We start from the raw sequence: 226,139 nt of genomic DNA, 5'->3' as shown, positions 1-226,139 counted from the left end.
GCCAACAGTGCGCGCCTGAACGAACTCGCCGAGGAAGTCATGCGTGCCGAAGGCCGAGCCGACGATCTGCATGAGCAGGGCCTGAAGGATCTCTTCAGGCGGCACGGCCGCAGCGATGCGATGGCCTATCTGATCGGCTCGGAGATCTATGGCCAATTGGAGAAAGTGGTCGACCGCTTCGAGGACGTCGCCAACGAGATCAGCGGCATCGTCATCGAGAACGTCTAGGCGATGGAAGTCGCGATCGCCTTTCCCCTGCTGGTCGGCCTCGTCGCCGTCGCGCTGTTCTTCGATTTCCTCAACGGCCTGCACGACGCCGCCAACTCGATCGCCACCATTGTCTCGACCCGGGTGCTGAGACCGCATTACGCGGTGTTCTGGGCGGCCTTCTTCAATTTCATCGCCTTCATGTTCTTTGGCCTTCATGTCGCCGAAACCGTGGGCAAGGGTATCATCGATGCAAGCATCGTCACCCCGGCGGTGATCTTCGCCGCCCTGGTCGGCGCCATCGTCTGGAATATCGTCACCTGGATCGCCGGCATCCCGTCGAGCAGTTCGCATGCGCTGATCGGCGGATTGGTGGGGGCAGGCGTCGCAAAGGCCGGCACGGGTGCCATCGTCTGGGCGGGGCTCGGCAAGACGGTCGCCGCCATCGTCCTGTCGCCGGCGACGGGCTTTGTCCTGGCGCTTCTCCTGATCCTGGTGGTTTCCTGGCTGTTCGTGCGCCAGACGCCGTTCGCCGTCGACAGTACCTTCCGTGTCATGCAGTTCTTTTCCGCCTCCCTCTATTCGCTCGGTCATGGCGGCAACGATGCGCAAAAGACCATGGGCATCATCGCCGTGCTGCTCTATTCCCAAGGCATGCTCGGAACGGATTTCTACGTGCCGCTCTGGGTGGTCCTGACTTGCCAATCGGCATTGGCGCTGGGTACGCTGTTCGGCGGTTGGCGCATCGTCCACACGATGGGCTCGAAGATCACCAGGCTCAACCCGATGCAGGGATTCTGCGCCGAGACCGGCGGCGCCATCACCCTCTTCGCCGCGACATGGCTCGGTGTTCCGGTTTCGACCACGCACACCATCACCGGCGCCATCATCGGCGTCGGCGCCGCCCGCCGTGTCTCGGCGGTGCGCTGGGGCATAGCCGGCAACATCGTCATCGCATGGGTCGTCACCTTGCCGGCGACGGCGGCGATTTCGGCACTGACCTATCTGGCGGTTCGCCTGGCAGGCTGATGTCGCGGCCTGGCGCTTGGAGCCGCCGGCGATCTGCACTATGTGAGCAGCAGCCGAACGCCAGGGAAGCAACAGCCATGTCCGTTACCAAGGAAACCGTCACCAAGGAAACCGTCATCGAGCGCCTGAAAACGGTCAATGGCCCCGATTTCACCGGCAACATCGTCGACCTCGGCATGGTTTCCGAGATTTTCATCGCCGATTCGAAAGTGTTCTTCTCGATCACCGTTCCGGCCGCCAGGGCGCAGGAGATGGAGCCATTGCGCGCCGCGGCCGAGCGTGTCGTGAAAGCTATTCCAGGTGTCGCTGGCGCCGTCGTCGCCTTGACGGCGGAGAAGAAGGGCGGCGGCATGGAGGCGCCTGTCGCGGCGCGCCCGGCGCCACGTCCCGCCCCGCCCGTTGCCGCGCCGCGCCCGGCGCCCCATGCGCCTGCCTCGCACAGCCAGGGCAAGCGCGGCGTGCCCGGCATAGAGGCGATCATCGCGGTTGCGTCCGGCAAGGGCGGTGTCGGCAAGTCAACCACGGCCGTCAATCTGGCCCTCGGCCTCGCCGCCAACGGGCTGAAGGTGGGCGTGCTCGATGCCGACATCTATGGCCCGTCCATGCCAAGGCTGCTCAACATCCGCGGCCGGCCGCAGACCGTCGACGGCAAGATCCTGAAACCGATGCAGAATTACGGTCTCAAGGTGATGTCGATGGGCTTCCTCGTCGACGAGGAAACGCCGATGATCTGGCGCGGTCCGATGGTGATGTCGGCGCTGACGCAGATGCTGCGCGAAGTCGAATGGGGGCCGCTCGACGTGCTCGTCGTCGATATGCCCCCCGGCACCGGTGACGCCCAGCTCACCATGGCCCAGCAGGTGCCGCTGGCCGGCGCGGTCATCGTCTCGACGCCGCAGGATCTGGCCCTGATCGATGCTCGCAAGGGCCTCAACATGTTCAGGAAGGTCGACGTGCCGCTGCTCGGCATCGTCGAGAACATGAGCTATTTCCTCGCCCCCGACACCGGCAAGCGCTACGACATCTTCGGCCATGGCGGCGCACGCCGCGAGGCCGAGCGCCTCGGCGTCACCTTCCTTGGCGAGGTGCCGCTGGAGATGGGCATCCGCGAAAGCTCGGATGAAGGTGCGCCGGTGGTGGCATCGAAGCCTGACAGTGCCGAAGCGAAGATCTATCGCGATATCGCTTCGAAGGTCTGGGACAGGGTCAACGAAGAGCGCGGCGCGGCCGCGGACGCCGTGCCGAGCATCGTCTTCGAGTAATTTTCGTCCAGGCGGCGCCAACGCTGGATAGACCAGCCTAAGCAGCACCCACCTTCTCGCCGAAGCTCGAAAAGAACTGTCCCGCCAGTTTCTTCGAGGTCGATTCGATCAGCCGGCTGCCGAGCTGGGCAATCTTGCCGCCGACTTCGGCCTTGGCGGCGTATTTGAGCACCGTCGCGTCCGCCCCATCCTCGGTCAGCGTCACGTCGGCGCCGCCCTTGGCGAAGCCGGCGATGCCGCCCTTGCCTTCGCCCTGGATCGTGTAGGCATGCGGGGGATTGAGATTTCTCAGCGTCACCTCGCCGTTGAAGGTCGCCTTGATCGGGCCGATCTTCAGCACCACCGTCGCCGCCATCTCGGTCGGCGACTTCATTTCCAGGCTCTGGCAGCCGGGGATGCTTTCTCTCAGCACCGCCGGATCGTTCAGCGCTTCCCACACTTTCTGGAGGGGTGCGGCGATGCGCTCCTCGCCCTCGATCACCAAAGCCATCAGAACCTCCCGGACGACCAATGTCGGATTGTTGGTAGCGTGCGGCCCGATTGATGTCTATCGCACCAAAGTCCGGATTCAGATCACGCGTGCCCCTTGCCTGCACCCGCGCGTTGTCATATCGATTTGTCATACAAATACGGAGACCATGATGGCTGGCGCCCCCACAGGAAAGAAAAAGTTTCGCTCGCAGGAGTGGTTCGACAACCCCGACAATCCGGGCATGACGGCACTTTATCTGGAGCGCTACCTGAATTACGGGCTGACGCGCGCCGAACTGATGTCGGGCAAGCCGCTGATCGGCATCGCCCAGACCGGTTCCGACCTGTCGCCTTGCAATCGCCACCACATCGAGCTCGCCAAACGCGTGCGCGAAGGCATCGTCTCGATGGGCGGCATTCCTTTCGAATTCCCGTGCCACCCGATCCAGGAGACCGGCAAGCGCCCGACCGCAGCTCTCGACCGCAACCTTGCCTATCTCAGCCTGGTAGAAGTGCTCTATGGCTATCCGCTTGACGGCGTCGTGCTCACCATCGGCTGCGACAAGACGACGCCGGCGCTGTTGATGGCGGCGGCGACCGTCAACATTCCGGCCATAGCGCTGTCGGTCGGTCCGATGCTTAACGGCTGGCACAAGGGCAAGCGCACCGGTTCGGGCACCATCGTCTGGGAATCGCGCCAGCGCCTGTCGGCCGGCGAGATCGGCTACGACGAGTTCATGGACATCGTCGCCTCCTCGGCGCCGTCCACCGGCTACTGCAACACCATGGGCACCGCCACCACCATGAACTCGCTGGCCGAGGCGCTCGGCATGCAGCTGCCGGGCTCGGCCGCGATTCCGGCTCCTTATCGCGAGCGCGGCCAGATCGCCTACGAGACGGGAAAACGCATCGTCGACATGGTGCACGAGGACTTGAAGCCCTCCGACATCATCACGCGCAAGGCCTTCGAGAACGCCATCGTCGTCAATTCGGCGATCGGCGGCTCCACCAACGCGCCGATCCATCTCAACGCCATCGCCCGCCATCTCGGCGTGCAGCTCGACAATGACGACTGGCAGAAGATCGGCCTCGACGTGCCGCTCATCGTCAATCTCCAGCCGACGGGCGAATATCTGGGCGAGGACTACCATCACGCGGGCGGCGTGCCGGCCGTGGTGGCGGAGCTCATGAAAGCCGGGCTGCTGCCGCATCCGGATGCTCTGACCGCCAACGGCAAGACAATGGGCGACAATTGCCGCGATGCCGTCAACGAGAACCGCGAGGTCATCCGCACTGTCGCCGAGCCGCTGAAGGCCAATGCCGGCTTCATCAATCTCAAGGGCAATCTGTTCGATTCGGCAATCATGAAGACCAGCGGCATCTCGCCCGAATTCCGCGAGCGCTATCTCTCCAACCCGAAGGACCCCGAAGCCTTCGAGGGTAATGCCATGGTCTTCGACGGTCCGGAGGATTACCACGCCCGCATCGACGACCCGGCGCAAGGGATCGACGAGCACACCATCCTGTTCATGCGCGGCGCCGGTCCGGTCGGCTATCCCGGCGGCGCCGAGGTCGTCAACATGCAGCCGCCGGCCTATCTCATCAAGAAGGGCATCCACGCGCTGGCCTGCATCGGCGACGGCCGCCAGTCCGGCACGTCAGGCTCGCCCTCCATCCTCAACGCCTCGCCGGAAGCCGCCATCGGCGGGGGGCTTGCGTTGCTCAAGACAGGCGACCGCGTTCGCATCGACCTGAAAAAGGGCACGGCCAACATTCTCGTCACCGATGACGAGATCACCCGCCGCCGCGCCGAGCTGCAGAACAATGGCGGCTACCATTATCCCGAGCACCAGACACCATGGCAGGAAATCCAGCGCGGTATGGTCGACCAGTTCTCGGGCGGCATGGTGCTGAAACCGGCGGTGAAATACCAGGACGTCGCTCATACGAAGGGCGTGCCCCGGGACAATCACTGATTATTCCCCGGACAATCATCGATCGTTTCAAGCGATAATTGACGGATAGCGATCGCCGATCGGCGGCCTGATCGGCCGCCGGTCGTCTTTCCGTTTCGCGGCCTGCCACAGGCCGGGGACATTGCGTCCTTGACAAGCCTGCCCAACAAATCCACCATCGCTGCAAGGGGTTCATCGCGACGACCCCGTGAGGCGTCAGCCCAACGTTCGCGTCCAGGCTTCTCTTTCAGGAGGTGGACGCCATGCCGTCAACAACCGCTGTCACCGTGCCGCAACTGATCCGTATGGTCGGTTTGCCGGGCGCGCCTGCAATCCTCGATATCCGTACCGAGGACGACTACAACGCCGATCCACGTTTGCTGCCGGCGTCGTACCGGCGCGATTTCAAAACCGTCCAGACTTGGGCAGCCGACTTCGCCGGTGGCCGCGTGGTGGTCGTCTGCCAGCAGGGAAAAAAGCTCTCGCAAGGCGTCGCCGCATGGTTGCGTCATGAAGGGATTGCCGCCGAATCGCTCGAAGGCGGCTTCGAAGCCTGGCGGGACGCCCACGGCCTTCTGGTCCGTGCCGACAGGATGCCGCCTCGTGACGACAAGGGCCGCACCGTCTGGGTGACGCGGGCCCGGCCCAAAGTCGATCGCATCGCCTGCCCCTGGCTGATCCGCCGTTTCGTCGATCCTCAAGCGGTCTTCCTGTTCGTCGACGCCGCGGAAGTGCCCGATGTCGCCGATCGTTTTCAGGCCGTGCCTTTCGACATCGACAATGCGTTCTGGAGCCATCGCGGCGAGCGCTGCACCTTCGACACGATGCTCGAGGAGTTCGGGCTCGAATCCGAAGCGCTCGACCGCCTCGCCGTGATCGTGCGCGCAGCCGACACGGCCAGCCTCGACCTGGTTCCGCAGGCGGCGGGATTTCTCGCCGCCTCGCTTGGCTTGTCGCGCATGTTTCGCGATGACCTGCAACAATTGGATGCCGGCATGCTGCTTTACGACGCGTTCTTCCGCTGGTGCCGCGACGCCACCGACGAGACGCACAATTGGCCGGCCGGGGCGAAGGCGTCATGAGCTCCCTCCTTTCCGAGGAAAGTGCCGACCTCATCGAGGCGCCTGCGGTCCCGAGCTTCCGCGAGGCCACGAAACTCTGGGCGAAGATCGGGTTGCTCAGTTTCGGCGGACCGGCCGGGCAGATCGCGCTCATGCACAGGGAATTGGTCGAGGAAAAGCGCTGGATCGGCGAGCAGCGTTTCCTGCATGCGCTGAACTACTGCATGCTGCTGCCTGGCCCCGAGGCCCAGCAACTCGCTATCTACATCGGCTGGCTGCTGCACAAGACGGTCGGCGGTCTTGTCGCCGGCGTCCTCTTCGTCGTGCCCGGCGCGCTCGTCATGCTGACCTTGAGCATTCTCTATGCGCTCTATGGTGATGCGCCGCTGGTCGACTCGCTGTTTTTCGGGGTGAAGGCGGCAGTGCTGGCGATCGTGGTCGAGGCCGTGATCCGCATTGGCCGGCGGGCCTTGAAGAATCGGGTGATGACGGCGATTGCGCTTTGCGCCTTTGTCGGCATCTACGTGCTCAACGTCCCCTTTCCGCTCCTCGTCCTGTTTGCAGGACTGGTGGGGTGGGTCGGAAACGGCATCGCGCCGGCCCTGTTTTCTGGCGCCGCGCATGGCAAGGACGACGCTCCCGACGCCACGGGCGCGGTCGATCTGATGTTCGAGCGCGGCGAACTGGCCCACACCAGGCCGACGCGATGGCACGCGCCGCGCACCATCGCGATCTGGCTGCCGATCTGGCTTGGACCGGTTGTGCTGATCTGGGCGTTCACATCGGCAAACAGCGTCTGGACGCAGATCGGCGGCTTCTTCAGCCTCATGGCGGTCGTCACCTTCGGCGGCGCCTATGCCGTTCTGGCCTATGTCGCGCAAGCGGCCGTCAGCTCTCTTGGCTGGCTTGCGCCAGGCGAAATGGTCGATGGCCTGGGCCTTGCCGAAACCACGCCTGGACCGCTCATCCTGGTCCTGCAGTTCGTCGGCTTCCTTGCAGGCTTGCGCCATTCCGGATCGCCATATCCGTTGTTTGCCGGATCGCTTGGAGCGTTGCTTACGCTTTGGGTTACCTTCACGCCGTGCTTCTTCTGGATATTCCTCGGCGCGCCCTACATCGAGGCGCTGCGCGGCAACAAGGCATTGTCGGCGGCATTGGGCGCGATCACCGCGGCGGTCGTCGGCGTCATCATGAATCTGGCCCTGTGGTTCGCCTTGCACGTCATCTTCCGCGACGTGCGTGCGACGGGGCTCGGAACGGAGGTGCCGGTGCTGTCCTCGATCGACTGGCGTGCCGCGCTGCTGTCCTGCGCTACCATGATCGCCATCCTCAAGCTGAAAATCGGCATGCTGCCGACGCTTGCCGGATCGGCCCTGGCGGGTGTCTTATTGCTTGCGGCGAGTGGGTAGCTTCGGCACGGAGGAGACCATGGAAACGGTCAACGTTCGCTATATCGTCAATGACGTCGACAGGGCGATCGCCTTCTACCGCGACCATCTCGGCTTCACGGTCGCCATGCACCCGGCGCCGTCCTTCGCCATGCTTTCCAAGGGCAACCTGCGGCTTCTGCTCAATGCCGCTGGCGGCCCTGGTGGGGCGTCGCAGCCGATGCCCGACGGCAGCGTGCCCGAACCCGGTGGCTGGAACCGCATTCAGATCGAGGTCGAGGATCTCGAAGGCGTGGTTCGCAAGCTGAAAACTGCCGGCCAGGCTTTCAGGAACGACGTCGTCAAGGGCATGGGCGGCAGCCAGATATTGCTGCGGGACCCATCCGGCAATCTGGTGGAACTGTTCGAACCGGGGCGCAGATAATGCGTCGCTGTCACGAATAGCCAGCTGACATGGGCAGAAACCACCTGCACGGCATTTTGCATTCCGTTGCCAGGCCACTCAACAGATTGGACCATGATGGCCAAACGACGCTCTTCCCTCGGTTTCCTCGGCATGTTCGGCCGTTCAAGCGATCTCAGGCAGCTCGATGCCGCATTGCGCGGAGCCGACTTGCATCCCGCCCTTGTGCCGGAGGGCGTAAAGCTCACCATCGTCAACCTGATGAAGGATCACTGGCCCGACGAGCCGCCGCCGCAGGCTTATGCGCAAGTGGCGTGTTTGTTCAGCTATTGTATTGCTGGGCCTGAGGCATTCGAGCGCTCTCATGGCGCGCAGCCGCGGCAGGACGTGGAGCGTCGGATAGAGGCCGCGGTCGATGCCGGAGACAGTTTCGACGCCCAGATCGTGCTGATGGCGCTACACGCCAAGCTGGTCAATACCGAGGTCGTCGAACATTATGGGCTGAGCGCGGATTAACCTATTTTCAAAGGGGGGCGTTCTCAGCCGCCCATGCCGTTGCGCGGCAGCTTGATCATGTCGCCGAAGCGGGCGCGCAGCCTGTCGTCGAGCGGCTTCGGCACATGGCGCGGGAAGCGTTCGGCGAGGATGCGCTTCTTCTCGACGATCGCCCGCTGCAATATGTCGGGTCGGCCCTTCTCGTTCCATTCCTTCGGCGAAAACCGGTCGCCGACGGCGGGGTAGAAATATTCGGTCTGCATCAGCTTCAGCGTCTGCTCGTTGCCGAGATAGTGGCCCGGGCCTTTCAGGCAGACATCAGCAATGGTGTCGATCGACAGCGCGTCGTCCGTCACCTCGATGCCGCGCACGCAGCGCAGGCAATGGCCCAGCATGTCGTTGTCGATGATCAGGCTTTCCAGGCAGAAGCCGAGCAGGGACGCATGCATGCCGGCCGATTCGTAGACCAGGTTGAGGCCGGAAAGGCCGGCCATCACATTGGTAATGCCTTTTTCATAGCCGGACTGGATGTCGGGCAGTTTCGAATCCGTCATGCCGGCGGCCGAACCCCCTGGCAGGTCGTAGAACTGCGCCATCTGCGCGCAGGCCGCGGTCAGCACCGCCTGTTCGGCCGAGCCGCCGGACATGGCGCCGGTGCGCAGGTCCGACACGAACGGCCAGGTACCGAAGATCGCCGGATGGCCCGGCTTGATGGTGTTGACATAGACAAGGCCGGCCAGCACTTCGGCCACGGCTTGCACCACCGCACCCGCGATCGCCGCCGGAGCGGTGGCCCCGGCCTGTCCGGCCGAAAGCAGCAGGATCGGGATGCCTCCTTCGACGCAGGCCTCGAGCACGCCGCAGGCGTCCTCGGCGAATTTCATCGGCGGCACGACGAAACAGTTGGAGTTCGACACGAACGGCCGGGCCCGGAAATTCTCCTCGCCACCGGCGATCGCGTAGAGCATTTCGAGCGCCGGTTGCACGTTCTCCCGCACCGTGAAGGACGTGCCGACATGCTTGGACGTGCCCATCACGCAGGCATAGAGCGTGTTGAAGTCCATTTCGAGCGGATCGGGAATGTCGCGCGGCACCATGGGCCGCTGGAAGAAATGGATGTTGTCGAGCCCGTCGACGATGCGCGCGGCATCATAGATGTCCTGCAGCAAGGATTCGCGATACTCGCGCTTCTCGACGTCGACAAGATGCACGGCAGCACCCGCCGTGCCGTAATGCACGCGCTTGCCCTGGATCACCATGTCGTGCTTCGGGTCCTGGCCGTGCAGCGTGAAATGCCGCGCCGCCCGCTTGATCGTGTCGAGCACCAGTGCGCGCGGGAAACGGATACGGCCGTCGTCGCCATGGCTGGCGCCGGCCTTGGTCAGCGCCTCGATGCAGGACGGGATTGCGTTGGCGAAGCCGACCGTCTCCAGCAGGGTCAGCACCGCTTCGTGGATGCGCTCGCAATCAGTGCCGCGCAGGGGGCCATAGCTCCCCCCCTCAAGGCCGGCGCGAACCGGCCTGATGTCGTCGGCGAGCGGCGCCGCCCGCATGGCGCGACGCGCTTCGCGTCCGCCGGAGCGGCGCGAACGCTGGTCGGCCGCTTCCTGCTTTTCGACAGCCACTGACATGGAAGCACTCCACCTTTTCTCGGAAGCAGGGCGGCGGTTGGTCCACCATCGGCTGCTTCGTCCCCTTTAGGCCTCGACTATGCCGCCGGCATTGGCACAGCCTATGAGCCAGCCGGTACGGTTGCATATGCCAGTGCTAAAGAAGCAGGAGCCGCTGTTGCGCGGTTCCCGGGAGGTGGTCAGGCCCAGGTGATCAGGCGGCGGCCGGCCTGCGGCCCGCGGCGGTTGCAAGTTCGCGGATACCGGGCTCGATATGCTGCAGCGCGATCGAGGAGATGCCCAAGCGCATGAAACGCGAAGGCTTTTCGGTGCGGTCGAAGAAGCGGTCGCCCGGCTCGATGATGACGCTGCGCGAGGCGGCGGCCTCGGCCAGTCCGCGGGAATCGGTGCCGCGCGGTCCCTCCAGCCACAGCGACGTGCCGCCGGCCGAGTCGGTCGAACGCCACTCGGGCAGGAAAGCGGAAATCGCATGGACCAGGCGCTTGCGCCGCTCGTCGAAGGCGCTCGACAGCCGCCGCACCAGCGCCTCGTGGTGGCCGAGCGACAGGAACAGCGCGACCGCGCGCTGGTTGTTGGCCGGCGGATGGCGCAGCATGAAGCGGCGCAGCGCCCTGAGTTCGGCGATTAGTCCAGCCGAGGCCACGATGTAGCCAAGCCGCAGGCCCGGAGCCAGCGTCTTCGACATCGAGCCGACATAGATCACGCGGCCGGAGCGGTCGAGGCTCTTCAAGGCCTGCTGCGGCGCCTCGTCGAGAAGCTGGCTGTCATAGCCGTCCTCGATAATGATCTGGTTGTAGCGGTTGGCGCGCGCCAGAAGGTCCTGCCGGCGTTCCGCCGACAGCGGCACCATGGTCGGGCAATGATGGCTGGGCGTGACGAAGACAAAGCCGGAATCGTTGGGAATCGAAGAGGTTACGATGCCGGACTGGTCGACCGGCACCGGCTGGATGTCGGCGCCGGCGAGCCGGAAGATCGAGCGTGCGTCGGGGTAGCCCGGATCCTCCATCGCCACCTTCGAGCCCTTGGTCATCAAAAGCGTCGCCAGCATGTAGAGCGCGTTCTGGGCGCCCAGCGTGACGATGATCTCGTCGGGGTTGGCGAAGATGCCGCGCCTGGGCAGCAGCCGCGCCTGGATCTGCTCGATCAGCAGCGGATCGTCGCGATCGACCATGTCGGAGGCCCAGTTGCGGATCTCCAGCACGGCAAGCGCCATGCGGTTGCACTCGCGCCACTCGGCGGTCGGGAACAGCGCCGGATCGAACTGGCCATAGACGAAGGGGTAGGACGACTTGATCCAGTTCTCGTGCTTGGCCGGCGGCGGCATGTCGCTGGCCGCGATCTGCCGGCGTGCCTTCCAGTCGATCTCGTTGGCCTGGTCGGGCGCCTTCTGGTGCGGCTTGGCCGGCGTCGCCAAAACGTCGGGATTGACGAAATGGCCGCGCCGCTCGCGCGCCACCAGGAAGCCCTGGTCGACCAGTTGCTGGAAGGCCAGCACCACGGTTCCGCGCGCCACGCCGAGTTTTTCGGCCAATATCCGGCATGACGGAAGCGGCATCGAAGCGGCGATCTGGCGGTCGAGAATAGCGGCCACGATCGCCTGGCGGATCTGTGCCTGCAAAGTCTGGCCGGATTCGGCCGAAATCCGGAACAGGCCGGACCATATGGCCGTGTCGTTGCGCTGTGGCATGGGAAATGTTCCTCGATGGCCAGCTTTTTTCGTTTGGCTGGACCAGTCGAATGTAACGGTGGCACAAGGGGTTGCGCCAATCAATTTTTCTGATCTTTGGGATTTATGCCAGTGATCTTTCGGCCTTCGCATCCCGTGTAACGCTGTGCGTCATCGCCGCGTATTGACCGGACGAAATTCGGCTCAATAGTTTGGCGCGACGACACGCGCCGGAAACATCCGGTCTGCTAAGATAATTTAACAGTCCCAGGAGCCCGCCGGTGGATCAGTCAGCCTTCCAAAAACAGCTTGCCGCCTTGCGCGACCATCGCGCCGCGGCAGCCGGCGATATGCGCCAGGCCTTCGCCGCCGATCCGCAGCGGTTCAAGACGTTCTCCGCCAGCGACGGCGACCTGTTGCTCGACTGGTCGAAATGCGCCGTCGATGCGCGCACGATGGACCTGCTGGAGAATCTGGCTGACGCCGCCGATCTCGAAGGCCGCCGCGCCGCCATGTTCGCCGGCAAGAAGATCAACGTTACAGAGGGCCGCGCTGTTCTGCACACCGCCCTGCGCAACCTGACCGGCAAGGGCATCATGCTCGACGGGCAGGATGTGAAGGCGGAGGTCATTGCCGTATTGGACGCGATGGGCGCCTTCGCCGACGCGGTGCGTTCCGGCAAGGCGACGGGCGCCACCGGCAAGAAGATCACCGACATCGTCAATATCGGTATCGGCGGCTCCGATCTCGGCCCGGCCATGGCGACGTTGGCGCTGGCGCCCTATCATGACGGTCCGCGCGCGCACTATGTCTCCAACATCGACGGCGCCCATATCCACGACACGCTGAAGGGCCTTTCCGCCGAGAGCACGCTTTTTATCGTCGCCTCCAAGACCTTCACCACGGTCGAAACGATGACCAATGCGCAGACGGCGCGCGACTGGGTCCAGAAGGCGCTCGGCAAGGAAGCGATCGGCAAGCACTTCGCCGCGGTCTCGACGGCACTCGACCTGGTGGCGAAGTTTGGCATCGAGCCGGACCGCGTCTTCGGCTTCTGGGATTGGGTCGGCGGCCGCTATTCTGTGTGGGGCGCCATCGGCCTTCCCGTGATGATCGCCATTGGTCCACGCGATTTCCGCGCCTTCCTCGATGGCGCGCACGAAATGGACGAACACTTCCGCACCGCGCCGCTGGCCAAAAACCTGCCGGTGCTGCTTGGCCTTGTCGGCTGGTGGCATCGCGTCGTTTGCAAATACCCGGCCCGCGCGGTCATCCCCTATGACCAGCGCCTGTCCAGGCTGCCGGCCTATCTCCAGCAGCTCGACATGGAATCGAACGGCAAGAGCGTCACCCTGGACGGCGGCCCCGTGGCGACGCCGACCGGGCCGCTGGTCTGGGGCGAGCCTGGCACCAACGGCCAGCATGCCTTCTTCCAGCTCCTGCACCAGGGAACCGATTTCATTCCGGTCGAATTCCTCGCCGCGGCGAACGGCCACGAGCCGGAGCTGAAGCACCATCACGACCTGCTGCTCGCCAACTGCCTGGCGCAGTCGGAAGCCTTCATGAGGGGCCGCACGCTGGAGGAAGCGCGCGCGCAGATGCTGGCCAAGGGCATGAAGCCGGCCGATGTCGATCGTATTGCCCCGCACCGCGTCTTCTCCGGCAACCGGCCCTCGGTGACCATTCTTTATCGCAAGCTTGACCCGCGCACGCTCGGCCGCCTGATCGCTCTCTACGAACACCGCGTCTTCGTCGAGGGAACGCTGTTCGACATCAACTCCTTCGACCAATGGGGCGTCGAGCTCGGCAAGGAACTGGCCACCGGCCTTCTGCCAGTCGTGGAAGGCAAGGAAAGTGCCGCAAAGCGGGATGCCTCGACCGCCGGCCTGGTGGAACACATCCACCATTTGCGTGGTTCGGAGTGACTGAGTTGGCAGACATCAAGGGAATATTGTTCGACAAGGACGGAACGCTTGTCGACTTCAATGCGACCTGGCTCGGGGTTGCCGACTTCATGGCCATGGACGCCTCCGAAGGCGACCGCTGGAAGGCCGACAGGCTGCTTGCGGCCGCGGGCTTCGATTTCGCCAACAGGCGCTTCAAGCCCGATTCCATCTTTGCCTCCGGCACCAATCTCGACGTCGTTGAATTGTGGTTTCCGCGCCTGTCCGACGAAGACCAGATGCTGGCCGTCGCCCGCTTCAACCAGATCACCTCGGTGCAGGGCTCGGCGATGGCGGTGGCTCTGCCGGGCATCGTCGAAACGCTCGGCACCTTGCACGCAAGGTCCTATCGGCTCGGCGTCGCCACCAACGATTCGACCAGCGGCGCGGAAAAAACGCTGGTAACGCTCGGCGTCGCGCAGCTGTTCGACGCCGCCTACGGCTATGACGCGGTGGCCAATCCCAAGCCGGCGCCGGATACGATCCAGGCCTTCTGCGATCTCACCGGCCTGAAGCCGACGCAGGTCGCCATGATCGGCGATAACCGCCACGATCTCGAAATGGCTCGTGCCGGCGGCTGCGGCCTGGCGGTCGGCGTGCTCTCGGGCACCGGCACGCGTGAATCTCTGGCCGGAATTGCCGACGTGATCCTGGATTCGGTTGTCGACCTGCCGGATTTCCTTTCAGCGCGGGTCAAGGAGACGATCTGATCTCGTCGCTAGCGGCGTCTCGGCTTCGAAGGAAAAGACGCCGCTCGGCCTGCTTGCGGCGCCCTTCGCGTCGCCGAAATCCGGCACCTGATATTCGGCGAGCAGCCTGAGCCGCGACAATGGTAGATCGGCGCGGCGCGGGTCGCCGATCAGGACCTCGACGCCAGCGGCAAGGCAGCGGTCGAGGAAGGGGATCATGCGTTGGGTGACATCGGGTCCGTAGAACACGTCGCCAGCCAGCACAAGGTCGACCGCTGGTGGCGGACCGGTGGTAATGTCTTTGCAGATCACCGAGATCGTGACGCCGTTGTCTTTTGCATTGAGACCGAGCGCGGCGACGCCGTTTCGGTCGATCTCGGCGGCGATCACTTCGCGGGCCCCGGCCTTCGCGGCAGCGATGCCGACAATGCCGGAACCGGCACCAAGGTCGAGCACGCGGCGTCCCCCCACGGTCGTCGGATGGTCGAGGACATAGCGCGCGAGCACGGTGCCGCCGGCCCATGCGTAGGCCCAGTAGGGCGGTTGTGGCTCCGGTGCGTCTTCCGCATCGCCTTCGGGCTCGACGAGCCGTCTCAATCCGCTGCTGGGGTGCGCCGTGTAAAACCGGATTTCTGGAAGCGCAGGCGCAGGGACAAGGCGCATGTTGGCCTTGATGAACTCGGCCGGGTCGAGGCGCGGGCACCGGTCCTGGGCATCGGCGCCGGCAAGATCGTGGTCCAAGCCGGCTCCTATTCGCGCAATGCGCGCCGCAGGATCTTTCCGACCGGCGTCTTCGGCAGTTCTGTCCTGAATTCGATGTATCTGGGCCGCTTGTACCCGGTCAGGTTCTCACGGCAATAGGCGGTGATGGCCTCGGCGGTCAGCGCCTGGTCTTTCTTGACGATGAACAGTTTCGGCACTTCGCCCGAATGCTCGTCCGGCACGCCGATTGCCGCCACTTCGAGCACGCCGGGATGCAGCGCCACGACTTCCTCGAGCTCGGTCGGATAGACGTTGAAGCCGGAAACGAGGATCATGTCCTTCTTGCGGTCGACGATCTTGGTGTAGCCGCGCTCGTCCATGAAGCCCATGTCGCCCGACTTGAAGAAGCCGTCCTTGGTCATCACCTTGGCGGTCTCGTCAGGCCGGTTCCAGTAGCCCGCCATCACCTGCGGCCCCTTGATGCAGATTTCGCCGACCTCGCCGAGCGGCAAATTGTTGTCCTCCTCGTCGCGGATGGCGATCTCGGTAGACGGCAGCGGCAGGCCGATCGTGCCGGTGAATTCGCCGGAGCTGAATTTGTTGGCCGTTGCCACGGGCGACGTCTCCGACAGGCCGTAGCCTTCACTGACCGGGCAGCCCGTCAGCGCCTTCCAGCGCTCGGCGACGCCCTTTTGCACCGCCATGCCGCCGCCCAGCGTCAGGAGCAGCGGCTTGAAGTCGAGCTTGCGGAAATCCTCATTGTTGAGCAGCGCGTTGAACAGCGTGTTGAGGCCTGGAAAGATATGGATCGGATACTTGCCTATTTCCTTGACGAAGCCGGGGATGTCGCGCGGATTGGGGATCAGTATGTTCTGTCCACCCATTTGCATGCCCATCAGCGCATTCACGGTCAGCGCGAAGATATGATAGAGCGGCAGTGCGCAGATGAGGTTGAGATGGGCGGGTTTTGGCTTGACCGTGTAGGCGTCCTGCAGCCACAGCGAATTCTGCGCGACATTGGCCAGCACGTTGCTGTGCAGCAGGATAGCACCCTTCGAGATTCCCGTGGTGCCGCCGGTATATTGCAGGAACGCGATATCGTCGGCCGCCACCTTGGCCGGCTTGAAACCCATGCCGCTGCCCACCTTCAGCGCCGCGTTGAACTTGACATGGCCGGGCAATGACCAGGCCGGCACCATCTTCTTGACGCGGCGCACCACCAGATTGACGATGCTTCCCTTGAGCCCGCCGAGCATGTCGCCCATGGCCGCGACGACGACGTGCTTGACCGACGTCCTGGCGATCACCGCTTGCAAGGTGCTGGCGAAGTTCTCCAGGATGATGATCGCTTGTGCCCCGGAATCCTTGAGCTGGTGTTCCAGCTCGCGCGGCGTGTAGAGAGGGTTGACGTTGACCACCGTGTAGCCGGCGCGCGCCACCGCCATCATCGCCACCGGATATTGCAGCACGTTCGGCATCATCAGGGCGACGCGTGCGCCTTTGGGCAACCCGGTCGATTGAAGGTAGGCGCCGAACGCCGCCGAAAGCCGTTCGAGTTCCGCATAGGTGATCGACTTGCCCATGCAGGTGAAGGCCGGCTGGCCTGCAAATTGCTTGCAGGCGGCAACGAGGAAATCGCCGATGGAGCTGTAGGGCAGGGCGCCGATCTCGGCCGGCATGTTCTTCGGGTAGCTTTCCAGCCACGGTTTTTCCGGCAAGCCTGCGGCCAGGGCGGTGAGCGCTTTCGGCAATCGCTTGGCGGCCGCCGGTCTCGAAGCCGCCGGTGCCGGCTTGGCCACGGATGCGGCTTGTGCGGCCCCAGTCTTGCTAGTCCGGGTCGCCCCGGTCTTGCTCGCGCCAGTCTTCGTCGTCCCGGCCTTGGTCGAACTGGTCTTTGTCGTCCCGGTTTTAGCAGTTCCGGCCTTCGCCGACGTCTTTGCGGGGACGGCTTTGGCCGCCGGCTTCGCGGCCGGTTTGACAACAGCGTCCGCCTTGCCGGCGGAAGGTTTCCCTGCGACCTTTGCCTTTGTGCTCTTTGCGCCCTTTGCGTTCTTGGCGGAGGGCGTTGGCTGCTTGTCGGCGCCCGCGGCCGGCTTCAGGGTCGCCTTGGCCGTCTTCGGCGGAGCCGTCCTGTTCGATGCTTTTGCCAACCGTCCCTCCCTGTTTTGTTCGCCCCTGCCGCGCTCGCCTCCTGCTAAGAGAGGCGTCCCCCGCTGCCGACGGTGCCTTGTCTATGTATGGCCTCTATCGGCGGGCGTGCAAGCCTTGCCCCAGCGGCAAGCCGTCGAAAGATTTGCCGCCGAAAATCTTTCCCGCCACGGGCGCAGCGGCCCTGCATCGTCCGGCATCCCCGGTCATATGAAAGCGGGCGCGACGTTGATCTCGTAAGATTGGTGATCAATAAAAAAATGCGGTCGTTAATAATGTTGTGAATAGAAAAAAATACTGAATTTTTCCATTTTTTTGCGGAGAGGAGGATTTTTTTCCCGCTTACCATGGGGTAGGCAAACTGGGTGTTCCAAAGCCGGAGAAACGGTGCTTATATGCGCGCTTCGCGAGCCTGATAGAGGGGCTTGGAAAAACATCAGGGAGTGCTCAATGAGGAAGAAACTGACTTTTGCAGCCGCGTTGCTGGCTGCAAGCGTCCTGGGCGGCGTGGCCAACGCAAAAACCTTGGTCTACTGCGCCGAAGCTTCGCCGGAAGGCTTTGACCCGGCGCCCTACACCGCGGGACAGACGTTCGATGCGTCTTCGCGTACGGTCTTCAACCGCCTCGTCGAATTCGATCATGGCAAGACAACGGTCTCGCCGGGCCTGGCCGAAAGCTGGTCCATTTCCGACGATGGCAAGGAATACACGTTCAAGCTTCGCAAGGGTGTGAAGTTCGCCGCTACCGACTATTTCACCCCGACGCGCGACTTCAACGCCGATGACGTGGTGTTCTCGTTCCAGCGTCAGGTCGACAAGAACGGCCCCTGGTTCCAGTACATACCGGGCATTGCCTACCAGTATTACAATGACCAGTTCGGCGACAACATCACCAAGGTCGAGAAGGTCGACGACCTGACGGTGAAGTTCACCCTCAAGGAGCCGGCGATCACTTTGATCCCGACGCTGGGCATGGACTTCGCCTCAATCGTTTCCAAGGAATATGCCGACAAGCTGCAGGCGGACAAGACGCCTGAACTGTTCAACCAGAAGCCGATTGGCACCGGCCCGTTCATCTTCGTCGATTACCAGACCGACGCTGCCATCCGCTACAAGGCCAACCCCGACTATTGGGGCGGCAAGCAGAAGATCGACGACCTTGTCTTCGCCATCACCACCGATCCGGCGGTCCGTGCGCAGAAGCTGAAGGCCGGCGAATGCAACATCATGTCCTACCCGGCGCCGGCCGACATCGCCGGCCTGCAGGCCGATCCGAACCTGAAGGTCGACGAGCAGGAAGGCCTCAATGTCGGTGCGCTGATGTACAACACCCAGCAGAAGCCGTTCGACGACGTGCGCGTGCGCAAGGCGCTCAACATGGCCATCAACAAGAAGGCTATCATCGACGCGGTCTTCCAGGGCGCCGGCCAGGTGGCCGTCAACCCGATCCCGCCGACCATGTGGTCCTACAACAAGGACGTGAAGGACGATCCGTACGATCCGGATGCGGCCAAGAAGATGCTCGAAGAGGCCGGCGTCAAGGACCTCAAGATGAATGTCTGGGCCATGCCTGTGTCGCGCCCCTACATGCCGAACGCGCGCCGCACCGCCGAGCTGATCCAGGCCGACTTCGCCAAGGTCGGCGTCACAGTCAACATCGTCAGCTACGATTGGGGTGAATACCTCAAGCGCGCTTCGGCGGTCGATCACGACGGCGCCGTCATCGTCGGCTGGACCGGTGACAATGGCGATCCGGACAACTTCCTCGGTGTACTCTTGAGCTGCGCTTCCGTCGGTTCGAACAACCGCGCGGAATGGTGCAACAAGGACTTCGATGCGCTCATCAACAAGGCCAAGACGGTTTCCGACCAGGCCGAGCGCACCAAGCTCTACGAACAGGCGCAGGTCATCTTCAAGGAACAGGCACCGTGGGCGACGCTCGCACACTCCAAGGTGTTCATGCCGATGCAGAAGACCGTCTCCGGCTTTGCGATGGATCCGCTCGGCATCCATCGCTTCGACGGCGTCGATATCGCCGAATAAGGTTCGCGAAACGGGGCGGCGCCACAGCGCCGTCCCACCTCGCCCGCCATGCTGCGTTATATCCTCGGCAAGCTCGCCCTCATCGTCCCGACCTTCATCGGGATAACCATCCTCGCCTTCGGCTTCGTGCGCATCCTGCCCGGTGATCCGGTGCTGGTGCTCGCGGGCGAACGCGGCCTGTCGCCCGAACGTCACGCTGCGCTGATGCACCAGTTCGGCTTCGACCTGCCGATCTGGCGACAGTACCTGACCTATCTGGCCAATATCCTCAGCGGTGATTTCGGCACCTCGTTTTCCACCAAGACGCCGGTGCTCAAGGATTTCCTGGTGCGGTTCCCGGCGACGGTCGAACTTGCCATCTTCGCCATGATCTTCGCCATCGTCATCGGCGTCGCCTTCGGCATCTTCGCCGCGATCCGCCGCGGCTCCTGGTTCGACCAACTGACCATGGGAACGGCGCTGGCAGGCTATTCCATGCCGATCTTCTGGTGGGGGCTGCTGCTGATCATCGTGTTCTCCGGCATGCTGCACTGGACACCGGTTTCCGGCCGCATCGACCTTCTCTATTTCTTCAAGCCGGTAACCGGCTTCATGACCATCGATTCCCTGATCTCCGGACAGAAGGGTGCATTCCGCTCGGCCCTGTCGCACCTCGTCCTGCCCACCATCGTGCTCGGCACCATTCCGCTTGCCGTCATCGCCAGGCAGACGCGGTCGGCCATGCTCGAGGTCCTCGGCGAGGACTATGTGCGCACCGCGCGCGCCAAGGGCCTGGCGCCTCGCCGCGTCATCGGGCTGCACGCTTTCCGCAATGCGCTGATCCCGGTCGTCACCACCATTGGCCTGCAGGTCGGCACGCTCCTGACCGGCGCCATCCTGACCGAGAGCATTTTTTCGTGGCCAGGCATCGGCAAATGGATGATCGACGCTATTTCCAAGCGCGACTATTTCACCGTGCAAGGCGGGTTGCTTTTGATCGCGCTCATCGTCATGTCGGTGAACCTCATCGTCGACGTGCTCTATGCCGTCATCAACCCGCGTATCCGGGCGAATTGACATGACCAACGAAGGCCCTGCCACAATCGAAGCCGCGACCGTCGTCAGGCCGCAGGACGCCCGGCTGCAGATGTTCGCCGAGTTCTGGCACTATTTCTCGATCAACAAGGGCGCGGTGATCGGCCTCTTCGTCTTCGCGCTGCTGATCCTGATCGCCGTCTTCGCGCCGCTGCTCGCCCCGCATTCGCCGGACGACCAGTTCCGCGACTTCTTCCTGACGCCGCCGGCCTGGCAGGCGGGCGGCAACGCCCAGTTCCTGCTCGGTACCGACGCCGTCGGCCGCGACATTCTCTCGCGCCTGATCTACGGCTCGCGCTTCTCGCTCGCCATCGGCTTCGTCGTCGTCACCACGGCGCTGATCTCCGGCGTCATCCTCGGCCTGCTCGCCGGCTACTGCCGCGGCTGGGTGGATACGCTCATCATGCGCATCATGGACATCATCCTGGCCTTCCCGTCGCTGCTGCTGGCGCTGGTGCTGGTCGCCGTTCTCGGACCTGGGCTGGTCAACGCCATGATCGCCATTGCCTTCGTGCTGCAGCCGCACTTCGCCCGGCTCACCCGCGCCGCCGTGATGGCGGAGAAGAACCGCGAATATGTCATCTCGGCCAAGGTCGCGGGCGCCAGCCATTTCAGGCTGATGCTGGTCACCATCCTGCCCAACTGCATCGCGCCGCTGATCGTGCAGGCGACGCTGTCCTTCTCCAACGCCATCCTCGAGGCCGCGGCGCTGGGCTTCCTCGGCATGGGCGCGCAGCCGCCGACCCCGGAATGGGGCACGATGCTGGCCGAAGCACGCGAGTTCATCCTGCGCGCCTGGTGGGTGGTGACCTTCCCGGGCCTTGCCATCCTGATCACCGTCTTTGCCATCAACCTGATCGGCGACGGCCTGCGCGACGCGCTCGACCCCAAGCTGAAGAGGTCGTGAGCATGTCCCTGCTCGAGATCAAGAATCTCACCGTTTCCTTCGACACCGCCGCCGGTCCGTTCATGGCCGTGCAGGGCATCGACCTGTCGATCGAGCCGCGCGAAGTGCTGGCGATCGTCGGCGAATCCGGTTCCGGCAAATCGGTGGCGATGCTGGCGGTGATGGGGCTGCTGCCCAACACCGCGACCGTCAAGGCCGACCGCATGGCCTTCGACGGCGTCGATCTGCTGAAGCTCAGCCCGTCCGAGCGGCGCAAGATCGTCGGCAAGGATATCTCCATGATCTTCCAGGAGCCGATCGCCAGCCTCAACCCGTGCTTCACCGTCGGCTTCCAGATCGAGGAGGTGCTGCGCTTCCATATGGGCATGGACCGCGCCCAGCGCCGCGCGCGCGCCATCGAATTGATGAAGCTCGTCGGCATTGCCGATCCGGAAGAACGGCTGAGCTCGTTTCCGCACCAGATGTCGGGCGGCCAGTGCCAGCGCGTCATGATCGCCATCGCCATCGCCTGCAATCCGAAGCTCTTGATCGCGGACGAGCCGACCACCGCGCTCGATGTCACCATCCAGAAGCAGATCCTTGATCTCCTGGTTTCGCTGCAGGCCAAATACGGCATGGGCCTGATCATGATCACCCACAATATGGGCGTGGTGGCCGAGACAGCCGACCGCGTCATCGTTCAGTACAAGGGCCGCAAGATGGAAGAGGCCGACGTGCTGTCGCTGTTCGAGAGCCCGAAAAGCAACTACACGCGCGCGCTGCTGTCGGCGCTGCCGGAGAACGCGGTCGGCGACCGGCTGCCGACCGTTTCCGACATGCTGTTCGAGCCGGCGCCCTCGGCCGCGGGAGCCTCCGCATGAGCACCACCGTCCTCGAAGGCAAGAACATCGTTCGCGACTACCATATCGGCGGCGGCCTGTTCAGCGGGCCGCGCACGGTGCACGCGGTCAAGGGCGTCTCGTTCACCGTGGATAAGGGCAAGACGCTCGCCATCGTCGGCGAAAGCGGCTGCGGCAAGTCCACGCTCGCCCGCATCATCACGCTCATCGATCCGGCGACATCGGGCGAACTGTTCATCGACGGCAACAAGGTCGACATCGCCAGGGGCGGATTGACCAGGGAGATGCGCCGCAAGGTGCAGATCGTCTTCCAGAACCCCTACGGATCGCTCAACCCGCGCCAGAAGATCGGCGACGTGCTGGGCGAGCCGCTGCTGATCAACACCGACAAGACGGCCGCCGAGCGGCGCGACCTCGCCATGAAGATGCTGAAGAAGGTCGGCCTCGGTCACGAGCACTACAACCGCTATCCCCACATGTTCTCGGGCGGCCAGCGCCAGCGCATCGCCATCGCCCGTGCGCTGATGCTGAACCCGAGCCTTCTGGTGCTGGACGAGCCGGTCTCGGCGCTCGATCTTTCGGTGCAGGCACAGGTGCTCAACCTGCTCGCCGACCTGCAGGACGAATTCCAGCTGACCTATGTCTTCATCAGCCACGATCTCTCCGTGGTGCGCTACATCGCCGACGACGTGATGGTGATGTATTTCGGCGAGGCGGTCGAATACGGCTCGCGCGACGAGGTCTTTTCAGACCCCAAGCACAGCTACACCAGGACGCTGTTCGCCGCCACGCCGCGCGCCGATGTCGCCAGCATCAAGGCGAGGCTGGCGAAGAAGAAAGCGGCGTGACTCCAATTCGTCATCCTAGGGCGGAGCGCCGCAACGCGGTGCGGAGATCCTAGGATCCATGCCGTTATCTCAGCCGAAAAGCGCTGCGGAGCAGGTTGTGCACCGTGGTAACGCTCGCATATCACGGCATGAATCCTCGGGTCTGCGCCGCGTCGCTCCGCTCCTTGCTCCCCGTGGATGACGAAACGGAGGCAGTCACGCCTCCGGTTTCTCTCGCGAAAAGGGTCGAGCGCTACGACAGCTTCGCGATGACAGCCCGCAGCGCTTCACCGAAACGCCTGACTTCCTCGACCGTATTGTAGTGCACCAGCGAGGCGCGGATGGCGCCGCTGTCCATCGACAAATTGAGGCGCTTCATCAGGCGCGGGGCGTACATGTGGCCGTCGCGAATGCCGATCTGCATCTCGGCCATTTCCTCGACGATCCGCTGCGGCGACAATTTGCCGATGTTGAAACAGAAGGTCGGCACGCGTTCGTTGATCCGGGCCTCCTCGGAAACGCCGTAGATTGTTGCCCCGCAGCTCTTCAGCACAGCCAGCATCTCGCGCGCCAGCACCAGCTCGTAGTCGCGGATGGCGCCCATGCCGGCGACGATGTTTTCGCGCCGCGAGCGGTTGTTGGACGGGGCAAGGTTGCGGCCGATGAGTTCCAGATACTGGACCGCCGCATCCATGCCCGACACGTTCTCGTAAATGAAGGTGCCGGCCTCGACCTTGTAGGGCGGCTCGTCGGGGATGAAGTCCTCGCGGAAGGTCGGCAGCCGCTTCAGCGTTTCGAAGCGGCCCCACAGGAAACCCATATGCGGCGAGAAATTCTTGTAGCCGGAACAGACGAGATAGTCGCAATCCCATGCTTGCACGTCGATCAGCCCATGCGGCCCGTAATGCACGCAGTCGAGGAACACTTCGGCGCCGGCGGCGTGGGCAATCCCCGCCACTGAAGCCACGTCGACGATCGAGCCGATGGAATGCGCCGTCACCGTGCAGGCGACAAGCCGGGTGCGTTCTGAAACCAGCGGGCGCAAATCGTCGACATGCAAATTGCCGTCCTCGCGCATGCGCCACCACTTGAACTTGGCGCCGGCGGATTCGAGCGCCAGCCATGTCGCGATGTTGGCGTCGTGGTCCATGTCGGTGACGACGATCTCGTCGCGCTCTCCAAGCATCTGGCCGATGCCGAGGCTGACCAGGCGGATGAACGAGGTGGCGTTCATGCCGAAGCAGATCTCGGATGGGCTGTAGGCATTGATCAGCAGTGCCACGCTTGTCCGCGCATCGGCGACCGATTGGTCAACGGTGACGCTGCGGCCATAGCGGCCGCCGCGCTGCACATTGTGCGATACCAGATGGTTGGTCACCGCATCGAGCACGCTCTGCGGAATCTGCGCGCCGGCGGCGTTGTCCAGGAAGATGAAGTCGCCTGCCCGCTGCAAGGCCGGAAACATCGCCCGGATTCTTTCAACAGGGAATGCGCCGGAAGTGCCGGTCGCATTGGCGGCTTGATGCTTGTTCATGGTCGTCTCCTGCGAAGTGCTCGGTAGAGGGGAAATTGTAGGCGCGGTCAGCGCGTCTTCTCGGTCTTGAAACGGTCTTCAAGCAGGCTGACGAGGCGAACCATCGGCCACAGGAAGATGAGATAGACCAGGGCTGCGCCGATCAGCGGCGAGGGGTTGGCGTAGAGCGACTGCGCATTGGTCGCTTCCTTCAGGAGTTCCGGCAGCGCCACGGTGGAGGCGAGCGAGGTGTCCTTGAACATCGAGACGCAGTTGCTGGTCATCGGCGGGATGACGACGCGCACCGCCTGCGGCAGCACCACCTTGCGCAAGGTCAAAAGGAACGGCAGGCCGAGCGCCTGCGACGCCTCGAACTGGCCGCGCGGAATGCTTTCGATGCCGGAGCGGAACACTTCCGCCGAATAGGCCGACATGATGATGGCGAAGGCCGTTACGGCGGAAGCCCAGGACGACAGGCGGATGCCGAGGAAGGGCAGCGCATAGTAGATCAGGATCAGCACGACCAGCACCGGCAGCGCGCGGAAGATATCGGTGTAGCCGACCGCCAGCCACCGGAGCGGCTTCGGCGCATAAAGCCGCAACAGGCTGATCACCAGGCCGATGGGGATGCCGATGCCGATGCTGAGCAGGCCGAGCAGCAGCGTGTTGAGAAAGCCGCGCAGCAGCGCCGGCAGACTGGACGCGATGACGTCGGCGTTGAAGAAGGTATCGAGCAGCGACATGGGAGGCTTTCCCGAACCGTTTGGCGTCCCTTGACGCCGGAGCAGAGGTCCGGAACAGCGAAAGCGGTTTTGCCGCGCCGCGCTGGTTCCGGGAGACTATGTATCAAACGGAACGTGCCGGCCTTTCGAGCCGGCACGTTCTCCTTGGCGGCCGCCGCTCAGGCCTTCGGCACCGGCATTTCCTTGGCGGTCGAGGAATCGGCGGGCGCGTCGCTGCCGAACCACTTCTTGTGGATCGCGGCCAGCGTGCCGTCCTTCTTCATTGCCGTCAGCGCGTCGTTGAGCTTGCCGAGCAGCGGGTGGTCCTTGGTCATCATCAGCCCGTACTGTTCGCCGGTCTTGATGCGTTCCTTGACGGTGAGATCCTTCATCTTGGTGAAGGAGTACTGCATGCCCGGAATGTCGCTGACAGCCGCGTCGATGCGCCCGGCGCTGAGGTCGAGCAAAAGGTTCTGCTGTGTGTCATAGCCCTTAACATCGCTGAGGCCATCGGCCTCCTGATGCGCCTTGACCCAGGTCTCGCCGGTCGAGCCGGACAGCACGCCGACGATCTTGCCCTTGAGGTCGGCCTCGGCCTTGATCGGGCTGTCGGTCTTGGTGGCGATGCCCATGTCGGAATCATAGTAAGGCTGCGTGAACGACTGCGACTTCAGCCGCTCCGGCGTGATGGTGATCGACGAGATGGCGACATCGATGCGCTTCGAGGTGGTGGCGGCGAACAGCGCCTGGAAGCCGAGATCGGCGATGTCGGTGGTCATGCCGACGCGCTTTGCCGCTTCGTTGACGATGTCGACTTCAAAGCCCTCGAAAGTGCCGCTCTCGTTCTTGTACTCGAACGGAGGGTTGGTCGGGTAGGCGCCGACATTGAGCACATCGGCGGCATAGGCGGTTGCCGGTCCGGCGGCGATGCCGATGGCGGCCGCGAGAAGGATGAGATTGCGACGGGTCAGGCTCATTGTTGGTCCCTCTGGGGTGTTCCCTCTGGTTGTTGATCGGGCGGGCTGATGCCCGCACGGTTTCTTGCCGCCCCACCTCCCAGCGGGGCGTCAATTCATGCTCGCCGCCATACGGTCGGGCGCTGTCCGGTCGCGGCAGACGCACATGGGCGGGAAGGCAAGGTTGGCGATGCTCTCGGTATGCGGATCGCGGATCTGGCGCGCGCACGCCATCTCACGCATGGCGCGTGTCGGAGGATGACTGGGGGCAGCATGAACGACAAGGACTGAAACCCTTTGATCCCACCCGATGCACCACGATGGATATCCGGCAAGCCCGTCCGGAACGGCAGTCGCCATCGATCGAGGAATGCTTATCCAAACCGCGGCAGTTTTCAAGGCAAAAGTTTTAAGCTTAAAAAGTTGGCGGCGGCGGCGCCTGGCATACCTTTCGATAGCGCTAGCTGCGGCCGCTCCTGCCCAGTTCGGCATCCGCGCTGGCTTTGCCGGCAGCAGCGCCAGCCCCCAGAAACATCGTGTCGCTGGCCAGGATAAAGAAACTGGCGCCGAGTGTCGCCCATTGGGCGACATCTTGCGGCTTCGCGCAGAAGATCCCGGATGTCCTGCCATGCGCGATCGTCGCATCGATGATCCTGCGGATCGCTTGCGCGAGCTTGTCGGCGCCTTTCGGGCCGATCGCATCGATCGATACGGAGAGATCGCCGGGCCCGACGAAGATCACGTCGACACCCTCGACGGCGGCGATCGCCTCGATATTGGCCAGCCCTTCCGATGTCTCGACCTGAACCGCCACGACGATGCTGTCATTGGCTTGAGCGAGATATTCGGAGATGCGGTAGCCATAGCCGGCGGCCCGTCCGGGCCCGACGCCGCGCTCGCCGGTCGGCGGATAACGCGAGGCCTTCACCGCCGCCTGCGCCTGGGCGGCGGTCGAGACGCGCGGGACGAGCACGCCTTGCGCGCCGCTGTCCAATGCCGCGGCGATCGCTTCCGGTGCATGGCCGGGCACGCGCACAATGGCCGGCACGCGATGGATGTCGGCCGCGCGCACCATTGTTTCGATCATGTCGCGCGAAATCTGGGCATGTTCCCAATCGATGCAGAGGAAATCGAGACCGGACTGCGCCATCACTTCGACCGCAACGGGATGCGGAATGGCGGCAAAGGAGCCGACGAGGCTTTCCCTGCCGATGCATTTGTTGCGAAACCCGCTCATCGCTCCATCCCTTTGTTGTCGTGCCGGAATTCATATCCGCAAACAGCGGCGAGGCGAAGCTATTTCAGGCTTGAAATATTTTCGCGCGGGCCTAGCGTGTCGATCTCCCGCCGCGAGTTCCGGACATGATCAAAGCGCATCCCCTGCACCGCCCAAACAGACTGAAGCTCGGCGTCTTCTCGACCAATGCCGATGGCGGCCTTGCCATATCGGATGTGCCTGAACGCTGGACGGCAAGCTGGCACGACAATCTGACGGCGGCGCAGATCGCCGACCGCGCGGGGCTGGAATTCCTGCTGCCGATTGCGCGCTGGCGCGGCTTTGGCGGCCGCAACAGGGTGCGCGAATGGTCGTTCGAGACCTTCACCTGGGCGGCGGCGCTCAGTGTGGCCACCCAGCAGATCGGCCTGTTCATGACCGTGCATGTGCCCCTCGTGCATCCGCTGTACGCCGCCAAGGCGCTGGCGACGGTCGATCATATCAGCCAGGGCCGTGCCGGCCTCAACATCGTCTGCGGCTGGAACCCGAAGGAATTCGGCATGTTCGGCACGCCGCTGGTTGAGAAGGGGTATGATCAGGCCGCCGAATGGATCGAAATCCTGGAAAGGCTGTATGCGTCGGCTGAACCTCTCGACTATGAGGGCACTTATTATCGTCTCAAGGAAGCCGTGAGCCGGCCGGCCAGCCTGCAAGTTCCGCGACCGGTGACGATGAACGCGGCTTTCGGCGGTCCGGGCCGCGATTTCGCTGCCGCCAGATGTGACTATCTGTTCACCACCTTTTCCGAGATGGCCGATGCCGGCAAACATGTCGCCGATATCAGCGAGCGGGCCGACAAGGCTGGCCGCGAGGTCGGCGTCTACACCGTGGCGCATGTCGTCTGCCGGCCGACGATGGAGGAGGCGCAGGCCTATTACACGCGCTATGCCGTCGATCTGGCCGACCGTGAGGCGGTCGATGCCCATATGGCCGGCAAGAAGGAGTTCTCGCGGTCGCACGATCCGTATGCCTATGACCGCTACCGCCAGCGTTTCGCCGGCGGCGCCGGCACCTATCCCTTGGTCGGAACGCCCGAAACGATCGCCGCCGATATGGTCGCCATTGCCGGGCATGGCTACCAGGGCATTGCGCTGTCCTTCGTCAACTACACGCAGGAACTCCCCTATTTCTGCGATCACGTGCTGCCGCTGCTGGAGCAGGCCGGCCTTCGCGGAGAATAGTCTGGCCCATGCCTTCCTGATTTCTCATCCTGGGGTCTGCGCCGTATCGCTACGCTCCTTGCTGCACCCAGGATGGCGAAGCGACGGCCGATTATTCCGGAATAACCGCGGTGGCCTGGATCTCCACCTTGGCGCGGTCCTCGACCAGCGCCATCACCTGCATCGCGGCCATCGCCGGGAAATGCCGGCCGATCACCTCGCGATAGGCCTCGCCTATGCCCCTGAGATTGGTCAGATATTCGCTCTTGTCGGTGAAATACCATGTCATCGACGTGATGTGCCGTGGCTCCGCGCCGGCCTCCGCCAGAACAGCCACGATGTTCTGAAGCGTCTGCCGCACCTGTCCGACGAAATCGTCGGTCTCGAACTGGCACTGCCCATTCCAGCCGACCTGTCCGCCGACGAAGACAAGCCGCCCGCGAGCCGCTACGCCATTGGCGTAACCGACTGGCTTGGCCCAGCCATCCGGCTGTAGGATCTCGTGCATTTCAACTCTCCGCAATATCCGCGTTCGAAAACAGTCCAGTCCGACGACGCGCCCTGTTCAGGCAGCGCCCATCACCTGCCGCGCGATCACCACCTTCTGCACGTCGGAAGCACCCTCGTAGATGCGCAGCGCGCGGATCTCGCGATACAGGCTTTCGACGATGTGACCCTTGCGGACGCCGTCGCCGCCATGCAGTTGCACCGCTTTGTCGATCACCTCCTGCGCCTTGTCGGTGGCGAACAGTTTGGCCATCGCCGCCTCGCGCGTTACCCGCGCCGCGCCCATGTCCTTGGTCCAGGCGGCGCGGTAGACCAAAAGCGCCGCGGCATCGACGTCGAGCGCCATGTCGGCGATATGGCCCTGCACCATCTGCAGCTCGGCCATCGGCGCGCCGAACAGCTTGCGTTCGGCCACCCGCTTGATGCTTTCATCGAGTGCGCGGCGAGCAAAGCCGAGTGCCGCCGCGCCGACGGTCGAGCGGAACACGTCGAGCACCGACATGGCGATGCGAAAGCCGTCGCCCGGTTTGCCGATCAGCGCCGAGGCGGGCAGGCGGACCTGATCGAAAGACAGTCGTGCCAGCGGATGCGGCGCTATGACTTCCAGGCGCTCCGCGATGCCGAGGCCCTTGCTGTCCCCGGGCACGATGAAGGCTGATAGCCCCTTGGCGGCGGGTGCCTCGCCTGTGCGGGCAAAGACGACATAGAGATCGGCGATGCCGCCATTGGAGATCCAGGTCTTTTCGCCCGACAGGACATAGCCGTCACCATCGCGGGTCGCTGTCATCTCCATATTGGCGACATCCGATCCCGAGCGCGGTTCCGACAGCGCAAAGGCGGAAATGATCTTGCCGGCGCGCGTCTTCGAAAGCCATTGCTGCTGTTGCGGCGTGCCGAACAGGCTGAGCGCTCCGGTGCCAAGCCCCTGCATAGCGAAGGCAAAATCGGCGAGCCCGTCATGCCGCGCCAGCGTCTCGCGCGTGATGCACAAGGTCCGCACGTCAAGCGGCCCGGGATTGCCCGTGTCGAGCGCCGTCGGCTTCAGCCAGCCGTCCCGGCCGAGTTTTTGCACCAGCTCGCGGCAGGCAGTGTCGACGTCATGGTGATCGACGGGCAGGTTCTTCGCGCACCATGCCTCGAGGTGCCCGGCCAGTTCGCGATGACGGTCTTCGAAGAAGGGCCAGTCGAGGAAGGAGCGGTCAGGCATTTCTGCCTCCGCTATTCTCCAGAGTCCGTGCTCTACGGCGCCCCCCTCTGTCCTGCCGGACATCTCCCCCTCTAAGGGGGAGATCGATCCTCATCTCGGCTTTCGCGAATCGCCTGCGCCGCAGGATGGCTGCCGCCGCCGAAGCTGCCAATCTCCCCACTAGAGGGGGAGATGGCCGGCAGGCCAGAGGGGGGCGCTGTCCCGCCAACGTCTCCATCCACCCGCTCATCCTCAATTCCCCTCGAACACCGGCTTTTCCTTGGCAACGAACGCCTTGTACGCCCGCTCGAAATCGCGCGTCTGCATGCAGATCGCTTGCGCCTGAGCTTCCGCCTCGATCGCCTGGTCAAGGCCCATCGACCATTCCTGGTTCAACTGCGTCTTGGTGATGCCATGGGCGAAGGTCGGGCCGGAGACGATGCGTGCCGCCATGTCGAGCGCGTCGGCCTCGAGCGATGCCGCCTCTACAAGCCTGTTGTAAAACCCCCAGCGCTCGCCTTCGGCAGCCGTCATGGTGCGGCCGGTGTAGAGCAGTTCGGCGGCGCGGCCCTGGCCGATGATGCGCGGCAGGATAGCGCAGGCTCCCATGTCGCAGCCGGCAAGACCGACGCGGGTGAACAGGAATGCCGTCTTGGCGTCCGGCGTGGCGATGCGGATGTCGGAGCTCATGGCGATGATGGCGCCGGCGCCGACCGCCACGCCGTCGACCGCCGCGATGATCGGCTTGCCGCAGTTCAGCATCGCCTTGACGAAGTCGCCGGTCATGCGGGTGAAGGCCAGGAGCTGCTTCATGTCCATCTTGACCAGCGGGCCGATAATGTCGTGGACATCGCCGCCGGAGCAGAAATTGCCGCCATTGGGCAGGAACACCACGGCATCGACATCGTCGGCATAGACGAGGTCGCGGAACGTATCGCGCAGTTCCGCATAGCTGTCGAAGGTCAGCGGGTTCTTGCGCTCCGGCCGGTCGAGCCGGACCTTGGCGATCCGGCCTTCGATCTGCCAGAGGAAATGCTTCGGCTTGAAGCCGGCCATCTTGCTCATTCGCGTCCCTCCCAGTTGCTGCGGAATGAGGTCAGCATGCCGGTCAGCCGGCGCGCGTCGTCCTCGCTTACCTTGCCCAGCAATTCGCCGACCCAGCCCTCGTGAGCGGCAGCGATGACTGCGAAGGACTTCGAGCCCTCATCCGTCAGCCGCACCATCGAGGTGCGGCGGTCGCCATTGCGGCGGGCGCGGGCGACCAGCCCCTCGGATACGAGCCGATCGACGATGCCCGTGACATTGCCGTTGGACACCAGCAGGAAGCGCGACAAATCGCTCATCAGCATGCCTTCGGGCGCACGGTAGAGCGCGGCCATCACGTCGAAGCGCGGCAGCGTCGTATTGAACTCCTTCTTCAGCCGCTCGCGCAGTTCGGCCTCGATCGTGCGCGAGGCGCGCAGCAGCCTGATCCACAGCCGCAAGCGGTCCTTGCCGGGTCCCGACGGCGCGGGCAGGGGGCCGGCTACCATGTTTCGCCTCCTGAGATCGAAATTGCCTGTCCGGTGATCGACGCCGCCGCATCGCCGCACAGCCACAGCACGGCGGCGGCAATTTCCTGCGGCTGGATGAAGCGGCCTTGTGGATTGGTCGAGGCAAGGCTCGCCCGCGCCTGTTCAGTCGAACGGCCGGTTTTTTCAACGATCCGCTCGATGGACTCGTCCAACATGTCCGTCTCGACAAACCCCGGGCACACCGCATTGACGGTCACGCCGGATTTCGCCGTCTCGGCAGCCAGCGCCCGCATCAGGCCGACGACGCCATGCTTGGCCGCCACGTAAGGCGCGACATAGGCGTAGCCTTTCAGTCCGGCGGTAGACGCGATGAAGACGATGCGGCCCGCCTTGCGCGCGGCCATGCCGGCGAGCGCCGGCTTCACCGTCAGGAAAGCGCCGGTCAGGTTGACGTCCAGCGTCCGCTGCCAGTCGGCCAGCGTGGTCTTGTGCGCCGGCGTGCTGCCCGCCATGCCGGCATTGGCGACGACGATGTCGAACGGCCCGCGCGCGGCCTCCGCCGTCTCGTAAAGCGATGCCATCGCCGCCTCATTGGTGACATCGGCAGTGATGGCGAAAACGCCTTTGCTTTCGCCAGCCACCTTGGCCAGCTCCGCCTCGCGGCGGCCGCATATGGTGACGTCGATGCCGGCACCAGCCAGCGCCAGAGCGATCGCTCGGCCGACACCGGACCCGCCGCCGGTGACAAGGGCATGGCTGCCGGCGATCATCGCGGCGGCCGTCATACTTTCAGCCCCGCTGCGGCGTCGCGTTCGGCCAGTCGGTAGATCTGGTCGCGCCCCGGCAGATAGGGATCCGGCCATTTCACGCCACGGTCGCCGAGCGCCACCGCCGCATGCAGCGTCCAGTAGGGATCGGCAAGATGCGGCCGTGCCAGCGCCACCAGGTCGGCGCGGCCGGCCATCAGGATCGAATTGACATGGTCCGGCTCATAGATGTTGCCGACCGCCATCGTCGCCATGCCGACCTCGTTGCGGATGCGGTCGGAAAACGGCGTCTGGAACATGCGGCCATAGACCGGCTTTGCCAGCACCGAAGTTTGTCCTGCCGAGACGTCGCAAATGTCGACGCCGGCCTCATGCAACAGCCGCGCGATCTCGACGGCGTCGGCGGGTGTTACGCCTTCGATGCCGACCCAGTCATTGGCCGAAATGCGCATTGAGATCGGCTTCTGCGCCGGCCAGGCGGCGCGTACGGCGCGAAAGATTTCAAGGGGATATCGCATGCGGTTTTCCAGCGAACCGCCATACGCATCCGTGCGCCGGTTGGTGACCGGCGTGATGAAGGACGACAGGAGATAGCCGTGCGCGGCGTGGATCTCGAGCATGTCGAAGCCGCAGCGGTCGGCCATCTCAGCCGAAGCCACGAACCCGTCGCGCACTCTGTCCATGTCGGCGCGGTCCATCGCCTTCGGCACCTGATTCTCAGGTGACCACGCCACCGCCGATGCCGCCATGACGGGCCAGTTGCCCGCCGCCAGCGGCACGTCGGTGCCTTCCCAACCAACCCGTGTCGAGCCCTTGGCGCCGGAATGGCCGATCTGCGCGCAGATCTTCGCTTCGGTCTCGGCATGGACGAAGCCGACCAGCCGTTTCCACGCCATCTCATGTTCGGGCGCATAGAAGCCCGGGCAGCCGGGCGTGATCCGCCCTTCCGGACTGACGCAGGTCATCTCGATATAGATGAGCCCGGCGCCGCCCTTGGCACGCTCGGCATAGTGCGTGAAATGCCAGTCCGTCGGGCAGCCGTCGACAGCCTTGTATTGTGCCATCGGCGACACGACCACGCGGTTGTTGAGCCGCATGTCGCGCAGCTGGAAGGGCGCGAACATCGGGGCGCGACGGAGTCTGTTGGCGCCGGCGCCCGCCTGGCGCTGGAACCACTCCTCCGCGCTTTCAAGCCACTCCGCGTCGCGCAGCCGCAGGTTTTCGTGGCTGATGCGCTGCGAGCGGGTCAGCAGCGAATAGTTGAACTGCACCGGATCGAGGCCGAGATAACGCTCGACCTCCTCGAACCATTCGAGCGAGTTGCGCGCCGCCGACTGCAGCTTCAGCACCTCGGTGCGGCGCGCATCCTCATATTTACGGAATGCGGCCTTTAGGTCCGGTTCGGTTTCGACATACTCGGCCAGCGCGACAGCGCTTTCCAGCGCCAGCTTGGTGCCGGAGCCGATCGAGAAATGCGCCGATGCCGCCGCGTCGCCCATCAGCGCCAGGTTCTCGAACGACCAGCGCTCGCACAGCACGCGCGGGAAATTGATCCAGGCCGAACCCCTGATGTGGTTGGCATTGGTCATCAGCTTGTGGCCGCCAAGATGCTTTTCGAAGATGCGCTCGCAGACGGCGATGGATTCCTGCTGCGTCATGGCGCCGAAGCCGAAGGCGGCCCAGGTCTGTTCGCTGCACTCGACGATGAAGGTCGCGGTGTCGCTGTCGAACTGGTAGGCGTGCGCCCACACCCAGCCATGCTCGGTCTTTTCGAAGATGAAGGTGAAGGCGTCGTCGAATTTCTGGTGGGTGCCGAGCCACACGAACTTGCATTTGCGCGTGTCGATGTCGGGCTTGAAGATGTCGACGAAGCTGTTGCGCGCCCTGGAATTCAGCCCGTCTGCGGCGACGACCAGGTCATGCGTCTCCATATAGGGCCGGGGATCGGCGATGTCGGTCTCGAACACCAGCTTGACCCCGAGCTCGCGTGCGCGCCGCTGCAACAGGATCAAGAGCCGCTTGCGGCCGATGCCGCAGAAGCCGTGGCCTGAGGATACAGTGCGCACGCCGTCATGGACCACGGCGATGTCGTCCCAATACGCAAAATGCTTCTTGATCCAGACGGCGCTGACCGGATCGTTCCTGGCCAGATTCTCAAGCGTTTCGGCTGACAGAACGACGCCCCAGCCGAACGTGTCGTCGGCGCGATTACGCTCGAAAACCGTCACATCGTGCGCGGCGTCCCTCAGCTTCATCGAAATGGCGAAGTAAAGGCCGGCTGGTCCGCCGCCGAGAACCGCAACCTTCATCTGTGCGATCTCCTCTTCGCTTGCTTGATTTCAGTATCGCGCCGGGGCCAAGATATTTCAAGCTTAAAGTTTTATGCCGAAACGATTATGCGAAATAGCGGACCGCGCGCTCGCGCATCGCCGCACGCGCGGTCCGTGGGGTCACTTTTCCGGGTTCTTCGGGCTCCACAGCACCGTCTCGGCACTCTTCTCGTAAGCCATGCCGTCGGGATAGCTGATCGCTTCCAGTTGCAAGCCCCAAGGCGCCTGGAAGTAAAGGATGGTCTGGCCGGCGGCGGGTCCTTCCTTGACCGGCAGCGGCCCCAACCTGGTCTTTACGCCCTTGGCCTCGAGATAGGCTTTCGCCGCCGCGACGTCGTCGACATAGAAGGCGATGTGAAAACCGCCAATGTCGCTGTTCTTCGGTGTCAGGTCCTTCTGGTCCGGCGCGGTGTATTTGAACAGCTCTATATTCGACCCCGTGCCGCAGCGAACCATGGTGACCTGCTCGATGACAGCCTTCGGATCGACGCCGAGAAGATCCTGCATGAAGGTGCCCTTGTCGTCGGCGAACGGGCCGAACGACATTGCCTTCTTGCAGCCGACCACGTCGGTGAAGAAATCGACCGCCTGCTTCATGTCGGGAACCGTGATGCCGGTGTGGTCGTGCCCGCGCATGCCGGGGATCGAGCTTGCTGCCGCCATACCGGTGCTGCCGAGGATGGCGGCAGCGAGTGCTGCATTTCGAATTATTGTCTTCATGTCAGTTTCTCCTCCATTTGGCGGGGCTTTGTCATTGGCCGGTCGCACATCCGAGCCCGCTTTTCGGCGTGCGTATGCATTCATGTCGGAGCCTTGGCAGCGGAAGGAATATCCAGCCAGCCGTCGTCGATTTCGGGCAGTGGGATGGCCGCGATCAGGTCGCGCGTGTAGGTCTGTCGGGGATTTTCGAAGAGAGCGTCCGTCGCGCTCGCTTCGACGATCCTGCCTTCGCGCATGACGATGACCTGCCGGCACAGCCGCCGGATGACCGACAGATCGTGGCTGATGAAGGCGACCGTCAGCCCCATCTCCTCCGCCAGTTTCTCCAGAAGGGTGAGGATCTGCGCCTGCGTCGAGACGTCGAGGCCGGAGACGATCTCGTCGGCCAGCACGAATTTCGGCGCCAGCGCCAGCGCGCGCGCTATGCCGACGCGCTGGCGCTGGCCGCCCGACAGTTCGTGGCGGTAGCGGCCGGCGAAGCTCTGCGGCAGGCCGACGCGCTGCAAGGCCTCGGCCACGCGGTCCCTGAGATTGTCGCCAAGCCCGTTCTGCTTCAGCGGCGCGGCAATGATGCTGGCAATGGTGCGGCGCGGGTTGAGCGACGACATAGGATCCTGGAAGATCATCTGCAGATCGCGGCGCAGCGGCCGCAACTCCGCCTCCGGCAGATGCGTGATGTCTATGCCGTCGAAGCTGATGCTGCCGGCGCTGGGCTCCAGCAGTCGTACCAGGGCACGGCCGAGCGTCGACTTGCCGGATCCGGACTCGCCGACGATGCCGGTCACCGATCCCTTGGGCAGGTCGAAGTCCAGGCCTTTTAGGATTTCCGCCAGCGGCGCGCGGCCGATCAGCGGCTTGCGGGTCATGTCGGGCAGCGCGACTTTCAGACCGCGCACGGAAAACAGCGGCTCAGCCATGCGGTCGCCTCCACGCCTGGTCCGCGGCCGCAGTCTCCGTGGCAAGCCCGGCCAGCACTGCCTCGTCGACCGGCTTTAGCGAGGCGAGGGGATCGGTGTAGCGCGGCGTTGCCGCCATCAGTGCCCGTGTGTAGGGGTGCTGCGGTGCCGCGAAGAGGGCAGCTGTTTCGGCCTCTTCCACGACCTTGCCGGCATAGAGCACCGAGACCTTCTGGCTGATCTTGGCGACGACGCCGAGGTCGTGGGTGACGAACAGGATCGCCGTGCCGTGCTCGCGCTGCAACGCAGCGATGAGCCGCAGGATCTGCTTCTGCACGGTGACGTCGAGCGCCGTGGTCGGCTCGTCGGCGACGATCAGCCGGGGCTCGGCGGCGAAGGCTGCGGCGATCAGCACGCGCTGGCGCATGCCGCCGGAAAGCTCGTGCGGGTAGCTTTTCAGTACCCGGTCGGGGTCACGGATCTGCACCTCGTCCAGCAATTGCCGGATGCGGGTTTCGGCCCTCTCGCCGCTCCAGCCGAGGATGCGCACCAGCCGGTCGGTCGTTTGCGGGCCGATGCGGCGCGACGGGTTGAGCGCGGTCAGCGGATCCTGCGGGATCAGTGCGGTGCGCGCGCCGATCAGCGTGCGCCGTGCCTTCGGGTTGAGCTTGCCGAGGTCTTCGCCCTCGAGCCGCATATCGCCCTCGACGATGCGCACGCTCGACGGCAAGACGCCAAGTACCGCCTTGCCGATCATCGTCTTGCCGGCGCCGCTTTCACCGACCAGTGCTCGCACTTCGCCGGGCTGCACGGCAAGCGACACCGAGCGCAGCACGCGCTGGCCGTTCGGCAGCACGGCGCTCAACTCCTTGATATCAAGACAGGCGCTCATCGCAGCACCGGATCGAAACGTGTCTTCAGCGCCTCGCCGAACTGGCTGAACGACAGCACGGTCAGGATCAGCGTGATCAGCGGGAATACCAGCACCCACCAGGCCTGGTGGATCGACAGCCGGCCCTCGGCGATGATGCCGCCCCAGGTCGGGTCGTCGGTCGAGATCGACAGGTTGACGAAGGACAGGATCGCCTCGACGATGACGGCGATGCCCATTTCCAGCGACAGCAGCGCCACGATCGATGGCACCACATTGGGCAGCACTTCGCGCAGCATGATGCCGATGCGGCCATAGCCGGCGATGCGGGCGTTCTCGACATAGTCCATGCGCGACTGGCCCATCGCCTCGGCGCGGATGACCCGGCAGAAACGCGTCCAGTCGATGATCGCGATCGCCAGGATGACAGAGCTCAAACCCGTGCCGAGCACGGCAACCAAAAGGATGGCGAACAGCACCGGCGGGAATGCCATCCAGACATCGACGATGCGCGAGATGATGCGGTCGGCCCAGCCGCCGAAATAGCCAGCGATCAAGCCCAGGGTCGAGCCGACAAGGCAGGCGGCGCTGGCGGCGGCGAACGCAACGATGAAGGCGATGCGCCCGCCGAAGATCAGGCGTGGCAAGAGATCCCGGCCGAGGCTGTCGGTGCCCAGCCAATAGCCGGGCTCCGCGCCATCGAGCCAGAACGGCGGCAAACGTTCGAGCATAAGATCCTGCGCGAGCGGGTCCCGCGGCGCGACCAGCGGCGCCAGGATCGCCGCCAGCAGCACCAGCAGCAGCCAGCCGCCGGCCAGCCAAAGCCTGGCGCTTGAGCCGTGTCTCGAGATGCGCCTCTCATCCATGGCGCAGCCTCGGATTGAGCAGCGCATACATCATATCCACGGCGAGATTGATCAGCACGAACAACAGCGCGAAGACCAGCACGATGCCCTGGATCAGCGGCAGGTCGCGGTTGATGACCGCGTCGATCGCCATGTTGCCGAGACCCTCATAGGAAAACAGCCGCTCGACGATGACCGTGCCCCCAATCAGGAAGGTGAACTGCACGCCGACCAGCGTCAGCGTGGGCAGGGCGGCATTCTTCAGCGCCTCGCGCAGGATGACCTGCGTTTCCGAAAAACCCTTCACCCGCGCCAGCACGACATAGTCGAGGTCGAGCACTTCCTTCAGCGATTGTTTCAGTAGCTGCGAGATGATCGCCGCCAGCGGCAATGCCAACGCCACTGCCGGCATAAGCATGTGCTTCAGGAGATCCCATGTGAGATCGAGGCGGAGCCGAAGCAAGCTCTCGAACAGATAGAACTGGCTGACGAAGGGCAGGTCGAGTTGCGGCGAGACCCGGCCGGAAATGTCGAAGATCGGCACCAGCACCCCGAACAGCAGGATCAGCACCAGGCCCCAGAGGAAGTCGGGAATGGAAAGTGCCGCCCCGCTGGCGATGTCGATGCCGGCTTCCACCGCCGTGCCTCGTTCGCGGGCGCCGAGGATGGCCATCGTCCCCCCGATCGCCACCGCCATGATAAGCGCGACGATGGCGAGTTCCAGCGTTGCCGGCAGCCGGTTGAAGACAAGCCCGAGCACGTCTTGCCGCAGCGAGATCGAGGTGCCGAAATCGCCTTTGACGACGCCGGACAGCCAGATGAAGAACTGCTCGACAATCGTCTTGTCGAGGCCGTAGAGCGCCCGCAGCCGGGCGATGTCGACATCGGTCGCGCCGGGCGGCAGCATCATGGCGATCGGATCGCCGGGAGCGATGCGGATCACGACGAAGACGACGACGGCCACGCCGAACAGCGTGATCAGCATCGTCAAAAGACGGATCAGGAATCGTTGCAGGAGCATGTAAATCTTTGCTGGAGCCCGCAGACTCGTATGCCGAAAGAAGATGCGCGCCGTCGCTATGGACGGCGCGCGGCAAGCCCGGCCGATATCAGGCCGGGGTCATCAGGGCCGGCAACAGCGCGCCGGACACATGCTGCACGACGTTGACGCCCTTGGCATGCACGATCGGCTGCGCATACTGCATCAGCGGCAGCACATAGGCTTGCTCGGCGATGTATTTGTCCACCGCCTTCCAGCCGGCGATGCGCTTGGCCTCGTCCTTCTCACCCCACAGCGGGTTGATCATGTCGATCAGATCCTGGCTGTCCCACACCGAGTGCGGGCTCGGACCATACATGGCAAAGCCGGTCGAGGTGGTCGGGTCGCCGATGGCGTTGCCCCAGTTGTAGAAGGCCGCCGGCGCCAGCTTGTCGGCGGCGCGCAATTCGTAATGCTTGGCGATCTCGTAGACTTCAATGGTGGCCTCGATGCCGACCTTGCGCCACATGCCGACGATCGCCTGGATCATCTCGTAGTCCTTGGGCTTGAAGCCCTTGGTCGTCTGGATGGTGAACTTGACCGGCTTTTCCGGCGAATAGCCGGAAGCGGCCAGCAATTGCTTGGCCTTTTCCGGATTGTGCTCGACCTTGATCGACGCGTCGTAGGCCGCGTATTCCGGCGTTTCCAGCGTGGCGAGCGGCTGGCCGTAGCCGCGCAGCAGCCGCTTGACCAGAAGCTCCTTGTCGACCGCCATGACGGCTGCCTGGCGCACGTTCTTGTCCAGCATCGCCTCGACGTCGTTGAAGAAGATCATGCCGATGTCGGAAACATTCTTGATCGAGCCGGCAAGGCCGTCCTTGGCGATCAGGCGGTCATACTCCTCATAGGGAATCTCGAGCGTCACCTGCGAGGAGCCGGACTCGATTTCGGCGACACGGCTCGCCGCGTCTGTGACGAATTTGATCGTCACGTTCTCGAATGCCGGCTTGCCGCCCCAGTACTTCGGATTGGCCTTCAGCCGCAGGAAGGCGTTGCGTTCGAACTTCTCGACCATGTACGGGCCGGTGCCGATCGGAGCCTTTTCGAAACCTTCGGCGCCCACCTTCTCGTAATAGGCCTTCGGCATGATGTAGCCCGTGAGGAACGACATCCACTTGAAGTAGACCGGGTCGAACTGCACGACATCGCCCGTGATCTTGTTGCCCTCGATCTTAAAGTTGTTGACGTTCTTCCACACGAACTGGATCGGGTTGCCGGTCTTTTCATCGCCAGCCCGCTGCAACGACCAGACCACGTCCTCGGGCGTGAACGGCGAGCCGTCATGCCAGGTTACGCCCTCGCGCACCGTCATCATGATCTTGGTGCGGTCGTCATTCCAGCCCCACTCGGTGAGCAGCCCCGGCGCGAAGGACAGGTCCGGCTTCTGCGGGATGAACTGATCGAACACCGACTGGTAGAGGCCCTGGATGGTCGGGTTGACCGCCGAAGGTCCGGTGGTCGGATCCCAGGACGGCAGGTTGACATTGTAGGCGATGGTCAGTTCGCCGGCCGCCGCCCCGGCGATCTTCGGCAGGCCGATGGCCGTCGCCCCGAGTGCGGCGGCACCGTATCCGAGCAATTCGCGTCTGTTGATTGTCATGGTCGTTCCCCTTGTTGGTTTTTCTGTTTTCCGTGCACGGCTTCGTTGTTTGATCAGTGGGTTCCCTGGGCAACCGTACCTTGCCTTGCTCCACCCCAATGCGTTTCGGCTGCTACCTCCCGCCAAGCTGTTGCGCCAGCATGAAGCCCGAGGCGGCACCCGTGCCGGCGCCCGGCCATGTGGCGGCACCGGTGAGATGCAGATTGGCCACAGGCGTGTTCCAACCGGCGTAGCCGCGTGCCGGGCGAAACAGGAAATTCTGTGCCAGGTGGTGGCTACCACAAACCTGGTCGCCGCCGACGAGGTTCGGGTTCTCGCGCTCGAGGTCGATGGGCGAGAACACGGCCTGGCCAAGGATCTTGGCTCGCAGGCCGGGCGCGTAGGTTTCGACGATGTCGAGCACGCGCTCGGCATAGCGATCCTTGACCTGATCCCAATGCGCGGGCGTGATCTTGCCGGCGGCGTCGCCAAGGATTTCTGCCGGCAGCATGCGCACCTGCACCCACAGCACATGCTTGCCTTGAGGCGCGCGCGACGGATCGACCGCGGTTGGTTGGCCGAGGACCAGCACCGGCTCGTCCGGCAGCACGCCCGCCATCGCCTGCTGATAGGTGCGCGACATGGCGTCGAGCGACGGTGACAGATGCACATAGGCGAACTGCCGCAACTCGGCGCCGGCGCGCCAGTCCGGCAGATCGTCCAGCGCCAGATGGATCATCATGGTGCCCGGCGCGTGGCGGAATTTTTGCATCGCCGTGTCGAAGCCGGCGTCGCCGGAACCGTTGGGCAAAAGCGTGCCGGCCAACGCCTTGGGTGCAACGCCGGCAATGACCGCCCTGGTGGCCGTGTGTGTCTCACCGGACTTGAGCCGCACACCCGTCGCCTTGCCGGCCGAAACCGTGATTTCGGCCACCTCGGCGTTGGTGAAGATCTTGCCGCCGGCGCCCGTGACCATCCCCGATAAGGCACGAATGATGGTGTGGGCGCCGCCCTTGCCCAGCACCATGCCGAAACTCTGGTTGGCCATGGATTCCAGATAAGGGAACACGGCACCGCCTGCGATGTCGGGCGCAAAGTCGAGATGCATGCCCCAGGTGGCGAGCGTCGCCCGCACATGGGGCGACTCGAAAGTCTCCTCCAGCCACGCGCGGGGCGAGGAAAGCAGCAGGCGCCCGGTGTCGAGCGCGCCGGCGAGGCCCTTCTTGCGCCAAAGGTTCCACGCCGTGCCGGCAAGGGCGCGGGCGCTCATCGGTGATCCCAAGAGGCGAAACAGATGCTCTGCTTCCGCCGGGAAGGCGGCGACCAGCTTGCGCCACGTGGCGGCATCGGCGGCGGAGAAGGCAGCCATGCGCGCGGCCGTCTTTTCCAGATCGTTGCTGACGCCGAACCAGCGTCCGTCCGGGAAGGCGCTGGCGAAACAGTCGGAAACCGGCGCGAATTCCAGCCCGTGGGCTTTCAATTCATTTGCATATTTCTGGTGGAAGGCCGAGCCGGCGAACAGGCTCAGATTCATCGCGCCGAAATCGTGTCGGAAACCCGGCAGCGTGAACTCGCGGGTCTGGACGGCGCCGCCGATCGTTGCACTGCGCTCAAAAACCCCGGTTCTCCAGCCTTTGAGTGCCAGATGCGTGGCGCAAGCCAGACTGTTGTGGCCCGCCCCGACAAAGATGGCGTCGAACTCGCTCACGCCCCGCACCCATTTCCTTTATGCTTAAAGATAATTGCAGATGCATATGTTTTCGTCTAGTAGGATATTAAGGGCCGAGACGAGCCTTCAGCACATCAGACAAGAGGGAACAGAGACCATGGACACGCAACAACTCCTCGGCGAAGTCGCCGGCCAGCTTCTTTCAGGCGCCATCAAGGTGGTCGACCTGTCGGCGCCGCTCGGTCCTGACACGCCGCTGATCAAGCTGCCGCCGGAACTTGCCGTCGACACGCCGAAGGTCGAGATCCATAACATCTCCCGTTACGACAAGAATGGTCCCTGGTGGGCCTGGAACTGGCTGAAGCTCGGCGAACACTCGGGCACGCATTTCGACGCGCCGCAGCACTGGATCAGCGGCAAGGATTATCCGGATGGCGCCACCGACACCATTCCGGCGCAGAACTTTATTGGTCCGGTCAATGTCATCGACTGCTCCAAGGAAGCCGCCGCAGACCATGATTTCCTGCTCACCGTCGATCACATCAGGGCGTGGGAAGCCAAGCATGGCGCCATCAACGCCGGCGAATGGGTGGTGATGCGCACCGACTGGTACAAGCGCAACGGCTCGGAAGCCGAATTCCTCAACGCCAACGAGACCGGCCCACACACGCCCGGCCCGACGGCGGAAGCAATCCAGTTCCTGATCAGCAAGGACATCAAGGGCTGGGGCTCGGAGACGATCGGCACCGATGCCGGCAAGGCCGGCGGCATGGAGCCGCCATTCCCGGCCCACACGCTGATGCACAAGGCCAACCGCTATGGTCTGGCCAGCCTGTGCAACCTCGACCAGTTGCCGCCGAAGGGCGCCATCCTGATCGCCGCGCCGCTCAAGATCGAGCACGGCACCGGCAGCCCGATCCGCGCCCTGGCGCTGGTGCCGGGCAAATAGGGCGAAGTGGATCTTCGGGAGAAGATCATGCGCGCGGGCGATGCGATAGGGAGGCAGGTTGGCGGCACTCGCGCCCTACGGCGCCCCCCTCTGTCCTGCCGGACATCTCCCCCTCAAGGGGGGAGATTGGCAGCTTCGGCGCCCCTCTCATTCCTGCAACGTTGGAGATTGGCGAAAGCGGTGATGACAGCCAATCTCCCCCCAAAAGGGGGAGATGTCCGGCAGGACAGAGGGGAGCGCCGTAGAGGACTGACCTCCCAAGCCTATCCGCTGCCCACGGGGAACCGCCAATGAACGCCCCCGACCACATCATCGTCGGCAGCGGCATCAACGCGCTGGTCTGCGCGGCGATGCTGGGCGGCAAGGGCGCAAAGGTACTCGTGCTGGAGCGCAACGACCGCATTGGCGGCTGCATGCGCACCGAGGAAATCACCGCGCCCGGTTTCATCCATGATGTGATGGCGACGACCTTCGTGCTGTTCATTACCTCACCGGCTTACGCGGCGCTGGGCAAGGACTTGGCCCGGCATGGCCTGGAGTTCTGTCACGCGGCCACCCCGACGGGGGTGCTGCGGCCCGACGGCAGCCATGCCGTGCTCAGCACCGACCGCGCCGCCAACATCGCCGCCTTCAATGCGATCGCCGCAGGCGACGGCGACCGGCACGCCGAGGATGTCGGCGGCATCGAGCGCAATGCCGGGCTGCTGTTCGGCCTGCTCGGCGGCAGCCTTTGGTCTTATCCGACAATGAAGCTGCTCGCCGGTGATGCCTGGCGGCGGAGCCCGCGCGGGCTGGCCGCCTTTCTCGGCGATGCGCTGGTGCCGGCGCGCGGATGGCTGGAAAGCACCTATCGGTCCGAAACCATACGCGCGCTATGGGCACCGTGGGTGCTGCATGCCGGACTTGGGCCGGAAGATGCTTTCTCCGGCCAGATCGCCAAGGTCATCGCGTTCGCGCTGGAGGCTGCGGGCGCGCCGATCGTCAAGGGCGGGGCGAAGAACCTGCTGTCGGCGTTCGAGGCGCTTGTCAAAGAGCGCGGCGGGGTCATCTCCACCGAGGCCGACGTTGCCTCGATCATCCTGACCGAAGGTCGCGCCACCGGAGTGCGATTGGCCTCGGGCGAGACCGTCAATGCGAAGAAGAGCGTCATCTGCTCGGTCACGCCGACGCAGCTTTACGGTCGGCTGCTCGGCAGAGACAGCCCCAGGAATGACATCGAGGCGACGCAAAAATACCGCTACGGCAAAGGCAATTTCCAGATCCACTATGCCCTCGACAAGCCGCCTTCATGGCGAGGCCAGGGGTTGGACAAGGTGGCGCTGCTGCATCTGACGCCTGGGTTGGACGGGGTATCGAAGGCCTGCAACGAGGCGGTGCGGGGCATGCTGCCCGAAGTGCCGACCATCTGCGTCGGCCAGCCGCACGCGCTCGATCCCTCGCGTTGCCCGCAAGGCAAGGCGATCCTGTGGCTGCAACTGCCCGAGGCGCCCCGTCACATCAAGGGTGATGCCGCCGGCAAGCTGCAGGCGCCGGCGGACGGGCAATGGACCGACGCGCTGCGCGAGGCCTATGCCGATCGCGCCGAAGCGATCCTTGCCAGTCATATCGATGGCTTCAAGGACAGCGTCATCGCGCGCCGCGCCTATTCGCCTGCCGATCTCGAAGCGATGAACATCAATCTGGTCGGCGGCGACCCCTATGGCGGGTCCTCGACCGTCGACCAGTCCTTCCTGTGGCGGCCGTTCAGGACCAGCCGCAATCACCAGACCGGCATCAAGAACCTCTACCATATCGGCGCCTCGACCCATCCGGGCGCGGGCCTCGGCGGCGGCTCCGGCTTTCTCCTGGCGGGGAGACTATGATGGAGCAGAAAATCGCGGAAAAGCGCCAGCGCATATCGACCTTGGGTCAGATCGGCCTGCAGCAATTCGCGCCCTATCTGATGAACCGCATCATGGGCCGCTACAACGCCACCTTGCGGGACGATTTCCGCAAGCAGGGCCTGACCATTTCGCAGGTGCGGGCGCTCGCGGTGCTGTCGGTCACTGACGGCGTCACCGTCAACGACCTCTCGGTCTATACGGTGATCGAGCAGTCGACCTTGAGCCGCACGCTCGACACCCTTGAGGGGCAGGGGCTTGTGCGGCGCGAGCAGGGGGTTAGCGACAGTCGCATCCGCCATGTGTTCCTGACCGACGAGGGCCGCACCGAGTTCACCCGTGCCTGGCCGGCCATGCATGACGCTTTCGAGGCCATGTTCGACGATGTCGACGACGCCGAATACGCCGCGCTGATCGCGACATTGCAGAAGATGCTGAAGAACATTCGCAAGCACGACATCTAGAGCTACGCGCCGCCGAAGCCGGGCGGCAACGGAAGGAGGCCAAAAATGGCCGAACGGTCTTTTGCCAAGGAAGTCGAAAAGCTGAGGCTCGGCGCCGGCGAGGAATTTGCCGGCGAAGGCATCCTCGCCATCACCAAGGCGCTGCTGCAATGCGGCGTCGGCTATATCGGCGGCTACCAGGGTGCGCCGATCAGTCATCTGATGGATGTGCTGGCCGACGCGCAGGACATTCTGGGCGAACTCGGCGTGCATTTCGAGGCGAGCGCCTCGGAAGCCACCGCCACCGCCATGCTGGCGGCCTCGGTGCATTATCCGATCCGCGGCGCGGCAACCTTCAAGTCGACGGTCGGCACCAATGTCGCCTCCGACGCGCTCGCTAATCTGGCATCTGGCGGCGTCACCGGCGGCGCGCTGATCATCGTCGGCGAGGACTATGGCGAGGGCTCCTCGATCATGCAGGAGCGCAGCCATGCCTTCGCCATGAAGAGCCAGGTCTGGCTGCTCGACCCGCGCCCGAACCTGCCCTCGATCGTCAAGGCCGTGGAAGACGGCTTCGAGTTGTCCGAGGCCTCCAACACGCCTGTCATGCTGCAGGTGCGCATCCGCTGCTGCCATGTCCACGGTCATTTCACCGCCAAAGACAACAAGCGGCCGCCGATGACGGTGGCCGATGCGCTGGAGGCGCCCCGCCGCGACACCGGCCGCATCGTGCTGCCGCCCGCTTCCTTCCTGCACGAGAAGGAGAAGGTCGCGAAGCGCTGGCCGGCGGCGGTGGATTTCATCAAGAGCCGCAAGATCAACGAGATCTTCGGTTCCGATCACGGCTCCGTCGGCATCGTCATGCAGGGCGGCATGTACAATTCCGTCATCCGCGCTTTGCAGCGGCTCGGCCTTGCCGACACCTATGGCGAGACCGACGTGCCGCTCTACGTGCTCAATGCCGTGTATCCGTTGATCGACAACGAGTTTCTGTCCTTCTGCGAAGGCAAGCAGGCGGTGCTGGTCGTCGAGGAAGGCCAGCCCAACTACATTGAACAGGCCTTTGCCGCCATGCTGCACAAGGCCGGGCGTGGCACCCGCCTGGTCGGCAAGGAGCACCTGCCGATGGCCGGCGAATATACCGGCCAGGTCATGCTCGACGGCATCGGCGCCTTCCTGCGCACCGAGGCGCCGCATCTTCTGCCCGGCGAAGTGCGGGCTCCCAACAAGGTCGGCGACGGCGTCGACACGGCGGACCTGATCAATGTCGTTCCAGGTCGACCGCCCGGTTTCTGCATCGGCTGCCCGGAGCGGCCGATCTTTGCCGCGACAAAACTGGTCGAACAGGAACTCGGCAAGCACCACATCGCGTCCGACATCGGCTGCCACCTGTTCTCGATCATGCCGCCCTTCGAACTCGGCGCCACCACAATGGGCTACGGGCTCGGCCCGGCCTCGGCCTCGGCCTTCAATTCGCCCGACGCCAAGCGCCGCTCGATCTCCTTCGTCGGCGATGGCGGCTTCTGGCACAATGGCCTGACCTCCTCGATCGGCAATGCGGTGTTCAACAAGAACGACGGCGTCATCGTCATCGTCGACAATTTCTACTCGGCCGCGACGGGAGGGCAGGACATCCTGTCGTCCCGCGCCGGCAACAAGACCAAGTCGACCAAGCATCCCATCACAGAGGCGGTGAAAGGCATGGGCGTCAAGTGGCTGCGCCATGTCGACCGCACCTACGATGTCGGCAAGATGCAGGACACTCTGCGCGAGGCGCTGACCACGGACGAGAAAGGCCCGAAGGTCATCGTCGCCTCGTCGGAATGCATGCTCAACCGCCAGCGCCGCGAAAAGCCCCTGGTCGACAATGCGATCAAGGGTGGAACGCGCGTCGTCAAGCCGAAGTTCGGCGTCGACGAGGACATCTGCACCGGCGACCATGCCTGCATGCGGCTGTCCGGCTGTCCGTCGCTGTCGGTGAAGTCGCTCGACGATCCGCTGCGCGACGATCCCGTCGCGAGCATCGACCAGAACTGCGTCGGCTGCGGCAATTGCGGCGAGGTCGCCGATGCGGCGGTGCTGTGCCCGTCCTTCTATCGCGCCGATGTCGTGCACAACCCGAGCCGCTGGGACCGCTTCCTCGAGAGCGCCCGGCGCGCCGTCATCGGTCTTTTGCAGCGTCGCCGCGAAGGCCGCCGTCTGGTGTTCGCCGATGCTTGATCACAACGCCTCACCGCGCCCGAAGACAGGCGCCGCCGACGACGAACGCGTTATCAAGCTTGCGGTGCTTGCCGTCGGCGGCCAGGGCGGCGGCGTGCTTGCCGATTGGATCACCGACGTCGCCGAGCGCAACGGGTACGTGGCGCAATCGACCTCGGTGGCCGGCGTCGCCCAGCGCACCGGCGCCACCATCTACTATGTCGAGGCGGCCCGCGACACCGGCCGCCTGCCGGTCTTCGCGCTGTCGCCCTCACAAGGCGACGTCGACATTTTGATCGCCGCCGAGCTGATGGAAGCCGGCCGCGCGATTATCCGCGGCTTCGTCACCCCCGACCGCACGACGTTGATCACCTCTTCGCACCGCATCGCCGCCGTGTCGGAAAAGATCGAGCCCGGCGACGGCAGGGCGTCGTCGTCGAAGGTGTACGCGACGGCAGAAGCCGCATCGAAGCGCTTCATCGCTTTCGATATGGAAAAGATCGCGGCCGACAGCGGCTCCATGATCTCGGCCAGCCTGCTTGGCGCGCTGGCGGGCTCCGACGCCCTGCCGTTCGTACGCGAAAGCTATGAAGAGGCGATCGGCGCCGGTGGCCGCGGCGTCAAGGCCAGCCTCGCCGCCTTCGGCGCCGCCTATGATCGCGCGCGCGGCACGGCATCATCGGCTGCGCCAAAGCCGGCGGAAGCGGCTGTCGTCGGCTCCGCCCTGGCCGCTGGACAGGTGAGTGGCCCGCAAGACCTCCTGCGAGGCTGGCAGGCCCTGGCCGCCCGCATCGACGTGATGCCCGTGGCGGTGCGCGACATGGCGCTGCGCGGTCTGCGAAAGGTCGTGGACTATCAGGACATTGCCTACGGACGCGAATATCTCGACCGCCTGGACAAAGCCGTCGTGCTGGACGGGCCTGATCGAGCCTATGCCCTCTCGATCGCCGCCGCCAAGCATTTGGCGAACGCCCTATGCTACGACGACATGATCCGCGTCGCCGACCTGAAGACGCGCTCGACCCGCGACAGGCGCGTGCGCAAGGAGGTCGGCGTCAGGGATGGCTCGGTCCTGCAGGTGACCGAGTATTTCCATCCGCGCATCGAGGAGTTCTGCGGCACGCTGCCGGCGGGGCTGGGCAGCTACATCGAGAACCGGCCGAAGCTCGCCGCCTTCCTTGACCGTCGCATCAATCGCGGCCGGCGCATCCGTACCGATAGTTTTGCCGGTTTCACCGCTCTGTGGTTCATCGGCGGCCTGCGCCGCTGGCGCCGCCGCCTGCTGCGCCACAAGGTAGAAGCCGCGCATCTGGAGAGCTGGTACGCGCTGGCGCTGGGCCATGCGCGTGAGGACTATGCGTTGGCCGTCGAGATCCTGAACTGCCGCCGGCTGATCAAGGGCTACAGCGACACCCATGTCCGTGCCCAGTCGAAGTTCGACCGCGTGCTGTCGGCGCTCGACCTGCTCAAGGGGCGCGCCGACGCCGCTGACTGGATCAGGCGGTTGCGCGAGGCGGCGCTGAAGGACGAGAAGGGCGACATGCTCGACGGCGCCCTCAAGACGGTGGCGACGCTGGGGGCCGGGCCGACACACTGAGGCCGCGTCGCGCCGTCACCGTGTTTCGACTTGTGAATGAAGCGGCGCAGCTTGCGGGAAAAGATGCAGCAGTCCTGAATCGGCGCGGCGGCGCAGATGTGCATCCACCTCGGCCCGGTCAGCACAGCCATGGAACGTGCCGCCGCAATGGTCACGCAACCGCACCAGATCAGACATGACGGGTGACATCGGCAGGCCGGCGGCATCGAGCAGGCTTGCGCTGAGAAAGGCAAGATCGAGCGACGCCATATCGGGCATCGGGTGACGCAGTGGATGATGGAAGGTCGTGAGGGTGTAGAAGGTGCGATAGGCGAGCGAGTCAAGCTTGGCCAGCGCGTCACTGCCTGCGGTCGCATCGACAAACGGTTTGGTCGCCGAGGACTGGTGGTCGCCGAATTCGAGCACCACGGCGCCGCGCCTGCCGGCCTCCGCTTCCCGCTGCTTGAGAAAATCCTGAAGGTCGCCGCGCGCGATCGCCATGCGGCGCAGATATTCGCCGGCCTGGAAATCGTTCGCGAAAGGCTCGCCTTCCATCTTCAATCCCGGCTCCATCCGCCCCTCATAGGGCGAGTGCGGAAACATGGTCTGGATTTCGAGGAACAGTGGCCGGCCGTCTTCCCGGCGGTGCCTGGCGATGAATGCCTCCGCCGCGTGGTAATAGAAACGGTCGCGCAGATGGTAGAAGGGCGCGGCGATATCCTTGATGTCGAGGACGTTCTCGAACCCGATCGACTTCAAGAAAGGCCCCTCGTTGACGAAGGTAAAGTCCATAGGCGTCATGACGGCCGTTCGATAGCCGCAGCGCGCCAGCAACTCCGGCAACGCGCCGGCGACCTTGTCCTGTAGCGTGATCGTCAGATAGGGACTTCGCCAGCCGAAATCGCTGGCCGAAACCCCGGTCATCAAGGACAAATTGCTGATCCAGGTGCCGCCGCCGAACGTCTCGACCTGCATCGGGCGGGGCTCGCCAGCGGCAGGTGCAAATCGCTGCAGGAATCCCGGGCCACCGGCGATCTGCGGAAAATAGCTTGGATCGGACTGGCTTTCGCTCAACACGAAGAAAATATCGGGAAGCGCTGCCCGGTCGCCGCAGTCGACCGTGTCGGCGAAGGGTGGCTGTGGCGCGACGGCCTGCAGCCGCTGCTCGAACGCCGGCTCGACGACCAGGTTACGCAGATCCATCAGTGAGATGAAGAAGGCCGACATGTGCCGGCCCTGCATATAGTAGAAGTACCGGTCCTTCGAAGCCTCGGCCGGAAAGGTCAGCGGCACCAGCGTGACGAGGACGGCCAGAAGCAGGGCGCGCGCCGATGCGGGCCAGCCGAGCTTCCGGTCGGCGCGAAAGATCAGGATCGCTGCGGCGATGCCAAGCACCAACGCCGCGGCGACAGGCAGGATGAGGTGGAGATAGGAGCCGAGCAGGAAGCGATACACTCCCGGATCCGTGGACACGAAGATCGTGTCGTAGAAGTGCAGCGAGAACCCCTTCATCCGGAATTTGACCGCCGAGATCAGCGTCACCAGGGCAACGGCCATCCAGGCGAGATAGACGGAAAAGGCGAGACGCCCCGATGTCAGGAACACCGCTCCCGCGAGCGCCGCCACCAATGTCAGCGAGAACGGCACCGACAGCCATTCATGCTCGGCTCGGCCGGCACCAAAAACGCCCGCAAGGCTGATCAGCACCAACGCCAGCGGATGGCAGAAGGCCCGCAAAGGCCCTTGAGGTCGAGATATGGCTTTCCCCACGAACATGTCTTTGCGTTTCTTTTGGGGGAGCTTTGTGTCATTTGCAGCTTTCGAACAATTCCATAGTAAATTTAACCTTAATCGCCATCTGCAACCGGAATTCAGACGACCAGATCGCGCATCGGCTTCACCGTCGCGGACTCCGGGAACACCTTGTCGCCGAGCACCGCCGCCGAAAGCCCGAACTGGTCGGCGAGCAGGCCTTTCAGCACCGCCCTGACATCGCTGGTCGGCGCCAGGTCGCGCTGCTCGTAGAGCTGGGCCGGCTTCAGGCCCGGCCAGTCGGCTATGACGCGGCCGCCCTTGATCGCGCCGCCGGCGAGCAGCACCACCGACCAGGGCGGCATCCGGCGGCATGGAGCCTTTGGCCGGGATAGCCACGTCAGCTCCTTGTTCAGGCCCAGCGCGGCGCATGAACCCGTTTTCGGCGCGATGCGCTCAGGTCGGATCGGTTGCTGCGGTCGAGGGGCCAGGCCGGTGAAGCGGCTGGCCCCCGCGCACGCTTACCAGTGACGCCAGCGGTGCCAGACCCGATGTGGGTGCCAGACAGGATGGGGGTGCCAGACGTGGAAGACCGGGCCGGGCCGGTAATAACGCTGATACACAACCCCCCGATTGGGCACGCAGCGCCCCCAGTGGTTGGGATGCCAGCCGGGGCCGCAACCCCATGCCACATGCTCGATCAGCGCCGGGGCGCTTGGCTGGGCCAGCATCGGCGTGGCGGATGCCGCCGCAACGGTCGCGGCCGTTCCGGTCAAGGCAAGCGCGGCGGCGGCCGCGTATTGTGTCAGACGGTTCATGACGATACTCCAAATGGTCTCGAAGTTGAAAACCTGTTCGCACCAGGCGGTCCGGCAGGTGTGCCCTTCTTGCCTTAAACGGCGGCTTCGGCGCATTCCGTCGGTGCTTATGGCGATTTTTTTGGCGCCGGCGGCAACGCGGCGCGTCTTGTCAGCGCCTCAGCCAGCACGGCGCGATCCTCGGCCGAACTTGCCGCGGCAAACTCGACGATGCGCTGCTCCAGCCGCATGCGCATGGTGACGTCGGCGTTGCGGGCCCGCTCGAGCGCGGCCGTCAGCGCTGCCGTGTCGAGGGTGGGCTGCCGCAGCAGGTCGGCGGCCTCGCGCCTGGCCTGCTGGCCGTCGAGGATGACCTGGCGGGATTCGCGCCGGACCTCACGCAACGCCTTGCGGAATATCCTGCGTTCCTGGTCCGGAAGCCGGCCTCCGGCCGCTTCCAGCGAATAGCCCTGGCCCGCCTTGCCACTTCTCAGCCAGACGGCCCCGCCGGCAAGGGCGCCGGCCAGGAAGACGTTCAGCGCCACGGACGCGATGAGGAGCTTGCGGCCCGTGCTCATAGGTTTTCCTCGATGGTGTCGTCGGGACCGGCATCGCCGAACGCCGTCGCATTGGCGTCCAGCACATACTGATCGGGCTGAACCTCAGGCGTGGCGACGATCACCAAAGCCGATCCGGCAACCGCGCCGGCCAGGCCGATGCCGGCAAGTCCCAGTCCCAGCCACCACAAGCGCTGGCGCGAGCGTTGGGCAAGATGCCGGTCGGCAGCCCTCACTATGCCGCCGTGCAGCGCCTTGCCGGGCGCCTCGACGCGATAGCTGTCGAGCAGGGCGTCGAGCTTGCCGGCATCCCTCAGAATGGCCGCGCCCGCGTCGCTTGCGGCAAGGATGCTGCCGGCCGCGCGTTCGGCCTGTGGCCATCGCCGCAAGTCGCCGCCATAGGCTGCCGCCAGCGCGGCAAAGCGTTCGGCATCCATCGTCGGTGCGTCCCTGGATCGGTCAGACATCGGTCTTTCCCTTGCCTGTTGGCCCCTTGCCCGCTGGCATCGCGTGCCCGCACGGCGCGGCGATCATCGGAGCCGGCCGCCAGGCGGTGTCGGCAAGGCGCGAACGCTGCGCCTTCATGGCGGCGCGGTTTTCATTCATGGACATCGTCCCTGGCCAGGATCGCCTGCAGCGCCCTGCGCCCGCGCGAAAGCAGGCTCTCCAGGGCATCGACGCTGATCTCCAGGGTCGTGGCCGCCTCGATGTTCGACATGTCCTGATAGTAGACCAGGATGATGGCTTCGCGCTGCCGCGGCGCGATGGCTCGCAAGGCCTGTTCGACGCGCCACGTGTCTTCCCGCGGCTGGGTATCCGGAAGCGGCGCCGGGTCTACCACCTCCGGCAGATCGTCTGTCACCCATTCGCGGCGGCGGCGCAGCCGGTCGTAGCAGAGGTTCAGCGTCACCCGGTGGATCCAGGTGTCGAAGCGGGCATTGCCGCGCCGCCAGCCCGAGGCATGGCGCCAGAGTCGGACGAAGGTCTCCTGCGCGACATCCTCGGCTTCCGCCGCGTCGCCCAGCATGCGCACGGCAAGCGCCAGGATACGCGGCAGTTTGCGCGCGACCAGCGTTTGCACGGCCGCCGGATCGCCGGCGCCGATACGACGAACCAGATCCTCGTCCGGATCCGCGCTCATCGGCTGGCGCACCCCTGATGGTCATCGCGTGCCATTACCCCCGTTCATTGCTCCGCCTTGGGAGCGGTTTTATGGCCCGGCATTTCGTCGACGCTCAGAACGCCGTCGCCATTCTTGTCCAGCCTGGCGAAGCGCTGGGCGAAGAACGCATCGAGCTCGGCGCGGTCGATGAAGCCGTCATGGTTCGAGTCCGCGCGCGCAAAGGACTGTGTCGGGTCGCCCTTGGTGCCGCGCTTTGCCTGGAGGACCTCCCATTCCAGCAGGCTGATCTTGCCGTCGCCATCCGTGTCGGCGGCCATGATCGCCTTCTCACGCCGCTTCTGGAACTTGGCCAGCGTGATTTCGGGCCTGGTCTTTGACGTGGCTGGCGCGGCAGCGGGGGGCGGTGCAGAAGGGGACGTCGCGGCCGGAGGCTGTGTCGCCGTCTGGGCGAACGCCGTGGCGGTCAGCAGGCTCAAGGCAGCGGCAAGGATCGAACGGCGTATCATGCTGGCGTCTCCGGTTGGCGCGCTGCCATGGCATTGTGCCGTGGCGACGCTTCTTCCGTTAAACGCAGCGGCGGTAGAAATCCGTCGGTGACTTTTGTGCCGGCAGGCGCATGCCGCAACAACGCGCCCGATCGGGCGCTGCTTGCGCCATGTTCGAACCCTTCAGCCGAAGGGCAGGAACTAGAGCAATTCCAAGAAAAGTGTGTACGGTTTTCCCGGGAAAAGCGCGTAGCGCTTTCCCTATGGAATTGCGTAAAAACAAAGAGATAGAGCGTTTCGCCGCTTCCGCGAAACGGTGAACCGTTCTATGTCGATTGGTCCGCCACCACCAGCTGGTCCGGCTTGAAGCCGGCATGCTGCGGGGTCCATACATCGCCCTCGCGGTTGAACCAATGGCACATATATGTGCCGGAGGCGGCACCGTCGCTTATCGTCATCTTCGGGCCTCCGGACTTCAGCTTGACGACGTCTCCGGTCTTGAAACTGTTGGGCATTTTGACCTCCCATGCTGACGCCGGGAGTTTCACATCAAACCTCGGTCTCGACAATGGCGGATGCATTCGGCCAGCATCGCGATCCACAGTGCCAGGCGGCGTTTTGAGGTCGGGTCTCGGTCCCAGTTGTAGATTCGGTCGCAGTTGCAGCAATGTGTCTTGCCGTTTGCTGTCGAAATTGGATGTTGAAATTCCTGTTCGGCTGGTGGAGATTGATCCTCTGCTGAGTATTGAGCGCGGCTATCGCTTCGGCGATGCTGCCGATCTGGCACCATGAGTTTCGGACGGAGTTCTATCGAACCGTGATCAGAAGCAACAAACAACAGCAACCCGCATGCAGTCTCGTGCCGAATACAGTAGAGTTGCGACATTGAGTGAGAGAGGCTTGAAGCGCTTGGGGAAAAGCGAAGGGTTCCCATCAGAGCGCCGGAGGAAATGATTCGTCACGTTATGGTTGCTGCCTGCCCCAACGATCAAGCCGCTGATCAACGCCGGCTGGCAGGGGGGAGTACATGCCCGGGAAAGCATTGAGAGGAGGCCGGTTTGGCGAAGGCCAAGGGGATCGCTCTGGAGATTGCAGAGCATAGCGCAGCGAATCCCGATGCACAGAAGCCGCTGCGCAAGCGCTTGTTCGATCACCCGCTTCTGGTGGTTAAGCGGAAACTGTTATATCGCCTGCTGCATCCCCAGGCGCCACGGCACCCTGTGCCGCTTACAAAGCCGGTCCTCATCGTAGGCTCCGCGCCGGTCTCACACCCGCCGGTGGGTTTTCAGCGCGATGCTTTCACACTCTTTACCGTGAATGGCTCGCAGACCGTCACGGCCCGCTGGGGGATGGGTACCCCTGACGCGACATTTCTTTACGTCAACCAGCTTGACGCGACCAAGCCAAACGCTGTGGCCGTGCGCGCCGTCTTGACCGGCCAGGAGACCGATCTGCTCTGGATTGTGCGCGCACACCGCACGATGGAGGAATTGCGCTGCAACATCGCGGCCTTCAACTACCGCTGTCGCGACCTGCGCACGATGACCCGTCACCAGCGCATGGCGCTCTACGAAGCAGTGATGGGTGTGCCCAATTTCGAGATGCATCTGGAGGAGAAGTTCTCGACCGGGATCACGGCGGTCCTTTACGCCTTGCATAACGGCGCGCCGGCCGTGATCATCACGGGTATTGACCCAGGTTCGCACGGCCATGTGTACAACAAACTGAACATCGACCGGATGCACGTCGGTTCCGACCGTGCCACCCTGCTGGCGCTGTTGGCGCTCGGTTTCCCCCTTTATACGAGCGATCCGCACGTGGCGGACTCGCTCGGTCTGCCACTCTGGACGGGCCAGGCCAGGAGATGTGAGGTCCAATAACAACGGTCGATGTGGCTTGCTGGTGAGCTGTCTCAAATGTGAGTGCGACGACCCGCTCGACAGGTCCGTCGTCAAGAGGCGCGATGCCGGTTGCTTGGCTCTTGTCGCGCAAAAACACCATCGACACCTTCAGAGATGAAACGCTCGTGGCAACCCGGACACACGGCATTGCGAATGTGCTTCTGGTCTTCCGCGTGCAGTGCTGCCATGCTAGATTCGTCTAAATTCACATCAGATTACAGAACTGCCACATGATACCAATCTACATTGGCTATGATCCGCGCGAATCCCGAGTTCTAGACGTGGCGCGATGGAGCGCCTATCGGCGGACAAGCACCCCGTTGCAGATACAGCCGCTCGTGCTCAAGGACCTTGTAGCCCAAGGAATCATGACGCGACCGATGGAAGTACGTGACGGTAAGCTCTGGTGCCCGATTTCCGAGGCGCCGATGGCGACCGAGTTTGCCATATCGCGCTTTGCCGTTCCGTTCATGGGGCAAAGCGGCTGGGCCATGTTCTGCGATTGCGACGTCCTGTTTCTGAAGGATCCGGTCAAACTGCTCGATCTGCTCGATCCTTCCTACGCGATCATGGCGGTCAAGCACCAGCAACGCGAATCCGAAGCGGTCAAGATGGACGGACAAACGCAGACGTTCTATCGCCGCAAGAACTGGTCGTCGGTCGTTTTATGGAATCTGGATCATCCCGCCAACAAGCGGCTGACCAACGAGATGCTCAATACGTGGCCCGGACGTGACCTCCACGCCTTCAAATGGCTTGAGGACCACGAGATCGGCGAATTGCCCCTGGCGTGGAACTACCTCGTCGGGGCTTCGGCTTCCGAACTCGATCCCGCCGATGTCTCGCTGGCGCATTATACGCTCGGCGGCCCTTGGTTTGCGGGTTGGTCCGGCACCACGCAATGGGACGAATTGTGGAGCCGGGAAGAGAGCATCCTGCGCGCGTTTGAGGAACAGGCGGTTCAGATTCCCGGATGAAAACTCCGCTTTCGGATCTCTTGCCAATCTTCCAAAAACCAATTCTTCGCCTGCCCAGGGCCACAGGTCCCGCCTTGGTGATGGGGTCGGCGCCGAATTTTCGCCTCCCGCAGGGATATGATGCCGATTGGGCACTTGTGACCGTCAATGCTTCCCAGCTTTTGGCGGAAACCGTCGGCCTCCCCGTTCCTGATATCGCCGTTATCCGCCGCGGCATTTTTGTCGACGCCAGCGAACAGGATTTCTACAAGCGTGATCTGTTAAACGGACGCCAGGCAAAGCACCTGATCATCCCGGTTTGGCCTGATGTCGAGGACAAGCTGAAAGCCGGTTGTCGCACCTTCGACTATCATTATGAGACCTTGCAGGCGCTTACCAAATGGCAGCTTGCCAGCGTCGTCTGGCAGCTTAGCGGCAAGTATCATATGTTCCGCGGCTGGCACCGGAAGATCTCCACCGGAGCCTTCGCGATCATACTGGCGCGTTTCGCCGGCTTTGCCCCTGTCGTCGTCAGCGGGTTTTCCCTGTCCCAGGCCGGGCACGGATACGACACCCGAAACGCCTTTCGATATCACGCCAACGAAGATGCGGCCCTGCTTGGGCGGGTGGTGAGAAGAGGCGAACCGATCTACGCGGAGGATAAAGACTTCGCGGCCGAAAGTGGATTACCCTTGTGGCAGGGACAGATGCCATGACGGCGACGTCAGCAGGGGCTGGGGAAGTGGTGCCGCTTGCGTGACTCGAACACGCGACCCCATCATTACGAATGATGTGCTCTACCAACTGAGCTAAAGCGGCCCGGGAAGCGTTAGGCCTCCAAGATGGGCTGGGTGATAGACTCAACCGACGGCGAATTCAAGATGGGCGATCGCGAATTCAGGATGCGGCCCGGCAATTCGTGTTGCGCGTCGTTCCGCCCCGACGCATCGCCGACAAAGCCGGCTGCCACGCCCTTACCGATCGGCTGGGACATTGCGCCTGGCCCCGTGCCTCCCTGCCGGCAAAGATCAATGAAGCATGTTGATTTCGTTGCCGGAATACCGCCAAGATGGACTTTGGACACTCCAACGAGGCAGAATGCGGACGCTCGCCCGTTGATTGATTGGTCGGCTGCGGCTAACGATCATGGCGAGGTTTGGGCAACGCACAGAGGGATCTCGCTTGGACGCAATCGAAAAAGCGATCCGGAACGCCCTCGAAAGAGGCAATGCCGAGGACCGCGCATACCGCGAGAAGGTCTATCGCTCGGCTTTCGCCGCGCTCGACCGCGCGCTCCAGGCCAATCCCGGCGTGACGGTGGAAGTCGCCATCAAGCGCCGCAAGGCGATACAGGCCAAGATCACCGAAATCGAATCCGAATTCCTGCCGGCGGTGCCGGATGTCGCTCCCCAGGCTGAGTCCGATGCACCGGCGGTCGAGCTTCCGGCGAGCCCGGCTGCACCCGCCGCAACCGGCGAGAGCGCGGCGCCGCCCGCAGTTTCCGTCGACGAGCCTGCGCAGCCGGCTGCCGATGCCCCGCGCTCGCGCGTCTTGCCGGTCGTTCCAGACATCATGCCCGACGCGACCCTTTCCGGCGTGCCGTCCATCGACATGTCGGCTCCCGCTTCGTCCGAAGCCACGGCTGAAGTGGCGCCCGATCGCGACGAGAGGCGCATCAGGGGCCGGCGCCTGCCGCTGACCGCCATCTTCCTCACCGTGACGCTGCTCGCCGCGGTCGGCATCGGCCTGTTTTTCGCCATGCAGACCGGCGTCTTCAAGACCCAGGCTCAGCTCGACACCGCTCCGCCCGAAGCGCCGCCGACCGTCGAGGACGACGATTTCACACCGGCCGATGGTGAGACCGGGCCGGAAAAGCCCGGCGCTGCCGATCAGGCGCGCAACTGGATCAACGTGTTTTCGCCCACCGACCCGGCGCATGTCAGCGCTCCGTCGGACGCCAAGGCGGAAACGATGAAGGACGATTCCGGGCCATTCCTGCGCATCCAGTCCGGCGCTTCCGGTTCGGCGATCAGCTTCGATGTCGGGCAAGGCGTGCTGGAGAAGCTCGCCGGCAAGCACGCCGTGTTCGATATCGTCGCCCGCGCCGAGGACGGCAAGGACACGCAGATCTCGGTCGACTGCAATTTCGGCGAGCTTGGTGATTGCGGCCGCAAACGCTATGCGGTCGGCCAGCAGCGCAACGAATATCTCTTCGACGTGAAATTCCCTGACAAGCGGCCCGGCTCGGCCGGAACGATCGCCATCAACTCCGATTTCGACAAGCAGGGCAAGGCGGTCAACATTTACGAGATACGCGTCTCCGTCGAGCCTTGAGCGCCGGCACCGGAGAGGGTGCGATCAACGATCGAGCAGCGCCTGCAGCGTCTCGATGCGGTCGGCCTCGTTGGCGGGCTTGTCCCAGCGCAGCCGCGAGATGCGGGGAAAGCGCATGGCAACGCCGGATTTGTGACGCGTCGAACGGTTGAGCCCTTCGAAGGCGACTTCCAGCACCAGCCCGTTGTCACGGTCGGCGCGCACCGAGCGCACAGGCCCGAAACGCTCGATCGTGTTGTCGCGGACATATTTGTCGATCTGCCTCAATTCCTCGTCGGTGAAGCCGAAATAGGCCTTGCCGACCGGCACCAGTTCCTCCTCGCCTTCCGCTCCGGACCAGACGCCGAACGTGTAATCGGAGTAGAAGCTCGAGCGCTTGCCGTGGCCGCGCTGGGCGTACATGAGCACGGCGTCCACCGTGTGCGGGTCACGTTTCCATTTGAACCAGGGCCCCTTCGGCCGGCCGGCGACATAGGGCGAATCCCAGCGCTTCAGCATCACGCCTTCGATGATCGGGTGCGGCGGCGCCCGGCGCAGTTCCTCCAGCGCCTGCCAGTCCGAGAACGCGACGAATGGCGAAAGATCGAAGCGGCTCGGGTCGAGCGTTTTCACGAAGTTTTCGAGGCGGACGCGCCGCTCCCGGAAGGGCAATCCCCGCAAATCCTCCGCGCCGACCTGCAAAAGGTCGTAGCAACGCATGAAAGCCGGATATTGCTGCTGCATCTTCAGTGACACCGTCTTGCGGTTCAACCGCTGCTGGAGATCCGAGAATGTCCCTGTCGCTTCCCGGGGATCGCCGACCAGCAATTCCCCGTCGAGCGTGGCCGAGAAAATCATCGCCTCGGCGAGGTCGGGAAAGGCGCCGGAGACATCGTCGCCGGTGCGCGAATAGAGCCGGCGGATGCCGCCTTCCGACACCGCCTGGACGCGGATGCCGTCCCACTTCCACTCGGCCGCGTAATCGGCGGGGTCGAGCCTGTCGAGATCGCCGTCGCCGACCGGGTTGGACAGCATCACCGGCCGGAACAGTGCCCGCGCGGCCCTCTCGGGCTTTGCGGCCTTGCCTTCCAGCCATGCGAACAAGGCTGTGTACGGCGGCGACAGCCCGTGCCAGAGTTCCTCGATCTCGGCGACGTCGACCTTGCCGAAATCCGCCAGTGCCTGCTTGGCCAGCCGCGCCGACACGCCGATGCGCAACCCGCCGGTGACCAGCTTGATGATGGCGAAGCGGGCCGAGATGCCGGCACTGTCGAGCAGGTTTGACAGCACTTTCGGGCCGTCGGAGCGGCTCGCCGCCTGCAGCTTCGCGACCACCTCACCGAGCGTCGGCTCACGGTTCGGTATGGTTCCGGGCGTCTGCGGCCAGACCAGCGACACGGTCTCGGCGAGATCGCCGACATAGTCGTAGGAATAGCCGAACAGCACCGGGTCCATGCGTTCGGTCACCAGCATGCGCAGCATCGCCGGCTTGATCGCGGCGATGTTGAGATCGCCGGTGATGGCAGCCAGCGCCAGCCCGCGATCGGGATCCTCGACGCTGCGGAAATAATCAGTCAGCAGCGTCAGCTTGCCGTTGCGCGACGGCGTCAGCACAAGGCGGTCGAGCAGTTCGGCGAAGCGATTCATGCCATCAATCGCCCTCGTCCTCATACCCCACCAGATGCAGTGGCCGCGCCGCGATCCCTTCGAGTTCGCACCAGCGCACCAGCGCCTCCTCGCGGCCGTGTGTCACCCAGATTTCCTCTGCGCCGGTCTCCTTGATCGTGGCGGTCAGTTCGTCCCAGTCGGCATGATCCGAAATGATCAGCGGCAGCTCGACGCCGCCCTGCTTGGCGCGCTGGCGGATGCGCATCCAGCCCGAGGCGAAGCAGGAGATCGGATCGGGAAAGCGCCTCGCCCAGCGATCGGCGAAGGCGGCCGGCGGGCCGACGACGATGGCGCCGGTGAAATCATCCTTGCTGGCGCTCTCCACCGTCGCCGGCTCCAGCGTGCCGAGATCGATGCCCTGGCTCTGATAATAGTCGCTGAGCTTGGCCAGCGCGCCGTGGATATAGATCGGCCTGTCGTAGCCGGCGTCGCGCAACAGATGCGTCACCCGTTGCGCCTTGCCCAGCGCGTAGGCGCCGATGAGATGCGAGCGTTCGGGGAACTGCGCCGCCGATTTCAGGAGCCTGGCGATCTCTTCCTCGTCCGGCGGGTGGCGAAACACCGGCAGGCCGAAGGTTGCCTCGGTGATGAAGACGTCGCACGCGATTGGCTCGAACGGCAGGCATGTCGCGTCCTGCTGCCGCTTGTAGTCGCCGGAGGCGACGATGCGCATGCCCTGATGCACGACCGCGATCTGCGCCGAGCCCAACACATGGCCGGCCGGATGAAAGCTGATGTCGACGCCGTTGAGGGCAATTCGCTCGCCCAGTCCTGCCGTCTGTGTCGTGCCTGCAAAACCCTCGCCATAGCGAAGCCCCATGATGTCCAGCGTCTGCTGCGTCGCCAGCACCGAGCCGTGGCCGGAGCGTGCGTGGTCGGAATGGCCGTGCGTGATCAGCGCCCGGTTGACCGGCCGCACCGGGTCGATGAAGAAGTCGCCCGGCGGGCAGTAAAGGCCCTCGGGCCGGGGATGGAGCAGGTCGCTGGCGCGCATCGTTCCAAGATAGTGGCTAATTCGGGCGCGGGAAGCCTGTTGCAAGAGACTGCTGACTCGTCCTAGAGCCAACCGCCGGGCAGCAGTCAGGCAACGCACTCAGAGGCCTGCGGGTGCCTCTGCTGCGAAAAAGCCCCAATCGCATGCCGGATTATGGCGGGGCGGTGTCGTACGGAGGGTTTTTCCATGCGCTGGAACATGATGGCGTTGGCATCTTGCCTCGCTATGGCGGGCTGTGTCGGCAACTCCATGTCCGAGCGCCAGGACGAAAACGTCCAGTCCTCATTGCAGTATGACAGCGTGCCTTGCGGCCAGTTGCTGGCGCAACGCAACGCCCTGGCTCGCCAATACAATCTGTCCCAGCAGGCCAAGCCGACATTCTCCAACCCCGCGATGGGCTTCGGCCCGTTCATTCCGGATATCCGCTCCAAGACCAAGCGCGATGCCGACAAGGCAAGCGGCGAGATCGACGCCATGAATCGGTCTATCGAGCGCCGCGATTGCGGCAAGCCGGACAAGCAGAAGAAGTTCGCTCTGCCCGGCTAACACATGTCGCCTGAAGGCGGTCCCGATGACCACATGCCAGCGGCCTAATATCCCGCTTTGCGGTCCACCAGGTTCTCCAGCTTTTCGCCCCGCTCGAAGGCGTCCATCTGGCGCAGCATGATCGGCGCCAGATGGACGGGATCGGACGTGGCCGCGGCATGCGGCGTCACGAACACTTTCGGATGGGCCCATAGCGGGCTGGTCTTCGGCAGCGGTTCGACCTCGAACACGTCGAGGCTCGCTTCCTTCAGCGTGCCGTCGTCCAGCGCGCGCACGATGTCGGCGTCCTTCTGCAGGCGGCCGCGACCGGCATTGATCAGCACCGAGCCGCCAAGACCGTTGCGCTTGCGCAATTCCTTCAGCACGCCGTAATTGATGATACCCTTGGTATCCGGCGTCAGCGGCAGCAGCACGACCAGTATGTCTGTGGCATTGAGGAACGGGATAAGCCCGGCCTCGCCGCAATAGGTCGCGACACCTTCCATCGGCCGGTCCGTGCGCGACCAGCCATTGACCGCGAAGCCGAGCGACAACAGCGCCGACGCCGCCGCGCGGCCGAGACTGCCGAGCCCCATGATGCCGACAGAGATGTCTTCAGCGGTGCGCTGCGCCGGCTCGCGCCATATCTTCTTCGGCTGCTGCGACCGGTACAGCAGGCCCTGGCGGTGATGATCGAGCACCCGCCAGACGACATATTCGGTCATGTGCTGGGCCAGGTTGCCGGCGACGACCTTGACGATCGGCACGTCCGGCAGGCTGGGATCGGAGAAGATGTGGTCGACGCCGGCGCCGATCGAGAAGATGGCGCGCAGATTGGGCAGCGATCCCAACAGGTTCGGCCGCTGTTTCCACACCACCGCATAGGTGATCGAAGGATCGCTGGCGCCGTCCGGCTCGAGCACCACCTCGCGCTCTGCGGACAGCAGTTCACGCCAGCGCTGCGGGTGAAAGCCGGTGACGGCAAGCAGGATTTTGCCTTTTTCCATTTATGGATTTTGTCCTGTTGTTCGGTTTGGAGCAATTGCGGGAAAGGCGCAAGGCGGCTTTCCGTCCGGAATTGCGAAGGAAGGAGTCACTCGCTGACGACCCCCGTCGGGGCGGTTTCTATCTTGAAGGCGGCCGAGATCAGCGCCCGAGTATAGTCGGTTTGCGGCTTTTCAAAAATCTGTTCGGAAGGACCGGCTTCGACGATCTGGCCATTGCGCATGACGATGACATCGTTGGCCAGGGCCCGGATGACCTTGAGGTCGTGGCTGATGAAGAGATAGGCGAGGTCATGCTTGGCCTGCAGGCTGCGCAGGAGGTCGACCACCTGCGCCTGCACGCTCATGTCGAGCGCCGAGGTCGGCTCGTCCAGCATGACGAAACGCGGGTTGAGCACCATGGCGCGAGCAATGGCGACGCGCTGGCGCTGGCCGCCGGAGAATTCGTGCGGATAGCGGTTGCGCGTCGCCGGATCGAGCCCGACTTCCTTCAGCACGTCGACCACCTTGTCGTCGCGCTCGTCGAGCGACAGCTTCGGCTCGTGGATCTTCAAGCCTTCTTCGATGATCTCGGCGATGGACATGCGGGGACTGAGCGAGCCGAAAGGATCCTGGAAGACGATCTGCAATTCGCGCCTGAGCGGGCGCATGGCGTTGAACGAGAGCTGGTTGATGTCGCGCCCGTTGAACTGGATGGTTCCGCTCGACGAGATCATCCGCGCCAGCGCCAGGCCGAGCGTGGTCTTGCCCGACCCGGACTCTCCAACCACGCCCAGCGTCTGGCCGGCCCGCACGGTGACATCGATGCCGTCGACCGCCTTCACATGGTCGACGGTGCGCCGGAAGAAGCCCTGCTTGATCGGAAACCAGACTTGGATGTCCTTGCCGGTCATCACGGGTGCCGCGGCGCTGTTGGCCGCGGGTGGCTTGCCCTTGGGCTCGGCCGCCAGAAGATGGCGCGTATAGGCGTGCTGCGGATTGGCGAAGATGTCCTTGGTAGGCCCCATCTCGACGATCTTGCCCTTGGTCATCACGCACACCCGGTCGGCGATCTTGCGCACGATGCCGAGATCATGGGTGATGAACAGCATCGACATGCCCTTGCGGCTTTTCAAGCCGGCCAGCAATTCGAGGATCTGCGCCTGCACGGTGACGTCGAGCGCCGTCGTCGGCTCGTCGGCGATCAGGAGTTCCGGCTCGTTGGCCAGCGCCATGGCGATCATGACGCGCTGGCGCTGGCCGCCGGACAGCTGGTGCGGATAGGCGTCGAGGCGCTTCTGCGGCTCGCGGATGCCGACCTCGTTGAGCAGGGCCAGCGTGCGCGCCTTGGCCGCGCGGTCGGCCATGCCCTGGTGCAGCTTCAGGATTTCGACGATCTGCTGCTCGATCGTGTGCAGCGGATTGAGCGAGGTCATCGGCTCCTGGAAGATCATGGTGATCTTGTTGCCGCGCACCCGCCGCAGTTGCTTCTCGTTCATGGCGAGCAGGTCGGCGCCCTGGAACAGGATCCTGCCCGAGGGGTGGCTGGCGCTGGGATAGGGCAAGAGCTTCAGCACGGACAGCGCCGAGACCGATTTGCCGGAGCCGGATTCGCCGACCAGCGCCACCGTCTCGCCCTTGGCGATGTCGAAGGAGATGTGATCGACGGCCAGCGACTGCTGTCCGCCTTGCGCAAAGGCGACGCTGAGGTCCCGGACCGAGAGCAGGGGAGGCTCGCTCATCGGAACGTCTTGCGCGGATCGAAGGCGTCGCGTGTCGCTTCGCCGACGAAGACCAGCAGCGACAGCATCAGCGAGATGACGACGAAGCCGGAAATGCCGAGCCACGGCGCGTTGAGATTGCGCTGCGCCTGCTTGAGCAATTCCCCAAGCGAGGCCGAGCCCGGCGGCAGGCCGAAACCGAGATAGTCTAGCGAGGTCAGCGTCGAGATCGAGCCTGAGAGCAGGAACGGCAGGAAGGTCAGTGTCGCCACCATGGCGTTGGGCAACAGGTGCCGGAACATGATGGTGCGGTTGCGCACGCCGAGCGCGCGCGCCGCGTTGACGTACTCGAAATTGCGAGCGCGCAGGAATTCGGCCCGCACCACGCCGACCAACGCCACCCAGGAAAACAGCAGCATCAGCCCGAGCAGGATGAAGAAGCCCGGCGGCAATATGGCGGCGACGATAAGCAGGAGATAGAGCACGGGGATAGCCGACCATATCTCGATGAAGCGCTGGAACAGCAGGTCCGTCCAGCCGCCGAAATAGCCCTGTAGGGCGCCGGCCGCGACGCCGATTAAAGCCGAGCCGGCGGTCAGGATCAGTCCGAACAGCACCGAGATACGGAAACCGTAGATGACCCGCGCCAGCACATCGCGCGCCTGGTCGTCGGTGCCCAGCCAGTTCCAGTTGCCGATGGTGCAGGCCGGATCATCAGCCCCTTGCGGGTACTGGTTGCAGCGCGTCTTGGCGTCATACTGCCAGGACGGCTTGGCCGGGGCTGCTTCGGGAATGGCATTGTTGACGGTCTGGTAGGAATAGCGGATCGGCGGCCAGATCATCCAGCCATTGGCGTTGATCTCGTCCTGGATCACTGGGTCGCGATAGTCGGTGACGGCATAGAAGCCGCCGAACTTCTCTTCGGGATAGGCGACCAGCACCGGAAACAGGATCTCGCCCTTGTAGGAGGCGATGATCGGCTTATCGTTGGCGATTAATTCGGCGAACAGCGACAGCACGAACAGGACAAGGAAGATCCACAGCGACCAGTAGCCGCGCCGGTTGGCCTTGAAGTTCTCCAGGCGGCGCTTGTTGAGCGGCGACAGAAATGGCCGCGGCATCCGCTCCGGCACGACCCCGGCGGTAACACTTGCCTCCGACATCAAACGTCTCTCCGCTCGAAATCGATGCGCGGATCGACCCAGGTGTAGATGAGGTCGGACAGCAATCCGACGAACAGGCCGAGAAGCGAGAAGATGTAGAGGTTGGCGAACACCACGGGATAGTCGCGTTCGACCACCGACCGGAAGCCGAGCAGGCCGAGCCCATCGAGCGAGAAGATGTTTTCGATCAGCAGCGAACCCGTGAAGAAGGCCGAGATGAAGGCGCCGGGAAAACCGGCGATGACAATCAGCATGGCGTTGCGGAAGACATGGCCATAGAGCACCTGCCGTTCCGAGAGGCCCTTGGCGCGGGCGGTCACCACATACTGCTTGCGGATTTCCTCCAGGAAGGAATTCTTGGTCAGCAGCGTCGTCGTGGCGAAGGCCGACAGCACCAGCGCCGTCAGCGGCAAGGTCATGTGCCAGAGATAGTCCCCGATCTTGGCCGGCCATGACAACTGGTCCCAATTGTCCGAGACGATGCCGCGCAGCGGGAACCAGTCCCAGAACGAACCACCGGCAAACAGCACCATCAGCATGATGCCGAACAGGAAACCCGGAATGGCATAGCCGACGATGACGACGCCGCTGGTCCAGATGTCGAAGGGGCTGCCGTCCTTCACCGCCTTGCGGATGCCGAGCGGGATCGAGATCAGGTAGGACAGGAGCGTGATCCACAGCCCGATCGAGATCGACACCGGCATTTTTTCCAGGATCAGGTTGAGCACCGAAATGTCGCGGAAATAACTGTCGCCGAAATCGAACCGGATATAATTCCACAGCATCAGGCCGAAGCGCTCGAGCGGCGGCTTGTCGAAGCCGAACTGCTTCTCCAGCTTCTTGATGAATTCCGGATCGAGCCCCTGCGCGCCGCGATATTTTGAACCGACGTCGCCGGCGGCATCGAAATTACCGCCGCCCGCATCGCCGCCGCCACCGCCCAGACGGTCGCTGCCACCCTGGTTCGTCAGCTTGGCGATGACCTGCTCGACCGGGCCGCCGGGCGCAAACTGGATGACGGCGAACGAGATCGCCATGATGCCGAACAGGGTCGGGATCATCAAAAGGATGCGGCGCAGGATATAGGCGCCCATCAGATGGTGCCCTCCCGACGCATGTGATTGACGAAACCGTCGATGAACGCGCCTCTTTCCCCGTCACTATACGGGCCGAGGATGCCGGCAGGCAGGTGAGGGGCGGTGCTTACGCCCGCAAGAAATTCAGCCTTTGCCAATTTTTGCCGCCTTGCCCTTGTCGAACCACCACAGCGTCTCGACCGGAAAGCCGAAATCGGGCTTTTGCTCGACGAAGCCGAACATGTCCCAATAGGCGACGCGGTGATTCGCCAGATAGTATGTTGGAATCCAGTCCAGCCGCGCGCGCAAGACCCGATCGAGCGCTCTGAGCGCGGTGACGAGTTCGGACCGGCTTTGCGCCTTGCCGGCCGCCACGATCAACGCGTCGATGGCCTTGCTTTCTGTTCCGGGGTAGTTGCGCTGCCCCGGGATTTTCGCCATTCGAGAATCATAGAGCATCTCCAGGCTGTCGTCAGTCGGCGTCGCCCCGATCGACCAATGCAGCACGGTAAGATCGAAGTCGAAATCGCTCTGCCGCTGTTCATATTGCGCCGAATCGACCTGTCGGATCGAAGCGTCGATCCCGATCGCCTTCATATTCTCGGACCATGGGGTGTAGATGCGAACGATGCCGTCATCCTCCGTCAGCATTTCCACCCGCAGCCGCTCGCCCTTGTCGTTGACGACGAAATTGCCCGCCCGCTTCCAGCCGGCTTGCGCGAGCAATCTCGAAGCCTCGCCCAGCAGCTTGCGGTCATGGCCTGACCCGTCGGACAGAGGCTGCGTCACGGCTTCGCCAAAAACCTCCGGTGGCAACTCGGCCCGGAATGGCTCCAGCAGGACCAGTTCCTCAGGCGAGGGCAAGCCTTCGGCCTTGTAATCCGACCGTTCGAAGTTCGATTGAGAGCGCTCGTAAGAGCCATAAAACAACGCCCGCTTCATCCATTCGAAATCGAAACACCGGGCGATCGCCCGTCGCACCCGCTCATCGCGGAATTGCGCACGACGCTGGTTCAGTGCGACGCCCTGCATGTCTGGCGTCTTCTCGCCGGGAAATTCCCGTTTGACGACCTCGCCGTCCTTGAGCGCCGGAAAATCGTAGCCGGTCGCCCAGACCCGCGCGGTAAACTCCTCGCGAAAATGCGTGTCACCCTTCTTGAAGGCTTCGAACGCCGCCTGCCGGTCGAGATAGAAGTCGATGCGGATACGGTCGAAATTATACTGGCCGCGGTTCACCGGGAGGTCGCGGCCCCAATAGTCGGCCACGCGCTCATATTCGACTGTCTGTCCCGCGGCCACTCGCCCCATTTTGTATGGTCCCGAGCCGAGCGGCGGCGTCATCGTCGAAGCATTGAAATCATTGGCCGCATAAAAGGCCTTGGACACGATCGGCATCGCCACGATCCTGAGGATGTTTTGCGCGGACTGTTCGCCGTTGAAGGTAAGGTTGAGGGTGAGCGGATCCTCGGCGACCGCGTCGGTCATATACCGCAACGCCTGGGAAAGGTTCGGATGCCCTTGCTCTTTGTAAAGCTTCAACGCGAAGACGACGTCTTCGGCGGTCAGCGGCGAGCCGTCGTGGAAACGCGCTTGCGGTCGCAGCGCGAAGCGGAAGCCGTTGCGGTCTTGCGACAAGGTGACGGACTCGGCAAGCAGGCCGTAGACCGCATCCGGCTCGTCGAGCGCGCTCGCCATCAAGGAATCGAAACAGAGTTCGGTGCGCGGCGGCGCATCTCCTTTCAATACCAGGGAATTCAACGTGTTGAAGGTCAGGAAGCTTTGGTTGAGCGTGGCGTTCGGCGGCGCGAAATTCATCTGGCCGCCCTTGGGTGCATCCGGATTGACGTAGTCGAAATGCGTGAAATCCGGTTTGTATTTGAGGTCGCCGTAGGCGGACAGGCCGTGCAGTTTGGTGCCGGTCGCAATATTGGCAAAGGCTTTTCCGGGCAACAGGGCGGCGACAGCGGCGGCACTGCCCAGGCCCAGGAAATCGCGACGGGGCAGCACCGCCATCAATTGTTGCCCTTGTATTTGGCCGCCAGCGCCTTTTCCTTCTCCGGATCGATCCACCAGGAATTCTGGTCGGCGCCGATATAGCTCGGCTGTTTGGCGGGAATGCCGAATTTGTTCCAGTAAGCCAGCCAGACCACGGCTCGATAGTACTGCGGCACGACGTAGTAGTTCCACAGCAGCACGCGGTCGAGCGCGTGGGTGGCGGCAACCAGGTCCTCGCGGTCGGTGGCGAAGATGATGCGATCGATCAGGGCATCGACGACCGGGTTCTTGATGCCGGCGTAGTTGCGCGATCCCGGCCTGTCGGCGGCCTTGGAACTCCAGAAGTCGCGCTGCTCATTGCCAGGCGATTCCGACTGGCCGAGTTGCCCGATAATGACATCGTAGTCGAAATTGTTGACGCGGTTGACGTACTGGGTCTGGTCGATGATGCGCAACGTGGCGTCGACGCCGATCTTGCGCAGATTGGCGATATAGGGGCTGGAGATGACTTGGTCGGTGTCGTTCCAGCCGAGTATCTCGAACTTGAACGGCTCGCCGGTCTTGGCATTGACCATCTTGCCGCCCTTGATCACCCATCCAGCCTTGGCGAAGAGGTCGACAGCCTGCTTCAGGTATTTGCGCTCGGCTTGCGGCGAATCGTAGACCGGCAGCTTGAATTCCTGGGTGAACAGCTCGGGCGGCAGCTTGTCGCGATACTGTTCCAGAATTTCCAGCTCCTTGCCTTGCGGCAAGCCGCTGGAGGCCAGTTCAGTTCCCTGGAAATAGCTGCTGGTGCGGGTGTTGAACCCGTAGAACAGCGTACGGTTCATCGTCTCGAAGTCGAAAGGATAGGTCAGCGCGGCCCGCACCAGGCGGTCCTGGAACAGCGGGCGCCTCTGGTTGAGCATAAAAGCCTGCATCGGCTCTGGCGAGGTGGTCTTGAATTCCTGCTTGATGACATCGCCGGCCTTGACCGCCGGGAAATCATAGAATGTCTTCCAGCGCTTCGAACTGTTTTCCGGTTTGATGTCGTCAAGTCCGCCCTTGGTGAAGGCCTGCCAGGCGGCATTGTCATCAAGGATGTAGGTGAAACGCTGCCTGTCGAAATTCTCGCGGCCGACCTTCACCGGCAGCTTGGCACCCCAATAGTCCGGCACGCGCTGCCAGACGATTTCCGAGCCAGGCTTGAAGCTTGCGATCTTGTAGGCGGCGGAGCCGAGCGGCGGCTCCAGCGTCGGCCTGGTGACGTTGCGCTTCTTGCCGTTGGCATCCGTGCCTTCCCACCAGTGTTTCGGCAGCACGGCGAGGTCACCCAGGATTTTAGGCAGCTCGCGGTTGCCCTTCTGGCTGAAATGAAACTCGACTTCGCGATCCGAGACGGCCACGGCATCCGTGACGTTCTCGAAATAGCGGCTGTACATCGGGCTGTTGGCCTTCAGCACCTGGAATGACCAGATCACGTCGTCGACGGTGATAGGCTGGCCGTCATGCCACTTCGCGCGGGGGTCGAGCCGGTAAGTCGCCGAGGAAAAGTCGGCCGGGTATTTGTAGGCGTCGGCGATCAGCGGATGACTGACACTGCCTTCGTCGGTCGCCTGCTCCATCAGCGTGTCGTAGAGCAGGCCGCCGCCGAACCCGACCAGGCCGGCGGCCGGTGAACCCTGCACGATATAGGGATTGAAGCTGTCGAACGTGCCCAGTACCACCGAATTCAGCGTGCCGCCTTTGGGCGCGTTGGGATTGACGTAGTCATAGTGCTGGAAATTGTCGCCATATTTGGATTCGCCGATCAGCGATGAGGTGGTGCGCCATTCATCGGCCAGGGCCGCCTGCAACCCCGCGGCCAGCAGGGCCGCCGCCAGCAACGATTTGAGAAGCACTCGGCCAAGCGTCATCCACTGTCCTCTTCGCGATGCGTGCCATCATCCAGAAAGGGCAATCTAGATGATTTGCCGCGCGTGAAAACCGCCATGCGCGGCTTTGTCGCCGCATATGCGGTTTTCCTAACGAAAAAGCCGGGCTGAACCCGGCTTTTTCAAGGTCGTCAAGACGAGATCCGGTTTATTGAGCAGGCGCCGGTGCCGGGGCGGCCGGAGCTGGTGCGGCGGGAGCCGCAGGCGCCGCTGGCTTGGCAGGAGCTGCGCCTTCGGCCGGCTTGGCCGGTGCGGCCCCTTCGGCGGGCTTGGCCGGGGCGGATGCATCGGCGGCAGCGCCCGGCGCGGGCAGCGGCTTGGGATTGTCCGACAGCGTGCGCAGATAGGCGATGACGTTGGCGCGGTCTTCTTCCTTCGGCAGGCCGGCAAAGCCCATCGCCGTGCCTTTCACGAATTTTTTCGGCGAGGTGATGAAGTGGTTGATGTTGTCGTAGGTCCACTTCTCTGTGCCGCCCTTGGAAAACTCCTTCATGCCGGCCGAATAGGCGAAGCCCTCATGCTCGGCGACCGGGCGGTCGATGAGATCCCACAAATCCGGGCCGACCTTGTTGGGGCCGCCCTTCTCGCCGGAGTGGCAGGCCTGGCATTTCTTGAAGATGGCAGCGCCCTGTTCGGCACTTGCGTTGGCCAGAAGATCCGCGATCGGCTTTTCGGCGGCTGCCGGAGCGGCGGGGCCGCCCTCGGCGGGCTCGGCGGCCTCGATGGCGAAGCCGGGCTTTTCCGGAGCGGGCGAGGCAAACAGCGCGTCCGACACGATGCCGACCGAGAACACCACGAAAACGGTTCCGAGCAATCCGGCGAGCAGCTTGTTGACTTCGTTGGAATCCATACGCCCCTTGCTCCCTTTTCCGGCGGACCGATCCGTCCACTCCGTCCGTCGGTATCGAGACCTGCCCTCCAGAGCCGGTCAAATCGCGCGGAAACTAGGTCTTTTGCTCCGGCGTTGCAACACCTATAAGGGCGCTTCCAGTGAGACCTTTTGCCACTTTCCCCTCCTCGTTTCGAACGCCCGCCAAACCGATGTCCACCTTGATCCTGATCCCCGCCCGCATGGCCTCGACCCGGCTCCCGGGCAAGCCGCTGGCCGACATTGCCGGCGCCCCGATGATCGTCCACGTCGCGCGCCGCGCCGCCGAGGCCGGGCTTGGCCGTGTGGTGGTGGCGACCGACACGCAAGGCGTGGCGGAAGCGGTGCGCGCGCATGGTTTCGAGGCGGTGATGACGCGCTCGGACCACGAATCGGGTTCGGACCGGATATTCGAGGCCCTGACGGTGCTGGATCCGGCAAACAAGGTCGAAACCATCGTCAATGTGCAGGGTGACCTGCCGACCATCGATCCCGCGATCATCGTGGCCTCGCTCAGGCCGTTCGAGGACAGGGCGGTGGACATCGCCACGCTCGGCGTCGAGATCGAGCGCGACGAGGAAAAGACCAATCCCAACGTCGTCAAGATCGTTGGCTCGCCATTGTCGGCCACCAGGCTGAGGGCGCTTTATTTCACCAGGGCCACCGCGCCCTGGGGCGAGGGCGCGCTCTATCATCATATCGGCCTCTATGCCTATCGCCGCTCGGCGCTCGAGCGCTTCGTGGCGCTCAAGCCGTCGCCGCTTGAACGCCGCGAGCGGCTGGAGCAGTTGCGGGCGCTGGAAGCCGGCATGCGCATCGACGCCGAGATCGTGCGGTCGCTGCCGCTCGGCGTCGACACGCCGCAAGACCTGGAACGGGCCAGAACGATCCTTTCAAACTGAGCGCTGAACCGACACCCCTTCAACGAGAATTGGCCATGCCTGAAAAGACCAACAGAATATCCTTCCAGGGCGAGCCCGGCGCCAATTCCGACACCGCCTGCCGTAACGTCTATCCCTCGATGCAGCCGCTGCCGTGCCCGACCTTCGAGGACGCGTTCAATGCGGTCGAGACCGGCAAGGCCGATCTCGCCATGATCCCGATCGAGAACACCATCGCCGGGCGCGTCGCCGACATTCACCATCTGCTGCCGGAATCGAGGCTGCACATCGTCGGCGAATATTTCCTGCCCATCCATTTCCAGCTGATGGTGCTGCCAGGTGTGAAGCGTGACGAGATCAAAACCGTCCACAGCCACATCCATGCGCTCGGCCAGTGCCGCAAATACGTCCGCAAAAATGGCTGGAAGGCGGTTGTCGCCGGCGACACGGCGGGCGCGGCCAAGATGGTCTCCGAGGTCAAGGACCGCACCATGGCCGCCCTGTCCCCGGCATTGGCCGCAACGCTCTACGGCCTAGACATCATCGAGGAGAATGTCGAGGACACCGATTCCAACGTCACGCGCTTCGTCGTCCTGACCAAGAACAAGCAGTGGGCCGAACGCCCGTCGCCTGACGCCAAGATGATGACGACCTTCATCTTCCGGGTCCGCAACGTGCCGGCCGCCCTCTACAAGGCAATGGGCGGTTTCGCCACCAACGGCATCAACATGACCAAGCTCGAGAGCTACCAGCTCGGCGCCTTCACGGCGACATTGTTCTACGCCGACATCGAGGGCCACCCCGACGATCCGCTGGTCAAGCTGGCGCTGGACGAGCTTCGCTTCTTCTCGCGCGAGGTGCGGATCCTCGGCGTCTATCCGGCGAGTGAGTCACGCGAGCAGTGGAAGGTAGCGGATTGAGCTACCAGCCAAGGGGCACATAGTCGATCTCCATGAAGGTCTCGACTTCAGGAATCCAGCGGTCGCGCACGAAGGCGACGTGGTCGGGATGGTCGTTGTACCTGGTATAGGCGGCCTGGTCGGCGAATTCCATGGAGAAGCCGAACTGGTAGTCGTTCTTGGGGCTGACCTGGCGCAATTGTTCGAAATGGGTGACGCCCCTGATCGCCGAGAGGAATTTTTTGGCGTCGACCAGGAACCTTTTTTCCTCCAGCGAGTGCGGCGGATGCTTCAGCGTGAACACGACGGTATGGCGGATCATTTCCCTCTCCTGATTTCCATTATTCGCTGTCGACCCAGGCGCGGATCAGGTGATGCGCGATGGCTCCCTTCGGCGGCGTGATCAGATTGCCCGGATGCTCCCTGGCCAGCATCAGGCGCACCTCGTCGCGCAAGAACCAGCGGCAGTCTTCCAGCTCGTTGAGGTCGGCTTGGATGTCTTCATTGAGCGGCTCGCCGAAGCAGCCGATCATCAGCGAATAGGGGAATGGCCAGGGCTGGCTGGCGTGGTAGACGACGCGGCCGAGCCGGATGCCGGCCTCCTCCAGCGTCTCGCGGCGCACCGCCGCCTCGATCGTCTCGCCCGGCTCGATGAAGCCGGCAAGGGCGGAGTACATGCCCGGCGCGAAATGCCGGCCGCGCCCGAGCAGGCATTTCTCGCGCGTCGCCGTCAGCATGATCGCCACCGGATCCGTGCGCGGAAAATGCTCGGTGCCGCAATTCGGGCAATGGCGCTTGTAGCCGCCGGCCCGCATTTGTGACTCGGTCCCGCATTTGCTGCAGAAACGATGGCTGGCGTGCCAGGCGAGCAGTGCGGCGCCCTGCGCCATCGCTCCGGCGGCCGCTTCGTCGATCAGGCCTTGCATGTAGACCGAGCGGTAGTCGATGGCCTTGACTGTTTCGGGAAGCTGTTCCGGCTCGAGACCGGCGGTCACCGCCAGCACCGGGCCCTGGTCGGAGAATCCAAGCAGCACACCGCTGCCGGGCAAGGTCTGGAAGGGCAGGCTTTCGGCGACGCCGAACCAGGGATCGAAGCTGCCGTCACGAACCTTCAGGTAGAGCCGGCCGCCCTGCATCAAAAGCAGCCTGGTTCCGGGATCGGCGAGCGCTTTGTCGACCGAATCGTCGGCGCGGTTCTCGGATTGTCGGTCGATACTGTTGCCGGCGAAGCCGACGAATTGGCTCGGCTCGCGCAAGGGCGCGTCAAACAGGCTAAAGCTCATGCGGACTCTGGGCGTTCGGGATGGACATGTTCGGGATGGACACGGGAAGGCTTATAGCGCCGCCCTTATCGTTTCGGCAAACCGGCGCAGCTCGGAGCGCTGATAGGGCTCGCGCAGGCCGTGTCCCCACACCGGGCCGGGCCAGCCGGGATCGCCTTCCGAACGGGCGATGACGTGGATGTGCAGCTGGCGCACGATGTTGCCGAGCGCGCCGGTGTTGATCTTGGTGCAGCCGGTCACCTTCTTCAGCGCCTGCGCCACCATATTGGTCTCGAAGGTCAGCATTGTCTGGTCGAGCGGCGTCATGTCGTGGATTTCCTCCACGCCCGGCCGCTGCGGCACCAGAAGCAGCCATGGCCAGCGGCGGTCGTTCATCACGCGCAGTTCACACAGCCCAAGCCACATCAACTGCTCGCTGTCCGCCTCCAGCCGGGTATCCAGCGTGAATCCGGCCTTCAGGCCCGGCAGCATCGGCGTTTCCCTTGCTTTTGGTGTTTTCCTCAGAGTCATGAACGCTAGAGCGGCTGCATCGAGGCTGCAAGCGAATCTCGTGGCTGGTGCAGCCGATTTGCCTGCGCCCTTGCATTTCGTCGCCGAATTGCCGATATGGACGGAGGGAGGTTGGTGGTGGACGATCCACTCGCCAACCGGGTCAGGTCCGGAAGGAAGCAGCCCTAACGAGCCCGGAACGGGTCATTGTTCCAGCCTCCCACCTCATCGGCCCTTATCGCGACGTTGACGACGCATTGCAGCGCGGGCGAAACTATGCGCAGGAATCGGCCGCCTTTTGGCGCGGCCATTTGGAGTTTTGCGGGCGAATGAGCGAAGCCGGAAATTCGGGACCAAAAAGCCTGGAGATAGGCAAGGCTGGCGCCTATCGCGTGCTGGCGCGCAAGTACCGTCCGGCGAATTTCTCCGAACTGGTCGGCCAGGAGCCGATGGTGCGCACGCTCACCAACGCTTTCGCCACCGGCCGCATCGCCCAGGCCTGGATGTTGACCGGCGTGCGCGGCGTCGGCAAGACCACGACCGCGCGCATTCTCGCGCGGGCCCTGAATTATAAAACGGCAACAATCGACCAGCCTTCCGTCGACCTTGCCGTGCTCGGCGAGCACTGCCAGGCGATCATGGAAGGCCGCCATGTCGACGTCATCGAGATGGATGCCGCCTCGCACACCGGCATCGACGACATCCGGGACATCATCGAACGGGTGCGCTACGCGCCGGTCTCGGCCCGCTACAAGGTCTACATCATCGACGAAGTGCACATGCTGTCGACGCAGGCCTTCAACGGCCTGTTGAAGACGCTGGAAGAGCCGCCGCCGCACGTCAAGTTCATCTTCGCCACCACCGAAATCCGCAAGGTGCCGATCACCGTGCTGTCGCGCTGCCAGCGCTTTGACCTGAGGCGCATCGATGCGGCTGTGGTGAAGGCTGATCTCGCCCGGATAGCGGGCCTGGAAGGCATCGAGGCGGAAGACGACGCGCTGGCGATGATCGCGCGCGCGGCCGAGGGGTCGATGCGCGATGCTCAATCGATTTTCGACCAGGCCATCGCGCATGGCGGTGGTGCGGTCAGCGCCGAAGCCGTGCGCGCGATGCTGGGTCTCGCCGATCGCGCCCGCGTCGTCGATTTGTTCGAACATGTCATGAAGGGTGACGTTGCCGCGGCACTGGCGGAATTGCGCGCGCAATACGACACCGGCGCCGATCCGGCCGCCGTGCTGACAGACCTTGCCGAATTCAACCATCTCGTCACCCGGCTGCGTTTCGTTCCGGCCGTCGCCGACGACGCGGCGCTGTCGCAGGACGAGCGCGAGCGCGGCGCCGATTTCGCGCGGACGCTCTCGATCAAGGTGCTGTCGCGGACGTGGCAGATGCTGCTCAAGGGCATCCCGGAGGTGCAGTCCTCCAACCGGCCGGTAAGTGCAGCCGAGATGGTGCTGATCCGGCTGGCACACGCGGCCGACCTGCCGACGCTGGACGAGGCATTGAGGTCGCTGGAGAACGGCCTGCCGGCGCCGGGCGCCGCGCCGCGTTCGAACGGCGCGCCGGCGAGCCCCGGTAATGGCGGCGCTCCTGGTGGCAACGGCGCCAGCGCAGTGACGCAGGCGCGCATGCCCGGCGGGTCGGGCGGCGCGCAGACCATGCGGCTGGTCGAAGCCGCGCCCGCTCCGGCCGCCTTCATTGCGCCTGTGCAGCCGGCGCCGGAGGCGCAGCCAATATCGCTGAAATCGCTGGCCGATATTGTCGCCCTTGCCGACGCGCAGCGCGACATCGCCTTCAAGGTGCTGGTCAAGCGCTGCATCCGCCTCGTGCGCATCGAGCCCGGCCGCATCGACGTCAGCCTGACCGACGATGCGCCCAAAATGCTGCTCAACGATTTGACGACCAAGCTGCGCGCCTGGACCGGTCGCAACTGGCTGGTGTCGCTGTCGAAGGAAGAGGGCGGCCAGACGCTGGCCGAAATGGAATCGACCAGGCGCGAGAACGCTTTGCTCGATGCCAAGAGCGATCCGACGGTCGCCGCCATCCTGGCGCGGTTTCCCGGTGCCAGGATCATCGACGTGCGCATTCCCGACGCGCCGGAAGCCGACGCGGTCGAAGCCGAAGTGCCGGTCGAGCCGCCGGCGGACGACGACGAACCCTGACGAAACCACGACTTTGCAAAGGATCGGACCATGAAAGATCTTCTCGGCCTCATGGGCAAGGCGAAGGAAATGCAAGCCAAGTTCCAGGCTATGCAGGACGAGATCGCCACGGTCGAAGCCGTCGGCCAGGCCGGCGGCGGCCTGGTCATTGTCACGTTGACCGGCAAGTTCGAGATGAAGTCGCTGAAGATCGACCCGTCTCTGTTCAAGGAGGATGAGGTCGAGATCCTCGAAGACCTGCTTCTGGCCGCTCACAATGACGCCAAGGCCAAGGTCGAGCAGATCATGCAGGAAAAGACCAAGGCGCTGACCGCCGGCCTGCCGATTCCGCCGGGAATGAAACTGCCGTTCTAGATGCATGTCGCCCAAGAGTGTGCGAGGGTTTCGGGGATAACGACATGCATAAAGCCAAAGACTAGTTGGCCATGGCCGAAGAGCCGTCCGAAAGGCTGATCGAGCAGCGTATCCGCAACAGGATCTACGAGATCCTGGAAATCCTGGCCGATTCTGATGCCGGCGTCGATCTCGTCGGCATCAAGGGCTATTTCAACCTGTTCGAGGATTTCGTGCATCGCCCCTCGATCGAAGCCGGTACTTCGGCGCTCTCGAAGGAAGAACGCGCCATCGTGCTGGAGATCGCGGATTTCCTGGAGGCTGCCGGAGAGGCCAACCCCGATTTCACCAGGTCCGAGTTCATCGACAGCGACTGGCCGGGAAAGATCGCGCCGGTTGCCCGCAATGCGCGAGCATTGTTCCTGAGGCGCGGGCTGTTCTCGGAGAAATTCGAAGAAATTGAGCCAGGACGGCCGGCTGCGATTTCAGCCGGGCGATAATGCATGTCGCCCAAAAGCGGTCTCGGCATGGACAAGGGCGTGCATAAAACAAAGGCTTGAAGCCCGATCTTGCCAGGTAACTGTGCCAGTTTGGCAACAGCATCTCACCAATAACGTTTTAGCCATCATTTTGCCCGAAAGTGTCTCATTCTTGCCGCAGCCTGGGGGCGGGCATCGAAGTGAGAGGGTTACCTGTTGATTGCCACGCGATGGAAGACGCCGCTGTTGCTCGGCGTCGTCACGTCTCCCCTGTTCCTGGCCGCTTGCAGCCAGACCGCGTCACACGGCATGTCCAGCCTGACCGACGCCATCACGCCGAGTTTCCTGAGCTCCCGCGGCTACCACACGCCGAAGGACAGGGAATGCCTGGAAAGGGCGATGTTCTTCGAATCCAACCGGTCGAGCCGCGATGGCATGATCGCCGTCGGCACTGTCGTGATGAACCGGCTGCGCTCCGGCAAACATGGCGACACCATCTGCGCGGTGGTGGGCGAGCGCGGCCAGTTCGCGCCCGGCGTCATGACCAGGCCGATGAATTCGCGTGCCATGCCCGATGTCGAGGAAGCCGCCGACGCCGTGCTCAAGGGCGAGCGCAAGGCCAAGCTCAAGAACACGATGTATTTCCACACCGCGGGCCTGCGCTTCCCCTACAAGAACATGCATTACACCATGGTCGCCGGCGGCAATGCGTTCTACGAGAAGCGCGGCCGCAACTGGCAGCCGCTGCCGGACGAGCCGACGGTCGCGGTCGCCTCGGCCGAGCAGCCAGCAGCCTTGCCCGGAGTAGCCGCGACTCGTGTCGCTTCCGCCGAGCCGGCGGCCAAGACATCCGATCGCACCGCTGCGGCCTACGTGACTGCCGCGGCGGAGCCGATGCGCTCCGGCAAGGCGGCCCAGCAGACCTACGTGACGGCATCGGCTGCGCCGGCCGCAAAGTCTGCGCGCGTCCAGGAAAAGCCGACGATGGTGGCGATGCAGGAGCCGATGGAGGAACCGGACGCCGCTCGTTTTGGCGGGACCTTGAACACGAAGGTCATTTCCTCGGTGCAGGGCGCGCCGCAGGAAGCGGCGATGGGATTCCAGTCGACGCCTGAGAACACCGATGCCATCGGCGCGATGATCGTCAGCCAGAGCCGTCCGCTCGAAACCAACTGAGGCGGGCCGCACTTGACGGCCTGCCGGTGCTGGTTGGAGACGCGGTCCGGACGCAAAACCGCTTCGCACTTTTCGCGGAATTGCTCTAGATCAGGGCAATGTCCAAGCGAATCGCGGGTCCCGAGATCGAACGCCTGATCCAGCTCCTGGCCAAAGTGCCGGGGCTCGGTCCCCGCTCGGCCAGGCGCGCCGCGCTGCATTTGATCAAGAAGAAGGAACAGCTGCTGTCGCCGCTCGCCGCCGCCATGGGCGAGGCGGCCGACAAGGTGCGCATTTGCTCCACCTGCGGCAATGTCGACACGTCGGACCCCTGCATGATCTGCACCGATCCGCGCCGTGACGCCGGCACGCTGATCGTCGTCGAGGACGTCTCTGATCTGTGGGCGCTGGAGCGGGCGGCGGCGATGAACGTGCGCTACCACGTGCTGGGCGGCACGCTGTCGCCGCTCGACGGCATCGGCCCCGATCAGCTCAACATCCGCTCATTGGTCGACCGCGTCGCCGGCGGCGAGGTCAAGGAGATCATCCTGGCCGTCAATGCCACGGTGGAGGGCCAGACCACGGCCCACTACCTGACCGATCAATTGCACGGTTTCGAGGTGAAGATAACGCGGCTGGCGCATGGCGTGCCGGTCGGGGGCGAACTCGACTATCTCGACGAAGGCACGCTGGCGGCAGCGCTGCGCTCCAGGACGGCGTTTTGACGCGATTGCGGGGAAGGATGCTTGTCACGGTGATCCCGCATCCTCAAAAGTTGGCGTTCCGTGGCGCCCCCCTCTGTCCTGCCGGACATCTCCCCCTCAAGGGGGGAGATTGGCAATTTCGCAGCCAGCATCTCCTTTTCAACGGCGGTGTTTGGCGAAGGCAGAGACAACGGTCGATCTCCCCCCTTGTGGGGGAGATGGCCGGCAGGCCAGAGGGGGGCGCCAAGGAACGCGGCCTCCGCAAGTTCTGCTTTGCGTTTTTCCTGGCGATACTGGCTGCACTGTTCCTCTCCACCTCCGCCTCGGCCGCCAAGATCGACGACCAGTTCCGCGCCTGGCTCCGGAGCGATCTGTGGCCTGACGCCAAGGCCAAGCGCATTTCCAAGCAGACCTTCGATGCCGCTTTCGACGGTGTCAAACCCAATCTCAAGCTGCCCGATCTTGTCATGCCCGGCGAGAAGCCGAAGACGCCGCAGAAGCAGCATCAGGCCGAGTTCGGCTCGCCCGGCGCCTATTTCGCCGAGAAGACCATCCGCGCCGTCACATCGGGCGGGCGGACGCGCGCGGCGGCCAACGCCAGGACGCTCGCCGCGATCGAAAAGCGCTATGGCGTGCCGGGCGAGGTCCTTTTGGCGATCTGGGGTCGCGAAACAGGATTCGGCGCGGCGAAGATGCCTTACGACGCCTTCGAGGTGCTGGGCACCAAGGCGTTCATGTCGACGAGGAAGGACTTCTTCCGCACCGAGCTGCTGGCGGCGCTCGAGATCGTCGAGCGTGGGCTGGCCCCGGTGAATGCGATGAAATCGTCCTGGGCCGGTGCGCTCGGCCAGCCGCAATTCATGCCGACGTCGTTCCTCGAGCATGCCGTCGATTTTGATGGCGACGGGCGTGTCGACATCTGGAGCTCGACGCCTGACGTGCTCGCCTCGATCGCTAACTATCTCGTCCATTATGGCTGGGTGAGGGGACGTGGCTGGGGCTTCGAGGTGACCGTGCCGGAGAGCGTCTCCTGTTCGCTCGAAGGCCCCGACCAGGGCAAGACAATCTCGCAATGGGCCGCAATGGGCATCAAGCGTGTCGGCGGCAAGCCATTCCCGGCGAGCGAGCTGAAGGCAGAGGGCTTCCTGCTGATGCCGGCCGGCCGCAGCGGCCCGGCCTTCATCGCCACGCCCAATTTCTACGTGCTGAAGCGATACAACACCAGCGACCTCTATGCCCTGTTCATAGGCCATGGCGCCGATCGCATCGCCCATGGCGATGCGAATTTTTCCGGCAACTGGGGCGCGGTCGGTGACCTCCACCGCTCCGATATCGCCGCCCTGCAGCGGGCGCTGGAGGCCAAGGGCTATGATGTCGGCAGCGCCGACGGGCTGCCCGGCTTCAAGACCCGCCGCTCGATCGGCGCCTGGCAGGAAAAGAACGGCAAGCCCGCCACCTGCTTTCCCGATGCCGGCCTGGTCGCTGCTCTGAAGTAACTCTCAAGTCAGGGTTTTTTCTCGACTGCCGGCCTCTGTTGGCCTTCGCATGCTCCCGCTCGCCCGCCTGCCACTATGATCCAGTGAGCCGACGCATAAATGCTCGTTGCCCGCCGCGAGGCCGCCGGATATGCTGTTGACCAACTGGACAAAAACCACGACGGTAAGTGGTCAAAGGGGGCCCTTGTCGGCCTGGAAAAACACCGCAACCCTGAGCCGGGAACTCAGGTCAACAAAACAGGGAACAATCACCATGATGATGGAAAAGCTTGCTCTACGATCCCGCATTCTGCTTGCGGGTGCCGCAATGTCGGCGCTGCTTCTCGCGGGAGCGCCGGCTGGCGCGGTCACGCCAGCCGACACGCTGGTCGAAGGCTTTGCCATCGATGACATCATCTCCATGGATCCGGGCGAGGCATTCGAGCTGTCGACCGCCGAGGTCACCGGCAACACCTATGACCTGCTGGTCCGGCTCGACCTCAGCGACACCTCCAAGGTCAAGGGCGACCTCGCCGAAAGCTGGACCGTCTCGGACGATGGCCTGACCTACACGTTCAAGCTCAAGCCCGGCCTGAAATTCGCCTCGGGCAACCCGATCACCGCGGCCGACGTCGCCTATTCGTTCGAACGCGCCGTCAAGCTGGACAAGAGCCCGGCCTTCATCATCGACCAGTTCGGGATCAGCGGCGACAATGTCGCCGAAAAGGCCAAGGCGGTCGATGACACCACCTTCCAGTTCATCGTCGACAAGGCCTATGCGCCGAGCTTCGTGTTGAACTGCCTGTCGGCCACCGTCGCCTCGGTCGTCGACGCCAAGCTGGTCAAGGAACATGTCGCGGCGGTCACGCCGAGCGCCGACTACAAATGGGACAATGATTTCGGCAATGCCTGGCTGAAGACCGGCTATGCCGGCTCGGGCGTCTATAAGCTGCGTGAGTGGCGCGCCAACGAGGCCGTCGTGCTCGAACGGAACGACAATTACTACGGCGAAAAGGCAAAGCTTGCCCGCGTCATCTACCGCAACATGAAGGAAAGCTCAGCACAGCGCCTGGCGCTTGAGGCCGGCGACATCGACGTCGCCCGCAATCTCGAGCCGAACGACCTCGACGCCATTGCCAAGAACGCCGACCTCACCACAACCAGTGCGCCGAAGGGAACTGTCTACTACATCAGCCTCAACCAGAAGAACCAGAACCTCGCCAAGCCCGAAGTCCGCCAGGCCTTCAAATATCTGGTCGACTATGACGCGCTGAGCTCGACCATCCTCAAGGGCATCGGTGAAATCCACCAGACTTTCCTGCCCAAGGGCGTGCTCGGAGAACTGGACAAGAACCCGTTCAAGCTCGACGTCGCCAAGGCCAAGGAACTGCTGGCCAAGGCAGGCCTGCCCGACGGCTTCAGCGTGACCATGGATGTGCGCACCGGCCAGCCGACAACCGGCATGGCGGAATCGATCCAGCAGACGCTCGGCCAGGCCGGCATCAAGCTTGAGATCATTCCCGGCGACGGCAAGCAGACGTTGACCAAGTACCGCGCCCGCAACCACGACATCTATATCGGTCAGTGGGGCCAGGACTATTTCGATCCGAACTCCAATGCCCAGACCTTTGCCTCGAACCCGGACAATTCGGATGAGGGCAAGTCCAAGACGCTGGCCTGGCGCAACGCCTGGGATATTCCGGACCTGACCAAGCAAACCGAAGCCGCTTTGCTGGAGAAGGATTCGGGCAAGCGCGCCGACATGTACAAGGATCTGCAGCAGAAGATCCTGGACACCAGTCCCTTCGTCATCATCCATCAGCAGCTGGAAGTCGCCGGGTTGCGCAAGAACCTCAAGGGTTTCGCGCTCGGCCCGAGCTTCGACACCAATTTCGTTGGGCCGGTTTCCAAGGAATAGCGCCGGCGGATGAGCGTAGCTGAAAATCAGGCGGCGGCAGGGCGCGGCAGCGCCCGTGCCGTCGCCATTTTCTCATCGATCGGCCGCTTCCTGGTGATCGCGATCACGACCTATCTCGGTCTGCTCGCGGTGACCTTTTTCATTGGCCGCGTCATCCCCATCGACCCGGTGTTGGCCGTGCTCGGCGACCGGGCGCCGGCCAATGTCGTGGAACGCACGCGCCGCGAGATGGGTCTCGACCTGCCGCTGATCGAGCAGTTCTACATTTACGTCAAAAATGCTCTCAACGGTGATTTCGGCACCTCGGTGCTGACCACCAATCCGGTCATGACCGACATCCGCCGCGCCCTTCCGGCAACGACGGAACTGGCGACGTTGGGGACACTGATCGGCGCGCTGTTCGGCGTGCCGCTGGGTGTGCTGGCTGCCGTCAGGCGCGGCAGCCTCATCGACCAGGTGGTCCGCGTCATCGGCCTGATCGGCTATTCCGTGCCGATCTTCTGGCTTGGCCTGCTCGGGCTCGTCCTGTTCTACGCCAAGCTGCAATGGGTTGCTTTCCCGGCACGGCTCGACGTCGTCTACGAATACACCTTCACGCCGATCACTGGCTTCTACCTTCTCGACTCGGCGATGCAGGGGCAGTGGGATGTCTTCTGGGACGCCTTCCGCCACATCATCCTGCCGGCCTCGCTGCTCGGCTATTTCTCGCTCGCCTATATCAGCCGCATGACGCGCTCCTTCATGCTCAACGAACTCACCCAGGAATACATCGTCGCCGCGCGCGCCAAGGGCCTGTCGGAAACCCGCATCATCTGGGCTCATGCATTGCGCAATGCCGCCGTGCCGATGGTGACAGTGATCGCGCTCTCCTATGCCGGGCTGCTCGAAGGTTCGGTGTTGACCGAGACGGTCTTCTCCTGGCCCGGCATCGGCCTCTACATCACCAATTCGCTGCAGAATGCCGACATGAACGCGGTGCTCGGCGGCACCATCGTCATCGGTTCGGTGTTCATAGCCATCAATCTTCTGTCCGACCTGCTTTACCGCGTGCTCGACCCGAGGACCAAGGTAAGATGAGCAGAGGAATCCCACTTTCAGGCTCGGCTGCGGCCCACCCCGGCCCTTCGGGCCACCTTTCCTCTCCCCCGTCGAACGGGGCAGAGTTGGTCTGCGAAGCAGACCGGAGTGGGGGCCGACAGCGCCAAGAGGCATCGTCATGACCGCCTCCGACGCCGCCCCCCTCTCCCGCCGCGACTGGCTGCTCAGCGAGCGGCCGGCCTCGCGCATGCAGGCGAGGCTCGGCCGCGCCTATGTCGCGTGGCGGCGTTTTTCCGCCAATCGGCTGGCCTTTCTCGGCCTGCTCATCATCATCGCGCTGCTGGTCATTGCCGCCCTTGCAGGGGTGCTGGCGCCTTATTCGCCGACTTTCGGCGATCTGAAGAATGCGCGCCTGCTGGCGCCAAGTGCTGAGCACTGGTTCGGCACCGACGATCTCGGCCGCGATATCCTCTCGCGCATTCTCTACGGCTCGCGCTGGACGCTCTATGTCGTTATCCTGGTCGCCATCATCGCCGCCCCCATCGGCCTCGTGGTCGGCACCGTCGCCGGCTATGCCGGCGGCTGGACCGATGCCATACTGATGCGCATCACCGACATCTTCCTCGCTTTCCCCAAGCTGATCCTGGCGCTGGCCTTTGTCGCGGCCCTCGGCCCCGGCATCGAGAACGCGGTGCTCGCCATCGCCATCACCTCCTGGCCGCCCTATGCCCGCATCGCGCGTGCCGAAACGCTGACCGTGCGCAATTCCGATTACATCAAGGCGGTGGAACTGATGGGCGCCTCGCCCTTCCGCATCGTGCTGCGCCACATCATGCCGCTCTGCATCTCCTCGCTGATCATCCGCGTGACGCTCGACATGGCCGGCATCATCCTCACCGCCGCCGGCCTCGGGTTCCTCGGCCTCGGCGCGCAGCCGCCGCTGCCCGAATGGGGCACGATGATCGCTTCGGGCCGCCGCTTCGTGCTCGACCAATGGTGGGTGGCCGGCGCGCCGGGCTTCGCCATCCTGATCGTCAGCCTCGGCTTCAACCTGCTGGGTGACGGCCTGCGCGACGCGCTCGACCCGCGGAGCGGCGACCAATGAACGGCGAAACGAGGACACGGCCGGAACGCGCATTGCTCGAAGTCGACGATCTGCGCGTCACCTTCCCGACGCGCACCGGGCTGATCGAGGCGGTGCGCGGCGTTTCCTTCTCGCTAGGCCGCGAGCGGCTCGGCATCGTCGGCGAGAGCGGCTCGGGCAAGTCGCAGACCGGCCGTGCCATCATGGGGCTGACGCCGCCCCAGGCGCGGATATCGGCGAAGAGGCTGGCTTTCGACGGCATCGACCTTCTGGCCGCATCGCCACGTGAGCGCCGGGCATTGCGGGGAAACCGCATCGCCATGATCCTGCAGGATCCGAAATATTCGCTCGATCCGGTGATGAGCATCGGCCGCCAGATCGTCGAGACGCTGCGCACGCATGAGAAGGTCTCCAAGGCCGAGGCGCGGGAGCGAGCGCTGGCCATGCTGGAAGCCGTGCAGATCCGCGACCCCCGGCGTGTCTTCGACCTGCATCCGCACGAGGTCTCCGGCGGCATGGGCCAGCGCGCCATGATCGCCATGATGCTGATCGCCGGGCCGGAAATGATGATCGCCGACGAGCCGACCTCGGCGCTCGATGTCACCGTGCAACTCGACGTGCTCGGCATTCTCGACCGGCTGGTCGGCGAGCGCGGCATGGGGCTGATCTTCATCTCGCACGATCTGCGCCTGGTCTCGTCCTTTTGCGACCGCGTCATCGTCATGTATGCCGGCAAGGTGGTGGAGCAGCTCAAGGCCTCCGAACTCGGTCGCGCCCAGCATCCCTACACGCGCGGCCTGCTCAACTGCATGCCCAAGATCGGCGCCGATCGTCACCCGTTGCCGGTGCTCGACCGCAAGCCGGAGTGGGCGGCATGACATCAGCAATCGCCGTCGACGGGCTGGAGGTCATCTTCGACCGCTTTCGCGCACTGAAGGGTGTCAGCCTGGACGTGCAGCCGGGCGAATCCTTCGGCCTGGTCGGTGAATCCGGCTCCGGCAAATCGACGCTGCTCAGGGCGATCGCCGGCCTTGCGCCGGTCGCTTCGGGCAGCATCGTGGTCAACGGCAAGAAGCTCGGCGCGCGCCGCGACAAGGCCTTTTACCGCGAAGTGCAGATGGTGTTCCAGGATCCGTACGGTTCGCTGCACCCGCGCCAGACCATCGACCGCCTGCTGCAGGAGCCGCTCGCCATCCATGGTTTTGGCGACGGGGAAAAGCGCATCCAGCGGGCGCTCGACGAGGTCGGTCTCGGCAACGGCTTCCGCTTCCGCTACTCGCATCAATTGTCGGGCGGCCAGCGCCAGCGCGTGGCGATCGCGCGCGCGCTCATCCTCGAACCGTCGGTCCTGCTGCTCGACGAGCCGACCTCGGCGCTCGATGCCTCCGTGCAGGCCGAGGTGCTCAACCTGCTCGAGGAGGTCCGCCGGCGGCGCAAGCTCACCTTCCTGATGGTCAGCCACGACCTCGCCATCATCACCCATATGTGCGAGCGCCTGATGGTGATGCAAAGCGGCGAGGCGGTGGAGAATTTGACGGCGGGTGACTTGGTCGAGCGGCGCGTGACGAAGGATTACACGCGCAATCTCTTGCGGGCCAGCGACGGGTTTGTGAGGGTGTAGCTGAACTTTCAACGCGACGCTGATCGCCCCTTGTCTTCAGGCCCTGCCGCTTTCCGGGATGGCATCATCGGCCGGCGCAGTGCTTTCCTGCCCTCGCTTCGGCTCCTTGATCCTGAACCACGTCACATAAAGCGCCGGCAGGAACAGCAGCGTGATCGCAGTACCCGCGATGATGCCGCCCATCATCGCGTAGGCCATCGGTCCCCAGAACACTTCGCGCGCGATCGGGATCAGCGCCAGGCTGGCGGCGGCGGCCGTCAGGGCGATCGGCCGCATGCGGTGTTCCGTCGCTTCGATGACGGCGGCCCAGCGGTCCTTGCCCTCCGCGACAAGGTCCTCGATCTGCACGATCAGGATGACCGAGTTGCGGATCAGGATGCCGATCAGGGCGAGCACGCCGAGGATGGCGACGAAGCCGAGCGGTGCGCCGCTCGGCACCAGGGCCGCCACCACGCCGATCAGCCCGAGCGGCGCCACCGCCACCACCAGGAACAGGCGCTGGAAGCTCTGCAGTTGGACCATCAGGATGGTTGCCATCACGAACAGCATCAGCGGCACGACGGCCGCGATCGGCCCCTGGCTCTTGGCGCTTTCCTCGACGGAGCCGGCGGTCTCGACGGAATAGCCCGGCGGCAGCTTGGCGATGAAGGCATCGACCGATGGCTTCAATTCGTTGACCACTGTTGCCGGCAGAACGTCGCCGACCAGGCCGGCGCGCACGGTGATAGTCGGGATGCGGTCGCGCCGCCACACCGTCGGCTGTTCGAGCTCGTATCGGAAATTGGCCACCGCCGCGAGCGGGATGGCCTCGCCGGTGCTCGTCGGCAGCTGCATGTTCTGCAAAGTCTCGATCGAGCCGCGTTCGGCCTCGCGCGAGCGCGCCACGACGTTGATCAGGTAGGTGGCGTCGCGCACCTGCGTGATGGTGGCGCCGCCGACGGTGCTGTTGAGCGCGCTCGCAATGTCGGAGGAGGTGATGCCGAGCTGGCGTGCCTTGTCCTGCAGCACGTCGACCCTGAGCACGCGCTGCGGCTCGTTCCAGTCGAAGGTCGGCGCGGCGAGCTTGGGATTGGCCGAGATGACGCCGGCGAATTGCTGCGCCAGCGCGCGCACCGTCTGGATGTCGGGCCCGCCGACGCGGTACTGCACGGGGCGGCCGACAGGCGGTCCGAGTTCGAGCAGCTTCACGAAGGCGTCGGTGCCGACGAATTCCTCGCGCAGCAGCTTTTCCAGCGCCGGCTTCACCCGGTTGCGAGCCTCGATGCTTTTGGTGACGATCACCGTCTGGCCGAAATAGGGATTGGCCGGTTGCACGTCATAGGCGAGCACGAAGCGCACCGCGCCCTGGCCGATATAGGACGAGAAATGGTCGATGTCGGGATTGCCGACCAGCGCCCGCTGCTCGAACCGCTCCATCTGCTCGCGCGTGTCGGCGATCGAGGAATTCTGCGGCAGGTTCCAGTCGACGATCAGCTCCGGCCGGTCCGATGGCGGGAAGAACTGCTGCTGCACCAGGCCGAAGCCGGCGATCGAGGCGGCAAACAACAGCACCGTGGCGATGATGGTCAGCCAGTGATGGCGCACCGAGCCGACAAGGGCACGCCGGAACAGCGAGGTGAAGCGGCCCGGCTGGTCGTGATGCTTCGTCTTCATCGCCGCCGGCAGAATGGTGACGCCGAGCAGCGGCGCGAAAAGCACCGCCACGATCCACGACACCAGCAGCGACACGGCGATGACGACGAACAGGGTGAAGGTGTATTCGCCGGCGGCGCTGTTGTTGAGGCCGATCGGAATGAAGCCCGCGACGGTCACCAGCGTGCCGGTCAGCATCGGAAAGGCGGTCGATGTGTAGACATAGGTCGCCGCCTTGCGCAGGCTATCACCGACCTCCAGCCGCGCCACCATCATCTCGACCGCGATCATCGCGTCGTCGACCAGAAGCCCGAGCGCGATGATCAGCGCACCGAGCGAGATGCGCTGCAGCGAGATGCCGAGATAGGACATGACCGTGAAGGTGATGGCCAGCACCAGCGGGATCGACAGCGCCACGACGAAGCCGGCGCGCATGCCGAGACTGATGAAGGACACGGCCAGCACGATGGCCACCGCCTCGAACAAGGCGCGCGTAAAGCCCGAGACCGCTTCCTCGACGATGACCGGCTGGTCGGCGACCAGATGCACGCCGACGCCGACCGGCAGGTCTGCCAGCACCTTGTTCATCGCCTCATGCAGCGCCTCGCCGAATTTGAGCAGATTGGCGTTGGGCTTCATGCCGATGGCAAGCCCGATCGCGTCCTGGCCGTTGAAGCGGAACAGTGCCGTTGGCGGATCGGCATAGCCGCGCGTGATCGTCGCCACGTCGCTCAGCCGGAAGAAGCGGTCGTTGACGCGAAGATTGATCGCGCGAAGGCTGTCTTCGGAGGTGAACTGGCCGCCGACCCGCACGCTGATGCGTTCCGGGCCGGACTGGATGACGCCGGACGGCGTGATCGCGTTCTGCGCTTGCAGGCTTGCCACGATCGCCTGTTGGTTGAGGCCGAGGGCCGCGATCTGGCGGGTCGAGAATTCGAGGTAGATCGCCTCGTCCTGGGCACCGACCAGGTCCACCTTGCCGGCATTCGGCACGGTCAGGATTTTTGTCCTGACATCCTCGACATAGTCGCGCAGCTGGCGCGGCGTCAGCCCGTCCGACGTGAAGGCATAGATGTTGCCGTAGACGTCGCCGAAACGGTCGTTGAAGAACGGCCCCTGGACGCCTTGCGGGAACTGCGCCTTGATATCGTTGACCATGTTGCGCACCTGAATCCAGTTCGGCACGACATCGCGCGCCTTGGTAGTGTCCTTCAGGTTGACGAAGATGACGGTCTGGCCGGCTGTGGTGACGGATTTGGTGTAGTCGAGGCTGTCGAGTTCCTCGAGCTTCTTCTCGATGCGGTCGGTCACCTGCTGCACCGTCTCCTTGACCGAAGCGCCGGGCCAATTGGCCTGGATGATCATGGTCTTGATGGTGAAGGCGGGGTCTTCCTCGCGGCCGAGGTTGAGGTAGGAGAAGATGCCGGCCGCAACGAAGACCAGCATGAAATACCAGACCATCGAGCGGTGGTTGAGCGCCCAGTCGGAGAGGTTGAAGCCCTTCATGAGGCCCCTCCCGCGGGCAGTTTGACCTTCTGGCCTTCGGTCAGGCTGTGGACGCCGGCGGTGACGACGCGCATTCCCGCTTCCAGCCCCTGAGCCACCGTGAAGGTTCCGCCGTTCCTGGAGGCAACCTTGATCTCGCGCGTGCTCACGCTCGATGTCTGCGCATCGACGATCCACACCCTGTCGGAGCCGTTCCTCTGGAAGAGCGCCGACAGCGGCAGTTCGATCGTCGGCTCCACCGTGGTCATGCGCGTTGCGGTCACGGTCGAGCCGAGCCGGAAGGCCTGCGGCGGATCGGTGAGCGTCAGCCGCACGCGCCGCGTGCGCGTCGAGCCCTCGGCCTGCGGCGCGATCTCGCGCAGCTTGGCCTCGGTCCGGATCGTCGGCAGCGATTGCAGGATGACCTGGAACGGCGTGCCGGCCGTGAGATCGCCGGTCAACTGGTCGGGAATATCGACCACCGCTTCGCGCGGGTCCGAGCGCGCCACGGTGACGACCGTCTGGCCGGGGGAGACCGTCTGGCCGACCTCGGCGCCGACAGCGGTGACGACGCCGTCGAAATCCGAGAACAGCCTGGCATAGCCGAGCTGCTCCTGCGATCTGGCCAGCGAGGCCCTGGCCCGCTCGACACTGGCCTCGGCCGCCGTCCTCGCCTGCTGCGCGGCATCGAACACGGCTTGCGTGGTGTTGGCGCTGGCAAGCAATTGGCGTTGGCGCTCCTCGCTGGCGGCGGCATTGGCAAACTGTGCCTCGGCATTGGAGAGCTCGGCCTTGGCCGCCTGGACCGACAGCTCCAATGCGGTCGGGTCCAGTGCCGCGATCGTCGTGCCCTTGCTGACGATGTCGCCGACATTGACGTCGCGGGACACGACCCGGCCGAGCAGGCGAAAGGCGAGATCGGCGCTGACCTGCGGCTCGACCGATCCGGCGAAGCCGAAGACCTCCGTGGTGCGCGGCTCGACCACCACCGACAGCACCGGCCGGATGATCTCCGGCGGCTTCTCCTCCGACTTCGAGCAGGCGGCGAGCGCGCCAAGCGCGATCACGCCAAGCAGGAGGCGCGGCAGCCGGCTCATCGGCCCGCTCCCGATATCTCGATTTTCTGACCCGCACTGAGCAGCTGTCCGCCCGCGGTGACGACGCTTTGGCCCTCCTCCAATCCCCTGGCGATGACGACGGTGCCGGAATTGAAAGCCAGCACCTCGACCGGTGCCATCGTCACCGTACCGGTCGAGGGATCGACGATCCAGACCGCCGGCTTGCTGGCGCTGGACGTCAATGCCTGCCAGGGCAGCAGGATCGCCTTGGCCGGTTTGGCGCCGACCGAGCCGATGACGGCCGCGCCCAGCGGCATGCCGGCGGGCGTATCGGCAATGCCGACCTTGACCCGGATCGAGCCCGACGCCGGATCGACCGCCGGGGAGATTTCGCGCACCTTGCCCGTTGCCCTGATCTGCGGGTCGGACAGGAGCGTGATCGTCACCGCCGGCGAGGTCGGCGTTCTGGCGACCAACGTCTCCTGGACGTTGAACACCGCGTCGCGGTCGCCGTCCTCGGCGACGGTGAAGACGGTCTGCGCAGCCTGCACCACCTGGCCGGTTTCGACTTGGCGGGCGGTGATGACGCCCGCGGCGCCAGCCTTGAGTTCGGTGAAGGACAGGTTCTGCTTGGCATTGGCGAGCGCGCTCTGCGCCGCGTCGAGGCTGCCTTGCGCCACCTTCAATGCCTGGTCGGCGGCGTCATAGTCGCGCCTGGTGGTGTAACCCTGGGCAAGCAGCGTCTTTTGCCGCTCGAAGGCGGCGGCGGACTGGGTCAACTGCGCTTGCGCCGCGTCGAGATCGGCCTGCGCCGAGCGCAAATCGGATTCCTGCTCCTGCGGGTCGATGCGGGCAAGCACCGCGCCCTTGTCGACATGCTGGCCGACATCGGCAAGCCGTTCGGCGACGCGGCCGCCGACCCGGAACGACAGATTATTCAGCGTGCGCGCCGCGATCACCCCGGTCAGCGCGGTTCTCGGCGCATAGTCGGCCATCGCCACGGTCTCGGTGCGCACCATGATCGGCAGCTTTTTCTCGGCCGCTTCCTGTTTCTGGCAGCCGGCCAAAAGCAGGACGGCCGTGCAAGTGAAAAGCGCTACGCCGATGGAAAAAGTCGAAAAATTGGAAGGTTTGACCGATGGCGGCGAGACGGACGATGTCGCGTTCCTGCTCATGGGTTCCCTCAGCCGCAGGCCGCTCGCCGATCGCGATGCCTCGCGGATCCCGGCACGATAGTCGATCTCCCGAAAAAGGAAACCGGACTCGTACCCGTGTCAGGCATCCGACTCGGGTTTGCAAAGGCCTGACGACGGCCAGTCCCGGCCGGGCAGCTTTTCGTGATAGGAATTTTTTCCTTGACGAGGTGAAGGCAACTATGATAGATATTTGGATATGGTGCTGAGTTGCGCCAGGGACCCGCCGCACAGGCGGGTTTTTCCGTTCAATGATCCTCAACAGCGCGCCGCGAAGGCTCCGAACCCGTTAACGCAGTCCGTTGCCCTGGTACGGATATCGCCGGCTGGTCAGGCGCGATACCTCAGGCCCAATCGCCTGCCGGCGGTGCCGACTTGAGGAAAGCATGAAATAAGCCCAGAAGACATCTTATCAAGCAGAACGGGCGCCGGCCCTATGAGGGACATCATGAAGAACTCAGCCATTTCCGAACGCAAGAGCCAGTCGATCTCGCGCGGTGTCGGTATGACCACGCAGATTTACGCCGACCGGGCCGAGAACTCGGAGATCTGGGATGTCGAGGGCCGCCGCTACATCGATTTCTCCTCCGGCATCGCCGTCGTCAACACCGGCCATCGCCACCCCAAGGTCATCGAGGCGGTCAAGGCGCAGCTCGACCGCTTCACCCACAGCTGCCACCAGGTGGTGCCCTATGAGAGCTATGTACGGCTGGCCGAGCGGCTGAACGGCATACTTCCGGGCAAGTTCGAGAAGAAGACGATCTTCGTCACCACCGGCGCCGAGGCGGTCGAGAACGTCATCAAGATCGCCCGCAATGCCACCGGCCGCCAGGCCGTCATCGCCTTTGCCGGCGGCTTCCATGGCCGCACCTTCATGGGCATGGCGCTGACCGGCAAGGTCGTGCCCTACAAGGTCGGCTTCGGCGCCATGCCGGCCGACGTTTTCCACGCTCCTTTCCCGGTGCCGCTGCACGGCGTGTCGGTGGCCGATTCGCTTGCAGCGCTCGATCGCCTGTTCAAGGCCGACGTCGATCCGGCCAGGGTCGCGGCCATCATCGTCGAGCCGGTGCAGGGCGAGGGCGGTTTCTACGAGGCGCCGCGCGATTTCATGACCGCGCTGCGCAAGATCTGCGATCAGCACGGCATCCTGCTCATTGCCGACGAGGTGCAGACCGGCTTTGCCCGCACCGGCAAGATGTTTGCCATGGAGCACCATGAGGTGACCGCCGACATCACCACCATGGCCAAGGGCCTGGCCGGCGGCTTTCCGCTGGCGGCGGTCACCGGCCGCGCCGAGATCATGGATGCGCCTGGCCCCGGCGGGCTGGGCGGAACTTATGGCGGCAGCCCGATCGGCGTTGCCGCCGCGCACGCGGTGCTTGACGTGATCGAGGAAGAGAAACTGTGCGACCGCGCCAACTCGCTCGGCGCCAGGCTGAAGCAGCGTCTGGGCTCGATCCGCGACGACGTCCCCGAAATCGTCGACATCCGTGGCCCCGGTTTCATGAACGCGGTCGAGTTCAACGACGTCAGGAAGGGCTTGCCATCGGCGGAGATGGCCAATGCGGTCAGGCTGAAGGCGCTCGACAAGGGGCTGATCCTGCTCACCTGCGGCGTTCACGGCAACGTCATCCGCTTCCTGGCGCCGCTCACCATCCAGGACGGCATCATGAACGAGGCGCTCGACATTCTGGAAAGCTCGATCCGCGAGGTTCGCGCTGCCTGAAGGGCCGGCGCCCATTTCTCCTGACGGCTTACACTGAGCCCGGTGAACGTGCCGTCAGGAGCTCGGATTCTGTAACCAGGCTGGAATGTCCATCTTGGCGTGCAGCACCCGCCAAACATCGATATGGTCGGTCTGTTCAAGATAAAAAATCAGGTATGGATAGCGCCTGACTTGCACGCTACGCAGACCAGGCAATCCAATTTCGTAGCCATATCTCAGAGAGCCCGATGCCGGATGGCTGGCTAGCAGTTTGTAGGCGTTTTGAAGCTCCTCGATGTAGCCCAATGCCGCGCGCGAACCAGCTTCTCGCGTATAGTAATCGACAGCATCCTCGACATCCCGCAGGGCTAGTTTTCGAGGAATGATCGCCTTTATGGGCACCTACTCTATTGGCCCTGCGCCCGTTTCCGCAGCGCGGCGAAATAATCGTCGTCAACCGGAGCGCCCGGGGCGGACGATGCGCCCTCAAGGAGCAAGCCGCGCAGAAGCTGACGATCTTGATCGCGGCGGATCAATTCACGCACATACTCGCTGCTCGTGCCATAGCCGCGATCGGTCACTTGCTGATCGACAAAATGCTTCAAGCTTTCCGGCAGGGAGATGTTCATGGTGCTCATTCAGGCATTTTATAGCCTATGGCAAAAATTGGCAATCTTAGGCACTGGCCTCGGCTGACTCTTTGTTCTGGAACGCGGCCAGCGCCGCTTTCAATCCGTCCGGCCCCGCTGCCACCGTCTGTGGCGCCGGCGAGAAGCCGGCGCTCAGCATCTTGCGGCCGAGCATGTGGTCGCCGGGGCGGTTGACCGATTCGATGCCGAGCAGCCTGTCTGCGGCATAGTGGTAGATCGAGAACTTGTTGTCGGCGAGATCGCCCAGCACGACATGGCTGTCGCCGCCGGATGTCAGGCCGACCATCTGCAGCTTCATGTCGCCGATGTCGGACCAGAACCAGGGCACGGCCGAATAGGCGTCGGCATGGCCCGTTATGGTGCGCGCGGCAAGCCGCGCCTGGTCGGTGGCGTTCTGTACCGATTCCAGCCGCACGTCGCCGCCGGTGAACCAATGCCGATAGGAGGCGGCGTCGCCGATGGCGAGGATTTCCGGCACCGAGCTACGCATCTGGTTGTCGACGCGAATGCCGTTGGCGATGGTGAGGCCGGCTTCCCCGGCCAGTTCGACATTGGGCACGGCGCCGATGCCGACGACGACCATGCGCGCCGGCAGCCTTTCGCCTGACGAGGTGATCGCGGCCGTGACATGGCCGTTTTCGCCTTCGAGCCTTGCGATCGTGGTGCCGGTTAGAATGTGCACGCCGGTCGCTTCCAGCCGCTGGCGGACATGGCCCGCCACGATCGGCGCCACGGCGCGGCCAAGCAGCCGGTCGACCGCTTCCACGACCGTTACGGTGCGGCCGGCCGCGCGCAGCGTCGCCGCGATCTCCAGCCCGATGAAGCCGCCGCCGAGGATGACGACGTCTTCGCTCCGTGTGCTCAAGTCCCGGATCAGCCGCGCATCGGAAAGCGAGCGCAGCGACACTACACCGGACAGATCCGCGCCGGGCAGCGGCAGCAGGCGCGGGCGCGAGCCGGTGGCGAGGATCAGATGATCGAAGGCAAGTTCGCCGCCGCCTGATATCTCCAAACGGCGACGTCCGGCATCGATGCGGTCGATCCGAACGCCCGGCCGGTAGTCGACGGCGCTGCCGGTGTAAAATGCCTCGCCACGCAAGGGTTGTGGCTTGGCCTCGGCATCCTTGATGAAGGTCTTCGACAGCGGCGGCTTGTGATAGGGCAGCTCGTTCTCGTCGCCGACGAGGATCACCGGCCCGTCATAACCGTCCTCGCGCAGGCTTGCCGCCGCCTGCACGCCCGCATGTCCCGCACCGACAATGACCACGCCGTTCTTCATCGCATTCCGATCCCAAGCTTGATTTTAGGATGTCTCGCCACGTGGCAATTGTCTGGCGCCGCCGCAAGAGGCCATTTGCGGGTCGCACCCGGAACGGCGGCTGTCAATCGGACAGTTCGGCGATGAAGTCGGCACACGGTGCAGGCGGCTAAAGTTGACTATCGCAGTTTAGAATAATTCTAAACTGTTGTTTCGATTGAGTTTTCCTGTCGATTTTCGTTGACTTCCATCGGTCCTGAAGCTTTATGGGGCCTCGCGCATCGGCGCATCCCTTTGATGTCTGGGCCTTGAACCCTTTCGATTGGAGGCATTTTGGTGTCTTTCTTCTTCGACCCGCGCGACAGCGCGGCATGCCCCGCGAATGACGGCCTGCACATGGCCTGGCGCCGGTTGTCGCGCGCGCCGTTCACAAAATTCCCGAAAAACTGGAGAGCGATAATGACGGCACGACATGGCAGCAGGCTTGCGGCGATCGGGGCCACGGCGCTGCTGACGGCGGCGGTGTTCGTGCTGCCGGCCAAAGCCGAGAGCGATCCCAAGGCGGTCATCAAGACCTATGCCGACATCGCGCTTGCCAAATACGAGGATTCGCTGACCACCGCGCAGGCGCTCGACAAGGCGGTCGACGCGCTGCTGGCCAAGCCTTCGGCCGAGACGCTCAATGCCGCCCGCGAGGCCTGGAAGGCATCGCGCGTTCCTTACCAGCAGACCGAGGTCTACCGCTTCGGCAACAAGATCGTCGACGACTGGGAAGGCAAGGTGAATTCCTGGCCGCTGGACGAAGGCCTGATCGATTATGTCGCCAAGAGCTACGGCACCGAATCCGACGCGAATTCGCTCTATACGGCCAATGTGATCGCCAACAAGGAGATCGAGATCAACGGCAAGAAGGCCGACGCCTCGAAGCTTTCGCCGGAATTCCTCGCCGGCACGCTGCAGGAGGCGGGCGGCGTGGAGGCCAATGTCGCCACCGGCTACCATGCCATCGAGTTCCTGCTCTGGGGCCAGGACCTGCACGGCACCGGACCGGGCGCCGGCGAGCGCCCCTACACCGACTATGATCTCAAGAACTGCACCGGCGGCAATTGCGACCGCCGCGCGGAATATCTGAAGTCAGCCAGCACGCTTTTGGTGTCCGACCTCCAGGAGATGGTCGGCGACTGGAAGGAAGGCGGCGCTGCGCGCAAGAACCTGGTCGACGGCGAGCCGAACGCCGCCATTTCGGCCATCTTCACCGGCATGGGCTCGCTCTCCTACGGCGAACTCGCCGGCGAGCGCATGAAACTCGGCCTGCTGCTGCACGATCCGGAAGAGGAGCATGACTGCTTCTCCGACAACACCTACAATTCCCATCTCTATGACGCCGTCGGCATCCGCGCCGCCTATCACGCCAGCTACACCAGGCTGGACGGCACCGTTATTTCAGGGCCGTCGGTGGCGGACATGGTCAAGGCGGCTGATCCGGCCATCGACAAGGAACTGTCTGACAAGCTCGATGTCACCGTCGCCAAGATGGAGGCGATCAAGGCCCGCGCCGAAGGCGGCGAGGCTTACGACCAGCAGATCGCCGAAGGCAACACCGAGGGCAACGCCACGGTGCAGGCGGCAATCGACGCACTGATCGACCAGACCAAATCGGTCGAACGCGCCGTCGGCGCGCTGAAGCTCAACGCCATCGCCTTTGAGGGTTCAGACAGCCTCGATGCGCCGGACAAGGTGTTCCAGTAAGCGTCGAAGCCTGGAAGCCCGGGCCGAAGTCACAAAGGGCTTCGGCGCGGGGAAGATCGAGTCAAGCCACACGGCGCGGAAGGCGCCGTCAGCCATCCGAGCAAGTATATGCTGATCTGCCATTGCAACATCATCACCGAGAAGGAGATTGAGCAGACGATCGTCGGGCTGCTGGACCAGGATCCCTGGCAGCTCATCGTGCCGGCAAAAGTCTATCACGCCATGCACAAGCGCGGTCGCTGTTGCGGCTGCTTCCCAAATGTGGTCGAAACGATCATTCGGGTCACCGAGAACTACCACGCCCGCTCGCAGGCGAGCGGCGTGGACATCGTTTCACATCTGGATCGCGTCAGAGGCCTGCGCGTCCAATACGGGAGCAGAACCCATGAAAGGCGAACCACAGATCATCGAGCGGCTTAACGAGGCTCTGTTCCTGGAGCTTGGTGCCGTCAATCAGTATTGGGTCCATTTCCGTCTGCTGGAGGACTGGGGATACGCCAAGCTCGCCAAGAAGGAACGCGCCGAATCGATCGAGGAGATGCACCATGCCGACAAGCTCGTGGCCCGGATCATCTTCCTGGAAGGGCACCCCAATCTGCAGTCCGTGGCGCCGCTGCGTATCGGACAGAACGTGAAGGAAGTGCTCGAATCCGACCTTGCCGGCGAGTATGACGCTCGCACCGCCTACAAGCGCTCGCGCGAGGTCTGCAACGAAGCCGGCGACTATGTCAGCATGAAACTGTTCGAGGAACTCTTGGCCGACGAGGAGGGGCACATCGACTTCCTCGAGACGCAGCTCGATCTGCTTGCCTCGATCGGCGAGGAAAAATACGGCCAGCTCAATGCCACATCGGCGGACGAGGCGGAGTAAGGGCATGCGGGAATGCGGCGCACCCTAGCATTGCTGCGCCGCTGGCGGCGGGCCGAAGGCCTGTCGTCAAACAGAAAACCGGGAAGCGTCGTGCTTTCCGGTTCGGCCGCCATCATTCTTTTGACCTTCGCCACGGGCGGGTCCGGCTCGCAGCAGCCCGCCAATTTCGCCGCCACGCGCACCGACCTCAGCCCGAAGGATCAGGCGCGCGTCACAGCCGTTACCAGGCCGACCAAGGACTTCTCGAAACCCGAGCAGTTCGAATTGATGCAAGGCGGCGCCGGCACATCCAGGAAGGACGTCAACCGCGATTCCTTCTCGCAATCGTCGGCCAACATCACCTTCGAGGAAGAAGGCACCTTCAAGCTGGGCAACGCCCTGTTCCGCAAGAATTGGGTGTCGTCGCCGTCCTCGACGCAGGCTTCCGACGGGCTCGGACCGCTGTTCAACGAACGCGCCTGCCAGAACTGCCATCTGAAGGACGGCCGCGGCCGTCCGCCGCAAGGCACCGGCAGCACGTCGATGTTCCTGCGGCTGGCGCGAGAGGCGAGCACCGAGGAGGAGAAGGCTGGGCTTGCCGACCACAGGCTGCTCAACATCCCCGATCCGGTCTACGGTTCGCAGCTGCAGGATTTTGCCGTCCCCGGCCTGCGCGGCGAGGGCCGGATGCGCGTCGACCACAGCGAGGAAAAAGTCGGGCTCGGCGACGGCACCGTGGTTTCACTGCGCAAGCCCACTTACGCGGTCGATGATCTGGCCTACGGCCTGCTCGATCCGCGCACCACGCTGTCGCCGCGCCTGACGCCGCCGATGATCGGGCTCGGCCTCATCGAGCAGATCGCGCCCGCTGATATAATCGCCCATGCCGATCCGAACGACCGGGACGGCGACGGCATTTCCGGCAGGCCGAACATCGTGCGCGACGGCATGAGCGGCGCGCTCACCCTTGGTCGTTTCGGCTGGAAGGCGCAGACCGCGTCAATCCGCCAGCAGGCCGCGGATGCCTTTGCCGGCGACATCGGCATCTCGACGCCGGAGGAGCCCAAACACTGGGGCGACTGCACCGCCGCCGAGAAGGATTGCCTTGCCATGCCGGACGGCGTGCAGGAGCGGCTCGGTCCGGCCGAGGCGCCGGCGCCGGTCATGGACCTCGTCACCTTCTATTCGCAGAACCTGGCCGTGCCGGCGCGCCGCGACCTCGGCGCCCCTGATGTGCTCGCCGGAAAGAAACTCTTCTACGAGATCGGCTGCGTTTCCTGCCACGCGCCGAAATTCGTAACCCGCCGCGACGCGCCCAACAAGGCGCAGGCCTTCCAGCTTATCTGGCCCTATTCCGACTTCCTGCTGCACGACATGGGCCCCGGCCTTGCCGACGGCCAGGCGGTGGGCGAGGCGACGGGCAACGAATGGCGCACGCCGCCGCTATGGGGCATAGGCCTCACCGAAACGGTCAACGGCAACAATTTCTATCTGCACGATGGCCGCGCCCGCAGCCTGGTCGAGGCGATTCTTTGGCATGGCGGCGAGGGCCAGAAATCGCGCGACCGCTTCGCCGCCGCCGATGCGGCCGACCGCGATGCCTTGGTCAAATTCCTGGAGTCCCTGTGATGTTGAAGCGTTCCGCGCTGGTAATCCTTCTTCCTCTGGCCTTGCTGGGTGTCAGCCCCGCATCGGCGGCTGTGAAGGCCACCGACGTCATCCAGCGGGCAATCGACGGCTTTGTCCGGCCGGCCTACGCCAGTCTGCACGACCGCGCGGCGGGCTTGAACAAGGCGATGCACGCGCTTTGCGAAAAACCCTCAAAGGGCGATCTCGATGCGGCACGCGCCGAATTCTCGCGCACGGTGGATGCCTGGTCGTCGGCCGAGATCATCGGGTTCGGCCCGGTTAAGGAAAACAATCGGCTGGAACGAATGCTGTTCTGGCCGGATCGCAAAAGCATCGGCCTGAAACAGGTGCAGGCCGCGTTGGCCGCCCAAGACCCGAGCGCCACCGATCCGGCACAGCTTTCCGGCAAGAGCGTCGCCATGCAGGGGCTCGGCGCCTTGGAATTCGTGCTCTACGGTGACGGCGCCGATGCGCTTGCCGGCAAGAACGATCCCTATCGCTGCGCCTATGGTGCGGCGGTTGCCGGCAACATCGAAACCATGGCCGGCGATGTCGCCGACGCCTGGAACAAGCCGGACGGCTTTGCGGCGCTCTGGGCCAATCCGGGGCCGCAGAATCCGCTCTATCGCGACGGCACGGAAGCGGTGACGGAACTGGTCGGCATCTTCATCAACGAGCTGGAAATGGTTCGCGACGTGCGCCTGAAAGGCTTCCTGGGCGGCAAGCCGGAGGCGGACAAGCCGAAACAGGCGATCTACTGGCGTTCGCAAAACACCACCAATTCGCTGGCCGGAAACCTTGCCGGCATCGACGGGCTGTTCGAGGCCTCGAAGCTCGGCGATGCGCTGCCGGCCGATGCGCGCTGGATGGCGGAATCGATCCGTATCCAGCTGGTCAACGGCGTCGCCACCGCGAAGTCGGTCCAGGGCCCGATCGACATGGCGCTCGCCGACCCGGCGCTGCGCGCAAAGCTTGAGCATCTCGCGCTGATCACCTCCAGCCTGTCGACCCTGTTCGGCACCAGGCTAACCGCCGAATTCGGCCTGACCGCCGGTTTTTCCTCGCTGGATGGGGACTGAGCGTGAAAACCTCCCTCATTGACCGTCGCGATTTCCTGAGAGCCGCGGGCATCGGTTTTGCCGCCGCGATGGCGCCGCCGGCCTGGGCAAATACGCTTGCCGCCGATGCCGTCTTCGCCACCGCCTTCGTCAAGCGCGACGGCAGCTATGGCGCCGCAATCTTGTCCGAGGCCGGCAAGCTCCTGCACGCGATCGACTTGCCCGACCGCGGCCACGACGTCACCTTCGATCCCATATCGAAGCGCTCAGTGGTGTTCGCCCGCCAGCCCGGCACCTTCGCCGTGGTCTTCGATCACGCCGGGCGCGATGAACCGCTGACCATCGCCAGCATCACCGGCCGGCATTTCTTCGGCCATGGCGTGTTCTCCCCGGACGGCGCCTTGCTTTATGCCACCGAGAACGATTTCGACAACGCGGCCGGCGTCGTCGGCGTCTACGACGCGCGGGCGAAATTCAAGCGCCTTGGTGAATTCCCGACCTATGGCATGGGACCCCACGAGCTTCTGCTCCTGGGCGACGGCAGGACGATCGCCGTTGCCAATGGCGGCATCGAGACTCATCCCGATTATGGCCGCGCCGAGCTCAACATCGCCACCATGAAGCCATCCTATGTACTCATCGACCGTGTCACCGGCGATCTGGTCGAGAAGCACGAATTGCCGGCGGCGCTGCACCAGCTGTCGATCCGCCACATGGACACCGACCAGACCGGCACCGTCTGGTTCGGCTGCCAGTACAGGGGGCCCGGCACCGACCGTCCGCTGCTGGTCGGCCGCGCGGCGCGCGGCAAGGATTTGCAGCTCCTCGACATGCCGCGGGATGTCCTGTCCGGCTTCCGCAACTATATCGGTTCCGTCGCCGCCAATCCGGTTGCCGGCACCATTGCCGTCTCTTCGCCGGAAGGCAATTCGCTTGTGGTGATCGATGCGGCGAGCGGGCGGCTCGTCTCGTCAAGCGCACTGGTCGAGGTCTGCGGCGTGGCGCCAGACGGGACGGGTTTCATGGCTACCACCGGAGCCGGCGAAATCGTCGAGGGCAATGGCGCGACACGGTCCGAACCGGACTACGTCTGGGACAACCATATGCTGCGCATACAGCCGGCCGCATAGACACCTTCCCGCTGCGTCGGAGCGAAGCCGCTTAAGAAATTATGCGCTTTCCCCTTGCGGTGGCGCGCTGTGGCAGGCACAGGGAATTGTTTTTCGAACCGGTCGTTTCATGAAAGTGCTCGCCATCGACTGTGCCGCCAACCTCTGCGCCGCCTGCGTCTATGATGCCGTGGCGAGGCAGGAACTCGGCCGCGCGGTGCTCGATTTAGGCAAGGGCCATGCCGAGCATCTGATGGCAGTCATCGCCGAGGCGCTGAAGGCCGGCGCAACCGCCTATGCCGGCCTTGGCGCCATCGCCGTCTCCGTCGGCCCCGGTTCCTTCACCGGTCTGCGTGTCGGGGTTTCCACGGCGCGTGGCCTGGCGCTGGCGCTCAAGGTGCCTGCAATCGGCGTGACGACGCTCGAGGCGCTGGCAGCCGAGGCGGCACGGGCATTTCCCGGGCGCGCCGTGCTGGCCGCGCTCGATGCCGGCCGCGAGGAGATCCATGCCGCTCTCTATGATGAGATGTCGGTTTTGACTTACGGTCCGGCCGTGGTCACACTGGCGGATGCCGTGGCCATGGCGAGCGAGCGGTCTTCGGTGCTCGCCGGAACCGCCGCGACGCGGATCGCGGCATCCGCCGGACGCTCCTTCGACATCGGACCCGAGACGGCGACCGCGGACATTCTCACTTACGCCCGCCTGGCGGTCGCCAAGGGCGACGGCGAGAGGCCGAAACCTCTTTATCTGCGCGGCGCCGACGCCAAGCCGCAGGCCGGGTTCATACTTTCCAGGCAAGGGAAATAATGCGCATACCTTTTCTCCAGTCGCGCCGCCGCGATTACGCGCTCGAACCGCTCAGGACCACCGACAGTCCGGCGGTCTCGCTCCTGCACCGCGAGGACTTCGTCCGCCCCTGGACCGATGGCGAGTTCGCGGCCTTGCTCGAACAGGACACCGTGTTCGGCTATGCCGCGCGCGAAACCGGGCACGGCGCCAAGCCGCCGGTCGGCTTCGTGCTGGCCCGGCTGGCGGCCGGCGAAGGCGAGATCCTGACCGTTGCAGTGGCGCGGTCGCATCGCCGCCAGGGGCTGGGCTGGCAGTTGATGGACGCGGTGCTGCGCGAACTGCACGCGCAACGCGCCGAAGCGCTCTTCCTCGAGGTCGACGAGACCAATGTCGCCGCGATCGCCCTCTACAGGCGTCTCGGATTCCGCGAGGTCGGCAAGCGCCCCAACTATTACAGGTCGCCCGAGCATGGACCGACCGGCGCGCTTGTCATGCGCCGCGATCTTCGCTAGCCAGGTTTTCGGGGTGGAGCGATGATCGGAAAAATCAGGGTTTTCCTGGCGATAGGGCTGGTCGTCGCCGGTTCGCTGATCCTGGTGCCTTTGCAGGTCCTGTCGATGAAGACCGGCTGGTGGCCGGAAACCTTCATCCTCAAGATCTGGCACAGGCTGATCGTCAGGGCGCTCGGCATGCGCATCCATGTCAACGGCACGATGTCCGACCGCCGCCCCTTGTTGATTGCCTCAAATCACATCTCCTGGACCGACATCATGGTGCTGGGCTCGTTTGCCGATGTGAAGTTCATCGCCAGGGCCGACATGGAAGGCTGGCCGCTGATCGGCATGCTGTCGAAGCTGCAGCGCACCGTCTTCATCGAGCGTGAGCGCAAGCGCTCGTCCGGCGACCAGGCGAGCGAGATCGCCAACCGCATGGCCAAGGGCGATGCCATGGTGCTGTTTGCCGAGGGCTCGACGGGCGACGGCAACATCGTCCTGCCCTTCAAGAGCACGCTGTTCGGTGCCGCCTCGATGGCGATTTCGGAGGGCGCGGCGGAGCAGGTCTTCATCCAGCCGGTAGCGATCGCCTATACCCGGTTGCATGGCGTGCCGCTCGGGCGCCGGCACCGGCCGATCGCGGCGTGGATCGGCGACGAGGATCTGATGCCGCACCTCAAGGTGCTGATGGCGGAAGGGGCGCTCGATGTCGAGGTGCATTTCGGCGAACCGATTGCCTTCGCCAAGGGGTCGAACCGGAAGGAAACGGCGAAGCTGATGGAAAGCCGCGTGCGCGAAATGATGCAGGCGGCACTGGCCGCGCCGCGCCCGAGCCGCTGAATCCCGAAGGCCCCCAGGCAGAATCGTCTGTTTTTTGTCGCGGAAAGGCGTTAGAAGCCGCCGGATGGACTTGAACACGGTTGAAAGCGACGACATCGGCACTGCGGCTGGACAGCAGGCAGTGATTTCCGCGGCAGCGAAAAAGGTCTTCGTCAAGACTTATGGCTGCCAGATGAACGTCTATGACTCGCAGCGCATGACAGATGCGCTGGCCGCCGACGGCTACACGGCGACGCAGACCATCGGCGAAGCCGATCTGGTGCTGCTAAACACCTGCCATATCAGGGAAAAAGCGGCTGAAAAGGTCTATTCCGAGCTCGGCCGCATCCGCGAAATGAAGGCCGAACGCGCCGCCGCCGGCCGCGAATTGCTGATCGGCGTCGCCGGTTGCGTGGCGCAGGCCGAAGGCGCCGAGATCATCCGCCGCTCGCCCGCCGTCGACCTGGTCATTGGCCCGCAGACCTATCACCGGCTGCCGGACGTACTGGCCAGGGTGCGCGGCGGCGAGAAGATCGTCGAAACCGACTACGCCATTGAGGACAAGTTCGAGCACTTGCCGCAGCCGAAGCGCGCCGAGGTGATCAAGCGCGGCGTCACCGCCTTCCTCACCGTCCAGGAGGGCTGCGACAAGTTCTGCACCTTCTGCGTCGTGCCCTACACCAGGGGGTCCGAAGTGTCGCGGCCGGTGGCACAGATCGTCGCCGAAGCCGAGCGCCTGGCGGAAGCCGGGGTGCGCGAGGTGACGCTGCTTGGCCAGAACGTCAATGCCTGGCATGGGCAAGGCGAAAACGGCGAGGAATGGGGCCTTGGCCGCCTTCTGTTCAGGCTGGCCGAAATTCCCGGGCTGGCGCGCCTGCGCTACACCACGAGCCACCCGCGCGACATGGACGACGAGCTGATAGCGGCCCATCGCGACCTGCCGGCACTGATGCCGTATCTGCATCTGCCGGTGCAATCCGGGTCCGACCGCATCCTGAAGGCGATGAACCGCAGGCACACGGCGGATGATTATCTGGCGCTGCTCGACCGCATCCGCGCCGTGCGGCCCGATATCGCGCTGTCGGGCGATTTCATCGTCGGTTTCCCCGGCGAGACCGAGGCGGATTTCGAGGCGACGATGGAGCTGGTGCGCCAGGTGAACTACGCCTCGGCCTTCTCGTTCAAATATTCGCCGCGCCCCGGCACGCCGGGCGCCGAGATGGCCGGCCATGTGCCGGAAGCGGTCAAGGACGAGCGTTTGCAGCGGCTCCAGGCGCTGCTTTTGAAGCAGCAGCAGGATTTCGGCTTGAGTCTCGTCGGCCGCACCATAGATACGCTGATTGAGAAGCCAGGTCGCCAGGCCGGCCAGAAGGTCGGACGCTCACCTTGGCTTCAGCCCGTTATTGTTGATGAAAAGGCCGGCGAAATCGGTGACATTATCCAGGTGCGAATCACGAAGACGGGTTACAATAGCCTGTTCGCCGAATTGGTCTGATGACCTCGGCAGATGAGGAGAGACGGTTGAGCGCAGCGGAGCTGAAGAACCTGCCCCCGGTACCGGCATCTGGGGCTTCTGACATGGCGCACATCGTACTGACTTTCGACAACAACAAGCTTGCCAGCGCCCTCTACGGCCAGTTCGACGAGAACCTCGCCCGGCTTGAGCAGAAACTGGGCGTTGACATCCGCTCGCGCGGCAACCAGCTGACCATCAAGGGGTCGGCTTCCGCCGCCGAGCAGGCCCGCCGGGCGCTCGACAATCTCTACGGCATTCTCCAGAAGGGGGTGGATATCGGCCAGTCCGATGTCGACGGCGCCGTGCGCATGGCGGTCGCCGCCGATGACCAGCTCACGCTGCCGACGCTGGAGCGCAAGGGCAAGGTTTCGGCCGCCCAGATATCGACGCGCAAGAAGACGATCTACGCCCGCTCGCTCACGCAGGATGCCTATATGCGGGCGCTGGAGCGCTCGGAACTGGTGTTCGGCATCGGCCCGGCCGGTACCGGCAAAACCTACCTGGCGGTGGCGCATGCGGCGATGCTGCTCGAACGCGGCATGGTCGAGCGCATCGTGCTGTCGCGGCCTGCCGTCGAGGCCGGCGAGCGGCTGGGCTTCCTGCCGGGCGACATGAAGGAGAAGGTCGATCCCTATCTGCGGCCGCTCTACGACGCGCTCTATGACATGATGCCGGCCGACAAGGTCGAACGCGCCATCGCCGCCGAGGTGATCGAGATCGCACCGCTCGCCTTCATGCGCGGCCGCACGCTGGCACACGCCGCCGTCATTCTCGACGAGGCGCAGAACACCACGCCGATGCAGATGAAGATGTTCCTGACCCGTCTGGGCGAGAATTCGCGCATGATCGTCACCGGCGACCCAACGCAGATCGATTTGCCGCAGAACACCAAGTCCGGCCTTGTCGAGGCGCTCCGGATTCTCGACGGTGTGACCGGCATGGTGACGGTCCGCTTCAATGAAGGCGACGTCGTCAGGCATCCGCTGGTCGCCGAGATCGTCAAGGCCTACGACCGTGACGGCAAGCTCGCCCGCGGTCTGGGGACCGAAGGCTGATTTGATCGAGCGACCTCATGGTTGAGCCCGAAACGCCGAACGGGCCGGCTCCGCCGCTGCCCGTCGACATCGATCTGACGGTCGAGGCCGGGCATTGGCCGGACGAAGCCGAGCTTGTCCGGCTGGTCGGCGCCGCCGCCGCCGCTGCATTCGCCGAGACGGGCGCCACGGGCCATTCCGAACTCAGCGTCGTTTTTTCCGACGATGCCCATGTCCAGGCGCTCAATGCCGGCTGGCGCGGCAAGGACAAGCCGACCAACGTCTTGTCTTTTCCGGCTTTTCCTTTCCCCAAGGGCGGTCCCCTGCCGCCGATGCTCGGCGATATCGTGCTGGCCGCGGAGACGGTGGCGCGCGAGGCGGGACTGGAAGACAAGCCGCTGGAGAACCATATTTCCCATCTCGTCATCCACGGCCTGCTGCATCTCATGGGCCATGATCACGAGACCGATGCCGAGGCCGAGGAGATGGAGGCCGTCGAGCGCGCCGCGCTCGCCAGACTTGCCATTCCCGATCCCTACGCGTAACTACTTCTAACCAATTGACGGACGAAGATGAACGACAAACCTGAAACTGCCGTCCGCCCCGACGCCGGCAGTGCGACCAAGGCTTCCGATACGTCGGAAGAGGGATCAAGTCCGAGTACCATTACCCCTGGCGTTGCCAACACCGGCAGCGCTGCCAGTGAGCCGTCGCCTGCCGGGCCTTCCCTGTTCAACCGCGTTCTGGGCCTGTTCAGGCAACGCAACGGAACCAGCCTGCGCGAGGAGATCGCCGGCGCGCTCGCCGAGACCACGAGCGATGTCGAATCCTTTTCGCCGGGCGAACGCGCCATGCTCAACAACATCCTGCGGCTGCGCGAGGTGCGCGTCGAGGACGTCATGGTGCCGCGCGCCGACATCGAGGCGGTCGAGATCACGACCACGCTTGGCGATCTGCTTGGCATGTTCGAGCAGTCCGGCCATTCCCGCATGCCGGTCTATGCCGAGACGCTCGACGACCCGCGCGGCATGGTCCATATCCGCGACGTGCTGGCCCATATCACCAAGATTGCGCGCGTCAGGAAAGGCCGGGCGACCAGGAAGACACCCGCCGCCACGGTTCTCGACCTCACCCAGGTCGACCTCTCGCGCACCATAGGCGAACTGAACCTGATCCGGCCGGTGCTGTTCGTGCCCCCGTCCATGCTGGCCTCCGATCTGATGGGCCGCATGCAGACGACCCGCACGCAGATGGCGCTGGTCATCGACGAGTATGGCGGCACCGACGGGCTCGTCTCGCTCGAGGATATCGTCGAGATGGTGGTCGGCGACATCGAGGACGAGCACGACGACGACGAGCCGATGATCACCCAGACCGGTGAAGGCGTGTTCGTCGTCGACGGCAAGGCCGAGATCGACGAGGTCGCCAAGATGATCGGCGGGGATTTCGCCGCCGGCGAACATGGCGAGTATGTCGACACCATCGGCGGCATGATCTTCAACACGCTTGGCCGGGTGCCGGCGCGCGGCGAGGTGGTGCAGGCCATCCCTGGCTTCGAGTTCCATGTGCTCGACGCCGATCCGCGCCGCGTCAAGCGCGTGCGCATCGTGCAGAACCAGAAGGGCGAACGTCGCCGCCGCGCCGCGGCGCGCACCGAGCAGGCTTAAGCGCCTGCGGATGACCGAAGACCCTTTCAAGCACGCCGCCTTGGGATCCGGCGTGTTCTACAGGGATCCGCGGGCCGCGCTGGATTGGCTGGAGGCAGCTTTCGGCTTCGAGCGCAGCATGGTGGTCAGCGATGCCGACGGCAAGCTCGTCCATTCCGAGATGCGGTTCGGCGACTGCTACATCATTGTCGATTCCGAATGGAGCGACTACGTCGCCAGCCCGGCCTCGGTCTCGGGCAAGAACACGCAGTCGGTCTATGTCAGGCTGAAAGACGGCATTGATGCACATTGCGAGCAGGCGCGGACGGCGGGTGCCGGTATAATCCAGGAGCCGGCGGACCAGTTCTACGGCGAGCGCCAGTATCGGGCGCGCGATCCCGAGGGCCATGTCTGGACCTTCACCCAGACCATCCGCTCCGTTCCGCTGGAAGAGGCCGAACGGCTCGGCGACGTGCGCATAGAAGGGTGGCACCGCTGATACATGTCGCCCTAAGTAACTTCGGTTTTGGGAGGAGGACATGCACAAAAACAAAGACCTAAGGCGCGTCGTCTGATCAGTTCAAACGCGATGCGCTCCAGCAGTGGTGAGTGGGTTTCACGGCAGACCACCCGAAGTTTGGAGCGCAGGCCGCGGCCTGATAAATCTGCTGCCGTGATTCGCACGACTCGGAACAATGCATGAACCGCCTGGCCGGCCGGATAATTCTGTTTTGGGGTTGGCGGCGTGCGCTCGTGGCGTTCCTCGCGGGCGCCCTGGCGGTGCTCGGCCAGGCGCCGTACGATTTCTTTGCCGCTTGTTTCATTTCGTTTCCGCTGCTGGTCTGGCTGCTCGACGGGGCGACCGGTGAGGCCTCGGGCAGCCTGTTTGCGCGGCTGCGGCCGGCCTTTGCCGTCGGCTGGTGGTTCGGCTTCGGCTATTTCCTCGCCGGCCTGTGGTGGATCGGATCGGCGCTGCTTGTAGAGGCCGACAGTTTCGCCTGGGCGCTGCCCTTCGCGGTGGTCGGCATCCCCTTTGCATTGGCCTTCTTCTACGGCTTTGCGGCCATGGTCGCCCGGCTCCTGTGGAGCAACGACATCGGCCGCATCGCGGCCCTGGCCGCCGCCTTCGGGCTGGCCGAGTGGCTGCGCGGCTTCCTGTTCACCGGCTTTCCCTGGAACGCGATCGGCTACGCGGCGATGCCGGTGCCCCTGCTGATGCAGAGCGTCTCGGTCACCGGGATGGTCGGCATGAACGTGCTCGCCGTGTTCGTCTTCTCGCTGCCGGCGCTGCTGGCGGCGCGCACGCATCTTCGTCTTGGCGTCGCGCTGCTTGTCGTGCTCGTCGCCGCTCATGCCGGCTTCGGCTATCTCAGGCTCAACGCTCCGGCCGCGCCTGAGGCCCGCACGATCAATGTGCGCATCGTCCAGCCGGCCGTCGACCTTTCGGAAAAGTGGGACGCCTCGGTGCGCGACCGTATCTTCGCCACCTTGATAGGCCTGTCGGCCAAGGCGCCGGACCCCGGCCATGAAAAGCCGCAACTGATCCTGTGGCCCGAAACCTCGGTCCCGTTCCTCCTCACCGAGCGGCCGGACGCTTTGACCGCACTGGGCGACATGCTGGACGCCGGCCAGATGCTGATCGCCGGCGTCGTGCGCGAGGAAGGCGGTGCGGCGGCCGGTGCCGGCAGCCGCTACTACAACTCCGTGGTGGCGATCAACGACAAGGGCGAAATCGCTGACGCCGTCGACAAGGTCCATCTGGTGCCGTTCGGCGAATACCTGCCTTTCGCCGACCTGCTCGATCGTTTCGGCATCGAACAACTGGTCGCTGGCCCGGTGACCTTCACAGCAGGCAATGAGCGGCATGCGATCACGCTGCCGGATGGCGTCCGCGCCTTGCCCTTCATCTGTTACGAAGTGATCTTTCCCGAACTGGTGGCGGTTGACGCAACGTCAGCGCAGCTTATTGTCAACGTTACCAACGATGCGTGGTTCGGCGATACGCCGGGTCCCTATCAGCATTTCAGGCAGGCTCAGATTCGCGCGGTGGAGAACGGGTTGCCCTTGTTGCGTGCGGCCAACAACGGCATCTCGGCGGTTGTCGACCCACGGGGGCGCATCGTCGATGCGCTGGCGATCGACGCGCGCGGGGCCATTGACGTCCGTGTGCCAATCTCGCGGCAAGCGGTCGTGTCCGCCGGCCAGCTGCGCATTAACGGAATGCTGATCATGTTGCTGTTTGCCCTGGCTGCCGTCCTGTTCAATGTAAGGCAAAGGCTACGGGTGAATTGACAGTCGACACATTAGAAACTCATACTGTAACGCCTGAAAATTTCTCGAAGCCGGTGGATCGTTCTGTTGGGGCAGTCGCCTCCGGCTTTGTTTGGGTAGGAAAAAAATCACAAAGCCGAAAAAATTCGGCGAGGAAAAAATGACAGAAGATAACAAGAAGAAACCGAATCCGATCGACATCCATGTTGGAAGTCGCATCCGGCTTCGCCGCAATATGTTGGGAATGAGCCAGGAAAAACTAGGCGAGAACCTCGGCATCACATTTCAGCAGATACAGAAATATGAAAAGGGCACCAACCGGGTCGGCGCAAGCCGCCTGCAGGCGATAGCATCCATACTCGGCGTGCCTGTCGCCTTCTTTTTCGAGGATGCGCCGGGCCAGGAGAGCCTGGCCGGCCGCGGTTTCGCGGAGGATGCTTCGATGGCTTTCGCCGTGGAATTCTGCGGCAGCCCGGAGGGCCTTCAACTCAACCGGGCCTTCGTCAAGATCGCCGACGTCAAGGTGCGTCGCAGGATCATAGACCTGGTGAAGTCGCTGGCGTCCGAAGATTCCGACTGATCCGCAACAGGACTCGACCGGCGGCATTTCGGCCGCTGGTGGTACAAAATATCGACATCGACATTCATGCCAGAAGGGCGGCGCCGCTTGACGAGCGGCGCTTCGCCCCGCTAACACGTGGCGCGCCAAATCGGCAGCCTGCCGATCGTTTTTTCAAGAGGGGACACCCGTGACGCGGCAGAACTACTTCTTTACCTCGGAATCCGTTGCCGAGGGCCATCCCGACAAAGTTTGTGACCGGATATCCGACGAGATCGTCGACCTGGTCTACCGTGAGGCCAAGAAGACGGGCATGGACCCGTGGAAAGTCCGCGTCGCCTGCGAGACGCTGGCGACCACCAACCGCGTCGTCATCGCCGGCGAGGTGCGCGTTCCCGAGACGCTGCTGAAGAAGGACAAGGAAGGCAACATCCTGAGGGATGCCGCCGGCCATCCGGTCGTCAACCCGGCGAAGTTCAAGTCGGTCGCCCGCAAGGCGATCCGCGAGATCGGCTATGAGCAGGCCGGCTTCCACTGGAAAAAGGCCAAGATCGACGTTCTGTTGCATGGCCAGTCGCCCGACATCGGCCAAGGCGTCGACAATGCCTCCGACCGCCAGGGCGAGGAGGGTGCCGGCGACCAGGGCATCATGTTTGGCTATGCCTGCCGCGAGACGCCGGACCTGATGCCGGCGCCGATCTACTACAGCCACAAGATCCTCGAACTCCTGGCCGCCGCCCGCCACCAGAACAACGGCGATGCCGGCAAGCTCGGGCCGGACGCCAAGAGCCAGGTCACCGTCCGCTATATCGACGGCAAGGCCGCCGAAGCGACGCAGATCGTGCTGTCGACCCAGCACCTCGATGCGAGCTGGGATTCCAAGAAGGTGCGCAAGGTCGTCGAGCCCTATATCCGCGAGGCATTGGGTGACCTCAAGATCGCCGACGATTGCATGTGGTACATCAATCCGACCGGCAAGTTCGTTATCGGCGGGCCTGATGGCGACGCCGGGCTGACCGGCCGCAAGATCATCGTCGACACCTATGGCGGCGCCGCACCCCATGGCGGCGGCGCTTTCTCGGGCAAGGACACCACCAAGGTCGACCGTTCGGCCGCTTATGCGGCGCGCTACCTGGCCAAGAACGTTGTGGCGGCGAAACTTGCCGACCGCTGCACCATCCAGCTTTCCTACGCCATCGGCGTCGCCCAGCCCTTGTCGGTCTATGTCGACCTGCACGGCACCGGCAAGGTCGACGAGGCAAGGCTCGAGGAGGCGCTGCGCACTGTGATGGACCTGTCGCCGTCCGGCATCCGCCGCCACCTCGACCTCAACAAGCCGATCTACGCCAAGACCTCGTCCTACGGTCATTTCGGCCGCAAGGCCGGCCGCGACGGATCTTTTTCCTGGGAAAAGACCGATCTCGCCAAGGCGCTCAAGGATGCTGTCGCTGCCTGAGGGCGGCGACAGGACCTTGATCAGCCGATGAGTTCCGGGGACAGGCCAAGCCGCGCGACAGAAGCCTTCTTCGGCCGTCGGCGCGGCAAGCCGGTTCGCCCGCAGCAGGCGGCGGCGCTGGAAAGCGGCCTCGACACCTATCGGCTCGATCTGACGACCGAGGCGCCGTCGGATCTGCGGGCTCTGTTCGAAGCCGATGTTTCCGCCGTTCGCCTCGAAATCGGCTTTGGCGGCGGCGAGCATCTCCTGCATCGCGCGACCGAAGCGCCGATGACCGGCTTTATCGGTGTCGAGCCCTTCGTCAACGGCATGGCCAAGATGATGATGGCGGTGCGGGAAAAGCCGCTGGCCAACCTCAGGGTCTACGACGACGACGCCACGCGGCTGCTCGACTGGCTGCCGCAGGCCTCGCTCGATGGCATCGACCTGCTCTATCCCGATCCGTGGCCGAAGAAGAAGCACTGGAAGCGCCGTTTCGTCAGTCCCGTCAATCTCGAGCGTTTCGCACGCGTCGTGAAGCGTGGCGGCGAATTCCGTTTCGCTTCCGACATCGACACCTATGTGAACTGGACCCTGCTGCATTGCCGCGCGCATGGCGGTTTCGCCTGGCAGGCTTCAGAGGCCGTCGACTGGCATCGCCCCTACGATGGCTGGCCAGGCACCCGCTACGAGGCAAAAGCCGTCCGCGAGGGCAGGCGGCCGGCCTATCTTACCTTCATCAGGACCTAGGCATCAGGTCCCAGGCATCAGGTCCCAGGCATCGCGATTTGGGCATCAGGATCCAGGAGCCCTTCGTGAGGGTGCGATCTTCAACTGTTGCGGGGACACAGAAATCGAATGTCGCCCGTTGGCCGGAGTTCAGAAACGGCCGATCTTGTCGAAAGCCGTCGGATCCATGCCGAGGCTGCGCAGATCGTGGGCGCGCGGCTTGCGGCCGGCTTCCACCGCCCGCGACGCGGCTACGGCGCTGCCGAATGTGGTGAAGAGATCGCCTATGGCGGAAAAAACCTTGCGGCTGTTCATTGTCATGTCCTTTTGCGTGCGGTGACGCGCTATCGCTATCGTTTTGTGCAATGCAACATAGATAGGAGCGCGGCTTGAGGACCAACAAGGGCCGTTGCCGCATGGATGGCATGCACCTGGCGCAAGCCCAATGCACCGGACATGCGCTCAGTTGGGACGGCGGGCTTGAAACACCGGGGCGGATCGTTTATATCAGCCTCAAATTCTTGGTCGGTATGACGAAGAGTGGGTCCACCCGGTCCCGCTCTTTTTTATTACCTGCCGAGGGCTAGAGAATGATCGACAGGAATCGAATGACGTCAACGGCAAGCGAGAGCGACGATCGCATCATCCGCGAAAGCGGCATCGATGCGCGCATCGCGCTGATCGTCCAGCCTGTGCTGCGCGGCATCGGCTTTCGCCTTGTACGCGTGCATCTGTCCGGCCAGAACGGGCTTACGCTGCAGATCATGGCTGAGCGCGAGGACGGCACCATGACCGTCGAGGATTGCGAAGAGGTGAGCCGTGCGGTGTCGCCTGCGCTCGACGTCGACGATCCCATCGAGAAGGCGTATCATCTCGAAGTCTCATCGCCCGGCATTGACCGGCCGCTGGTGCGCAAATCGGATTTCGTGACCTGGACCGGTCATCTGGTGAAGATGGAAACATCGGTCGTTGTCGCGGATCGCAAGCGCTTCAAGGGCAAGATCGCCGAAGCCGGTGAGAACGATGTGCTGATCGAGCGCGACAAGGCGGCCTATGGTGAGGAGCCGACGGTGCGCGTGCCCTACGACGCCATTGCCGAAGCCCGGCTGATCCTGACCGACGACCTCATCCGTGATGCGTTGTCGAAGGACAACAGGGCGCGCAAGGAAGCCAAGAAACGCCGCGGCGAACCGGACGACGACGTACCGGAGGGTACGGAATCGGGCGCTACGGAAGAACACGAACAGGAAAGTTGATTGAGCTGCCAGGCCCCAAGGGCCGGCAAACAGGCTCGGGAGAAAAAACATGGTTGTAAGCGCCAACAGACTTGAACTGCTGCAGATTGCCGATGCGGTCGCGCGTGAAAAGTCGATCGACAAGTCGATCGTCATCGCCGCCATGGCTGATGCGATCCAGAAGGCGGCACGCTCGCGTTATGGCCAGGAGACCAACATCCGCGCCGACATCAACCCCAACACCGGTGAGATGAAGCTGCAGCGGCTGATGGAAGTGGTCGAGAAGGTCGACGACTATGCCACGCAGATCGCCATTTCCTCGGCGCGCGAGCGCAATCCCGACGCCCAGCTCGGCGACTTCATCGCCGAACAGCTGCCGCCGATGGATTTCGGCCGCATCGCCGCCCAGTCGGCCAAGCAGGTCATCGTGCAGAAGGTGCGCGAGGCCGAGCGCGACCGCCAGTATGACGAATACAAGGACCGCATCGGCGAGATCGTCAACGGAACCGTCAAGCGCGTCGAATACGGCAATGTCATCGTCGATCTCGGCCGTGGCGAAGCGATCATCCGCCGCGACGAGCTGATCCCGCGCGAAAACTACAAATATGGCGATCGCGTCCGCGCCTATGTCTACGACGTGCGCCGTGAGCAGCGCGGCCCGCAGATCTTCCTGTCGCGCACCCATCCGCAGTTCATGGCCAAGCTCTTCACCATGGAAGTGCCGGAGATCTATGACGGCATTATCGAGATCAAGTCGGTCGCCCGCGATCCCGGTTCGCGCGCCAAGATCGCCGTCATCTCGCGCGACAGCTCGATCGATCCGGTCGGCGCCTGCGTCGGCATGCGCGGCAGCCGCGTCCAGGCGGTCGTCGCCGAATTGCAGGGCGAGAAGATCGACATCATTCCGTGGTCGCCCTCGGCCGCATCCTTCATCGTCAATGCGTTGCAGCCGGCGGAAGTCGCCAAGGTCGTGCTCGACGAAGACGCCGAGCGCATCGAAGTGGTGGTGCCGGACGACCAGCTCTCGCTGGCCATCGGCCGCCGCGGCCAGAATGTGCGCCTCGCTTCGCAGCTCACCGGCTGGGATATCGACATCCTGACCGAGGCCGAGGAATCCGAGCGCCGCCAGAAGGAATTCGTCGAGCGCTCGGCGCTGTTCATGGAAGCTCTCGACGTCGACGAGATGGTCGGCCAGGTGCTCGCCTCCGAAGGCTTCACCAGTGTCGAGGAAGTCGCCTATGTCGATGCCGGCGAAATCGCCTCGATCGACGGCTTCGATGAGGATACCGCCTCGGAGATCCAGACCCGGGCCCGCGAATATCTGGAGAAGATCGAAGCCGAGCACGACGAAAAGCGCAAGGCGCTGGGCGTCAAGGACGAGCTGCGCGAAATCCCCGGCATCACCACCGCCATGATGGTGACGCTCGGCGAGGACGGCGTGAAGACGATCGAGGATTTCGCCGGCTATGCCGCCGACGACCTCACGGGCTGGAAGGAACGCAAGGACGGCGAGACCAAGGTGTATCCGGGCGTGCTGGCCGATCATGGCGTTTCGCGCGCCGATGCCGAGCAGATGGTGCTCGCGGCCCGTCTCAAGGCCGGCTGGATTTCCGAAGACGAGCTTGCAGCCGAAGAAGCGCCGGCTGACGAAGCCGTTGGTGCGTGAGGTGAAACCGCATCGCACAGAAACCGCCCTTGGACGAGATGAACGATCGCACCTGCATCGTCACCCGCAAGCAGGCCGAACCGGATGAACTGATCCGGTTCGTCGTCGGCCCGGATTCGGCCGTCGTTCCGGATCTCAAGAGAAATCTGCCCGGCCGTGGTTGCTGGGTGAGCGCCGACCGCCTACATATCGACAAGGCGGCGGCCAAGAACCTTTTTAGCCGCGCCTTTAAGGCACAGGTGGTCGTGCCGCCCGATCTCGGCGGCATGGTCGATGGGCTGCTTTCCAGATCCGCCCTTGGCATGCTGGGTCTCGCTCGCAAGGCAGGGGCGATCGCGCTGGGCGCCACCAAGGTGGAGAGCGCGGTGCGCGGTGGATTGGCGCTTTTCGTGCTCCACGCGACCGAAGCCTCGGACGATGGCGTGCGCAAGATCAGCCAGGCGCGGCGGGCGACCGTCCATATTGGCGGCCCCTCCATCCTTGCCTACAAACTTTTCTCCGAGGCCGAGTTGAGCTTGGCATTGGGGGGTACAAATGTGATACATGCTGCCGTCCTCGCGGGAGACGCGGGTAAGGCGGTCCAGAAGCGCATGGTTGCGCTCGACCGATATCGGGGCGGTACCCCGGACGATCTGGCAATGCTTGCGGCCGTTGCTGACGAAGATGAGGCCGCAGAGGATATGGAATGAGCGATACGAAATCGGGCGACGACAAGACGTTGAGTGTTACGCCGAAGAAGACCTTGACGCTGAAGCGCCCCGGCATGGAACAGGGCACCGTGCGCCAGAACTTCTCGCACGGCCGCACCAAGTCGGTCGTGGTCGAGACCAAGAAGCGCAAATTCTCGCTGCCCGGCGACAAGCCGGAGCCGGCGGTGGCGGCACCCGTGTTCACCCCGAAGCCGGCGGTCGCGGCGGCTCCCGTCGTGCAGGAGGCACCCAAGGCGCCGCCTCCACCTCCGCCGGCACCGGTCGAGCGCAGCGGCATGGTGTTGAACGAACTGTCGCGCAGCGAAATGGAAGCGCGCCGCAGGGCGCTCGAAGGCTCCAAGGCGCGCGAGGTCGAGGACCGCCAGCGCGCCGTCGAGGAAGCCAAGCGCCGCGCCGAGGATGAGGAGCGCCGCAAGCGCGAGCGCGAGGAATCCGCACGCCGCCAGGCCGAGGAAGAAGCGCGGTTGCAGGCCGAGGCCGAATCCCGCCGCCGCGCCGAGGAAGAGGCGCGTCGCCGCGCGCCGCAGGCCGCCGAACTGGCGACCGCCGACGAGGAAGAAGAGGTCAAGCCGAAGCGGACTGGCGCCGGTGCGCCGGTGCGCCGTCTGGTGACGCCCGAAGTGGCGCGTCCGGCCAAGCCGACCAAGGGCGAGGAAGACCGCCGTCGCGGCAAGCTGACTTTGAACTCCGCGCTTTCCGACGAGGATGCGCGGGCCCGTTCGCTGTCGTCGATGCGCCGCCGCCAGGAAAAGTTCAAGCGCGCGATGCACAATGAGCCGCGCGAGAAGGTTATGCGCGAAGTGATCCTGCCCGAAACCATCACTATCCAGGAACTGGCGCAGCGCATGTCCGAGCGCGCCGTCGATGTGGTCAAGTTCTTCATGAAGCAGGGCCAGATCCTGAAGCCGGGCGACGTCATCGACGCCGACACGGCGGAACTGGTCGCCACCGAATTCGGCCACACGGTCCGCCGCGTCGCCGAGTCCGACATCGAGGAAGGCCTGTTCAACATCGCCGACCGTCCGGAAGACCTGGTGTCGCGGCCGCCTGTCGTGACCATCATGGGGCATGTCGACCACGGCAAGACCTCGCTGCTCGACGCGATCCGCAACGCCAATGTCGTCTCCGGCGAGGCCGGCGGCATCACCCAGCATATCGGCGCCTATCAGGTCGAGAAGAACGGTCAGAAGATCACCTTCATCGACACGCCCGGCCACGCCGCCTTCACGGCCATGCGCGCCCGCGGCGCCCAGGCCACCGACATTGCCATCCTGGTGGTGGCGGCCGACGACAGCGTGATGCCGCAGACGATCGAATCGATCAGCCATGCCAAGGCGGCCGGCGTTCCGATCATCGTGGCGATCAACAAGATCGACAAGCATGACGCCGATCCGCAGAAAGTGCGCTCCGAGCTGTTGCGCCACGAAGTGTTCGTGGAATCGATGGGCGGCGAGGTGCTGGACGTCGAAGTGTCGGCGACCAAGGGCACCAATCTCGACAAGCTGCTCGAAGCGATCCTGCTGCAGGCCGAAATCCTCGACCTCAAGGCCAATCCGGACCGCACCGCCGAGGGCGTCGTCATCGAGGCGCAGCTCGACAAGGGCCGTGGCCCCGTCGCCACCGTGCTGGTGCAGACCGGCACGCTGATGCCGGGCGACATCCTTGTCGCCGGCAATGAATGGGGCCGGGTGCGCGCGCTGGTCGACGATCGTGGCGAACACGTCAAGGAAGCGCCGCCGGCGATGCCGGTCGAGGTGCTCGGCCTCCAGGGCACGCCGCAGGCCGGCGACCGCTTCGCCGTGGTCAACAACGAGGCCCGCGCCCGCGAGATCACCGAGTACCGCCAGCGTCTGGCCCGCGAGAAGGCGGTTGCCCGTCATGCCGGCCAGCGCGGTTCGCTCGAACAGATGATGTCGCAGCTGCAGACGAGCGGACTGAAGGAGTTCCCGCTGGTCATCAAGGGTGACGTGCAGGGTTCGATCGAGGCGATCAACGCAGCGCTCGACAAGCTCGGCACCGACGAGGTGCGTGCGCGCATCGTCCATGCCGGCGCCGGCGCCATCACCGAAAGCGACGTGTCACTGGCGGAGACGTCGGGCGCGGCGATCATCGGCTTCAACGTCCGCGCCAATGTGCAGGCACGCGCCGCTGCCGCGGCCGCTGGCATCGAGATCCGCTATTACTCGATCATCTACAACCTCGTGGATGACGTGAAGGCGGCTCTGTCGGGTATGCTCTCGCCGGAGCGTCGCGAGACCTTCATCGGCAATGCGCAGATACTCGAGATATTCGACATCACCAAGGTCGGCAAGATCGCCGGCTGCCGTGTCACCGAAGGCAAGGTCGAGCGTGGCGCGGGCGTGCGCCTGATCCGCGACAACGTCGTCATCCACGAAGGCACGCTGAAGACGCTGAAGCGCTTCAAGGACGAGGTTTCGGAAGTCCCGGGCGGCCAGGAATGCGGCATGGCCTTCCAGAACTACGAGGACATGCGCGTCGGCGACATCATCGAGTGCTTCCGCGTCGAGATGGTAACCCGCACGCTCTGAGTTCGTGTGACGTCCGTCATGCCAGGCGGTGGCCGAGAGGCCGCCGCCTGGCAAACATTTGAGACATGAGGCACGGTCCTATCCCGCGCCCCACGCTTTCAGGATCGAGAAAAAATGCCCCGTTCGACCACATCAGGCCCATCCCAGCGCATGCTGCGCGTCGGCGAGCAGGTGCGCCATGCGCTGTCCGAAACCTTGCAGCGCGGCGAGATCATCGATCCGCTGGTCGAGAATGCCGTGGTTTCGGTGTCGGAAGTGCGCATGTCGCCCGACCTCAAGATCGCAACCGCCTTCATCTCGCCGCTCGGCGCCACGGACGCCGGCGCGGTGGTCGAGGCGCTCAACAAGCATGCCAAGTTCATCCGCGGCCGTGTCTCCGGCGCGCTGCGGCAGATGAAGTACATGCCCGAGTTTCGCTTCCGGCTCGACACCTCCTTCGACAATTTCGCCAGGATCAACGATCTCCTGAAATCGCCGGAAGTGGCGCGCGATCTGGATGCGGACGACGACGATAAGGACAGCGAATAATGGCGCGCCGCGGCAAGAAGAAGGGCCGGCCGGTCTCGGGCTGGGTGGTGCTGGACAAGCCGGTCGGCATGGGCTCGACCGAGGCCGTCTCCAAGATCAAGTGGCTGTTCCAGGCGGAGAAGGCCGGCCACGCCGGCACGCTCGATCCGCTCGCTTCCGGTATGCTGCCGATCGCGCTCGGCGAAGCCACCAAGACCGTGCCCTACGTCCAGGACGGCGCCAAGATCTACCGCTTCACCGTGGCCTGGGGGCAGGAGCGCTCGACCGACGACCTCGAAGGTCCGGTGACGAGGGACTCCGACCGGCGCCCCGTGGAGGCCGAAGTGCAGGCGCTGCTGCCGAAATACACCGGCGTCATCATGCAGACGCCGCCGCAATTCTCGGCCATCAAGATCGCGGGCGAACGCGCCTATGATCTCGCCCGCGACGGCGAGACGGTCGACATTCCCGCGCGCGAGATCGAAATCGGCCGCCTCGACATCGTCGAGCACGGGGCCGATCACACGGTTTTCGAGGTCGAATGCGGCAAGGGTACCTATGTGCGCTCGCTGGCCCGCGACATGGGCCGCGATCTCGGCTGCTTCGGCCATATTTCTGAACTGCGCCGGATCGAGGTCGAGCCGTTCACCGCCGAGGATTTCGTCACCGTCGCCGAACTGGAGGCGGCGCGCTTCGGCGAGCAGGGTCATGGCACGCAGCAACCGTCCCCCGATTCGATAGAAGCGCCGATCGATTTTGCCGCGATCGACGCGCTGCTTGTCGACACCTCGGCGGCACTCGACTGCCTGCCGCAGATAGCCATCAGCGACGATGCGGCGACGAAGATCCGCCTCGGCAATCCCGTCATCATCCGCGGCCGCGACGCGCCGGTGGAGGCCGAGGAAGCCTGCGCGACCGCGCGCGGCAAGCTGGTGGCCATCGGCGCCATCGAGCAGGGCATGTTCAAGCCCAAACGGGTCTTTGCCGGGTGAGGGCCCTCGTCTAATCTCTATGCGATATCTATCCGAGGGGCCGCATGGCAAAGGTTGAGGCGATCAAGACGCGGGCGCCGCTCAGGGCCAGGCGGCCGCCGGTCGGTGCATCGCCCGGAACGCTGATCGCCGATCCCGCGGCGCGACGCTCGGAACTGCGGCTCACCCTGATCTCGCCGCAAAAGTCCAAAACGATCGACAATGCCAGCATCGACGACGTCAATGCCAATTGCGAAAAGTGGCCGGTCATCTGGCTGGACTGCACCGGCCTGGCCAATATCGAGCTGATCAAGGAGATCGGCCGCATCTTCAGCCTGCATCCGCTGGCGCTGGAGGACGTCGTCAACACGGGCCAGCGGCCGAAGGTGGATTTCTACGAAGACCATGCTTTCGTGGTCGTGCGGATGATCGACGACGTCGCCTCGCACCGCTACGAGCAGATCGCCGTTTTCCTTGGCAAGAATTTCGTCGTCACCTTCCAGGAGCGCGAAGGCGATCCGTTCGATCCGGTGCGCAAGCGCATCGAAAGCTCGGCGCCGAACCGGCTGCGCGCCCGTGGCGCCGACTATCTCGCCTATGCGCTGATCGACGCCATCGTCGATAGCTACTTTCCGCCGATCGAGGCGGCCGGCGAACTCGTCGACAGCATCGAGGACCAGATGCTGCACGCACCGCACAAGCATCAGATGCAGCAGCTTCATGGATTGCGGCACGACGCCAATGTGCTGAAGGGGGTGCTGTGGCCGGTGCGCGATGCGCTAGCGACGCTGATCCGCAACGACGTGTCCTATGTGAAGGCCGAAACCAAGGTCTTCCTGAACGATACGCTCGACCACGCGCTGCGGCTGATCGAGCTGGTCGAGAACCAGCGCGACATGCTGACCGGCCTGATCGAGATGCATCTGTCGCTGAGCCAGGCACGCACCAACGACGTCATTTCCTATCTGACGATCGTCTCGGTCATCTTCATGCCGCTCACGTTTCTGGTCGGCGTCTGGGGCATGAATTTCGATCCGGAGACGTCGCCTTGGAACATGCCTGAGCTGAAGGCCTATTACGGCTATCCCTTGTCGCTGCTGTTCATGGCCGTGGTCGCGGTTGGGCTGATTGCCTTCTTCAAATGGAAAAAATGGCTTTGACAGGGATAACTTGCCGTTTTGGCGTGAAAAGCCGGCTTCGTGAATTGGGCTGGTGTTTTCTTGGGAATTGCACTATATGCGCCGCAGCTTAGCGCTATGACGCTCTGCTTGCACCGGCCCCTGCTGGACGACATCCCGGCTGAGGGCGACCCGTTTCCTCGAACAGATAAGGAAAAACACGATGTCGATTACTGCCGAGCGCAAACAGGAATTGATGACTGAATTCGCAACCGCCAAGGGCGACACCGGGTCTCCGGAAGTTCAGGTAGCCATCCTTTCCGAGCGCATCAAGAACCTGACCGACCATTTCAAGGACCACAAGAAGGATAACCATTCCCGCCGTGGTCTGCTCGCTCTCGTCTCCCAGCGCCGAAGCCTGCTTGATTATCTCAAGCGCAAGGACGACACGCGCTACCAGACGCTGATCGAGAAACTCGGCCTGCGCCGTTGACGAATTGACCGGCGGGCCTCACAAGGGCCCGCCGGTCGCGCATTTGAGCACCGGACCAATCCGATCTCGAATGCAGGTACTGGAGCGCCGCGCACCCATCCGGATGCCGGACGGACGCTCCAACAAGTTGAGTTTGCGCGTGACGCATTCCACAAGCCGCTGCTTGTGGGGTCATGCGCAGGGCCAGTCGGATCGATTGGCCAAATCCGGTTTCGAGCGTGCAGAGGGCCCCCTCGAAGCCACCCCATGGACGGTCATGGGGCAGGATTGCAGGACGCTCGCGCGGCCATCCGGCCGACATGGATCGAGCTTCCCGTTGTCTTGCCCGTGGCTGCCCGAGAAAGGAAGCCAGGGGAAAGGGCACCCGCGCACGCTGAAACGGCGCGGCCCTTTCCTCATATGAAGGACAAGACATGTTCAATCACCACAAAGTGGAAATCGAATGGGGCGGTCGCCCGCTCATCCTCGAAACCGGCAAGATCGCGCGCCAGGCCGACGGCGCCGTGCTCGCCACCTACGGCGAGACCAAGGTTCTCGCCACGGTCGTTTCGATGAAGGAGCCCAAGCCGGGCCTCGACTTCTTTCCGCTGACCGTCAACTACCAGGAAAAGACCTACGCCGCCGGCAAGATCCCGGGCGGCTATTTCAAGCGTGAAGGCCGTCCGAGCGAAAAGGAAACGCTGGTTTCGCGCCTCATCGACCGCCCGATCCGCCCACTCTTTGCCGACGGCTACAAGAACGACACGCAGATCGTCGTCACCGTCGTCCAGCATGATCTCGAGAACGATCCGGACATCCTGTCGATCGTCGCCACCTCGGCGGCCCTGACCCTGTCGGGCGTGCCCTTCATGGGCCCGATCGGCGGCGCCCGCGTCGGCTACATCAACGGCGAATACGTGCTCAACCCGCATGTCGACGAGATGCAGGAATCCAAGCTCGACCTGATCGTCGCCGGCACCGCCGACGCCGTGCTGATGGTCGAGTCCGAAGCCAAGGAGCTCGGCGAAGACCTGATGCTCGGCGCGGTCATGTTCGGCCATCGCGGTTTCCAGCCGGTGATCGACGCGATCATCAAGCTGGCCGAGGTCGCCGCCAAGGACCCGCGCGACTTCACCGCGCCGGACTATTCCGCTCTCGAAGCCGAGATGCTGAAGATCGTCGGCGACGAGCTTCGCGACGCGTACAAGATCACCGACAAGCAGAAGCGCTATGCCGCCGTGGACGCCGTCAAGGCCAAGGTCAAGGCGGCCTTCGCTCCGGCCGAAGGCGAAGAGCCGAAATATTCCTCCGAGCAGATCGGCAGTGTGTTCAAGGAGCTCCAAGCCAAGGTCGTGCGCTGGAACATTCTCGACACTGGTTCGCGCATTGACGGCCGTGACCTGAAGACCGTGCGCAAGATCGTATCCGAGGTCGGCGTCCTGCCGCGCACCCACGGTTCGGCGCTGTTCACCCGCGGCGAGACCCAGGCGCTGGTCGTCGCCACGCTGGGCACCGGCGAGGACGAGCAGTATGTCGATTCGCTGACCGGCATGTACAAGGAGAAGTTCCTCCTCCACTACAACTTCCCTCCCTATTCCGTCGGCGAGACCGGCCGCATGGGCTCGCCCGGCCGCCGCGAGATCGGCCACGGCAAGCTCGCCTGGCGCGCCATCCGCCCGATGCTGCCGACATCAGACCAGTTCCCCTACACGCTGCGCGTGGTCTCGGAGATCACCGAGTCCAACGGCTCGTCGTCGATGGCAACCGTCTGCGGCACCTCGCTGGCGCTGATGGATGCCGGCGTGCCGCTGGCCAAGCCGGTCGCCGGTATCGCCATGGGCCTGATCAAGGAAGGTGAGCGCTTCGCCGTGCTCTCCGACATCCTGGGCGACGAGGATCACCTCGGCGACATGGATTTCAAGGTCGCCGGCACCGCCAACGGCATCACCTCCTTGCAAATGGACATCAAGATCGAGGGCATCACCGAGGAGATCATGAAGATCGCTCTCGACCAGGCCAAGGACGGTCGTCAGCATATTCTCGGCGAAATGGGCCACGCGCTGTCCGGCGCGCGCGCCGAGCTCGGCGAGTTCGCGCCGCGCATCGAGGTCATGCACATCCCGACCGACAAGATCCGCGACGTGATCGGTTCCGGTGGCAAGGTCATCCGCGAGATCGTCGAGAAGACCGGCGCCAAGATCAACATCGAGGATGACGGCACGGTCAAGATCGCTTCGGCGAACGCCAAGGAGATCGAGGCGGCGAAGAAGTGGATCCACACCATCGTCGCCGAGCCGGAAGTCGGCGAAATCTACGAAGGCACGGTCGTCAAGACCGCCGACTTCGGCGCTTTCGTCAACTTCTTCGGCCCGCGTGACGGCCTCGTCCACATCTCGCAGCTTGCCAACGACCGGGTCGCCAAGACTTCGGACGTCGTCAAGGAAGGCGACAAGGTTTGGGTCAAGCTGATGGGCTTCGATGAGCGCGGCAAGGTCCGCCTGTCGATGAAGGTCGTCGACCAGACCACCGGCAAGGAAATCGTTCGCGACAAGAAGGCTGAGAGCGAAGAAAACGCCGCCTGAACGGCCTGACCGAAAAATCGAAGCGGGCGCGGCTCATGTCGCGCCCGCTTTCGTTTATGGAGCAAAGGCATGTCTGCCGAACCGCTGAAGACACTTTTCCATCCATTCGAGGCCGAGGCGGTCGCTTTGCCAGGCAAGGGCGAACGGGTGCTTTTTCTAGGGGCCGAATCCGGCTTGCGGACACCGCAGGACTTCGACGCCGAGCTGCACGTGGTGCAAGGCTTTCGGCCGCATTTTCGCGCGCTGCAAGCCGCGGGCTTCACTGTCACCCCGCAAACGCAAGGCGATGGCTTTGACGCCGCGCTGGTGCTCGCGGGCCGCCATCGCGGCCAGAACGAGCTGCGCATCGCGGATGCGCTGGAGCGCGTCACCGAGGGCGGATTGATCGTCATTGCCGGCGGCAAGGATGATGGCATCGCCAGCCTGCGCAAGCGCATGGACGAGCTTGTGCCGCTCGAAGGCCATCTGCCCAAATATCACGGCATCGCCTTCTGGCTTCGCCGGCCGGCCGGGACGGAGACGGCAGCAGCGCTGCGTGCCGCCAATCCCGCCGGGCTGGTCGACGGCCGCTTCAGCACGGCGCCCGGCATGTTTTCCTTCGATCGTGTCGACGCCGGTTCGAAGTTGCTGGCGGACCATCTTCCGGCCGACCTGCGCGGCCATGCCGCCGATTTCTGCGCCGGCTGGGGCTATCTGGCGGCGGAGATGGAAGCGCGTTCGCCCGGCATCTCGGCACTTGATCTCTATGAGGCGGATTTCGCTTCTCTCGAAGCCGCCAAAGCCAATCTTGCCACGGCCAGCCAGTCGGTTGCGAAAGGTTTCTTCTGGACGGACCTGCAGGGGGAGCCGGTCGAGCGTCGCTACGACGCGGTCATCATGAACCCGCCTTTTCATCGCAGCCGCGCGGCCGAACCGGAGATCGGCGCCGGCCTGATCCGGGCAGCGGCAAAGGCGCTGAAGCCGGGAGCACGGCTGTACATGGTGGCGAACCGCCAGCTGCCCTACGAGCCGGTACTGGCCGCCGCCTTCTCCAGCCATGCCGAGCTCGCCCGTGACGGCATGTTCAAGGTTCTTTCCGCGCGTCGCTGACACGCAACGGCGTGACACTCAGTGCAGATTGGCGACGCGCCTCGAATCCTCGACGACATGTCCCTCGCCGGCCATGACCGCAAGCGGCGCCGGCCGGCCGAACAGATAACCTTGCACCACCTCGCAACCGGCTGCCCTGAGCAGTGTCGCCTGGTCCTCTGTCTCGACACCCTCGGCAATGATACTGACGCCGAGTGCTCGCGAGAGGCCGACAATGGTCGATACGACGGCGCCGGAGCTCGAATCCGTATCGATGCGGCTGACGAAGGAGCGGTCGATCTTCAGCTTGCCGAAGGAAAAATCGATCAGGTAGCTGAGATTGGAATAGCCGGTGCCGAAATCGTCGACGGCAACCGAGATGCCCATATCGGCAAGCTCTTTCAGGATGGCGGCGGCGCGGTCGCGGTCCTGCATCATGGCCGTCTCGGTGACTTCCAGCTCCAGCCGCGACGGCTTGATGCCGGTGGTCCGCATCGTGTCGCGCACGAGGCCGATGAAGTCCTTGGTCATGAACTGGACCGGCGAGATGTTGACGGCGACGAAGCAGTCGTCGGGTAAATGGCGGGCGTCGCTGCATGCCTTGCGCAGAACCCATTCGCCGATCGGATTGATCATGCCGGTTTCCTCGGCGATCTGGATGAACTCCAGAGGTGGGATCATGCCGCGTTCTGGATGGTTCCAGCGGATCAGCGCTTCATAGCCGACGATGCGGCCGCTCGGCAGGTCCAGCTGCGGCTGATAGTGAAGGTCGAAATCACCGCGCTCGAATGCGATGTGCAGCTCGGATTCGACCCATTGGCGATGATCGGCGACCCGACCCATCTCGGTATCGAAGACCGACCAGTTGCCGACTCCCTTGGCGCGCGCATTTTGCAGCGCCAGGTTGGAGCGGCGCAGGATGAGGACCGGGTCGACGCCGTCCTTGGGCATCGCCACGATGCCCACCGACAGGCTCACCGATTGCTGGTGGCTGCTGAGCTCATAGGGCTCCATCATCTCGTCGATGAGCCTCTCCACCATAGCTTCCATCGTTCCCTGAATCTGATGATCGGGAAGCAGCACCGCGAACTCGCCGGCGCCGATGCGCCCGATCTGCACGCGCTCGGGCACGCAGGCCTGCAGCCGCTTGGTGAAGGCGCGGATCAGTTCGTCGCCCTGGCTGTAGCCGATCGCGTCGTTGATCTGCTTGAACCGATCGATGTCGATGTCGATGAGGAACATCGGGGCCCCGGTGCGGCTCGTCGCGCAGGCTGCCTCGGCGATCTTGCCGACCATCGCCGGACGCGCCAGCAATCCGGTCAGCTTGTCGAACTGGGTTTCGTTGAAGACGAAATCAGCCGATTCATCGACGCCGGCGAAGAAAGACATCGCGGCTCCCGCCGCCGCCAGCGCGCAAAGGGCAGCCATGATCGCCACCATCACGTCCGCCGGCATGCCGGCAAAGCCGTCGCCAAGCGCGTGCTTCAGGCCCCAGATGCCGAGGATGAAACTGCCAATGCCCGAACTGGCTATGGTGATCAGCCGGAACACCGGTGTGCGGCTCGGGTTGCTGACGGCAGGCATTGAAAGTCCCCAAATTGCGGGACTCTATAGCCGATAGGCCCTTAAAATGAGTTTCCGCGAATGCATCCAATTTTATTGGAAGGGAATTATTTCTTCGCAGGAGAAAAGACTATTTCGCGAAATGGCCTATTCGCTCGCGCGATCCGTCTGCTTCAGCTCCTCGAGCGTCGGCATGGAAACGATATGATAGCCGGAATCGACATAGTGGATTTCGCCGGTGACGCCGGAAGCGAGGTCGGACAGGAGATAGAGTGCCGAGCCGCCGACCTCGTCGATGGTCACGGTGCGGCGCAGCGGAGAATTGCGCTGCTGGTAAGAGAACATGTGGCGCGCATCGGAAATCCCGGCGCCGGCAAGCGTTCGCACCGGTCCGGCCGATATGCCGTTCACCCTGATGCCGCGCGGGCCGTAATCGTTGGCGAGATAGCGCACGCTGGCCTCGAGGCCGGCCTTGGCGACGCCCATGACGTTATAGTTCGGCATGACGCGCACCGAACCGGCATAGGTCAGGGTGATCATCGATCCGCCATCCTGCATCAGGGCCGCGGCGTGGCGCGCGACCTCGGTGAAGGAATAGCAGGAGATGACCATGGTGCGGATGAAATTGTCGCGGCTGGTGTCGGCGTAGAGGCCCTTGAGCTCATTCTTGTCCGAAAAGCCGATGGCATGGACCACGAAGTCGAGCCCGCCCCAGGCCTTGCCCAAGGTCTCGAAGGTGGCGTGGACCGAGGCGCTGTCCTCGACATCGCAGGGAACCACCAGCGCCGCGCCGAGCTTGTCGGCAAGCGGCTTGACCCGGCGGCCGAAGGCGTCACCCTGGTAGGTGAAGGCAAGTTCGGCCCCATGTTCGGACAGTTTCCGGGCTATGCCCCAGGCGATCGAATGATCGTTGGCGACGCCCATGACAAGCCCGCGCTTGCCCTTCATCAATCCGTCCATGATCGCCAATCCTCGTGGAAAAAACGTGGCCTTATGCGGAATAGCGCTGGAAAACCAGCGTTGCGTTGGTGCCACCAAAGCCGAAGGAATTGGACAAAACGGTGTCGATCCTGGCGTTGTCGATGCGCTTTCGCACCACCGGCATGCCCTCGAATTCGGGGTCGAGAGTCTCGATATGGGCGCTTTCGCCGATGAAACCGCCTTGCATCATCAGGATCGAATAGATGGATTCCTGCACGCCGGCCGCGCCCAGCGAATGGCCCGTCAGCGATTTGGTCGAGGTGATGAAGGGCATCTTCTCGCCGAACACCTCGCGGATCGCGCCCATTTCGCGGGAATCCCCCACCGGCGTCGAGGTGCCATGGGTGTTGATGTAGTCGACCGGGGTGGTGACGGTCGCCAGCGCCTGCCGCATGCAGCGGACCGCGCCTTCGCCCGAGGGCGCAACCATGTCGAAGCCGTCCGAGGTGGCGCCGTAGCCGACGATCTCTGCATAGATCTTGGCGCCGCGCGCCTTGGCATGCTCCAGTTCCTCGAGCACCAGCACGCCGGCGCCGCCGGCGATGACGAAGCCGTCGCGATCGACGTCATAGGCGCGGGAAGCGGCAGATGCCCTGTCATTGTACTTCGACGACATGGCGCCCATGGCATCGAACAGGTCCGACATCGTCCAGTCGAGATCTTCGTGGCCGCCGGCGAACACCATGTCCTGCTTGCCCCACTGGATCAGTTCGTAGCCATTGCCGATGCAATGCGCCGAGGTCGAACAGGCCGACGAGATCGAATAGTTGACGCCGTGGATCTTGAACCAGGTGGCCAGCGTCGCCGACGCGGTCGACGACATCGCCTTCGGCACCGCGAACGGGCCGATGCGCTTGGGGCTGCCATTCTTGAGCGTGGTTTCGGCCGCCTCGACGATGGTGCGGGTGGAAGGCCCGCCCGAGCCCATGACGATGCCGGTGCGCTCATTGGTGATGTCGCTCTCGCCAAGGCCGGCATCGGCGATCGCCTGGTCCATGGCGACATGGTTCCAGGCCGCTCCCTGGCTCAGGAAGCGCATTGCGCGGCGATCGATCATGGCGCTGGGATCGAGCGTCGGCGCGCCCCAGACCTGACAGCGGAAGCCGTGCTCGGCGAAGGAGTCGGAGAAGCTGATGCCGGATTTGGCGTCATGCAGCGAGGCTTGCACCTCGTTGGCATTGTTGCCGATCGACGACACGATGCCGAGGCCTGTGACTACGACACGTCTCATTCGCAACTCCTTCCAGGAATGCTGGCCACGAAGTCGGCCAGGGCGACGGTCAAGCGACCGCCGACTGCTTGGACAGACCGACTTTCAGGTCCGTTGCCGCGTATATGGGTTCGCCGTCCGCCTTTAGCCAACCATCGGCGATGCCCAGCACCAGCCGGCCACGCATCACACGTTTGAATTCCACGCCATACTCGACCTTTTTAACCGAAGGCGTGACCATTCCCTTGAACTTGACCTCGCCGGTCGACAGCGCCATGCCTTTGCCGGGTTCGCCCAGCCAGCCGAGATAGAAACCCGTCAGCTGCCACAAGGCATCGAGGCCCAGGCATCCAGGCATGATGGGATTGCCGATGAAATGGCAGGCAAAGAACCACAGGTCCGGCTTGATGTCGAATTCGGCGCGGATGAAGCCCTTGTCGAAAGCCCCGCCCGTTTCGCTGATCTCGGTGATGCGGTCAAACATCAGCATCGGCGGGTAAGGCAACTGGGCATTGCCCGGTCCGAACAGCTCGCCGCGGGCGCAGGCCAGCAATTCTTCGTAGTCGTAGCTGGATTTCGAACCCGCCATCAATCTCGTTCCCATATGTCCCGGGCGCTGGCGCGCCCTTGTCGTTGGTGTCCTAACACAATCTGTTTCAGGCCGGAAACCGGCGTTTGCGCTTAACCCGCCAGTCTTGCCGGGTCAATGCGCGCTTGATCGCATCCGGACGACAGAATATATGTCGAAAGGGGTCCGGTTTCGGCAGACATCCATTTTTTTGCCATTCTGGACGTGTCTTGAGGCGGAACTGTGAGCTTGGACGACCAGATGGACCGGGGCTGCCGGAAGGAAAATGTCGCTGTGGACAAGCGGGTTCGTGAAGCCGGCCTGAGGCCGACACGGCAGCGCATTGCGCTTGCCGACCTGCTTTTCGCCAAGGGCGACCGCCATCTCTCGGCCGAGGAACTGCACGAGGAGGCCGTCGCCGCCGGCGTGCCGGTGTCGCTGGCCACCGTCTACAACGCCCTTCACCAGTTCACCCAGGCGGGACTCCTGCGCATTCTGGCTGTCGAGGGCGCCAAAACCTATTTCGACACCAACACCTCCGATCATCACCATTTCTATATCGAAGGCGAAAACCGGATTTTCGACATCGCCAATGGTCCGGTCACCGTCGCCAACCTACCGGAACCACCCGAGGGGATGGAGATCGCCAATGTCGACATCGTGGTGAGACTGCGCCCCAAACGCGCCGAATGACCGACGGTCAGGCACGTATGCACGGCCGGGAATGAAACCCCTCGATCTGGCTGTCCGGCTGGAATGGGCCGCTGTCGCGGTGTCCGCTATCGTCTTTTATGCACTCGCCGGTGCGTCCTGGTGGTTGTTCGCCTTGTTGATCCTGGCGCCTGATCTGTCCATGTTCGGCTATCTCGCCGGGCCGCGCGTCGGCGCCGCCTGCTACAATGCCTTCCACATCTTGGTCCCACCGGTGTTTTTGGTGCTTGCCGGCAGCCTGTTCGGCAATGCAGCCGCTCTAGCGGTTGCATTGATCTGGATCGCCCACATCGCTATCGATCGCGCGCTGGGTTACGGCTTGAAGCTGTCGAGCAGCTTTCAGGATACCCATCTCGGCCGCATCGGCCGCTAAACGGTCCGGCCTGCGGTTCAAACGAGTCGCGGCAAGGCCAAAAATCAGTCCTTGACCCGTTCGCCGGGATAGGCGCCCCAGACGACGGATTGGGCGAGCCAGCCGGTGTGGCCATCGAGCGTCATTTCGCACCACTGGCCGTCGCAGGATTTGATCGTGCCCATGACGCCCGGCTCGACGATCGCCACCACGCTGGCGTCCTTTTCGGGGCTCCTGAGGAGATTGATCTGGGCGCCCTTGCCGCGCTGCCACGGCGCCACGATCGCCGTGCGCCGGCCCGAAAGCAGCGACTGGTTGATCCAACCTTCCGAACCGTCGGCGTCGCGCACGCGGCGCCATGTGTCGAATTCCTGGATGATCTCCATCGGCAGGCCTGCCTTCAGATACATCCAGTCGACCGAGTAGTTGGCGCCCGGCCCGACACGCGAATTGACGCGGCCGGATTTCAGGCTGACGAATCGTGGCAGCGGCAGGCCGCTCGGCCCGAGCGTGACGACGCTCTGGGCGGGAGCCGCTGCACCTTGCGCGCACAGTTGGGGTGAATAGAGCAGAGCGCCGAGAAATGCTGCGCTGAGGGTCAGGCGAAGCGACGCGAAACCAGACACTTTCGTTCCTTTCGGCGCTGGCCTGCCGGCCCCGGCGCCCCTTTTTCTTTGTCTTCGGCGGCACCGCTTGGTACATGGGTAAATCGGCTACCGCGACCGGCTTCCAGTTTCGCCGGTCTTGGTTAAAGAGGTCTCAACGAGGGAAACAATGGCAGGCAAAAAGAAGCCTCTCGTGGTCATCACGCGAAAACTGCCCGACCCTGTCGAGACCCGCATGCGCGAGCTGTTCGACGCAAGGCTGAACGTCGAGGACAGGCCGATGACGCAACCGGAACTGGTCGCGGCGGTCAAGGAGGCCGACGTGCTGGTGCCGACGGTGACCGACCGCATCGACGCGGCATTGATCGCCCAGGCCGGCGAAAACCTCAAGCTGATCGCCAATTTCGGCAATGGCGTCGACAAGATCGACGTGGCGGCCGCGGCCAAGAAAGGCATCACCGTCACCAACACGCCCAACGTGCTGACCGAGGATACGGCCGACATGACGATGGCGCTGATGCTGGCGGTGCCGCGCCGGCTGGCGGAGGGCGCCAATGTACTCACCGGCGACAAGAAATGGGCTGGCTGGTCGCCGACATGGATGCTTGGCCGGCGCATCTGGGGCAAACGGCTCGGTATTGTCGGCATGGGGCGTATCGGCACCGCCGTTGCCAGGCGTGCCAAGGCCTTCGGCCTCTCCATCCACTATCACAACCGCCATCGCGTGCTGCAGGCGGTCGAGGACGGGCTGGAGGCGACCTATTGGGAAAGCCTCGATCAGATGCTGGCCCGCATGGACATCATCTCGGTCAACTGCCCCTCGACGCCGGCGACCTTCCATCTGCTTTCGGCGCGGCGGCTGGCGCTGCTCCAGCCCACCGCCTATATCGTCAACACCGCGCGCGGTGACATCATCGACGAGGAGGCGCTGGTCAAGCTGATTCAGGATGGCAGGATCGCCGGCGCCGGACTCGACGTCTACGAGCACGAGCCCGCATTGAACGGAAAACTGCTCAAGCTCGCGACCAAGGGCAAGGTCGTGCTTTTGCCGCATATGGGGTCGGCGACGCTCGAGGGCCGCATCGACATGGGCGAGAAGGTGATCATCAACATCCGCGCCTTCGTCGACGGCCACCGCCCGCCGGATCGCGTGCTGCCGCTCAGGACCTGAGCGGCTTCGCAACATAATGTAAGTGGAAACTTACGAAACGGTCTTGCGCATGGTGACCGAAGTCGGTCGCGCATAACCTTCATGCGCCGTTCTCACGGTCTCGCGAAAACCGAGCCGGGCAAAGGCTGCCTGGTTCCCAGCCAGCTCGATTCGCGTCTGCAGCTCGATTGCGGCCTTGCCGCGGCTGCGGGCAAAATCCTGGACGGCTTGCATCAACAACCTGCCGATGCCCTGGCCCTGACAGTCCGGCGTGACGGCGAGCTTGCCGACATAGAGGTGGTCGGTTCGTTCCAGGGCGAAGATGCAGCCGACGATCCTGTTGCCGCTGAGCGCCAGCATGCCGGTCTCGCGGCGGGCTTTGTCGCGCAAGGTTTCCGCGGTGAGCAGGTGCGCCGAGGACGGCGGGTCGATGATGCCGTCCATGAAGGCGAATGCGCGCAGGATCAGGGCGAGCACTTCGTTCCAGCGGTCGAAATCGGCCGGAATCCGGGTGATGACGATATCGGCAGTGCGCGTCAACGTCAGTTTCGTCTCTTGTAGCGGATGGTCTCGAAACGCGCGGCCAGCGCGTCATAGAGCAGCAGTCGTCCGATCAGCGGCTCGCCAATGCCGGTGATCAGCTTGATGGCTTCCATCGCCTGCAACGTGCCGATGACCCCAGTCAGCACGCCAAGCACCCCGGCCTCGGCGCAGGACGGCACCAGACCCGGCGGCGGGGCCTCCGGGAAGAGGTCGCGGTAGCCGGGGTTGGAGGTGCCATCCCTATCGGCTTGGAACGGCATCAGCACGGTCACGGAGCCATCGAAACGGCCCACGGCGGCGTGCACCAGCGGCTTTCCCTCCGCCGCGCAGGCATCGGCCACGACATAGCGCGTCTCGAAATTGTCGGACCCGTCGACGACCACGTCGTAACGGGCGACGAGGGCTTGGGCATTGTCCGCGGTCAGGCGCAATGTGTGGATTTCGACAGCGGTGTTGGGATTGATGCGGGCAATTGCCGCCTTGGCGCTGTGGGTTTTCAGCATGCCGACAGTGTTCGTGCCGTGAATCACCTGCCGCTGCAGGTTGGAGAGCGAAACCGTGTCGTCGTCGATCACGCCGAGCGTACCGACGCCGGCTGCGGCAAGATATTCAAGCACTGGTGCGCCCAATCCGCCAGCGCCGATGACCAGCACCCGCGCTCGCTTCAGGCGCTGCTGGCCGGCGCCGCCAATTTCGGGCAGCACGATGTGGCGGGCATAGCGTTCGAGTTCTTCGTCGGTGAGGGCGGTGGCGATCATGGCTCGATCATATAGCGGGAGAAAAACCTTGTCAGGTGCTCACACAGCCATCGGCGCGACCGTGCCGTGATCCACGATCAGGAACTGCGCCCGGCCCGCCAGGCTGGAAAACAGCGCAGCATCGGTTCCCGTCATGAAAGCCTGGCAGTTCAATTCCTCCAGGATCGAGAACAGCGCCGCACGCCGGCCACCATCGAGATGTGCCGCGATCTCGTCGAGCAGCAGGATTGGCGTCAAGCCGGACATCTCGCCGGTCAATCTGGCATGCGACAGGACAATGCCGACAAGCAAGGCTTTCTGTTCGCCGGTCGAACACAGCGCCGCCGGCATCGCCTTGGGTCGGTGCCGGACCACGAGATCGGAGCGGTGCGGGCCCTCGAGCGTGCGCCCGGCGGCGCGGTCGCGGTCGCGGCCCCCGGCGAGCGTGCGGCGGAACCGCTCCTCGACGTCGACAGCCGGCGTGTTGGCGATCTCGGCTTCCAGATCGCCCGACAGGCCGATATCGGCCTGCGGAAACGGGCCGCTGTCGGGCAGCCTGTCGATCATGGCGGCCAGAAGGCGCACCATTTCGGCGCGCGCCGCGGCGATCGCCACGCCTGTCTCGGCCATCTGCGTCTCGATCGCCTCAAACCAGCTCAAATTCCGCGAACCTTCCGTCAGCAGCCGGTTACGGCCGCGCATCGCCTTTTCATAGTCGAGGGCGCGCTGTCCGTGGCCTGGATCGATCGCCAGCACCAGCCGGTCGAGAAAGCGCCGGCGGTCCGCGGCCGGTCCTGTGAACAGAGCATCCATGGCCGGCGTCAGCCACACGACGCGCAGCCATTCCAGCATGTCCTCGGCGGATCGCGCCGTGGCGCCGTTGATGCGCACCCGCCTGCCGCCCTCGCCAAGACTGTCGCCACCCGAAATGCCCGTCCCTATCTCGACTTGGCCGTCAGGTCCGTCGAGCCATGCGTGCAGCGCAAAGCCGCCGTCACCACCCTCACGCGCGACGTCCGCGTAAGGCGCGCGGCGCAGGCCGCGGCCCGGCGTCAACAGGGAAATCGCTTCCAACAGATTGGTTTTGCCGGCGCCATTGTCACCGGAAAACACCACCGCGCCAGGCTCAAGCTCGATCGACAGCGCCGCATAGTTGCGGAAGTTGGTAAGGGTAAGCTTACTTATATGGGTTTGTGCCGGCAACCGCTACTGCTCTACACCCGCATCGGCATCAGCACATAAAGCGCGGTTTCATCGGCCATGTCGTGGATCAGCGTTGGCGAACCGGCGTCGGCCAACATGAATCGGGCCTCTGAACCGGTCAATTGTGCGGCAACGTCGAGCAGGTACTTGGCGTTGAAGCCGATCTCGATCGGGTCGGCTGAATAGTCGGCGGCCAACTCCTCGGTGGCGCTGCCCGAATCCGGATTGTTGACCGCAAGCGTCACCTGGCCCTCACTGATCGAAAGCTTCACCGCGCGCCCGCGTTCGGAGGAGATGGTCGAGACGCGGTCGACGGCGGCCGCGAAGCTCTGGCGGTCGATGATCAGCTTCTTGTCGTTGCCGGTGGGAATGACCCGCTGATAATCGGGGAAGGTGCCGTCGATCAGCTTGGAAGTCAGGATGACGCTGCCGATGGTGAAGCGGATCTTGGTGTCCGACAGTTCGGTGGTGACCGCCACGTCGGGATCATCGACCAGCTTCTGCAATTCGCTGACCGTCTTGCGCGGTATGATGATGCCCGGCATGCCTTCGGAACCCGCCGGCGCGTCGATCTCGGCGCGCGCCAGGCGATGGCCGTCGGTCGCCACCGAGCGCAGCTTCAGCTTGCCGCCGACCTCATGTGTGTGAAGATAGATGCCGTTGAGATAATAGCGCGTCTCCTCGGTGGAGATGGCGAACTGGGTCTTCTCGATCAGCCCCTTGAGCGCGACCGAGTCGAGCCGGAAGATATGCGAGAAGGATCCGGCCGAAAGCTCGGGGAAGTCCGATTGCGGCAGGCATTGCAGTCGGAAGCTCGAGCGGCCGGAGGTCACCGTCATGGCGTTGCCGTCCTCGTCCGTCTTCAGCATCACCTCGGCACCGTCGGAAAGCTTGCGCACGATGTCGTAGAGCAGATGCGCCGGAACCGTTGTCGCGCCACCCCGCTCGACCTTGGCCGGCGTCGCTTCCGTCACCTCCAGGTCGAGGTCGGTGGCCTTCATTTCCAGGCTGGCGCCTTCGGCGCTGAGCAGCACGTTGGACAGGATCGGTATGGTGTTGCGCCGTTCGACCACGCGGTGGACGTGGTTGAGCGACTTCAGGAGATTTGACCGTTCCAGGATAACACGCATGACGAACCAGGCTCGCTTGAATGAATGAGCGGGTCTCCGGCTGGCGGCGTCCCGCGAAAGGTCTGAACAGGCTTCAGAATCTGCGTAAACTGACAGGAAAAAACCAGCAAACGCAAGCCCGCGCGACCGGTTCGGGCCGGCTACGCGGGCTTTCTGGGGATAAAGGCGGCGAAGCACGCCGCCAGGCGTTTTCGAACGGCTCAGGCCTGGTCGTTGATCAACCGTCTCAACAGTTCCAGTTCCTGCGCCAGCGTGTTGTCGCCGCCGGAAAGATCCTCGATCTTGCGCACTGCGTGCAGCACCGTTGTGTGATCGCGGCCGCCGAAGCGCCGCCCGATCTCGGGCAGCGAGCGCGGCGTCATCACCTTGGACAGATACATGGCGACCTGCCTCGGCTTGACGATGGTGCGCGTGCGCCTGTTGGACAGCAACTCGGTCTTCGACACATTGTAGTGCCGCGCGACGATGCGCTGAATATCCTCGATACGGACCCGCTTCGGCTCGCCGGTGCGGTAGATATGGCCGAGGATCTCGTCGATGCGATCGATGGTGATCTGCGGCTCGAAAGACTGGCGGAACAGGAGTTGATTGAAGGCGCCTTCCAGTTCGCGGCCGCTGCCGGTCACCGTGCGGGCGACGTGATTGAGGATCTCGTCGGAGATGTCGAGGGAAGCGTCATCGTGCCTGGCGGTGGCGAGGCGCAGCTTGAGCATGCCCAGGCGCATGGCGAAATCGGGGGCCGACATTTCGAGCGCGACGCCGCCATTGAGGCGCGAGCGGACCCGCGGTTCGAGGGATTCCAGTTCCGACGGGGGCCGGTCGGCGGCGACGACGACCTGCTTGGCGCTGTCGAGCAGCATGTTGATCAGATGGCAGAATTCGTGCTGGATCGACTTGCCCTGCAGGAATTGCATGTCGTCGATGATGAGCAGGTCGATATCGCGAAGCTGTTCCTTGAGCGTCAAGGCATTGTTGTCGCGGATCGCGGTGGCGAAGCGCCACATGAAATATTCCGCCGTCAGGTAGACGACGCGCGATTTCGGGTTCTGCTTCAGCGATTCCGCGGCGATAGCCTGCAACAAATGGGTCTTGCCGAGGCCGACCGTCGCATGAAGGAAGAGCGGGTTGAAGCGCACCGCGCTCGACTGCGATTCCGCCACGGCCTTGGCCGCGGCGAAGGCCACCCGGTTCGACGGCCCTTCGATGAAAGAGGCGAACGTGTAACGCGGATCGAGCGGCGATCCCAGCACATTGTGGCGGAACTCGCTCTCGGCCGGCATGCCCGGGCGCGGCGCCGGAGCCCGCTCCAGCCTGCCGGGGCTTACGGTGCCGGCGGCCAGCGCCGTCTGCGTTTGTCGCGTCATCTTGCGCGCCGGCGCCAATTCCGGTTCGGCATGGCTGCGCCCCTGGCGGGTGGCTGTGCGCACGATGATCTCGATCTTGAGGATCTCGGGATCCTCGTGCTTCCAAAGCTCGCAGATAAGGTCGAGATAATGGCCGTTGATCCACGAGCGCAGGAAGGCAGTGGGCACCGAAATGCGAACGATGCCCTTTGAAGCCTCCGCGACCTTCATGCGCCCGAACCAGCTCGAATAGACTTCGGTTCCCAACCGCGCCTTCAACTGGGCCTTGACCCGGTCGAACTTCTGTTCCGCGTCGCTGGAAGCCGCCATCTCATCAGCTCCGATCAGATTTCCTGAAAATGGGATGTCATTGGTAAGCTCCCTTTCGACGCCGCTCTGCATGATCGAGTTCCTTGTCTCTGTACCTGTTTTTCCGCCGGGGATGCGCCTCCTGCATCCGTGTTCCAGCGACTGCGCTTTGCTACGACGCCCGCTGCCGCCGCCGGCAGATGAACGTCGTCCAGGGAACCGGTGCCGGCCCATGGAAGCCAGTCCGTGTTGGGTATGTCAGGGCAATGCAACACCGTCCGGCGAAAATCGCCGGCGCTGTCGACCTGCCATGTATAGTTACGCCAGTCCCCTACCGTATCGAAAAAGAGCAAACCAAACCTGTCCGCGGACTTGATCCGCGCCACAAACCCCGCCAATTTAAGCTGGCCCATTCAGGCTGGGTCAGGGCCACCCGGCCCATCCCTTTCGATGGACCGACATTACCGAAATCGCTGTGGATAGGGCAAGGCCACGTCTAACGGATTTTTAAGGAATCTGGTTAGGTCCGGCGCGCCGAAGCGCCATGCGGCAGCACTATAGTTTGACAAAGCCATTGTGATTCAAACCCTTTTTCGGCGAATATGAAAAAGCCGGGCTGGCGCGAAATTTTGTGAAATAAATCGCTTGACAGCCAGTTGTTCTCCTGGCGCTTCGCCGCGCTGTGGACAACGTGTGGATGACTATCTGTAACTAGCTGAGAAATATTGATTATTTCTGCGGAGGGAGAATTTTTTAGCCGACACTTTTCAAGTATCTGGACCATCAGCCGGCACGCATATGCCGGCAAAGCATTTCGGACCGCAAACTCCGCTTTCGACGCCGTTTCCGAGTATTCTTTTTAAGTGCTTGCCGGCAAACGAAAAAACCCGGCACTATCGGCCGGGTTCTCAGAAGATCAGTCCGGAAAGGGACGTCAGGCCGACAGCACCTTGAGGCGCTGGGCCAGCCGTGAAACCTTGCGGGCCGCGGTGTTCTTGTGGATCACGCCCTTTGTCGCGGCACGCATCAATTCCGGCTCGGCGGCCTTGAACGCCGCCTGCGCGGCGGCCTTGTCGCCGGAGGCGAGCGCCTCCTCGACCTGGCGCACATAAGTGCGGACGCGCGAGCGGCGGTTTTTATTGATCGCCGCGCGGCGGACGATCTTGCGCGTTGCCTTTTTGGCCGAGGATGTATTGGCCATGATGCCTCTCTTCTGATCTGGTCGGCGCATGCGGCATGCCGCAGGGCACAAAAAACAAACGGGCAGCCACAGGGCCGCCTCGGTTGGTGCGGCTTATAGTTCAGCTTTCCCGGCGCGTCAACGCTGGCTGGCGTTCTTTTTGGCTGTCGTCGCGCCGGAGCATTTTTTCAGCCACGCCGAAGCATTTCGCGCCCCGGAGGTGCGCTGTCAGCGATTGGTGAAATTCGGCTTGCGCTTCTCGGCGAAGGCCGCCATGCCTTCCTTCTGGTCGTCGAGCGCAAACAGCGAATGGAACAGTCGACGTTCGAACCGCAGCCCCTCGGCGAGCGTCGTTTCATAGGCTCGGTTGACGGCTTCCTTTGCCATCATCACCGACGGCAGCGAAAAATCGGCGATCTTGGCCGCCGCCTTGACGGCCTCCTCGACAAGCTCGCCGGCAGGCACGACGCGCGAGACCAGCCCGGAACGCTCGGCCTCCGCGGCATCCATCATCCGCCCGGTCAGGCACATGTCCATCGCCTTCGACTTGCCGACGAACCGGGTCAGGCGTTGTGAGCCGCCCATGCCGGGAATGACGCCGAGCGTGATTTCGGGCTGGCCGAATTTTGCCGTGTCGGCGGCGATGATGAAGTCGCACATCATCGCCAGTTCGCAGCCGCCGCCCAGCGCATAGCCCGCCACCGCCGCGATGATCGGCTTGCGCGCCCGGGTCAACTCTTCCCAGCCGACGAAAAAGTCCTTGATGTAGGCATCGACGTAGGAAATCGACAGCATTTCCTTGATATCGGCGCCTGCGGCGAAGGCCTTCTCGGAACCAGTGACGACCATCGCGCCGATGCCGTCATCTGCCCCGAACACGTTTACCGCGGCCACCAATTCCGCCATGACCTGGGAATTCAGCGCATTGAGCGCCTTCGGCCGGTTCAAGGTGATCAGCCCGACCTTGCCCCTGGTTTCAACGACGATCGTTTCATAGGCCATGGCTTCGGCTCCTCTTCCAGGCAATTGAAGATCGATCTAGCTCACCGCTGACAGGTCCGGCAATAGAAGGTCGAGCGGCCGCTCTGCGTGATGCGCTCGATATGGCCGCCGCAGCCAGGCTTGGAGCAGGGTTCGCCCTCCCGGTCATACACCGCGAAGGAGTGCTGGAAATAGCCCAGCGAACCGTCGGTCTGCATGTAGTCGCGCAGCGACGATCCGCCGGCCGCAATGGCATCTGCGATGACCGAGCGGACCGCCACGGCAAGCCCCCGGCTTTGCTCACCCGCTTTCTTGCCGGCTTTGGCTATCGTGCCCGCCTCGCGCAGCGGCGACAGCCCGGCGCGCCATAGCGCCTCCGAGACATAGATGTTGCCGAGCCCGGCTATCAATCTCTGGTCGAGAAGAGCGGCCTTCAGCGGCGATTTCCGGCCCTTCAGCAGTGAGGCCAGCAGCACTCCGTCAAGCGCATTGCCGGTGGGTTCGACGCCGAGCCCCGCCAGCATCGGATGGGTGTCCGGCGGCCCTTCGCAAAACAGCATGAAGCCGAAGCGACGCGGATCGTTGAAAACCACGCGCGAGCGGGTGCCGTCCCGAGAGGCGACGTCGAAGATGACATGGTCGTGCGTCGAACTCTTCGACCGCTCGTGATGGAACACGCCGGGCATTTCGGCAGCGTCGGCCGTCTCGATGCGAAACGAGCCCGACATGCCGAGATGGCAGATCAGGGCGGGACCGCCTTCGAGATCCATCGTCAGATATTTGGCTCGGCGTCCGAGCGCCGTGATCGTCTTGCCGGTCAGCCGCTCGGCGAATTTTTCGGGGAATGGAAAACGCAGGTCCGGCCGGCGTGCCTCGGCGCGGATGATGCGGGCACCCTCCAGAACCGGCTCCAGCCCGCGCCGGACCGTCTCGACCTCGGGCAATTCAGGCATGGCCGCCCATATCCGGGTAAAAGGAAGTGCCGTAGCGGCCGTGCGCCAACCCGAGATGTTCGGCCACGGTTTCACCAATGTCGCAGAATGTCGTTCTCAGCCCGATGTCGCCGCCCGTCAGACCTGGTCCGATGCCGATCACCGGAATGCGTTCGCGTGTGTGGTCGGTGCCGCGCCAGGTCGGGTCGTTGCCATGGTCGGCCGTCAGGATCAGCAGATCGCCCTGTCGCAATCTCGCGAATGCTTCCGGCAGTCGCCGGTCGAAGGCCTCGAGCGCGGCGGCATAACCTGCAACATCGCGGCGATGGCCGAACTCGGTGTCGAAATCGACGAAATTGGCGAAGACGAGATCGCCGTCGCGGGCCGCATCCATTGCATCAAGCGCCTGGTCGAACATGGCCATGTTGCCCGCGGCCTTGCGCACTTCCGAAATCCCCCGATGGGCAAAGATGTCGCCGATCTTGCCGACGGCGATGACGCGGCTGCCACGCGCCGTCAGCCGGTCGAGCAATGTCGGCTCGGGTGGCGGCACGGCGTAGTCGTGTCGATTGTAGGTCCGCTCGAAAGTGGCTGCCGTCTCGCCGACGAACGGTCGCGCGATCACCCTTCCGATCCTCAACGGATCAACCAGGCGACGCACCACCTTGCAGAATTCGTAGAGCCGCTCCAGGCCGAAATGGACCTCGTGCGCGGCGACTTGCAGGACTGAGTCCACGGAGGTGTAGCAGATTGGCTTGCCCGTGCGGACGTGCTCCTCACCGAACCGTTCGATGATCTCGGTGCCAGGCGCGTGGCAGTTGCCGAGAATGCCCGGCACCTTGCCTTCGCGGATGATGGCCTCGGTCAGTTCGGAGGGAAAGGCCGGGACCGTGTCGGGAAAGTAGCCCCAGTCGAAACGTACCGGCAGGCCGGCTATCTCCCAATGGCCGGATGGCGTGTCCTTGCCGCTCGAAACCTCCTGGGCGGCGCCGTGGAAGGCGTTGGCGACGAGATCCGTCCCGAAAGCGGCAAAGCCCAACCCCGTCGCGGTCTCGGCAGCCTTGCCAAGTCCAAGCGACGCCATGTTGGGAACAAACAACGGTCCCTGGCGAAGTCCTTCGCGATCGGCGCGGCCCTCCGCACAGGCCTCGGTGATATGGGCGAAGGTGTTGGCACCGGCATCTCCGTAGCGTTCGGCGTCGGCGGCGCCGCCTATGCCGAAGGAATCCAGGACGAAGAGGAAAGCACGCGCCATGAGGTCATTGTTGCCGGTTTGAGCATCCAGACATAGGGTTCCACGGCGGCATTGGCAATTCGGAAACCAAACGGCAACCGCTCGGCGCGATAGTCCGGAACCAATTCACTGACGGATCGCAGGACCGGGTCTCCCATGAAAGCTGCCCTGAAGACATGCGCCGCTCTCATGATCGCGCAAGGCGCGGTCTGGTCCGGCTCGGCGCACGCCGACTGGCGTGACGATATCGGCACGTTTCGCATCGGCATCGTCGCCGAACCCGGCGCAGGTAACTCCGTTCCAGGCCTGCGGTTGACCGAGGCCTTTACCAACGCGCTGGGCATGAAGGTGGAGTTCGTCGTTGCCCGTGACTATGCCGCGCTGATCGATGCGCAGGCCAATGCCCGCATCGAATATGCCGTCTACTCGGCGACCGCCTATGCAACGGCGTCAAGACGCTGCGAGTGCGTCGAACCGCTTGTGGCACCGGTCGATTCCGATGGCGCGGTCGGCATCCGCGCCGTGCTGCTGACGAAGGATGGCAAGGTGCCCAGCCTGGCCGCGATGGAAACCCACAGGATCGCCATGCCGCCGGCGGACAGCATTGGTTCTCTTTTGCCATTGGCCGGACTGGCTGCCGAGCACGTCAAGATCGCAGAGGACGCATCGTTTCTGGTTCACGCCGGTTCCGCCTCGGCCGCGGAAGGAATGCTGGTCGATGGCCAGGCCGATGCCTTGTTCGGCTGGGCGACGGCGGCGGCCGACGGCGAGCCAAGACTATCGGGCACGCAGGCAAGGCTCGAAGCCGCCGGGCTTTCGGCGACCGCCCTTCAAGTCGTATGGACGTCGGGTTTGCTGAGATACGGTCCTCACGCGGAGCGTAGCGATCTCGACCCGGAAGCCAAGCGCCGGTTGGCGGTTTTCCTGACCAATCTCAAATCGACGACGCCCGACATCTACGACCTGCTGGAATCGAGGCATTCCGGCGGTTTCGCCACCGTGGTTCCCAAGGATTACGAGATGGCGCACGCCATCGTGCATCTGGTGTCGGACGGTGGCGTCCGGCGATAGAGCTCGTCAGCAGTCGCCGCAGGGGATCGTCAGGCTTCTGCGCGGACGCAGGTAATAGGTCTCGCCCATCGATATGTGGTTGAAGATCGTCGTCAACCCGGTCGTCTGTGAACCGTCTGCGGACCAACTGATGATCGGCAGGTAGCCGAGTTTGCTTTCGACGCGGATGAGAAAGGTGCCGGCGACGTTGAGCGTCGCTGGCACGGTCGTGGGTGTATCCTTGGCGGCGTCAGCGCCGTAGACGCCATTGAGCACCTTGCGCGACCATACCACGTTCACCTGGGGCGGCGTATCGGTTGTGACCTGTATTGCCGTGATGGTGATATCCGGCGTCGAGCGATTGTAGGGCTGCAAGGTGGAGGTGCCGATCTTCATGATGGCATCCAGGTCCGCCGCGACGATGGTCGGCTGCTGCGTGACCAAATCCGCGACCATGCTGCCGATGCGGCTGACCTTCTTGCTGGTCTCGATGGCCTGGGAGGCCTCCATGGTGATGAAATACATGATCAGCAGGATGGGGACGATCAGGGCGAACTCGACCGCCGCGATGCCGCGGCGATCGCGTACGAACCCGCCCCACTTCCCCCGGCGTTCTGCAATTCCTGGATGTGCCCCCGCACGCGTCATGCCATTGCCCTTTTTCTTGGTTTTGCTTCCGCCGCCAACTCAGTTGTCGAATGGCTCGTTCTGCCAGGTCACTGATGCGAAATGCAGTGTCTTGTTGGCGCCCATCGATTGAGCCAGAAAATCGGTCATGACAGGCCATTTGTAGAAGACCCGCAGCATGTTCTTCGATTCCGCCAGGCCGGGCGTGGTCGCGAAGGGCTGTGAGTTGGCGCCTTGCATCAAGATTATATTGCCGTCTTGGATCTTGAAGCTGGCCGTGGCTGCGTCGACGAACGTGGTATATTCGCGAAGGTCGACGTCCAGTTGATTGGGGCAATCCTGCGAGACGATGATCTCCAGTTGGTCGCAGATCATGGTCTTCAACTTGTCCCCGGCGACGTCGACCGGCCTCAACTGCCCGGTGCGCAATTTGCGCGCGATGTCGTCGGTGATGTTGGCCATCACTTCCTGGCCGGCAAATGAGATACAACTTTCAAGGATGGCGAAGACAAGAAGCGCGAATGGCAATGCAAGCAGCGCGAACTCCAGTGCCGTACTGCCGCGGCGATCGCCGGCGAAGCGCACAAAAAGCCTTGCCCGTCTTGCCTTGCGATCGCCTTTCGAGACGAATTCGTTGCTCATGCTCTGATCCTGCCCATCCTCAGACGGTCTCGGCAGGTGTATTAGTGCAAACCAATTGAAGTCCGGTTTGAATGATCGTTAAAGTCGCCGTGGACGTCTTAACCACCCGATAACCTGGACCGCGTGCCTATCGGCTGACACTCATCTCGGCTTCCGAGGATTTTTCGGCTTCGCTCTTGTAGGAGCTTTCGCAATAGGGCGTGCAGGACATGGTCTGAACTTCAGCGCGCCGGTAGATGCGCACCGACGAGGCCGCTTGCCGCACGACGGTGATCTGTTCATCGACGATCGGGCTGCCGTCCTGGTCGAGGACGACGAGGTTGGTGACGCCGAAGCCCTTGCCCGTCAGCACGATCGTTGAGGCGTCCTGCACGGAAGCGTCGGCGATCGCCGGGTTGCCGACCACGATCGTGTCGGCAGGGCGCGACAGTTTGACGATCTTGGCCTGGTTCATGGTGACCTCGATGCCGGTGTCGGCCCTGGCGGGCATGACAAAGCTCACGGCGGCAAGAAGCACGGCAATCAGGATCGACGATTTCGGCTCGGCCATTGACGCGCTCCAGGCGGGCGGACTGTTCAACGGAACATGAACGATATTGGTGAACCAACGGTTAAGCAGGCCCTCCTCGCGCCATGTGCCGCGATCGTCATGGCGCCCGCCCCGCCCGGTTCCTGTCGCGGATCGCAGGTCCCGGAGCTGTGTCTTTTGCGGCTGCCGGCTGGGGATTTACGCTTCGGCCGGCGCTTAGCCCATAGTTAACCACGCAATATGTTCCAACCGGGAAAGGAATCGGTAAGGCTGTTTATTAAGTCGATCGAAAGAGCTTCTCCCTAGATTGGCAGCATCCGATCAACCATCACAGAAGTTGACGGAAGTGCTGTAACACGTGGAGTAGGAGCTCTCGAATGTCTAATCTCATTGCACGTTTCGTGAAGGACGAATCCGGCGCGACCGCTATCGAATATGGTCTGATCGCCGCCCTCATCGCGCTCGCCATCATCGTCGGCGCCGGCGCGCTCGGCAATGCAATCAACGCCAAGTTCGATGCTATCGGCAGCAAGTTGAACACCACGGGCGGCTGATCTCTGCCTTATTGCTGGACTTCCAGCTTGCGTTCAAGACAAGGGCCGCCACCTGGCGGCCCTTGTTCTATTCAATGTCTTTTTGCTCTGGGCCTCACCAATCGTTAATCGAATATGCCTAGATTGAGTGCGGCTTAATCCGATAATAGGCATAGCGCCGATGCTTGAAGCCCTGATCTTCGTCGTCTTCCCGTTCTGCATGCTGTTCGCCGCGATCTCCGACATGCTGTCGATGACGATCGCCAACCGCGTGCAGGTGCTGCTTGTCGTCGTCTTCGCACTGGTTGCGCCGCTGACGGGCATGGAATGGGCGGCCTATGGCTGGCATTTCGCCGCCGGCGCGCTGGTTCTTGCCGCAACGTTCGGCCTCTTTGCAATGGGCGGCATGGGCGGCGGTGATGCCAAGCTGCTGGCCGCGACCGCCATGTGGATGGGACTCAACATCCAGCTCGTCGAGTATCTCGTGGTCTCGACCTTCATAGGCGGCTTGCTGACGCTTGCCATTCTCGTCTACCGGAAGTCGCCGCTTGCGGTTTTTACCGGCCGCAATCCGTTCCTGCGTCACTTCGCGGACGAGACGACCGGGGTTCCCTACGGCATCGCGCTCGGTTTGGGCGGATTGCTGACCTACCCGGATTCGCCCCTGATGGTCTGGGCGCTGGCCAGGCTGGCGGCCTGACTTTACCGATCATTCCTTGGCTGTGTTGCGGCTGGCTCCGCGGAGCGGGGCTGGCTGTTTGTCCGTGGCTGCGCAATACAGCTAATTTATGTAAACCTTAAATTAATCACGATCGTAAGCATTACATTAACCTTGTTTTGACGATTGCCGCTGCAAAGTCCGGCCTGGCTAGGTGGTTTGCCAAGGCGAGGGTTCGGACAGATGCCAGCATCCCGATTGATTATTCTGAGCGTGGCGGTCGCCGCGGCGGGTGGTGCTGGCTATGTCGCGAAGAACATGGTCGCCGCGCCGCCACCGCAGATCGTCGAGTCCGGTCCAGCGGCTCCCGCCGTGGCATTGCAGGACGTGCTTGTCCTGTCGGGTGATGTCACCATGGGCAGCCAGCTCGAGAACAACATTGCCTGGCAATCCTGGCCGGCCGACGGCATCAACGCCAATTTCATCACCAAGGCCACTGCTCCCGACGCCCTGGAGAAACTGAAGGGGTCCATAGCCCGTGTGCCGATGTACGCGGGCGAGCCGGTGCGGCGTTCCAAGCTGATCGGCGAGGGGCAAAGCTTCATGTCGTCGATCCTGCCCTCCGGCATGCGGGCGGTCGCCACGACGATATCGGCCGACACCTCTGCCGGCGGCTTCATCCTTCCGAATGATTTCGTCGACGTCATTATGACCCGCCGGGCCGATGCCAACAGCGGCGGCTCCGGCTTCAACACCGAAACCATCCTCAAGAACATCCGCGTCCTGGCGATCGACCAGACCATCCAGGAGGACGAGGAAGGCAAGAAGACCAGGGTGGGCCAGACCGCCACGCTGGAACTGACGCCCAAGCAGGCGGAGATCATCACCGTCGCCCAGCAGATGGCGGATCGCCTGACGCTCGCGCTGCGCGCGATCACGGACACCCAGGAAAAGAATTTGGATGAGGCCGACTATCTCGTTTCCGGCAATGGCCGCAAGGGAACGGTCAGGCTGATCAAGTCGGGCGAAGTTTCCGAAGTGGGGGCAAGGAAATGAGGCTAAGCGGTAAACTGCCGGCGATCATGGCAGCGGCTTTCGGCCTGCTGCTCATTGGGACAAACGTGCAGAGCGTTGTCGAGGCCAAGAGTGCACAGGTTTCGGCTTCGGCGGCCACCCAGCGCGTCAAGCTCGGCCTCAACAAGTCGGTGGTCATCGACCTGCCGAGTGATGCCTACGACATTCTTGTCGCCAATCCGACCGTCGCCGATGCGGTGACCCGCACCGCGAGGCGCATCTACCTGTTCGGCAAGGCGGTTGGCGAGACCAACATCTTTGTGTTCGGGCCGAATGGCGAACAGATCGTCAGCCTCGATCTGGCCGTCGAACGCGACGTCGCAGGCCTGGAGGATTATATCAAGCGCTTCATCCCGACATCGTCCATCAAGGTCGAACTGCTGAACGACAACGTCGTCCTGACGGGAACCGTCGACACGCCGCTGGACGCCAAACGCGCCGTCGACCTGGCGACGATCTTCGTCTCGGGCGGTGAAGCGACAACGGGACAATATTCGCAGACCGCGGCCGGCGGCTCGGCCCAGAGTGGTGTCGACATCAACAATCCGGACCAGGAACGCCGCGTCTCGAAAATCGTCAATCTTTTGCAGATCATCGGCGACGACCAGGTCACGCTCAAGGTGACGGTCGCCGAAGTCAGCCGCTCCGTGATGAAGCAGCTTGGCGTCAACATGGTGGGCAGCGGCGGTAGCAACGGCATCAGCTATGACGCGATGAGCACCCCGGCATACGGGCTTGGGAAACCGCTCTCGCAATTCTCGGGAGCTTCGATCGGCACCTCGGCGCTTCAGGCGTATCTAAACGCAATGGAGCAAGGTGGCGTCATGAAGACGCTGGCGGAGCCGACCCTCACCGCCGTGTCGGGTGAGAAGGCAACATTCAGGGTCGGTGGCGAGTTCAATCTCATCACCAGCCGTACGAACAATGTTTCGGACGAGAACAAGACAGGGCAGGTCACATACACCAACGACAAACTTGAATACGGCATCGGCTTGGAGTTCCAACCGGTTGTGCTGTCGGCCGGTCGGATCAGCCTCAAGGTCCGGACGTCCGTGTCGGAGCCTACTGCCGAAGGCGCCACCACGCTGGAAGCTGCAGGCAGGTTGCCCGGAACCACGCTGTTGTCTATCCGCAAGAGACTTGCCGACACGACCGTCGAATTGCCGTCAGGTGGTTCGATGATGATCGCCGGCCTCGTCCGCGATGACGTCAGGCAGGCTGTCGCCGGCCTGCCCGGGCTGACAAAGATCCCGGTGCTCGGCACACTGTTCCGAAGCAGAGACTTCGTGCGCAACGAGACCGAACTGGTGATCATCATCACGCCCTATCTGGTGAAACCGGTGGCACGAAACGACCTCGCCAAACCTGACGACAATTTCAACGCCGCCAGCGATGGCGCCGGTATGTTCCTGGGCCGAGTCAATCGTGTCTACGGCACAATGCAGACGGACAAGCCCAGCGGCCGTTATCACGGCGTCGTCGGCTTCATCTACAAGTGAACGGGGAAGCGGACATGTCTCAGTCAGCATTGCAGGCAAGGACCATCGCCATGACCACGCGCTCCGGCCGTTCGGGAATTCTCCGGCGCGCCATTCCTGCCCTGGCGGTGGCGATGGCGGCATTGCTGGCCGGCTGCGCCCAGCGCGACAGTGTCACCGTCGGCGCCATTCCAGACGACTACCGCACCAACCATCCGATCGTGATCGCCGAGAAGAACCAAAAGATAGATCTACCTGTCGGTGCAGGTGACCGCGGCATGACCGGCTCGCAGCGCGATACGCTCCTGGGTTTCCTCGACGGCTATGACAAGAGTGCTGCCCCGACGCTGACGATCCAGGTTCCGAGCGGCTCGGCCAACGAGGTCGCCGCCGCCGCAGCAGCGCGCGATTTCGCCCGGCTCGCGATTGCCGCGGGCGTCAAGCGCAACCGGATCGTGGTCGTCTCCTATCAGGCTGCCTCGAGTGAGACATCCGCCCCGATCCGGGTCGCCTATATCGCCGTGAAGGCCCAGACCGACAAATGCGGACGATGGCCAGATGACCTGCTGGAGACGTCTGAGAACAAACACTATGCCGATTTCGGCTGCTCCTATCAAAACAATCTCGCCGCCCAGATGGCCAATCCGGCCGACCTGATCGGGCCGCGCAAGCAGACCACCATCGACGCGGAAAATCGTGGCGCGGTGATCGACGTCTACCGCAGCAGGGGTATTTCGGACGAGTTCCTCGGCAATTCTGAAGTGACATACTGAGCCGCGCCCTAAGGAAAAGAGAAGTCACGGAAAGATGACCATGAGCAATCTTGCCTATGACACCCCCGTGGACGGCGGTGAGACCTCGCCGCAGGACATCGCCGCGATGCAGGCGCTGCGGCCGGTTCCCCGCATCTCGATCCAGGCATTCTGCGAGACCGAGGGTGTCGCCAATCCAGTCGAGCGCGCCGGCGAGGACCGCCGCATGACCAAGGCCCATCTCAAGGTCCATATGGGCGGCGTCCCCACGGCCATCGAATTCTACCAGTCGGCGCCGACGCCGAACCTGATCCTGCTGGAGTCGCGCAGCGAACCCAAACAGCTGCTGGAACAGCTCGCGCAGCTCTCGGAATATTGCGACCCGTCTTCCAAAGTGGTGGTAATCGGCCACTACAACGATGTCGGCCTCTATCGCGAGCTCATCCGCTCCGGCATTTCCGAATATGTCATCGCGCCGGTGTCGATGGCCGACATCGTCAGCGTCATATCGTCGATCTTTGTCGATCCGGAAGCCGAGCCGCTCGGCCGCTCGATCGCCTTCGTCGGCGCCAAGGGTGGCGTCGGCTCTTCCACCATCGCCCATAACGTGGCTTGGGCGATGTCCTCCCTGTTCAAATCCGAGGTGGTCGTCGCAGACCTCGACCTCGCTTTCGGCACGGCCAACATCAATTTCGACCAGGATCCCGCGCAAGGCATCGCCGAAGCGGTGTTTTCGCCCGAGCGCATCGATGAAGTCTATCTCGACCGGCTGCTGACCCAGTGCGCCGAACACCTTTCGCTGCTCGCCGCGCCCTCGACGCTCGAACGCGTCTATGATTTCGATCCCGACGCCTTTACGCAGCTTGTCGACACCGCGCAGCGCACCGTGCCGCTCCTGGTGCTCGACGTTCCCCATGTCTGGACGGGTTGGACCAAGAACACCCTGATCAAGGCCGATGAAATCGTCATCACGGCGACGCCGGAACTGGCCAATTTGCGCAATACCAAGAATTTGGTCGACATGCTCAAACGGCTTCGTCCCAACGACTCGCCGCCCAAACTCATCATCAATCAGGCCGGCGTGCCCAAACGTCCGGAGATTTCCCCGTCCGATTTCGCCGAGCCGCTCGGCCTGGCCGCGATGGCGATCATCGGCTTTGACCCGCTGCTGTTCGGCAATGCCGCTAACAACGGACGTATGCTTGGTGAAATGGACGCCAAGAACCCGGTTGTCGCCACGATCAACGAAATTGCCCATGTGCTGACCGGCCGCAGCGAAATCCGGGTGAAGAAAAAAGCGGGTCTCGGAAATCTGCTCGGCAAGCTTTCGCGCAACAAGAAATGATGCTTCTTCAGTGGAATCGGTAGTCGATCATGTTTGGTAAGAGAGGCAGCGACGACGGCAACCGGTTCAAGCCGGAATTCCGCCAGCCGGCACCGGCGCCGACCGCGCCAGCCGTCGCGGATTCGGCCGATACGGCGGTTCTTGCGAGGCCGGCGGCCGCACCCGCGTCGAGCGCTCCTGTTGCACCGCCGGCCCGCCGCGCGGTCGAGTCGCCGCCGATAGCTCCGGAGCCGAAGCGGGCGGCGCGCGAAAAGAGCGAAACCTACTACGACACCAAGAGCCAGGTCTTCGCCGCCCTGATCGACACGATCGACCTGTCGCAACTCGCCAAGCTCGATCCCGAAAGCGCGCGCGAGGAAATCCGCGACATCGTCAACGACATCATCGCGATCAAGAATTTCGCGATGTCGATCGCCGAACAGGAAGAACTGCTCGAGGATATCTGCAACGACGTGCTTGGCTATGGGCCGCTCGAGCCATTGCTCGCCCGCGACGACATCGCCGACATCATGGTCAACGGCTCCAAGAACGTCTACATCGAAGTCAACGGCAAGGTCGAACAGACCGGCATTCGTTTTCGTGACAACCAGCAGCTTCTCAACATCTGCCAGCGCATCGTCAGCCAGGTTGGCCGCCGCGTCGATGAATCCAGCCCGATCTGCGATGCGCGTCTTCCCGACGGCTCCCGCGTCAACGTCATCGCGCCGCCGCTCGCCATCGACGGCACCGCGCTCACCATCCGCAAATTCAAGAAGGACAAGCTGACGCTCGATCAGCTGGTGAAGTTCGGCGCCATCTCGCCGCAAGGAGCCGAGGTTCTCAAGATCATCGGCCGTGTCCGCTGCAACATCGTCATCTCCGGCGGCACCGGCTCGGGCAAGACGACGCTGCTCAACTGCCTGACCAACTACATCGACCGCGAGGAACGCGTCATCACCTGCGAGGACTCGGCCGAACTGCAACTACAGCAGCCGCATGTTGTCCGTCTGGAAACCCGCCCGCCCAACCTTGAAGGCGAAGGCGAGGTGACGATGCGGGATCTGGTCAAGAACTGCCTGCGCATGCGGCCCGAGCGCATCATCGTCGGCGAAGTGCGCGGACCCGAGGTGTTCGACCTTCTGCAGGCGATGAACACCGGCCATGACGGCTCGATGGGAACGATCCACTCGAACAGCCCGCGCGAATGCCTGAATCGTATCGAATCCATGATCGCAATGGGCGGTTTTTCGCTGCCGCAGAAGACCGTGCGCGAAATCGTCGTCGGCTCCATCGACGTGATTATCCAAGCGGCACGCCTGCGCGACGGGTCGCGCCGCATCACTCACATCACCGAGGTGATCGGAATGGAAGGCGACGTCATCATCACGCAGGACATCGTCCTCTACAACATCAAGGGCGAGGACGCGAATGGGCGGCTGCTGGGAGAGCATGTATCGACCGGCATCGGTCGCCCCCATTTCTGGGACCGCGCCCGTTACTATGGCGAGGAGCAGCGCCTCGCAATAGCGCTTGAGGCGATGGAGAAACGCGCTGACTGACGCTGCTGCAGGCGTAAGGGTTCTGGTCGATGTTTGGAATTGACGGCACCGTATTGGCGTTTGTCGTGCTCGCCGGCTTCAGCGCCGGCGCGGTCGCCTATGCATTCCTGTTCACCCGGATCAGCAACGAAAAGCAGGCCGGCAAGCGGCTGGAAACGATCAAGACCGCGGAGACGGATCGCTCCGTCGTCAAGGCCTCGCGCGATCGCGTGGCGGAGGCGGCCAAAAGACGCAAGTCGGTCCAGGATTCCTTGAAGGAACTCGACGAGAAGCAGAAATCCAAGGACAGCGCGGTCAAGAAACCGCCGCTGAAAGCCCAACTGCGCCAAGCCGGCCTGAAGGTTTCCATCGAACGCTTCTACATCTATTCCGCCATTTGCGGCCTAGCCCTGACGATCATCGCCTTTGTGGTGGGGGCGCCGCTTTTTGTTTTGCCTGGCGTGCTGCTGGCCGGTGCGCTCGGCCTGCCGCGCTGGTTCGTCTCATTTCGCCGCGCGCGGCGGGTCAAGGCATTCCTCAACGAATTTCCCAACGCGCTCGACATCATCGTGCGCGCGGTCAAATCCGGCCTGCCGCTGAACGATGCGGTGCGCCTGATCGCCAATGAATCCCCCGAGCCCGTCAAGGCCGAGTTTCGCCGCATCGTCGATTCGCAGCAGATGGGCCTGTCGATCCCGGATGCCACCTTGCGTATGCCCGAGACCATGCCATGCACCGAGGCGAGCTTTTTCGGCATCGTCATTCAGATCCAGTCGCAGGCCGGCGGCAATCTCTCCGAGGCGCTGGGCAATCTTTCGCGCGTGCTTCGCGACCGCAAGAAGATGAAGGCCAAGGTCCAGGCGCTGTCGATGGAAGCCAAGGCGTCCGCCGCCATCATCGGCGCGCTGCCTTTCATCGTCGCATTTCTCGTCTATCTCTCCAGCCCCAACTACCTGATGCCGCTGTTCACCACGAGCATCGGTAACCTGATCCTGGGGGTTTCGGCCGTCTGGATGTCGATCGGCATCTTCGTGATGCGCAAGATGATGAACTTCGAAGTCTAGGGCCGCGGCATGACCGAACAAGTCGTCAAATCACTGACGGATCCCGGCCTCCTGATCGCGCTGCTGGTCGGCATTGCCGTGTTCGCGACGGTCTTCACCTTGCTGCCGGCATTTGGCGGAAACCAGCTCAAGGCGCGCATGAAGTCGGTCGCGCTGGAACGCGACGAATTGCGCGCCAAGCAGCGCGCGCGGCTTGCAAGCGAGGCGGATCGCCGCCGCAAGGGCCTGCGCGAAGAACAGTCGATCGGCATGCGCAACATCGTCGACAGGCTCGACCTGCGGCGCGCCCTCGCCGACGAGGGTACCTTGCAGAAGCTCAAGGTTGCCGGTTTCCGTGGACAGAACCCGCTGACGCGGTTTCTCTTCTTCCGCCTCGTGCTTCCGTTTGTCGGCTTCGCACTGGGCGTGATCTACATATTCGTGCTCGGAGGACTGCCGCAGCAGCCATTGTTCATCCGGCTGTTCGTCTGCGTCCTCGTTGCCTATGGCGGCTTCTACGCACCGGTCGTCTATGTCAACAACCGCGCCACCAAGCGCAAGCAATCGATCCAGATGGCATGGCCGGACGCGCTTGACCTGATGCTGATTTGCGTCGAATCTGGCATGTCGGTGGAAGCGGCATTGCGCAAGGTCGCCGACGAGATCGGCGCCCAATCGGTGGCCCTTGCGGAAGAATTCATCCTGACGAACGCCGAGCTCTCTTATCTGCAGGAGCGCAAGCAGGCCTATGAGAACCTCGCCAGCCGCACGGGCCTGGAATCCGTCAAGTCGGTGTCGCAGGCACTCGTCCAGGCCGAGCGTTACGGCACCCCTGTGGCGCATGCGTTGCGCGTGCTCGCGGGTGAAAGCCGGGACCAACGCATGAACGCTGCCGAGAAGAAGGCCGCCGCCTTGCCGCCCAAGCTCACCGTGCCGATGATCCTGTTTTTCCTGCCGGTGCTGTTCGCCATCATCCTCGGCCCTGCCGGCATCCAGGTCAGCCAGCGCGGCATCTTCGGCCAGGCGCACGAAACCAGCAGCCAGTAGGTGAATCTGACCGATCCAAAGAAAAACCGCGCGGCTGACGCAGCGCGGTTCTCTTATGCAGGGTTCGGTGGCCGCGTGCCGCTCAGTTGGTTGCGGCTTTCGCCTTGTCCTGATCCTTGAGCTGGCTCCAGGCATTTTGCTGAGCCAGCATCTGCCTGAGATAAGCGACATTGGCCTGCGCCTGTTCGGGTGACAGCTCCTGCGAGGCGATCTTCTCGGCTTCGTCGAAGCGGCCCTGCAGGCCGACGACCAGCGCCAGGTTCTGGCGCACGCGGCTGTCGGCATTCGGCTGCTGTGCGGCCGAGCGCATATAGGTTTCGGCGGTGCGCAGGTCGCCTCCCAGCACATAGGACATGCCAAGGTTGGAAAGCACCGAAGGTTCGTTCGGCTTGAGCTCCAGCGCCTTGCGGTAGAGCTGGCGCGCGTCGTCCTTCTGGCTGAGCTGGTCGAGAATGGCCGCTTCCGCCGACACCAGCCTCCAGTCGGGATATTCCGGCGTCTGCGCCCGGCGCACGGCATCAAGCGCCGCCTCGAACTGGCCGTTGGCGGCCAGCGCCTTGCCGTAGGCGGCAAGCACGTCGCGATCCTTGGGATAGGCGATCGCCAGCTTGCGCATCACGGCAAGCGACTGGTCGGCATCGCCATCCATCTGCAGCGCCGCGGCGAAGTTGGTCGCTATCCGCTTATCGTTGGGATTCCTGGAATAGGACTGGCCAAGCGCTGCCGTCGCATTGTGCAATTCTCCCGCCGACATCGTCTCCAGCGGCTTGCCGCTGGTGCGTCCGATCGAGCCTGTGCTGATCTTGTCGGTTCCGCAGCCGGCAACGCCTGCGGCCAGCGCGAGCATGAAGGCCGTGGTGATGAGCCGCTTTCCGCTGGCGTTCATCGTGCGGTTCGTCGACATCGGCACCCTGGGCCTCCATTCGTGCGCGTGGCCATTGCGTGACCATCTTCCCTCTCGAAGAAATATTCTGTTAACCCTAACGGACAGTTAAGAAGCGCCGAATCGACGGACGTCGGCAGGAGAACATCGAATGTCAGTGGAACTGGTCGAGAACAAGCTGAACAACCCGCTTCCTGTCCATCTGGTGGCTAAGGACGGTCTGGAGACGGCCGGTCTGACGTCATCAGCCGTGGCGTGGGCCAGGGCCAACGGCTTCTCCGGCGAAGCGGGCAGGACGCTCATCGTGCCTGCGGAAAACGGCGCGCTCGGCGGTGCCTTGTTCGGCATTGGCGACGGCGAGGGCGCGCTGGCCGTCGGCGCGCTGGCGAAAAGCCTGGCGGAGGGCGACTGGCATTTCACCTCCGCGCCGGCCGAGCCGGAGTTGGCGGCGATCGCGCTGGCCCTCGGCGGCTATGTCTTTACCCGCTATGGCAAAAAACCGGGCAAGGCGCTGCGCTTCGAACTGCCGGCCGGCGTAGAGGCAAAACGCGTTCGCCGCATCGTCGAAGGCGTCTTCCTGACGCGCGATCTTGTCAACACGCCGACCAGCGACATGGGGCCGGACGAACTGGAGAAGGCGGTTCGAGCCCTGGCCGAAATTCACAAGGCCGAGGTGTCGGTCATCAAGGGCGACGATCTCATCAAGCAGAATTTCCCGATGATCCATGCCGTCGGCCGGGCTTCGTCCAGCGCACCGCGTCTTATCGACATGGGCTGGGGGCCAAGGAGCGCGCCGAAAGTGACGCTGGTCGGCAAGGGCGTCTGTTTCGACACTGGCGGCCTCGATATCAAGCCGTCGTCCGGCATGCTGTTGATGAAGAAGGACATGGGGGGCGCCGCCAATGTGCTGGGTCTGGCCTCGATGATCATGGCCTCCGGATTGAACGTGCGGCTGCGCGTGCTGATCCCGGCCGTCGAGAATTCGATCGCCGGCAACGCCTTCAGGCCTGGCGACGTGTTGGCGAGCCGCAAGGGCATGTCAGTCGAGATTGGCAACACCGATGCCGAGGGAAGACTGGTTCTGGGTGATGCGCTGGCGCTGGCCGACGAGGAGGAGCCGCAATTGCTTGTCGACATGGCGACGCTCACCGGGGCTGCTCGTGTCGCGCTAGGTCCGGACCTGCCGCCCTTCTACACCGGCGACGAGGCGCTGGCCTCGGAACTGACGACAGCCTCGCTGGCGGTCGAGGATCCGCTGTGGCGCATGCCGCTGTGGCGGCCCTATGATGTGAAGCTGTCGTCGAAGATCGCCGACATCAACAATGTCACCACGGATGGGTTCGCCGGTTCCATCACCGCGGCGCTGTTTCTCAAGCGCTTTGTCGAGAAGACGGCAAGCTGGGCGCATTTCGACATATTCGCCTGGAACCCCGCCGATCGTCCGCACGGACCTGCCGGCGGCGAGGCGCAAGGCATCCGGGCACTGGAGCGCGTCATCTCGAAGCGTTTTGGCTGAGGTGGCGGCGACTTTCAGGGCCGGCAGATTGCCGAAACTGAAACGGAACCGAAACAATTTGCCGTCATTCTCGTGCGATGTCGATTTCGATGCGCCCGAGCCAGGCCTTGCGATTGTGGCAGCAAGTGATGCTGTCGCAGGTGCGCGACGACGCGCCCGACCTCACCATGCGCCAGACGGCTATCCTGTTCACCATCTATCTCGATCCGCCGCCGCACACGGTGCGCGGGCTGGCGGCCCGTCTCAACGTCACCAAACCGGTCATCACCCGCGCGTTGGATACAATGGGTGCGCTCAAACTGGTGTCGCGCCATCGCGACGGGCTCGACAAGCGCAACGTGCTGATCAAGCGCACGGTCGAGGGCGCCCTCTTTGTCGAGCGCTTCGGCGATGGTATCATCGCCAAGGCACAAGAGCTGCCCATCTGACGACCAGCCGCTTCAATGGATGAACTGATTTGACCGCCAGGGATGCCCGCCTCCACGCCTTTCGGCCCGATCTTGCCGATGCGAGATTGAAAGGAGAGGTCGCTGCCGACCGCTTTGTCGCCGGCCGGCCGGCGCGGATTTCGATCCCGGTTGCCGATATCCGTAAGGCTCCGCGTCCAGACGCTGGTGTCAACACGCAAGCCCTGTTCGGCGATGACGTGCTCGTTTTCGAGAACAGAGAGGGCTGGGCCTGGATCCAGGCCGAACGGGACGGTTATGTCGGCTATGTCGCCGACGCCATGTTGGGCGGGCGGGATCATGCGCTCACCCATATCGTCTCCGTGCCCCGAACTTTCCTCTATCCCGGCCCGGATCTGCGCCTTCCGATCGCGGGACAGCTGTCGATGGGGTCCACCGTCACGGTGACCGGGTCCGCCGAAACGCGCGGCACCCACTATGCCGTCCTGCCCTCCGGTGAGGCAATCATAGCGGGTCACCTGCGGCCGCTCAGTAATGTGGCCGCCGACTATGTTTCGGTGGCCGAGATGTTTCTCGGCACGCCATATCTCTGGGGTGGTGTCTCCGGCTTCGGCATCGATTGCTCCGGCCTCGTGCAACTGGCGATGCGCATGGCCGGCGCCGATGTCCTGCGCGATTCCGACATGCAGGCGCAGAGCATCGGCGAGCCGCTCGATCCAGGCCCCGATTATTCCGGCCTGCGCCGCGGCGATCTCGTTTTCTGGAAAGGCCATGTCGCCATCATGACCGATGCCGAGACCATGATCCACGCCAACGGCCACACCATGTTGGTGTCGCGCGAAGGCCTGAAGGAAGCCGTCGCCCGCATCGGCTATCTCTACGGCGGGCCGACGGGGTTCCGGCGGCCCTAGCGCCAATCCTCCCTTCTCCCAGGGAGAGAAAAACTGCTCGATCACCTTTTGTTCCGATTGTTCTTGGCGTTAGCGCGCCGTCGCGCTAACTCTGACGCGTGACAGAGAAGCCGCGCCTTGCCGACCAGAATGCCGCCGTCATTCTGCCCGACCCATTCCTCAGATGGTTTGGCGAGAAGGGCTGGGCGCCGCGCGCGCACCAGATCGAATTGCTGGCGAGGGCTCAGGCAGGGCAGTCGGTACTGCTGATCGCACCGACCGGCGCCGGCAAGACGCTGGCCGGGTTCCTGCCTTCGCTGACCGAACTGGCCGTCAGGGCCAGGCGAAAACCGGGTCAGGCCCATCGCGGCATCCACACACTCTACATCTCGCCGCTGAAGGCGCTGGCTGTCGACATCGAGCGCAACCTTGGCAAGCCGGTGGAGGAGATCGGGCTCTCCCTCACCATCGAGACCCGCACCGGCGACACGCCGGCGCACAAACGCCAGCGGCAGAAGCTGGTGCCGCCCGACATCCTGCTCACCACGCCCGAGCAGCTTGCGCTGCTGATCGCGGCTCCCGATGCAAGGCGTTTCTTCGAAGACCTGCGCTATGTCGTGCTCGACGAGTTGCATTCGCTGGTGATTTCGAAGCGCGGTCATCTCCTGGCGCTTGGCCTGGCGCGGCTGCGCCAGTTCGTGCCCGAGGTTCAGACCATCGGACTTTCCGCCACGGTGGCCGAACCGGACGAATTGCGCCGCTGGCTGGTCGGCCAGAATCCACCCGGCGATATGGCCGAACTGATCGTCGCTACCGGCGGCGCAAAGCCCGAAATATCCATCCTTGACTCGGAAGAGCGCGTACCGTGGGCGGGGCATTCGGCGCGCTACGCGACGCCGGAGATCTACCGCGAGATCAAGCGCCATAAGACTACCCTGCTGTTCGTCAATACGCGCAGCCAGGCGGAGTTGCTGTTCCAGGAACTGTGGCGCGTCAACGAAGATACCTTGCCGATCGCCTTGCATCATGGGTCGCTCGATGTCGCGCAGCGGCGGCGGGTCGAGAAGGCGATGGGCGACAATGCGCTGCGCGCCATCGTTGCCACCTCGACGCTCGACCTCGGCATCGACTGGGGTGACGTCGACCTCGTCGTCCATGTCGGCGCACCGAAAGGAGCGAGCCGGCTGGCGCAGCGCATCGGCCGCGCCAACCACCGCATGGATGAACCGTCCAAAGCCGTCCTCATTCCGGCCAACCGCTTCGAGGTGCTCGAATGCCGGGCAGCGCTGGACGCCAACTATCTCGGCGCGCAGGATACGCCTCCACTGGTCGATGGCGGGCTGGACGTGCTGGCGCAACATGTCCTTGGCTGTGCTTGCGGCGCACCGTTCCGCGCGGACGATCTTTACGAGGAGGTGCGGTCGGCGGCCCCCTATGCCGGGCTGGGTCGGCCGACATTCGACCGCGTCGTCGATTTCGTCGCCACGGGTGGCTACGCCTTGAAGAGCTATGAGCGATACGCCCGCATCCGCCTCAACAAGGAGGGATTGTGGCGGGTATCCAATCCGCGCGTGGCCCAGCAATACAGGCTGAACGTCGGCACTATCATCGAGGTGCCGGCGCTCAACGTGCGTTATGTCCAGGCCGGCAGCAAGGGTTCCGTGTCGCGCGGCGGCAGGGTTTTAGGCAAGATCGAGGAGGCTTTCCTCGAGACGCTGACGCATGGCGACACCTTCATGTTCGCCGGCAAAGTTCTTCGCTTCGAAGGCATTCGCGAGAATGAGTGCTTCGTCTCGAACGCGCCCGGCAGCGATGCGAAGGTGCCTTACTATGGCGGCGGCAAGTTCCCGCTTTCGACCTATCTCGCCGAACAGGTCCGCGCCATGCTGGACGATCCGCAGCGGTGGAAGAAACTGCCCGAGCAGGTGGCCGACTGGCTGCGCTTCCAGGCCGACAAATCGGTGCTGCCCAAACGCGATGACCTGCTGATCGAGACCTTTCCGCGCGGCAACCGCCACTATCTGGTCGCCTACCCCTTCGAGGGCAGGCTGGCCCACCAGACGCTCGGCATGCTGCTTACCCGCCGTCTGGACAGGACGGGCGCCAGGCCGCTTGGCTTCGTCGCCACCGACTATGCCTTGGCCATTTGGTCGCTGGGCGACATGGGGGCGATGTTCAAAGCCGGAAAACCTTCGCTCGGCGCGCTTTTCGATGAGGACATGCTTGGCGACGATCTCGAGGCCTGGCTGGCAGACAGCTGGCTTCTCAAGCGCACTTTTCGCAATTGCGCGCTGATTTCAGGGCTGATCGAAAAGCGTCATCCCGGCAAGGAGAAGAGTGGCCGTCAGGTGACTGTCTCGACAGACCTTATTTATGACGTCCTGCGCAGCCATGAGCCGGATCACATATTGCTCCAGGCGACGCGCGCGGACGCGGCGGCGGGCCTGCTCGATGTCAGCAGACTTGCGGACATGCTCTCGCGCATTCAAGGTCGAATCATGCATAAGAACCTCGAACAGATATCGCCGCTCGCCGTGCCGATCATGCTCGAGATCGGCAAGATGCCGGTGCACGGCGAAGCCGATGAAACGCTGCTGATGGATGCGGCCACGCTGGTTGAGGAAGCCATGGGGCCGGAGATGGCTGAGGAATGAATTTTTCGCTGGCGCGCGCATCGTTGATCGCCGACGCCGATCTGGTCGGCATCGCCGGCGAACGTGCGGTCTGCGATCCGCGCGGCGTGCTCTACTTTCCCGAGCTCAAGCTTCTGGCCGTTTCCGATCTGCATCTGGAAAAAGGCTCATCGCTGGCAAGGCGCGGCATGCTGCTCCCGCCCTATGACACCGGCGCGACCTTGCTGCGATTGCAGGCCGTCATCTCAGACTACCAGCCGGCAATCGTCATCAGCCTGGGCGATTCCTTCCATGATGGCGGCGGCGCCGAGCGCATGCATCGAAGTTTCCGCGAACGGCTGGAGGCGCTGATGGCGGGCCGCGACTGGTTCTGGGTGGCCGGCAACCATGACCCGGAGGCGCCGGCCGACCTGCCGGGCGATACGGTGCGCGAACTCGCCATCGGCTCGTTGCTGTTCCGGCACGAGCCGTCGAAGCTGCGCGTCGAGGGCGAGATATCGGGCCATCTCCATCCCTGCGCCCGCATCGTCCAGCAGGGCCGTTCAGTGCGGCGGCGCTGCTTCGCCGGCGATGGCGGCCGCATGATCATGCCCGCCTTCGGCGCCTATACCGGCTCACTCAACGTGCTCGACCGCGCCTATGCCGGCCTGTTCCGCCTGGAATCGCTGATGGCCTATATGCTCGGCACGGACCGCATCTTTGCGATTTCAGGCTCGATGCTGCGACCCGGCTGAAGCCGCTATTTCCCGTAGTAGAGAGTGACCGTGTGCTTCGCTTCGGCGAAGAACAGCCAACGTTCGACCAGCATGCCGACAAACTGTGCGACCGCGGCGAACACCGATGCGAGCGCCGCGAAAGGTGACGGCAAGGCGAAGGCCGTAATCAGCAGCAAGGCGGGTAGCGCGAAACCCAGGAGCTGGGTGATCCGCCGCATCTTTGCGCTGTGCTTGCGCGCGATGCGAAAACCCATTTCCTTGAGCAAATAATTTTCCTCGGTATGCGGCCATTCCAGCGATCTAACCGTCCCCCCGGCAAGCCCGGTTGCGGTGTTGGCGTTGGTGGGGATTTCCAATTGGTCGTTGTACCGCCAGGTCGCAAGCTTCCAGGCCCAACCGAGCAGGGTCAGCAGTACGCAGGCTGCCAGAAGCATTTTGGAACCGACGGCAAAGCCTTGGCATAGCGCGGCCAGAAGTACACTGCCGCTCATAGCCGAGAAAATGAGATAGCCGGGCAAGGTGTAAGGGCTGTGCCACTGAGCGATGGGTTTCAGCGAGGCATAGATCATGCCGGTCATGCAGACGGTGATGACGGCGCCAATCGTTGCCAGAAGTCCGGCGGCGGCGACCCAGCCATCGGTGCGGCCAAGAATGACCCAGCCAATGCCAAACAGTCCGGCCGGGACGAAGGTGGCGACCGAGGCGACGCCTTCGCGCGATAGCCAGGAACTGCGCCATTGCGAGAACGCACGCCAGGCGCGTTCGGGGCGGCCGAGATGTCCGGTCGAGGACAACAGGCCGGCGGTGATCAGCCCGAGCGCCAGTCCCATGCCGATGAAGCCCAGCCAGAAATCGGGTGCGATGACGCCAAGTGGCGCCAGCACGCCGAGCAGCGCCAGCAGGCCGTAGCCGGCGCCGGTGGCGGTGGTGAAGAAGACGACCGAGAAGGCTGGATGCATGGGGTTTAGTTCGAGAGCATGCGGTCGACCCAGCCGAGGAACCCACCCTCGGCCCTCACCGGCTCCAGGGTTGGCGCAGAAATCTTTGCTGCGCGTTCGGTATGCGCGCGCGGCGGCAGGTATTTGTTGGTCGGGCGGTAGCCGAGTTCCGGCATCAGGTCGACACCGCCACGCTCCTCAACCAGTTGCGACACCGCCGAGGCGGGGTCGCCGAGATCGCCGAAATGCCGTGCGCTGGTCGGACAGGCCGCGACGCAGGCCGGCACGCGGTCCTCCTCGGCCAGATTGTCATTGTAGATGCGGTCGACGCAGAGCGTGCATTTCTTCATTACGCCGACATCGGTGTCGAATTCGCGCGCGCCATAGGGGCAGGCCCAGCTGCATAGCTTGCAGCCGATGCACTTGTCCTCATCGACCAGCACGATGCCGTCCGAGGCTCGTTTGTAGGAGGCGCCGGTCGGACACACAGTGACGCAGGCCGGCGTCTCGCAATGCAGGCACGAGCGCGGGAAGTTCACCGTGCGGCCGCCCATCGCGGTGGTGTGCTCGTAGCTGTGCACGCGATTGAACCAGACGCCGTCGACATGGCCGCCATAGGGGTCGATGTCGGTCAGCGGCGCCATGTGGCCGCCGGTGTTCCATTCCTTGCAGGCGGTGACGCAGGCCTGACAACCGACGCAGGTGTCGAGGTCTATGACCAGGCCTAGTTTTTTGCCCGTGTGGGCGGGGACGCAGGTCATTTGGCGGCTTCCCTGTTCATGCGGAATTCGGCGCCAAAGCGAAGTGTGTCCGGCGATGGCTGGAATTGCGGCGGCTGGTGGAAACGCTCGAATTGCGGCTCGGTGAAACCGGCTTCCTCCGCCGCGCATTTGACGATGCGCACCTTGAGATCGAACCATGCCGCCTGGCCGGTCACCGGATCGGAATTCGAATACCGCCTGCCGTTGGTGTCTGCCGTGGTCTGGTCGCCGATGATGTGGTTGAGCAGGAAGCCGCGATTGCTCTCGGCGGCATCGTCCTTCAGCCCCCAGCTGCCGCGCCTTTTGCCGATGGCGTTCCAGGTCCAGACCGTGCTTTCGTTCACGCCCTCGACCAGCTTGATCTGTCCCTTGACCTTGCCATTGATGCTTTCGATCCACACCCAGTCGTCGTCGGCAAGGCCGAGACCTGCGGCGGTCCTCTCATGCACGAACAGCCGGTTTTGGCTGGTGATCTGCCTCAGCCACGCATTCTGCGAACCCCAGGAATGGTACATGTGCATCGGCCGCTGCGTCAGCGCATGCAACGGATATTTCTGCTGGTCGACGGCCGCTTCCTCGAACGGCACGTACCAGAAGGGTAGCGGGTCCATGTAGGTCTCGATGCGCTGGCGTTCGCTCTCGGGCGGCACGGCCCGACCATGGCCGCGCGCGGCAAGACGAAAGCGCTGCAAGGGTTCGGAATAGAGCTGGAAGACGACTGGTTCGGCCTTCGGGATGAAGCCCATCTGCACCGCGAAATCGAGATAGGACCGGTTGGCCATCTTGTAGTAGCGCTGGTCCTCAGCGAAATCGTGGTGCCAGAAGCCGCCATTGTCGATGTAGCGCTGCAACTGGTCCGGGTTTGGCTCGCCCTTGCCGGTCGAATTGCCGTCCTTGCCGCGCCAGCCGGCAAGCGGGCCGATACCGGGCGTGCGCTCGTGATTGACGATGTAGTCGGCATAGTCGGCATATTTGGCCGCCCCGTCTTCTCTGACGAAACCCGGCAGGCCGAGGCGCGCGCCGAGCTCGATCAGCACCGATTGGAACGGGCGCACGTCCCGGTCCGGCTCGACCACGGGATGGCGTATAGCATCGCCCGGTCCGTCGGCATGGCTGATCGGCCGGTCGAGCAGGCTGATGCAGTCGTGCCGTTCGAGATAGGTTGTGTCGGGCAGCACGAGGTCAGCGAACGGCACGGTCTCGGAATAATAGGCGTCGGAATAGATGATGAAAGGGATCTTGTAATTGCCCGCCTCGTCGCGGTCGGTCAGCATACGAATCGTCTCGACGGTGTTCATCGAGGAATTCCAGGCCATGTTCGACATGTACATCATCAGCGTGTCGATCTTGTATGGATCGCCGGCCCAGGCGTTACGGATGACGGTGTGCATCAAGCCGTGCGCAGCGAGCGGCGCCTCCCAGGAATAGGCCTTGTCTATGCGGATCGGCACCCCTGCCTCATCGACCAGAAGGTCGTCAGGCCCGCAGACGAAGCCGAGCGGAATGCCGTCCAGTGGCGTCATCGGCCGGACGTTCTTGCCGGCAGGCTTCGGTCCTGGCGGCGCGCAACGCGGATAAGGCGGTTTGAAGCGGAAGCCGCCCGGGACGTCCACCGTTCCGAGCAGCACCTGCAGCAGATGAATGGCTCGGCAAGAATGAAAACCGTTGGAATGGGCTGAGATGCCGCGCATCGCGTGCATCGACACGGGCCGTCCCCTAATCGTCTCGTGGCGGCGGCCGCCCCAGTCGGTCCACGCCACCGGCAGTTCGATCGTCTGCTCAAAGGCGACATGTGCGAGCTCGGCGGCGATCCTGCGGATCGTGCCGGCGGCAATGCCGCAGCGCTCCGCGACCGCATCGGGCGAATAGCTCTCATCGAGGTATCGATCGGCGATCAGCTGGAACGCCGGAACGCAGCGACGGCCGTCGATGGTGAAGCTGCCGGTCAGTGCCGGTTTGGCGCTGGCGTCGGTGGCGCGGACAGGCACCTTCGCCACTCTGTCCCAGGCGAGCAGGTTGCCGGCGCCATCGCGGACAAACAGCCCGTCATCGGCCGCACCCGGATCCTGGATGACGAGCACATGGGCGTTGGTGTAGCGCAGGAGATAGTCGAGATCCACGCGGCCTGCCTTCAAGAGCTGGTGGATGAGGGCAAACACGAATAGGCCGTCGGTGCCCGGCCGGATGCCGATCCAGTCGTCGGCGATGGCGTTGTAGCCAGTGCGGCATGGATTGATCGACACCACCTTGGCGCCGCGCGCCTTCAGCTTGCCGAGGCCGATCTTGATCGGGTTGGAATCATGGTCCTCGGCGACGCCGAAAAGCATGAAATACCGGGTATTGTCCCAGTCGGGTTCGCCGAACTCCCAGAACGAGCCGCCGATCGTATAAAGCCCGCCTGCGGCCATGTTCACCGAACAGAAACCGCCATGCGCGGCGAAGTTCGGCGTGCCGAACTGGCTTGCCCACCAGCCGGTCAGGGATTGCGATTGGTCGCGGCCGGTAAAGAAGGCGAGTTTCTTCGGGTCGCTGCGGCGGATGGACGAAAGCCGCTCCGCGGCGATCGTCAGCGCTTCTTCCCACTCGATCTCGCGGAATTCTCCCGAGCCGCGCGAGCCGGTGCGCAGCAGCGGCTTTTTCAGCCGGGCAGGGCTGTAATGCTGCATGATGCCGGAGCTGCCCTTACCGCAGATCACGCCGCGATTGACCGGATGATCCTTGTTGCCGTTGATGTAGCGGACCTTGCCGTCCTTGATGTGCACGTCGATGCCGCAGCGGCAGGCGCACATATAGCATGTGGTCTTGGCGATGCGGTCGGAGACGGCGGGCGAGGTGTCGACGCCATCGTTCTCGTCGGGTGCGTTCGTGTCGGCGAGCGGGCGTTGGGACGGGGCGGAATTCGCGCCGCGCAGAGATCCTTGGGTCATGATCCCCGAGCGCTTCTGCGGTTCGCGGCTTTGGCCCTGGTTTTCGGCCCGGGACCGCGCATGTAATGCTCTTCCGGATGATAGCGATCGCCGGCCAGCCGCCGCCGCAGGCCGCGGGTCCAGTGCGCGAACAGGGACTTGAACCGCCCGATCATTTCATTCTCTGTCAATCGGTAGCGAATTTTTTCTAACTTCGATTGAAAACTTAGAATAAAGCTATCAACCCGTCTAATCAGTTGTTCTTGTAAATTCGATCGATATTGGTTCTTAATGCCTTATGACACTTGACCAGTTGCGGATATTTGTCGCCGTCGCCGAGCGCGGCCACATGACCAAGGCGGCGGAGCTGCTGGGCATCTCCCAATCGGCCGCGTCGGCCGCCATCCGCGCGCTTGAGGAGCAGCATGGCGTCCATCTGTTCAACCGCGTCGGCCGCAACATCGAGCTTGCCCAGACCGGTCACCGGTTCCTGCCAGAAGCCAAGGCCGTACTGGAACGAGCCGCCGCCGCACGCAATGTGCTGGAACATGTCTCGCAGACGGTTGCCGGCAGCCTCTCCATCGCCGCCAGCCTGACGATCGCCAGCTATTGGCTGCCGCGCCGGCTGGCGTCCTTCCACGAAGCCTATCCTGCGGTCAGGCTGAGCGTCAGCATAGGCAACACCAGGCAGGTCGAAGCCAGCGTGCTGGATGGAACCGCCGATCTCGGCCTGGTCGAGGGGCGCACCGAGTCCGACATATTGCGCCGCGCCAAGGTCGATATCGACCGGTTGATGCTGGTGGTTGCCGGTTCTCATCCCGAGATCGCCGAAATCGCGCCGGGCCGCCCCGACATAAAAGGGCTGCGCTGGATCATCCGCGAGGGCGGTTCCGGCACGCGGGAGGTGCTGGAGGATCTGGCGCGCCGCGAAGGGATTTCGCTTGACGACCTGCAGATATTTCTGGTGCTGCCGAGCAACGAGGCGGTTCGCCAGGCGGTCGAGGCCGGTGCCGGCGCCACCATCATTTCGGAGCTCGTCGTCGGACGCGCCGTCGCCGAAGGCAGCCTGCGGTCCGTGCCGCTCGAACTGCCGAAACGCGACTTCGCCATGATTACACATCGCGACCGCCAGGCAAGCTTGGCCCAGATGGCGCTCAAGGCGCATTTGGGGGCCGACGAGAAGGCGTCCGCGCGTTCGTGAATTGTCCGGATATCAGCCGAACTTGCGCTGCGCGTCCAGCGAAAGGCCAAGTCCGACCGAGCCGAACATATCGCCCTCGATGACCGAAGCCTGAGGCATCAGCGACAGGATTTTTTGTCTCGCCAGCGGGATCGCGGTGGATCCTCCGGTCAGGAACACGGCGGTGATGTCGGACGACTTGACCCCGGCGTCGCCGATGGTCTGGCCGACCGTGGCGGCAACGCGCTCGATGTCCCTGGCGATCGTGGCGTCCAGCGCCTTTCGGGTGATCTCGGCGGCGAACTGGACTTCCGGCAGCCTCACCTCGACATCGGCCGAGACCTTGTCGGTCAGCTCGATCTTGGCCCTTTCGACAAGAGCGGCCAGCGCGTGCCCGTACCGGTGCTCGACGATATGGATGAAGCGGTCGACGAGATCGGCGCGCTCGGCCTCGTAGCGGATCTGGCGCAGATGCGTCATCGCCTTGGCCGTGTAGACCAGGTTGATGCGTTGCCATGTGGCAAGATCGATGAAGTAGCTGGCCGGCAGGTTGCGCTTGCCGTCCTTGGTCGGGCTGAGGTAGCCGAGTTCCGGCATCACATGCGCGATGCTGAGCAATCGGTCGAAGTCGGTGCCGCCGATATGGATGCCGCGGCTGGCCAGGATATCGTCCTTGCGGTCAAGCGAGCGGGCACGCTGCGGCGAGACCCTTACGATCGAGAAGTCCGACGTGCCGCCACCCATGTCGATGATCAGCGCCAGTTCCTCGCGCGTCACCTTCTGCTCGTAGTCGAGGGCCGCCGCGATCGGTTCGAACTGGAAGGCGATATGCTTGAAGCCCTGGGCGCGGGCGGCTCCTTCGAGCTCGCTTTGTGCCCTGGCATCGGCCTCGGCGTCGTCGTCGACGAACTGCACCGGCCGGCCGAGTACCACGCTCTCGACGGCGCCGCCGGCATCGTCCTCCAGTCTTTTTCGCAGATGGCCGAGGAACAGGCCGACGATCTCCATGAAGCCGATCGATCGCGCCTTGATGCGCGTCTTTTCCTGCGCGAGCGCGCTGCCGAGCACGCTCTTCAGCGAGCGCATCAGCCGACCTTCGACGCTGTCGGTGTAATTGGCGATTGCGTGGCGGCCGAAACAGGTACGGTTGTCCTCGAAGTTGAAGAACACGGCGCTTGGCAGCGTGACCTCGCCGCCTTCCAGCGCGACGAGGTGCGGCTGGCCGCTCCTGACCACGCCCACGGTGGAGTTGGAAGTGCCAAAATCGATGCCGGCGAATGCTGGTCGCATCGCAGCCTCCTGTCATCTCTGCTAAAGCAGCGGTTCGGCGCCGTCTGTGAAGCGTGCGCTCTCTGTCGTCCGGGGTGATCGGACCGCTCTGCCGAATTGAATTGTGCGTGTTGCCCGGTAGACCGGGAGGTGGCGGTCTATAGCATGATCCGGGAAAGGAAAACCCCTTTGTAGCCGCTTTAGTCCTTGCGGAAGATCAACCTTCCGAGCCAGCCCGTCACCATGGCCAGCGATATGGCGAAGACGCCGTAGAGGAAGGAATAGTCGTGGGCGACACGGAAGATCGACTGTTCGAAACCGGATTTGCGGATCTCGAGCTGGGCCGAGCTCTCCTTGATGAACAGGCCGCTCTTGAACAGGAACGCGCGCGCCTTGTGGGTGCCGACCGGAACGTTCGGCGCCAGCCGCACCGTGGCGCGGAACAGGTTCTGTGACAGGAACTGCACGCCGCCGACATTCTCGCTGTAGAGACCGGTCGCGGCCTTGCGTTCGCGCAACGCCGCGGTGAATTCCTCGATCGTGGCCGGGCTGTCGCCGGCATCGGCCGGCTGCATGTAGAGATTGGAGGCGCCGAGCGACAATTGCCTGTAGCTGTTCGGCTCGGTGATGTCCTGCAACGGCCGCGTCGTCGCCACCGAATAGGACACCGGCACGTTTTCGAAGGTCTCGGATTCCAGGTTGACCCAGACGCCGAGCACCCGGTCCTTGCGGCGCACCACCACCGGCTTGGGTGGACCTTCGAGCACGACGATGATGTCGTAGCGGCCTTGGCGCGCCACCAGCGGATCAGGATTTTCCAGCGAGCCGAAAATGGTCAGGTCGGCCCCGGAAAAGCCGGCGGTGATCGAGACTTTGTCGGTGGAAAGGCCGATCTGGATGCTTTCGGTCGGCGGCGTCTGCGCCTTCGCGGGTGCGGCGGCGATCAATGACAGAAGAGCGGCGGTTGCGAGCGCTTTCAGGCCATTCATCAGTTGAAGCCCGCGCCGGACAGCGAATAAAGATTGGGCGGCGTGACGAAGAGGTCGATGGCAAGCCTTATCGCCACCGCCAGCACCAGCATCGCCAGCAGCGCTCTCAACTGCTCGCCGCGCAGCCGCTGGCCGGCCTTGGCGCCATATTGCGCGCCGGCGACACCACCGGCCATCAAAAGAAAGGCCAGCATCACGTCGACCGTCTGATTGGTGGTGGCGTGGACCAGAGTGGTGTAGGCCGAGGTAAAGATGATCTGGAACAGCGAGGTGCCGATGACGACGTTGGTCGGCACTTTCAGGAGATAGATCAGAGCCGGCACCATGATGAAGCCGCCGCCGACACCCATGATAGACGACAGGAAGCCGATGGCCGCGCCCAGCCCAAGCACTGGGATGACGCTGACAAACAGCTTCGAGGCCCTGAATCGCATCTTCAGCGGCAGGCGGTGGATCCAGTTGTGCTGGCCGGATTTCTTCAGCACCGGTGCCGCGCCGCTGCGCGTGGCGCGCAGCGCATTGATGCTTTCGACCAGCATCAGCCCGCCGACGGTGCCCAGAAGCACGACATAGAGCAGCGAGATGAACAGGTCGAGCTGTCCCAGCCTGCGCAGGAAAGCGAAGACATAGATGCCGCCGGTGGAGCCGACGATGCCGCCGGCAAGCAGCACCCCGCCGAGCTTGAAGTCGAGCGTGCCGCGCTTCATATGCGACAGCGCGCCGGAGAAGGATGAGGCGATGACCTGGTTGGCGCCGGTCGCCACCGCGATTGCCGGTGGGATGTTGTAGAAGATCAGGAGCGGCGTGATGAGAAAACCGCCGCCGACGCCGAACATGCCCGACAGAAAGCCCACCGCAGCGCCCATGGCCAGCAGCACGAAGACGTTGACGGAAATTTCCGCAATCGGGAGATAGATGCCCACCCGTCGGTCTCGATCAGTTTGCCAGTCGGCGAATACCGCCGTTGCGGATAGTATCGCACCGAAAAGCCAATTTTTCCTTGCGCCGAAGCGGCGGCCGGGTCAAACCCCGCCGCCGCGCCGAAACAAAAAACATCTCAAGCAGTTAACAGGCAAATGTGTGGCAGGGGCGTCGCGGATACGACGCTCCTGCCGCTATTTGCGCGCCAGCAACGCCTTGACCAGCTTTTCGTCGACCGCACCGGTCGCAGGCAGCTTGTTGTCGGTCTGGAACGCGACGATCGCGTTCTTGGTCTTCGCGCCCATCACGCCGTCGGCGCCGCCGGCGTCGTAGCCGTTCTTGTTGAGGATGAGCTGGATGTTCTTGACCGCCTTCTTCATATCGATGCTGGCCGTGGTCTGCGGTGTGCCATCTTGCCAGGATTCGGGAATGTCGGCCGAATTGGCGGCCTGATCGAGCGGCTTGGCCTTCCACAGTTCGGTGGCGGCGCGGGCGCGCTCGAGTTGCTCGGGACGCAGCGCGTTGGCGATCTCGTCGCGCTTGGCGGCAGCGTCCTTGTCGCCGGTCTTGGCGACGAGCGCGAACCATTTGTAGGACTCCTCCAGGTTCTGCTTCATGCCGACGCCCTTGGCGGCGAGGATGCCGAGATTGAACTGGCTGTCCTTCACGCCGAGATCGGCGGCCTCCTGGAACCAGTGCGCGGCCGATTCATTGTCGGTCACGCCGTCCGCGGCCATGGCGAACAGCACTGCCAGATTGTGCATTGCGCTGGCGTTGCCCTGCTCGGCGGCGAGCTGGTACCAGGTCTTCGACTTCTTGATGTCGCGCGGGACGCCGATGCCCTTCTCGTAGAAATTGCCGATGCGATACTCGGCCGGAGCGAAGCCGAGTTCCGCGGACTTTTCATACCATTTGGCCGCGGCCGCCATGTCTTCCTTGACGCCGCGCGCCTCGGAATAGCGCGAGCCGATCTCGAACAGCGCCTTGGCGTCGCCGGTGGCTGCGGCGTCGCGCAGGGCGACCGGGCCTGCATCGGCGGGAATGTCGAATTTGGCCGGGGCCGCGGGAGCGCCGGCGGGCACGACGGCGCCGGTGCTGTCATTGGCCATGGCCGGTGCAGCCACTGTCGGTTGGATACCGCTGTCCGCATCCGTCGTTTGCGTTCCGCCGGCAGCAGCGGAAGGTGCCGGAGAAGAAGGAGCCGCTGGACCGGCGGAAATGGGTTCTGCCGAAGCCATCGCGTCGGAGCCTGCCGCACCCGCGCCGGCAGGCATGACGGGAGCCATCGCCGTCGGAGCCCGCTCCGCCGTCGGGCCAGCGTTCGTCGGCCCATCGCCGTCCGACGGCATGGCGAGCGCGGTCTGCGCCACCATGTCGTCCTTGACCGCCGGAGCGGAGGGCTCGGCCTGCCTGACCTCACGGGCCGGTTCGCTGTTCGCTGCCGCCAACTGGGTTTTCGGCTTGGGCGGGCTCGCGGCGTCGACGAATGCGGTTTCCAGCGGTTGCGAGGCAACGGCCGGCGCATCATTGCTTGCCACCTGGGCGGGATCGGCGAGGAACGCCTTGCCAAGCTGCAGGCCGGCAAGCGCCAGCATGATCGCAGCGGCCGCCATCAGAATCGGCTTGCGCCGCGCCTTGAGCAGGTCGCCGATCCTGAGCGCCTTCACCGGTCCCTTCATCGTCGACTGGCGCTTCAAGGCGTCGGCCTCGGCGGCGGCGGCCTGCGCCGCGCGGCGAGCCGCCGCGATGAAGTCCGATTTTGCGGCATCGCTGTCGCTGAGCTTCGCCGGTTGCCCGCGCTCGTCGCGCACGCGCTTCATGATGGCGTTGAGGTCGGGCGCGCCGGAGCCGGGCTCCAGTGGCCGATTGGCCATTTTCGGGTCGAGCGACTCGTCGAGATCGACGCTCGGGATTTCCGGACCCGGCATCGAGCCCGCCAGCGGCGGAACGTCTGCTTCCTTCTTGCCCTTGAACGCGCGCGCCAAGCCGCCCAGCATCGATTTGCGGCGGCCGGTCGGCTCGCCCTTCCCGGCGATCGGATCGGAACCAAGCGCGGCCATGGCGGCGGCGGCCGCCGCCTCCGCGGGCGAGCGCGCACCCGGCCCGCGTGGCGAAGCGGGCTGGCTGCGCATGATCGCGGCGGCGCGGCCGTCGAGATCGGCCATGTTCCCTGTCAGCGGCATGGGCTCGTCGATATCCATCGACGGAGCGTCCACGGCCATCTTGTCGGCTCGCGCACGGCGCTTGCCGATCGCTTCGTCCGGGCGTGCATCCAGGAGCTCGCTCATCGCCTCGGACGGTTCGCCTGGCTCCAGCGAACCCAGCCTGTCGACGATCTTGAGCAGCGTGTCGTGGATGGCCTCGAACGTTCTCGAGTTACGCTCGTCGGAACGGCGTGTCAGCGTCTCGAGCGTCTTCAGGTCCTGGGCAAGGCCGGAAACCGCCGACGTGTCGGCGCCCGAGCCGGCCAGCGAGCGCACCGCGTTCTCGGCCGCCTCGCGCGCCGCGCCAAGGATGGAGTCGCGCGTTCCCGCCAGCGCCTTCTCGATTTCATTGAGGCGTGGGCTGATGTCCTCGAACTCCGGCAGCGGTGCGCTGGGCCTGGACAGGTGGGCGGACAGGCTGGCGACTTGCGCCTCCAGGCTGCGGATCAGCGCCGGATCGATGCCGGCCACTTGCGCGGCGGACGAGTCCAGGCGGCTCGAAATGTCTTCGAGCCGGCTTTCCAGGCCACGGATCGCGGCTTCGCCGGCGGGGTCGGGAATGCGTGTTTCCATGCGCTTGGCGAGGGCCGTGAAGCGGGCATCGATGGCTTCCATGATGCCGGCGCCGTCGACTTGCGGCATGCGCTGGTCGAGCCGGTCGGCGACCTCGTCCAGTCGGCGCTCAAGGTCGCGGAACAGCATGTTGCCCTGTTCGATGGCGTCGCCCTGGCGCCGTTCCATCATCGACGACAGCACGTCGAAGCGTTGCTCAAGCCCGTGGAAGATATAGTCGGCGTCGGGCATGGCCGGCGCCCGGTCGATCTTGTCGGCGATGAGCGCGATCTGCTTGGCCAGCCGTTCCATCGCCTGCTCGGGCAGGGCGGCGCGGCCGGCGAGTTCGTCGACCCGGCTCGACAGCGTGTTCAGCCGGTCGACGACGGCGTTGCCGGGGTGGTCCTGCGCCACTTCCTCGATCTGCCGGGCGAGCGAATCGATCCGTTTCTCGATGCGCTCGAAGGCTTCATGGTCGAGCGTATTGGCCTGTGCCGCGACGGTCGAGGCGACGATGGCGCGGGAGATCTCGTCCAGCCGCTCGTCGATCATGGCCAGCGTGCTGCCGCCGCGATTGTCCTGCTGGCTGGCGAAATGATCCACGGCGCTGGCCAGCGTGCGGACCTTTTCCTCCAGCGAGCGCAGGGATAGCGATTCCGGCAGGTTGTTGACGGCGTTGCTGATCTGCTCCAGCCGATCGGTCAGGCCCGAAATGGCGGGGTCCGGTGAGCGGTTGCGCTGGTCGGCGTCGACGCGGTCCTCGAAGGCTGTCCAGCGACGATCGAAATCGTCCCAGCGGCGGTCGACCTTCTGCACGCTCTCCTCGCGCGCCAGCGTGTCGAGCGCGGCTTTGACCTGTTCGAGTTCGAGCCGCAGCATGTTGACGCTTCTGTCGTCGCTTTTTTCCGACAGCGTCTTGATGGCGCCGGAAAGCCGCTCGAATTCGAGGCCAAGTTCGGCGCTGCCCTTGCCCGAAGCGCCTGACTTGGCGTTTGCCAGCAGGGCGCGGTCGATGTCCTTGCGCAGCGCCTCGAATTCGCTCTGCAGCCCGGCAGTCATCTGGTGGCGCAATTCCTCGCGCATGCCGCGCAGCTCGCCGGCTATCTTGCCGACCATGGCAACGCTGTCTTCCTGACCGCGGATGCGGTCGATATCGCGGGCAAGGTTCTGGTAGTTCTGGCCGACGGCCGGCGCCGGCATCGGCGCCTGCGGATGCGGCGCGGGCTGCGGATCCTGGTACCAGCGCGGCTGAGCCGAAGGCTGTGCTGCGGGATAGCGCGGTTCGGCGCCATATTGGCGGGGATCGGGACGTGCCATCGTATCCTCGCGCGTCCTCTCTAGCCGCTGTTCCAGCGTCTCCAGCGAGCGGTTCAACTGCTCGAGCGTGGTCTGAGGCCTGCGCTGCCTGCCGGCGTTGAGTGTATCGAGGTAGGACCGCTTGCTGTTCATCGGTGCGTCCGTCTTTCAGATTGGCCGGTTTGCGACCAGCTCCCCAAATCCTCGCCGGAACGAAGGCGGCCGCACCACGGTGGAAGACAAGCTTCCCGGGGTTCACCCGCGCTCCGAAAAACCGTGAAAAATTCGATACAGGATAAACACGGGTAGCCGACATGCGCACAATTCGCCCAACGTGGTAAACAACGCGTTAACCAAGCTTAAGAAGTTGCGACGAAGTTCGCGGTGAACCGGCCGCTGCGGCATAAAGCGCCGCCCGCACAACGCCCTTGCGTCATGAGAGGGCTATCGGTATAGAATTGACGTAAACGTAAAAGGCGCATCAAGCGTGCTGTTTGCGATTTGTTTGTCGAAACCACGGCTGGAAGCACGCCCCCGCTTTCAGTCAGGCATCGCTTGGTCCAGGACCGCGACGCCACAGACGGGGAAAGCCAGTGACCATGAAGCTTATCTCGGCCGGCGAGACCGCGGCCAATACCAACACTATATCCGTCGACTCGGGCGAGGACCTCGTCCGCATCGGCGAAATGGCCAAGAAATATGGCGTGACGCTGCGCACGCTGCGTTTCTACGAAGACAAGGGCCTGCTCAACCCGCAGCGCGACGGTTCAACCCGCCTCTACACGCGCCGCGACAGGGTTCGGCTGAAACTGATCCTGCTCGGCCGCAAGGTCGGGTTCTCGTTGCGCGACGTCAAGCAGATGATGGATCTCTATGATCCCACCGGCTCCAACACCAAGCAGTTGCGGCTGGCATTGGACAAGTCGGAGAAGCAGCTTGCCCGCCTCCAGAAGCAGCGCACGCTCATCGATGACGCCATCAGCGAGTTGAGCACCTCCATGGCTGCCGTCCGGCAGATGCTGGTCGAGCGCTCGGCGCCGCAGGCGAGCGTCGCCGGCTGATTTGGGCCGCCGCCTTGCGGCGCAACATCCATGATCGAAAAAAGCCGTGTGGCGAGCGCCACGCGGCTTTTGTCATTGAGGGTTCCAACACATGTACTGCATCGCGTGCGGTTTGCTGCGGTGCAGGAGAAATTTTGTCGCATCGGCTGAATTGACGTTTACGCAAACGTCAATTTTTGTTATCTCCCGCTGAACACGGGTCCGCATGCCGCCTGACATGAATTCGGGGGTTTCGGATCAGGTCCGCAGGGTGGAGAAGAGCATGCCGATCTACAGGGCGCCGGTGCAGGATACGCTGTTCGTGCTCAACGAGGTGCTGGGCTACCAGCGCCATTCCAATCTCCCCGGCTTTTCTGATGCAACGCCCGACGTGCTGGAGGCGATCCTCGCCGAGGGCGCCAAGCTCGCGGAAAACGTCATGCATCCGCTCAACCGTGTCGGCGACATGGAAGGCTGTGTGCGCCATGACGATGGCTCGGTGACGACGCCGAAGGGCTTCAAGGAAGCCTTCGATCAGTATCGCGAGGGCGGCTGGATGGGGCTGGCGGCGCCCGTCGAGTTCGGCGGCCAAGGCCTGCCCTATGCCGTGCATACCGCCGTGGCCGAGTATATGGTGTCGGCCAATATGTCGCTGATGATGTATCCGGGCCTGACGCAGGGCGCGATCGCGGCGATCATCACCCATGGCACCGACGAGCAGAAAGCCAAATGGCTGCCGAAGATGGTCGAGGGCGTCTGGACCGGCACCATGAACCTGACCGAGCCGCATTGCGGTACCGATCTGGGCCTGCTGCGCACCAAGGCCGTGCCGAATGGCGACGGCACTTACAAGATCTCGGGCCAGAAGATATTCATCTCGGCCGGCGAGCACGACATGGCGGACAACATCGTCCACCTGGTGCTGGCCCGCATCGAGGGGGCGCCCGAAGGGGTGAAGGGCATCTCGCTGTTCATCGTGCCGAAGCTCAAGCTCGATGCTTCTGGCAATCCCGATGAGAGGAACACCGTCTCCTGCGGTTCCATCGAGGAAAAGATGGGCATCCACGGCAATTCGACCTGCGTCATGAATTATGACGAGGCGCAAGGCACGCTGCTGGGGGAGGCCAATGGCGGCCTCAAGGCGATGTTCACGATGATGAACGAGGCGCGGCTCGGCGTCGGCCTGCAGGGGCTGTCGCTGTCCGAGATTGCCTACCAGAACGCCGTCGCCTACGCCAAGGACCGCTTGCAGGGCCGCTCGCTGTCGGGGCCGAAGGCGCCGGACAAGAAGGCCGATCCTATCATCGTCCATCCCGACATCCGCCGTAGCCTGATGACCATGAGGGCCTTCAACGAGGCCGGCCGCGCGCTGGCGCTGTGGACGGCGATCAAGTCGGACATCGCCCATCGCTCCGCCGACGACAAGGACCGCCAGGCGGCCGACGACTACACCGGGCTGATGACGCCGGTGGTGAAGGGCGTGCTCACCGACAAGGGCTTCGATCATGCCGTGATGGCGCAGCAGGTGTTCGGCGGCCATGGCTACATCGAAGAGCACGGCATGAGCCAGTTCGTGCGCGATGCCCGCATCGCCATGATCTATGAAGGCGCCAACGGCATCCAGGCGCTCGATCTCGTCGGCCGCAAGCTGGGTCTGAACGGCGGCCGCGCGGTGCAGGCGTTCTTCAAGGAAGTCGGCGAGTTCTGTGAAGAGAACCGCGCCGACGAGAAGATGGCCCCCTTCACCAAGGCATTGAAGAAGAGCCTCAACGATCTTCAGGCGGCGACCATGTGGCTGCTGCAGAACGGCATGGCCAAGCCCGACAATGCCGGCGCCGCCTCGACCGACTACATGCATCTCTTCGGCCTCGTGGCGCTCGGCTATATGTGGGCGCAGATGGCCAGGGCCGCCCAAGGCAAGGCGGGCGCCAACGGCGCGTCGTCCTTCTACGACAACAAGCTGGTGACGGCGCGCTTCTTCATGGAGAGGATCATGCCGGAAACCGCGACGCGTCTCGCCCGCATCTCCAGTGGCGCCGATACGTTGATGGCACTGCCGGCGGAAGCGTTCTAGAAATGGTCCCTCTCCCTTTGAGGGGAGGGCGGTCCAGAGGGGCCGGGAGGGGGCGCCGCGACAGTGCGCGGATCTCAATTTCGATGGCAGACCTTGGGAGGAAGATCATCGCATGACCAACCCAGCCGAAATCCTTGGCCTGCCGAAGCCCGCCTGGGCGGCGGACGAGGTCGGCATGCTCTACGACATGGCGCACCGCTTCATGTCCGAAGAGATCGCGCCGCGTTACGACGAGTTCGAGAAGAACGAAATGGTCGACCGCGAGAGCTGGCTGAAGGCCGGTGCCGCCGGCCTGCTCTGCGCCTCAATGCCGGAGGAATATGGCGGATCGGGCGGCACCTTCGCCCATGAGAGCGCCATCATCGAGGCCATCGGCCATGTCGGCGTCGACGGCTTCGGCATCGGTCTGCACAATTCGATCGTCGCCCCCTACATCCTCCACTACGGCTCGGAGGAGCAAAAGAAGAAATGGCTGCCGAAGCTCGCCACCGGCGAACTGATCGGCGCCATCGCCATGACGGAGCCCGGCGCCGGCTCCGACCTGCAAGGCGTCAAGATGCGGGCCGAGAGGGACGGCAACCAATACAAGATCAATGGCTCCAAGACTTTCATCACCAATGGCCAGCTCGCCAATTTCATCATCGTCGTCACCAAGACCGATCCGGACAAGGGCGCCAAGGGGACTTCGCTGATCGTCGTCGAGACCGACGAGGTCGACGGCTTCGAGCGCGGCCGCAACCTCGACAAGATCGGCTTGAAGGCCAATGACACATCGGAGCTGTTCTTCAACGATGCGCGTGTGCCGACCTCCAACCTGCTCGGCCACGAGGAGGGACAAGGCTTCATCCAGCTCATGCAGCAATTGCCGCAGGAGCGTTTGCAGATCGGCACAGGCGCGATTGCCATGGTCGAGCGCGCGCTGGCGCTGACCATCGAATACGTCAAGGAGCGCAAGGCGTTCGGCAAGGCGGTCATCGATTTCCAGAACACCCAGTTCAAGCTGGCCGAACTGAAGACCGAGGCCACGATCGGCCGCGTCTTCTACAATGATTGCGTGGCGCGCCACATCGATGGCGGTCTCGATCCGGTGACGGCGTCGATGGCCAAGTACTGGCTTTCCGACCTGCAGGGCAAAGTCGTCGACGAATGCCTTCAACTGCATGGCGGCTATGGCTACATGAATGAATATCCGATCGCCCGCATGTTCCGCGACGCCCGCGTCCAGCGCATCTATGGCGGCACCAACGAGATCATGAAATTGCTGATCGGCCGCTCGCTCTGAGCATCGGTCGGCAAACCCAAGGAGCAGGAAAATGGCCGAAGCTTACGTCTATGACGCCGTTCGCACGCCGCGCGGCAGGGGCAAGAAGGATGGCTCGCTGCACGAAGTGCCGGCAGTGCGGCTCGCCGCCAGGACGCTGGAGGCGCTGCGCGACCGCAACGGGCTCGACACTGCAACTGTCGACGACATCATCTTCGGTTGTGTCGACCCGGTCGGCGAGGCGGGGTCGGTCATTCCGCGCGCCGCGGCCTTCGAGGCCGGCTACGCGACCTCGGCGCCCGGCATGCAGATCTCGCGCTTCTGCGCCTCCGGCCTCGACGCCATCAATTTCGGCGCCGCCAAGATAGCCCAGGGCGCCGATGAGATCGTCATTGCCGGCGGTGTCGAATCGATGTCGCGCGTCGGCATGGGCGCCTCGGGTGGCGCCTGGTTCATGGACCCTTCGGTCGGCCTGCCCGGCTGGTTCGTGCCGCAAGGTATTTCGGCCGACCTGATCGCCACAAAATACGGCTTCAGCCGGGACGATGTCGACGCCTACGCCGTCGAGAGCCAGAAGCGCGCGGCAAAATCCTGGGCCGATGGCCGCTTCAGGAATTCGGTGATCCCGATTAAGGACCAGAATGGTCTCACCATCCTCGACCATGACGAGCATATGCGCCCATCGACCGACATGCAGTCGCTGGCCTCGCTCAATCCCTCCTTCGTCATGCCCGGCGAAATGGGCGGCTTCGACGCCGTGGCGGTGCAGAAGCATCCGGAAGTGGAGGAGGTCAATCACGTCCACCATGCCGGCAATTCGTCGGGCATCGTCGACGGCGCGGCGGCCGTGCTGCTGGGCTCGAAGCGGGCCGGCAAGGCCATGGGCCTGAAACCGCGCGCCCGCATCCGCGCCTTCGCCAACATCGGCTCCGAGCCGGTGCTGATGTTGACCGGCCCCGTTGACGTCACCGAGAAGCTGTTGAAGCGCGCCAAGATGAAGCTGTCGGACATCGATCTGTTCGAGCTCAACGAGGCCTTCGCCTCCGTGGTGCTGCGCTACATGCAGGCCTTCGATATCGAGCACGACAGGATTAACGTCAATGGCGGCGCCATCGCCATGGGCCATCCGCTGGGCGCCACCGGCGCGATGATCTTCGGCACCGTGCTGGACGAGCTCGAGCGCCGCGATTTGAACACCGCGCTGGTGACGCTGTGCATCGGCGCCGGCATGGGCACCGCAACCATCATCGAACGCGTCTGACGGGGAGAGAAACGATGAGCTACACCAATTTCACCCTCGACACCGACGCCGACGGCATTGCACTGGTCACATGGAACATGCCGGACCGCTCGATGAACGTCTTCACCGAGGAGGTGATGCGCGAGCTGAACGCCATTGTCGACAAGGTGGCGGGCGACGCCGCCATCAAGGGCGCGGTCATCACCTCCGGCAAGGATACGTTCTCAGGCGGCGCCGACATCACTATGCTCCAGAAGATGCTGACGACCTTCGCGGTTGAAAAGGGCAAGGATCTCGAAAAGGCCACCAGGGCGCTGTTCGAAAACGCCGGCACCATGACCGGCCTGTTCCGGAAGCTGGAGACGTCGGGCAAGCCGTGGGTTTCGGCAATCAACGGCACCTGCATGGGCGGTGCATTCGAAATGTCGCTGGCCTGCCATGGCCGCGTCGCCGCCGATTCCGACAAGGTGAAGATGGCGCTCCCCGAGGTGAAGATCGGTATTTTCCCGGGCGCCGGCGGCACCCAGCGGGTGCCGCGTCTCACCGACCAGCAGCAGGCGCTGCAAATGCTGACCTCCGGCCAGAACCTGTCGCCGCAGAAGGCGAAGTCGATGGGCCTGATCCACGAGATCGCCGAGCCGGCCAAGCTGGTCGAGACTGCGAAGACCATGATCAGGAACGGCCTCAAGCCGGTAGCGCCGTGGGACGAGAACGGATTCAAGTTGCCCGGCGGTCCGGTCTATTCGGCGGCGGGCGCCAATCTGTGGCCCCCGGCCATCGCCATCCTGCGCCGCGAGACCTATGGCAATTATCCGGCCGCCGCGGCGATCCTGAAATGCGTCTATGAGGGCCTGTTGGTGCCGTTCGACACCGCGCTCAGGATCGAACAGCGCTATTTCACGGAGATCATGCAGACCAAGGAAGCACCGGCGATGATCCGCTCGCTGTTCGTGTCGCTGCAGGAATTGAACAAGGGCGCGCGCCGCCCGGCTGGCGTGCCGGAAACCAGGTTCAAGAAGATCGGTATTCTCGGCGCGGGCTTCATGGGCGCCGGTATTGCCTATGTCACGGCCAAAGCCGGCATCCCGGTGGTGCTGCTCGACCGCGACATGGAGTCCGCCGAGAAGGGCAAGGCCCATTCGGATGGTCTGATCTCGGATCAGGTGAAGAAGGGGCGTGCCAAGCCCGAGGACAAGGACAGGCTCCTGTCGCTGATCACACCGACATCGGACTATGCCGACCTTGCCGGCTGCGATCTCGTGGTCGAGGCGGTGTTCGAGGATTCCGCGGTGAAGAAAAGCGCCACCGAACAGGCGGAAGCGGTGCTGAAGTCGTCGGCGATCTTCGCGTCGAACACCTCGACCATTCCGATCACCGCCCTGGCCAAGAATTCGGCGCGGCCGAAGAATTTCATCGGCATCCATTTCTTCTCGCCGGTCGACAGGATGATGCTGGTCGAAATCATCCTTGGCAAGAAGACCGGTGACAAGGCGCTGGCCACCGCGATCGACTTCGTGCGCGCCATCAAGAAAACGCCGATCGTCGTCAACGATACGCGCGGTTTCTACGTCAACCGCTGCGTGCTGCGCTATATGTCGGAAGCCTACAAGATGTTGATCGAGGGCGTTCCGGCACCGATGATCGAGAACGCCGCCAAGGCCGCCGGCATGCCGGTCGGCCCGCTGGCGCTGACCGACGAGACGGCCATCGACCTCGCCCAGAAGATCATGAAGCAGACCATCAGGGATCTCGGCGACAAGGCGGTCGACCCGAAGCAGATGGCGCTGATCAACACCATGGCCGACGACCACGGCCGCTTCGGCCGCAAGAACGGCAAGGGCTTCTACGACTATCCGGCCAAGCCGGCCAAGAAGAAGCTGTGGCCGGGCCTTAAGGAGCTCTATCCGCAGCTCAAGCCGGAGAAGGTCGACTATGCGGAATTGCAGCAGCGCCTGCTGGTCACCATCGCGTTGGAAGCGGCTCGGGTGATGGAGGAGGGCATCGTCACCGATCCGCGCGAGGCCGATGTCGGCTCGATCCTGGCCTTCGGCTTCGCGCCCTATACGGGCGGCGCGCTGTCCTACATCGACGGCATCGGCGCCGGGCAGTTCGTCAAGATCGCAAAGAGCTTGCAGAAGAAATACGGCGCCGAGTTCAAGGTGCCCAGGCTGCTGCTCGACATGGCCGAAAAGGGCGAGACTTTCTACCAGCGCTTCGACCCCTACGCGAAGGGCGACGTGAAGCAGGCGGCCTGAGCGTGGCCGGAATCAAAGGTGCCGCGGCGTCCCTTGCGCGTCCGAAAAGACGCGCCGCGCCGTAATGTATGTCTGGGGGCGCCTTGCGCGTATGATGGCCACGGCGGGCAGCCGTGGCTCCTACCAGATGGGTGATGAAAGCCGGTTGGCCTTTCGCTGCCTGCCGACGGACATCGATTTCAACCGCCATCTCAACAATGCCCGCTATATGATGCTGGCGGACCTTGGCCGCATCGATATCTTCATCCGCGCCGGCCTCATCACTCTGGCGAGAACGAATGGCTGGGCGCCGATGATCGGCGGGCTGCAATCGGCCTATGTGCGTGAGATCAAACTGTGGCGGCGTTTCGAAGTGGTGTCTTCGATCGAGACCTGGGAAGGCAGCCAGGTCATCGGCAAGCACCGTTTCGTCCTCGACAATGGCGAGACCGCCGCATTGATCATGACGACAGCCGGCGTCTACGACCGCGCCGCCCGGCGCTTTCTCGATATTGACGAGGTCGTCGCCGCGCTTGGCCGCTCCGCCCAGCCGCGTCCGCCCAGCGAAGCCGAGCGGGCGTTCATGGCCTCGCACCGGAACCTGCGCGGGCAGGCCAAGCGGATCGGTTGACCCGGAAACCGGAATTGGCGCGGCCAGCAGGAAGATGTAGTGCCATGGCACAACCGGTGGACAAACGTTCATTCGAAGACTAGAAAGGAAAGGCATTTTTTCCTTTTTGCAAGGAGAGCGGAATTGCTCTCGCATGACCGTGTTTGGGCCGCCATCGACGCTCTGGCCGAGCGGTATTCGCTCTCGGCTTCCGGCCTGGCGAAGCGGGCCGGCCTTGATTCGACTGCCTTCAACAAGTCGAAGCGACTGTCGTCGGACGGCAGGCCGCGCTGGCCCTCGACCGAATCGCTGGCCAAGATCATCGAGGCGACGGGCGCTTCGCTCGACGAATTCACCGGGCTGATAGAAGGTCGGGCCGGCCACGGCGCGATGCCCGCCCGCGGGCGTGCCGTTCCGTTGCTCGGCTTTGCCCAGGCCGGCGCCGGCGGGTTTTTCGACGATGCCGGCTTCCCGGCCGGTCAAGGCTGGGATCTGGTGGAACTGCCGGCGCAATCGACCGAGAGTTCCTATGCGCTTCAGGTGCAAGGCGATTCAATGCTGCCGCTCTACCGCAATGGCGACGTGCTCATCGTCGAGCCGGCAGCCCTCATCCGCAAGGGCGATCGCGTCGTCGTCAAGACGACGGGCGGCGAGGTGATGGCCAAGGTGCTCGATCGCCAGACCGCCAGGTCGATCGCACTGGTTTCGCTCAATCCCGATCATCCGGACCGCGACATTCCCATGCGCGAGGTTGAATGGGTGGCGCGGATCGTCTGGGCAAGCCAATAGGGTGCGGGCTGGTGCGGCTTCCTCATCTTGTCCTTGCGGTTCTGATGGTCCCTGGAATGGCCGCGCTGGTAGTCGCCGGCGGCCGCGCGCTGAAGAGCGGCGAAGCTGCCGTCGGGGTGGAACAGATCGATCCGAGCGCCGATACGGTCTCTCAGCCAGGCACCGACGGTGTGCCGGAGGAGCGGGCCACATCGGCCATTGCCGCTCCGCCGCCCCCCGCCGCTAGCCCGCACTCGCGTGCGATCGATCCCCAAGTCGTGGCGCCGCCGGAGCTTCCCAGCAAGGAGCTGGAGCGGGTGGAGCCGCGCGCGCCGTTGAGCAAGCTGGCGCTGGCCATGCCGCCCAAGCCGAAAATGCCGGACGACTGGAAAGGGACGAAGCTGTTCCAGCCGGTCGCGCCCGCCGCCGGACTGATCGAGGCGAAGGGCTATTCTGTCGCGGTTTCCGGCGTCGACATTGTCGGGCAGGACGAGACCTGCACCTCGGACGGTAAATCCTGGCCCTGCGGCGTCCGCGCGCGCACGGCGTTCCGCGCCTTCCTGCGCGGCCGGGCGGTGGTCTGCGCCGTGCCGCCGGAAGGCGGCCGCGACCTGATCGCCGCCGACTGCCGGATCGGCAAGCAGGATGTCGGCCGATGGCTGGTCGAGAACGGCTGGGCGCGCGCCGCCAAAGGCGGCCCTTACGTCGAAGTCGGGGAAAAAGCGCGCAGCGAAAGGAAAGGCATTTTCGGATCGGCGCCAAGCCTTTCAGGCGTGCCTTCGATGCCGGCCGCCCGCGCCCCGGCGCCGCAAGCGCCGGGCTCGATCTTGGAAGAGGTCGGCGGCATTCTCAAGCCAGCTGACCAGCCAACGCCTTCTGAATGAGCCCGCGCGTCTCGGCGATGCCGTAGAGTGCCGCGAACGAGCCGAAGCGCGGTCCGCGCTCCTGCCCGATCAGCACCTGGTAGATCATCTGGAAGAAGGCGCCCGAAACGCCCGGACCACCTTCGGGGCTCTTCTTGGAATGATCCTGATAGCGTTCCACCTTGCGGGCGACGTTGAGCGCGGCATTCTGGATCGCCTCGCCGTCCGAGCCCGCCGGCAGGGCGCCAAGCGCCTGATCCAACGCTTCCAGCGCCTCCCGCTCGACGTCGTCGGGCGCGCGGAAGGTCTTCGTCGGCTTCACGAAATCGTCGAAATAGCGGATCGCATAACCCGTCAGCCTGTCGAGCTCAGGGTGGGTCGCCGGCGTCACGCCCCGCACATGGCGCGAGATGAAGCCCCACAGCACGTCCTTGTTCTGCGCATTGGAGGCGCTGACCAGGTTGAGCAGCAGCGAGAACGGCACGGGCATATCGATGGCGGGCGGATTGCCGTCGTGCATGTGCCAGACCGGGTTGCCCAGCCGTTCCTTCCAGTCCTGCCTCCGATAGGCTGCAAGGAAGGTGTAATATTCGTCCACGGCCCGGGGGATGACGTCGAAATAGAGCTTCTTGGCCTGTCGCGGCCGCTGGTACATATAGAGTCCCAGGCTCTCCGTCGGCGCGTAGGTCAGCCATTCGTCGATGGTCAGCCCATTGCCCTTGGATTTGGAGATCTTCTGGCCGTTCTCGTCCAGGAACAGCTCGTAGACGAAATGTTCCGGCGCGTGCCCGCCGAGGATGTTGCAGATGCGGTCATAGACCACCGCATTGGTCTGATGGTCCTTGCCGAACATCTCGAAATCGACGCCAAGGGCCGCCCAGCGCATGCCGAAATCGGGCTTCCACTGCAGCTTCACCTTGCCGCCGGTAACCGGCAGCGTGGTCTCGGTACCGTCATCGTCGAAGGTGATGGTGCCCGCCCTGGCATCGACATGCTTCATGGGAACGTAGAGCACGCGGCCGCTCTTCGGCGAGATCGGCAGGAACGGGCTGTAGGTCGCCTGCCGCTCCTCTCCCAGCGTCGGCAGCATCACCGCCATGATCTGGTCGTAGCGTTCGGCCGCGCGCAACAGCATCGCGTCGAAGCGGCCGGTCTTGTAGTACTGCGTCGCGCTGGCGAACTCGTAGTCGAAGCCGAACGTGTCGAGGAAGCGGCAGAGCATCGCGTTGTTGTGGTCGGCGAAACTCGCATAATCGCCGCCGAAAGGGTTGGGCACCGAAGACAGCGGCTTGTGCAGGTGCGGCTCCAGCGCCGCGCGATCCGGCACGCTGTCGGGTATCTTGCGCATGCCGTCCATGTCGTCGGAAAAGCACAGCAGCTTGGTAGCGACCTTGTCCTGCGTGATGACGCGGAAGGCATGCCGCACCATCGACGTGCGCGCCACCTCGCCGAACGTGCCGATATGCGGCAGGCCGGACGGGCCATATCCGGTTTCGAACAGCACCGTTTGCGGGAGTTCGCGGCCCTTGTAGCGCTCAATGATCTTGCGGGCTTCCTCGAACGGCCACGCCTTGCTTTCGGCCGCCGCCGTCAGCACTTCGGGATTGAGATCGATGATGTTTGATCCCGCCATGTCACTGTTTTCCAAATTAGACGCCGGCAAAGCCGCAAGTGAGGATTTTTCAACCGGTCTCTATGCGCGCCTGACCGGAGCGTCAACGAGCGCGGCGCTTTTTCCTTGCAGCGCAGGGAACGCGTTCCTACCTTCGCAGCCCGTATCGAGGAGTTGTTGAATGCCGACCCCGCATGAAGCGCTGATCTACCTGATGGTCATCACCTCCGCCTCCGACCGCGACATGACGGATGTCGAGCTGGCGCGGATCGGCGAGGTCGTCCGCTCATGGCCGGTGTTCGAGGATTTCGACCACGACCGCCTGGTTGGCGTCGCCCAGGCCTGCCAGAAGAAGCTGCATGAAAAGGGCGGGCTGGAGGGTGTCCTGGCAAGCGTGGCCGAGGCCCTGCCGGAGCGCCTGCGCGACACCGCCTATGCGGCCGCCTTCGAGGTCGCGGCCGTCGATCTCGAAATGCGGATGGAGGAGGTGCGGGTGCTCCAACTCATTCGCCTCAAGCTCGATCTCGACACGCTGACCGTCGCGGCGATCGCGCGTGCGGCCAAGGCGCGCCTGCGCACGCTGACCTGAGCGGCGACACTCAACCCGACCGGAAGAAACTGACCGGCACCGGATCAGAAAAAGCTGACTGGGACCGGATCAGAAGAAACTGACCGGGACCGGATCAGAAAAAGCTGACCGGGAAATAGCGCAGGTAGAACTCGGCGAACGTGCCTTTCAGCGAAATCTCCTGCAGCGCGTAGTCGAGAGCGGCGGCCAGCGCCGGGTCATCGGATCGGGCGGCGATGGCCATGCCCGAACCCAGATATTCCGGCGCCAGATAAGGTCCGCCGGCAAAGCGGCAGCAGCCGGCCGCATCCGAACCGCCCAGCCAGAAGGCGAAACGCATGCCATCGCCGAAGGCGGCATCGATCTTGCCGGCCTTGAGGTTGGCGTAGAGGTCTTCCGGCCTGTCGAAGGTGACGACCTGAACGGTGTTGAAATAATCGCGCAGCATGCGCTCATGCGCCGAGCCTGATATCACGCCGACACGCTTGCCGCGCAGCTTGGCGAACAGCGGCTCGGTCAGCGCCTCGCCCTTCGGCATGATGAAGCGCGCCGGAAATTGCAGGTAGGGGCGCGAGAAGGCGTATGTCTGGCGTGACTGCGGCGTCGCGGCGATGCCGGCGATGATCGCTTCGCCTTCGCCTTTCTCAAGCGCTTCTTCGAGCTCGGCCCACGGCAATGCCTGGATCTGACATTTGTCGACGATGCCGAGCTCGGCGCAGATGGCGCGCGCCAGGTCGATGTGGAAACCGGACAGCTTTCCCGCGCCGTCCAGGAAGTTGAAGGGCGGGAAATCGGTTGTGGTCAGGAACCGCAGCCGCGGCAGCGCGGAGAGATCCGGTTTCGGCAGCCGCTCCTTGGCATCCCACAGCACCGGCACCTGCGGCTCGGCCGCGCGCGCGCCCTCACCCGACGCCAGCGACGCGATCAGCATCGATGCAAGGACGAGAGACCTCCGCTGGAACGCCATGATAAACTTCCACCGCACCTGTGTTGGCATCGGTTCTGGTACGAAAATAGTACAGGCACAATGCTTTTTGATTTCAACGCGTCGATTTCAGGATATGCTTTAGCAGGTTTGCAAACAGCGGTGGCTGCCCTGGTGGGGGACCAGGGTCGAGAACCACAACCACAAGGCAACGCTTTGCAATCCCTGGTCGGTGGCGAAGTGCCAACAAGGCACGGATCATCGATTTCAACGAGGCAACATGGGGTTTGATGTTGCGATGGGTCAGTTCGATCGCACGCTGGAATACATAGATCACCTGCAGCATGCCGGAACGGCGGCTGCGGTTTGCGAGAGGCTGTTGGGCATAACGTCGGATTTTGGCCTGACCGCTCTGATGGCGGGCACCGTGCCGCAACCGGGCACGCCGACCGGCCAGCAGAAGCAGCATGTGCTGCTTTGCGACTGGCCTGTCGAATGGCTGGAGCGGTACGTGGCGCGCAACTATGTCGATCACGACCCGATCGTCAGTCACATGAAACAGTTGCAGGCGCCGTTCCAGTGGCGGGAAGCGGCCCAGGGCGTTAGCATCGACAGAAGCAGCGGCGAAGTGATGGGCGACGCCGTCGTGTTCAAGCTGCGCGACGGGCTGGCCTTCCCGCTCATCACGCTCGACGGCCAGATCGTCATGGTGTCACTGGGTGGCGAGGCCGTGGAACTGTCCGCCGCCGAGTTCGGTCTGGTGTCGCTGGTGTCGACCTATGCGGTGGGCCGGGCCATGCAGCTTCACACGAAGGCCAGCAAGACCATCGATAATGTCGAGCTGACGCCGCGCGAACGCGAATGCCTGCAATGGGCCGCCGTCGGCAAGTCCGAATGGGAGATTTCGCAAATCCTCGGCATCTCCGAACACACGTCGGAGAAACACCTCCTTAACGCCAAAAGCAAACTCGGCGCCGTCAACCGCGTACAGGCAGTCGCTGAAGCGATAAGGCGCGGCTATATTAGTTAGGTCGGCCGGGTCGGCCTAGAAATTCCTGCCTACGTGATCGCGTAATTTTCTTGCGAGGGCACGGCCGTATCTTCCTCTTGAACAGGAGACGGCAAAATGATTTTTTCCCTTACAACAAAAGAACTGATGGAACATCCCGATCTGTGGGAGGCCGTGCATCGGCTGCGCTACAGGATTTTTGTCGAGGAAATGGGGTGGGAGGACCTGCGGCGCCCCGATGGATTCGAGATCGACCAGTTCGATCATGACGAAGCGGTGCATCAGATCGTCATCAGAGGCAACGAGGTCGCGGGCTATCAGAGGATGTTGCCGACCACGCGGCCGCATCTGCTAACGGAGGTGCTGGCCGATCTTTCCGTGGGAACGCCGCCGTCGGGTCCGAACATCTGGGAACTGACCCGCTATGCGGTCGCTCCCGGCTTTCGCGACGGCCGCCGAGGCGTTTCGACCGTCGGTACCGAGCTCATTGCCGGCTTCGTCGAGTGGGGGCTGAAGCGCGGCGTCGACAAGGTGATCATCGAGTTCGAGCCGATGTGGGTGCTGCGCGCGCTGCAGCTGCATTTCCTGGCCACGCCGCTGGGCTATCAGCGCACCTATGGCAACCAGCAGGTCGTCGCGACGCTGCTCACCTTCAATGAGCACACGCTGGATGTGGTGCGTTCGCGCCGCAATCACCACGCTCCCGTTCTGGCCAGGGGATATCCCGATATGTTCGGGCAAAGGCGGGCGTCATGAGATCGGAAACGGCCATGAACGCGCACCCGCAACCCGAACTGCGCAACCACACGCTGATCGTCACGGTCTCGTCGACCGACGGCCGGCCGGTGCTCGACAGAAGGGCCTATGAAAGCCTGGCCAGGACATTTCACGAAGCCGCCGACAATGACGATGTGCGTGTCGTCGTGCTGCGCGGTCTGGCGGGCTGCTTCTGCCTCGGCGGCGATTTTTCCGAATTTCTCGACGCTACCAAGCACCAGAAGCTGATCGCCGCCGTCACCGACATGTTCCGCACGCTGGCGACGTTCCCCAAACCCATACTGGCCTGTGTCGACGGCGATGCGGTCGGCGTTGGCTGCACCATCCTGTTCCATTGCGACATGGTGATCGCGTCCGCCGAAAGCACGTTCCGGGTGCCGTTCGTCGATTTCGGCCTAGTGCCGGATGCCGCGACCAGCATCCTGGCGCCGCAGAAGCTCGGCTACGCCGGCGCCTTCCGCTTTTTCTGCCTCGGCGACACGCTGCGCGCCGACGACGCCAGGGCGCTCGGCCTGGTCGCCGAGATCGTCTCCGAAGGCAGCGTCGAGGAGGCAACCCTCGGCCGGGCAAGGCAGCTCGCCAGGAAGCCGGTCGCCGCGCTGCTGCAGACGCGCGGCCTGCTCAAGGGGAACCCCGCGGAACTTTGCGAACGCATCGATCAGGAGATTTCGTTGTTCCAGCAGGCGCTGCAGGACGACACCACGTTGCGGCGGCTGCAGCGGATTGCCCGGTTGGCGGCCTGAGCGTCGCGCCGAAGGCGTTGCGCCACGCGGTCCAGTGCCGCGTGGCGCAGGCACCGTCAGTCCTGTTTTGCCAGGAATGACGGCCCTTCGCCGATGATTTTCTTGTCTTCCTTGCCGATGATGTCGAGGTCGCGGCCGTCATAAGGCAGCGACAGGAGGATGCGCCGCATCACCGCCAGCCGCGCGCGGCGCTTGTCGTTGGCACGCACGATGATCCAGGGAGCGAATTCCTTGTGGGTGCGCTCGAACATGGTATCGCGCGCCCTGGTGTAATCGTCCCACTTGGTAATGCCGGCAATGTCGATCGGCGAAAACTTCCAGCTCTTCAGCGGACTGTGGCGGCGATCGTGAAATCGCTCGAGCTGCGTTTCCCGGCCGATGTTCAGCCAGAATTTGAAGAAGTGGATGCCGTCATTGACGATCATCCTTTCGAAGTGCGGTGTCTCGTCGAGAAACTTCTCGTGCTGTTCTGGCGTGCAGAAGCCCATCACCGGTTCGACGCCGGCGCGGTTGTACCAGGAACGGTCGAACGTGACGAATTCGCCCGCGGTCGGGAAGTGGTCCGCATAACGCTGGTAGTACCATTGCCCCAGCTCGGTCGGCGTCGGCTTGGTCAGCGCCACGTTGCGTGCCGTGCGCGGATTGAGGTACTGGCGCAGGACGAAAATCGTGCCGCCCTTGCCGGCCGCGTCGCGGCCCTCGAACAGCGCCATCATCCGCCTGCCTGTCGACTGCAGCCACGCCTGCGCCTTGACCAGCTCGATCTGCAATGCCTCGAGCGTCTCGTCATATTCGTCGCTTTTCATCTTCTTGTCGTAGGGATAGCCGCCCGCGGTCAGCTTGCGCTCCTCGATCCAGTCCGGCAGTGCTGGATTCTCGATGTCGAACTCCCGCTCCTTGCCGTTGATCCTGAGCTTCAGCGGCCCCGGGGTCGGCGCGGCGGTGTTTTCCTTGGCTTTTTTCATCGAGACGAACCTTTCCAGCTTACGGACTCGTGCTATTGAGCCATTGCAGTGCCGCGCGCCGCTTCAGACACAAAGGGCGCTGCACTTTTGGATTTTGCGCATGATCCTTTCCGAAAATCGATTCTGATTTTTCGGCGTCATGCGCCAGGCCGGTCCAGCGAAATTGCCGGACCGGGAGCGGGGCGCAGGCGCGAATGGCGGACCAGGGCGCAGACGAGAAGGGTATGGCGCAAGCGCTTGCCGCGCGGCTGTGGAACAGCCGATGGTTGCTGGTCGCCGGTCTTGTCGCGGTCATGGCGGTTTATGCCTTTGCGGGCATTTCCGCCTATGTGCTGCTGCCGGCGCTGGCTTTGCTGCTGGTGGCGGCGATGATACCGGCTGGAGCCACGCGCCAGCCCGGCGAAAGCGGTGCGGCGATCGAGGCCATCGGCCTGCAACGCCTGTCCGGCGAATATCTGGCGGCGGCCGTCGCCGACCCCTTGATCATCTTCGACCATGCCGCGGCGATCGTTCATGCCAACGCCGCCGCCTTCGCCGCGTTTGGCGGCATCGCCCCGGGCGTATCGCTGTCGCTGAAATTCCGTGCGCCCGAAATGCAGGCTCTTCTGGACGGCGTGCTGTCGGGCGAGGTCGCGTCGGATGTCATCGACTACACCGAGAGGCTGCCGGTCGAGCGGACTTACCGGGTCAGCGCCTCCTCGGTCGGTCACGGCACTGATCTCTACGTGATGGTGTTCAAGGACCAGAGCGAAGCGCGCCGCATCGACCGCATGCGCGCAGATTTCATCGCCAATGCCAGCCACGAATTGCGCACGCCGCTCGCCTCGATATCGGGTTTCATCGAAACGCTGCGCGGACCGGCCCGCAATGACCCGGCGGCGCGCGAGCAGTTCCTGCAGATCATGCAGAACCAGACCGGCCGCATGGCACGCCTGATCGATGACCTTTTGTCGCTGTCGCGGCTGGAGATGAAGCCCTATCTGCGGCCGGGGACCGAGGTCGATTTGCGCCAGACCGTCGACAGCGTCATCGATTCGCTGGCCCCGCTGGCGCGCGAAAACGGCGTCGTCATCGAGCGGGATTTCGCCGACGGCCCTCTTTACGTGCCGGGCGACCGCGACGAACTGTTCCAGGTCTTCGAGAACCTTCTGGAAAACGCCTGCAAATATGGGCAGTCGGGCGGCCGCGTGGTGGTGTCGATCGAGCGCGGCGACGCCGAGGGCGAAGCGGGCATCGACGTGACGATCAGGGATTTTGGCCCCGGCATTCCCGAGGAGCACATTCCGCGCATCACGGAGCGCTTCTATCGCGTCGACGTCGAGAGCAGTCGAACCCAGAAGGGCACAGGCCTTGGCCTGTCGATCGTCAAGCATATCCTGACGCGCCACAACGCCAGGCTTTCGATCAAGTCCGAAGTCGGCAAGGGCGCCGCCTTCTCGGTCCATTTGCCGGCGGCCTGAGCCGCCCTAGTTTCCAAGCTGCCATTTCTTTTTTCTGTCATCCGGTTAGCGTATCAGCGGGGATTCGAGGAAACGACTCAAAATCAGATCATCCGTGGGAAGGCATCCGGTCATGCAGTCCGTGCACATAGTCAGCGCCTATGACGAGGAGCTGAAAGATCTGTCGAAGCGCATCGCCGCCATGGGCGGACATGCCGAACGCATGGTCGAACAGGCGATCTCCGCCCTGGTCAATGCCGATCCCGGCCTTGCCCAGAAGGTGATCCGCGACGACGCCGTCCTCGACGAAGGCCAGCGCGAAATCGACGACAGGGCAATCATCATCATCGCCCGGCGCCAGCCGATGGCGACGGACTTGCGCGAGATCGTCGGCGCGATCCGCATCTCGGCCGATCTCGAGCGGGTCGGCGATCTCGGCAAGAATGTCGCCAAGCGTGTGGTGGCGGTTGCCGACGGGCGCCAGCCGACCAGCCTGTTCCGCGGCCTCGAAGCCCTGGCCGACCTAGCGTTGACCCAACTCAAGGAAGTGCTCGACGTCTACGCCTCGCGCTCGGTCGAAAGGATCGGCTTCGTACGTGACCGCGACGACCAGATCGACGCCATGTACACGTCGCTGTTTCGCGAATTGCTGACCTACATGATGGAAGATCCGCGCAACATCACGCCTTGCACGCATCTGCTGTTCTGCGCCAAGAACATCGAACGCATCGGTGACCATGCCACCAACATTGCCGAGACGATCTACTATATCGTCACCGGCGACCAGATGCCGAGCGAGCGGCCGAAGGGCGACAAGACGGACAAGATCGGCCTTTCCGCAACGCAGCCGGTCAAGTGAACGCACTTTTTCTCGAACGCTTGGTCGTATTGCGCTAGACTATCCCTGAGGCAAGCCTGCTGGTTCCCAGCAAAGGCAGTGCTTCGGGAGGCTGCGATGGAATATGTCCGGGATTTCAAGCCCGCGCCGCCGACATCGGCCGTCATCGCCTCCAGCGTCTACACAGCCGGGCGCCGCATCGCCGACATCCCGATCGAGGAAGCCGGCACATGGGCCAGGAAAGCGGGACACGTCGTGTGGATTGGGCTGCTTGAACCCGATCGCGAGCTTCTGCTGCGCGTCCAGGCGCAATTTCATCTGCATGAGCTCGCAATCGAGGATGCCGAGCATCCGCACCAGCGGCCGAAGATCGAGCAGTATGGCGATGCGCTGTTCATCGTCGCCCGCACCGCGCAGCTGATCGAGGGCCGCGTCACCTTCGGCGAGACGCATCTGTTTGTGGGCAGCGGCTACATCGTCAGCGTCAGGCACGGCCCTTCGACATCCTATGCTGTGGTGCGCCAGCACTGGGAAAGCTGCCCGCATTCACTGGCCAAGGGCGAGGATTTCGTCCTCTATGCCATTCTCGATTTCATCGTCGACAACTACATGCCGGTGCTCGAGCAGATTGAGGATGAGGTCGAGGCGATCGAGGACCGGGTCCTGCTGAAGCCGATGACCGGCCCCGATATCGAACGCCTTTATATGCTGCGCCGCGATCTGTTGCGGCTGCGCAATGCCGCACTGCCGCTGGTGGAGGTCTGCCGCCGGCTGACCAGCGCCGACCTGCCGCAGATCCATTCAGCCATGCACCCGCTGTTTCGTGACGTGACCGACCATATCCGCACCGTCCAGGAAAAGATCGACAGCTTGCGCGAAGTGCTGGCCTTTGCTTTCGAGGCGAGCCTGCTGGTGGGCCAGAGCCAGGAAACGGCGATCTCCAAAAAGCTCGCCTCATGGGCGGCAATCCTGGCCGTGCCGACAGCCTTCGCGGGCATATACGGCATGAATTTCAGCGACATGCCGGAACTGAAGATGGAATACGGCTACCCGATGGTGCTGCTGGCGATCGCGCTGATCTGCAGCTTCCTCTATTGGCGGTTTCGCAAGAACGGATGGCTGTGAGAGTAGGGCAGTAGGCAGTAGGCTAAACGCTCGGGAGCGCAAATTCAAAACATACTGCCCTACTGCCCTACTGCCTTAGTCCCTTATCTATTCCGCCGCCGCTCCGCTGCCGGCTGGAACGCCACGCGGGCATGGTATTTACAATAGGGTCCGGTTTCGGCGGCTTCGTTGCCGCAGAAATTGAAGTCCTCCGACAGCGGATCGCCGTTCGGCCATTTGCAGGTGCGCTCGGTGAGTTCGGTGAGCTGGAGATGCCGCGAGATCGGCACCACCACATTCTCGACCGGCCGGATATAGTGGCGGGCCACCGGCTCGGCATCGAACTGCGCTTGCAGCGCCGTTGCTCCGATCGATGTCGTGACGTGGCGGGTCGCACTCGCGGGGCGCGACACCGATTTCTGCGCGCCCGACCCTTGCGCCGTCTTCTTCTGGCGTGCCGGCGCTGCCGTGGCGCGCCCGCGGCCCGACAATTTCAGCCGGTGCACCTTGCCGATGACGGCATTGCGGCTGACCCCTCCAAGCTGGGCAGCAATCTGGCTTGCGCTCAGACCCTCCGACCACAGTTTTCTCAAGAGTTCGACCCGCTCGTCAGTCCAATTCATGACCGCGCTCCTGCTAAGCGTACGGCAATCGGAATCCATTCCCGGCCCAGCACCACTGCTGGGGCAGACACCACATATATCTGGTGATTAGGTCCGCCGCACGAAATCTAGTTATTTCCCGACTACAACTACCTTATGCGCTGACTCGGTGACAAGAGTCCGAAGTGCAACACGAATCGGTTTTTTCGGTTTTCCCCAACTTGCCAGCTCACTTATGAGCCGGCGTCCCGTCGGGAGGCTTGCCGCGCGCCACTACGCGACGTTTTCGTTGACTTCATGGCTGAAAAACCCGATAAGCCGCAAAGGCCGCCGCTTTGGCGGCTTTTTTGATTTTCCGGTTCCGGAGACGCATATAATGAGCGGTTCGGCGCTTTTCGAGACCTTTGCTCGCGCACCCCTGGCCTTCGACCATGGGGAAGGCACCTGGCTGGTCACCGACAAGGGCGAGCGATATCTCGACTTTGCCGGCGGCATAGCCGTCAATTCGCTGGGCCACGGCCATCCGCATCTGGTCGCGGCGCTCACTGAACAGGCTGCCAAACTCTGGCACGTCTCCAACCTCTACGAGATCCCGGGGCAGAGCCGGCTCGGCGAGCGGCTGGCCGACGCCACCTTCGCAGACAAGGTGTTCTTCACCAATTCTGGCGCCGAGGCGCTGGAATGCGCGATAAAGACGGCGCGGCGCTACCATTTCGTCAAGGGGCATCCCGAGCGCTTCCGCGTCATCACTTTCGAAGGCGCCTTCCATGGCCGCACGCTGGCGACCATCGCGGCCGGCGGCCAGTACAAATATCTCGAAGGTTTCGGCCCGAAGGTCGAGGGTTTCGACCAGGTCGGCTTCGACGATATCGACGCCGCCGAAAAGGCGATCACGCCGGAGACCGCGGCGATCCTGATCGAACCGGTGCAGGGCGAGGGCGGTATCCGCCCGGTGCCGACACAATCGCTGAAGCGGCTGCGGCAGCTCTGCGACCAGCACGGCCTGCTGTTGATCTACGATGAGGTCCAGTGCGGCATCGGCCGCACCGGCAAGCTGTTCGCGCATGAATGGTCGGGGGTCGCTCCAGACATCATGGCCATCGCCAAAGGCATTGGCGGTGGCTTCCCGATGGGCGCCTGCCTTGCCACCGACGAGGCGGCTGTCGGCATGACCGCGGGCGTCCACGGCACTACGTTCGGCGGCAACCCGCTGGCCATGGCGGTCGGCAATGCCGTGCTCGACGTGGTGCTGGAGGAGGGCTTCCTGGCGGATGTGCAGCGCAAGGCGCTGTTGTTGAAGCAAGGGCTGGCAGGGGTGGCCGACGAATTCCCCGAGGTCATCGAGGACATCAGGGGCACGGGGCTGATGCTGGGCCTCAAATGCGCCATGCCCAACGGCAAGGTGAACATGGCGCTGCGCGACCAGCATCTGCTCGCGGTTCCGGCCGGCGACAACGTCATTCGCCTGCTGCCGCCGCTCACCGTCACGGACAGCGAGATCCATGAAGCGCTGGAGCGCATTCGCGCCGGCGCCAAGGCCCTGACCGAGGCAATCGCCGCTGAAGCCGCGAAGTAAATTCGAAAGCTCCTGATGTCACTTCGTCATTTCACCGACCTCTCCGCCGTTTCCGAAGGCGACCTGCGCTCCATGCTGACCGACGCAGTGGAGCGCAAGGCGCGGCTCAAGGCGGGCGAGCGCTCGAAACCGCTCGAAGGCAAGGTGCTGGCGATGATCTTCGACAAGCCGTCGACGCGCACGCGCGTCTCCTTCGATGTCGGCATGCGTCAGCTTGGCGGCGAGACCATCATGCTGACCGGCACCGAGATGCAGCTCGGCCGCTCCGAGACCATCGCCGACACCGCCAAGGTTCTGTCGCGCTATGTCGATGCCATCATGATCCGCACCACCTCGCATGAGCGGCTGCTGGAGCTGACCGAGAATGCGACCATCCCGGTGATCAACGGGCTCACCGACGATACCCATCCTTGCCAGCTGATGGCCGACATCATGACCTTCGAGGAGCATCGCGGTCCGATCGCCGGCAAGACCATCGCCTGGACCGGCGACGGCAACAACGTGCTGCATTCGCTGCTGGAAGCCTCGGCGCGGTTCCGCTTCAACCTCAACGTCGCCGTGCCCGAAGGCAGCGAGCCGGCGCAGAAGCATGTCGACTGGTCAAAGGCGCATGGCGGCAAGCTCTCCTTTACCCGCTCGCCAGAGGAAGCCGTCGACCAGGCCGACTGCATCGTCACCGACTGCTGGGTGTCGATGGGCCAGGAGCACCGCGCCCGCGGCCACAATGTGTTTTCGCCCTACCAGGTCAACGCCAAGCTGATGGCCAAGGCAAAGCCCGACGCGCTGTTCATGCATTGTCTGCCGGCGCATCGCGGCGAGGAAGTGACGGACGAGGTCATCGACGGTCCGCATTCGGTGGTCTTCGACGAGGCCGAGAACCGGCTCCACGCCCAAAAGGCCGTGCTTGCCTGGTGTCTTGGGGCCTGAAGTGGACTTGAAGTGTCTTGGCGCTTGACGTGCCGGGGAACTTGATCTCCGGAGGCGCGATGCCTATCTGCGCGGCATCACGCGAATCAAGCGCGTTTAGACGCATGCTCCCCAAAGGGCGGCATGGCCGCGCCCTGGAGCTTTGTCATGCTGGAAACCCATCAAGTGGCTGAACATCACCCCAAACTCGGCGAATTCGGTTACGCCGGCGATGATCACGTCGTGCCCTTCGAGGTCGGCCCGCTCGATGTGCGCGGCCGCACCGTGCAGCTCGGGCCGATGCTCGATGCGATCCTTGGCCGCCATGATTATCCCGAGCCGGTCGCCCGGTTGCTGGCGGAAGCCTGTGTGCTGACGGTGCTGCTCGGCACCTCGCTCAAGTTCGAGGGCAAGTTCATCCTGCAGACCCGCACCGACGGGCCTGTCGACATGCTGGTCGCGGATTTTTCCACCCCCTCGGCGCTGCGTGCCTATGCGCGCTTCGATGTCGACCGGCTGGAGGCGCTGATTGCGGCCGGCGAGACCTCGCAGCAGACGCTGCTCGGCAACGGTGTGCTGGCGCTGACCATCGACCAAGGTGCCCACACGCAACGCTACCAGGGCATCGTCCAGCTCGACGGCGAGACCCTGGAAGAGGCCGCGCGCACCTATTTCCGCCAGTCGGAGCAGATCCCGACCGATCTCCGGCTTTCGGTCGCCAAGCTTTTGACGCCCGGCCCCGGCGGCGCGCGCGAGCAGTGGCGGGCGGGCGGCATCCTGGCGCAGTTCCTGCCGCAGGCCTCCGAGCGCATGCGCGTTCCTGACCTGCCCGGCGGGGATGGCGATCCGCGCGAGGAGATCCACGATCCCACAGACAATTCCTGGCAGGAATTACTGGCGCTGCTCGGCACCATCGAGCCGACCGAACTGATCGATCCGACCATCGGCGCAGAGCGGCTGCTCTATCGTCTGTTCCACGAGCATGGCGTCCGCGTCTTCGGCGGCGTTCCCGTCGCCGATCAGTGCTCATGCTCCCGCGACAAGATCCGCGGCATCCTCGAGGGCTTCTCCGCGCAGGAGATCAAGGACAGCACCGAGGACGGCGGCATCCACGTCGCTTGCGAGTTCTGTTCGACGCAATATGACTTCGACCCGGCGGAATTTACGACTCAGTAGGGTTCTTGTTTCTCCCCGTTCTACGGGGAGAAGGGGCCCAAGAGCGGATGAGGGGCGGCGCTGCCCCTCATTCCTGCCGGACATTTCTCGCCGTATAGTGACGGGGAGAACGACGCTGTCGCCGATTTCGCCTCGTCTAATTCACCGTCCGCCTTGTCCCCGGCAGGTCGAGTGAGAAGGCGGGGATGGCGATGTCGAATGTCTCGCCCCGCTCGTTGCGCATGGTGTAGTGACCGACCATGATCCCCGACGGGGTCGAGAGCGGACAGCCCGACGTGTATTGATAGCTGTCGCCGGGATTGAGTTCGGGCTGATCGCCGACCACGCCGGCACCTCGCACTTCCTCGACCCGGCCGGCGCCGTCGGTTATGTGCCAATAGCGCGACAACAGCTGCACGAATTCGTCGGACTGGTTGTCGATCGTTATCTGGTAGCCCCAGACATAGCGGTTTTCCGAAGGATCCGAGCGGTCCTCGAGATAGAACGGCCTGACCTGCACTTCGATGTTGCGCGTGACGGCGCGGTACATGAGCGGCTCCAAAACAAATCCGGTGTGGAACATTCGGCGCTCTTTGCGGTTCGATCAACCGTGCGCGTCCGAGTTGCTGTCCCTGAAGGGCAGGTGCCGACAAACAATGTCATTTGAGTGACACATGACAATGATGGTGTGCACCAGCAATGCCGGGCGACTCGGGCGCTCTGTCGAACTGTCGAAAACGGCCGCCAAGCGGGCCGGGTTTTCTGGAGTGACCGGATATCGATGGAACTCGCTCTCATAACCGGCTCGCTTTCGATCGCTCTTATCGCCTCAAATCTCGCCAGCATCCTGCTCGCCTGCTCGCGCCTGAAACGGCGCGCCGCCATCGCGCCGCCGGCCGGCAAGCCGCTGCCTGTCTCGATCGTCATCCCGGCGCGCGGCGTCGAGCCGTTTACCCATGAGACGCTTGAGCGCGCTTTCTCGCTCGACTGGCCGCGCTACGAACTGATCTTCTGTGTCGCCCATGCCGACGACCCCGCGGTCAAGCCGATCCGCGCCGCGATTGCCCGCTTTCCAGCCGTGCCGGCCCGCCTGCTCACCGGCGACGACCGCATCAGCGCCAACCCGAAACTGAACAACTGCGTCAAGGGCTGGGAGGCAGCGCGCCACGACTGGGTCATTCTCGCCGATTCCAACGTGCTGATGCCGAAAGACTACGTCCAGCACCTGATGGCGGCATGGCGGCGGGACACCGGCCTGGTTTGCTCGACGCCGATCGGTTCGCGGCCCGACGGCTTCTGGGCAGAAGTCGAATGCGCTTTCCTCAACACGCTGCAGGCGCGCTGGCAATATGCCGGCGAGGCGCTTGGCCTCGGCTTTGCCCAGGGCAAGAGCATGTTGTGGAACAAGCAGATGCTCGACGCCAATGGCGGCATCCGTGCGCTCGCCGCCGAGATCGCGGAGGATGCCGCGTCGACCAAACTGGTCAACAGGCTCGGCCTGCGCGTCAATCTCGTCGCTTCCCCCTTCGAGCAGCCGCTCGGGCAGCGCATGCCGGGCGATATCTGGTCGCGCCAGGCCCGCTGGGCGCGCCTGCGCCGCGTCACCTTTCCGCTCTTCTTCGCGCCCGAGATCCTGACCGGCGTGGCGGCTCCGCTCGTGCTGGCGCTGATCGCCGCGGCCAGCGCCGGCGTCAGCCTGCCCATGACAGCGCTTTGCGTGCTGGCGCTCGCCTACCTGCCGGAATGCATGCTCGCCTCGGCAAAGGGCTGGTATCTGTCGCCGCGCATCGTCACCGCGATGATCGCACGCGACCTGATGTTGCCGGCGATCTGGATGCGCGGTTGGCTGGGCGGGGCCGTCGACTGGCGCGGCAACGCCATGACCATCGGCACCAAGGCGGCCGAGCTCGAAGAGACGCCCTCCCGCGCTTGATGTCGGCGGTTCAGCTTGATGTCGAGGAAGGTTATCGTATATACAAAAATTGTTGAACCAGGCTCTATTTTTGTGTATACATAACCTATGGAGCGCCCCCACGGCGATGCTGTTCGAGTGGGATGAAAACAAGGCAAAGACAAACAGGGCCAAGCATGGCGTGGATTTCGCGATCGCTCCGTCCTTCGATTTCGCCAATGCCGTTATCCGGCTCGATGACAGCGAGGATTTTGGCGAGGATCGTCTTGTTGCCATCGGTCTGATCGAGGCTGGCGTTTATGTGATGGTCTATGTCGAGCGAAGCCATGCGATCCGCGTAATTTCGCCACGCAAGGCAACGAGACAGGAGATTACGGACTATGTCGAAAACCTCTAAGACGATCGTGCGCCGCGAGGCTACTCCCCCAAAGCAGTCGCGCGCTGATGCTTTGGGGCTCGCCAGAAAGGCGCTTGGCGCGAGGACCGACGAGGAAGATGCTGCGATCACTGCCGCCGCCGAGGCCGATCCGGATGCGCAGCCGACCGATGCCGCTTCGCGCCGCAAAGTTGGCCGACCGCCGCTTGCGCGACCCAAACGTGCGGTACAGTTGCGCCTCGACGCCGATGTTGTCGACCGTTTCAGGGCCGGTGGTGATGGCTGGCAGACGCGCATGAACGAAGCATTGCGCAAAGCGGCAGGCCTGTAGTCCTCGGTCTGCCACCAGTCCTCATCGGGCCTTCAACGCCTGCGCGATGTCGTCCAGCAAATCGTCGGTATCTTCCAACCCGACCGACAGCCTGAGCGTGCCGGGTCCGATGCCGAGCTCGGCGCGCGCTTCGTCGCTGAGGTTCTTGTGCGTCGTCGTCGCCGGATGGGTGATCAGGCTTTTGGCGTCACCGAGATTGTTCGAGATCAGGACGATGTCGAGCGCGTTCTGCAAGGCGAAGGCACCCTGCTTGCCGCCCTTGACGTCAAAGCAGATCAGGGTGGAGCCGCCCGACATCTGCTTCTTCACGACGTCAGCCTGCGGATGGTCGGCGCGCCCGGGATAGATCACGCGGGCGATCTCCGGCTGCTCGGCCAGGAAATCGGCGATCTTGCCGGCGCTCTCCGTCTGCTGGCGCACGCGCAGCGGCAGCGTTTCCAGGCCCTTCAGCAGCGTCCAGGCATTGAACGGCGACAGGCTGGGGCCGGTATGGCGGAAATAATCGTGCAGGTTCTCGTCGATCCACTTCTTGTCCGACAGAATGACGCCGCCGAGACATCGGCCCTGGCCATCGATGTGCTTGGTCGCCGAATAGACCACGATATGCGCGCCGAGCTGCAACGGCTTCTGCTGCAGCGGCGTGGCGAAGACATTGTCCACGACCAGCCGCGCGCCGATCGAATTGGCAAGCGAAGCGACGGCGGCGATGTCCACCACCTCAAGCGTCGGGTTGGTCGGGCTTTCCAGGAAAAACAGCTTGGTGTTGGGCCGAACCGCCTTTTCCCAATTGGCGATGTCGGTGCCGTCGACCAGCGTCGCCTCGATGCCGTAGCGCGGCGCCAGCGTCTCGACCACCCAGCGGCAGGAGCCGAACAGGGCGCGCGCCGCAACGATATGATCGCCGGCCTTGACGCTGCACAGGAGGGCTGCCGTCACCGCCGCCATGCCGGACGCGGTGGCGCGCGCGTCCTCGGCGCCTTCGAGCGCGCACATGCGCTTCTCGAACATGTCGACGGTCGGATTGGCGTAGCGCGAATAGATGAAGCCCGGTTCCTCGCCCTTGAAGCGGGCTTCGGCGGCTTGGGCCGTCTCATAGACATAGCCTTGGGTCAGGTATATCGCCTCGGAAGTCTCGCCGAAGCCGGAACGCAGGGTTCCGCCATGCACGAGTGCGGTCTGAGGCTTCCAGTTGCGCGTCTTGCTCGTCATCGTCCTATCCAAACACAAAAAAACCGGCCGCGAAAAAGTCGCAACCGGTCCATGCGGCCTTGCGGCCCGACGGTCCTTTAGCGACTTGTTTAACGTGGCTGCAAGCCGACCGGCCAAATCACCACGGGATAACGACCCTTTAGACCCGCGCCACGCTTGCGTCAATTGCCGGCTTCATTAAGAGACTTGTACCAGCAGAGCGGAGCCAGACTTTGCGGCAGACAGGAATTCTTCCCGATCAGGACATTGCGGCGCTGTTCCAGTCCGGCGCGCTGAAGTCGTCGCGTGCGCTCGACGCCGACCAGATCCAGCCGGCCAGCCTCGATCTGAGGCTCGGCGACAAGGCGTGGCGGGTGCGCGCGTCCTTCCTGCCGGGTCCCAACCACAAGGTCAGTGAAAAACTCGACCGGCTGAAGCTGCACGAGATCAGCCTGGCCGACGGCGCCGTTCTGGAAACCGGCTGCGTCTACATCGTGCCCCTGCTCGAAAGCCTGGCGCTGCCGGCGGAAATTTCGGCGTCCGCCAATCCCAAGAGCTCGACCGGGCGGCTCGATATCTTCACCCGCGTGATGACCGATCGCGGCCACGAGTTCGACAAGATCGCCGCCGGCTATCATGGTCCGCTCTATCTCGAAGTCAGCCCACGCACCTTCCCGATCGTCGTGCGCGCCGGCTCGCGCCTTTCGCAGATACGCTTCCGCACCGGCAATGCGCTGCTCTCGGAAGCAGAGTTGCATCAATTGCACCGGGCCGAAATGCTGGTCGCCACCGAACCGCCGAACATCTCCGGCGGCGGCATCGCATTGTCGATCGATCTCAACGGCGACAGTGACGGGCTGGTCGGCTATCGCGGCAAACACCATACCGGCCTCGTCGATGTCGACAAACGCGCGGCGCAGGAGATCGTCGACTTCTGGGAGCCGATCCACAAGAGCGGCGCCGGCGAGCTGGTGCTCGATCCGGACGAGTTCTACATCCTCGTCAGCCAGGAAGCGGTGCATGTGCCGCCGCTCTACGCGGCCGAAATGACGCCCTTCGATCCGCTGGTGGGCGAGTTCCGTGTCCACTATGCCGGCTTCTTCGATCCGGGTTTCGGCCATTCGGCGGCCGGCGGCACCGGCAGCCGCGCCGTGCTCGAAGTGCGCAGCCATGAGGTGCCGTTCATCCTCGATCATGGCCAGATCGTCGGCCGGCTGGTCTACGAGCATATGCTGAAGCGGCCGCAGGCGCTTTACGGCACCGAGCTCGGCTCGAACTACCAGGCGCAGGGCCTGAAGCTGTCCAAGCACTTTCGCGCCGCGCCCTGAACGCTCATCACCGTCAGGCAAGATACTTGCCTGCGCCGGCTCGCCATGCTTGGCTGCCTCGCCGGCCGCCGACGTGGCGGCGCTCAAGGGGAATGAAAATGCAGATTTCGAAATGGATAATATCGGCGGCGGCCGCCGCCATGCTGACGCTTGGTGCCGGCGCCCTGTCGGCGCATGCGGCGGAGAAAATCAAGATCGGCACCGAGGGAGCCTATCCGCCGTTCAACACCATCACGCCCGACGGCAAGGTCGAGGGCTTCGACATCGACATCGCCAACGCCTTGTGCGCGCAGATGAAGGTCGAATGCGAGATCGTCACCCAGGACTGGGACGGCATTATCCCGGCGCTGCAGGCCAAGAAGTTCGACGCCATCATCGCTTCGATGAGCATCACCGAGGAGCGCAAGAAGCAGGTCGCGTTCACCCACAAATATTATACGACGCCGCTGTCGCTCGTCGCCCTGAAGGACAGCGACATCGCCTCGACCGAACCGGCGGCACTCACCGGCAAGACGGTCGGCGCCCAGGCGGCGACCACGCAGGCCAATTACGCCCAGGACGTCTATGGCAAGGCCGGCGCCGAAGCGAAGCTCTATCCGACCCAGGAAGAGGCAATCACCGATCTCCAGAACGGCCGCCTCGACGCCGTCCTTTCCGACAAGTTCGTGCTGATGGACTGGATGAAGAAGGCGAGCGACGGTTGCTGCAAGATGGTCGGTGACGTCAAGGGCACCGAGACCGAAGCCGGCATTGCCGTGCGTCTCGAGGATACGGCGCTGCGCGACAAGCTCAACGCAGCCATTGACGCCATCGTCGCCGACGGCACCTACAAGAAGATCCAGGACAAGTATTTCGACTTCGATATTTATTGAGATGGAAGCTGCCGATCTCCTCCCACCAGGGAGGAGATCACGCTCATCTCACAGCGCCTTCACCGCCACTTTCACCGGCTGTTCGATTTCGAGCGGATTGCGCAGCGGCAGGCCGAAATCGCCGGCCTCGATCTCGAACACGTCGCCGGCCTCGGTCTTGATGCCGTCGGCGAAGGACAGGGTCGCGGTGCCGAACATGTGCACATGCACGTCGCCCGGCTGGCGGAAAGCCGAATATTTGAAATGGTGGTGTTCGAGATTGGCGATGGTGTGCGACATGTTCGCTTCGCCCGACAGGAACGGCTTTTCCCACATCAACTTGCTGTCGCGCCAGATGCGTGAGGAGCCCCTGATGTCGGCGGGCAGGTCGCCGACCAGGATCTCCGGTCCGAAGGAAGCGTTGCGCAGCTTGGAATGGGCGAGAAAGAGGTAGTTCACGCGTTCGGTCACATGATCGGAAAATTCGTTGGACAGCGTGAAGCCGACCCGGAACGGCGCGCCGTCGTCGCCGATGACATAGATGCCGGCAACCTCGGGCTCCTCGCCGGCATCCTTGGCGAAGGCCGGCGACAGGAGCGCGGCACCCGGCGCCACGGCCATCGTGCCATTGCCCTTGTAGAACCATTCCGGCTGCACCCCGATCTGGCCTTTCGCGGGTTTGCCGCCTTCCAGCCCCATGCGGAACATCTTCATGGAATCGGTGAGCTGCTCCTCGCCGTCGGTGCTGAGCTTCTTGTGCATGGAATCGCGCGTCGCCGCCGAGCCGAGATGCGTTAGCCCCGTGCCGGTCAGATGCAGATGCGCCGGATCGGGATGATTGATCGGCGACAGCAGCCGCCCCTTCTTGTAGGCGGCGTCGAGATCGACGGTCTCGCCGAGCCCCTTGCGTTCGATCAACGCGGCAAGGCCGACGCCGGTACGAGCGGCTTCCATCGCCAGCGAATAGACGCTGCGTGCGCCGTTGATGATCCGGGTCTTGCCGCCTGTGCGGGCAACGACACGGATGGTCTCGGCGTCGTCGAGAATCTGCGAGATCAGCATGATCAGTCCTCTCTCATATGTCTTGGCATGGCTGCCTTCTGGCAAACCCTGACCTGCGCGGCTCGGACTGGCCGTGCCACGGGTTGAACTCTTCGTCCGGATTGCGCTCGCGAGCCCGGTCCCTGAAGGACTTCTTCAAGCCGGCGAATTGCCGGCAGCGCCGCGACCGTATGCCTCCTGCTTGCCTCGCCTGAAACCTGTTCAGGCCTTGTTCTTGTTGTAGACGTCGAAGATCACGGCGCCGAGCAGCACCAGGCCCTTGACCACTTGCTGCCAGTCGACATTGACGCCCATGATCGACATGCCGTTGTTCATCACGCCCATGATAAAGCCGCCGACCACCGCGCCGATGACCTGACCGACGCCGCCCATCGCCGAGGCGCCGCCGATGAACACCGCGGCGATGACGTCGAGCTCGCTGCCGAGGCCTGCCGCCGGCACGGCCTGGCCGAGACGCGCCGCGATGATCAGGCCGCCAAGCGCCGACAGCACGCCCATATTGACGAACACGTAAAGCGTCAGCCGCTCGGTCTTGATGCCCGACAGCTGCGCGGCCTTGGCATTGCCGCCCATCGCATAGATGCGGCGGCCGATCGTCATGCGCTTGGTGACGAAGACGAACAGTGAGATCAGCAAGCCCATGACGAGCAGCACCACCGGCAGGCCCCGATAGCTGGCGAACTGGTAGACCAGGAACAGCGCCAGCGCGCTGCCGACCAGCGTCTTGATGACGAACAGGGTAAACGGCTCGGCCTCATAGCCGTGGCGTTCGCGTTTGCGTCGCGTCCGCAGCCCGAAATAGGCATAGGCCAGCACGGCGATCAGGCCCAGCACGATCGTCGTCATGTGCAGCGTCAGGCCGCTGCCCATAATCGTCTTGCCGGCTGCATTCACCGTTGGCGGGATCAGCGTCAGCGGTCCGATGACATCTGGAATGAAGCCGGAGCTGAGTGCCTTGAACTCGGGCGGCAGCGGTCCGACCGAAGATCCGCCGCCGAGCAGCGCCTGGCAGATGCCGCGGAAGATCAGCATGCCGGCCAGCGTCACGATGAAGCTCGGTATTCGGTGATAGGCGATCCAGTAGCCTTGCGCCGCGCCGATGAGGCCGCCCACGATCAGGCAGACGATGGAGACCACCAGCGGGTTGCTGAATATGCCGAGAGGCCAGATCACCATCATCATCGCCGCCAGCGCGCCGATGAAGCCGGCCACGGACCCCACGCTGAGGTCGATATGACCCGATACGATGACCAGCAGCATGCCGAGCGCCATCACGATGATGAAGGAGTTCTGCTGCACCAGATTGCTCAGGTTCACCGGCTTGAACAGCGTTCCCGAGGTGGTGAACTGGAAGAACACCATGATGGCGATCAGCGCCAGGATCAGGCCGTATTCGCGCAGGTTCGTCGCCAGCGCCGATACGGCGATGCGTGGACGCTGCCCTACATCTTCGGCGACGTTGCTTTGCGGGGCGGGGGCGCTTTCCGTGCTCATGCTGCTTTTCCTTCTCCCCGAACGATGGCGCGCATTATTCTTTCTTGGCTTGCGTCCGCCGCGGGCATTTCGCCGACGATGCGGCCTTCGTTCATGACATAGATGCGGTCGGTGATGCCGAGCAGTTCTGGCATTTCCGACGAGATGACCACGATCGCCTTACCTTCGGCCGCAAGGCGCGCGATGATCGTATAGATTTCATATTTGGCGCCGACATCGATGCCGCGCGTCGGCTCGTCCAGGATCAGCACTTCCGGGTCGGCGAACAGCCATTTCGACAGCACCACCTTCTGCTGGTTACCGCCGGAAAGATTGCCGGTCATCTGATAGACGCTGGAGGCGCGGATGTTGGTCTGCTTGCGATAGTCGTTGGCGACGGCAAGCTCGCGCAAATCGTCGATCACGCTGTGGCGCGACACGCCGCCGAGATTGGCCAGCGTAATGTTGTGCTTGATATGGTCGATGAGATTGAGGCCGTAGGTCTTGCGATCCTCGGTCACATAGGCAATGCCGTGTTCGACCGCCCTGCTCACAGAGGAGACGTCGATCGGCTTGCCCTTGAGCAGCACCTCGCCGGTGATGCGGCGCCCATAGGAGCGGCCGAACAGGCTCATGGCGAATTCGGTTCGCCCGGCGCCCATCAGCCCGGCAATGCCGACCACCTCGCCCTTGCGCACATTGATGTCGATGCCCTTGATCACCTGCCGCTCGGCATGGAGCGGGTGATAGACCGACCAGTTCTTCACCTCGAACACGACCTCGCCGATATCGGGCTCGCGCGGCGGATAGCGGTCGTCGAGCGAACGGCCGACCATCGAGGTGATGATGCGGTCTTCCGAGATGTCCTTCCTGGACAGCGTCTCGATGGTTCGTCCGTCGCGGATGACGGTCACCTTGTCGGCGACCCGGTTCACCTCGTTGAGCTTGTGCGAGATCAGGATCGAGGTCATGCCTTGTCGCTTGAATTCGAGCAGAAGGTCGAGCAGCGCCTGGCTGTCCTTTTCGCTGAGCGACGCCGTCGGCTCGTCGAGGATCAGGAGCTTGACCTCCTTGCTCAGCGCCTTGGCGATTTCGACCAGCTGCTGCTTGCCGACACCGATATTGGTGATCAGCGTCTTGGGGTCCTCCTTGAGGCCCACCTTCTTCAGCAGGGCGCTGGTGCGCGCCTCGTTGGCATTCCAGTCGATGACGCCGTATCGGGCGTGTTCGTTGCCGAGGAAGATGTTTTCGGCGATCGACAGCATCGGCACCAGCGCAAGCTCCTGGTGGATGATGACGATGCCCTTGCGTTCGCTGTCATGAATGCCTTTGAACTGGCATTCCTGGCCCTGAAAGATGATCTGGCCGTCATAGGTGCCGGAGGGATAGACGCCCGACAGCACCTTCATGAGCGTCGATTTGCCGGCGCCGTTCTCGCCGACCACGGCGTGGATCTCGCCTTCCTCGACCCGAAGGTTGACGTTCGACAGCGCCTTGACGCCGGGAAACGTCTTGGTGATGTCCTGCATCTCCAAAATCGTCGAGGCCATGGGTAAAGTGCTCCTGCGAGACCCGCAACAATACCGGGGTCGCTGGTGAACGAAAAGGGGCCCTGCGTTGCGCAGGACCCCTGGCTATACAACCGAATTTACTTCAGTTCGTCGGCCTTGATGTAGCCGGAGTCGACGACCAGGGCCTGGTAGTTCGACTTGTCGACCTCATGCGGCGTCAGCAGGATCGAGGGAACGACCTTGACGTCGTTGTTGTAGGTCTTGGTGTCGAGGCCTTCCGGCTTGCCGCCCGAGAGCACCTTGTCGACGAGCTCGACGGTGGCCTTGGCCAGTTCGCGGGTGTCCTTGAACACGGTCGAGTACTGCTCGCCCGAGATGATCAGCTTGACCGAGGCGGTCTCGGCGTCCTGGCCGGTCACGATCGGCCACGGCTGGGCCTCCGTGCCGTAACCGACAGCGCGCAGCGAGGCGGTGATGCCGCGCGACAGGCCATCATAGGGCGACAGAACGCCATCGACGCGGCTGCCGTCCGAATAGTTGGCTGACAGCAGATTGTCCATGCGCGCCTGGGCGGTGGCGGCGAGCCAGCGCAGCGTGCCGACCTTGTCCATGCCGGTCTGGCCGGACTTGATCTTGATCGAACCGTCATCGATCAGCGGCTGCAGGACGGAAATCGCGCCGTTGTAGAAGAAGAAGGCGTTGTTGTCGTCGGGTGAGCCGCCGAACAGTTCGACGTTCCACGGCTTGGTATTCGGGAAGCGCTCCTTGAGGCCCTTGACCAGCGAATTCGCCTGGATCACGCCGACGCCGAAATTGTCGAACGTGGTGTAGTAGTCGACATTGGGCGTCTTCTTGATCAGGCGGTCATAGGCGACGACGACGACGCCGGCATCAGCGGCCTTCTGCAGCGCATCCGACAGGGTGGTGCCGTCGATCGAGGCGATGATCAGCGCCTTCGGACCCTTGGTGATTTCGTTTTCCAGCTGGCTGAGCTGGTTGGGGATGTCGTCCTGCGCATATTGCAGGTCGACCGTATAGCCCAAAGCCTCGAGCTGGGACTTGACGGCATCGCCGTCGTTGATCCAGCGCTGCGAGGTCTTGGTGGGCATCAGCACGCCGACGAGACCCTTGTCGGCGGCGTGCGCCGAATAGGTCATGGCAGCGATGCCAAGGGCCGCGACGGCGGCCAGCGTCTTGATGATCTTCACAATTACTCTCCCTGGTTGATGGACGCGACACCTCGGGGCTTCGCGGGCCGCGCAGGCGAGCAGGAGCGCAAGCGCCGCTGTCGTCTATCGATCTCCGGTATCCTCCCAATCGGCCCTGGGACTGATTTCAATCGACACGATTTTCCTCGTCATCGACTGGCACGCCCCAGGACGCGCGAAGGGTGTGTCCCTTTGCCATAACTGTCAAATGCGATCTTTGATGATTGCTATACCGAAACTGGTATACGTTGACGCTAAACTCAAGGGCATTGGGAGCGAAGGGAAATCAATGGCAACGTTGCGCAATCCTGGCGGGATTTCAGAAGGTTACGAGGTGCTCCCCGGTGACGGCGAGACCCTGCTGCGCAGCGGCCTCAGCCTGCGCCATATGCGCATGATCGTTGCACTGGACGATCACGGCCGGGTCAGTTCCGCCGCCCAGGTCATGAATATCTCACAGCCGGCGGCCTCGCGCATGATCGCCGAGATGGAAGCCGTGCTGGACGTCACGCTCTGCGAAAGGCTGCCGCGCGGCGTCACCTTGACGCCCTATGGCAAGGCGCTCGCCAGGCGCGCGCGCTCCATCCTCTTGGAGATGCGCGAGGTCGATCGCGAGATCTCCGAACTCAAGGCGGGCAAGGGCGGCTCGGTGTTCCTTGGTGCGGTGACGGCGCCCGCGATCGAGCTCGCGGTGCCGGCGATCCGCGAAATCCGCCGCATCTACCCGCGCATCGAGATCACCATGCAGGTCGAGACCTCCAACGTGCTGGCGCGCGAGTTGATCGCGTCGCGCCATGACTTCATCATCGCGCGCATCCCCGACGATCTCAACCCGCGGCTGTTCGAGTCCCGTGTGATCGGCGTCGAGAAAGCCTGCCTGATCGTGCGCCGGGGCCATCCGCTGACCGAGGGCAAGGCGGTGCGGTTGGAGGAGACCGCGGCCTATGACTGGGTTTTCCAGTCCGGCGGCTCGCCGCTGCGCCAGGCCATGGAGAGCAATTTCCTGAACCGCAACATCGCGCTGCCGGACCGCATCCTCAACACCAGTTCGCTGCTCCTGACCCTGGTCATGGTCGCGCACTCCGACGCCATCGCGCCGGTCTCGATCCAGGTGGCGAAATTCATCCAGAATCCCGAAGGGCTGGCCGGCGCCATCGATGTCGTCCAGACCGAATTCGACATCGAGGTCCGGCCCTACAGCCTGATCACAGTGAAGAACCGCGCCCTGTCGCCGGCGGCAAAGATGCTGCATGACTTCATCCTGCGCGAAGTGGGATGACCGGAACAAAAACCAGGTAAGTGCGTTCAAAGGCCAATCGGCGTTCGCGCCGGAGCTCGTTTTGAGCCGGGGAACGATGCGCCGATGATAAACAACTCGGGAGATTTTGATGGAACGTCGGTTGTTTCTTACTGGAATGCTTGGCGTCGCGGGGGCCGTTGCTTTTGCAGGCCTGGCCAGGCCCGGCACAGCAGTTGCCGGGGTCCCGAACGGCAACGGAATCCTTGACGAGCTCGACAAGGACGACCTCGACAGGGCTGATGCGGCCGTCTTCGAAGGAGACGATCAAGCCGAGGTGGAGCAGATCTCGCATCGCCGGTGGCATCGCCGGCACCGTCGTCATGGGCGCCGCCGCGCCTGGCGCAGGGTCTGCCGCAGCTATTGGCGCCGCGGCCGCCGCCATGTCCGCTGCTGGCGCAGGCGCGTCTGGGTTAGTGTTTGGCTCTAAAACGATACCGGGAAAACGGCTGGAGCGGTTTTCCCGGAATTGCGCGAGAAACCGGTAGTTGGAGCGGCTTGGTAAGGGCTCAAACCCTTGCTGCGCAGACTGGAGCGGGTAGAGGGAATCGAACCCTCGCGTTCAGCTTGGGAAGCTGACAGGCTACCATTACATCATACCCGCGCAGCAGCCTCGTTACCATGAGGGCTGGCCATCGGGCAATCGCAAAGCGGCTCACTTTCCACACGGTACCGTCCCAGCGACCGGCGCGCCGCATGCCGGTTCCGCCTGCTATTTCACTTTCGCGATCTCGGTGCCGGCTGCAAAGCTCGGCCAGTATCTCGAGATGGCGAGTGCGGCGCCCGCGGAAGAGAAGTGACCATAGTCGAAATAGAGAAATTGCTTGTTGCCGGCATCGGCATACGAGCAGCCTGCGGCGTCGCACAGATAGGTCAGCGGGTCTATGAAGTCAGCGCCTTTGACGAAGGGCAGAACCCGCTTGTTGATGTCCGGATCCATGGCCATCGGCCAGGACATGTTCGCGGTATCTCCTCGTCTTGCGAAGAAGGCGATTTTCTGGACGTCGGCGATGAATTCGGGAGACTGGCCGATGACGTAGACCTTGACGCCCATCTGGCGAAGCCGGTCGATCGTCTTCTGGAGACCGCCGAAGCCCCTGACCTCGTAGTCGGTCCATCGGCCACTCAGGATCACGGCCTGAATGTTGGCTTCGCGGATGATCGACAGGGCCCGCTCGTTGAAGCTGGTACAGGCAGGTCGGGCATAGGAAAAATAGGTCAGGTCCGGGGGGCAGCCGGCATAGGTGTATTGGATGACGTTAGCCTGGATTTTCTGGGCGTTGGCTTCAAGTCCCGAGACATAGTGGGCGGCGAAGGAATCGCCCCATAACAGCACATTGGTGGCAAAGCCGCTCGTTCGGGTGCAGGCGGCAAGGTTCCAGTCCTCGATCCGGTTCGAGCCTTCGTTGAAGCAGATGCCGTTGCGCCAGTCGCCAACCTGGATCCGTTCCGTTGAAAAGTCCGGGAAGCGTTGCGGAAAACCGTTGCCGAGCGCCCCGGCCACGCCGCCGACGCAGAACAGGACGATTGCCGTCGCGGAAAAGGCGAAGATAGGCAGCGGTGCGGTGTAGGCCCGTTTCCGCCGAAACGGCTGCTCGACATATGTCCACGAGAACGCCGCCAGGGCGAAGCTTGCCACGGTCATGGCGATGATCGTCGGCACGCCGATGGCTTTCAGCGAAACGTAATGGACGAAGGAATTGATCGGCCAATGAACGAGGTAGAGCGAATAGGAAATGAGGCCGATCCAGACCAGCGGAGGAAACTGCAACACCCGCGTGGCGATGGTTGCCGGCCCCTGTTCGCCCGCCCTTTCGTGGCCGGCATAGATGAGCAGGGCGGTGCCGATGCAGGGGAACAAGGCATTGTAGCCCGGAAAGGGGTCGCTCTCCGAAATCGTGACGAAGCCGAAGGCGACCATGGCAAAGCCGGCGAGGCCGATCAGTTCCATTGCCGGCCGGCTGGCAAGTGCCGGCGGCTTTCTCAGCATCAGCATGGCCCCCAGCGCCAGTTCCCAGATGCGCGTCGGCAACAGGTAGAAACCCGCCGTGGGCGCCATCGAGGTCGCCATGACCGCCAAGGCGAAACTGCCGATCGCGATCGGCAGCAATATCGTCAGCCAGCGTTTCGAGGCATAGCGATAGATCAGGTACACCAGTATCGGCGCGAAGATGTAATATTGCTCTTCGACCGAGAGCGACCATGTGTGCAGCAGCGGCCGCAGCTCGGCGTCGATCGAGAAATAGTTCGTCGTCTTCCAGAAATAGATGTTCGACCAGAAGGTCGAGGCCGCGATGACGCTGAGGCTGAATTCGTGCAGGTCCGATGGCAAAAGGATGAACCAGGCGGCAGTGCCTGCGAGCACGATGACGAAGGTCAGCGCCGGCAGGATGCGCCGCGCGCGGCGCCAATAGAAGCGGCCGATCGAAAACTGGCCGCGTTCGAGATCGTCGAGCAGGCTGCCGCTGATCAGATAGCCCGATATGACGAAGAAGATGTCGACGCCGGTGAAGCCGCCTGGGATGGCGGACAAGCCGAAATGAAAGAGGACGACAGGCAGCACCGCTATGGCCCGCAGGCCGTCGATGTCGCGTCTGTAGTTCATGCGGCCGGTCCGCGCGCCATGGCCGGCGGCAGTCGTGGCGCACCCGGTTCACCGGCCCATGCGGCGGCATTGCCGCGATGCGAGAAAGCCTTGATTCTCGATCCCACTTTGTTCGTCCTCTCCGGTGCAATTTGCTGCACCGCAACATCGGTGTCAAGGCGAATGCTGGAGGGCCGAAGCCGGTTTGGGCTGGCGCCGCGGATCAGGCGCCGGGCAGGTAGATCACGGCGTATTCGTCCGCGTAGGCCCGCTTCCAGCCCAATTCCTCGAAGAAGGGAATGCGGGTGTCGCCGGCCGCCAGCAGCGCCCAGCCTATGGCGTATTTCTTCAGCCGGGCCTCGAGCAGTGGTTTGCCGTCACTGTGTCCGGTCGCGTCGTCGGCTTTCGTGAACCCGTCCAGGAACAGCTGGTCCGTCCTGCCGTCGATGTAGGTCTTGATCCCGTGGAAGATCAGCGTGCCGCCGAAATTGTAGGAATTCAGCACGTTGCCGGACAGGTGCTGATCCCTTGCGAAGGCGAGTGCTCCGCTGGCGGACGTCTTCGGGCTCGGCGCGATCTGTTGGACGCTGCCGAGGACCGAGACCGCGCCGATCAGCAGGACTGCCACCGCGCCTGAGATGGCGTAGTAATGCCTGGCGAAGACTTTTTCCAATCCGTCGCGCTTTTGCGCCAGCCAGGTCGCGGCTGAAAGTGCAGGATATTGCTGTGCGACCTCAACCATGATCACCAGCGGAACCAGCAGGAAGAACAAATACATGAACCGCTGGTGGCTGAGATAGGCATGCAGAGTGAAGACGATGAACAGCGCCTTGGCCCAGCCGATCCGCAGCCGTGACACCAGCAGCCCGAAAAGCGCCAGCAGCATCACGGCTTCCTTGATGAGTTCTTCCTGGGCGTTGAAGGGCCGCCACTCCAGGATAAGCGGCACCGCCTCGTTGCCATAGGCGACGGTAAGCGTCGCCAGGATGGCCTTGACGCCATAGGGATGGACCAGGCTGACCACTGGGCAAAGCAGGCCGAACGCGACCCATTTCGCCAAAAGAGCTGGTTTCGACAGGCCTGTGCGCGACAGGAGATACAGACCGGTAAAGCCGGCGATGACGAAGCTCAAGGTGAATGTGGCATGCAGGTTCGCCCACAACACGACGAGCGCGAGCAGCCACGGGGATGGCGCTCTTTCCTCCTGCGCCGCGCGAAACAGCATTGCCGTCCAAATGACGATGATCGGCAACGTGAAAACGTGGGGGCGCGCCGTATAGATCGGGGCGACAAGGAAAGCCGCGACGAAAGCCAGCACCACCGCTAACACCGGCTTCAGCCATGCGCTGAGGAACCATCCCATCAGGAAGACTGTCAGGCCGATCGTGGCGATGATCAGCGTGACGACGCCATTCCAGCCACCGGCGCCATAGGCGAGCGCCAGAAGCACCTGCCCCAGCCATTCCTTGGCGATCCAGGGCTGGCCGGCGAAGGTATAGGAATAGGGGTCGACGGTCGGAAATGTCCGGTTCGCCAGGAAATCCAGCCCGACCTTCACCTGCCACCAGCTGTCAGGATCCAGAAGGAGGGAGTTGGCATGCCTCATCAGCACGTAGGCAACGGTGCAGGCGCAGAAAAGACAGAACAACAGCCTGCTGCGCTGTGCATCCTCGAGCGACGGCGTAGCCATCGCGATTGCCGTGGCTTGGTTCATGTCGCGGCTCCCGGCCATTTCGCGTTCGTTCCGGTCGAGAGGTCCCGTTGCGGCCGGTCGATCGTCGCCTTAGCCACGCGCGGCTCTCTTCACCATTTCCTGGAGGCGGTGGACAGGCAGGTCCTGGTTTTCGACGGCCACATCGCTTCGCGAAACGATCTCGTTGACGAAATAGAGCGGCCGCCGCTTCGTCTCCATGTACATCCGGCCGAGATATTCGCCGAATATGCCGAGCACCAGAAGCTGAACACTGCCCAGGATCAGCATGATCGCGGCAAGGCTGGTCCAACCCGGCAGCACGTTTCCCAGCGACCACTCGAGCAGCGTATAGCCGAGCACGACCATCCCCAGCACGCCGGAAAGCATTCCCAGAAGCGAGGCAAACCGCAACGGCGCGATGGAAAAGCTGGTCATCGCATCGACAGCCAGGAGGACCATCTTCTTGAGCGGATAGTGGGTGGCGCCGGCGAAACGCCGTTGCCGCTCATAGGAGAAGGCGGCCTGTCTCAGCCCAATCCAGCTCACCATGCCGCGAATGAACCTGTAGCGCTCCGGCATGGCGTTCAGATGGTCGAGGGCGCGGCGGCTCATCAGCCTGAAATCACCGGTGTCCGGCGCGATCTCGACGTCGACCATCCGGCGCAGCAGCCGGTAGAACATCGACGCGGAAGCCAGCTTGAACCAGCCTTCGCCATCACGCTTGGCCCTTTGACCGTAAACGACATCGAAGCCTTCATCCATCTTGGCCATCATCGCGCCGAGCAGTTCAGGCGGATCCTGGAGATCGGCATCGAGAATGAGGATGCGCTGGCCCCGGCAGAACTCCAGCCCCGCGCTCAGCGCGATCTGGTGGCCATAGTTGCGGGCAAGGTCGATGGCGACGACATGGTCGTCCTTTTGCGCCAGTTCGAAAACGGCCTCGCGGGTGCCGTCGGTCGCCCCGTCGATGACGAGCACGATCTCGTAGGAAGGGTTTTGCGCCAGGCAAGCGGCGGTGACGCGTCGGTGAAGCTCAGCCACGCCGTCCCGCTCGTTATAGCACGGCACGACAACCGAAAGCATGACCGCGCGGCGCGCGCCGATTTTTTCCGCTTCCATCAAAGCCTGGCTCCCGCTCCAGGAATGGCAATAGCGGCAATTGGTTAGAAAACAGATAAGCCGGCCGCGATCAGCCGCCACCGGCTGCTCGCCTGCCATGCGCCTATGGTCGCCGGCTTGGTACCAGGGCACGATCCGCGTTAACGAGTTCCTTCGGAGCCTTCGACTGCGCGCTGTTGACGGAGCCTTGAACGGATAAACCCGCCTGTGCGGCGGGTCCCTGGCGCAACTCAGCACCATAGCCAAATATCTACCATAGTTGCCCTCACCCCGTCAAGGAAAAAATTCCTATCATGAAAAGCCGGCGGCACCGCCGGACCGGCCGTCATAGGCTTTGTCAGCCAGGTTCAGAGCCTTGGCCCGCCCGGCTTGAAGCGGGGCGGCCAAGTGCGTATTTCTGATCCTGTCGCCGAATCGGGCGATCAGAGCCGGAGACAGGTCTTGTCCGCATTGACGCGCTTTCTCGGCGACACCCCGCTCAGGGTACTCCTGAAGTTGCTGGTGGTGTCGTTCCTCGTCGGCCTCGTCATGACCGCCTTCGGCTGGTCGCCGATGGACGTGCTCTATGGCATCCGCAAATTCTTCCTGGATCTCTGGAATCTGGGCTTCCATGCCATCGACCGCTTCCTGGGTTATATTCTGCTGGGTGCGGCGATCGTGGTTCCGGCGTTCATCCTGCTCAGAATCGCCAACTACAGGAAATAGCGGTCAGGCGTAGTCCGCCGCCGCCTCGAACAGAATGGCGTGGCGCGCCGCGAGCGCGGCTACGTCGGTAGAATAGCCGCCGCCGATGACGCCGCATAGCGCGATGCCGCGCGAGCGGAAGTGACCGATGACCATGGCGTCGCGGGCACGAAGCCCGTCGTTTGAAAGCGCCAGCCTGCCGAGCCGGTCCTCGACATGGACGTCGACGCCGGCATTGTAGAAAACGATGTCCCAGCGCGCATGGGCGGACAGCTCCGGCAAGATGGCGATCAGCCTTTCGAGATAGGCGGCATCGCCCGTGCCGTCGGGCAGTGCGACATCGAGGTCGGAGGCGATCTTGCGCGCGGGATAGTTGTGCTCGCCATGCATGGAGAAGGTGAACACGCGCGGATCGCCGGCCAGGATATCCGCCGTGCCGTCGCCCTGATGCACATCCAGATCGACCACGAGTATGTTCCGCGCCGCGCCTTCGGCGAGCAGCACCAGCGAAGCGACGGCGACGTCGTTGAAGGTGCAGAAGCCCGCGCCTTGCGCGCGCCGCGCATGATGGCTGCCGCCGGCGGTGTTGCAGGCGATGCCGTGGCGCAAGGCCAGCCGGGCCGCCAGTACGGTGCCGCCGGTGGCGAGTTGGGCGCGCAGCGAGACGCGTGGGCCGACCGGAAAGCCGATCTCGCGTTCGATCTTGTCCGGCACCGAACAGCTGATGACCTGGTCGACATAGTCGGCCGCATGGGCAAGCTTCAGCCATGGCGCCGGCGCCGCTTCCGGCATGCTGAGCGCCCCCTGCATGGCCAGTCCGCGTGCGCGCAAGGCTTCCATCAGCAGCGGATATTTGCTCATCGGAAAGCGATGGTTGACGGCGAAGCCGGCGTCGTAGTCGGGGTGATGGACGATCTGGAGGGACATGGACCGGATCCGGCGGCTCGCGCCAGACCGGAATTTCGGTTGGCCGCCATGGCAAGGATGGATTGCGCGGTGGCCGGAAAATGGGGCACACCGGCTGTTCGATCAAGCCGCAATCAGCAAGGCAGCAATTCTTTGGAGAAGGGTGCAATCCCAGCCGACGCCGGATCCCCAATCGTTCCCGGATCCTTTGTCGTCACCAACCGCACGGTGCTCGTCATCGCCGTGCCGATGACGCTCGCCTACCTGACGACGCCGCTGCTCGGCATGGTCGATACGGCTGTTGTCGGACAGCTCGGCGACGCCGCCTTGCTTGGCGGCCTGGCGGCAGGCGCACTGGTCTTCGACGTCGTCTTCACCACCTTCAATTTCCTGCGCTCCGGCACCACCGGTCTGGTCGCCCAGGCTTTCGGGCGCAACGACGCGCTGGAGGAACAGGCGGTGTTCTGGCGCGCGGTGCTGATCGCTGTTGTCGCCGGCATCGTGCTGGCGGCGCTTTCGCCGCTGATCGCGGCCGGCGGGCGGTGGTTCATGGATGCCGGGCCGCGCGTCAGCGAGGCGATGGGCGTCTATATCGGCATCAGATTGCTCGCGGCACCTTTCTCGCTTATCAACTACGCCATTCTCGGCTATGTCCTCGGCCGAGGCGAGGGCGGGCTCGGGTTGGTGCTGCAGCTGGTGCTGAACGGCATCAACATCGCGCTCTGCATCCTGCTTGGCCTGGAGCTTGGCTGGGGCGTCGCCGGCGTCGCATGGGCAACCGTCACCGGCGAATTCCTGGCCATGTTGCTTGGCCTCGCCATCGTCATCAGGCGGTTCAGGGCAAGCCCGCCCGTGCCACGCCAACGCCTGCTCGACATGAGCGCGTTCCTGCGCATGCTGTCGCTCAACCGCGATATCATGATCCGCTCGTTCTCGCTGCTTGCCGCCTTTGCGCTGTTCACCCGCCAGGGTGCGCAATTCGGCACGGTTACGCTGGCCGCCAACGCCGTGCTGATGAATTTTTTCCTCGTCGCAGGCTATTTCCTCGACGGTTTCGCCACCGCCGCGGAACAGCTCGCCGGCCGCGCCGTCGGTGCGCGGGCTGAGCACCCGTTCCGGCGCGCGGTGCGGTTGACCCTGTTCTGGGGTTTCGGATTGGCGGGCGCCGCAACCCTGGTGCTTCTGCTGGCCGGTGCCAATCTGGTTGCCGTCGTCACCACGTCGCAGGAAGTCCGCTCGGTGGCCGACACCTACCTGCCCTGGGCGGCCTTCACCGCACTGAGCGGCGTGCTGGCTTTCCAGATGGACGGCGTCTTCATCGGCGCGACCTGGTCGCGCGACATGCGCAACATGATGCTTTTGTCTTTCCTGGCCTTCGCCGCCGCGCTGATTACGCTGGCGCCTGCTTTCGGCAATCATGGCCTGTGGGCGGCATTGCATGTCTTCCTGCTGGTGCGTGGCCTCAGCCTGTTGGCCATCCTGCGGCTGCGGCTGCGGACGGCGTTCAGTTGAGCGGCCTTGAAGCCCATTGGTCGAGATGGCGGTCGCGCAAGTCGCTGATGGAGTTGAGCCGTTCCGTCTCGGCGAAACGCGCCATGCCGGCGACGATGCGCCCCGGCAACGCCGGCCCGGCATAGATCATGCCGGTGTAAAGCTGGACGAGATCGGCGCCTGCGCGGATCTTCTCCAGCGCAGTCTCGGCGGAGTTGACCCCACCCACGCCGATGATGGCCATGTCCGGCCCCAGCAGCCTGCGCATACGGGCCAGCACGATGGTCGAGCGCTCGAATAGCGGCCGGCCGGAAAGCCCGCCGGTCTCGCTTGCCGCGCCGCTGGAGCGTAGCGCCGGGCGAGAAATGGTGGTGTTGGAGACGATGATGCCGTCTATGGCCTTCTGGGTGACCTCGGCGGCGATGTCTTCCAGCTCGGCTTCGACCAGGTCCGGCGCAATCTTGAGAAACACCGGCGGCTGCCTTGCCGCCGCCGCGCGCGCGGCCATGACGCGCGACAGGAGCTCGCCAAGCTGTTCGCGCGCCTGCATGGTGCGCAGGCCGGGCGTATTGGGCGAGGAAATATTGACGGTGAGATAGCTGGCGTAAGGCGCGAAGCGGATGACACCGCGCTCATAGTCGTTGACGCGGTCGGCGCTGTCCTTGTTGGCGCCGATGTTGACGCCGACGATGCCGGAGCGCTCCTCGCGGCCGACCAGGCGTTTCTCGGCGGCCGCATGGCCTTCATTGTTGAAGCCGAGCCGGTTGATCACCGCTTCATCCGCCGGCAACCGGAAGATGCGCGGCTTCGGATTGCCAGGCTGCGGCAGCGGCGTCACCGTGCCGACCTCGGCAAAGCCGAAGCCGAGGCCGAGAAGCGCATCGGGCACCTCGGCATTCTTGTCATAACCGGCAGCCATGCCGAGCGGATTGGGAAAATCGAGGCCGCAGAGGCTGACCTTCAGCCGTGCGTCGCGCGCCGTCCGTGCGCCGACCGGCAGGCCGCAGCGCAGCGCCGCGATCGACAGGCCATGCGCGGTTTCCGGGTCGAACGTGAAGAGCAGCTTCTGGCCAATCCGGTCGAGCACGCTCATTCGGCCTCCAGCGCCGGGAACTGGTGGGTGCCGTCGGCGCCGAGCGGCAGCGGCCGAACCCACAGCACGGCTTTCAGGTCGAGCACGCCGTAGAGGTGCGGAAACAGCGCGCCGCCGCGGGAGGCCTCGTATTTTAGCGCATCGCCCAGGCTGGTCCCGTCGATGGCGACCAGCAGAAGCCCCGCCTGGCCGGCAAAATGTTTCGCCGCCGTCTCTTTGACCTGTGCCGCCGTGGAGAAATGGATGAAGCCGTCGGCGACATCGATCGGCGCTCCGGTGAAGCGGCCGTTCGCTTCGGCCTCGCGCCAAGGCCCTTCCGGGGTTATCTTGTAGATAATCTGAGACATGGTTGCGCTATAGTCCGAACCAGCCGTGCGGGGAAGGCCGTGCCAAGGATCTTCCCCATTTCCGGCGCAAACATGCGATATCTCAGGCTTTGGCCATGGAGGACAACATGCGTCTGCAGCACATCTTGATCCCCGCCGCGCTCGTTTCGCTGGTCGCGGCGTCCGCCTTTTCCGAGGAGACCGACCGCTATCGTCTGGAGAAATCCGCCAACGGCTATGTCCGCATGGACACGCAGACAGGCGCGATGTCGATCTGCGAGGAGCGCTCCGGCCAACTCGTCTGCAAGATGGCGGCCGATGAACGCGCTGCCTTCCAGGACGAGGTCGATCGCCTGCAAACTTCGATGAAAGCCATGGACGAGCGCGTCACCAGGCTCGAGAATTCGCTCTCGGCCCGCCTCGAATCGACATTGCCGAGCGAGGAGGATTTCAACAAGACGATGAGCTACATGGAGCGTTTCCTGAAGGGCTTCATGGGCATCGTCAAGGATATGGACAAGGACAGCGGCGACGGCGCCAAACCCAACTCGCAGAAGACCTGAAGACAGGCCGTCTGGGGAAATCCGGTGCGCCGGCTTTGCTGCTTGAAAACAGCGCGAAGCGCCTCATAATCGTTGCATCAGGTCCCGAGAAAACAGAAGACCATCAAGGGATCCGGGGAGGGATATTTGCCATCAGGCTATTCTTTCGTCATCGCCGACGATCACCCGCTGTTTCGCGGTGCGTTGCGCGAAGCGCTTGCCGGCATCGGCAATGTCACCGCTATTCACGAAGCCGGCGATTTCGAAAGCGCCAAGGCGCTGGTCGTGGCCAACGAGGAGGTCGATCTGGTGCTGCTCGACCTGTCGATGCCGGGCGCGAGCGGCCTTTCCGGCCTGATCTCGTTGCGCGGCATCCATCCGGCGGCGCCGCTGGTGGTGGTCTCCGCCCATGACGACCCGGCGACCATCCGGCGCGCGCTCGACCTCGGCGCGTCCGGTTTCATCTCCAAATCGGCCAGCATGGAGGAAATCCGCGACGCCGTGCGATCGGTCCTTGCGGGCGATATCGCGGCACCGGCCGGCATCGATCTCGGTGTCGAGCGCGATCCCGAAATATCGGACCTGATCAAGCGCTTGCAGGCGCTCACGCCGCAGCAAACCCGCGTGCTCGGCATGCTGGCGGAAGGCCTTCTCAACAAGCAGATCGCCTATGAGCTCGGCGTCTCAGAGGCGACGATCAAGGCGCATGTCTCGGCGATATTGCAGAAGCTCGGCGTCGACAGCCGCACCCAGGCGGTGATCCTGCTGTCCAAGATCGGCAGCGATCCGCTGCAGCCGGTGAGCTGAGCGCCCGAACCTGGCGGATGGTTATGCGGATGTCGGCCCGGCGACCAGTTTTTCGGAAACGCCTCGCCCGTCGGCAGAGATAGAAGCCATGCCGATGCGATGGCCGACATGTTTTGCGCCTATCTCGAAGCCTGGGCGCCGTCGGCGGGGCCGAAATGAAGCAGATCTGACAGTTACTCCGCCGCCGGCGCCAGCGGCCTGACCCTGGCCATCATCGAGCGCAGCACGGCCGGTTTGAGCGGCTTGTTGATCACCGGGACGTCGAGCCCGGCCGCCGCCGTGCGTACCTCGTTGGAACGGTCGGCGGTGACCAGCACGGCGGGCAGGTCGTCGCCGTGGATCGCTCGCAGCCCGACGATGGCGTCGAGGCCGGTTTCGCCATCGAGATGATAGTCGGCAAGGACAATGTCCGGGCGGCGGATCGCGATATCCCGGTTCGTTGTGCCGGACACGGTCTCGACGGCGCAGCCCCAGCCTTCGAGCAGCAGCCGCATGCCTTCCAGGATGCGGGCGTCGTTGTCGATACACAGCACGCTCAGTCCGGCCAGCGAAGCCGCCGCGCGGGCCGGCGCCCTGGTTTCGACCTCGCGTTTCGGTTCCTGCACGGCCGCCACCGGCAGGATGACGGAAAAGCGCGTGCCCTTGCCCGGATCGGAGAAAATACGGATCTCAAGCCTCAGCACCCGCGCGATGCGATCGACGATCGAAAGGCCGAGGCCGAGGCCTTCGGCCTCGCGCGCGCCTTCGTCCAGCCGGGTGAATTCGCGAAACACCGTGTTCAGCTTGTCGCCGGCAATGCCGATGCCAGTGTCGATCACCTGGATTTCCGCCAGTTCGCCGCGCCGCCGCACGCCAACCAGGATGCGGCCGTGACGTGTGTATTTGATGGCATTGGAAACGAGGTTCTGGATCAGGCGGCGCAACAGGTTGCGATCCGTCATCACTGTCAGCGACGAGGGCATGATCGTCAGCTTGAGTTGCTTTTCCGCGGCAAGCGGCCGGAAATCATTGCCGATCTGGCGCAGCAATGCGTCTAGGTTGAAGGCCGTGTCGTCCGGTTTCATGGCACCGGCATCGAGGCGGGAAATGTCGAGCACGGCGCCCAGAATGGTCTCGACCGATTCCAGCGAGGAGTCGATGTTGACCGCGGCCTTGCCGGCCGGGCCCTTGCCGGCCTTTTCGATCAACGACGAGCAGTAGAGCCTGGCGGCGTTGAGCGGTTGAAGGATGTCGTGGCCGGCCGCGGCGAGGAAGCGCGTCTTGCCCAGATTGGCCTCCTCGGCAAGCATCTGCGCCTGCGCCAGTTCCTCGTTGACCCGGGTCAACTCCTCGTTGACCCTGGTCAGTTCGATGGTGCGGGTCTTCACCCGCTGTTCCAGCGACTCGTTCGCCCGCTTCAGCGCCAGGTCCTGCTCGACGCGGCCGGAAATGTCGGCATAGGTGGCGACGATGCCGCCGTCCGGCATCGGGTTGGAGCGCAGCTCCAGGATCCGGCCGCTGGTCTTCAGTTCCATCTGCCAGGGGCTGACGAAGCTGGTCAGCCGGTTGAGCATCGTCACCCGCTGGTCGGTCGGGATATCGCCGCGCTCCGCCAGATGGCGCAGGATCTGGTCGAGCGAGACGCCGACCTGGCCCATGTCGTCGGGCAGGTCGAACAGCTCGCGGTACTGGCGGTTCCAGCAGATCAGCCGGAAATCCCGGTCGAAGACGGTGATGCCCTGTTCCATCTGGTCGAGCGCGATCTGCAACAGGTCGCGATTGTGTT

The 226,139-nt window shown here is 63.7% G+C and carries 208 protein-coding genes, 2 tRNA genes, 1 other RNA gene, 3 pseudogenes and 1 riboswitch (2 of these 215 running past the window's edge); of the genes and pseudogenes, 117 read left to right on the top strand and 97 right to left on the bottom strand.

Annotated features, from left to right (window positions below):
- From FJ428_RS21475 to FJ428_RS21465, 3 genes are all read left to right on the top strand, one after another.
- A protein-coding gene (locus FJ428_RS21475; RefSeq protein WP_140497032.1) for a DUF47 domain-containing protein crosses the window boundary here: on the top strand, positions 1 to 228 show its final stretch. The gene continues 414 nt to the left of window position 1, outside the view; only the last 228 of its 642 coding nucleotides appear in the window; its start codon lies off the left edge, out of view; its stop codon occupies positions 226 to 228.
- 3 nt (positions 229 to 231) lie between these two features.
- Complete coding sequence (locus FJ428_RS21470) at positions 232 to 1,236, top strand: inorganic phosphate transporter (RefSeq protein WP_140497030.1); 1,005 nt, start codon at positions 232 to 234, stop codon at positions 1,234 to 1,236.
- 77 nt (positions 1,237 to 1,313) lie between these two features.
- Positions 1,314 to 2,498, top strand: a complete 1,185-nt coding sequence (locus tag FJ428_RS21465) for an Mrp/NBP35 family ATP-binding protein (protein ID WP_140664082.1) — start codon at positions 1,314 to 1,316, stop codon at positions 2,496 to 2,498.
- Positions 2,499 to 2,535: 37 nt separating this feature from the next.
- Here FJ428_RS21465 and FJ428_RS21460 read toward each other — a convergent pair whose 3' ends face one another.
- A complete protein-coding gene (locus FJ428_RS21460; RefSeq protein ID WP_140497026.1) occupies positions 2,536 to 2,988 on the bottom strand; it encodes a carbon monoxide dehydrogenase subunit G in 453 nt (150 codons plus the stop codon).
- Positions 2,989 to 3,139: 151 nt separating this feature from the next.
- Here FJ428_RS21460 and FJ428_RS21455 point away from each other — a divergent pair, with 151 nt between their 5' ends.
- From FJ428_RS21455 to FJ428_RS21435, 5 genes are all read left to right on the top strand, one after another.
- Positions 3,140 to 4,945 carry an IlvD/Edd family dehydratase gene (locus FJ428_RS21455; protein ID WP_140880073.1) on the top strand — a complete coding sequence of 602 codons (1,806 nt, stop codon included), beginning with the start codon at positions 3,140 to 3,142 and terminating at the stop codon, positions 4,943 to 4,945.
- Positions 4,946 to 5,187: 242 nt separating this feature from the next.
- A complete protein-coding gene (locus FJ428_RS21450) occupies positions 5,188 to 6,006 on the top strand; it encodes a sulfurtransferase/chromate resistance protein (protein WP_140685061.1) in 819 nt (272 codons plus the stop codon).
- Entirely contained in the window at positions 6,003 to 7,394 is a 1,392-nt protein-coding gene (gene chrA, locus FJ428_RS21445) for a chromate efflux transporter (RefSeq protein ID WP_140880072.1), read from the top strand. Before FJ428_RS21450 ends, chrA begins: the two co-directional genes overlap by 4 nt.
- A 19-nt stretch (positions 7,395 to 7,413) precedes the next feature.
- Positions 7,414 to 7,797 carry a VOC family protein gene (locus tag FJ428_RS21440; RefSeq protein WP_140657865.1) on the top strand — a complete coding sequence of 128 codons (384 nt, stop codon included), beginning with the start codon at positions 7,414 to 7,416 and terminating at the stop codon, positions 7,795 to 7,797.
- Between the two features lie 96 nt (positions 7,798 to 7,893).
- Complete coding sequence (locus tag FJ428_RS21435; protein ID WP_140497299.1) at positions 7,894 to 8,292, top strand: hypothetical protein; 399 nt, start codon at positions 7,894 to 7,896, stop codon at positions 8,290 to 8,292.
- 23 nt (positions 8,293 to 8,315) lie between these two features.
- On the opposite strand, the gene FJ428_RS21430 is transcribed toward FJ428_RS21435, so the two are convergent.
- Positions 8,316 to 9,902 carry a trimethylamine methyltransferase family protein gene (locus FJ428_RS21430; protein ID WP_140497016.1) on the bottom strand — a complete coding sequence of 529 codons (1,587 nt, stop codon included), beginning with the start codon at positions 9,900 to 9,902 and terminating at the stop codon, positions 8,316 to 8,318.
- Positions 9,903 to 10,095: 193 nt separating this feature from the next.
- Complete coding sequence (locus FJ428_RS21425) at positions 10,096 to 11,589, bottom strand: PLP-dependent aminotransferase family protein (protein WP_140497014.1); 1,494 nt, start codon at positions 11,587 to 11,589, stop codon at positions 10,096 to 10,098.
- Between the two features lie 260 nt (positions 11,590 to 11,849).
- On the opposite strand from FJ428_RS21425, the gene pgi reads away from it, so the two are divergent.
- Together pgi and FJ428_RS21415 are read left to right on the top strand one after the other, a co-directional pair.
- Complete coding sequence (pgi, locus tag FJ428_RS21420; protein WP_140630014.1) at positions 11,850 to 13,493, top strand: glucose-6-phosphate isomerase; 1,644 nt, start codon at positions 11,850 to 11,852, stop codon at positions 13,491 to 13,493.
- A 5-nt stretch (positions 13,494 to 13,498) separates the two neighbouring features.
- Positions 13,499 to 14,221 (top strand): HAD family hydrolase, encoded by a 723-nt coding sequence (locus FJ428_RS21415; protein ID WP_140497010.1) that lies wholly within the window; start codon positions 13,499 to 13,501, stop codon positions 14,219 to 14,221.
- Here FJ428_RS21415 and FJ428_RS21410 read toward each other — a convergent pair.
- The gene (locus FJ428_RS21410) at positions 14,195 to 14,863 is read right to left on the bottom strand and encodes a methyltransferase (protein ID WP_140664240.1); all 669 of its coding nucleotides are present in this window, start codon (positions 14,861 to 14,863) and stop codon (positions 14,195 to 14,197) included. The genes FJ428_RS21415 and FJ428_RS21410 overlap by 27 nt on opposite strands.
- Positions 14,864 to 14,949: 86 nt before the next feature.
- The gene (locus FJ428_RS21405) at positions 14,950 to 16,653 is read right to left on the bottom strand and encodes a long-chain fatty acid--CoA ligase (RefSeq protein ID WP_224618351.1); all 1,704 of its coding nucleotides are present in this window, start codon (positions 16,651 to 16,653) and stop codon (positions 14,950 to 14,952) included.
- 97 nt (positions 16,654 to 16,750) lie between these two features.
- On the opposite strand from FJ428_RS21405, the gene FJ428_RS30740 reads away from it, so the two are divergent.
- The 6 genes from FJ428_RS30740 to FJ428_RS21380 all read left to right on the top strand — a co-directional run bounded on the left by FJ428_RS30740 (position 16,751) and on the right by FJ428_RS21380 (position 22,761).
- Entirely contained in the window at positions 16,751 to 17,290 is a 540-nt protein-coding gene (locus FJ428_RS30740) for a hypothetical protein (protein ID WP_224684797.1), read from the top strand.
- Between the two features lie 210 nt (positions 17,291 to 17,500).
- Positions 17,501 to 19,093 carry an ABC transporter substrate-binding protein gene (locus FJ428_RS21400; RefSeq protein ID WP_140497006.1) on the top strand — a complete coding sequence of 531 codons (1,593 nt, stop codon included), beginning with the start codon at positions 17,501 to 17,503 and terminating at the stop codon, positions 19,091 to 19,093.
- Between the two features lie 48 nt (positions 19,094 to 19,141).
- On the top strand, positions 19,142 to 20,149 hold the full coding sequence (locus tag FJ428_RS21395) for an ABC transporter permease subunit (RefSeq protein WP_140497004.1): 1,008 nt from the start codon (positions 19,142 to 19,144) through the stop codon (positions 20,147 to 20,149).
- 70 nt (positions 20,150 to 20,219) lie between these two features.
- Entirely contained in the window at positions 20,220 to 21,074 is an 855-nt protein-coding gene (locus FJ428_RS21390; RefSeq protein ID WP_181165298.1) for an ABC transporter permease subunit, read from the top strand.
- Between the two features lie 2 nt (positions 21,075 to 21,076).
- On the top strand, positions 21,077 to 21,934 hold the full coding sequence (locus tag FJ428_RS21385; protein ID WP_140497000.1) for an ABC transporter ATP-binding protein: 858 nt from the start codon (positions 21,077 to 21,079) through the stop codon (positions 21,932 to 21,934).
- A complete protein-coding gene (locus FJ428_RS21380; RefSeq protein ID WP_140496998.1) occupies positions 21,931 to 22,761 on the top strand; it encodes a dipeptide ABC transporter ATP-binding protein in 831 nt (276 codons plus the stop codon). Before FJ428_RS21385 ends, FJ428_RS21380 begins: the two co-directional genes overlap by 4 nt.
- 232 nt (positions 22,762 to 22,993) lie before the next feature.
- Here the strand turns inward: FJ428_RS21380 and FJ428_RS21375 are convergent, their stop codons facing one another.
- The 5 genes from FJ428_RS21375 to FJ428_RS21360 all read right to left on the bottom strand — a co-directional run bounded on the left by FJ428_RS21375 (position 22,994) and on the right by FJ428_RS21360 (position 27,168).
- Positions 22,994 to 24,274 carry a cysteine desulfurase-like protein gene (locus tag FJ428_RS21375; protein ID WP_140496995.1) on the bottom strand — a complete coding sequence of 427 codons (1,281 nt, stop codon included), beginning with the start codon at positions 24,272 to 24,274 and terminating at the stop codon, positions 22,994 to 22,996.
- 47 nt (positions 24,275 to 24,321) lie between these two features.
- Positions 24,322 to 24,996: an amino acid ABC transporter permease gene (locus FJ428_RS21370; RefSeq protein WP_140496993.1), complete on the bottom strand. Its 675-nt coding sequence runs from the start codon at positions 24,994 to 24,996 to the stop codon at positions 24,322 to 24,324.
- Positions 24,997 to 25,154: 158 nt separating this feature from the next.
- Positions 25,155 to 25,952: an ABC transporter substrate-binding protein gene (locus FJ428_RS21365; RefSeq protein ID WP_140496991.1), complete on the bottom strand. Its 798-nt coding sequence runs from the start codon at positions 25,950 to 25,952 to the stop codon at positions 25,155 to 25,157.
- Between the two features lie 90 nt (positions 25,953 to 26,042).
- Positions 26,043 to 26,174, bottom strand: coding sequence for a hypothetical protein (locus FJ428_RS30895; RefSeq protein ID WP_263486784.1), 132 nt, complete (start codon positions 26,172 to 26,174; stop codon positions 26,043 to 26,045).
- A 217-nt stretch (positions 26,175 to 26,391) separates the two neighbouring features.
- Positions 26,392 to 27,168, bottom strand: coding sequence for an HpcH/HpaI aldolase/citrate lyase family protein (locus tag FJ428_RS21360; RefSeq protein ID WP_140556799.1), 777 nt, complete (start codon positions 27,166 to 27,168; stop codon positions 26,392 to 26,394).
- A gap of 125 nt (positions 27,169 to 27,293) precedes the next feature.
- Here FJ428_RS21360 and FJ428_RS21355 point away from each other — a divergent pair, with 125 nt between their 5' ends.
- Positions 27,294 to 28,388: an LLM class flavin-dependent oxidoreductase gene (locus tag FJ428_RS21355; protein ID WP_140556798.1), complete on the top strand. Its 1,095-nt coding sequence runs from the start codon at positions 27,294 to 27,296 to the stop codon at positions 28,386 to 28,388.
- A gap of 91 nt (positions 28,389 to 28,479) precedes the next feature.
- On the opposite strand, the gene FJ428_RS21350 is transcribed toward FJ428_RS21355, so the two are convergent.
- The 13 genes from FJ428_RS21350 to FJ428_RS21285 all read right to left on the bottom strand — a co-directional run bounded on the left by FJ428_RS21350 (position 28,480) and on the right by FJ428_RS21285 (position 42,329).
- The gene (locus FJ428_RS21350; RefSeq protein WP_140880070.1) at positions 28,480 to 28,875 is read right to left on the bottom strand and encodes a RidA family protein; all 396 of its coding nucleotides are present in this window, start codon (positions 28,873 to 28,875) and stop codon (positions 28,480 to 28,482) included.
- A 57-nt stretch (positions 28,876 to 28,932) separates the two neighbouring features.
- Positions 28,933 to 30,081: an acyl-CoA dehydrogenase family protein gene (locus tag FJ428_RS21345; RefSeq protein ID WP_140880069.1), complete on the bottom strand. Its 1,149-nt coding sequence runs from the start codon at positions 30,079 to 30,081 to the stop codon at positions 28,933 to 28,935.
- A gap of 231 nt (positions 30,082 to 30,312) precedes the next feature.
- Entirely contained in the window at positions 30,313 to 31,125 is an 813-nt protein-coding gene (locus tag FJ428_RS21335; RefSeq protein WP_140880068.1) for an enoyl-CoA hydratase family protein, read from the bottom strand.
- On the bottom strand, positions 31,122 to 31,592 hold the full coding sequence (locus tag FJ428_RS21330; RefSeq protein WP_140513060.1) for a MarR family transcriptional regulator: 471 nt from the start codon (positions 31,590 to 31,592) through the stop codon (positions 31,122 to 31,124). The genes FJ428_RS21335 and FJ428_RS21330 overlap by 4 nt, the downstream gene beginning before the upstream one ends.
- The gene (locus FJ428_RS21325) at positions 31,586 to 32,359 is read right to left on the bottom strand and encodes an SDR family NAD(P)-dependent oxidoreductase (protein WP_140513062.1); all 774 of its coding nucleotides are present in this window, start codon (positions 32,357 to 32,359) and stop codon (positions 31,586 to 31,588) included. The genes FJ428_RS21330 and FJ428_RS21325 overlap by 7 nt, the downstream gene beginning before the upstream one ends.
- Positions 32,356 to 34,650 (bottom strand): bifunctional salicylyl-CoA 5-hydroxylase/oxidoreductase, encoded by a 2,295-nt coding sequence (locus tag FJ428_RS21320; RefSeq protein ID WP_140629988.1) that lies wholly within the window; start codon positions 34,648 to 34,650, stop codon positions 32,356 to 32,358. The genes FJ428_RS21325 and FJ428_RS21320 overlap by 4 nt, the downstream gene beginning before the upstream one ends.
- A 141-nt stretch (positions 34,651 to 34,791) precedes the next feature.
- On the bottom strand, positions 34,792 to 35,391 hold the full coding sequence (locus FJ428_RS21315) for a VOC family protein (RefSeq protein ID WP_140556784.1): 600 nt from the start codon (positions 35,389 to 35,391) through the stop codon (positions 34,792 to 34,794).
- A gap of 80 nt (positions 35,392 to 35,471) precedes the next feature.
- Positions 35,472 to 36,308: an ATP-binding cassette domain-containing protein gene (locus FJ428_RS21310; protein WP_140559702.1), complete on the bottom strand. Its 837-nt coding sequence runs from the start codon at positions 36,306 to 36,308 to the stop codon at positions 35,472 to 35,474.
- Positions 36,301 to 37,179: an ABC transporter ATP-binding protein gene (locus tag FJ428_RS21305; RefSeq protein WP_140880067.1), complete on the bottom strand. Its 879-nt coding sequence runs from the start codon at positions 37,177 to 37,179 to the stop codon at positions 36,301 to 36,303. Before FJ428_RS21305 ends, FJ428_RS21310 begins: the two co-directional genes overlap by 8 nt.
- Positions 37,176 to 38,024, bottom strand: coding sequence for an ABC transporter permease (locus tag FJ428_RS21300; RefSeq protein WP_140880066.1), 849 nt, complete (start codon positions 38,022 to 38,024; stop codon positions 37,176 to 37,178). The genes FJ428_RS21305 and FJ428_RS21300 overlap by 4 nt, the downstream gene beginning before the upstream one ends.
- Entirely contained in the window at positions 38,017 to 39,024 is a 1,008-nt protein-coding gene (locus FJ428_RS21295) for an ABC transporter permease (protein ID WP_140496965.1), read from the bottom strand. The genes FJ428_RS21300 and FJ428_RS21295 overlap by 8 nt, the downstream gene beginning before the upstream one ends.
- 88 nt (positions 39,025 to 39,112) lie before the next feature.
- Entirely contained in the window at positions 39,113 to 40,642 is a 1,530-nt protein-coding gene (locus tag FJ428_RS21290; protein ID WP_140556779.1) for an ABC transporter substrate-binding protein, read from the bottom strand.
- A gap of 112 nt (positions 40,643 to 40,754) precedes the next feature.
- Complete coding sequence (locus FJ428_RS21285) at positions 40,755 to 42,329, bottom strand: NAD(P)/FAD-dependent oxidoreductase (RefSeq protein WP_140880065.1); 1,575 nt, start codon at positions 42,327 to 42,329, stop codon at positions 40,755 to 40,757.
- 118 nt (positions 42,330 to 42,447) lie between these two features.
- Between FJ428_RS21285 and FJ428_RS21280 the strand changes: the two genes are divergently transcribed.
- From FJ428_RS21280 to FJ428_RS21260, 5 genes are all read left to right on the top strand, one after another.
- Positions 42,448 to 43,239 carry a cyclase family protein gene (locus FJ428_RS21280; RefSeq protein ID WP_140513078.1) on the top strand — a complete coding sequence of 264 codons (792 nt, stop codon included), beginning with the start codon at positions 42,448 to 42,450 and terminating at the stop codon, positions 43,237 to 43,239.
- Between the two features lie 290 nt (positions 43,240 to 43,529).
- Positions 43,530 to 45,101, top strand: coding sequence for an NAD(P)/FAD-dependent oxidoreductase (locus FJ428_RS21275; protein ID WP_140880064.1), 1,572 nt, complete (start codon positions 43,530 to 43,532; stop codon positions 45,099 to 45,101).
- A complete protein-coding gene (locus FJ428_RS21270; RefSeq protein WP_140496955.1) occupies positions 45,101 to 45,583 on the top strand; it encodes a MarR family transcriptional regulator in 483 nt (160 codons plus the stop codon). The genes FJ428_RS21275 and FJ428_RS21270 overlap by 1 nt, the downstream gene beginning before the upstream one ends.
- Positions 45,584 to 45,628: 45 nt before the next feature.
- Positions 45,629 to 47,782: an indolepyruvate ferredoxin oxidoreductase subunit alpha gene (locus tag FJ428_RS21265; protein ID WP_140880063.1), complete on the top strand. Its 2,154-nt coding sequence runs from the start codon at positions 45,629 to 45,631 to the stop codon at positions 47,780 to 47,782.
- On the top strand, positions 47,775 to 49,358 hold the full coding sequence (locus tag FJ428_RS21260) for an indolepyruvate oxidoreductase subunit beta family protein (RefSeq protein ID WP_140880062.1): 1,584 nt from the start codon (positions 47,775 to 47,777) through the stop codon (positions 49,356 to 49,358). The genes FJ428_RS21265 and FJ428_RS21260 overlap by 8 nt, the downstream gene beginning before the upstream one ends.
- A gap of 15 nt (positions 49,359 to 49,373) precedes the next feature.
- On the opposite strand, the gene FJ428_RS21255 is transcribed toward FJ428_RS21260, so the two are convergent.
- From FJ428_RS21255 to FJ428_RS21220, 9 genes and pseudogenes are all read right to left on the bottom strand, one after another.
- Positions 49,374 to 51,113 carry a sulfatase-like hydrolase/transferase gene (locus FJ428_RS21255; protein ID WP_224518981.1) on the bottom strand — a complete coding sequence of 580 codons (1,740 nt, stop codon included), beginning with the start codon at positions 51,111 to 51,113 and terminating at the stop codon, positions 49,374 to 49,376.
- Positions 51,114 to 51,208: 95 nt separating this feature from the next.
- A pseudogene (locus tag FJ428_RS21250) lies at positions 51,209 to 51,442 on the bottom strand (hypothetical protein); the annotation flags it as partial.
- Positions 51,443 to 51,610: 168 nt separating this feature from the next.
- Positions 51,611 to 51,907, bottom strand: coding sequence for a hypothetical protein (locus tag FJ428_RS21245; RefSeq protein WP_140556771.1), 297 nt, complete (start codon positions 51,905 to 51,907; stop codon positions 51,611 to 51,613).
- Positions 51,908 to 52,014: 107 nt separating this feature from the next.
- A complete protein-coding gene (locus FJ428_RS21240) occupies positions 52,015 to 52,464 on the bottom strand; it encodes a periplasmic heavy metal sensor (protein WP_140556769.1) in 450 nt (149 codons plus the stop codon).
- Positions 52,461 to 52,910: a hypothetical protein gene (locus tag FJ428_RS21235; RefSeq protein WP_140556767.1), complete on the bottom strand. Its 450-nt coding sequence runs from the start codon at positions 52,908 to 52,910 to the stop codon at positions 52,461 to 52,463. The genes FJ428_RS21240 and FJ428_RS21235 overlap by 4 nt, the downstream gene beginning before the upstream one ends.
- Positions 52,903 to 53,049 (bottom strand): hypothetical protein, encoded by a 147-nt coding sequence (locus FJ428_RS30335; RefSeq protein WP_181165287.1) that lies wholly within the window; start codon positions 53,047 to 53,049, stop codon positions 52,903 to 52,905. The genes FJ428_RS21235 and FJ428_RS30335 overlap by 8 nt, the downstream gene beginning before the upstream one ends.
- Positions 53,042 to 53,584 (bottom strand): RNA polymerase sigma factor, encoded by a 543-nt coding sequence (locus FJ428_RS21230; RefSeq protein WP_140738423.1) that lies wholly within the window; start codon positions 53,582 to 53,584, stop codon positions 53,042 to 53,044. Before FJ428_RS21230 ends, FJ428_RS30335 begins: the two co-directional genes overlap by 8 nt.
- 44 nt (positions 53,585 to 53,628) lie before the next feature.
- Positions 53,629 to 54,072, bottom strand: coding sequence for an EF-hand domain-containing protein (locus FJ428_RS21225; RefSeq protein ID WP_140547746.1), 444 nt, complete (start codon positions 54,070 to 54,072; stop codon positions 53,629 to 53,631).
- 305 nt (positions 54,073 to 54,377) lie between these two features.
- Positions 54,378 to 54,566 carry a DUF2158 domain-containing protein gene (locus FJ428_RS21220; RefSeq protein WP_140496939.1) on the bottom strand — a complete coding sequence of 63 codons (189 nt, stop codon included), beginning with the start codon at positions 54,564 to 54,566 and terminating at the stop codon, positions 54,378 to 54,380.
- 543 nt (positions 54,567 to 55,109) lie between these two features.
- Here FJ428_RS21220 and FJ428_RS21215 point away from each other — a divergent pair.
- Positions 55,110 to 55,931, top strand: a complete 822-nt coding sequence (locus FJ428_RS21215; protein WP_224518982.1) for a membrane-anchored protein — start codon at positions 55,110 to 55,112, stop codon at positions 55,929 to 55,931.
- 10 nt (positions 55,932 to 55,941) lie between these two features.
- On the opposite strand, the pseudogene FJ428_RS30735 reads toward FJ428_RS21215, so the two are convergent.
- Positions 55,942 to 56,077, bottom strand: a pseudogene (locus tag FJ428_RS30735) (IS630 family transposase); the annotation flags it as partial.
- 243 nt (positions 56,078 to 56,320) lie between these two features.
- Between FJ428_RS30735 and FJ428_RS21210 the strand changes: the two are divergent.
- Complete coding sequence (locus tag FJ428_RS21210) at positions 56,321 to 56,929, top strand: hypothetical protein (protein ID WP_224518983.1); 609 nt, start codon at positions 56,321 to 56,323, stop codon at positions 56,927 to 56,929.
- Positions 56,926 to 57,624 (top strand): hypothetical protein, encoded by a 699-nt coding sequence (locus FJ428_RS21205; protein WP_140880061.1) that lies wholly within the window; start codon positions 56,926 to 56,928, stop codon positions 57,622 to 57,624. Before FJ428_RS21210 ends, FJ428_RS21205 begins: the two co-directional genes overlap by 4 nt.
- Positions 57,625 to 57,651: 27 nt before the next feature.
- On the opposite strand, the gene FJ428_RS21200 is transcribed toward FJ428_RS21205, so the two are convergent.
- Positions 57,652 to 57,727, bottom strand: a tRNA-Thr gene (locus tag FJ428_RS21200).
- A gap of 363 nt (positions 57,728 to 58,090) precedes the next feature.
- On the opposite strand from FJ428_RS21200, the gene FJ428_RS21195 reads away from it, so the two are divergent.
- Complete coding sequence (locus FJ428_RS21195; protein WP_140496901.1) at positions 58,091 to 59,242, top strand: hypothetical protein; 1,152 nt, start codon at positions 58,091 to 58,093, stop codon at positions 59,240 to 59,242.
- A 24-nt stretch (positions 59,243 to 59,266) separates the two neighbouring features.
- Here FJ428_RS21195 and FJ428_RS21190 read toward each other — a convergent pair whose 3' ends face one another.
- Complete coding sequence (locus FJ428_RS21190; RefSeq protein WP_140564892.1) at positions 59,267 to 60,868, bottom strand: cisplatin damage response ATP-dependent DNA ligase; 1,602 nt, start codon at positions 60,866 to 60,868, stop codon at positions 59,267 to 59,269.
- 4 nt (positions 60,869 to 60,872) lie between these two features.
- Positions 60,873 to 61,883 (bottom strand): ligase-associated DNA damage response exonuclease, encoded by a 1,011-nt coding sequence (locus FJ428_RS21185; protein WP_140880060.1) that lies wholly within the window; start codon positions 61,881 to 61,883, stop codon positions 60,873 to 60,875.
- Between the two features lie 186 nt (positions 61,884 to 62,069).
- On the opposite strand from FJ428_RS21185, the gene FJ428_RS21180 reads away from it, so the two are divergent.
- Complete coding sequence (locus FJ428_RS21180) at positions 62,070 to 62,429, top strand: hypothetical protein (protein ID WP_140624847.1); 360 nt, start codon at positions 62,070 to 62,072, stop codon at positions 62,427 to 62,429.
- 44 nt (positions 62,430 to 62,473) lie between these two features.
- Here the strand turns inward: FJ428_RS21180 and FJ428_RS21175 are convergent, their stop codons facing one another.
- The 7 genes from FJ428_RS21175 to FJ428_RS21145 form a co-directional block, all read right to left on the bottom strand.
- The gene (locus FJ428_RS21175) at positions 62,474 to 63,415 is read right to left on the bottom strand and encodes a glyoxylate/hydroxypyruvate reductase A (protein ID WP_140496893.1); all 942 of its coding nucleotides are present in this window, start codon (positions 63,413 to 63,415) and stop codon (positions 62,474 to 62,476) included.
- Between the two features lie 86 nt (positions 63,416 to 63,501).
- Entirely contained in the window at positions 63,502 to 65,133 is a 1,632-nt protein-coding gene (locus tag FJ428_RS21170; protein WP_140880059.1) for an ABC transporter ATP-binding protein, read from the bottom strand.
- Positions 65,130 to 66,275: an ABC transporter permease gene (locus tag FJ428_RS21165; RefSeq protein ID WP_140496888.1), complete on the bottom strand. Its 1,146-nt coding sequence runs from the start codon at positions 66,273 to 66,275 to the stop codon at positions 65,130 to 65,132. Before FJ428_RS21165 ends, FJ428_RS21170 begins: the two co-directional genes overlap by 4 nt.
- Positions 66,275 to 67,369, bottom strand: coding sequence for a microcin C ABC transporter permease YejB (locus FJ428_RS21160; protein WP_140496886.1), 1,095 nt, complete (start codon positions 67,367 to 67,369; stop codon positions 66,275 to 66,277). The genes FJ428_RS21165 and FJ428_RS21160 overlap by 1 nt, the downstream gene beginning before the upstream one ends.
- Before the next feature lie 126 nt (positions 67,370 to 67,495).
- Positions 67,496 to 69,364 carry an extracellular solute-binding protein gene (locus tag FJ428_RS21155; RefSeq protein ID WP_140880058.1) on the bottom strand — a complete coding sequence of 623 codons (1,869 nt, stop codon included), beginning with the start codon at positions 69,362 to 69,364 and terminating at the stop codon, positions 67,496 to 67,498.
- Positions 69,364 to 71,241 (bottom strand): extracellular solute-binding protein, encoded by a 1,878-nt coding sequence (locus FJ428_RS21150; RefSeq protein WP_140880057.1) that lies wholly within the window; start codon positions 71,239 to 71,241, stop codon positions 69,364 to 69,366. Before FJ428_RS21150 ends, FJ428_RS21155 begins: the two co-directional genes overlap by 1 nt.
- Positions 71,242 to 71,407: 166 nt before the next feature.
- A complete protein-coding gene (locus FJ428_RS21145) occupies positions 71,408 to 72,109 on the bottom strand; it encodes a cytochrome c family protein (protein WP_140496880.1) in 702 nt (233 codons plus the stop codon).
- Positions 72,110 to 72,300: 191 nt separating this feature from the next.
- Here FJ428_RS21145 and FJ428_RS21140 point away from each other — a divergent pair, with 191 nt between their 5' ends.
- The gene (locus FJ428_RS21140; protein ID WP_140523806.1) at positions 72,301 to 73,029 is read left to right on the top strand and encodes a 3-deoxy-manno-octulosonate cytidylyltransferase; all 729 of its coding nucleotides are present in this window, start codon (positions 72,301 to 72,303) and stop codon (positions 73,027 to 73,029) included.
- A 35-nt stretch (positions 73,030 to 73,064) separates the two neighbouring features.
- Positions 73,065 to 73,928, top strand: coding sequence for a prephenate dehydratase (locus FJ428_RS21135; protein WP_140629826.1), 864 nt, complete (start codon positions 73,065 to 73,067; stop codon positions 73,926 to 73,928).
- A 1-nt stretch (position 73,929) separates the two neighbouring features.
- Here the strand turns inward: FJ428_RS21135 and FJ428_RS21130 are convergent, their stop codons facing one another.
- The 3 genes from FJ428_RS21130 to FJ428_RS21120 are packed head-to-tail and all read right to left on the bottom strand — an operon-like array spanning position 73,930 to position 75,661.
- Complete coding sequence (locus FJ428_RS21130; RefSeq protein WP_140523808.1) at positions 73,930 to 74,229, bottom strand: Dabb family protein; 300 nt, start codon at positions 74,227 to 74,229, stop codon at positions 73,930 to 73,932.
- Positions 74,230 to 74,248: 19 nt separating this feature from the next.
- Positions 74,249 to 75,190, bottom strand: coding sequence for an NAD(+) diphosphatase (gene nudC / locus FJ428_RS21125; RefSeq protein WP_140496871.1), 942 nt, complete (start codon positions 75,188 to 75,190; stop codon positions 74,249 to 74,251).
- A 51-nt stretch (positions 75,191 to 75,241) separates the two neighbouring features.
- Positions 75,242 to 75,661, bottom strand: a complete 420-nt coding sequence (locus FJ428_RS21120) for an HIT family protein (RefSeq protein WP_140556749.1) — start codon at positions 75,659 to 75,661, stop codon at positions 75,242 to 75,244.
- A 145-nt stretch (positions 75,662 to 75,806) separates the two neighbouring features.
- Here FJ428_RS21120 and ffs point away from each other — a divergent pair.
- The 12 genes and pseudogenes from ffs to FJ428_RS21055 all read left to right on the top strand — a co-directional run bounded on the left by ffs (position 75,807) and on the right by FJ428_RS21055 (position 87,648).
- An RNA gene (ffs, locus tag FJ428_RS21115) (signal recognition particle sRNA small type) lies at positions 75,807 to 75,903 on the top strand.
- Positions 75,904 to 76,008: 105 nt separating this feature from the next.
- Positions 76,009 to 77,841, top strand: coding sequence for a DNA polymerase III subunit gamma/tau (locus tag FJ428_RS21110; protein WP_140880056.1), 1,833 nt, complete (start codon positions 76,009 to 76,011; stop codon positions 77,839 to 77,841).
- 24 nt (positions 77,842 to 77,865) lie between these two features.
- Positions 77,866 to 78,195, top strand: a pseudogene (locus tag FJ428_RS21105) (YbaB/EbfC family nucleoid-associated protein); the annotation flags it as partial.
- A gap of 71 nt (positions 78,196 to 78,266) precedes the next feature.
- Positions 78,267 to 78,674: a hypothetical protein gene (locus FJ428_RS21100; RefSeq protein WP_140670846.1), complete on the top strand. Its 408-nt coding sequence runs from the start codon at positions 78,267 to 78,269 to the stop codon at positions 78,672 to 78,674.
- A 195-nt stretch (positions 78,675 to 78,869) separates the two neighbouring features.
- Positions 78,870 to 79,829: a cell wall hydrolase gene (locus FJ428_RS21095; protein ID WP_140523817.1), complete on the top strand. Its 960-nt coding sequence runs from the start codon at positions 78,870 to 78,872 to the stop codon at positions 79,827 to 79,829.
- A 98-nt stretch (positions 79,830 to 79,927) separates the two neighbouring features.
- Positions 79,928 to 80,533 (top strand): recombination mediator RecR, encoded by a 606-nt coding sequence (gene recR / locus FJ428_RS21090; RefSeq protein ID WP_140496859.1) that lies wholly within the window; start codon positions 79,928 to 79,930, stop codon positions 80,531 to 80,533.
- Between the two features lie 197 nt (positions 80,534 to 80,730).
- A complete protein-coding gene (locus FJ428_RS21080; RefSeq protein ID WP_140880055.1) occupies positions 80,731 to 82,008 on the top strand; it encodes a lytic murein transglycosylase in 1,278 nt (425 codons plus the stop codon).
- Positions 82,009 to 82,261: 253 nt separating this feature from the next.
- Positions 82,262 to 83,905 carry an ABC transporter substrate-binding protein gene (locus tag FJ428_RS21075; protein ID WP_140496855.1) on the top strand — a complete coding sequence of 548 codons (1,644 nt, stop codon included), beginning with the start codon at positions 82,262 to 82,264 and terminating at the stop codon, positions 83,903 to 83,905.
- A gap of 9 nt (positions 83,906 to 83,914) precedes the next feature.
- On the top strand, positions 83,915 to 84,982 hold the full coding sequence (locus FJ428_RS21070; RefSeq protein WP_140880054.1) for an ABC transporter permease: 1,068 nt from the start codon (positions 83,915 to 83,917) through the stop codon (positions 84,980 to 84,982).
- Between the two features lie 139 nt (positions 84,983 to 85,121).
- On the top strand, positions 85,122 to 86,048 hold the full coding sequence (gene nikC, locus FJ428_RS21065) for a nickel transporter permease (protein WP_140496850.1): 927 nt from the start codon (positions 85,122 to 85,124) through the stop codon (positions 86,046 to 86,048).
- Positions 86,045 to 86,905, top strand: a complete 861-nt coding sequence (locus FJ428_RS21060) for an ABC transporter ATP-binding protein (RefSeq protein ID WP_140513126.1) — start codon at positions 86,045 to 86,047, stop codon at positions 86,903 to 86,905. The genes nikC and FJ428_RS21060 overlap by 4 nt, the downstream gene beginning before the upstream one ends.
- Positions 86,902 to 87,648, top strand: coding sequence for an ABC transporter ATP-binding protein (locus FJ428_RS21055; protein ID WP_140880053.1), 747 nt, complete (start codon positions 86,902 to 86,904; stop codon positions 87,646 to 87,648). The genes FJ428_RS21060 and FJ428_RS21055 overlap by 4 nt, the downstream gene beginning before the upstream one ends.
- Positions 87,649 to 87,684: 36 nt before the next feature.
- Here the strand turns inward: FJ428_RS21055 and FJ428_RS21050 are convergent, their stop codons facing one another.
- The 3 genes from FJ428_RS21050 to FJ428_RS21040 are packed head-to-tail and all read right to left on the bottom strand — an operon-like array spanning position 87,685 to position 92,998.
- Complete coding sequence (locus tag FJ428_RS21050; protein ID WP_140880052.1) at positions 87,685 to 90,786, bottom strand: efflux RND transporter permease subunit; 3,102 nt, start codon at positions 90,784 to 90,786, stop codon at positions 87,685 to 87,687.
- Positions 90,783 to 91,862 (bottom strand): efflux RND transporter periplasmic adaptor subunit, encoded by a 1,080-nt coding sequence (locus tag FJ428_RS21045; protein WP_140880051.1) that lies wholly within the window; start codon positions 91,860 to 91,862, stop codon positions 90,783 to 90,785. The genes FJ428_RS21050 and FJ428_RS21045 overlap by 4 nt, the downstream gene beginning before the upstream one ends.
- Positions 91,859 to 92,998, bottom strand: coding sequence for an efflux RND transporter periplasmic adaptor subunit (locus FJ428_RS21040; RefSeq protein WP_140880050.1), 1,140 nt, complete (start codon positions 92,996 to 92,998; stop codon positions 91,859 to 91,861). Before FJ428_RS21040 ends, FJ428_RS21045 begins: the two co-directional genes overlap by 4 nt.
- 466 nt (positions 92,999 to 93,464) lie before the next feature.
- Between FJ428_RS21040 and FJ428_RS21035 the strand changes: the two genes are divergently transcribed.
- Positions 93,465 to 94,742 (top strand): 4-aminobutyrate--2-oxoglutarate transaminase, encoded by a 1,278-nt coding sequence (locus FJ428_RS21035; RefSeq protein WP_140880049.1) that lies wholly within the window; start codon positions 93,465 to 93,467, stop codon positions 94,740 to 94,742.
- Between the two features lie 54 nt (positions 94,743 to 94,796).
- Here FJ428_RS21035 and FJ428_RS21030 read toward each other — a convergent pair whose 3' ends face one another.
- From FJ428_RS21030 to FJ428_RS21020, 3 genes are read right to left on the bottom strand one after another with little or no spacing between them, the layout of a single operon-like run.
- Positions 94,797 to 95,117 carry a type II toxin-antitoxin system RelE/ParE family toxin gene (locus FJ428_RS21030; RefSeq protein WP_181167355.1) on the bottom strand — a complete coding sequence of 107 codons (321 nt, stop codon included), beginning with the start codon at positions 95,115 to 95,117 and terminating at the stop codon, positions 94,797 to 94,799.
- A gap of 11 nt (positions 95,118 to 95,128) precedes the next feature.
- Positions 95,129 to 95,359, bottom strand: a complete 231-nt coding sequence (locus tag FJ428_RS21025; RefSeq protein ID WP_140496834.1) for a type II toxin-antitoxin system ParD family antitoxin — start codon at positions 95,357 to 95,359, stop codon at positions 95,129 to 95,131.
- Between the two features lie 37 nt (positions 95,360 to 95,396).
- The gene (locus tag FJ428_RS21020) at positions 95,397 to 96,650 is read right to left on the bottom strand and encodes an FAD-dependent oxidoreductase (protein ID WP_140663989.1); all 1,254 of its coding nucleotides are present in this window, start codon (positions 96,648 to 96,650) and stop codon (positions 95,397 to 95,399) included.
- A gap of 438 nt (positions 96,651 to 97,088) precedes the next feature.
- Between FJ428_RS21020 and FJ428_RS21015 the strand changes: the two genes are divergently transcribed.
- From FJ428_RS21015 to FJ428_RS20930, 18 genes are all read left to right on the top strand, one after another.
- Positions 97,089 to 98,378, top strand: coding sequence for an imelysin family protein (locus FJ428_RS21015; RefSeq protein ID WP_140880048.1), 1,290 nt, complete (start codon positions 97,089 to 97,091; stop codon positions 98,376 to 98,378).
- 108 nt (positions 98,379 to 98,486) lie between these two features.
- The gene (locus FJ428_RS21010) at positions 98,487 to 98,798 is read left to right on the top strand and encodes a (2Fe-2S)-binding protein (protein ID WP_140523850.1); all 312 of its coding nucleotides are present in this window, start codon (positions 98,487 to 98,489) and stop codon (positions 98,796 to 98,798) included.
- Complete coding sequence (gene bfr, locus FJ428_RS21005; protein ID WP_140817666.1) at positions 98,764 to 99,249, top strand: bacterioferritin; 486 nt, start codon at positions 98,764 to 98,766, stop codon at positions 99,247 to 99,249. Before FJ428_RS21010 ends, bfr begins: the two co-directional genes overlap by 35 nt.
- Before the next feature lie 12 nt (positions 99,250 to 99,261).
- On the top strand, positions 99,262 to 100,857 hold the full coding sequence (locus FJ428_RS21000) for a di-heme oxidoredictase family protein (protein ID WP_140880047.1): 1,596 nt from the start codon (positions 99,262 to 99,264) through the stop codon (positions 100,855 to 100,857).
- The gene (locus FJ428_RS20995) at positions 100,857 to 101,936 is read left to right on the top strand and encodes an imelysin family protein (RefSeq protein ID WP_140880046.1); all 1,080 of its coding nucleotides are present in this window, start codon (positions 100,857 to 100,859) and stop codon (positions 101,934 to 101,936) included. The genes FJ428_RS21000 and FJ428_RS20995 overlap by 1 nt, the downstream gene beginning before the upstream one ends.
- A gap of 2 nt (positions 101,937 to 101,938) precedes the next feature.
- A complete protein-coding gene (locus tag FJ428_RS20990; protein ID WP_140880045.1) occupies positions 101,939 to 103,045 on the top strand; it encodes a DUF1513 domain-containing protein in 1,107 nt (368 codons plus the stop codon).
- 109 nt (positions 103,046 to 103,154) lie between these two features.
- Positions 103,155 to 103,832, top strand: a complete 678-nt coding sequence (tsaB, locus tag FJ428_RS20985) for a tRNA (adenosine(37)-N6)-threonylcarbamoyltransferase complex dimerization subunit type 1 TsaB (protein WP_140629794.1) — start codon at positions 103,155 to 103,157, stop codon at positions 103,830 to 103,832.
- A complete protein-coding gene (gene rimI, locus FJ428_RS20980) occupies positions 103,832 to 104,326 on the top strand; it encodes a ribosomal protein S18-alanine N-acetyltransferase (protein ID WP_140559678.1) in 495 nt (164 codons plus the stop codon). The genes tsaB and rimI overlap by 1 nt, the downstream gene beginning before the upstream one ends.
- A gap of 21 nt (positions 104,327 to 104,347) precedes the next feature.
- Complete coding sequence (locus tag FJ428_RS20975; protein ID WP_140880044.1) at positions 104,348 to 105,148, top strand: lysophospholipid acyltransferase family protein; 801 nt, start codon at positions 104,348 to 104,350, stop codon at positions 105,146 to 105,148.
- 64 nt (positions 105,149 to 105,212) lie between these two features.
- Positions 105,213 to 106,622 (top strand): tRNA (N6-isopentenyl adenosine(37)-C2)-methylthiotransferase MiaB, encoded by a 1,410-nt coding sequence (miaB, locus tag FJ428_RS20970; protein ID WP_140496812.1) that lies wholly within the window; start codon positions 105,213 to 105,215, stop codon positions 106,620 to 106,622.
- A gap of 83 nt (positions 106,623 to 106,705) precedes the next feature.
- Entirely contained in the window at positions 106,706 to 107,698 is a 993-nt protein-coding gene (locus tag FJ428_RS20965; protein WP_224518987.1) for a PhoH family protein, read from the top strand.
- A 17-nt stretch (positions 107,699 to 107,715) separates the two neighbouring features.
- Positions 107,716 to 108,222, top strand: a complete 507-nt coding sequence (gene ybeY / locus FJ428_RS20960) for an rRNA maturation RNase YbeY (RefSeq protein ID WP_140556718.1) — start codon at positions 107,716 to 107,718, stop codon at positions 108,220 to 108,222.
- A gap of 27 nt (positions 108,223 to 108,249) precedes the next feature.
- A complete protein-coding gene (locus FJ428_RS20955; protein ID WP_140496806.1) occupies positions 108,250 to 109,344 on the top strand; it encodes a hemolysin family protein in 1,095 nt (364 codons plus the stop codon).
- 10 nt (positions 109,345 to 109,354) lie between these two features.
- Positions 109,355 to 109,822 carry a VOC family protein gene (locus FJ428_RS20950; RefSeq protein ID WP_140496804.1) on the top strand — a complete coding sequence of 156 codons (468 nt, stop codon included), beginning with the start codon at positions 109,355 to 109,357 and terminating at the stop codon, positions 109,820 to 109,822.
- 200 nt (positions 109,823 to 110,022) lie between these two features.
- Positions 110,023 to 111,615, top strand: a complete 1,593-nt coding sequence (gene lnt, locus FJ428_RS20945; RefSeq protein WP_140580423.1) for an apolipoprotein N-acyltransferase — start codon at positions 110,023 to 110,025, stop codon at positions 111,613 to 111,615.
- A gap of 139 nt (positions 111,616 to 111,754) precedes the next feature.
- Positions 111,755 to 112,174, top strand: coding sequence for a helix-turn-helix transcriptional regulator (locus FJ428_RS20940; protein ID WP_140880043.1), 420 nt, complete (start codon positions 111,755 to 111,757; stop codon positions 112,172 to 112,174).
- Between the two features lie 169 nt (positions 112,175 to 112,343).
- Positions 112,344 to 113,609: a methionine adenosyltransferase gene (gene metK, locus FJ428_RS20935; RefSeq protein ID WP_140496798.1), complete on the top strand. Its 1,266-nt coding sequence runs from the start codon at positions 112,344 to 112,346 to the stop codon at positions 113,607 to 113,609.
- A gap of 27 nt (positions 113,610 to 113,636) precedes the next feature.
- Positions 113,637 to 114,338: a tRNA (guanosine(46)-N(7))-methyltransferase TrmB gene (locus FJ428_RS20930; protein WP_140658046.1), complete on the top strand. Its 702-nt coding sequence runs from the start codon at positions 113,637 to 113,639 to the stop codon at positions 114,336 to 114,338.
- A 129-nt stretch (positions 114,339 to 114,467) separates the two neighbouring features.
- Here FJ428_RS20930 and FJ428_RS20925 read toward each other — a convergent pair whose 3' ends face one another.
- Positions 114,468 to 114,632 (bottom strand): hypothetical protein, encoded by a 165-nt coding sequence (locus FJ428_RS20925; RefSeq protein WP_140649408.1) that lies wholly within the window; start codon positions 114,630 to 114,632, stop codon positions 114,468 to 114,470.
- Positions 114,633 to 114,925: 293 nt separating this feature from the next.
- Here FJ428_RS20925 and rimP point away from each other — a divergent pair, with 293 nt between their 5' ends.
- From rimP to FJ428_RS20875, 10 genes are all read left to right on the top strand, one after another.
- Positions 114,926 to 115,573: a ribosome maturation factor RimP gene (gene rimP / locus FJ428_RS20920; protein ID WP_140513168.1), complete on the top strand. Its 648-nt coding sequence runs from the start codon at positions 114,926 to 114,928 to the stop codon at positions 115,571 to 115,573.
- A gap of 49 nt (positions 115,574 to 115,622) precedes the next feature.
- A complete protein-coding gene (nusA, locus tag FJ428_RS20915) occupies positions 115,623 to 117,218 on the top strand; it encodes a transcription termination factor NusA (protein ID WP_140496790.1) in 1,596 nt (531 codons plus the stop codon).
- A gap of 38 nt (positions 117,219 to 117,256) precedes the next feature.
- Complete coding sequence (locus FJ428_RS20910; RefSeq protein ID WP_140497289.1) at positions 117,257 to 117,907, top strand: RNA-binding protein; 651 nt, start codon at positions 117,257 to 117,259, stop codon at positions 117,905 to 117,907.
- The gene (gene infB, locus FJ428_RS20905) at positions 117,904 to 120,477 is read left to right on the top strand and encodes a translation initiation factor IF-2 (RefSeq protein WP_140513170.1); all 2,574 of its coding nucleotides are present in this window, start codon (positions 117,904 to 117,906) and stop codon (positions 120,475 to 120,477) included. Before FJ428_RS20910 ends, infB begins: the two co-directional genes overlap by 4 nt.
- Positions 120,478 to 120,591: 114 nt before the next feature.
- Positions 120,592 to 121,005 carry a 30S ribosome-binding factor RbfA gene (rbfA, locus tag FJ428_RS20900; protein WP_140496786.1) on the top strand — a complete coding sequence of 138 codons (414 nt, stop codon included), beginning with the start codon at positions 120,592 to 120,594 and terminating at the stop codon, positions 121,003 to 121,005.
- Positions 121,005 to 121,976, top strand: a complete 972-nt coding sequence (truB, locus tag FJ428_RS20895) for a tRNA pseudouridine(55) synthase TruB (RefSeq protein WP_140523878.1) — start codon at positions 121,005 to 121,007, stop codon at positions 121,974 to 121,976. Before rbfA ends, truB begins: the two co-directional genes overlap by 1 nt.
- A gap of 44 nt (positions 121,977 to 122,020) precedes the next feature.
- The gene (gene corA, locus FJ428_RS20890; protein WP_140513174.1) at positions 122,021 to 123,115 is read left to right on the top strand and encodes a magnesium/cobalt transporter CorA; all 1,095 of its coding nucleotides are present in this window, start codon (positions 122,021 to 122,023) and stop codon (positions 123,113 to 123,115) included.
- Positions 123,116 to 123,254: 139 nt separating this feature from the next.
- The gene (rpsO, locus tag FJ428_RS20885; RefSeq protein ID WP_281405124.1) at positions 123,255 to 123,566 is read left to right on the top strand and encodes a 30S ribosomal protein S15; all 312 of its coding nucleotides are present in this window, start codon (positions 123,255 to 123,257) and stop codon (positions 123,564 to 123,566) included.
- 413 nt (positions 123,567 to 123,979) lie between these two features.
- Complete coding sequence (gene pnp, locus FJ428_RS20880) at positions 123,980 to 126,127, top strand: polyribonucleotide nucleotidyltransferase (protein ID WP_140624825.1); 2,148 nt, start codon at positions 123,980 to 123,982, stop codon at positions 126,125 to 126,127.
- 69 nt (positions 126,128 to 126,196) lie between these two features.
- On the top strand, positions 126,197 to 127,216 hold the full coding sequence (locus tag FJ428_RS20875) for a class I SAM-dependent methyltransferase (protein ID WP_140880042.1): 1,020 nt from the start codon (positions 126,197 to 126,199) through the stop codon (positions 127,214 to 127,216).
- A gap of 18 nt (positions 127,217 to 127,234) precedes the next feature.
- Here FJ428_RS20875 and FJ428_RS20870 read toward each other — a convergent pair whose 3' ends face one another.
- The 4 genes from FJ428_RS20870 to fabA all read right to left on the bottom strand — a co-directional run bounded on the left by FJ428_RS20870 (position 127,235) and on the right by fabA (position 131,538).
- Positions 127,235 to 128,779 (bottom strand): bifunctional diguanylate cyclase/phosphodiesterase, encoded by a 1,545-nt coding sequence (locus FJ428_RS20870; protein WP_140880041.1) that lies wholly within the window; start codon positions 128,777 to 128,779, stop codon positions 127,235 to 127,237.
- A 126-nt stretch (positions 128,780 to 128,905) separates the two neighbouring features.
- The gene (gene fabI / locus FJ428_RS20865; protein ID WP_140513182.1) at positions 128,906 to 129,718 is read right to left on the bottom strand and encodes an enoyl-ACP reductase FabI; all 813 of its coding nucleotides are present in this window, start codon (positions 129,716 to 129,718) and stop codon (positions 128,906 to 128,908) included.
- Positions 129,719 to 129,749: 31 nt separating this feature from the next.
- Positions 129,750 to 130,970, bottom strand: a complete 1,221-nt coding sequence (gene fabB / locus FJ428_RS20860) for a beta-ketoacyl-ACP synthase I (protein ID WP_140496770.1) — start codon at positions 130,968 to 130,970, stop codon at positions 129,750 to 129,752.
- 49 nt (positions 130,971 to 131,019) lie between these two features.
- On the bottom strand, positions 131,020 to 131,538 hold the full coding sequence (gene fabA, locus FJ428_RS20855) for a 3-hydroxyacyl-[acyl-carrier-protein] dehydratase FabA (RefSeq protein ID WP_140496768.1): 519 nt from the start codon (positions 131,536 to 131,538) through the stop codon (positions 131,020 to 131,022).
- 240 nt (positions 131,539 to 131,778) lie between these two features.
- Between fabA and irrA the strand changes: the two genes are divergently transcribed.
- Both irrA and FJ428_RS20845 read left to right on the top strand, forming a co-directional pair.
- On the top strand, positions 131,779 to 132,210 hold the full coding sequence (gene irrA / locus FJ428_RS20850) for an iron response transcriptional regulator IrrA (protein WP_181167354.1): 432 nt from the start codon (positions 131,779 to 131,781) through the stop codon (positions 132,208 to 132,210).
- 31 nt (positions 132,211 to 132,241) lie between these two features.
- Entirely contained in the window at positions 132,242 to 132,601 is a 360-nt protein-coding gene (locus FJ428_RS20845) for a DUF4260 domain-containing protein (RefSeq protein WP_140580416.1), read from the top strand.
- Between the two features lie 44 nt (positions 132,602 to 132,645).
- Here FJ428_RS20845 and FJ428_RS20840 read toward each other — a convergent pair whose 3' ends face one another.
- On the bottom strand, positions 132,646 to 133,206 hold the full coding sequence (locus FJ428_RS20840) for an SH3 domain-containing protein (protein WP_140496762.1): 561 nt from the start codon (positions 133,204 to 133,206) through the stop codon (positions 132,646 to 132,648).
- A 148-nt stretch (positions 133,207 to 133,354) separates the two neighbouring features.
- Here FJ428_RS20840 and FJ428_RS20835 point away from each other — a divergent pair, with 148 nt between their 5' ends.
- Entirely contained in the window at positions 133,355 to 134,356 is a 1,002-nt protein-coding gene (locus FJ428_RS20835; RefSeq protein WP_140496760.1) for a D-glycerate dehydrogenase, read from the top strand.
- 30 nt (positions 134,357 to 134,386) lie between these two features.
- Here the strand turns inward: FJ428_RS20835 and FJ428_RS20830 are convergent, their stop codons facing one another.
- The 9 genes from FJ428_RS20830 to FJ428_RS20790 form a co-directional block, all read right to left on the bottom strand.
- Positions 134,387 to 134,875 (bottom strand): GNAT family N-acetyltransferase, encoded by a 489-nt coding sequence (locus FJ428_RS20830; RefSeq protein ID WP_140513188.1) that lies wholly within the window; start codon positions 134,873 to 134,875, stop codon positions 134,387 to 134,389.
- Positions 134,876 to 134,877: 2 nt separating this feature from the next.
- Positions 134,878 to 135,636: a molybdopterin-synthase adenylyltransferase MoeB gene (locus tag FJ428_RS20825; RefSeq protein ID WP_140496755.1), complete on the bottom strand. Its 759-nt coding sequence runs from the start codon at positions 135,634 to 135,636 to the stop codon at positions 134,878 to 134,880.
- 39 nt (positions 135,637 to 135,675) lie between these two features.
- Positions 135,676 to 136,818, bottom strand: a complete 1,143-nt coding sequence (gene recF / locus FJ428_RS20820; RefSeq protein WP_140880040.1) for a DNA replication/repair protein RecF — start codon at positions 136,816 to 136,818, stop codon at positions 135,676 to 135,678.
- A gap of 11 nt (positions 136,819 to 136,829) precedes the next feature.
- Entirely contained in the window at positions 136,830 to 137,948 is a 1,119-nt protein-coding gene (dnaN, locus tag FJ428_RS20815) for a DNA polymerase III subunit beta (protein ID WP_140496751.1), read from the bottom strand.
- Positions 137,949 to 138,148: 200 nt separating this feature from the next.
- Positions 138,149 to 139,693, bottom strand: a complete 1,545-nt coding sequence (dnaA, locus tag FJ428_RS20810; RefSeq protein ID WP_140496749.1) for a chromosomal replication initiator protein DnaA — start codon at positions 139,691 to 139,693, stop codon at positions 138,149 to 138,151.
- An 841-nt stretch (positions 139,694 to 140,534) separates the two neighbouring features.
- Positions 140,535 to 140,801 carry a 30S ribosomal protein S20 gene (gene rpsT, locus FJ428_RS20805; RefSeq protein ID WP_140496747.1) on the bottom strand — a complete coding sequence of 89 codons (267 nt, stop codon included), beginning with the start codon at positions 140,799 to 140,801 and terminating at the stop codon, positions 140,535 to 140,537.
- A 207-nt stretch (positions 140,802 to 141,008) separates the two neighbouring features.
- Entirely contained in the window at positions 141,009 to 141,782 is a 774-nt protein-coding gene (locus FJ428_RS20800) for an enoyl-CoA hydratase (RefSeq protein ID WP_140564841.1), read from the bottom strand.
- A gap of 41 nt (positions 141,783 to 141,823) precedes the next feature.
- Entirely contained in the window at positions 141,824 to 142,714 is an 891-nt protein-coding gene (gene mutM, locus FJ428_RS20795) for a bifunctional DNA-formamidopyrimidine glycosylase/DNA-(apurinic or apyrimidinic site) lyase (protein ID WP_140496743.1), read from the bottom strand.
- Positions 142,707 to 143,948, bottom strand: coding sequence for a phosphopentomutase (locus FJ428_RS20790; RefSeq protein WP_140880039.1), 1,242 nt, complete (start codon positions 143,946 to 143,948; stop codon positions 142,707 to 142,709). The genes mutM and FJ428_RS20790 overlap by 8 nt, the downstream gene beginning before the upstream one ends.
- A gap of 135 nt (positions 143,949 to 144,083) precedes the next feature.
- On the opposite strand from FJ428_RS20790, the gene FJ428_RS20785 reads away from it, so the two are divergent.
- A complete protein-coding gene (locus tag FJ428_RS20785) occupies positions 144,084 to 144,998 on the top strand; it encodes a PhnD/SsuA/transferrin family substrate-binding protein (RefSeq protein WP_140880038.1) in 915 nt (304 codons plus the stop codon).
- A gap of 6 nt (positions 144,999 to 145,004) precedes the next feature.
- Here FJ428_RS20785 and FJ428_RS20780 read toward each other — a convergent pair whose 3' ends face one another.
- From FJ428_RS20780 to FJ428_RS20770, 3 genes are all read right to left on the bottom strand, one after another.
- The gene (locus FJ428_RS20780; protein ID WP_140880037.1) at positions 145,005 to 145,625 is read right to left on the bottom strand and encodes a TadE/TadG family type IV pilus assembly protein; all 621 of its coding nucleotides are present in this window, start codon (positions 145,623 to 145,625) and stop codon (positions 145,005 to 145,007) included.
- A gap of 39 nt (positions 145,626 to 145,664) precedes the next feature.
- Entirely contained in the window at positions 145,665 to 146,246 is a 582-nt protein-coding gene (locus FJ428_RS20775; protein ID WP_140880036.1) for a TadE/TadG family type IV pilus assembly protein, read from the bottom strand.
- Positions 146,247 to 146,373: 127 nt separating this feature from the next.
- Positions 146,374 to 146,796, bottom strand: coding sequence for a pilus assembly protein N-terminal domain-containing protein (locus FJ428_RS20770; protein WP_140880035.1), 423 nt, complete (start codon positions 146,794 to 146,796; stop codon positions 146,374 to 146,376).
- 356 nt (positions 146,797 to 147,152) lie between these two features.
- On the opposite strand from FJ428_RS20770, the gene FJ428_RS20765 reads away from it, so the two are divergent.
- From FJ428_RS20765 to FJ428_RS20725, 9 genes are all read left to right on the top strand, one after another.
- Positions 147,153 to 147,329, top strand: a complete 177-nt coding sequence (locus tag FJ428_RS20765) for a Flp family type IVb pilin (RefSeq protein WP_140880034.1) — start codon at positions 147,153 to 147,155, stop codon at positions 147,327 to 147,329.
- Positions 147,330 to 147,489: 160 nt separating this feature from the next.
- Positions 147,490 to 148,008, top strand: coding sequence for a prepilin peptidase (locus FJ428_RS20760; protein WP_140880033.1), 519 nt, complete (start codon positions 147,490 to 147,492; stop codon positions 148,006 to 148,008).
- Between the two features lie 201 nt (positions 148,009 to 148,209).
- Positions 148,210 to 149,022, top strand: coding sequence for a Flp pilus assembly protein CpaB (gene cpaB / locus FJ428_RS20755; protein ID WP_140513206.1), 813 nt, complete (start codon positions 148,210 to 148,212; stop codon positions 149,020 to 149,022).
- A complete protein-coding gene (locus tag FJ428_RS20750; protein WP_140513208.1) occupies positions 149,019 to 150,539 on the top strand; it encodes a type II and III secretion system protein family protein in 1,521 nt (506 codons plus the stop codon). The genes cpaB and FJ428_RS20750 overlap by 4 nt, the downstream gene beginning before the upstream one ends.
- Positions 150,540 to 150,553: 14 nt before the next feature.
- Positions 150,554 to 151,291 (top strand): CpaD family pilus assembly protein, encoded by a 738-nt coding sequence (locus FJ428_RS20745; RefSeq protein ID WP_140513210.1) that lies wholly within the window; start codon positions 150,554 to 150,556, stop codon positions 151,289 to 151,291.
- Between the two features lie 34 nt (positions 151,292 to 151,325).
- The gene (locus FJ428_RS20740; RefSeq protein WP_140513212.1) at positions 151,326 to 152,615 is read left to right on the top strand and encodes a CpaE family protein; all 1,290 of its coding nucleotides are present in this window, start codon (positions 151,326 to 151,328) and stop codon (positions 152,613 to 152,615) included.
- Between the two features lie 29 nt (positions 152,616 to 152,644).
- The gene (locus FJ428_RS20735; RefSeq protein WP_140560882.1) at positions 152,645 to 154,153 is read left to right on the top strand and encodes a CpaF family protein; all 1,509 of its coding nucleotides are present in this window, start codon (positions 152,645 to 152,647) and stop codon (positions 154,151 to 154,153) included.
- A gap of 29 nt (positions 154,154 to 154,182) precedes the next feature.
- Positions 154,183 to 155,196, top strand: coding sequence for a type II secretion system F family protein (locus FJ428_RS20730; RefSeq protein WP_140496708.1), 1,014 nt, complete (start codon positions 154,183 to 154,185; stop codon positions 155,194 to 155,196).
- A gap of 9 nt (positions 155,197 to 155,205) precedes the next feature.
- Positions 155,206 to 156,222: a type II secretion system F family protein gene (locus tag FJ428_RS20725; protein WP_140496706.1), complete on the top strand. Its 1,017-nt coding sequence runs from the start codon at positions 155,206 to 155,208 to the stop codon at positions 156,220 to 156,222.
- 82 nt (positions 156,223 to 156,304) lie between these two features.
- Here the strand turns inward: FJ428_RS20725 and FJ428_RS20720 are convergent, their stop codons facing one another.
- Positions 156,305 to 157,126: a tetratricopeptide repeat protein gene (locus FJ428_RS20720; RefSeq protein ID WP_140523904.1), complete on the bottom strand. Its 822-nt coding sequence runs from the start codon at positions 157,124 to 157,126 to the stop codon at positions 156,305 to 156,307.
- 130 nt (positions 157,127 to 157,256) lie between these two features.
- Between FJ428_RS20720 and FJ428_RS20715 the strand changes: the two genes are divergently transcribed.
- From FJ428_RS20715 to pdeM, 5 genes are all read left to right on the top strand, one after another.
- Positions 157,257 to 158,621, top strand: coding sequence for a leucyl aminopeptidase family protein (locus FJ428_RS20715; RefSeq protein WP_140880032.1), 1,365 nt, complete (start codon positions 157,257 to 157,259; stop codon positions 158,619 to 158,621).
- A 77-nt stretch (positions 158,622 to 158,698) separates the two neighbouring features.
- On the top strand, positions 158,699 to 159,049 hold the full coding sequence (locus FJ428_RS20710; RefSeq protein ID WP_140880031.1) for a MarR family winged helix-turn-helix transcriptional regulator: 351 nt from the start codon (positions 158,699 to 158,701) through the stop codon (positions 159,047 to 159,049).
- Positions 159,050 to 159,078: 29 nt separating this feature from the next.
- Positions 159,079 to 159,939 (top strand): NlpC/P60 family protein, encoded by an 861-nt coding sequence (locus tag FJ428_RS20705; RefSeq protein ID WP_140880030.1) that lies wholly within the window; start codon positions 159,079 to 159,081, stop codon positions 159,937 to 159,939.
- 98 nt (positions 159,940 to 160,037) lie between these two features.
- Positions 160,038 to 162,572 carry a ligase-associated DNA damage response DEXH box helicase gene (locus FJ428_RS20700; protein WP_140880029.1) on the top strand — a complete coding sequence of 845 codons (2,535 nt, stop codon included), beginning with the start codon at positions 160,038 to 160,040 and terminating at the stop codon, positions 162,570 to 162,572.
- Positions 162,569 to 163,285: a ligase-associated DNA damage response endonuclease PdeM gene (gene pdeM, locus FJ428_RS20695; protein WP_140496693.1), complete on the top strand. Its 717-nt coding sequence runs from the start codon at positions 162,569 to 162,571 to the stop codon at positions 163,283 to 163,285. The genes FJ428_RS20700 and pdeM overlap by 4 nt, the downstream gene beginning before the upstream one ends.
- 5 nt (positions 163,286 to 163,290) lie before the next feature.
- On the opposite strand, the gene FJ428_RS20690 is transcribed toward pdeM, so the two are convergent.
- Genes FJ428_RS20690 through FJ428_RS20680 form a run of 3 tightly spaced genes read right to left on the bottom strand, consistent with a single transcriptional unit; the run spans position 163,291 to position 167,893 of the window.
- Positions 163,291 to 164,226: a DmsC/YnfH family molybdoenzyme membrane anchor subunit gene (locus FJ428_RS20690; protein WP_140560877.1), complete on the bottom strand. Its 936-nt coding sequence runs from the start codon at positions 164,224 to 164,226 to the stop codon at positions 163,291 to 163,293.
- A gap of 5 nt (positions 164,227 to 164,231) precedes the next feature.
- Positions 164,232 to 164,966 carry a 4Fe-4S dicluster domain-containing protein gene (locus FJ428_RS20685; protein ID WP_140496689.1) on the bottom strand — a complete coding sequence of 245 codons (735 nt, stop codon included), beginning with the start codon at positions 164,964 to 164,966 and terminating at the stop codon, positions 164,232 to 164,234.
- A complete protein-coding gene (locus tag FJ428_RS20680; RefSeq protein WP_140880028.1) occupies positions 164,963 to 167,893 on the bottom strand; it encodes a molybdopterin oxidoreductase family protein in 2,931 nt (976 codons plus the stop codon). The genes FJ428_RS20685 and FJ428_RS20680 overlap by 4 nt, the downstream gene beginning before the upstream one ends.
- A 277-nt stretch (positions 167,894 to 168,170) precedes the next feature.
- Between FJ428_RS20680 and FJ428_RS20675 the strand changes: the two genes are divergently transcribed.
- The gene (locus FJ428_RS20675; protein ID WP_140496685.1) at positions 168,171 to 169,073 is read left to right on the top strand and encodes a LysR family transcriptional regulator; all 903 of its coding nucleotides are present in this window, start codon (positions 168,171 to 168,173) and stop codon (positions 169,071 to 169,073) included.
- 12 nt (positions 169,074 to 169,085) lie between these two features.
- Here the strand turns inward: FJ428_RS20675 and FJ428_RS20670 are convergent, their stop codons facing one another.
- The 4 genes from FJ428_RS20670 to FJ428_RS20655 form a co-directional block, all read right to left on the bottom strand.
- The gene (locus FJ428_RS20670; protein ID WP_140513226.1) at positions 169,086 to 170,342 is read right to left on the bottom strand and encodes an Hsp70 family protein; all 1,257 of its coding nucleotides are present in this window, start codon (positions 170,340 to 170,342) and stop codon (positions 169,086 to 169,088) included.
- A gap of 179 nt (positions 170,343 to 170,521) precedes the next feature.
- A complete protein-coding gene (locus tag FJ428_RS20665; RefSeq protein ID WP_140496681.1) occupies positions 170,522 to 171,310 on the bottom strand; it encodes a TIGR02186 family protein in 789 nt (262 codons plus the stop codon).
- On the bottom strand, positions 171,310 to 172,233 hold the full coding sequence (locus tag FJ428_RS20660; RefSeq protein ID WP_140496679.1) for a sulfite exporter TauE/SafE family protein: 924 nt from the start codon (positions 172,231 to 172,233) through the stop codon (positions 171,310 to 171,312). Before FJ428_RS20660 ends, FJ428_RS20665 begins: the two co-directional genes overlap by 1 nt.
- Positions 172,234 to 172,425: 192 nt before the next feature.
- A complete protein-coding gene (locus FJ428_RS20655) occupies positions 172,426 to 176,436 on the bottom strand; it encodes a peptidoglycan-binding protein (protein WP_140880027.1) in 4,011 nt (1,336 codons plus the stop codon).
- A gap of 446 nt (positions 176,437 to 176,882) precedes the next feature.
- On the opposite strand from FJ428_RS20655, the gene FJ428_RS20650 reads away from it, so the two are divergent.
- The 8 genes from FJ428_RS20650 to FJ428_RS20615 all read left to right on the top strand — a co-directional run bounded on the left by FJ428_RS20650 (position 176,883) and on the right by FJ428_RS20615 (position 186,394).
- Positions 176,883 to 177,344 carry a MerR family DNA-binding transcriptional regulator gene (locus FJ428_RS20650; RefSeq protein ID WP_140497287.1) on the top strand — a complete coding sequence of 154 codons (462 nt, stop codon included), beginning with the start codon at positions 176,883 to 176,885 and terminating at the stop codon, positions 177,342 to 177,344.
- Positions 177,345 to 177,606: 262 nt separating this feature from the next.
- Positions 177,607 to 179,397, top strand: coding sequence for an acyl-CoA dehydrogenase (locus FJ428_RS20645; protein ID WP_140880026.1), 1,791 nt, complete (start codon positions 177,607 to 177,609; stop codon positions 179,395 to 179,397).
- 112 nt (positions 179,398 to 179,509) lie between these two features.
- The gene (locus tag FJ428_RS20640) at positions 179,510 to 180,679 is read left to right on the top strand and encodes an acyl-CoA dehydrogenase family protein (RefSeq protein ID WP_140817701.1); all 1,170 of its coding nucleotides are present in this window, start codon (positions 179,510 to 179,512) and stop codon (positions 180,677 to 180,679) included.
- A 31-nt stretch (positions 180,680 to 180,710) separates the two neighbouring features.
- Positions 180,711 to 181,919 carry an acetyl-CoA C-acetyltransferase gene (locus FJ428_RS20635; RefSeq protein WP_140557624.1) on the top strand — a complete coding sequence of 403 codons (1,209 nt, stop codon included), beginning with the start codon at positions 180,711 to 180,713 and terminating at the stop codon, positions 181,917 to 181,919.
- Between the two features lie 14 nt (positions 181,920 to 181,933).
- Positions 181,934 to 184,153 (top strand): 3-hydroxyacyl-CoA dehydrogenase NAD-binding domain-containing protein, encoded by a 2,220-nt coding sequence (locus tag FJ428_RS20630; protein ID WP_140557626.1) that lies wholly within the window; start codon positions 181,934 to 181,936, stop codon positions 184,151 to 184,153.
- Between the two features lie 64 nt (positions 184,154 to 184,217).
- The gene (locus tag FJ428_RS20625) at positions 184,218 to 184,763 is read left to right on the top strand and encodes a thioesterase family protein (RefSeq protein ID WP_140523944.1); all 546 of its coding nucleotides are present in this window, start codon (positions 184,218 to 184,220) and stop codon (positions 184,761 to 184,763) included.
- Positions 184,764 to 184,886: 123 nt separating this feature from the next.
- Complete coding sequence (locus FJ428_RS20620; RefSeq protein WP_140496665.1) at positions 184,887 to 185,531, top strand: helix-turn-helix transcriptional regulator; 645 nt, start codon at positions 184,887 to 184,889, stop codon at positions 185,529 to 185,531.
- Between the two features lie 11 nt (positions 185,532 to 185,542).
- Complete coding sequence (locus tag FJ428_RS20615) at positions 185,543 to 186,394, top strand: thermonuclease family protein (RefSeq protein WP_348641382.1); 852 nt, start codon at positions 185,543 to 185,545, stop codon at positions 186,392 to 186,394.
- On the opposite strand, the gene FJ428_RS20610 is transcribed toward FJ428_RS20615, so the two are convergent.
- The gene (locus FJ428_RS20610; RefSeq protein WP_140523947.1) at positions 186,360 to 188,006 is read right to left on the bottom strand and encodes a lysine--tRNA ligase; all 1,647 of its coding nucleotides are present in this window, start codon (positions 188,004 to 188,006) and stop codon (positions 186,360 to 186,362) included. The genes FJ428_RS20615 and FJ428_RS20610 overlap by 35 nt on opposite strands.
- Before the next feature lie 160 nt (positions 188,007 to 188,166).
- Here FJ428_RS20610 and FJ428_RS20605 point away from each other — a divergent pair, with 160 nt between their 5' ends.
- Positions 188,167 to 188,574, top strand: a complete 408-nt coding sequence (locus tag FJ428_RS20605; protein ID WP_140496659.1) for a tellurite resistance TerB family protein — start codon at positions 188,167 to 188,169, stop codon at positions 188,572 to 188,574.
- Between the two features lie 94 nt (positions 188,575 to 188,668).
- Here the strand turns inward: FJ428_RS20605 and FJ428_RS20600 are convergent, their stop codons facing one another.
- The gene (locus FJ428_RS20600; RefSeq protein WP_140557629.1) at positions 188,669 to 189,520 is read right to left on the bottom strand and encodes a transporter substrate-binding domain-containing protein; all 852 of its coding nucleotides are present in this window, start codon (positions 189,518 to 189,520) and stop codon (positions 188,669 to 188,671) included.
- Between the two features lie 256 nt (positions 189,521 to 189,776).
- Between FJ428_RS20600 and FJ428_RS20595 the strand changes: the two genes are divergently transcribed.
- The 3 genes from FJ428_RS20595 to FJ428_RS20585 all read left to right on the top strand — a co-directional run bounded on the left by FJ428_RS20595 (position 189,777) and on the right by FJ428_RS20585 (position 192,007).
- Entirely contained in the window at positions 189,777 to 190,508 is a 732-nt protein-coding gene (locus FJ428_RS20595) for a LuxR family transcriptional regulator (protein ID WP_140557703.1), read from the top strand.
- Positions 190,509 to 190,604: 96 nt separating this feature from the next.
- A complete protein-coding gene (locus FJ428_RS20590; RefSeq protein ID WP_140496654.1) occupies positions 190,605 to 191,243 on the top strand; it encodes an acyl-homoserine-lactone synthase in 639 nt (212 codons plus the stop codon).
- The gene (locus FJ428_RS20585) at positions 191,240 to 192,007 is read left to right on the top strand and encodes an enoyl-CoA hydratase-related protein (protein ID WP_224518985.1); all 768 of its coding nucleotides are present in this window, start codon (positions 191,240 to 191,242) and stop codon (positions 192,005 to 192,007) included. The genes FJ428_RS20590 and FJ428_RS20585 overlap by 4 nt, the downstream gene beginning before the upstream one ends.
- Before the next feature lie 56 nt (positions 192,008 to 192,063).
- Here the strand turns inward: FJ428_RS20585 and ppk2 are convergent, their stop codons facing one another.
- Entirely contained in the window at positions 192,064 to 192,972 is a 909-nt protein-coding gene (ppk2, locus tag FJ428_RS20580; protein ID WP_140496649.1) for a polyphosphate kinase 2, read from the bottom strand.
- A 194-nt stretch (positions 192,973 to 193,166) separates the two neighbouring features.
- Here ppk2 and FJ428_RS20575 point away from each other — a divergent pair, with 194 nt between their 5' ends.
- From FJ428_RS20575 to FJ428_RS20565, 3 genes are all read left to right on the top strand, one after another.
- Positions 193,167 to 194,432, top strand: a complete 1,266-nt coding sequence (locus FJ428_RS20575; RefSeq protein ID WP_140880025.1) for an ATP-binding protein — start codon at positions 193,167 to 193,169, stop codon at positions 194,430 to 194,432.
- Positions 194,433 to 194,544: 112 nt separating this feature from the next.
- Positions 194,545 to 195,270 (top strand): phosphate signaling complex protein PhoU, encoded by a 726-nt coding sequence (gene phoU / locus FJ428_RS20570; RefSeq protein ID WP_140513249.1) that lies wholly within the window; start codon positions 194,545 to 194,547, stop codon positions 195,268 to 195,270.
- 96 nt (positions 195,271 to 195,366) lie between these two features.
- On the top strand, positions 195,367 to 196,374 hold the full coding sequence (locus FJ428_RS20565; RefSeq protein WP_140496643.1) for a magnesium and cobalt transport protein CorA: 1,008 nt from the start codon (positions 195,367 to 195,369) through the stop codon (positions 196,372 to 196,374).
- 83 nt (positions 196,375 to 196,457) lie between these two features.
- Here FJ428_RS20565 and FJ428_RS20560 read toward each other — a convergent pair whose 3' ends face one another.
- Positions 196,458 to 196,976, bottom strand: coding sequence for a GcrA family cell cycle regulator (locus tag FJ428_RS20560; RefSeq protein WP_140496642.1), 519 nt, complete (start codon positions 196,974 to 196,976; stop codon positions 196,458 to 196,460).
- Positions 196,977 to 197,331: 355 nt separating this feature from the next.
- Here FJ428_RS20560 and FJ428_RS20555 point away from each other — a divergent pair, with 355 nt between their 5' ends.
- The 3 genes from FJ428_RS20555 to FJ428_RS20545 all read left to right on the top strand — a co-directional run bounded on the left by FJ428_RS20555 (position 197,332) and on the right by FJ428_RS20545 (position 200,613).
- Positions 197,332 to 198,531 carry an aspartate aminotransferase family protein gene (locus FJ428_RS20555; protein ID WP_140496640.1) on the top strand — a complete coding sequence of 400 codons (1,200 nt, stop codon included), beginning with the start codon at positions 197,332 to 197,334 and terminating at the stop codon, positions 198,529 to 198,531.
- A 15-nt stretch (positions 198,532 to 198,546) separates the two neighbouring features.
- Positions 198,547 to 199,458: an ornithine carbamoyltransferase gene (argF, locus tag FJ428_RS20550; RefSeq protein ID WP_140880024.1), complete on the top strand. Its 912-nt coding sequence runs from the start codon at positions 198,547 to 198,549 to the stop codon at positions 199,456 to 199,458.
- A 123-nt stretch (positions 199,459 to 199,581) separates the two neighbouring features.
- On the top strand, positions 199,582 to 200,613 hold the full coding sequence (locus FJ428_RS20545) for an Hsp33 family molecular chaperone (protein WP_140496636.1): 1,032 nt from the start codon (positions 199,582 to 199,584) through the stop codon (positions 200,611 to 200,613).
- Between the two features lie 136 nt (positions 200,614 to 200,749).
- Here FJ428_RS20545 and apaG read toward each other — a convergent pair whose 3' ends face one another.
- Positions 200,750 to 201,142, bottom strand: a complete 393-nt coding sequence (gene apaG / locus FJ428_RS20540; protein WP_140496634.1) for a Co2+/Mg2+ efflux protein ApaG — start codon at positions 201,140 to 201,142, stop codon at positions 200,750 to 200,752.
- A gap of 231 nt (positions 201,143 to 201,373) precedes the next feature.
- Here apaG and FJ428_RS20535 point away from each other — a divergent pair, with 231 nt between their 5' ends.
- The 3 genes from FJ428_RS20535 to FJ428_RS20525 all read left to right on the top strand — a co-directional run bounded on the left by FJ428_RS20535 (position 201,374) and on the right by FJ428_RS20525 (position 203,211).
- Positions 201,374 to 202,525, top strand: coding sequence for a ceramide glucosyltransferase (locus FJ428_RS20535; protein WP_140880023.1), 1,152 nt, complete (start codon positions 201,374 to 201,376; stop codon positions 202,523 to 202,525).
- Positions 202,526 to 202,631: 106 nt separating this feature from the next.
- Positions 202,632 to 202,901 carry a BrnT family toxin gene (locus FJ428_RS20530; RefSeq protein ID WP_140564808.1) on the top strand — a complete coding sequence of 90 codons (270 nt, stop codon included), beginning with the start codon at positions 202,632 to 202,634 and terminating at the stop codon, positions 202,899 to 202,901.
- Positions 202,885 to 203,211: a BrnA antitoxin family protein gene (locus tag FJ428_RS20525; protein ID WP_140496628.1), complete on the top strand. Its 327-nt coding sequence runs from the start codon at positions 202,885 to 202,887 to the stop codon at positions 203,209 to 203,211. Before FJ428_RS20530 ends, FJ428_RS20525 begins: the two co-directional genes overlap by 17 nt.
- Positions 203,212 to 203,232: 21 nt before the next feature.
- Here the strand turns inward: FJ428_RS20525 and FJ428_RS20520 are convergent, their stop codons facing one another.
- Positions 203,233 to 204,420 carry an O-succinylhomoserine sulfhydrylase gene (locus FJ428_RS20520; protein WP_140513257.1) on the bottom strand — a complete coding sequence of 396 codons (1,188 nt, stop codon included), beginning with the start codon at positions 204,418 to 204,420 and terminating at the stop codon, positions 203,233 to 203,235.
- A 57-nt stretch (positions 204,421 to 204,477) separates the two neighbouring features.
- Positions 204,478 to 204,555: riboswitch (SAM riboswitch) on the bottom strand.
- Between the two features lie 77 nt (positions 204,556 to 204,632).
- On the opposite strand from FJ428_RS20520, the gene FJ428_RS20515 reads away from it, so the two are divergent.
- Both FJ428_RS20515 and FJ428_RS20510 read left to right on the top strand, forming a co-directional pair.
- Positions 204,633 to 205,727, top strand: a complete 1,095-nt coding sequence (locus tag FJ428_RS20515; RefSeq protein ID WP_140496624.1) for a 2'-deoxycytidine 5'-triphosphate deaminase — start codon at positions 204,633 to 204,635, stop codon at positions 205,725 to 205,727.
- A 98-nt stretch (positions 205,728 to 205,825) separates the two neighbouring features.
- Positions 205,826 to 206,599, top strand: a complete 774-nt coding sequence (locus FJ428_RS20510; protein WP_140496622.1) for an ABC transporter substrate-binding protein — start codon at positions 205,826 to 205,828, stop codon at positions 206,597 to 206,599.
- A gap of 48 nt (positions 206,600 to 206,647) precedes the next feature.
- On the opposite strand, the gene araD1 is transcribed toward FJ428_RS20510, so the two are convergent.
- The 4 genes from araD1 to chvE all read right to left on the bottom strand — a co-directional run bounded on the left by araD1 (position 206,648) and on the right by chvE (position 211,832).
- Positions 206,648 to 207,640 carry an AraD1 family protein gene (gene araD1 / locus FJ428_RS20505; protein ID WP_140496620.1) on the bottom strand — a complete coding sequence of 331 codons (993 nt, stop codon included), beginning with the start codon at positions 207,638 to 207,640 and terminating at the stop codon, positions 206,648 to 206,650.
- A 201-nt stretch (positions 207,641 to 207,841) separates the two neighbouring features.
- Positions 207,842 to 209,134 carry a multiple monosaccharide ABC transporter permease gene (mmsB, locus tag FJ428_RS20500; RefSeq protein WP_140496616.1) on the bottom strand — a complete coding sequence of 431 codons (1,293 nt, stop codon included), beginning with the start codon at positions 209,132 to 209,134 and terminating at the stop codon, positions 207,842 to 207,844.
- Complete coding sequence (gene mmsA, locus FJ428_RS20495; protein WP_140496613.1) at positions 209,131 to 210,663, bottom strand: multiple monosaccharide ABC transporter ATP-binding protein; 1,533 nt, start codon at positions 210,661 to 210,663, stop codon at positions 209,131 to 209,133. Before mmsA ends, mmsB begins: the two co-directional genes overlap by 4 nt.
- Positions 210,664 to 210,761: 98 nt before the next feature.
- Positions 210,762 to 211,832 (bottom strand): multiple monosaccharide ABC transporter substrate-binding protein, encoded by a 1,071-nt coding sequence (chvE, locus tag FJ428_RS20490; RefSeq protein WP_140496611.1) that lies wholly within the window; start codon positions 211,830 to 211,832, stop codon positions 210,762 to 210,764.
- Positions 211,833 to 212,121: 289 nt separating this feature from the next.
- Between chvE and FJ428_RS20485 the strand changes: the two genes are divergently transcribed.
- On the top strand, positions 212,122 to 213,111 hold the full coding sequence (locus FJ428_RS20485) for a LysR family transcriptional regulator (RefSeq protein WP_140496609.1): 990 nt from the start codon (positions 212,122 to 212,124) through the stop codon (positions 213,109 to 213,111).
- Here the strand turns inward: FJ428_RS20485 and FJ428_RS20480 are convergent.
- The 5 genes from FJ428_RS20480 to FJ428_RS20455 all read right to left on the bottom strand — a co-directional run bounded on the left by FJ428_RS20480 (position 213,089) and on the right by FJ428_RS20455 (position 218,525).
- Positions 213,089 to 213,454, bottom strand: a complete 366-nt coding sequence (locus FJ428_RS20480; RefSeq protein ID WP_140624801.1) for a hypothetical protein — start codon at positions 213,452 to 213,454, stop codon at positions 213,089 to 213,091. The two genes, FJ428_RS20485 and FJ428_RS20480, sit on opposite strands and share 23 nt — an antisense overlap.
- Positions 213,455 to 213,659: 205 nt before the next feature.
- Positions 213,660 to 213,733, bottom strand: a tRNA-Gly gene (locus FJ428_RS20470).
- A gap of 108 nt (positions 213,734 to 213,841) precedes the next feature.
- A complete protein-coding gene (locus FJ428_RS20465; protein WP_140880022.1) occupies positions 213,842 to 215,734 on the bottom strand; it encodes an acyltransferase family protein in 1,893 nt (630 codons plus the stop codon).
- A 202-nt stretch (positions 215,735 to 215,936) separates the two neighbouring features.
- On the bottom strand, positions 215,937 to 217,427 hold the full coding sequence (locus tag FJ428_RS20460; protein ID WP_140880021.1) for a hypothetical protein: 1,491 nt from the start codon (positions 217,425 to 217,427) through the stop codon (positions 215,937 to 215,939).
- 69 nt (positions 217,428 to 217,496) lie between these two features.
- A complete protein-coding gene (locus tag FJ428_RS20455) occupies positions 217,497 to 218,525 on the bottom strand; it encodes a glycosyltransferase family 2 protein (protein ID WP_140513269.1) in 1,029 nt (342 codons plus the stop codon).
- A 441-nt stretch (positions 218,526 to 218,966) separates the two neighbouring features.
- Here FJ428_RS20455 and FJ428_RS20450 point away from each other — a divergent pair, with 441 nt between their 5' ends.
- A complete protein-coding gene (locus FJ428_RS20450; protein WP_140496599.1) occupies positions 218,967 to 219,230 on the top strand; it encodes a DUF6460 domain-containing protein in 264 nt (87 codons plus the stop codon).
- A 3-nt stretch (positions 219,231 to 219,233) separates the two neighbouring features.
- On the opposite strand, the gene FJ428_RS20445 is transcribed toward FJ428_RS20450, so the two are convergent.
- Positions 219,234 to 220,136, bottom strand: a complete 903-nt coding sequence (locus tag FJ428_RS20445; protein WP_140496597.1) for a histone deacetylase — start codon at positions 220,134 to 220,136, stop codon at positions 219,234 to 219,236.
- 228 nt (positions 220,137 to 220,364) lie between these two features.
- On the opposite strand from FJ428_RS20445, the gene FJ428_RS20440 reads away from it, so the two are divergent.
- Positions 220,365 to 221,627, top strand: coding sequence for an MATE family efflux transporter (locus FJ428_RS20440; protein WP_224518988.1), 1,263 nt, complete (start codon positions 220,365 to 220,367; stop codon positions 221,625 to 221,627).
- Here the strand turns inward: FJ428_RS20440 and FJ428_RS20435 are convergent.
- Positions 221,620 to 222,699 (bottom strand): quinone-dependent dihydroorotate dehydrogenase, encoded by a 1,080-nt coding sequence (locus FJ428_RS20435; protein ID WP_140728890.1) that lies wholly within the window; start codon positions 222,697 to 222,699, stop codon positions 221,620 to 221,622. The genes FJ428_RS20440 and FJ428_RS20435 overlap by 8 nt on opposite strands.
- Entirely contained in the window at positions 222,696 to 223,046 is a 351-nt protein-coding gene (locus FJ428_RS20430) for a DUF952 domain-containing protein (protein ID WP_140496591.1), read from the bottom strand. Before FJ428_RS20430 ends, FJ428_RS20435 begins: the two co-directional genes overlap by 4 nt.
- Positions 223,047 to 223,153: 107 nt before the next feature.
- On the opposite strand from FJ428_RS20430, the gene FJ428_RS20425 reads away from it, so the two are divergent.
- Together FJ428_RS20425 and FJ428_RS20420 are read left to right on the top strand one after the other, a co-directional pair.
- On the top strand, positions 223,154 to 223,588 hold the full coding sequence (locus FJ428_RS20425) for a hypothetical protein (RefSeq protein WP_140496589.1): 435 nt from the start codon (positions 223,154 to 223,156) through the stop codon (positions 223,586 to 223,588).
- A gap of 126 nt (positions 223,589 to 223,714) precedes the next feature.
- The gene (locus tag FJ428_RS20420; protein ID WP_140513279.1) at positions 223,715 to 224,374 is read left to right on the top strand and encodes a response regulator transcription factor; all 660 of its coding nucleotides are present in this window, start codon (positions 223,715 to 223,717) and stop codon (positions 224,372 to 224,374) included.
- A gap of 173 nt (positions 224,375 to 224,547) precedes the next feature.
- Here the strand turns inward: FJ428_RS20420 and FJ428_RS20415 are convergent, their stop codons facing one another.
- On the bottom strand, positions 224,548 to 226,139 hold the 3' end of the coding sequence (locus FJ428_RS20415; protein ID WP_140880020.1) for a PAS domain-containing hybrid sensor histidine kinase/response regulator. 1,915 nt of this gene lie beyond the right edge of the window; 1,592 of the gene's 3,507 nt are visible here — the last part of the coding sequence; its start codon lies off the right edge, out of view; it ends in the stop codon at positions 224,548 to 224,550.

Origin of the sequence: Mesorhizobium sp. B2-8-1, from assembly GCF_006440955.1 — a bacterium.
Taxonomy (GTDB): domain Bacteria; phylum Pseudomonadota; class Alphaproteobacteria; order Rhizobiales; family Rhizobiaceae; genus Mesorhizobium.
This window is presented reverse-complemented; position numbering and strand designations above follow the sequence as displayed.

Excerpts from the sequence above, each read along its gene's own strand:
- FJ428_RS21455 (WP_140880073.1), top strand. The coding sequence starts at position 3,140 with ATGGCTGGCGCCCCCACAGGAAAGAAAAAGTTTCGCTCGCAGGAGTGG.
- FJ428_RS21300 (WP_140880066.1), bottom strand. The coding sequence starts at position 38,024 with ATGGATGAGAGGCGCATCTCGAGACACGGCTCAAGCGCCAGGCTTTGG.
- FJ428_RS20445 (WP_140496597.1), bottom strand. The coding sequence starts at position 220,136 with ATGTCCCTCCAGATCGTCCATCACCCCGACTACGACGCCGGCTTCGCC.
- FJ428_RS21360 (WP_140556799.1), bottom strand. The coding sequence starts at position 27,168 with ATGAGCGGGTTTCGCAACAAATGCATCGGCAGGGAAAGCCTCGTCGGC.
- FJ428_RS21365 (WP_140496991.1), bottom strand. The coding sequence starts at position 25,952 with ATGAGCCTGACCCGTCGCAATCTCATCCTTCTCGCGGCCGCCATCGGC.
- FJ428_RS20555 (WP_140496640.1), top strand. The coding sequence starts at position 197,332 with ATGAGCGGTTCGGCGCTTTTCGAGACCTTTGCTCGCGCACCCCTGGCC.
- FJ428_RS20510 (WP_140496622.1), top strand. The coding sequence starts at position 205,826 with ATGCAGATTTCGAAATGGATAATATCGGCGGCGGCCGCCGCCATGCTG.
- FJ428_RS20770 (WP_140880035.1), bottom strand. The coding sequence starts at position 146,796 with ATGGCCGAGCCGAAATCGTCGATCCTGATTGCCGTGCTTCTTGCCGCC.
- FJ428_RS21440 (WP_140657865.1), top strand. The coding sequence starts at position 7,414 with ATGGAAACGGTCAACGTTCGCTATATCGTCAATGACGTCGACAGGGCG.
- FJ428_RS21370 (WP_140496993.1), bottom strand. The coding sequence starts at position 24,996 with ATGTCGCTGCTCGATACCTTCTTCAACGCCGACGTCATCGCGTCCAGT.
- FJ428_RS21450 (WP_140685061.1), top strand. The coding sequence starts at position 5,188 with ATGCCGTCAACAACCGCTGTCACCGTGCCGCAACTGATCCGTATGGTC.
- FJ428_RS30335 (WP_181165287.1), bottom strand. The coding sequence starts at position 53,049 with ATGAATGAAAACCGCGCCGCCATGAAGGCGCAGCGTTCGCGCCTTGCC.
- FJ428_RS21235 (WP_140556767.1), bottom strand. The coding sequence starts at position 52,910 with ATGTCTGACCGATCCAGGGACGCACCGACGATGGATGCCGAACGCTTT.
- FJ428_RS21110 (WP_140880056.1), top strand. The coding sequence starts at position 76,009 with ATGAGCGAAGCCGGAAATTCGGGACCAAAAAGCCTGGAGATAGGCAAG.
- FJ428_RS20835 (WP_140496760.1), top strand. The coding sequence starts at position 133,355 with ATGGCAGGCAAAAAGAAGCCTCTCGTGGTCATCACGCGAAAACTGCCC.
- FJ428_RS21165 (WP_140496888.1), bottom strand. The coding sequence starts at position 66,275 with ATGTCGGAGGCAAGTGTTACCGCCGGGGTCGTGCCGGAGCGGATGCCG.
- FJ428_RS21460 (WP_140497026.1), bottom strand. The coding sequence starts at position 2,988 with ATGGCTTTGGTGATCGAGGGCGAGGAGCGCATCGCCGCACCCCTCCAG.
- FJ428_RS20690 (WP_140560877.1), bottom strand. The coding sequence starts at position 164,226 with ATGCATCCAGCCTTCTCGGTCGTCTTCTTCACCACCGCCACCGGCGCC.
- FJ428_RS20725 (WP_140496706.1), top strand. The coding sequence starts at position 155,206 with ATGACCGAACAAGTCGTCAAATCACTGACGGATCCCGGCCTCCTGATC.
- FJ428_RS21040 (WP_140880050.1), bottom strand. The coding sequence starts at position 92,998 with ATGAGCAGGAACGCGACATCGTCCGTCTCGCCGCCATCGGTCAAACCT.
- recR (WP_140496859.1), top strand. The coding sequence starts at position 79,928 with ATGTCCAAGCGAATCGCGGGTCCCGAGATCGAACGCCTGATCCAGCTC.
- FJ428_RS20710 (WP_140880031.1), top strand. The coding sequence starts at position 158,699 with ATGTCGATTTCGATGCGCCCGAGCCAGGCCTTGCGATTGTGGCAGCAA.
- nikC (WP_140496850.1), top strand. The coding sequence starts at position 85,122 with ATGACCGCCTCCGACGCCGCCCCCCTCTCCCGCCGCGACTGGCTGCTC.
- FJ428_RS21265 (WP_140880063.1), top strand. The coding sequence starts at position 45,629 with ATGGCCGAACGGTCTTTTGCCAAGGAAGTCGAAAAGCTGAGGCTCGGC.
- FJ428_RS21060 (WP_140513126.1), top strand. The coding sequence starts at position 86,045 with ATGAACGGCGAAACGAGGACACGGCCGGAACGCGCATTGCTCGAAGTC.
- FJ428_RS21310 (WP_140559702.1), bottom strand. The coding sequence starts at position 36,308 with ATGGCTGAGCCGCTGTTTTCCGTGCGCGGTCTGAAAGTCGCGCTGCCC.
- FJ428_RS20720 (WP_140523904.1), bottom strand. The coding sequence starts at position 157,126 with ATGTCGACGAACCGCACGATGAACGCCAGCGGAAAGCGGCTCATCACC.
- FJ428_RS21380 (WP_140496998.1), top strand. The coding sequence starts at position 21,931 with ATGAGCACCACCGTCCTCGAAGGCAAGAACATCGTTCGCGACTACCAT.
- FJ428_RS21140 (WP_140523806.1), top strand. The coding sequence starts at position 72,301 with ATGTCCACCTTGATCCTGATCCCCGCCCGCATGGCCTCGACCCGGCTC.
- FJ428_RS20575 (WP_140880025.1), top strand. The coding sequence starts at position 193,167 with ATGGCGGACCAGGGCGCAGACGAGAAGGGTATGGCGCAAGCGCTTGCC.
- FJ428_RS20950 (WP_140496804.1), top strand. The coding sequence starts at position 109,355 with ATGACCGAAGACCCTTTCAAGCACGCCGCCTTGGGATCCGGCGTGTTC.
- FJ428_RS20610 (WP_140523947.1), bottom strand. The coding sequence starts at position 188,006 with ATGGCGGGATCAAACATCATCGATCTCAATCCCGAAGTGCTGACGGCG.
- FJ428_RS20785 (WP_140880038.1), top strand. The coding sequence starts at position 144,084 with ATGAAAGCTGCCCTGAAGACATGCGCCGCTCTCATGATCGCGCAAGGC.
- FJ428_RS21465 (WP_140664082.1), top strand. The coding sequence starts at position 1,314 with ATGTCCGTTACCAAGGAAACCGTCACCAAGGAAACCGTCATCGAGCGC.
- FJ428_RS20640 (WP_140817701.1), top strand. The coding sequence starts at position 179,510 with ATGACCAACCCAGCCGAAATCCTTGGCCTGCCGAAGCCCGCCTGGGCG.
- mmsB (WP_140496616.1), bottom strand. The coding sequence starts at position 209,134 with ATGAGCACGGAAAGCGCCCCCGCCCCGCAAAGCAACGTCGCCGAAGAT.
- phoU (WP_140513249.1), top strand. The coding sequence starts at position 194,545 with ATGCAGTCCGTGCACATAGTCAGCGCCTATGACGAGGAGCTGAAAGAT.
- FJ428_RS20435 (WP_140728890.1), bottom strand. The coding sequence starts at position 222,699 with ATGAGCGTGCTCGACCGGATTGGCCAGAAGCTGCTCTTCACGTTCGAC.
- FJ428_RS20965 (WP_224518987.1), top strand. The coding sequence starts at position 106,706 with ATGGCGCACATCGTACTGACTTTCGACAACAACAAGCTTGCCAGCGCC.
- FJ428_RS21270 (WP_140496955.1), top strand. The coding sequence starts at position 45,101 with ATGGAGCAGAAAATCGCGGAAAAGCGCCAGCGCATATCGACCTTGGGT.
- FJ428_RS20825 (WP_140496755.1), bottom strand. The coding sequence starts at position 135,636 with ATGATCGCCACCGCCCTCACCGACGAAGAACTCGAACGCTATGCCCGC.
- FJ428_RS20585 (WP_224518985.1), top strand. The coding sequence starts at position 191,240 with ATGAGATCGGAAACGGCCATGAACGCGCACCCGCAACCCGAACTGCGC.
- dnaN (WP_140496751.1), bottom strand. The coding sequence starts at position 137,948 with ATGCGTGTTATCCTGGAACGGTCAAATCTCCTGAAGTCGCTCAACCAC.
- FJ428_RS21325 (WP_140513062.1), bottom strand. The coding sequence starts at position 32,359 with ATGACGGCCGCCGCGATGATCGCCGGCAGCCATGCCCTTGTCACCGGC.
- FJ428_RS21350 (WP_140880070.1), bottom strand. The coding sequence starts at position 28,875 with ATGCACGAGATCCTACAGCCGGATGGCTGGGCCAAGCCAGTCGGTTAC.
- FJ428_RS20430 (WP_140496591.1), bottom strand. The coding sequence starts at position 223,046 with ATGTCTCAGATTATCTACAAGATAACCCCGGAAGGGCCTTGGCGCGAG.
- FJ428_RS21190 (WP_140564892.1), bottom strand. The coding sequence starts at position 60,868 with ATGAATCGCTTCGCCGAACTGCTCGACCGCCTTGTGCTGACGCCGTCG.
- FJ428_RS21390 (WP_181165298.1), top strand. The coding sequence starts at position 20,220 with ATGTTCGCCGAGTTCTGGCACTATTTCTCGATCAACAAGGGCGCGGTG.
- FJ428_RS21230 (WP_140738423.1), bottom strand. The coding sequence starts at position 53,584 with ATGAGCGCGGATCCGGACGAGGATCTGGTTCGTCGTATCGGCGCCGGC.
- FJ428_RS20875 (WP_140880042.1), top strand. The coding sequence starts at position 126,197 with ATGTCTGCCGAACCGCTGAAGACACTTTTCCATCCATTCGAGGCCGAG.
- rimI (WP_140559678.1), top strand. The coding sequence starts at position 103,832 with ATGCGCATACCTTTTCTCCAGTCGCGCCGCCGCGATTACGCGCTCGAA.
- FJ428_RS20680 (WP_140880028.1), bottom strand. The coding sequence starts at position 167,893 with ATGACCCAAGGATCTCTGCGCGGCGCGAATTCCGCCCCGTCCCAACGC.
- FJ428_RS21150 (WP_140880057.1), bottom strand. The coding sequence starts at position 71,241 with ATGACGCTTGGCCGAGTGCTTCTCAAATCGTTGCTGGCGGCGGCCCTG.
- FJ428_RS20955 (WP_140496806.1), top strand. The coding sequence starts at position 108,250 with ATGAACGACAAACCTGAAACTGCCGTCCGCCCCGACGCCGGCAGTGCG.
- rimP (WP_140513168.1), top strand. The coding sequence starts at position 114,926 with ATGACGTCAACGGCAAGCGAGAGCGACGATCGCATCATCCGCGAAAGC.
- FJ428_RS20775 (WP_140880036.1), bottom strand. The coding sequence starts at position 146,246 with ATGAGCAACGAATTCGTCTCGAAAGGCGATCGCAAGGCAAGACGGGCA.
- FJ428_RS21330 (WP_140513060.1), bottom strand. The coding sequence starts at position 31,592 with ATGGTAGCCGGCCCCCTGCCCGCGCCGTCGGGACCCGGCAAGGACCGC.
- FJ428_RS20730 (WP_140496708.1), top strand. The coding sequence starts at position 154,183 with ATGTTTGGAATTGACGGCACCGTATTGGCGTTTGTCGTGCTCGCCGGC.
- FJ428_RS20425 (WP_140496589.1), top strand. The coding sequence starts at position 223,154 with ATGCGTCTGCAGCACATCTTGATCCCCGCCGCGCTCGTTTCGCTGGTC.
- nudC (WP_140496871.1), bottom strand. The coding sequence starts at position 75,190 with ATGAGCTTTAGCCTGTTTGACGCGCCCTTGCGCGAGCCGAGCCAATTC.
- FJ428_RS20650 (WP_140497287.1), top strand. The coding sequence starts at position 176,883 with ATGAAGCTTATCTCGGCCGGCGAGACCGCGGCCAATACCAACACTATA.
- FJ428_RS20790 (WP_140880039.1), bottom strand. The coding sequence starts at position 143,948 with ATGGCGCGTGCTTTCCTCTTCGTCCTGGATTCCTTCGGCATAGGCGGC.
- araD1 (WP_140496620.1), bottom strand. The coding sequence starts at position 207,640 with ATGCTGATCTCGCAGATTCTCGACGACGCCGAGACCATCCGTGTCGTT.
- FJ428_RS20625 (WP_140523944.1), top strand. The coding sequence starts at position 184,218 with ATGTATGTCTGGGGGCGCCTTGCGCGTATGATGGCCACGGCGGGCAGC.
- FJ428_RS20520 (WP_140513257.1), bottom strand. The coding sequence starts at position 204,420 with ATGACGAGCAAGACGCGCAACTGGAAGCCTCAGACCGCACTCGTGCAT.
- FJ428_RS21130 (WP_140523808.1), bottom strand. The coding sequence starts at position 74,229 with ATGATCCGCCATACCGTCGTGTTCACGCTGAAGCATCCGCCGCACTCG.
- FJ428_RS21015 (WP_140880048.1), top strand. The coding sequence starts at position 97,089 with ATGACGGCACGACATGGCAGCAGGCTTGCGGCGATCGGGGCCACGGCG.
- FJ428_RS20740 (WP_140513212.1), top strand. The coding sequence starts at position 151,326 with ATGACCATGAGCAATCTTGCCTATGACACCCCCGTGGACGGCGGTGAG.
- FJ428_RS20930 (WP_140658046.1), top strand. The coding sequence starts at position 113,637 with ATGAGTTCCGGGGACAGGCCAAGCCGCGCGACAGAAGCCTTCTTCGGC.
- bfr (WP_140817666.1), top strand. The coding sequence starts at position 98,764 with ATGAAAGGCGAACCACAGATCATCGAGCGGCTTAACGAGGCTCTGTTC.
- dnaA (WP_140496749.1), bottom strand. The coding sequence starts at position 139,693 with ATGCAGAGCGGCGTCGAAAGGGAGCTTACCAATGACATCCCATTTTCA.
- FJ428_RS21170 (WP_140880059.1), bottom strand. The coding sequence starts at position 65,133 with ATGAGCGAGCCTCCCCTGCTCTCGGTCCGGGACCTCAGCGTCGCCTTT.
- FJ428_RS21275 (WP_140880064.1), top strand. The coding sequence starts at position 43,530 with ATGAACGCCCCCGACCACATCATCGTCGGCAGCGGCATCAACGCGCTG.
- FJ428_RS21355 (WP_140556798.1), top strand. The coding sequence starts at position 27,294 with ATGATCAAAGCGCATCCCCTGCACCGCCCAAACAGACTGAAGCTCGGC.
- FJ428_RS21335 (WP_140880068.1), bottom strand. The coding sequence starts at position 31,125 with ATGAGCAAGATGGCCGGCTTCAAGCCGAAGCATTTCCTCTGGCAGATC.
- FJ428_RS21315 (WP_140556784.1), bottom strand. The coding sequence starts at position 35,391 with ATGAAGACAATAATTCGAAATGCAGCACTCGCTGCCGCCATCCTCGGC.
- FJ428_RS20605 (WP_140496659.1), top strand. The coding sequence starts at position 188,167 with ATGCCGACCCCGCATGAAGCGCTGATCTACCTGATGGTCATCACCTCC.
- FJ428_RS20525 (WP_140496628.1), top strand. The coding sequence starts at position 202,885 with ATGTCGAAAACCTCTAAGACGATCGTGCGCCGCGAGGCTACTCCCCCA.
- FJ428_RS21210 (WP_224518983.1), top strand. The coding sequence starts at position 56,321 with ATGACGCGACCGATGGAAGTACGTGACGGTAAGCTCTGGTGCCCGATT.
- FJ428_RS20665 (WP_140496681.1), bottom strand. The coding sequence starts at position 171,310 with ATGAATGGCCTGAAAGCGCTCGCAACCGCCGCTCTTCTGTCATTGATC.
- FJ428_RS21120 (WP_140556749.1), bottom strand. The coding sequence starts at position 75,661 with ATGCTGCCGGGCCTGAAGGCCGGATTCACGCTGGATACCCGGCTGGAG.
- FJ428_RS20800 (WP_140564841.1), bottom strand. The coding sequence starts at position 141,782 with ATGGCCTATGAAACGATCGTCGTTGAAACCAGGGGCAAGGTCGGGCTG.
- FJ428_RS21070 (WP_140880054.1), top strand. The coding sequence starts at position 83,915 with ATGAGCGTAGCTGAAAATCAGGCGGCGGCAGGGCGCGGCAGCGCCCGT.
- FJ428_RS21260 (WP_140880062.1), top strand. The coding sequence starts at position 47,775 with ATGCTTGATCACAACGCCTCACCGCGCCCGAAGACAGGCGCCGCCGAC.
- FJ428_RS20760 (WP_140880033.1), top strand. The coding sequence starts at position 147,490 with ATGCTTGAAGCCCTGATCTTCGTCGTCTTCCCGTTCTGCATGCTGTTC.
- FJ428_RS20870 (WP_140880041.1), bottom strand. The coding sequence starts at position 128,779 with ATGCCTGCCGTCAGCAACCCGAGCCGCACACCGGTGTTCCGGCTGATC.
- FJ428_RS21470 (WP_140497030.1), top strand. The coding sequence starts at position 232 with ATGGAAGTCGCGATCGCCTTTCCCCTGCTGGTCGGCCTCGTCGCCGTC.
- FJ428_RS20535 (WP_140880023.1), top strand. The coding sequence starts at position 201,374 with ATGGAACTCGCTCTCATAACCGGCTCGCTTTCGATCGCTCTTATCGCC.
- cpaB (WP_140513206.1), top strand. The coding sequence starts at position 148,210 with ATGCCAGCATCCCGATTGATTATTCTGAGCGTGGCGGTCGCCGCGGCG.
- FJ428_RS20765 (WP_140880034.1), top strand. The coding sequence starts at position 147,153 with ATGTCTAATCTCATTGCACGTTTCGTGAAGGACGAATCCGGCGCGACC.
- pdeM (WP_140496693.1), top strand. The coding sequence starts at position 162,569 with ATGAATTTTTCGCTGGCGCGCGCATCGTTGATCGCCGACGCCGATCTG.
- FJ428_RS21305 (WP_140880067.1), bottom strand. The coding sequence starts at position 37,179 with ATGAGCGCCTGTCTTGATATCAAGGAGTTGAGCGCCGTGCTGCCGAAC.
- FJ428_RS20485 (WP_140496609.1), top strand. The coding sequence starts at position 212,122 with ATGGCAACGTTGCGCAATCCTGGCGGGATTTCAGAAGGTTACGAGGTG.
- FJ428_RS21025 (WP_140496834.1), bottom strand. The coding sequence starts at position 95,359 with ATGAGCACCATGAACATCTCCCTGCCGGAAAGCTTGAAGCATTTTGTC.
- FJ428_RS20590 (WP_140496654.1), top strand. The coding sequence starts at position 190,605 with ATGATTTTTTCCCTTACAACAAAAGAACTGATGGAACATCCCGATCTG.
- FJ428_RS20600 (WP_140557629.1), bottom strand. The coding sequence starts at position 189,520 with ATGGCGTTCCAGCGGAGGTCTCTCGTCCTTGCATCGATGCTGATCGCG.
- FJ428_RS21430 (WP_140497016.1), bottom strand. The coding sequence starts at position 9,902 with ATGTCAGTGGCTGTCGAAAAGCAGGAAGCGGCCGACCAGCGTTCGCGC.
- pnp (WP_140624825.1), top strand. The coding sequence starts at position 123,980 with ATGTTCAATCACCACAAAGTGGAAATCGAATGGGGCGGTCGCCCGCTC.
- argF (WP_140880024.1), top strand. The coding sequence starts at position 198,547 with ATGTCACTTCGTCATTTCACCGACCTCTCCGCCGTTTCCGAAGGCGAC.
- FJ428_RS20455 (WP_140513269.1), bottom strand. The coding sequence starts at position 218,525 with ATGGAAGCGGAAAAAATCGGCGCGCGCCGCGCGGTCATGCTTTCGGTT.
- fabI (WP_140513182.1), bottom strand. The coding sequence starts at position 129,718 with ATGGACGGATTGATGAAGGGCAAGCGCGGGCTTGTCATGGGCGTCGCC.
- FJ428_RS21435 (WP_140497299.1), top strand. The coding sequence starts at position 7,894 with ATGGCCAAACGACGCTCTTCCCTCGGTTTCCTCGGCATGTTCGGCCGT.
- ppk2 (WP_140496649.1), bottom strand. The coding sequence starts at position 192,972 with ATGAAAAAAGCCAAGGAAAACACCGCCGCGCCGACCCCGGGGCCGCTG.
- FJ428_RS21075 (WP_140496855.1), top strand. The coding sequence starts at position 82,262 with ATGATGATGGAAAAGCTTGCTCTACGATCCCGCATTCTGCTTGCGGGT.
- lnt (WP_140580423.1), top strand. The coding sequence starts at position 110,023 with ATGAACCGCCTGGCCGGCCGGATAATTCTGTTTTGGGGTTGGCGGCGT.
- FJ428_RS20715 (WP_140880032.1), top strand. The coding sequence starts at position 157,257 with ATGTCAGTGGAACTGGTCGAGAACAAGCTGAACAACCCGCTTCCTGTC.
- FJ428_RS20995 (WP_140880046.1), top strand. The coding sequence starts at position 100,857 with ATGTTGAAGCGTTCCGCGCTGGTAATCCTTCTTCCTCTGGCCTTGCTG.
- infB (WP_140513170.1), top strand. The coding sequence starts at position 117,904 with ATGAGCGATACGAAATCGGGCGACGACAAGACGTTGAGTGTTACGCCG.
- FJ428_RS20480 (WP_140624801.1), bottom strand. The coding sequence starts at position 213,454 with ATGACGACGGTGCCGGCGATGCCACCGGCGATGCGAGATCTGCTCCAC.
- FJ428_RS20460 (WP_140880021.1), bottom strand. The coding sequence starts at position 217,427 with ATGAACCAAGCCACGGCAATCGCGATGGCTACGCCGTCGCTCGAGGAT.
- FJ428_RS20745 (WP_140513210.1), top strand. The coding sequence starts at position 150,554 with ATGTCTCAGTCAGCATTGCAGGCAAGGACCATCGCCATGACCACGCGC.
- FJ428_RS21100 (WP_140670846.1), top strand. The coding sequence starts at position 78,267 with ATGGCCGAAGAGCCGTCCGAAAGGCTGATCGAGCAGCGTATCCGCAAC.
- rbfA (WP_140496786.1), top strand. The coding sequence starts at position 120,592 with ATGCCCCGTTCGACCACATCAGGCCCATCCCAGCGCATGCTGCGCGTC.
- FJ428_RS21050 (WP_140880052.1), bottom strand. The coding sequence starts at position 90,786 with ATGAAGGGCTTCAACCTCTCCGACTGGGCGCTCAACCACCGCTCGATG.
- FJ428_RS21045 (WP_140880051.1), bottom strand. The coding sequence starts at position 91,862 with ATGAGCCGGCTGCCGCGCCTCCTGCTTGGCGTGATCGCGCTTGGCGCG.
- FJ428_RS20750 (WP_140513208.1), top strand. The coding sequence starts at position 149,019 with ATGAGGCTAAGCGGTAAACTGCCGGCGATCATGGCAGCGGCTTTCGGC.
- FJ428_RS21410 (WP_140664240.1), bottom strand. The coding sequence starts at position 14,863 with ATGCGCCTTGTCCCTGCGCCTGCGCTTCCAGAAATCCGGTTTTACACG.
- FJ428_RS20465 (WP_140880022.1), bottom strand. The coding sequence starts at position 215,734 with ATGAACTACAGACGCGACATCGACGGCCTGCGGGCCATAGCGGTGCTG.
- FJ428_RS21010 (WP_140523850.1), top strand. The coding sequence starts at position 98,487 with ATGCTGATCTGCCATTGCAACATCATCACCGAGAAGGAGATTGAGCAG.
- FJ428_RS21320 (WP_140629988.1), bottom strand. The coding sequence starts at position 34,650 with ATGAAGGTTGCGGTTCTCGGCGGCGGACCAGCCGGCCTTTACTTCGCC.
- FJ428_RS20975 (WP_140880044.1), top strand. The coding sequence starts at position 104,348 with ATGATCGGAAAAATCAGGGTTTTCCTGGCGATAGGGCTGGTCGTCGCC.
- FJ428_RS21375 (WP_140496995.1), bottom strand. The coding sequence starts at position 24,274 with ATGAACAAGCATCAAGCCGCCAATGCGACCGGCACTTCCGGCGCATTC.
- truB (WP_140523878.1), top strand. The coding sequence starts at position 121,005 with ATGGCGCGCCGCGGCAAGAAGAAGGGCCGGCCGGTCTCGGGCTGGGTG.
- FJ428_RS20595 (WP_140557703.1), top strand. The coding sequence starts at position 189,777 with ATGGGTCAGTTCGATCGCACGCTGGAATACATAGATCACCTGCAGCAT.
- FJ428_RS21155 (WP_140880058.1), bottom strand. The coding sequence starts at position 69,364 with ATGGCGGTGCTGCCCCGTCGCGATTTCCTGGGCCTGGGCAGTGCCGCC.
- FJ428_RS20655 (WP_140880027.1), bottom strand. The coding sequence starts at position 176,436 with ATGAACAGCAAGCGGTCCTACCTCGATACACTCAACGCCGGCAGGCAG.
- FJ428_RS21080 (WP_140880055.1), top strand. The coding sequence starts at position 80,731 with ATGGCCGGCAGGCCAGAGGGGGGCGCCAAGGAACGCGGCCTCCGCAAG.
- rpsT (WP_140496747.1), bottom strand. The coding sequence starts at position 140,801 with ATGGCCAATACATCCTCGGCCAAAAAGGCAACGCGCAAGATCGTCCGC.
- FJ428_RS21425 (WP_140497014.1), bottom strand. The coding sequence starts at position 11,589 with ATGCCACAGCGCAACGACACGGCCATATGGTCCGGCCTGTTCCGGATT.
- chrA (WP_140880072.1), top strand. The coding sequence starts at position 6,003 with ATGAGCTCCCTCCTTTCCGAGGAAAGTGCCGACCTCATCGAGGCGCCT.
- FJ428_RS20940 (WP_140880043.1), top strand. The coding sequence starts at position 111,755 with ATGACAGAAGATAACAAGAAGAAACCGAATCCGATCGACATCCATGTT.
- mutM (WP_140496743.1), bottom strand. The coding sequence starts at position 142,714 with ATGCCTGAATTGCCCGAGGTCGAGACGGTCCGGCGCGGGCTGGAGCCG.
- corA (WP_140513174.1), top strand. The coding sequence starts at position 122,021 with ATGGCAAAGGTTGAGGCGATCAAGACGCGGGCGCCGCTCAGGGCCAGG.
- FJ428_RS21255 (WP_224518981.1), bottom strand. The coding sequence starts at position 51,113 with ATGTTCGTGGGGAAAGCCATATCTCGACCTCAAGGGCCTTTGCGGGCC.
- FJ428_RS20645 (WP_140880026.1), top strand. The coding sequence starts at position 177,607 with ATGCCGATCTACAGGGCGCCGGTGCAGGATACGCTGTTCGTGCTCAAC.
- ybeY (WP_140556718.1), top strand. The coding sequence starts at position 107,716 with ATGGTTGAGCCCGAAACGCCGAACGGGCCGGCTCCGCCGCTGCCCGTC.
- FJ428_RS20670 (WP_140513226.1), bottom strand. The coding sequence starts at position 170,342 with ATGCGACCAGCATTCGCCGGCATCGATTTTGGCACTTCCAACTCCACC.
- FJ428_RS21395 (WP_140497004.1), top strand. The coding sequence starts at position 19,142 with ATGCTGCGTTATATCCTCGGCAAGCTCGCCCTCATCGTCCCGACCTTC.
- FJ428_RS21295 (WP_140496965.1), bottom strand. The coding sequence starts at position 39,024 with ATGCTCCTGCAACGATTCCTGATCCGTCTTTTGACGATGCTGATCACG.
- FJ428_RS21240 (WP_140556769.1), bottom strand. The coding sequence starts at position 52,464 with ATGAGCACGGGCCGCAAGCTCCTCATCGCGTCCGTGGCGCTGAACGTC.
- FJ428_RS20630 (WP_140557626.1), top strand. The coding sequence starts at position 181,934 with ATGAGCTACACCAATTTCACCCTCGACACCGACGCCGACGGCATTGCA.
- FJ428_RS20685 (WP_140496689.1), bottom strand. The coding sequence starts at position 164,966 with ATGACCTGCGTCCCCGCCCACACGGGCAAAAAACTAGGCCTGGTCATA.
- fabA (WP_140496768.1), bottom strand. The coding sequence starts at position 131,538 with ATGGCGGGTTCGAAATCCAGCTACGACTACGAAGAATTGCTGGCCTGC.
- FJ428_RS20635 (WP_140557624.1), top strand. The coding sequence starts at position 180,711 with ATGGCCGAAGCTTACGTCTATGACGCCGTTCGCACGCCGCGCGGCAGG.
- FJ428_RS20560 (WP_140496642.1), bottom strand. The coding sequence starts at position 196,976 with ATGAATTGGACTGACGAGCGGGTCGAACTCTTGAGAAAACTGTGGTCG.
- FJ428_RS21225 (WP_140547746.1), bottom strand. The coding sequence starts at position 54,072 with ATGATACGCCGTTCGATCCTTGCCGCTGCCTTGAGCCTGCTGACCGCC.
- FJ428_RS21180 (WP_140624847.1), top strand. The coding sequence starts at position 62,070 with ATGCGCTGGAACATGATGGCGTTGGCATCTTGCCTCGCTATGGCGGGC.
- FJ428_RS21290 (WP_140556779.1), bottom strand. The coding sequence starts at position 40,642 with ATGACAATCAACAGACGCGAATTGCTCGGATACGGTGCCGCCGCACTC.
- apaG (WP_140496634.1), bottom strand. The coding sequence starts at position 201,142 with ATGTACCGCGCCGTCACGCGCAACATCGAAGTGCAGGTCAGGCCGTTC.
- FJ428_RS30895 (WP_263486784.1), bottom strand. The coding sequence starts at position 26,174 with ATGCGTGAGATGGCGTGCGCGCGCCAGATCCGCGATCCGCATACCGAG.
- FJ428_RS21280 (WP_140513078.1), top strand. The coding sequence starts at position 42,448 with ATGGACACGCAACAACTCCTCGGCGAAGTCGCCGGCCAGCTTCTTTCA.
- FJ428_RS21175 (WP_140496893.1), bottom strand. The coding sequence starts at position 63,415 with ATGGAAAAAGGCAAAATCCTGCTTGCCGTCACCGGCTTTCACCCGCAG.
- FJ428_RS20675 (WP_140496685.1), top strand. The coding sequence starts at position 168,171 with ATGACACTTGACCAGTTGCGGATATTTGTCGCCGTCGCCGAGCGCGGC.
- FJ428_RS21220 (WP_140496939.1), bottom strand. The coding sequence starts at position 54,566 with ATGCCCAACAGTTTCAAGACCGGAGACGTCGTCAAGCTGAAGTCCGGA.
- FJ428_RS20780 (WP_140880037.1), bottom strand. The coding sequence starts at position 145,625 with ATGACGCGTGCGGGGGCACATCCAGGAATTGCAGAACGCCGGGGGAAG.
- FJ428_RS21160 (WP_140496886.1), bottom strand. The coding sequence starts at position 67,369 with ATGGGCGCCTATATCCTGCGCCGCATCCTTTTGATGATCCCGACCCTG.
- FJ428_RS21345 (WP_140880069.1), bottom strand. The coding sequence starts at position 30,081 with ATGCCTGACCGCTCCTTCCTCGACTGGCCCTTCTTCGAAGACCGTCAT.
- nusA (WP_140496790.1), top strand. The coding sequence starts at position 115,623 with ATGGTTGTAAGCGCCAACAGACTTGAACTGCTGCAGATTGCCGATGCG.
- FJ428_RS20530 (WP_140564808.1), top strand. The coding sequence starts at position 202,632 with ATGCTGTTCGAGTGGGATGAAAACAAGGCAAAGACAAACAGGGCCAAG.
- FJ428_RS20845 (WP_140580416.1), top strand. The coding sequence starts at position 132,242 with ATGAAACCCCTCGATCTGGCTGTCCGGCTGGAATGGGCCGCTGTCGCG.
- FJ428_RS21205 (WP_140880061.1), top strand. The coding sequence starts at position 56,926 with ATGAAAACTCCGCTTTCGGATCTCTTGCCAATCTTCCAAAAACCAATT.
- FJ428_RS21000 (WP_140880047.1), top strand. The coding sequence starts at position 99,262 with ATGCGGCGCACCCTAGCATTGCTGCGCCGCTGGCGGCGGGCCGAAGGC.
- irrA (WP_181167354.1), top strand. The coding sequence starts at position 131,779 with ATGGACCGGGGCTGCCGGAAGGAAAATGTCGCTGTGGACAAGCGGGTT.
- FJ428_RS21145 (WP_140496880.1), bottom strand. The coding sequence starts at position 72,109 with ATGGATTCCAACGAAGTCAACAAGCTGCTCGCCGGATTGCTCGGAACC.
- FJ428_RS21135 (WP_140629826.1), top strand. The coding sequence starts at position 73,065 with ATGCCTGAAAAGACCAACAGAATATCCTTCCAGGGCGAGCCCGGCGCC.
- tsaB (WP_140629794.1), top strand. The coding sequence starts at position 103,155 with ATGAAAGTGCTCGCCATCGACTGTGCCGCCAACCTCTGCGCCGCCTGC.
- mmsA (WP_140496613.1), bottom strand. The coding sequence starts at position 210,663 with ATGGCCTCGACGATTTTGGAGATGCAGGACATCACCAAGACGTTTCCC.
- FJ428_RS20565 (WP_140496643.1), top strand. The coding sequence starts at position 195,367 with ATGGAATATGTCCGGGATTTCAAGCCCGCGCCGCCGACATCGGCCGTC.
- FJ428_RS21035 (WP_140880049.1), top strand. The coding sequence starts at position 93,465 with ATGAAGAACTCAGCCATTTCCGAACGCAAGAGCCAGTCGATCTCGCGC.
- FJ428_RS20925 (WP_140649408.1), bottom strand. The coding sequence starts at position 114,632 with ATGAACAGCCGCAAGGTTTTTTCCGCCATAGGCGATCTCTTCACCACA.
- FJ428_RS20910 (WP_140497289.1), top strand. The coding sequence starts at position 117,257 with ATGAACGATCGCACCTGCATCGTCACCCGCAAGCAGGCCGAACCGGAT.
- FJ428_RS20545 (WP_140496636.1), top strand. The coding sequence starts at position 199,582 with ATGGCCGCGCCCTGGAGCTTTGTCATGCTGGAAACCCATCAAGTGGCT.
- FJ428_RS21245 (WP_140556771.1), bottom strand. The coding sequence starts at position 51,907 with ATGAACCGTCTGACACAATACGCGGCCGCCGCCGCGCTTGCCTTGACC.
- fabB (WP_140496770.1), bottom strand. The coding sequence starts at position 130,970 with ATGAGACGTGTCGTAGTCACAGGCCTCGGCATCGTGTCGTCGATCGGC.
- FJ428_RS21020 (WP_140663989.1), bottom strand. The coding sequence starts at position 96,650 with ATGAAGAACGGCGTGGTCATTGTCGGTGCGGGACATGCGGGCGTGCAG.
- FJ428_RS21385 (WP_140497000.1), top strand. The coding sequence starts at position 21,077 with ATGTCCCTGCTCGAGATCAAGAATCTCACCGTTTCCTTCGACACCGCC.
- FJ428_RS20440 (WP_224518988.1), top strand. The coding sequence starts at position 220,365 with ATGACGCTCGCCTACCTGACGACGCCGCTGCTCGGCATGGTCGATACG.
- FJ428_RS21055 (WP_140880053.1), top strand. The coding sequence starts at position 86,902 with ATGACATCAGCAATCGCCGTCGACGGGCTGGAGGTCATCTTCGACCGC.
- FJ428_RS20735 (WP_140560882.1), top strand. The coding sequence starts at position 152,645 with ATGTTTGGTAAGAGAGGCAGCGACGACGGCAACCGGTTCAAGCCGGAA.
- miaB (WP_140496812.1), top strand. The coding sequence starts at position 105,213 with ATGGACTTGAACACGGTTGAAAGCGACGACATCGGCACTGCGGCTGGA.
- FJ428_RS21400 (WP_140497006.1), top strand. The coding sequence starts at position 17,501 with ATGAGGAAGAAACTGACTTTTGCAGCCGCGTTGCTGGCTGCAAGCGTC.
- FJ428_RS21185 (WP_140880060.1), bottom strand. The coding sequence starts at position 61,883 with ATGCGCGCCAGCGACCTGCTCCATCCCCGGCCCGAGGGCCTTTACTGC.